This window comes from Candidatus Poriferisodalis sp., from assembly GCF_965221945.1.
Taxonomy (GTDB): domain Bacteria; phylum Actinomycetota; class Acidimicrobiia; order Acidimicrobiales; family Poriferisodalaceae; genus Poriferisodalis.
This window is the reverse complement of the sequence record NZ_OZ244925.1, coordinates 1,885,275-2,115,960: the sequence shown is the minus strand read 5'-3', so window position 1 is coordinate 2,115,960 and position 230,686 is coordinate 1,885,275. Positions and strand designations below refer to the sequence as shown.

207 protein-coding genes, 3 tRNA genes, 7 pseudogenes, 1 riboswitch and 2 other annotated features (2 of these 220 only partly in view) are annotated in these 230,686 nt (G+C 65.9%); of the genes and pseudogenes, 139 read left to right on the top strand and 78 right to left on the bottom strand.

Features of this window, described 5'->3' with window-relative positions; all coding sequences use genetic code 11:
- On the top strand, positions 1-1,319 hold the 3' portion of the coding sequence (locus ACOQPH_RS09840; RefSeq protein WP_420621223.1) for an MFS transporter. The gene continues 43 nt to the left of window position 1, outside the view; only the last 1,319 of its 1,362 coding nucleotides appear in the window; its start codon lies off the left edge, out of view; the stop codon is at positions 1,317-1,319.
- Between the two features lie 27 nt (positions 1,320-1,346).
- Here the strand turns inward: ACOQPH_RS09840 and ACOQPH_RS09835 are convergent, their stop codons facing one another.
- Both ACOQPH_RS09835 and ACOQPH_RS09830 read right to left on the bottom strand, forming a co-directional pair.
- Entirely contained in the window at positions 1,347-3,893 is a 2,547-nt protein-coding gene (locus ACOQPH_RS09835; RefSeq protein ID WP_420621222.1) for a DNA polymerase, read from the bottom strand.
- A gap of 91 nt (positions 3,894-3,984) precedes the next feature.
- Entirely contained in the window at positions 3,985-5,055 is a 1,071-nt protein-coding gene (locus ACOQPH_RS09830) for an aminotransferase class IV (RefSeq protein ID WP_420621221.1), read from the bottom strand.
- A gap of 133 nt (positions 5,056-5,188) precedes the next feature.
- Here ACOQPH_RS09830 and pgsA point away from each other — a divergent pair, with 133 nt between their 5' ends.
- From pgsA to ACOQPH_RS09810, 4 genes are all read left to right on the top strand, one after another.
- Positions 5,189-5,788, top strand: coding sequence for a CDP-diacylglycerol--glycerol-3-phosphate 3-phosphatidyltransferase (pgsA, locus tag ACOQPH_RS09825; protein WP_420621220.1), 600 nt, complete (start codon positions 5,189-5,191; stop codon positions 5,786-5,788).
- A gap of 106 nt (positions 5,789-5,894) precedes the next feature.
- Positions 5,895-7,358, top strand: a complete 1,464-nt coding sequence (locus ACOQPH_RS09820; RefSeq protein WP_420621219.1) for a molybdopterin-binding protein — start codon at positions 5,895-5,897, stop codon at positions 7,356-7,358.
- Positions 7,359-7,444: 86 nt separating this feature from the next.
- Complete coding sequence (locus ACOQPH_RS09815; RefSeq protein WP_420621218.1) at positions 7,445-8,773, top strand: AAA family ATPase; 1,329 nt, start codon at positions 7,445-7,447, stop codon at positions 8,771-8,773.
- Positions 8,770-9,390 carry an RloB family protein gene (locus ACOQPH_RS09810; RefSeq protein WP_420621217.1) on the top strand — a complete coding sequence of 207 codons (621 nt, stop codon included), beginning with the start codon at positions 8,770-8,772 and terminating at the stop codon, positions 9,388-9,390. The genes ACOQPH_RS09815 and ACOQPH_RS09810 overlap by 4 nt, the downstream gene beginning before the upstream one ends.
- A 172-nt stretch (positions 9,391-9,562) precedes the next feature.
- On the opposite strand, the gene ACOQPH_RS09805 is transcribed toward ACOQPH_RS09810, so the two are convergent.
- Both ACOQPH_RS09805 and ACOQPH_RS09800 read right to left on the bottom strand, forming a co-directional pair.
- Entirely contained in the window at positions 9,563-9,973 is a 411-nt protein-coding gene (locus ACOQPH_RS09805; RefSeq protein ID WP_420621216.1) for a PIN domain nuclease, read from the bottom strand.
- Positions 9,970-10,176: a type II toxin-antitoxin system VapB family antitoxin gene (locus ACOQPH_RS09800; RefSeq protein ID WP_419552365.1), complete on the bottom strand. Its 207-nt coding sequence runs from the start codon at positions 10,174-10,176 to the stop codon at positions 9,970-9,972. The genes ACOQPH_RS09805 and ACOQPH_RS09800 overlap by 4 nt, the downstream gene beginning before the upstream one ends.
- 95 nt (positions 10,177-10,271) lie before the next feature.
- Between ACOQPH_RS09800 and ACOQPH_RS09795 the strand changes: the two genes are divergently transcribed.
- The gene (locus ACOQPH_RS09795) at positions 10,272-11,174 is read left to right on the top strand and encodes a TIGR03560 family F420-dependent LLM class oxidoreductase (protein WP_420621215.1); all 903 of its coding nucleotides are present in this window, start codon (positions 10,272-10,274) and stop codon (positions 11,172-11,174) included.
- Positions 11,175-11,234: 60 nt separating this feature from the next.
- Positions 11,235-12,086 carry a TIGR03619 family F420-dependent LLM class oxidoreductase gene (locus ACOQPH_RS09790; RefSeq protein ID WP_420621214.1) on the top strand — a complete coding sequence of 284 codons (852 nt, stop codon included), beginning with the start codon at positions 11,235-11,237 and terminating at the stop codon, positions 12,084-12,086.
- Positions 12,087-12,120: 34 nt separating this feature from the next.
- Here ACOQPH_RS09790 and ACOQPH_RS09785 read toward each other — a convergent pair whose 3' ends face one another.
- The 3 genes from ACOQPH_RS09785 to ACOQPH_RS09775 are packed head-to-tail and all read right to left on the bottom strand — an operon-like array spanning position 12,121 to position 15,583.
- Positions 12,121-13,365, bottom strand: a complete 1,245-nt coding sequence (locus ACOQPH_RS09785) for a CaiB/BaiF CoA transferase family protein (RefSeq protein WP_420621213.1) — start codon at positions 13,363-13,365, stop codon at positions 12,121-12,123.
- A 41-nt stretch (positions 13,366-13,406) separates the two neighbouring features.
- Entirely contained in the window at positions 13,407-14,711 is a 1,305-nt protein-coding gene (locus ACOQPH_RS09780; protein ID WP_420621212.1) for an MFS transporter, read from the bottom strand.
- Positions 14,712-14,722: 11 nt separating this feature from the next.
- The gene (locus tag ACOQPH_RS09775) at positions 14,723-15,583 is read right to left on the bottom strand and encodes an enoyl-CoA hydratase/isomerase family protein (RefSeq protein WP_420621211.1); all 861 of its coding nucleotides are present in this window, start codon (positions 15,581-15,583) and stop codon (positions 14,723-14,725) included.
- Positions 15,584-15,918: 335 nt separating this feature from the next.
- Between ACOQPH_RS09775 and recA the strand changes: the two genes are divergently transcribed.
- The 3 genes from recA to miaA all read left to right on the top strand — a co-directional run bounded on the left by recA (position 15,919) and on the right by miaA (position 19,555).
- Positions 15,919-17,007, top strand: coding sequence for a recombinase RecA (recA, locus tag ACOQPH_RS09770; protein WP_420621210.1), 1,089 nt, complete (start codon positions 15,919-15,921; stop codon positions 17,005-17,007).
- A 114-nt stretch (positions 17,008-17,121) separates the two neighbouring features.
- Positions 17,122-18,600 carry a tRNA (N6-isopentenyl adenosine(37)-C2)-methylthiotransferase MiaB gene (gene miaB / locus ACOQPH_RS09765; RefSeq protein WP_420621209.1) on the top strand — a complete coding sequence of 493 codons (1,479 nt, stop codon included), beginning with the start codon at positions 17,122-17,124 and terminating at the stop codon, positions 18,598-18,600.
- Positions 18,536-19,555 (top strand): tRNA (adenosine(37)-N6)-dimethylallyltransferase MiaA, encoded by a 1,020-nt coding sequence (miaA, locus tag ACOQPH_RS09760; protein ID WP_420621208.1) that lies wholly within the window; start codon positions 18,536-18,538, stop codon positions 19,553-19,555. Before miaB ends, miaA begins: the two co-directional genes overlap by 65 nt.
- Positions 19,556-19,597: 42 nt before the next feature.
- Here miaA and ACOQPH_RS09755 read toward each other — a convergent pair whose 3' ends face one another.
- The 11 genes and pseudogenes from ACOQPH_RS09755 to ACOQPH_RS09705 form a co-directional block, all read right to left on the bottom strand.
- Positions 19,598-20,752, bottom strand: a complete 1,155-nt coding sequence (locus tag ACOQPH_RS09755) for an aminotransferase class I/II-fold pyridoxal phosphate-dependent enzyme (RefSeq protein ID WP_420621207.1) — start codon at positions 20,750-20,752, stop codon at positions 19,598-19,600.
- Positions 20,753-20,852: 100 nt separating this feature from the next.
- The gene (locus ACOQPH_RS09750) at positions 20,853-20,969 is read right to left on the bottom strand and encodes a type II toxin-antitoxin system RelE family toxin (RefSeq protein ID WP_420621206.1); all 117 of its coding nucleotides are present in this window, start codon (positions 20,967-20,969) and stop codon (positions 20,853-20,855) included.
- 74 nt (positions 20,970-21,043) lie between these two features.
- Positions 21,044-21,184, bottom strand: a pseudogene (locus tag ACOQPH_RS09745) (type II toxin-antitoxin system Phd/YefM family antitoxin); the annotation flags it as partial.
- A gap of 23 nt (positions 21,185-21,207) precedes the next feature.
- Positions 21,208-22,584 (bottom strand): GTPase HflX, encoded by a 1,377-nt coding sequence (gene hflX / locus ACOQPH_RS09740; RefSeq protein WP_420621205.1) that lies wholly within the window; start codon positions 22,582-22,584, stop codon positions 21,208-21,210.
- Positions 22,584-23,591 carry a diaminopimelate epimerase gene (gene dapF, locus ACOQPH_RS09735; protein ID WP_420621204.1) on the bottom strand — a complete coding sequence of 336 codons (1,008 nt, stop codon included), beginning with the start codon at positions 23,589-23,591 and terminating at the stop codon, positions 22,584-22,586. Before dapF ends, hflX begins: the two co-directional genes overlap by 1 nt.
- Before the next feature lie 235 nt (positions 23,592-23,826).
- Entirely contained in the window at positions 23,827-24,786 is a 960-nt protein-coding gene (locus ACOQPH_RS09730) for an SDR family oxidoreductase (RefSeq protein WP_420624337.1), read from the bottom strand.
- Between the two features lie 180 nt (positions 24,787-24,966).
- A tRNA-Gly gene (locus tag ACOQPH_RS09725) sits at positions 24,967-25,043 on the bottom strand.
- Between the two features lie 86 nt (positions 25,044-25,129).
- Positions 25,130-25,354 carry a hypothetical protein gene (locus ACOQPH_RS09720; RefSeq protein WP_420621203.1) on the bottom strand — a complete coding sequence of 75 codons (225 nt, stop codon included), beginning with the start codon at positions 25,352-25,354 and terminating at the stop codon, positions 25,130-25,132.
- Complete coding sequence (locus ACOQPH_RS09715) at positions 25,351-25,560, bottom strand: hypothetical protein (RefSeq protein ID WP_419552380.1); 210 nt, start codon at positions 25,558-25,560, stop codon at positions 25,351-25,353. Before ACOQPH_RS09715 ends, ACOQPH_RS09720 begins: the two co-directional genes overlap by 4 nt.
- A complete protein-coding gene (metX, locus tag ACOQPH_RS09710; RefSeq protein ID WP_420624336.1) occupies positions 25,557-26,768 on the bottom strand; it encodes a homoserine O-acetyltransferase MetX in 1,212 nt (403 codons plus the stop codon). Before metX ends, ACOQPH_RS09715 begins: the two co-directional genes overlap by 4 nt.
- A gap of 123 nt (positions 26,769-26,891) precedes the next feature.
- Positions 26,892-28,100 carry a DEAD/DEAH box helicase gene (locus ACOQPH_RS09705; protein WP_420621202.1) on the bottom strand — a complete coding sequence of 403 codons (1,209 nt, stop codon included), beginning with the start codon at positions 28,098-28,100 and terminating at the stop codon, positions 26,892-26,894.
- A gap of 117 nt (positions 28,101-28,217) precedes the next feature.
- Between ACOQPH_RS09705 and ACOQPH_RS09700 the strand changes: the two genes are divergently transcribed.
- Positions 28,218-28,288: transfer RNA gene (locus ACOQPH_RS09700), tRNA-Cys, on the top strand.
- Between the two features lie 44 nt (positions 28,289-28,332).
- Positions 28,333-28,406: transfer RNA gene (locus ACOQPH_RS09695), tRNA-Val, on the top strand.
- 281 nt (positions 28,407-28,687) lie between these two features.
- Here the strand turns inward: ACOQPH_RS09695 and ACOQPH_RS09690 are convergent.
- The 3 genes from ACOQPH_RS09690 to ACOQPH_RS09680 all read right to left on the bottom strand — a co-directional run bounded on the left by ACOQPH_RS09690 (position 28,688) and on the right by ACOQPH_RS09680 (position 30,653).
- Positions 28,688-29,740: an integrase core domain-containing protein gene (locus tag ACOQPH_RS09690; protein WP_420621201.1), complete on the bottom strand. Its 1,053-nt coding sequence runs from the start codon at positions 29,738-29,740 to the stop codon at positions 28,688-28,690.
- Positions 29,737-30,036 (bottom strand): helix-turn-helix domain-containing protein, encoded by a 300-nt coding sequence (locus ACOQPH_RS09685; protein WP_420621172.1) that lies wholly within the window; start codon positions 30,034-30,036, stop codon positions 29,737-29,739. Before ACOQPH_RS09685 ends, ACOQPH_RS09690 begins: the two co-directional genes overlap by 4 nt.
- Before the next feature lie 107 nt (positions 30,037-30,143).
- Positions 30,144-30,653, bottom strand: a complete 510-nt coding sequence (locus ACOQPH_RS09680) for an integrase core domain-containing protein (protein WP_420621200.1) — start codon at positions 30,651-30,653, stop codon at positions 30,144-30,146.
- Between ACOQPH_RS09680 and ACOQPH_RS09675 the strand changes: the two genes are divergently transcribed.
- Positions 30,643-31,212 (top strand): hypothetical protein, encoded by a 570-nt coding sequence (locus ACOQPH_RS09675; RefSeq protein WP_420621199.1) that lies wholly within the window; start codon positions 30,643-30,645, stop codon positions 31,210-31,212. The genes ACOQPH_RS09680 and ACOQPH_RS09675 overlap by 11 nt on opposite strands.
- On the opposite strand, the gene ACOQPH_RS09670 is transcribed toward ACOQPH_RS09675, so the two are convergent.
- Entirely contained in the window at positions 31,140-31,463 is a 324-nt protein-coding gene (locus ACOQPH_RS09670) for a hypothetical protein (protein ID WP_420621198.1), read from the bottom strand. The two genes, ACOQPH_RS09675 and ACOQPH_RS09670, sit on opposite strands and share 73 nt — an antisense overlap.
- Positions 31,464-31,601: 138 nt before the next feature.
- A complete protein-coding gene (locus ACOQPH_RS09665; RefSeq protein WP_420621197.1) occupies positions 31,602-32,795 on the bottom strand; it encodes an ISL3 family transposase in 1,194 nt (397 codons plus the stop codon).
- A gap of 1,558 nt (positions 32,796-34,353) precedes the next feature.
- On the opposite strand from ACOQPH_RS09665, the pseudogene ACOQPH_RS09660 reads away from it, so the two are divergent.
- Positions 34,354-34,620, top strand: a pseudogene (locus ACOQPH_RS09660) (IS110 family transposase); the annotation flags it as partial.
- Between the two features lie 50 nt (positions 34,621-34,670).
- Positions 34,671-34,835, top strand: a pseudogene (locus ACOQPH_RS09655) (HNH endonuclease); the annotation flags it as partial.
- A 33-nt stretch (positions 34,836-34,868) separates the two neighbouring features.
- Here the strand turns inward: ACOQPH_RS09655 and ACOQPH_RS09650 are convergent.
- Positions 34,869-35,114, bottom strand: coding sequence for a hypothetical protein (locus ACOQPH_RS09650; protein WP_420621196.1), 246 nt, complete (start codon positions 35,112-35,114; stop codon positions 34,869-34,871).
- Between the two features lie 567 nt (positions 35,115-35,681).
- Here ACOQPH_RS09650 and ACOQPH_RS09645 point away from each other — a divergent pair.
- Complete coding sequence (locus ACOQPH_RS09645; protein WP_420621195.1) at positions 35,682-36,500, top strand: abortive infection family protein; 819 nt, start codon at positions 35,682-35,684, stop codon at positions 36,498-36,500.
- A gap of 231 nt (positions 36,501-36,731) precedes the next feature.
- Here the strand turns inward: ACOQPH_RS09645 and ACOQPH_RS09640 are convergent, their stop codons facing one another.
- The 12 genes from ACOQPH_RS09640 to ACOQPH_RS09585 all read right to left on the bottom strand — a co-directional run bounded on the left by ACOQPH_RS09640 (position 36,732) and on the right by ACOQPH_RS09585 (position 46,587).
- A complete protein-coding gene (locus ACOQPH_RS09640) occupies positions 36,732-37,754 on the bottom strand; it encodes an SDH family Clp fold serine proteinase (protein WP_420621194.1) in 1,023 nt (340 codons plus the stop codon).
- Positions 37,738-37,920, bottom strand: a complete 183-nt coding sequence (locus tag ACOQPH_RS09635) for a hypothetical protein (RefSeq protein ID WP_420621193.1) — start codon at positions 37,918-37,920, stop codon at positions 37,738-37,740. The genes ACOQPH_RS09640 and ACOQPH_RS09635 overlap by 17 nt, the downstream gene beginning before the upstream one ends.
- Positions 37,921-38,337: 417 nt before the next feature.
- Entirely contained in the window at positions 38,338-38,589 is a 252-nt protein-coding gene (locus ACOQPH_RS09630) for a hypothetical protein (RefSeq protein ID WP_420621192.1), read from the bottom strand.
- Positions 38,573-38,872 (bottom strand): hypothetical protein, encoded by a 300-nt coding sequence (locus ACOQPH_RS09625; RefSeq protein ID WP_420621191.1) that lies wholly within the window; start codon positions 38,870-38,872, stop codon positions 38,573-38,575. Before ACOQPH_RS09625 ends, ACOQPH_RS09630 begins: the two co-directional genes overlap by 17 nt.
- Positions 38,873-39,227: 355 nt before the next feature.
- Positions 39,228-41,720 (bottom strand): RCC1 domain-containing protein, encoded by a 2,493-nt coding sequence (locus ACOQPH_RS09620; protein WP_420621190.1) that lies wholly within the window; start codon positions 41,718-41,720, stop codon positions 39,228-39,230.
- 482 nt (positions 41,721-42,202) lie between these two features.
- Positions 42,203-42,469 carry a hypothetical protein gene (locus ACOQPH_RS09615; RefSeq protein WP_420621189.1) on the bottom strand — a complete coding sequence of 89 codons (267 nt, stop codon included), beginning with the start codon at positions 42,467-42,469 and terminating at the stop codon, positions 42,203-42,205.
- An 8-nt stretch (positions 42,470-42,477) separates the two neighbouring features.
- Complete coding sequence (locus tag ACOQPH_RS09610; RefSeq protein WP_420621188.1) at positions 42,478-42,753, bottom strand: hypothetical protein; 276 nt, start codon at positions 42,751-42,753, stop codon at positions 42,478-42,480.
- A gap of 439 nt (positions 42,754-43,192) precedes the next feature.
- Complete coding sequence (locus ACOQPH_RS09605) at positions 43,193-44,245, bottom strand: integrase core domain-containing protein (protein WP_420621187.1); 1,053 nt, start codon at positions 44,243-44,245, stop codon at positions 43,193-43,195.
- Positions 44,242-44,541, bottom strand: a complete 300-nt coding sequence (locus tag ACOQPH_RS09600; RefSeq protein WP_420621172.1) for a helix-turn-helix domain-containing protein — start codon at positions 44,539-44,541, stop codon at positions 44,242-44,244. The genes ACOQPH_RS09605 and ACOQPH_RS09600 overlap by 4 nt, the downstream gene beginning before the upstream one ends.
- A 66-nt stretch (positions 44,542-44,607) precedes the next feature.
- Positions 44,608-44,928, bottom strand: a complete 321-nt coding sequence (locus ACOQPH_RS09595) for a hypothetical protein (RefSeq protein WP_420621186.1) — start codon at positions 44,926-44,928, stop codon at positions 44,608-44,610.
- A gap of 357 nt (positions 44,929-45,285) precedes the next feature.
- Positions 45,286-45,855, bottom strand: a complete 570-nt coding sequence (locus tag ACOQPH_RS09590) for a hypothetical protein (RefSeq protein ID WP_420621185.1) — start codon at positions 45,853-45,855, stop codon at positions 45,286-45,288.
- 222 nt (positions 45,856-46,077) lie between these two features.
- Entirely contained in the window at positions 46,078-46,587 is a 510-nt protein-coding gene (locus ACOQPH_RS09585; protein ID WP_420621184.1) for a hypothetical protein, read from the bottom strand.
- A gap of 186 nt (positions 46,588-46,773) precedes the next feature.
- Here ACOQPH_RS09585 and ACOQPH_RS09580 point away from each other — a divergent pair.
- Positions 46,774-47,700 (top strand): annotated as a pseudogene (locus ACOQPH_RS09580) (IS3 family transposase); the annotation flags it as partial.
- Positions 47,070-47,184, top strand: a sequence feature (AL1L pseudoknot). It overlaps the preceding pseudogene by 115 nt.
- Positions 47,701-47,707: 7 nt before the next feature.
- Here ACOQPH_RS09580 and ACOQPH_RS09575 read toward each other — a convergent pair.
- The gene (locus tag ACOQPH_RS09575) at positions 47,708-49,108 is read right to left on the bottom strand and encodes an IS30 family transposase (protein ID WP_420621183.1); all 1,401 of its coding nucleotides are present in this window, start codon (positions 49,106-49,108) and stop codon (positions 47,708-47,710) included.
- 47 nt (positions 49,109-49,155) lie between these two features.
- Positions 49,156-50,082 (bottom strand): annotated as a pseudogene (locus ACOQPH_RS09570) (IS3 family transposase); the annotation flags it as partial.
- Positions 49,672-49,786, bottom strand: a sequence feature (AL1L pseudoknot). (Overlaps the previous pseudogene by 115 nt.)
- A 291-nt stretch (positions 50,083-50,373) precedes the next feature.
- Here ACOQPH_RS09570 and ACOQPH_RS09565 point away from each other — a divergent pair.
- From ACOQPH_RS09565 to ACOQPH_RS09540, 6 genes are all read left to right on the top strand, one after another.
- The gene (locus ACOQPH_RS09565) at positions 50,374-52,059 is read left to right on the top strand and encodes an ABC transporter substrate-binding protein (protein WP_420621182.1); all 1,686 of its coding nucleotides are present in this window, start codon (positions 50,374-50,376) and stop codon (positions 52,057-52,059) included.
- Positions 52,060-52,205: 146 nt separating this feature from the next.
- On the top strand, positions 52,206-53,195 hold the full coding sequence (locus tag ACOQPH_RS09560; RefSeq protein WP_420621181.1) for an ABC transporter permease: 990 nt from the start codon (positions 52,206-52,208) through the stop codon (positions 53,193-53,195).
- Positions 53,192-54,151 (top strand): ABC transporter permease, encoded by a 960-nt coding sequence (locus ACOQPH_RS09555; protein WP_420621180.1) that lies wholly within the window; start codon positions 53,192-53,194, stop codon positions 54,149-54,151. Before ACOQPH_RS09560 ends, ACOQPH_RS09555 begins: the two co-directional genes overlap by 4 nt.
- Positions 54,148-55,155, top strand: coding sequence for an ABC transporter ATP-binding protein (locus ACOQPH_RS09550; RefSeq protein WP_420621179.1), 1,008 nt, complete (start codon positions 54,148-54,150; stop codon positions 55,153-55,155). Before ACOQPH_RS09555 ends, ACOQPH_RS09550 begins: the two co-directional genes overlap by 4 nt.
- A gap of 94 nt (positions 55,156-55,249) precedes the next feature.
- On the top strand, positions 55,250-56,311 hold the full coding sequence (locus ACOQPH_RS09545) for an ABC transporter ATP-binding protein (RefSeq protein WP_420621178.1): 1,062 nt from the start codon (positions 55,250-55,252) through the stop codon (positions 56,309-56,311).
- The gene (locus ACOQPH_RS09540) at positions 56,311-57,174 is read left to right on the top strand and encodes an endonuclease/exonuclease/phosphatase family protein (RefSeq protein WP_420621177.1); all 864 of its coding nucleotides are present in this window, start codon (positions 56,311-56,313) and stop codon (positions 57,172-57,174) included. Before ACOQPH_RS09545 ends, ACOQPH_RS09540 begins: the two co-directional genes overlap by 1 nt.
- Here the strand turns inward: ACOQPH_RS09540 and ACOQPH_RS09535 are convergent.
- Complete coding sequence (locus ACOQPH_RS09535; protein WP_420621176.1) at positions 57,167-57,607, bottom strand: hypothetical protein; 441 nt, start codon at positions 57,605-57,607, stop codon at positions 57,167-57,169. The two genes, ACOQPH_RS09540 and ACOQPH_RS09535, sit on opposite strands and share 8 nt — an antisense overlap.
- A 126-nt stretch (positions 57,608-57,733) precedes the next feature.
- On the opposite strand from ACOQPH_RS09535, the gene ACOQPH_RS09530 reads away from it, so the two are divergent.
- The 7 genes from ACOQPH_RS09530 (at position 57,734) to ACOQPH_RS09500 (ending at position 65,222) form a co-directional block, all read left to right on the top strand.
- Positions 57,734-58,243 (top strand): CoA transferase, encoded by a 510-nt coding sequence (locus tag ACOQPH_RS09530; RefSeq protein ID WP_420621175.1) that lies wholly within the window; start codon positions 57,734-57,736, stop codon positions 58,241-58,243.
- Positions 58,244-58,681: 438 nt separating this feature from the next.
- Entirely contained in the window at positions 58,682-61,465 is a 2,784-nt protein-coding gene (locus tag ACOQPH_RS09525) for a choice-of-anchor R domain-containing protein (protein ID WP_420621174.1), read from the top strand.
- 17 nt (positions 61,466-61,482) lie between these two features.
- On the top strand, positions 61,483-62,787 hold the full coding sequence (locus tag ACOQPH_RS09520) for a choice-of-anchor R domain-containing protein (protein ID WP_420621173.1): 1,305 nt from the start codon (positions 61,483-61,485) through the stop codon (positions 62,785-62,787).
- Between the two features lie 66 nt (positions 62,788-62,853).
- Positions 62,854-63,153 (top strand): helix-turn-helix domain-containing protein, encoded by a 300-nt coding sequence (locus tag ACOQPH_RS09515; protein ID WP_420621172.1) that lies wholly within the window; start codon positions 62,854-62,856, stop codon positions 63,151-63,153.
- On the top strand, positions 63,150-64,202 hold the full coding sequence (locus ACOQPH_RS09510; RefSeq protein WP_420621171.1) for an integrase core domain-containing protein: 1,053 nt from the start codon (positions 63,150-63,152) through the stop codon (positions 64,200-64,202). Before ACOQPH_RS09515 ends, ACOQPH_RS09510 begins: the two co-directional genes overlap by 4 nt.
- A 108-nt stretch (positions 64,203-64,310) precedes the next feature.
- Positions 64,311-64,949, top strand: coding sequence for a hypothetical protein (locus ACOQPH_RS09505; RefSeq protein ID WP_420621170.1), 639 nt, complete (start codon positions 64,311-64,313; stop codon positions 64,947-64,949).
- 135 nt (positions 64,950-65,084) lie between these two features.
- The gene (locus ACOQPH_RS09500; protein ID WP_420621169.1) at positions 65,085-65,222 is read left to right on the top strand and encodes a hypothetical protein; all 138 of its coding nucleotides are present in this window, start codon (positions 65,085-65,087) and stop codon (positions 65,220-65,222) included.
- 179 nt (positions 65,223-65,401) lie between these two features.
- On the opposite strand, the gene ACOQPH_RS09495 is transcribed toward ACOQPH_RS09500, so the two are convergent.
- Positions 65,402-66,808 carry a DUF222 domain-containing protein gene (locus tag ACOQPH_RS09495; RefSeq protein WP_420621168.1) on the bottom strand — a complete coding sequence of 469 codons (1,407 nt, stop codon included), beginning with the start codon at positions 66,806-66,808 and terminating at the stop codon, positions 65,402-65,404.
- 327 nt (positions 66,809-67,135) lie between these two features.
- Between ACOQPH_RS09495 and ACOQPH_RS09490 the strand changes: the two genes are divergently transcribed.
- The 4 genes from ACOQPH_RS09490 to ACOQPH_RS09475 all read left to right on the top strand — a co-directional run bounded on the left by ACOQPH_RS09490 (position 67,136) and on the right by ACOQPH_RS09475 (position 72,593).
- Positions 67,136-68,338 carry a CaiB/BaiF CoA transferase family protein gene (locus ACOQPH_RS09490; RefSeq protein ID WP_420621167.1) on the top strand — a complete coding sequence of 401 codons (1,203 nt, stop codon included), beginning with the start codon at positions 67,136-67,138 and terminating at the stop codon, positions 68,336-68,338.
- A gap of 196 nt (positions 68,339-68,534) precedes the next feature.
- Complete coding sequence (locus tag ACOQPH_RS09485; RefSeq protein ID WP_420621166.1) at positions 68,535-69,602, top strand: 6-phosphofructokinase; 1,068 nt, start codon at positions 68,535-68,537, stop codon at positions 69,600-69,602.
- Between the two features lie 82 nt (positions 69,603-69,684).
- A riboswitch (TPP riboswitch) is annotated at positions 69,685-69,795 on the top strand.
- Complete coding sequence (locus tag ACOQPH_RS09480; protein ID WP_420621165.1) at positions 69,781-70,917, top strand: thiamine ABC transporter substrate-binding protein; 1,137 nt, start codon at positions 69,781-69,783, stop codon at positions 70,915-70,917. It overlaps the preceding riboswitch by 15 nt.
- 29 nt (positions 70,918-70,946) lie before the next feature.
- Positions 70,947-72,593 (top strand): ABC transporter permease, encoded by a 1,647-nt coding sequence (locus tag ACOQPH_RS09475; RefSeq protein WP_420621164.1) that lies wholly within the window; start codon positions 70,947-70,949, stop codon positions 72,591-72,593.
- A gap of 234 nt (positions 72,594-72,827) precedes the next feature.
- Here ACOQPH_RS09475 and ACOQPH_RS09470 read toward each other — a convergent pair whose 3' ends face one another.
- Positions 72,828-74,921: an acetoacetate--CoA ligase gene (locus ACOQPH_RS09470; protein WP_420621163.1), complete on the bottom strand. Its 2,094-nt coding sequence runs from the start codon at positions 74,919-74,921 to the stop codon at positions 72,828-72,830.
- Between the two features lie 96 nt (positions 74,922-75,017).
- On the opposite strand from ACOQPH_RS09470, the gene ACOQPH_RS09465 reads away from it, so the two are divergent.
- The 12 genes from ACOQPH_RS09465 (at position 75,018) to ACOQPH_RS09410 (ending at position 86,922) form a co-directional block, all read left to right on the top strand.
- Positions 75,018-75,797: a TIGR03084 family metal-binding protein gene (locus ACOQPH_RS09465; protein WP_420621162.1), complete on the top strand. Its 780-nt coding sequence runs from the start codon at positions 75,018-75,020 to the stop codon at positions 75,795-75,797.
- Positions 75,798-75,961: 164 nt separating this feature from the next.
- On the top strand, positions 75,962-76,588 hold the full coding sequence (gene coaE, locus ACOQPH_RS09460; RefSeq protein WP_420621161.1) for a dephospho-CoA kinase: 627 nt from the start codon (positions 75,962-75,964) through the stop codon (positions 76,586-76,588).
- Complete coding sequence (locus ACOQPH_RS09455) at positions 76,585-77,529, top strand: hypothetical protein (RefSeq protein ID WP_420621160.1); 945 nt, start codon at positions 76,585-76,587, stop codon at positions 77,527-77,529. Before coaE ends, ACOQPH_RS09455 begins: the two co-directional genes overlap by 4 nt.
- Positions 77,530-78,162: 633 nt before the next feature.
- A complete protein-coding gene (locus ACOQPH_RS09450) occupies positions 78,163-78,597 on the top strand; it encodes a hypothetical protein (RefSeq protein ID WP_420621159.1) in 435 nt (144 codons plus the stop codon).
- Between the two features lie 461 nt (positions 78,598-79,058).
- The gene (locus ACOQPH_RS09445; RefSeq protein ID WP_420621158.1) at positions 79,059-80,387 is read left to right on the top strand and encodes an HNH endonuclease signature motif containing protein; all 1,329 of its coding nucleotides are present in this window, start codon (positions 79,059-79,061) and stop codon (positions 80,385-80,387) included.
- Positions 80,388-80,527: 140 nt separating this feature from the next.
- Positions 80,528-80,818, top strand: a complete 291-nt coding sequence (locus tag ACOQPH_RS09440; RefSeq protein ID WP_420621157.1) for a nucleotidyltransferase family protein — start codon at positions 80,528-80,530, stop codon at positions 80,816-80,818.
- Positions 80,815-81,162 carry a DUF86 domain-containing protein gene (locus tag ACOQPH_RS09435; RefSeq protein ID WP_420621156.1) on the top strand — a complete coding sequence of 116 codons (348 nt, stop codon included), beginning with the start codon at positions 80,815-80,817 and terminating at the stop codon, positions 81,160-81,162. The genes ACOQPH_RS09440 and ACOQPH_RS09435 overlap by 4 nt, the downstream gene beginning before the upstream one ends.
- Before the next feature lie 105 nt (positions 81,163-81,267).
- On the top strand, positions 81,268-82,197 hold the full coding sequence (locus tag ACOQPH_RS09430) for an HAD family hydrolase (protein ID WP_420621155.1): 930 nt from the start codon (positions 81,268-81,270) through the stop codon (positions 82,195-82,197).
- Positions 82,190-82,711, top strand: coding sequence for a hypothetical protein (locus ACOQPH_RS09425; protein WP_420621154.1), 522 nt, complete (start codon positions 82,190-82,192; stop codon positions 82,709-82,711). The genes ACOQPH_RS09430 and ACOQPH_RS09425 overlap by 8 nt, the downstream gene beginning before the upstream one ends.
- 206 nt (positions 82,712-82,917) lie before the next feature.
- Positions 82,918-84,117 carry an ATP-binding protein gene (locus tag ACOQPH_RS09420; RefSeq protein WP_420621153.1) on the top strand — a complete coding sequence of 400 codons (1,200 nt, stop codon included), beginning with the start codon at positions 82,918-82,920 and terminating at the stop codon, positions 84,115-84,117.
- A gap of 69 nt (positions 84,118-84,186) precedes the next feature.
- Entirely contained in the window at positions 84,187-85,464 is a 1,278-nt protein-coding gene (locus ACOQPH_RS09415) for an acyl-CoA dehydrogenase family protein (protein ID WP_420621152.1), read from the top strand.
- Positions 85,465-85,530: 66 nt separating this feature from the next.
- Entirely contained in the window at positions 85,531-86,922 is a 1,392-nt protein-coding gene (locus ACOQPH_RS09410) for a hypothetical protein (protein WP_420621151.1), read from the top strand.
- Here the strand turns inward: ACOQPH_RS09410 and ACOQPH_RS09405 are convergent.
- The 5 genes from ACOQPH_RS09405 to ACOQPH_RS09385 form a co-directional block, all read right to left on the bottom strand.
- Positions 86,907-87,638 (bottom strand): PaaI family thioesterase, encoded by a 732-nt coding sequence (locus tag ACOQPH_RS09405; protein WP_420621150.1) that lies wholly within the window; start codon positions 87,636-87,638, stop codon positions 86,907-86,909. The genes ACOQPH_RS09410 and ACOQPH_RS09405 overlap by 16 nt on opposite strands.
- Positions 87,619-88,107: a nuclear transport factor 2 family protein gene (locus tag ACOQPH_RS09400; protein WP_420621149.1), complete on the bottom strand. Its 489-nt coding sequence runs from the start codon at positions 88,105-88,107 to the stop codon at positions 87,619-87,621. Before ACOQPH_RS09400 ends, ACOQPH_RS09405 begins: the two co-directional genes overlap by 20 nt.
- A 101-nt stretch (positions 88,108-88,208) precedes the next feature.
- The gene (locus tag ACOQPH_RS09395; RefSeq protein ID WP_420621148.1) at positions 88,209-89,036 is read right to left on the bottom strand and encodes an ABC transporter ATP-binding protein; all 828 of its coding nucleotides are present in this window, start codon (positions 89,034-89,036) and stop codon (positions 88,209-88,211) included.
- A complete protein-coding gene (locus tag ACOQPH_RS09390) occupies positions 89,033-91,168 on the bottom strand; it encodes an ABC transporter ATP-binding protein (protein WP_420621147.1) in 2,136 nt (711 codons plus the stop codon). Before ACOQPH_RS09390 ends, ACOQPH_RS09395 begins: the two co-directional genes overlap by 4 nt.
- Entirely contained in the window at positions 91,162-93,192 is a 2,031-nt protein-coding gene (locus ACOQPH_RS09385; protein WP_420621146.1) for an ABC transporter ATP-binding protein, read from the bottom strand. The genes ACOQPH_RS09390 and ACOQPH_RS09385 overlap by 7 nt, the downstream gene beginning before the upstream one ends.
- 164 nt (positions 93,193-93,356) lie before the next feature.
- On the opposite strand from ACOQPH_RS09385, the gene ACOQPH_RS09380 reads away from it, so the two are divergent.
- From ACOQPH_RS09380 to ACOQPH_RS09365, 4 genes are all read left to right on the top strand, one after another.
- Positions 93,357-94,706, top strand: coding sequence for a hemolysin family protein (locus ACOQPH_RS09380; protein ID WP_420621145.1), 1,350 nt, complete (start codon positions 93,357-93,359; stop codon positions 94,704-94,706).
- Positions 94,703-95,812 (top strand): hemolysin family protein, encoded by a 1,110-nt coding sequence (locus ACOQPH_RS09375; RefSeq protein WP_420621144.1) that lies wholly within the window; start codon positions 94,703-94,705, stop codon positions 95,810-95,812. The genes ACOQPH_RS09380 and ACOQPH_RS09375 overlap by 4 nt, the downstream gene beginning before the upstream one ends.
- A 58-nt stretch (positions 95,813-95,870) precedes the next feature.
- Positions 95,871-97,799: a lysine--tRNA ligase gene (lysS, locus tag ACOQPH_RS09370; RefSeq protein WP_420621143.1), complete on the top strand. Its 1,929-nt coding sequence runs from the start codon at positions 95,871-95,873 to the stop codon at positions 97,797-97,799.
- A 236-nt stretch (positions 97,800-98,035) separates the two neighbouring features.
- Positions 98,036-99,676, top strand: coding sequence for an HNH endonuclease signature motif containing protein (locus ACOQPH_RS09365; RefSeq protein WP_420621142.1), 1,641 nt, complete (start codon positions 98,036-98,038; stop codon positions 99,674-99,676).
- A gap of 49 nt (positions 99,677-99,725) precedes the next feature.
- Here ACOQPH_RS09365 and fabI read toward each other — a convergent pair.
- Positions 99,726-100,504: pseudogene (gene fabI, locus ACOQPH_RS09360) on the bottom strand (enoyl-ACP reductase FabI).
- A 142-nt stretch (positions 100,505-100,646) separates the two neighbouring features.
- Here fabI and npdG point away from each other — a divergent pair.
- The 7 genes from npdG to ACOQPH_RS09325 all read left to right on the top strand — a co-directional run bounded on the left by npdG (position 100,647) and on the right by ACOQPH_RS09325 (position 106,984).
- Positions 100,647-101,453, top strand: coding sequence for an NADPH-dependent F420 reductase (npdG, locus tag ACOQPH_RS09355; protein ID WP_420621141.1), 807 nt, complete (start codon positions 100,647-100,649; stop codon positions 101,451-101,453).
- A gap of 30 nt (positions 101,454-101,483) precedes the next feature.
- Positions 101,484-102,602 (top strand): cysteine--tRNA ligase, encoded by a 1,119-nt coding sequence (locus tag ACOQPH_RS09350; RefSeq protein WP_420621140.1) that lies wholly within the window; start codon positions 101,484-101,486, stop codon positions 102,600-102,602.
- 61 nt (positions 102,603-102,663) lie between these two features.
- Positions 102,664-103,239, top strand: a complete 576-nt coding sequence (locus ACOQPH_RS09345) for a hypothetical protein (protein WP_420621139.1) — start codon at positions 102,664-102,666, stop codon at positions 103,237-103,239.
- A gap of 2 nt (positions 103,240-103,241) precedes the next feature.
- Positions 103,242-103,835 (top strand): CDP-alcohol phosphatidyltransferase family protein, encoded by a 594-nt coding sequence (locus tag ACOQPH_RS09340; RefSeq protein WP_420621138.1) that lies wholly within the window; start codon positions 103,242-103,244, stop codon positions 103,833-103,835.
- Positions 103,832-104,917: a phosphatidylinositol mannoside acyltransferase gene (locus ACOQPH_RS09335; RefSeq protein ID WP_420621137.1), complete on the top strand. Its 1,086-nt coding sequence runs from the start codon at positions 103,832-103,834 to the stop codon at positions 104,915-104,917. Before ACOQPH_RS09340 ends, ACOQPH_RS09335 begins: the two co-directional genes overlap by 4 nt.
- Positions 104,918-105,030: 113 nt before the next feature.
- Positions 105,031-106,110: a glycosyltransferase family 4 protein gene (locus ACOQPH_RS09330; RefSeq protein ID WP_420621136.1), complete on the top strand. Its 1,080-nt coding sequence runs from the start codon at positions 105,031-105,033 to the stop codon at positions 106,108-106,110.
- A gap of 67 nt (positions 106,111-106,177) precedes the next feature.
- Positions 106,178-106,984: a M48 family metalloprotease gene (locus ACOQPH_RS09325; RefSeq protein ID WP_420621135.1), complete on the top strand. Its 807-nt coding sequence runs from the start codon at positions 106,178-106,180 to the stop codon at positions 106,982-106,984.
- A 138-nt stretch (positions 106,985-107,122) separates the two neighbouring features.
- Here ACOQPH_RS09325 and ACOQPH_RS09320 read toward each other — a convergent pair whose 3' ends face one another.
- Genes ACOQPH_RS09320 through ACOQPH_RS09305 form a run of 4 tightly spaced genes read right to left on the bottom strand, consistent with a single transcriptional unit; the run spans position 107,123 to position 112,421 of the window.
- Positions 107,123-110,176: an AAA family ATPase gene (locus tag ACOQPH_RS09320; RefSeq protein ID WP_420621134.1), complete on the bottom strand. Its 3,054-nt coding sequence runs from the start codon at positions 110,174-110,176 to the stop codon at positions 107,123-107,125.
- A complete protein-coding gene (locus ACOQPH_RS09315) occupies positions 110,173-111,426 on the bottom strand; it encodes an exonuclease SbcCD subunit D (protein ID WP_420621133.1) in 1,254 nt (417 codons plus the stop codon). Before ACOQPH_RS09315 ends, ACOQPH_RS09320 begins: the two co-directional genes overlap by 4 nt.
- Before the next feature lie 18 nt (positions 111,427-111,444).
- A complete protein-coding gene (locus ACOQPH_RS09310) occupies positions 111,445-112,107 on the bottom strand; it encodes a nucleotidyl transferase AbiEii/AbiGii toxin family protein (RefSeq protein WP_420621132.1) in 663 nt (220 codons plus the stop codon).
- Positions 112,107-112,421 carry a hypothetical protein gene (locus ACOQPH_RS09305; RefSeq protein ID WP_419552424.1) on the bottom strand — a complete coding sequence of 105 codons (315 nt, stop codon included), beginning with the start codon at positions 112,419-112,421 and terminating at the stop codon, positions 112,107-112,109. Before ACOQPH_RS09305 ends, ACOQPH_RS09310 begins: the two co-directional genes overlap by 1 nt.
- A 201-nt stretch (positions 112,422-112,622) precedes the next feature.
- Here ACOQPH_RS09305 and pdxS point away from each other — a divergent pair, with 201 nt between their 5' ends.
- The 11 genes and pseudogenes from pdxS (at position 112,623) to secF (ending at position 123,257) form a co-directional block, all read left to right on the top strand.
- Positions 112,623-113,528, top strand: a complete 906-nt coding sequence (gene pdxS / locus ACOQPH_RS09300) for a pyridoxal 5'-phosphate synthase lyase subunit PdxS (protein WP_420624335.1) — start codon at positions 112,623-112,625, stop codon at positions 113,526-113,528.
- 39 nt (positions 113,529-113,567) lie between these two features.
- Positions 113,568-114,191: a pyridoxal 5'-phosphate synthase glutaminase subunit PdxT gene (gene pdxT, locus ACOQPH_RS09295; RefSeq protein ID WP_420624334.1), complete on the top strand. Its 624-nt coding sequence runs from the start codon at positions 113,568-113,570 to the stop codon at positions 114,189-114,191.
- An 82-nt stretch (positions 114,192-114,273) separates the two neighbouring features.
- Positions 114,274-115,047 carry a YebC/PmpR family DNA-binding transcriptional regulator gene (locus ACOQPH_RS09290; RefSeq protein WP_420621131.1) on the top strand — a complete coding sequence of 258 codons (774 nt, stop codon included), beginning with the start codon at positions 114,274-114,276 and terminating at the stop codon, positions 115,045-115,047.
- 94 nt (positions 115,048-115,141) lie between these two features.
- Complete coding sequence (gene ruvC / locus ACOQPH_RS09285; RefSeq protein WP_420621130.1) at positions 115,142-115,708, top strand: crossover junction endodeoxyribonuclease RuvC; 567 nt, start codon at positions 115,142-115,144, stop codon at positions 115,706-115,708.
- A gap of 50 nt (positions 115,709-115,758) precedes the next feature.
- Positions 115,759-116,373: a Holliday junction branch migration protein RuvA gene (gene ruvA / locus ACOQPH_RS09280; protein ID WP_420621129.1), complete on the top strand. Its 615-nt coding sequence runs from the start codon at positions 115,759-115,761 to the stop codon at positions 116,371-116,373.
- A pseudogene (gene ruvB / locus ACOQPH_RS09275) lies at positions 116,370-117,431 on the top strand (Holliday junction branch migration DNA helicase RuvB); the annotation flags it as partial. The gene ruvA and the pseudogene ruvB, both read left to right, overlap by 4 nt.
- Positions 117,432-117,722: 291 nt before the next feature.
- On the top strand, positions 117,723-118,913 hold the full coding sequence (gene queA / locus ACOQPH_RS09270; protein WP_420621128.1) for a tRNA preQ1(34) S-adenosylmethionine ribosyltransferase-isomerase QueA: 1,191 nt from the start codon (positions 117,723-117,725) through the stop codon (positions 118,911-118,913).
- The gene (gene tgt / locus ACOQPH_RS09265; RefSeq protein WP_420621127.1) at positions 118,910-120,175 is read left to right on the top strand and encodes a tRNA guanosine(34) transglycosylase Tgt; all 1,266 of its coding nucleotides are present in this window, start codon (positions 118,910-118,912) and stop codon (positions 120,173-120,175) included. Before queA ends, tgt begins: the two co-directional genes overlap by 4 nt.
- 66 nt (positions 120,176-120,241) lie before the next feature.
- Entirely contained in the window at positions 120,242-120,556 is a 315-nt protein-coding gene (gene yajC / locus ACOQPH_RS09260; protein WP_420621126.1) for a preprotein translocase subunit YajC, read from the top strand.
- Between the two features lie 119 nt (positions 120,557-120,675).
- Entirely contained in the window at positions 120,676-122,139 is a 1,464-nt protein-coding gene (gene secD, locus ACOQPH_RS09255) for a protein translocase subunit SecD (protein ID WP_420621125.1), read from the top strand.
- A complete protein-coding gene (secF, locus tag ACOQPH_RS09250; protein WP_420621124.1) occupies positions 122,136-123,257 on the top strand; it encodes a protein translocase subunit SecF in 1,122 nt (373 codons plus the stop codon). The genes secD and secF overlap by 4 nt, the downstream gene beginning before the upstream one ends.
- Here the strand turns inward: secF and ACOQPH_RS09245 are convergent.
- Both ACOQPH_RS09245 and ACOQPH_RS09240 read right to left on the bottom strand, forming a co-directional pair.
- Positions 123,254-123,670, bottom strand: a complete 417-nt coding sequence (locus ACOQPH_RS09245; RefSeq protein ID WP_419552438.1) for a type II toxin-antitoxin system HicB family antitoxin — start codon at positions 123,668-123,670, stop codon at positions 123,254-123,256. The two genes, secF and ACOQPH_RS09245, sit on opposite strands and share 4 nt — an antisense overlap.
- A complete protein-coding gene (locus ACOQPH_RS09240; RefSeq protein WP_419552439.1) occupies positions 123,670-123,858 on the bottom strand; it encodes a type II toxin-antitoxin system HicA family toxin in 189 nt (62 codons plus the stop codon). The genes ACOQPH_RS09245 and ACOQPH_RS09240 overlap by 1 nt, the downstream gene beginning before the upstream one ends.
- Before the next feature lie 60 nt (positions 123,859-123,918).
- Between ACOQPH_RS09240 and ACOQPH_RS09235 the strand changes: the two genes are divergently transcribed.
- The 3 genes from ACOQPH_RS09235 to ACOQPH_RS09225 are packed head-to-tail and all read left to right on the top strand — an operon-like array spanning position 123,919 to position 124,789.
- Positions 123,919-124,143, top strand: a complete 225-nt coding sequence (locus ACOQPH_RS09235) for a hypothetical protein (protein ID WP_420621123.1) — start codon at positions 123,919-123,921, stop codon at positions 124,141-124,143.
- A 29-nt stretch (positions 124,144-124,172) separates the two neighbouring features.
- A complete protein-coding gene (locus ACOQPH_RS09230; protein ID WP_420621122.1) occupies positions 124,173-124,409 on the top strand; it encodes a hypothetical protein in 237 nt (78 codons plus the stop codon).
- Complete coding sequence (locus tag ACOQPH_RS09225; RefSeq protein WP_420621121.1) at positions 124,409-124,789, top strand: type II toxin-antitoxin system VapC family toxin; 381 nt, start codon at positions 124,409-124,411, stop codon at positions 124,787-124,789. Before ACOQPH_RS09230 ends, ACOQPH_RS09225 begins: the two co-directional genes overlap by 1 nt.
- 66 nt (positions 124,790-124,855) lie before the next feature.
- Here ACOQPH_RS09225 and ACOQPH_RS09220 read toward each other — a convergent pair whose 3' ends face one another.
- From ACOQPH_RS09220 to ACOQPH_RS09210, 3 genes are all read right to left on the bottom strand, one after another.
- Positions 124,856-125,152, bottom strand: a complete 297-nt coding sequence (locus tag ACOQPH_RS09220; RefSeq protein WP_420621120.1) for a GNAT family N-acetyltransferase — start codon at positions 125,150-125,152, stop codon at positions 124,856-124,858.
- Entirely contained in the window at positions 125,136-125,411 is a 276-nt protein-coding gene (locus tag ACOQPH_RS09215; RefSeq protein WP_420621119.1) for a DUF1778 domain-containing protein, read from the bottom strand. Before ACOQPH_RS09215 ends, ACOQPH_RS09220 begins: the two co-directional genes overlap by 17 nt.
- Positions 125,412-125,595: 184 nt before the next feature.
- Positions 125,596-125,805: a hypothetical protein gene (locus ACOQPH_RS09210; protein WP_420621118.1), complete on the bottom strand. Its 210-nt coding sequence runs from the start codon at positions 125,803-125,805 to the stop codon at positions 125,596-125,598.
- Between the two features lie 176 nt (positions 125,806-125,981).
- On the opposite strand from ACOQPH_RS09210, the gene ACOQPH_RS09205 reads away from it, so the two are divergent.
- From ACOQPH_RS09205 to ACOQPH_RS09130, 16 genes are all read left to right on the top strand, one after another.
- Positions 125,982-128,219 carry a RelA/SpoT family protein gene (locus tag ACOQPH_RS09205; protein WP_420621117.1) on the top strand — a complete coding sequence of 746 codons (2,238 nt, stop codon included), beginning with the start codon at positions 125,982-125,984 and terminating at the stop codon, positions 128,217-128,219.
- A 112-nt stretch (positions 128,220-128,331) separates the two neighbouring features.
- The gene (locus ACOQPH_RS09200; RefSeq protein ID WP_420621116.1) at positions 128,332-128,646 is read left to right on the top strand and encodes a type II toxin-antitoxin system Phd/YefM family antitoxin; all 315 of its coding nucleotides are present in this window, start codon (positions 128,332-128,334) and stop codon (positions 128,644-128,646) included.
- A gap of 5 nt (positions 128,647-128,651) precedes the next feature.
- Positions 128,652-129,062 carry a type II toxin-antitoxin system VapC family toxin gene (locus ACOQPH_RS09195; RefSeq protein ID WP_420621115.1) on the top strand — a complete coding sequence of 137 codons (411 nt, stop codon included), beginning with the start codon at positions 128,652-128,654 and terminating at the stop codon, positions 129,060-129,062.
- A 128-nt stretch (positions 129,063-129,190) separates the two neighbouring features.
- Entirely contained in the window at positions 129,191-130,567 is a 1,377-nt protein-coding gene (gene hisS, locus ACOQPH_RS09190) for a histidine--tRNA ligase (RefSeq protein WP_420621114.1), read from the top strand.
- A 31-nt stretch (positions 130,568-130,598) separates the two neighbouring features.
- Complete coding sequence (gene aspS, locus ACOQPH_RS09185) at positions 130,599-132,473, top strand: aspartate--tRNA ligase (protein ID WP_420621113.1); 1,875 nt, start codon at positions 130,599-130,601, stop codon at positions 132,471-132,473.
- Positions 132,470-132,901 (top strand): hypothetical protein, encoded by a 432-nt coding sequence (locus ACOQPH_RS09180; protein ID WP_420621112.1) that lies wholly within the window; start codon positions 132,470-132,472, stop codon positions 132,899-132,901. Before aspS ends, ACOQPH_RS09180 begins: the two co-directional genes overlap by 4 nt.
- A gap of 1 nt (position 132,902) precedes the next feature.
- On the top strand, positions 132,903-133,172 hold the full coding sequence (locus ACOQPH_RS09175; RefSeq protein WP_419553785.1) for a hypothetical protein: 270 nt from the start codon (positions 132,903-132,905) through the stop codon (positions 133,170-133,172).
- A 103-nt stretch (positions 133,173-133,275) separates the two neighbouring features.
- Positions 133,276-135,939, top strand: coding sequence for an alanine--tRNA ligase (alaS, locus tag ACOQPH_RS09170; protein ID WP_420621111.1), 2,664 nt, complete (start codon positions 133,276-133,278; stop codon positions 135,937-135,939).
- 46 nt (positions 135,940-135,985) lie between these two features.
- On the top strand, positions 135,986-136,402 hold the full coding sequence (gene ruvX / locus ACOQPH_RS09165) for a Holliday junction resolvase RuvX (protein ID WP_420621110.1): 417 nt from the start codon (positions 135,986-135,988) through the stop codon (positions 136,400-136,402).
- Positions 136,389-137,738 (top strand): endolytic transglycosylase MltG, encoded by a 1,350-nt coding sequence (mltG, locus tag ACOQPH_RS09160; protein ID WP_420621109.1) that lies wholly within the window; start codon positions 136,389-136,391, stop codon positions 137,736-137,738. Before ruvX ends, mltG begins: the two co-directional genes overlap by 14 nt.
- A gap of 23 nt (positions 137,739-137,761) precedes the next feature.
- Positions 137,762-138,670 (top strand): shikimate dehydrogenase, encoded by a 909-nt coding sequence (aroE, locus tag ACOQPH_RS09155; protein ID WP_420621108.1) that lies wholly within the window; start codon positions 137,762-137,764, stop codon positions 138,668-138,670.
- 54 nt (positions 138,671-138,724) lie between these two features.
- On the top strand, positions 138,725-139,396 hold the full coding sequence (locus tag ACOQPH_RS09150) for a hypothetical protein (RefSeq protein WP_420621107.1): 672 nt from the start codon (positions 138,725-138,727) through the stop codon (positions 139,394-139,396).
- A gap of 121 nt (positions 139,397-139,517) precedes the next feature.
- Positions 139,518-140,576 (top strand): 3-dehydroquinate synthase family protein, encoded by a 1,059-nt coding sequence (locus tag ACOQPH_RS09145; RefSeq protein ID WP_420621106.1) that lies wholly within the window; start codon positions 139,518-139,520, stop codon positions 140,574-140,576.
- 8 nt (positions 140,577-140,584) lie between these two features.
- The gene (locus tag ACOQPH_RS09140) at positions 140,585-141,073 is read left to right on the top strand and encodes a type II 3-dehydroquinate dehydratase (protein ID WP_419553776.1); all 489 of its coding nucleotides are present in this window, start codon (positions 140,585-140,587) and stop codon (positions 141,071-141,073) included.
- A 70-nt stretch (positions 141,074-141,143) separates the two neighbouring features.
- Positions 141,144-141,710, top strand: a complete 567-nt coding sequence (gene efp, locus ACOQPH_RS09135) for an elongation factor P (RefSeq protein ID WP_420621105.1) — start codon at positions 141,144-141,146, stop codon at positions 141,708-141,710.
- A 38-nt stretch (positions 141,711-141,748) separates the two neighbouring features.
- Positions 141,749-142,174: a transcription antitermination factor NusB gene (locus ACOQPH_RS09130; protein ID WP_420621104.1), complete on the top strand. Its 426-nt coding sequence runs from the start codon at positions 141,749-141,751 to the stop codon at positions 142,172-142,174.
- 112 nt (positions 142,175-142,286) lie between these two features.
- On the opposite strand, the gene ACOQPH_RS09125 is transcribed toward ACOQPH_RS09130, so the two are convergent.
- The gene (locus tag ACOQPH_RS09125) at positions 142,287-143,396 is read right to left on the bottom strand and encodes a toll/interleukin-1 receptor domain-containing protein (protein WP_420621103.1); all 1,110 of its coding nucleotides are present in this window, start codon (positions 143,394-143,396) and stop codon (positions 142,287-142,289) included.
- A 70-nt stretch (positions 143,397-143,466) separates the two neighbouring features.
- Entirely contained in the window at positions 143,467-144,588 is a 1,122-nt protein-coding gene (locus tag ACOQPH_RS09120) for a toll/interleukin-1 receptor domain-containing protein (RefSeq protein WP_420621102.1), read from the bottom strand.
- A gap of 380 nt (positions 144,589-144,968) precedes the next feature.
- Here ACOQPH_RS09120 and ACOQPH_RS09115 point away from each other — a divergent pair, with 380 nt between their 5' ends.
- Together ACOQPH_RS09115 and ACOQPH_RS09110 are read left to right on the top strand one after the other, a co-directional pair.
- Positions 144,969-145,958: an MFS transporter gene (locus ACOQPH_RS09115; protein ID WP_420621101.1), complete on the top strand. Its 990-nt coding sequence runs from the start codon at positions 144,969-144,971 to the stop codon at positions 145,956-145,958.
- Positions 145,892-146,242 (top strand): hypothetical protein, encoded by a 351-nt coding sequence (locus ACOQPH_RS09110; RefSeq protein ID WP_420621100.1) that lies wholly within the window; start codon positions 145,892-145,894, stop codon positions 146,240-146,242. Before ACOQPH_RS09115 ends, ACOQPH_RS09110 begins: the two co-directional genes overlap by 67 nt.
- Positions 146,243-146,743: 501 nt before the next feature.
- On the opposite strand, the gene ACOQPH_RS09105 is transcribed toward ACOQPH_RS09110, so the two are convergent.
- Complete coding sequence (locus tag ACOQPH_RS09105; RefSeq protein ID WP_420621099.1) at positions 146,744-147,028, bottom strand: hypothetical protein; 285 nt, start codon at positions 147,026-147,028, stop codon at positions 146,744-146,746.
- A 5-nt stretch (positions 147,029-147,033) separates the two neighbouring features.
- Positions 147,034-147,468 (bottom strand): protein phosphatase 2C domain-containing protein, encoded by a 435-nt coding sequence (locus ACOQPH_RS09100; protein WP_420621098.1) that lies wholly within the window; start codon positions 147,466-147,468, stop codon positions 147,034-147,036.
- Between the two features lie 409 nt (positions 147,469-147,877).
- Here ACOQPH_RS09100 and ACOQPH_RS09095 point away from each other — a divergent pair, with 409 nt between their 5' ends.
- The 5 genes from ACOQPH_RS09095 to ACOQPH_RS09075 all read left to right on the top strand — a co-directional run bounded on the left by ACOQPH_RS09095 (position 147,878) and on the right by ACOQPH_RS09075 (position 155,176).
- A complete protein-coding gene (locus ACOQPH_RS09095) occupies positions 147,878-150,298 on the top strand; it encodes a TIR domain-containing protein (RefSeq protein ID WP_420621097.1) in 2,421 nt (806 codons plus the stop codon).
- A 795-nt stretch (positions 150,299-151,093) separates the two neighbouring features.
- Positions 151,094-151,873, top strand: a complete 780-nt coding sequence (locus ACOQPH_RS09090) for an HNH endonuclease (RefSeq protein WP_420621096.1) — start codon at positions 151,094-151,096, stop codon at positions 151,871-151,873.
- Between the two features lie 301 nt (positions 151,874-152,174).
- Positions 152,175-153,524 (top strand): IS1380 family transposase, encoded by a 1,350-nt coding sequence (locus ACOQPH_RS09085; protein ID WP_420621095.1) that lies wholly within the window; start codon positions 152,175-152,177, stop codon positions 153,522-153,524.
- A 292-nt stretch (positions 153,525-153,816) separates the two neighbouring features.
- Positions 153,817-154,560, top strand: a complete 744-nt coding sequence (locus ACOQPH_RS09080) for a hypothetical protein (RefSeq protein WP_420621094.1) — start codon at positions 153,817-153,819, stop codon at positions 154,558-154,560.
- A 469-nt stretch (positions 154,561-155,029) separates the two neighbouring features.
- A complete protein-coding gene (locus ACOQPH_RS09075) occupies positions 155,030-155,176 on the top strand; it encodes a hypothetical protein (RefSeq protein WP_420621093.1) in 147 nt (48 codons plus the stop codon).
- Between the two features lie 673 nt (positions 155,177-155,849).
- On the opposite strand, the gene ACOQPH_RS09070 is transcribed toward ACOQPH_RS09075, so the two are convergent.
- Entirely contained in the window at positions 155,850-159,140 is a 3,291-nt protein-coding gene (locus ACOQPH_RS09070) for a type ISP restriction/modification enzyme (protein WP_420621092.1), read from the bottom strand.
- A gap of 823 nt (positions 159,141-159,963) precedes the next feature.
- Between ACOQPH_RS09070 and ACOQPH_RS09065 the strand changes: the two genes are divergently transcribed.
- On the top strand, positions 159,964-160,131 hold the full coding sequence (locus ACOQPH_RS09065) for a hypothetical protein (protein WP_420621091.1): 168 nt from the start codon (positions 159,964-159,966) through the stop codon (positions 160,129-160,131).
- A 160-nt stretch (positions 160,132-160,291) separates the two neighbouring features.
- On the opposite strand, the gene ACOQPH_RS09060 is transcribed toward ACOQPH_RS09065, so the two are convergent.
- On the bottom strand, positions 160,292-160,498 hold the full coding sequence (locus ACOQPH_RS09060) for a hypothetical protein (protein ID WP_420621090.1): 207 nt from the start codon (positions 160,496-160,498) through the stop codon (positions 160,292-160,294).
- A gap of 64 nt (positions 160,499-160,562) precedes the next feature.
- Here ACOQPH_RS09060 and ACOQPH_RS09055 point away from each other — a divergent pair, with 64 nt between their 5' ends.
- The 18 genes from ACOQPH_RS09055 to ACOQPH_RS08970 all read left to right on the top strand — a co-directional run bounded on the left by ACOQPH_RS09055 (position 160,563) and on the right by ACOQPH_RS08970 (position 179,715).
- On the top strand, positions 160,563-160,934 hold the full coding sequence (locus ACOQPH_RS09055) for a hypothetical protein (protein ID WP_420621089.1): 372 nt from the start codon (positions 160,563-160,565) through the stop codon (positions 160,932-160,934).
- Positions 160,935-161,065: 131 nt separating this feature from the next.
- Positions 161,066-161,611, top strand: coding sequence for a bifunctional pyr operon transcriptional regulator/uracil phosphoribosyltransferase PyrR (pyrR, locus tag ACOQPH_RS09050; RefSeq protein ID WP_420624333.1), 546 nt, complete (start codon positions 161,066-161,068; stop codon positions 161,609-161,611).
- A complete protein-coding gene (locus ACOQPH_RS09045) occupies positions 161,608-162,669 on the top strand; it encodes an aspartate carbamoyltransferase catalytic subunit (RefSeq protein ID WP_420621088.1) in 1,062 nt (353 codons plus the stop codon). The genes pyrR and ACOQPH_RS09045 overlap by 4 nt, the downstream gene beginning before the upstream one ends.
- Complete coding sequence (locus tag ACOQPH_RS09040) at positions 162,662-164,023, top strand: dihydroorotase (RefSeq protein WP_420621087.1); 1,362 nt, start codon at positions 162,662-162,664, stop codon at positions 164,021-164,023. Before ACOQPH_RS09045 ends, ACOQPH_RS09040 begins: the two co-directional genes overlap by 8 nt.
- A complete protein-coding gene (gene carA / locus ACOQPH_RS09035) occupies positions 164,020-165,171 on the top strand; it encodes a glutamine-hydrolyzing carbamoyl-phosphate synthase small subunit (protein WP_420621086.1) in 1,152 nt (383 codons plus the stop codon). The genes ACOQPH_RS09040 and carA overlap by 4 nt, the downstream gene beginning before the upstream one ends.
- Positions 165,171-168,539 carry a carbamoyl-phosphate synthase large subunit gene (gene carB, locus ACOQPH_RS09030; protein ID WP_420624288.1) on the top strand — a complete coding sequence of 1,123 codons (3,369 nt, stop codon included), beginning with the start codon at positions 165,171-165,173 and terminating at the stop codon, positions 168,537-168,539. Before carA ends, carB begins: the two co-directional genes overlap by 1 nt.
- Positions 168,532-169,524, top strand: a complete 993-nt coding sequence (locus ACOQPH_RS09025) for a dihydroorotate dehydrogenase (RefSeq protein ID WP_420624287.1) — start codon at positions 168,532-168,534, stop codon at positions 169,522-169,524. The genes carB and ACOQPH_RS09025 overlap by 8 nt, the downstream gene beginning before the upstream one ends.
- A 5-nt stretch (positions 169,525-169,529) precedes the next feature.
- Entirely contained in the window at positions 169,530-170,276 is a 747-nt protein-coding gene (gene pyrF, locus ACOQPH_RS09020) for an orotidine-5'-phosphate decarboxylase (RefSeq protein ID WP_420624286.1), read from the top strand.
- A 64-nt stretch (positions 170,277-170,340) separates the two neighbouring features.
- Positions 170,341-170,676 carry an integration host factor, actinobacterial type gene (gene mihF, locus ACOQPH_RS09015; RefSeq protein WP_420624285.1) on the top strand — a complete coding sequence of 112 codons (336 nt, stop codon included), beginning with the start codon at positions 170,341-170,343 and terminating at the stop codon, positions 170,674-170,676.
- Positions 170,677-170,686: 10 nt separating this feature from the next.
- Positions 170,687-171,298 (top strand): guanylate kinase, encoded by a 612-nt coding sequence (locus ACOQPH_RS09010; protein WP_420624284.1) that lies wholly within the window; start codon positions 170,687-170,689, stop codon positions 171,296-171,298.
- A 96-nt stretch (positions 171,299-171,394) separates the two neighbouring features.
- Positions 171,395-171,733, top strand: coding sequence for a DNA-directed RNA polymerase subunit omega (gene rpoZ, locus ACOQPH_RS09005; protein ID WP_419553752.1), 339 nt, complete (start codon positions 171,395-171,397; stop codon positions 171,731-171,733).
- A gap of 74 nt (positions 171,734-171,807) precedes the next feature.
- Positions 171,808-173,097: a bifunctional phosphopantothenoylcysteine decarboxylase/phosphopantothenate--cysteine ligase CoaBC gene (gene coaBC / locus ACOQPH_RS09000; RefSeq protein ID WP_420624283.1), complete on the top strand. Its 1,290-nt coding sequence runs from the start codon at positions 171,808-171,810 to the stop codon at positions 173,095-173,097.
- A gap of 123 nt (positions 173,098-173,220) precedes the next feature.
- Positions 173,221-174,411, top strand: a complete 1,191-nt coding sequence (metK, locus tag ACOQPH_RS08995; protein ID WP_420624282.1) for a methionine adenosyltransferase — start codon at positions 173,221-173,223, stop codon at positions 174,409-174,411.
- A 108-nt stretch (positions 174,412-174,519) separates the two neighbouring features.
- Entirely contained in the window at positions 174,520-176,376 is a 1,857-nt protein-coding gene (locus ACOQPH_RS08990) for a hypothetical protein (RefSeq protein ID WP_420624281.1), read from the top strand.
- Positions 176,377-176,436: 60 nt separating this feature from the next.
- On the top strand, positions 176,437-177,006 hold the full coding sequence (gene def / locus ACOQPH_RS08985) for a peptide deformylase (protein ID WP_419553745.1): 570 nt from the start codon (positions 176,437-176,439) through the stop codon (positions 177,004-177,006).
- Positions 177,007-177,113: 107 nt separating this feature from the next.
- The gene (locus tag ACOQPH_RS08980) at positions 177,114-178,019 is read left to right on the top strand and encodes a methionyl-tRNA formyltransferase (RefSeq protein WP_420624280.1); all 906 of its coding nucleotides are present in this window, start codon (positions 177,114-177,116) and stop codon (positions 178,017-178,019) included.
- Positions 178,020-178,040: 21 nt separating this feature from the next.
- On the top strand, positions 178,041-178,613 hold the full coding sequence (locus ACOQPH_RS08975) for a YfcE family phosphodiesterase (RefSeq protein ID WP_419553743.1): 573 nt from the start codon (positions 178,041-178,043) through the stop codon (positions 178,611-178,613).
- 76 nt (positions 178,614-178,689) lie between these two features.
- The gene (locus tag ACOQPH_RS08970; RefSeq protein WP_420624279.1) at positions 178,690-179,715 is read left to right on the top strand and encodes an amidohydrolase family protein; all 1,026 of its coding nucleotides are present in this window, start codon (positions 178,690-178,692) and stop codon (positions 179,713-179,715) included.
- A gap of 22 nt (positions 179,716-179,737) precedes the next feature.
- On the opposite strand, the gene ACOQPH_RS08965 is transcribed toward ACOQPH_RS08970, so the two are convergent.
- Together ACOQPH_RS08965 and ACOQPH_RS08960 are read right to left on the bottom strand one after the other, a co-directional pair.
- A complete protein-coding gene (locus ACOQPH_RS08965) occupies positions 179,738-180,508 on the bottom strand; it encodes an N-acyl homoserine lactonase family protein (protein ID WP_420624278.1) in 771 nt (256 codons plus the stop codon).
- A 52-nt stretch (positions 180,509-180,560) separates the two neighbouring features.
- Positions 180,561-181,421, bottom strand: a complete 861-nt coding sequence (locus tag ACOQPH_RS08960) for a crotonase/enoyl-CoA hydratase family protein (protein WP_420624277.1) — start codon at positions 181,419-181,421, stop codon at positions 180,561-180,563.
- Positions 181,422-181,594: 173 nt separating this feature from the next.
- Between ACOQPH_RS08960 and ACOQPH_RS08955 the strand changes: the two genes are divergently transcribed.
- A complete protein-coding gene (locus ACOQPH_RS08955) occupies positions 181,595-182,800 on the top strand; it encodes a CaiB/BaiF CoA transferase family protein (protein ID WP_420624276.1) in 1,206 nt (401 codons plus the stop codon).
- Positions 182,801-183,003: 203 nt separating this feature from the next.
- Here the strand turns inward: ACOQPH_RS08955 and ACOQPH_RS08950 are convergent, their stop codons facing one another.
- The 3 genes from ACOQPH_RS08950 to ACOQPH_RS08940 form a co-directional block, all read right to left on the bottom strand.
- Positions 183,004-184,266, bottom strand: coding sequence for an HNH endonuclease signature motif containing protein (locus ACOQPH_RS08950; RefSeq protein WP_420624275.1), 1,263 nt, complete (start codon positions 184,264-184,266; stop codon positions 183,004-183,006).
- A 365-nt stretch (positions 184,267-184,631) separates the two neighbouring features.
- Positions 184,632-185,048 carry a hypothetical protein gene (locus tag ACOQPH_RS08945; protein ID WP_419553728.1) on the bottom strand — a complete coding sequence of 139 codons (417 nt, stop codon included), beginning with the start codon at positions 185,046-185,048 and terminating at the stop codon, positions 184,632-184,634.
- A 90-nt stretch (positions 185,049-185,138) separates the two neighbouring features.
- Positions 185,139-186,302, bottom strand: a complete 1,164-nt coding sequence (locus tag ACOQPH_RS08940; protein WP_420624274.1) for an amidohydrolase family protein — start codon at positions 186,300-186,302, stop codon at positions 185,139-185,141.
- Between the two features lie 501 nt (positions 186,303-186,803).
- On the opposite strand from ACOQPH_RS08940, the gene ACOQPH_RS08935 reads away from it, so the two are divergent.
- Genes ACOQPH_RS08935 through ACOQPH_RS08920 form a run of 4 tightly spaced genes read left to right on the top strand, consistent with a single transcriptional unit; the run spans position 186,804 to position 190,351 of the window.
- Entirely contained in the window at positions 186,804-187,325 is a 522-nt protein-coding gene (locus tag ACOQPH_RS08935) for a MogA/MoaB family molybdenum cofactor biosynthesis protein (RefSeq protein WP_420624273.1), read from the top strand.
- The gene (ribD, locus tag ACOQPH_RS08930; RefSeq protein WP_420624272.1) at positions 187,325-188,440 is read left to right on the top strand and encodes a bifunctional diaminohydroxyphosphoribosylaminopyrimidine deaminase/5-amino-6-(5-phosphoribosylamino)uracil reductase RibD; all 1,116 of its coding nucleotides are present in this window, start codon (positions 187,325-187,327) and stop codon (positions 188,438-188,440) included. Before ACOQPH_RS08935 ends, ribD begins: the two co-directional genes overlap by 1 nt.
- Positions 188,441-188,451: 11 nt before the next feature.
- Positions 188,452-189,057, top strand: coding sequence for a riboflavin synthase (locus tag ACOQPH_RS08925; RefSeq protein ID WP_420624271.1), 606 nt, complete (start codon positions 188,452-188,454; stop codon positions 189,055-189,057).
- On the top strand, positions 189,050-190,351 hold the full coding sequence (locus ACOQPH_RS08920; RefSeq protein ID WP_420624270.1) for a bifunctional 3,4-dihydroxy-2-butanone-4-phosphate synthase/GTP cyclohydrolase II: 1,302 nt from the start codon (positions 189,050-189,052) through the stop codon (positions 190,349-190,351). The genes ACOQPH_RS08925 and ACOQPH_RS08920 overlap by 8 nt, the downstream gene beginning before the upstream one ends.
- A 152-nt stretch (positions 190,352-190,503) precedes the next feature.
- Here the strand turns inward: ACOQPH_RS08920 and hisG are convergent, their stop codons facing one another.
- Positions 190,504-191,379, bottom strand: coding sequence for an ATP phosphoribosyltransferase (gene hisG / locus ACOQPH_RS08915; RefSeq protein WP_420624269.1), 876 nt, complete (start codon positions 191,377-191,379; stop codon positions 190,504-190,506).
- A 103-nt stretch (positions 191,380-191,482) separates the two neighbouring features.
- Positions 191,483-191,968 (bottom strand): hypothetical protein, encoded by a 486-nt coding sequence (locus tag ACOQPH_RS08910; protein ID WP_420624268.1) that lies wholly within the window; start codon positions 191,966-191,968, stop codon positions 191,483-191,485.
- 205 nt (positions 191,969-192,173) lie between these two features.
- On the opposite strand from ACOQPH_RS08910, the gene infC reads away from it, so the two are divergent.
- The 6 genes from infC (at position 192,174) to pheT (ending at position 197,941) form a co-directional block, all read left to right on the top strand.
- Positions 192,174-192,782 carry a translation initiation factor IF-3 gene (gene infC / locus ACOQPH_RS08905; protein ID WP_420624267.1) on the top strand — a complete coding sequence of 203 codons (609 nt, stop codon included), beginning with the start codon at positions 192,174-192,176 and terminating at the stop codon, positions 192,780-192,782.
- Between the two features lie 106 nt (positions 192,783-192,888).
- Positions 192,889-193,083 (top strand): 50S ribosomal protein L35, encoded by a 195-nt coding sequence (gene rpmI / locus ACOQPH_RS08900; RefSeq protein ID WP_420624266.1) that lies wholly within the window; start codon positions 192,889-192,891, stop codon positions 193,081-193,083.
- Between the two features lie 45 nt (positions 193,084-193,128).
- Positions 193,129-193,497: a 50S ribosomal protein L20 gene (rplT, locus tag ACOQPH_RS08895; protein ID WP_420624265.1), complete on the top strand. Its 369-nt coding sequence runs from the start codon at positions 193,129-193,131 to the stop codon at positions 193,495-193,497.
- A 56-nt stretch (positions 193,498-193,553) separates the two neighbouring features.
- Positions 193,554-194,339, top strand: a complete 786-nt coding sequence (locus ACOQPH_RS08890) for a TrmH family RNA methyltransferase (protein WP_420624332.1) — start codon at positions 193,554-193,556, stop codon at positions 194,337-194,339.
- A 76-nt stretch (positions 194,340-194,415) separates the two neighbouring features.
- Positions 194,416-195,477 (top strand): phenylalanine--tRNA ligase subunit alpha, encoded by a 1,062-nt coding sequence (gene pheS / locus ACOQPH_RS08885; RefSeq protein ID WP_420624331.1) that lies wholly within the window; start codon positions 194,416-194,418, stop codon positions 195,475-195,477.
- A gap of 52 nt (positions 195,478-195,529) precedes the next feature.
- Entirely contained in the window at positions 195,530-197,941 is a 2,412-nt protein-coding gene (gene pheT, locus ACOQPH_RS08880) for a phenylalanine--tRNA ligase subunit beta (RefSeq protein WP_420624264.1), read from the top strand.
- 24 nt (positions 197,942-197,965) lie between these two features.
- Here the strand turns inward: pheT and ACOQPH_RS08875 are convergent, their stop codons facing one another.
- The 4 genes from ACOQPH_RS08875 to ACOQPH_RS08860 form a co-directional block, all read right to left on the bottom strand.
- Positions 197,966-198,916, bottom strand: coding sequence for an NAD(P)-dependent oxidoreductase (locus tag ACOQPH_RS08875; RefSeq protein ID WP_420624263.1), 951 nt, complete (start codon positions 198,914-198,916; stop codon positions 197,966-197,968).
- A gap of 46 nt (positions 198,917-198,962) precedes the next feature.
- Positions 198,963-199,892 (bottom strand): SDR family NAD(P)-dependent oxidoreductase, encoded by a 930-nt coding sequence (locus ACOQPH_RS08870; protein ID WP_420624262.1) that lies wholly within the window; start codon positions 199,890-199,892, stop codon positions 198,963-198,965.
- 65 nt (positions 199,893-199,957) lie between these two features.
- The gene (locus ACOQPH_RS08865; RefSeq protein WP_420624261.1) at positions 199,958-200,767 is read right to left on the bottom strand and encodes an SDR family NAD(P)-dependent oxidoreductase; all 810 of its coding nucleotides are present in this window, start codon (positions 200,765-200,767) and stop codon (positions 199,958-199,960) included.
- Between the two features lie 179 nt (positions 200,768-200,946).
- Positions 200,947-203,955 (bottom strand): cytochrome P450, encoded by a 3,009-nt coding sequence (locus ACOQPH_RS08860; protein WP_420624260.1) that lies wholly within the window; start codon positions 203,953-203,955, stop codon positions 200,947-200,949.
- Positions 203,956-204,036: 81 nt separating this feature from the next.
- Between ACOQPH_RS08860 and ACOQPH_RS08855 the strand changes: the two genes are divergently transcribed.
- Both ACOQPH_RS08855 and ACOQPH_RS08850 read left to right on the top strand, forming a co-directional pair.
- A complete protein-coding gene (locus ACOQPH_RS08855; RefSeq protein WP_420624259.1) occupies positions 204,037-204,864 on the top strand; it encodes a DUF192 domain-containing protein in 828 nt (275 codons plus the stop codon).
- 142 nt (positions 204,865-205,006) lie between these two features.
- Positions 205,007-205,663 carry a GOLPH3/VPS74 family protein gene (locus tag ACOQPH_RS08850; protein ID WP_420624258.1) on the top strand — a complete coding sequence of 219 codons (657 nt, stop codon included), beginning with the start codon at positions 205,007-205,009 and terminating at the stop codon, positions 205,661-205,663.
- A 47-nt stretch (positions 205,664-205,710) separates the two neighbouring features.
- On the opposite strand, the gene ACOQPH_RS08845 is transcribed toward ACOQPH_RS08850, so the two are convergent.
- Together ACOQPH_RS08845 and ACOQPH_RS08840 are read right to left on the bottom strand one after the other, a co-directional pair.
- Positions 205,711-206,475, bottom strand: a complete 765-nt coding sequence (locus ACOQPH_RS08845) for a nitroreductase family protein (protein WP_420624257.1) — start codon at positions 206,473-206,475, stop codon at positions 205,711-205,713.
- A 42-nt stretch (positions 206,476-206,517) separates the two neighbouring features.
- Positions 206,518-213,042, bottom strand: coding sequence for a cell wall-binding repeat-containing protein (locus ACOQPH_RS08840; protein ID WP_420624256.1), 6,525 nt, complete (start codon positions 213,040-213,042; stop codon positions 206,518-206,520).
- Between the two features lie 439 nt (positions 213,043-213,481).
- Here ACOQPH_RS08840 and merB point away from each other — a divergent pair, with 439 nt between their 5' ends.
- Positions 213,482-213,973, top strand: coding sequence for an organomercurial lyase (gene merB / locus ACOQPH_RS08835; RefSeq protein WP_420624255.1), 492 nt, complete (start codon positions 213,482-213,484; stop codon positions 213,971-213,973).
- Between the two features lie 6 nt (positions 213,974-213,979).
- Positions 213,980-214,627, top strand: a complete 648-nt coding sequence (locus tag ACOQPH_RS08830) for a hypothetical protein (protein ID WP_420624254.1) — start codon at positions 213,980-213,982, stop codon at positions 214,625-214,627.
- Between the two features lie 39 nt (positions 214,628-214,666).
- On the opposite strand, the gene ACOQPH_RS08825 is transcribed toward ACOQPH_RS08830, so the two are convergent.
- From ACOQPH_RS08825 to gltB, 3 genes are all read right to left on the bottom strand, one after another.
- A complete protein-coding gene (locus ACOQPH_RS08825; RefSeq protein WP_420624253.1) occupies positions 214,667-215,971 on the bottom strand; it encodes a M20 family metallo-hydrolase in 1,305 nt (434 codons plus the stop codon).
- Between the two features lie 74 nt (positions 215,972-216,045).
- Positions 216,046-217,503: a glutamate synthase subunit beta gene (locus tag ACOQPH_RS08820; RefSeq protein ID WP_420624252.1), complete on the bottom strand. Its 1,458-nt coding sequence runs from the start codon at positions 217,501-217,503 to the stop codon at positions 216,046-216,048.
- A gap of 8 nt (positions 217,504-217,511) precedes the next feature.
- Positions 217,512-222,260, bottom strand: coding sequence for a glutamate synthase large subunit (gene gltB, locus ACOQPH_RS08815; protein WP_420624251.1), 4,749 nt, complete (start codon positions 222,258-222,260; stop codon positions 217,512-217,514).
- Positions 222,261-222,545: 285 nt separating this feature from the next.
- On the opposite strand from gltB, the gene argC reads away from it, so the two are divergent.
- From argC to ACOQPH_RS08760, 11 genes are all read left to right on the top strand, one after another.
- Positions 222,546-223,559 carry an N-acetyl-gamma-glutamyl-phosphate reductase gene (gene argC, locus ACOQPH_RS08810; RefSeq protein WP_420624250.1) on the top strand — a complete coding sequence of 338 codons (1,014 nt, stop codon included), beginning with the start codon at positions 222,546-222,548 and terminating at the stop codon, positions 223,557-223,559.
- The gene (gene argB, locus ACOQPH_RS08805) at positions 223,556-224,521 is read left to right on the top strand and encodes an acetylglutamate kinase (RefSeq protein WP_420624249.1); all 966 of its coding nucleotides are present in this window, start codon (positions 223,556-223,558) and stop codon (positions 224,519-224,521) included. Before argC ends, argB begins: the two co-directional genes overlap by 4 nt.
- A gap of 46 nt (positions 224,522-224,567) precedes the next feature.
- Positions 224,568-225,821 (top strand): aspartate aminotransferase family protein, encoded by a 1,254-nt coding sequence (locus ACOQPH_RS08800; protein ID WP_420624248.1) that lies wholly within the window; start codon positions 224,568-224,570, stop codon positions 225,819-225,821.
- On the top strand, positions 225,821-226,738 hold the full coding sequence (gene argF / locus ACOQPH_RS08795; protein ID WP_420624247.1) for an ornithine carbamoyltransferase: 918 nt from the start codon (positions 225,821-225,823) through the stop codon (positions 226,736-226,738). Before ACOQPH_RS08800 ends, argF begins: the two co-directional genes overlap by 1 nt.
- Positions 226,735-227,196, top strand: a complete 462-nt coding sequence (locus ACOQPH_RS08790; RefSeq protein ID WP_420624246.1) for an arginine repressor — start codon at positions 226,735-226,737, stop codon at positions 227,194-227,196. Before argF ends, ACOQPH_RS08790 begins: the two co-directional genes overlap by 4 nt.
- 11 nt (positions 227,197-227,207) lie before the next feature.
- The gene (gene argH / locus ACOQPH_RS08785; protein ID WP_420624245.1) at positions 227,208-228,659 is read left to right on the top strand and encodes an argininosuccinate lyase; all 1,452 of its coding nucleotides are present in this window, start codon (positions 227,208-227,210) and stop codon (positions 228,657-228,659) included.
- Positions 228,659-229,258, top strand: a complete 600-nt coding sequence (locus ACOQPH_RS08780) for a DNA-3-methyladenine glycosylase (RefSeq protein WP_420624244.1) — start codon at positions 228,659-228,661, stop codon at positions 229,256-229,258. Before argH ends, ACOQPH_RS08780 begins: the two co-directional genes overlap by 1 nt.
- Entirely contained in the window at positions 229,255-229,869 is a 615-nt protein-coding gene (locus tag ACOQPH_RS08775; protein WP_420624243.1) for an NUDIX hydrolase, read from the top strand. Before ACOQPH_RS08780 ends, ACOQPH_RS08775 begins: the two co-directional genes overlap by 4 nt.
- Before the next feature lie 76 nt (positions 229,870-229,945).
- Complete coding sequence (locus ACOQPH_RS08770) at positions 229,946-230,194, top strand: hypothetical protein (RefSeq protein WP_420624242.1); 249 nt, start codon at positions 229,946-229,948, stop codon at positions 230,192-230,194.
- Positions 230,195-230,245: 51 nt separating this feature from the next.
- Complete coding sequence (locus ACOQPH_RS08765; RefSeq protein ID WP_420624241.1) at positions 230,246-230,515, top strand: hypothetical protein; 270 nt, start codon at positions 230,246-230,248, stop codon at positions 230,513-230,515.
- Positions 230,515-230,686, top strand: the beginning of a protein-coding gene (locus ACOQPH_RS08760; RefSeq protein ID WP_420624240.1) for an ABC transporter ATP-binding protein. It continues 791 nt past the right edge of the window; the window shows 172 of its 963 coding nt (coding positions 1-172); its start codon is at positions 230,515-230,517; its stop codon lies off the right edge, out of view. Before ACOQPH_RS08765 ends, ACOQPH_RS08760 begins: the two co-directional genes overlap by 1 nt.

The following is a 230,686-nucleotide window of genomic DNA, read 5'->3' as shown; positions in this document are numbered from 1 at the left end:
AGCCCCCTGCCGATAGCGACGGCCAAATCAGGGCACCATCGGAGCCCGGACCGAACGATCGCACCGCGACGTTCGCAGCGCTGCATGTTCCGGCGTTCCGGGCACTATGGCTGAGCGGGGTGTTTTCCTTCATGAGCATCCAGATGCAGTTCCTGCTGCGGGGGCTGCTGGCGTGGGATCTCACCGAGAGCGAAGGGGCTCTCGGCATCGTGTTCCTCTTCTTCGGGCTCACCTTGGCGGTGTCGACGCTGTTCGGAGGGGTGGCCGCTGATCGGCTCTCGAAGCGACGCCTCATGCTGGTCGGCCAGTTCATCCTCGTCCTCACGGCGCTCGGGATGGGCACGGCCCTCGCGACCGGTGTCATCCAGTTCTGGATGCTGCTCGTCTCCAGTGCCCTGCAGGGCCTGATGTTCGGCCTGATCGGTCCGGCTCGCATCTCGATGACAACCGAGCTTGTGGGCCGGGAGCGCCTGGGCAATGCGATCACACTCTCGTCGCTGTCGCTGAGTGGGAGCCGCGTGATTGCCCCTTCGCTGGCGGGAATACTGGCGGGAATCGCGCTGTTCGGCCTTGCAGGCGCGTACTTCGTCTCGACCGCCATCGCGTCGCTCAGCTTCCTCTTGCTCTTGCAGCTCCCTGAGACGCATCGACCGCGGGCGGCCGAAGGCGACGAGTCACAGATCGCCCGCTATTCCCGCGCCAAACCATTGGCAGAGATCGGCGAGGGAGTCCGGTATGCGATGAGCCGCCGCGAACTCCGCCGGCCGATACTGACATCGATTGTCGTGATCATGTTCGGCTTCAACTACGTCGCATTCATGCCAGCGCTTGTGGAAGGTGTCTTCGGCTATGGCGATGCATATGTCGGGTTCATCTCCGGGGTTGCGTCGGTCGGTGCCGTTATCGCTTCGATACTGCTTGCGTCGCGCGCTGACTCGTCGAGTGTCGGGACCATCTTGATCGGTCTGGGATTTGGCTTCGGCGCTTCGGTCATCGCCCTTAGCTGGGCGCCGAACTATGCAGTGGCGATGCTGATCGCAGTGGCCGTCGGCGCGGCATCTACCGGGTTCATCTCATTGATTCAGACAATCGTTATGCGTTCCACCGATGGGGCCTACCAGGGCCGCGTCCAATCGCTGGTGCAGCTGCCGTTCGCGGCATTCGCTATTGCAGCTGCGCCCTTAGGTGTGCTGGCCGAATGGGTCGGCGTGCAGCGCATGTTCCTGACTATGGGCATTGCCGTCACGCTTGCGATGGCGGTCTACGCGGTGACCCATGTTGGCAAGAGCCAGCGTTCGCAATCCGTGGACGTTGCATAGGCGTCGCGCGCCGAGCCGGTTGCGTCGTCAGTCGATCTGTTCGAGGATTGAGGTCTCTGAGAGGCTTGACCGAATGTCGGTGTCGGCCAACGTGGGCACGTCGGGGCACCAGCGCGACATCGCTGCTTCCAAGGATGCCTTGACATCGCTGGCGATAGCAGCAGCATCGTGTTCGTCGCACTCGATGACGACGCTGTCGTGGACGGTCTGCACAGCGACGGCAGTCGAATACTGCTCCAAGACCTCACCCAGCCGCCCATAGGCGTCGAGCATGACGTCGGCCACGCCGCCTTGGATCGGCGCATTGCGGTAGGCGTTGGCCATCTGGCCGACTCGGGTGTGCAGCGCGCGCTGCAGCAGGAAATGCTGGTCGGCTTCACCCATCGAAACGCCGACCTCAACGACCACCGCGCGCCGCACATGCCTCTGCTCGAGCACCTTGTCAACGGCTGGGCGCAGAGTCCCTCCCGACGAAGCTGTCGGGGGCGCGAGCTCGAGTCGCTGCAGCACCCGGCGCCACACCTCAGCGGGGCGAGGCTTGGTCGAGCAACCGACGACGGCTGCGGCTTCGCCCAGCACCCAGTCCACCGAGAACGTGAACTGCTGACGGCGCCCAGCCGGCGTCCGGGAGCTGAACGTCAGCGGCGAGCCATCGGACCGAGCGACCACCGGTGCCGCGAACGACAGCGCCCATGCCACCTCGGCGACATCGACGTCACGCAGGTCGATCTCCCCGCTGTGTGCGAAGCGACCTGCATCGATTGCAGCTGCCTGTTCCGCTAGGAGCACTGCCTCGTGAACCTCTTCTGCGCTGTGATGCCGACGCTGCTGATTGCGCAGAGCGCGGCGAGCCCCATCGGTTCGAGGCCACAGCCCATGCAGTTGCAGCGTCAACGGCCAATCGGCATCGAGCGAGGTCGCGGCGAAGTGCCCGATGAAGCGGTCGCGCTCGTCCACCCACTGCGCGATGCCGGGGTAGGCACCCAGATACGCCTCGATGAGCGCGTCGGCTTCGCCGCGACTGGTGGGCACACCTGCATCGGTGAGCCCACGCGACAGCCCCGCGCCGCGCTGCCCGTACAGAATGCCGAAGTTGATGCGCTTGGCCTTGGTGCGGAATTCCTCGTAACGAGGCCGGTCGAGGGCGCCGAGTCCCGCAGGACCGTCCATCTGCACGCCGAACATTCGCTCGGCGGTGGCGGTGTGAATGTCATGCCCTCTTTCGAATGCGGCCCTCAAGCCCTCGTCACCGGCGAGCTGGGTGGCGAATCGCAGCTCGGCTTGGCTCAGATCGGAGTACACGAATACCCGCCCTGGCGACGGCTTCATGTACGGCTTCAGGCGCGGAGTGAAGTTCTGAGCGTTGGGATTGCGGCTGGCCAGCCGACCCGTGTTGGTGCCCACTACCTGCAAGTACTCCGGATGGAGACGGCCGTCGGACCACAGATGCTCTCCCATTGTGTGCCCATAGGTGCTCAGCGTCTTGGACAGGTCGCGGTAGGCCAGCAGCGCGGTGCAGAGTTCGCCGCCGATGCCTGCCAGCACCGACGCGCCCAGCGAATCGGTGGGCGCCAGCGGACGGGCGTGGCGATCGGTCTTCGCGGTCCACGCCTCGACCCGGTCGGCAGCGAAGCGATTCAGCACGTCGCGGGCTTGCTGTTCGCTGTCGGGATTCCAGTTGGGCTCCACGCCTCCTCCGAACAAGTCGGCCTGCCCGCCGCCGGTCAGGTCCGCCAAGTGGGTGAGCACTTCGACTCGCCGAGCTGCCAGTTCGGCCAGCTCGGCCTCCCACCCTTGGACGTCAAACGGCAAGCCCGCCCGCTCCATGCGGTCGAGGAATGGGCGCGCTGCCAGCTCGAGCCGGCACACCTCTTCCAACCTCGTCTCGTGCAACCGGTCACGCAGTACTTCTGACACCCACAGGGTCAACACGGCGTCTGCCGCGGCGTACGCCACCTGGCGGTCGCTCAGCGGTCCGTTGGCCCCGAAGGACAGCTGCGTGGTGGCCTTGCCTTCGACGCTCAGTCCCAGGTAGCGCTCGGCTGCCCATGCCAAGCCGTGGAAGAAGCCGAAGCCCGTCAATCCCTGATGCAGCAGAGCATCGGCGAGCTGCGCATCCCACCAGCGCAGTGATCCGACAGCTGCGCCGGCGGCCTCGGCTGGCTCCATGAGATGCGTGTCGATGACCCGATCGTCAAAGGTGGCATTCCAGGCGTCGGATGCCAGATCGGGCACCCGGAGACCGTCGTGGAGTGCCGTGGCCAGCTCAGGCCCGTCGTGCCTAGCTACATCGACCACCCAGGCGCACTCGGTGCCATCGGGAGCACGGGTCGCGGCAGAGATCACGCGTAGCTGGGGGACCTGTCCGCGCGACCCTGCTACGCGAGGCTGGTACACCGTCTCGGTGTCCACCGCGCGCGCTGCAGAACCACGGAGCGCATCGACGAACTCGCCCAACTTGTCTGGACCCACGACCGTGACCGGCACCGCGGCGGGATCTTTGGTCGGCGCAGGACGTGGATCGAGCCGTCGGATGTCGCTTTCGGCGACGGCGACATCGGCTGGAAGGTCCACGAGCGCACCCTAGGACGGCCCTGTGACAGTCACCGAACAGCCATGGAGGCGTCCGATCCGCCCCTCGACTCGGGTCGATGCCGTGCCCGCTCTAGGGGTACTGCACCTCGATGAAGTCATCCGGCGGGCCAGTGCCCGAAGCGGTCTCGGCCTCGATGAGCTCGTGCAGTCGCTTCGCCACCGGACCCACCGTGCCGTCACCGATCGGGGCACCGTCCCACTCCACCACAGGGAACACATGGGTGTCGCCGCCGGACATGATGAGTTCGGCGCCGGCGCGAGCTTCGTCCGCCCGCAACGGCCGCTGCTGCACGTCTCGCAGCAGCCCGTCCTCGCATAGGGCTCCCCGGGCCAGATCCAGCAGCCGCCGCATGGTGGTGCCGTGCAAGATTCCCTGAAATGGGGGAGTGACGAGCACGCCGTCGTGGCTCACGCTGCATACGTTCAGCACGCACGCTTCGGCGATGAAGCCATCGTCGTCGACGATGATGCCGAACGTGCCTCCGCCGTCGGCCGCTTCAAGGTGGGTCAAGACGTTGAGCAGGTAGTTGTTCGACTTGATCTGGGCGAGCAACGGCGGCTTCATCGGCGTATCGCGCACCGTCGCCTCGCGGAAGCCGTCCCTCATCGGATCGAAACCGCTTGCGCCGAAGCTCATCGGGTCGAGCACGACGCAGTAGAAGCAGGGCTCCTCGCACTCTGCCGGCATGAACGAGAACCCGCCGGGTCCGGCCGTCAGCCAGTACCGGACGATGCCGTCCCGAGCCCCCGATGATGCAGCCGTGTCGGCGACCATCGCAATGAGCTCGTCGCGACACCACGGGACCTCGAGGCGTGCCCCCGCTGCACTGGCCAGCAGCCGGTCGATGTGGATGCCGAGCCGGTACAGCCGACCGTTCACTAGCGAGCACGTGTCGAAGACACCGTGTCCGCGGTGGACCATGTGGTCATCGAGCGGCACGGTCATCACCATCGGATCGGTGACGACCCCACCGAGGTAGGAACTGAACATGGCGTAGCAACCGCGCTTGCCCTGGCGCTTGGCGGCCATCCGCTCGACGGCTTCGGTGGCACTCAAGATGCGCTGGGCCGGACGCGGGGTGGTGCCTGGCTCGCTCGACGTGGCGGTGTCGCTGTCCCCCGAGACCGTCCGCAGCGCCACGTGCCGATACTACGTGGGCTGGGTTGCTCGCCTCAGGAAGCCTCTGCCGCCTTCGCGGCCCCAACACCCCAGCCGGAGGGGAACGGCTGGCCGTCGCCCCGCTTCTGCTCCGCTCGCGTAGCCTCGCAAGGCGATGGCGGTTCCGGATGGGCCCGATGTGCCCCCGACGTTCGGGCCGACGGCACTGGTGACCCCGGCCAATCTCGTGACGGTCGCCCGTATTGCGGCCTCGCCAGTGTTCATCGCGATGATCGTGTCGTGGGGGGCTCGGTGGAGCACCTTTGCTGTCGGTTTCGCGATCGGCATGACCGACTACCTGGACGGATGGCTCGCCAGACGTCACGGCAAGACGCGCGCTGGCGCCTTCCTGGATCCGCTCGCAGACAAGGTGCTGGTGCTCGGCGGGCTGGCTGCGCTCGTATGGAATGGCCAATTCCACGCTGCACCCGTCATCATCATCGCCGTGCGGGAGCTGGCGATTAGCGCCTACCGGTCTCGCGCCGGTCGCCAGGGCATCACGGTTCCCGCCACGAATCTCGCCAAGTGGAAGACATTCACGCAACTGTGGGCAATTGGCTTCGCCGTCATGCCACCCTTGGCGACTCACGTGCACTGGCTTGCCACGCTGACGCTGTGGATGGCCGTGGCGCTCACGGTCTGGACCGGCTGGGCCTACCTGCGCTCGGCCCGCAGCGTGGCCGCGGCACAGCTGGGCGAAGAACCCGCATCCTGACACGCAGGGCGCTGCGCTGGGCAGCGCCGCCCGGCACCCATCGGTCTCCTATGCGTGCGTACCTTCGCACTGTGCCGGTTGCCCCCTGCGCCTAGGGTCACCCGATGTGAAGACCGAGATCATCGCCGTCGGCACTGAGCTCTTGCTGGGTCAGATCGTCGACACGAACTCCTCGTGGATGGGCGAACAGCTCGCCCTCGCCGGTATCGACAGCCACTATCAGACGAAGGTGGGCGACAACTTCGACCGCATCGACGCATCGCTCCGGCTGGCGCTCGACCGCAGTGATGCCGTCATCGTGTGCGGCGGCCTCGGTCCTACCCAGGACGACATCACCCGTGAGGTGCTGGCGTCGTTGATGGGGGCTGAGCTGGTGCTCGATGCGGTCATCGCCGACCGCATCCGGGCCATGTTCGCCAGCCGCAGCCGGCCGATGCCTGAGAACAACCTGCGACAGGCGATGGTGCCGACCGGTGCCACGCCGATCCCGCAGCAGCCCGGCACCGCTCCCGGCTTGATGGCGCCGATCCGCTGGGTGCGGGGCGTGGGCGCGGTGCCGCATGGCTCCGAGCCGCCGGACGGAGCCGAGGTGCTCGATCGGGTCGTGTACGTGGTGCCCGGCGTGCCTTATGAGATGCGCGAGATGCTCAACGGCACGGTGCTGGGCGATCTGCAGCGGCGTGCGGGCGTGAGCGCGACCATCGAGAGTCGTGTCCTGCGGACGTGGGGCCAGAGCGAATCCGGACTTGCCGAGATGCTGGCTGGCCGGATCGACGAGTTGGACGAGACCGGCAACCCGACGCTTGCCTTCTTGGCCAGCGGCATTGAGGGCATCAAGGTCCGCATCACTGCCAAGGGGGCCGACTCGGCCGAGGCGTGGAGCCTGATCGACGCCGAACAGGCGGTGCTGGAACCGTTGCTCGGCGACTTGGTGTTCGCCTACGACGACGACACGATGGAGACAGCGGTGCTGGCTGAGTTGGGTCGGCTCGGGTTGACGCTCGGCGTCGCGGAGACGATCACCGGCGGCCGAATGGCGAACCGCCTGTCATCGGCCGAGGCCGCTCTGCGAGCGGGAACCGCCCCCGGCGGAGCGAAGCTGGGCGACCCTGGCTTGGCCACGGCATCCGACACCAACCAATCAGAGCCGTCAGGCCCACGCACTTTCGCTGGAGGCATCGTGGCCCGATCGGAGCACTTGGCCGAGTACCTGCTGCATGCCGGTTCGTGGGAGGTGTCGCCGCTGGGCGACGATCTCGTACCACCGCTTGCGTCGACCGCCGGTTCCCTAGCGCTTGCGCGGGCTGCCCGCTTGCGCACTAACGCCAGCGTGGGAATTGCCGTCACGGCGGTCGAATACCAGGCCTCGGCGACGGCCGAGCACCCCTTCGGCACCGCCTTCCTGGCCGTTTCGATCACCGCGCAGCCTGCGCATGGGGATGTGCCTGCGGTGGCGCACCGGGACAAGGCCGACGAGATCCGCCTCCCCGGCGATCGCGAGCGCCTCGCCGACTACAGCGCCATCTCTGCGCTCAACCTGCTGCGCCTGATCCTCCAAGGCCGCCATTAGCAAATATGTTGCATTTTCTGTGAAATTATCGTAGAAATATATCTGTGACTGAGACAACGGGCCTGTCAACGGCCTCTAGTGCTCTCTTGTCGTTCACGGCAGAGAACGTCTATTGCTTTCGAGATGAAGTGCATCTGTCCCTGCTTGGGACGCGTCTCGCCGATCCCGATGTAGTCCGGCTCATGTCCATCGCGGGCCGTGCCAAGCCAGAGCGGGTGCTGCCGGCCGCAGCCATCTTCGGCGCGAATGCCTCCGGGAAATCGGCGATTCTGAAGGCACTGGGCGACATGCACGGGCTGGTCGCTGGATCGTTCAGCCAACGAGCATCTGGCGATCCGCTTCCCCGACCGCGCTTCCTGCTCGACGGTGCCGCAGCCGACAAGCCGTCTCGATTCGAAGTGGAGTTGATTCTGGGCGGCGTTCTCTTCGGGTATGGCTTTGAGATGGACGATGCGCGTGTCAGAGCCGAGTCTGCTTGGTATGCCCCGCGCGGGCGCAGGGCTCTGCTGTTCGAGCGGGTGAGCGGAAAGAAGACCAAGTTTCGATCGCCGCTTCACGACGAAGGCGAGTTGCTGGAGCGCTACGACCGGGAGAATGCGCTGCTGCTGTCGGTTGCGGGGGCCGGTCCTGACAACCCGCTGCGCCGCCTGCACCGTTGGTTTGTCAACAACATCTGGCACTCGGCTTGGGAAGGCTGGACGTACGGTTCGGCGAAGTCGGCGAACGAACTCAGTGCGCGCGAGTCGAAGGAACGGTTGTTGAATGTGCTGCGATTTGCTGACCTCGGCATCGTTGATCTCAGGCTGGTGCCACCGGACCCGCAACAGGTTGAGCAGCGCAAGAAGATCCTGCGTGCGATGCGCTCCGCTGGCCTCGCGGTGCGAGAAGAGAAAGACATCGCCGACGAGGACACTTTGGTCTTGACCCATGAGGGCACTGACGGGGACGTGGAGTTGGATCCGTCCGCGGAATCCCAGGGGACGCAGACCTGGCTGGGACTGATCGGGCCGCTGTTGACATCGCTCGACGATGGCCGATTGCTCGTCGTGGACGAACTCGATACCAGCTTGCATCCCCACCTCGTGAGCCGGCTCGTGGAGCTGTTCCAGAGTCCGCGGTACAACCCCAACGGAGCGCAACTGATCTTCAACACCAACGACACAAGCATGCTCGGCGACAGCGGCGAAGCGATGTTGAGTCGTGATCAGGTGTGGTTCACCGAGAAGGCCCCCGACGGCGCCTCGTCGCTGTACTCGTTGGCACACTTCACACCGGCGCCGCGACGTGACGAAGCGATCGAGCGCCGTTATCTGTTAGGCCGCTACGGAGCGATCCCATCGCCGAATCCCGCAGACTTGGCGGGAGCACTTCCGGCGGAAGCAGCTGACCTCGTCGACGAGTTCACCGACGCATGAGTTCCGGGCGCAACCGAGCACGACATGCGGCACCTCGGCGCAAGACACAGCGGATAATCCGAGTCCACAGCGAGGGCGAAAAGACGGAGCCGAAATACCTTGGTCGCTGGGGAAAAATCCGCGGTCCAGGTCTCACCATTAGCTGGGGCATCACGGGTGCAGCACCGATGACCCTCGTGGAGAAAGCGCGCAACGACATTCGTGCCATGAAGCAGGTGCGTCGCCGCAACGAAGTGCCTTTCGACGAGGTCTGGTGCGTGTTCGACCGCGACGCCCACGCCAACGTTTCGCAAGCGCTCAACGAAGCCCGTCAAAGCGGCATTCATGTCGCGTTTTCGGATCCGTGCTTTGAGCTATGGCTCGTATTACATGCCCAGGAACACACGGCTCCACTCGATCGAATAACTGCAAATCGGCTCGCCAGAGAGCTGGGCCTAATTGACAAGAAGAACAAGAAGGATGTGCCGGCGGCCGCGTGGCAAGTTCTCGAACCCGGTTATGCCGACGCCAAGGCACGGGCTCAAACGCTTGCGAAGAGGCATGAAACGGCGGGATCGTCGCCGCGTTCCAATCCCAGCAGCGATGTATGGCGGCTCGTGGACGTTCTGAGCACTTGAGTCGCGGGATGCCAGGCTGATTCGGCACGCGGCATAGCCGCATGGACCGCTTCGACGAGCTAGCCGCCGAACTCGGTTACACCAAGGCAGCCTTTCACCGCCTGGTTCATGGCGCGGGTATCGAACCCAAGAATGTGCAAAGCACGTTCTCGCGCGGCCCGAACGCTGGCTTTCAGACGGATCCTCGCGGGACAACCCATTCGGTCGTCTGGCCGGTGATGTCGGCGATCCGGTCGTAGTCAGCGTCGTAATGGACGACGGTGAGACCGTGTACTTCGGCGACCGCCGCGATCAGCAGATCAGGCAGCGGAAGACGGTGCTGGCTGCGCCGAGCGAGGAGATGCTGCACCTCGAGCGCTCGATCGGTGACCGATTCGGTGATGGGGAATGAGGGCAGGGCACCTCGCTCGGCAAGGATCTCCTCGTAGTCCGTACGGGACCGCGCGCTATAGAGGACTTCAAGGTCGATGATCGGACATGTCGCCACATACCCGTCGACCAAGAGCGGAGTGAGCCGGGCCGCGACTGCGGCGTGATGCATGCGCGCGTACGCGCTCTTGTCCGCAAGATAGAGAGGTCTCAACGCCAGGCACCGGACATGACCTCATCATCGGCGATGTCAGTTCCGTGACGGCCAGCAATTCGGTGCGCGTGCTTCATTCGCAATTCGGCGTCGACTGTGTGCTTCAGCGCTGCATTGACGGTGTCCTTCATGGTCAGTGCGCCGGTGATGCGGCGCGCCTGCTCCAGCAGCTCATCGTCGATGTCGACCAGACGCTTGGTCATGAGCCCGAGTATATCCAAGTCGTGTTGCTGATATATCTCGACTGTCTTGACTCGTTATCCTGCGCGCCTGACCGGCACGGTGGCAGGCTGGTCCGATGCGATTCGGATTCTGGACCAAGAACGACCAACAGACGTCAGCGATCATCGAATGCTGCGCGCACGCCGAGGCCACCGGCTGGGATGGTCTGTGGTTCGCAGATCACTTCATGCCCAACGAGGAGAACGTCGACCAGCCAGTCCACGAGGCGTGGTCGGTGCTGGCCGCGCTCGCGGTGGCAGTGCCGCGGGTGCGCCTGGGTCCGCTCGTGGCGGGCAACACGTACCGCAACCCGGTGCTGACCGCCAAGATCGCCACCACCATCGACCATCTGTCTGGCGGCCGGGTGGTGCTGGGCATTGGCGCGGGTTGGCAGGAGAACGAGCACGAGGCGTACGGCTTCGAGTTCGGCACGCTGCGCAGTCGCATGGACCGTTTCGACGAGGCGGTCGAGATCATCAGCTCGCTGCTCGGCAACCACCGCACCAACCTCGACGGCGACTACTACACGGTTGCTGAGGCGCCGTTGGACCCCAAGCCGATTCAGTCGCCTATCCCGCTGCTCATCGGCGGCGGCGGCCGGCGTCGCACGCTGCGCACGACGGCCCGCTGGGCCACCGAGTGGAACTGCTGGGGCATGCCCGACGACATCGCCGAGCTGTGCGGCGTGCTTGATGGGCACTGCGAGGCGATTGGCCGCGATCCCAGTGAGATCAGCCGCTCGGCGTGCGCGCTGCTATTTATCGGTGAGGACTCGGCCAAGCTGAAGAGTTTCCGTGCCATGGACCTCGGTCGAGCCGCCATCGTGGGAACGCCCGACGAAGTCAGCGAGGTGGTCGAGCAGTACCGCCAGGTCGGCGTCGACGAATTGATCATTCCCGACTTCACCTTCGGCCCGATGGAAGCCAAGAAACACTCCATGGACGTGTTCATCAATGAGGTGGCGCCCAACTTCCGCTAACCGCATCGGCGAAGCGGAGACCGAGAGCGTCACCACGGCAGGCAACTAGAGGGGAACACAGTGAAGATCGGTCTGTTCCAGATCAATATGGGTGCGCTGGGCGACGCGGCCGGCCCAGAGGGAGCTGGGCGTGTCGCAGTGGCCGCTGAGGCCGCGGGCTTCGAGTCCGTGTGGACGGGCGAGCATGTGGTGCTGCCCGACCCGCAGGCGCCGCCGTCGCCGCTGCCGCCGTTGCACCCGATGCTGGATCCTGCGGTGGCGCTCGCCTATATCTCTGCGGTCACCAGCGAGATCAAGCTGGGCACGGGCATCATCATCGTGCCCCAGCGCAATCCGTTGGTTCTGGCCAAGGAATTGACCAGCGTGGATGTGCTGTCGGGAGGCCGACTGCTGTTCGGCGTCGGTGTCGGCTACCTCGGACCTGAGTTCGATGCGCTGGGTATCCCGATGGCCGACCGGGCCCGCCGGACCGAGGAGTACATCGAGGCGATGCGTGCTGTTTGGTCGATGGATGCGCCCGCCTATCACGGCGAGTTCGTGAGTTTCGCGAACGTGCAGGCCCGCCCGCGGCCGGTCCAGCAGCCGGGTCCGCCGGTCGTCATGGGCGGCCACACCGCGCCGGCGTACCGCCGCGCCGTCACGATGAGCGAGGGCTGGTACGGATTCGCGCTCGACTACGACGGCACACAGCGCTGCATCGAGGGCCTGTCCGAGGCGGGTGCTCGCTACGACCGGCCCGCCGAGCTCGGACGGCTCGAGATCACTGTCACGCCTCGGGTGCGCCCGACGCCCGAGATGGTGGAGCGCTTCGCCGAGATGGGAGTCGACCGGCTGGTGTTGCTGCCCAATGGCCAGACCGTCGACGAGATCGCCGCCTTCGTCGACCACATCGGCGCCACGCTGATTTCCTGACGGCTCGCGCTCGGCGTGCCGCCGCGACGGTCTGCTACCCGCGCCAAGGAGCAGCCGGGCGGCGGATGGGCGGTCCGGAGGAGACCACGCCGTCAGCTTCGAGTTTGTCGATCGCGGCGGCGTCAAGCCCCGCCAGCTCCGTCAGCACTTCACGATTGTGCTGCCCGCGGTCGCCTGCGACGGCTCCGGGCTGGGCACCTGCGTCCGCTCCGGCAAAGCGCCACGGCGACTGCGGCACAGTGAGCGGCACCGCCGCTTCGCCAGCGGCAACGTCTACGAAGGCGCCTCGCTCCTGTGCCCACTCGGTCTCGGCCAACTCGGGCACCGTGCGCACCTCAGCGGCCATGACGGGCTTCACGCCGATCGCGGCTTCCACCGCTTCGGCGCTGTCGAACTGGCTCACCCACTCGCCGAAGATGGCCTCCAGTTCGTCTCGGTGATGCACCCGGTCCTCGATGCGGGCGAACCGGGGGTCCACGCGCAGGTCGGGACGATCCATCGCTGCGGTGATCACCTTCATGCCGAAATTGGCGGTCAGGTCCAGCGTCACGGTGACGTGACGGCCGTTCGACAGCGGGTAGACCGCGGCCCAGTTCTGCCCGCCCTTGAAGCCGATCTGCGGGTCCTGGCCGGTCAAGTCCGTGGCAGCCAGGTCATTGCACATCAGCGTGCTTTCCGCCATCGACACCTCGACGGTCTGCCCGTGCCCGGTTCGGTGCCGCATGTGCAGCGCGGCCAGCACTGCGCCGAGCGCATGAAGCCCGCTGTAGGTGTCGGCGTGCGACATCGGATCGTTGCGGTAGGGCTCGCCACCACGTCGACGCGACACCATCTCGGTCACGCCGGCCTCGGCATGCAGGACCGATGCGAACGCGCCCCGATCGCTCCGACTGTTGCCATGTCCCCAGCCCGACACCGATGCCACGATGATGCCTGGATTGACCTCGGCGAGCGCGTCGTACCCCAAGCCCAGCTTGTCCAGCACTCCCGGCCGGTAGTTCTCGAGCACGATGTCCGCCTTGGGGACCATCGCCATCAACACGTCGCGGCCAGCGGCAGTCGTGAGGTCGAGCGACACGCATTCCTTGCCGGCGTTGAAGTGTGCGAAGTAGGCCGAATGGCCATCCACATGGGGAACGATGAAGCGGGTCAGGTCCCCATCGGGCGGTTCGATCTTCACCACCCGGGCACCGAGATCAGCCAGCAGCCGTCCGGTGATCGGCCCGGCCACCGCGCGAGTCAGGTCGAGCACGAGCACGTCTTCGAGCGGCCGTTCCACGGTGCTTGACGATAGAGCCGAACGGTGTCGGCTGCCCGGTTTCAGCTCCGGCGGTCGCTGCTTGCTGGCACGGGCATCCAGACGCTGGGAGGGGACAGTTGCAAGGGCAAGCGCGGTGCTCGCGTTGCCGCGGTCGGCTCCAACGGCACCGGGTCGGGCGTCAGCCCCCAGATGACCAGCACGCCCGCGAGCGCGACGCCCCCCGCGAGCGCGATCGGCAGCAGCGTTCCGCCCGAACTCTCCAGCAGGGTAAACATGGCGATCGGACCGATCATGCTCCCGATCCCGTAACAGAAGAACAGTCGCCCGAGCACTGATCCGATGCCGGCCACACCGAAGAGGTGGGGTGTCACATCGCCCTGCAGCGCAACGAATCCGCCGTAGCCGACGCCCAGGACGACGGCGAAGACCACGATCTGCGCGTAGCGATCCGATGCGAAGAACCAGATCACAAACGCGACCGGCAGCATCGCGAACGAGATCTTCAGCAGACGGATCGAACCCAGAGCGCGGGCGAAGCTGGTCAGCAGCAGGCGTCCGAAGATGCTCGCGGCGCCGACGACCGAGAGCAGCCATGCGGCTGCGCCGGCGCCGATGCCGACGGAGCTTGCGAAGGGGATGATTGCGGCCAGCGAGCCGATGACCGGTACGGCGAACAGGGTGGAGCCGATCGTGAGCTGCCAGAACGCCTTGGTGCGCACGACCCGGCGCACATGCTCCCGCGGATGCGCGGTGGCCACGATCGGGGTGCGCCGCACCAGCACGAGGCACACCAGCACCGTGATCGCTCCGATGACCGCAAGCCACCGGAACGCCTCCCGCCAGCCCAGGTTCTCGATCATCCGCTGGGCGAGCGGTACCAGCACCATCGTTCCCAAGCCGGGCCCGGTCGCCACCAGACCCTGAGAAACCGCCCGGTGCCGCAGGAACCACGACGCTGCCGTGGCGAACAGCGGTGAGACGAACAGGCCCGCCCCGAAGCCGCAGCCGACGCCGTACACGACGTAGCCGTGCCAGAGCTCAGAAACCGACGAGGTGGCAACCAAGCCGGCGACGAACAGCGCACCGCCCACGGCCAGCAGCGGCCTCGGCCCGAGGTGATGCAACAGCGGACCGGAGATGATCCCGGTGCTGAAGAACAGCAGGGTTGCGATCCCGATCATGACCGAGGTGCCGCCCTGGCCGGCCCCGAATTCGGTCGCCATTGACTCGATGAACGCACCGAAGGTGTAGATGGTGCCGAAGGCCATGCCGCAGGACAGGCCCGCTCCGATCGCCACCAGCCAGGCGCGCCACGAGTCGATGAGTTCGGGGTCGCCCGTTAGTGGGGGATTGGCGAGTGCCACTGGCGTGAACTTCAGCTGTCAGTGCTGATGTCGGCAACCAGATCGGCCACCCGCATCTCGCCCTCGCAGGTCTGCCCGCCGAGAGCAAGGAACTGCTCCATCGCCGGACGAGCCTCGGGAGTGCGCATGAGCTGCTGGAACAGGTACTGCTCGGTGAACAATCCCTCTCGCAGCGGCAGATCGTCGGCGGCGTTGACCGCCTGCTTGGCCAGCGCGACTGCTTGGGGCGGGAACTTCGCGATGCGGTAGGCCAGATCGGTCACGAAGGGCCGCAGCTCGTCGGCGGGAAGCGCCCGGTTCAGGTAGCCCCACTGCTCGGCGGTACGTGCGCCGAGGTCGACACCGCCCAGGATCACTTCCATGGCGCGCCCGCGTCCCACGAGCCGGGGGAGACGCTGTGTGCCGGTCCCGCCGGGCAGGATGCCGATGGGCACCTCCATCTGGTTGATGAAGGTGCGATCGATGGCGCCGAAGCGCATGTCGCACGACATGGACAGCTCGCTGCCGCCGCCGCCGACCCGTCCTCCGATCTCGACGATGGTGGCCTTGCCCATCGTGCGGCAGCGCTCGCACATGGCGTGGAAGCCCCCGAGTTCGGTCGGGCGCTCAGCCGGTCCCTCGGTGGGGAAGCCGAGAATTGCCTCTACGTCGAAGTGCGCGATGAAGAAGTCCGGATTGTCGCTGCGCAGCACGACCACTCGCACGGAGTCGTCGTCGGCAACGTGCGCGCTGAACTTGGCCAGCTCGCGGAACAGCGCCAGCGTCATCACGTTGATCGGCGGGGCGTCAATGGTTGCGAACACCACGCCGGCATCGCGTTCGATGTGCAGCAGCACGAAGTCGTCATCGTTCATCTGGGATGGGGAGCTCATGGGGCGCAGCGTGCCACACGGGTGCGACACGATGACGTGCCGGCCGCCCGCGCACACACGAGGCGTGACCGAGTGCCCCAATCTCGGCTGTCCTGCCTTGACACGAACTGATGTTCGGAACTACATTGCTGTCATTCGTAGTGGCTGCTGTAACAGCGCAGAGCGCTTGAGCAGGGGCCGCCAGTGCAGCGACGTGCGGCGCACCGAGCGTGACCGCTGTCCAAGGGAGATCAACCGGCAGAAAATCACCCGTGAGTTGTCACACCCCGCTCCTACGGTGCCACCACACGGCATCGCACACCGGGTGCGGTCGGCGGGTGTCCGAGGAGGACGACATGGATAAGCAGAACACAGATCGGGAACGAGCACTGGATATGACGCTCACACAGATCCGACGCCAGTTCGGCGACGGATCGGTGATGAAGATGGGCGAGAAACATCACATGGCTGTCGAGGCAATCTCGTCCGGCAGTCTCGCGATCGACCTGGCGCTCGGCATCGGCGGCTTTCCCCGCGGCCGGGTGGTGGAGGTGTACGGCCCGGAGGCATCGGGCAAGTCCACGCTCGCCATGCACCTGGTGGCCGAGGCCCAGCGAACCGGTGGCGTCTGCGCCTATGTCGACGCCGAGCACGCAATGGATCCGCTGTACGCGAAGAACATCGGCGTCGATGTGGACGAGCTGCTGATCTCCCAGCCCGACACCGGCGAGCAGGCGCTCGAGATCACCGACATGCTGATTCGCTCGGGAGCGATTGACGTGGTGGTGATCGACTCGGTGGCAGCGCTCACGCCGCGGGCCGAGATCGAAGGCGAGATGGGCGACCACCATGTCGGCTTGCAGGCGCGTCTCATGTCGCAGGCGCTGCGCAAGCTCACCGCCAACCTCAGCAGGACCAAGACGATCTGCGTGTTCATCAATCAGCTGCGCGAGAAGATCGGCGTGATGTTCGGCAGCCCCGAGACCACGTCGGGTGGTCGGGCGCTGAAGTTCTACTCAACGGTGCGCATCGACATCCGCCGCATCGAGGCCATCAAGATCGACGGCGAAGTCGTGGGCGGACGCACACGCGTCAAGATCGTCAAGAACAAGGTGGCGCCGCCGTTCCGCCAGGCCGAGTTCGACATCATGTACGGGCATGGCATCAGCCGCGAGGGTTCGCTGCTCGACGTGGGCGTCGAGCACGGCATCGTGAAGAAGTCCGGTGCTTGGTACACCTACGAGGGCGAGCAACTGGGCCAAGGTCGCGAGAACGCCAAGAAGTTCCTGATCGCCAATCCCGAAGTCACCGTCGAGATCGACGGCCGGATCCGGCGTGCGCTGGGTCTCGGCGTCGACAGTGACCCTGCCGACAGCGATGCCGATGTGCTCGACCGCCTGGACGATGCGCAGGCGACGCGGACTGAGGGTGCCAGCGTCGACTGAGCCAACCGGCCAACGCAGCGCGCCGGCCGTCCTGGCGAATCGGCACCGCCCGTTCGCGTTCACCCGTCGCTGAGGCTGCTCTGCGGATCGGAGCGCGCCCCTAGCCTTGACGCCGTGGCTGCGGGCGAGCAAGTCCAACGAGGCGAGACTCAGCGCAGCTACTTCGTGCGCACCTACGGGTGCCAGATGAACGTGCACGACTCCGAACGGATCGCCGGCCTGCTGGAGGCTGAGGACTTGGTCGCCGCACCGACGATGGCCGACGCGGACATCATCGTGCTGAACACCTGTTGCATCCGCGAGAACGCCGACAACAAGCTCTACGGGCAGCTCGGGAACCTCAAGCGCCTCAAGGAGGACCGACCCGAAGTGCAGATCGCCGTTGCAGGCTGCCTGGCACAGAAGGACCAGGACCTTGTGCGCGAGCGGGCTCCCCACGTCGACGTGGTCTTCGGTACCCACAACGTGAGCCGCGCCGCCGAACTGTTGGCCGATGCGCGGGTATCAGGGCCGGTGACGGAGATCCTCACCGAGTCCGAGGAGTTTCCGTCGGCGCTTCCAGTGCGACGTGATGCCCAGCACGCAGCGTGGGTCACGATCCAGATCGGCTGCGACAACGCGTGCGCCTTCTGCATCGTGCCCTCGGTTCGGGGCCGCGAGATCTCCCGGCCGTTCGGAGAACTCATCGACGAGGTGCGCAGGCTGGCGACCGACGGCGTCAGCGAGGTGACCCTGCTGGGACAGAACGTCAACAGCTATGGCCGAGACGTGACCCTGGCGCTGCGCGGCACGAACGGTGAGATCGATGCCGCATGGCGTGCCGGCGAGACCTGGGCAGGTGGGCGCCGCACGGCACGGCCGCTGTTCGGTGATCTGCTGCGCGCCGTCGGCGCAATCGAAGGCATCGAGCGGGTGCGGTTCACCAGCCCGCACCCGAAGGATCTGCGGGCCGACGTCATCTCGGCCATGGCACAGACGCCGGCGGTGTGCGAGCACCTCCACCTTCCCCTGCAGTCCGGCAGCGATGAGGTGCTGGCCGCCATGCACCGGGGCTACACCGCCCAGCGCTACCTCGAGCGGCTCGGCGCAGCCCGTGACGCTGTTGCGGACTTGGCAGTGAGCACCGACATCATCGTCGGCTTCCCCGGAGAGTCCGAAACAGATTTCGCTGCGACGCTCGAACTCGTTGCAGAAGCCCGCTTCGACAGCGCGTTCACGTTCGTCTTCTCGCCGCGACCCGGCACCGAGGCCGCTGAGCTGAGCGATCGATTTGTGGCACCTGCTGTGGCAGCCGAGCGCATGGAGCGGCTGCGAGCCGTCGTCGAGCGATCGGCACGATTGGGCAATGAGTCGCGTGTCGGCCGGATCGAGGAGGTGCTGGTCGAGGGGCCGTCCAAGCGGGATCCGGGCACATTGACGGGGCGTACCAGCCAGAACCGCCTGGTGCATTTCTCGGCTCCCGAAGTACTGCGAGTCGGTACCTACGCACGGGTACTCGTGCGCCAGGCCGCAACGTTCCACTTGAGCGGTGACCTTGTCGAGGTCACGGCGGCTGCGCGGCACCGCACCCGCATCCCGGTTGCTGCGCGCTGAGGTCAGCGCCATGGGCGGCGTCAGCATCAGCTCGCCGCTGGTGATCGTGGGACCGACGGCGTCGGGTAAATCGGTGCTGGCACTGGAACTCGCACGTCGCGATCGCGCACTGCAAGGGGGCGGGGCCGCGGTGGAGCTGGTGTCGGTCGACTCCATGGCTGTGTACCGAGGGATGGACATCGGCACTGCCAAACCCACCGCAGCTGAGCGAACCGACGTGCGGCACCATCTCATCGACCTCGTCGATCCGGCGGAACGCTTCACCGTGGTCGACTACGCAACTGCGTTCGAAGCGGCCATGGCCGACATTGCTGCCCGTGGCGCAGTTCCGATGCTTGTCGGCGGCACCGGTCTGTACCTGCGCGCTGTCATCGACGGCCTGACCCCGCCGCCGGAGTTCGGTTCGATCGCGGCGGAGCTGGAAGCCGAGGCGCATGCGACAGCGGACGGTGTCGTCGCTCTGCATCGTCGTCTTGGCGAACTGGATCCGCTCGCAGCTTCACGTATGGAGCCGACGAACGTACGACGTGTCGTGCGAGCGCTGTCGGTCTGCCTGGGTACCGGCCGGCCGTTCTCGTCGTATGGGCCGGGTCTGCAGACCTACCCCGAGGTGCCTTTCCGGACGCTGGGCATCGACCTTGACCGGCACACGCTCGACGAACGCATTACGGACCGTTATCGCCGACAGATCGAGGAAGGTTTCGTGGACGAAGTGCGGCGGCTGATGGAACGCCCACTGTCGCGCACGGCCGCTCAAGCCCTTGGCTACAAGGAGCTGCGTGCCCACCTGGCAGGGGAGTGCTCGCTGGACGAGGCGCTCGAAGTTGCCATCGCACGGACCCGGCGTTTCGCCCGTCGGCAGCAGCGCTGGTTCGCCCGAGACCCGCGGATCACTTGGATCCGGTACGGAAGCACCTCAGAGATGGCAGACCGAGCCCAGCAACTTGAAGCCTGATGGTTCCGGGCCGCGCTGAAGTCTCAAGTTCAGATCGAAGGTTTAGCTGAGACGGGATTCGACCATGTCGAGGGCATCGTCGGTGAGCACCGCGGCAATCCGAACCCGATCCGACGCGGACAGACCGTAGAACTCGCCTGGAGACACGAGAATCCCCGCCTCCGCCAGCAGGGTGCGGGTAAACGCCCACGCATCACCGTCAGGAGCCTCAGCCCACAGGTAGAACCCGCCGCGCGGGAGGGGAGGCTCGGGACCGAAGCGACCCACGATGCGTGCGAGACGCGCGAGTCGCGATCGGTAGCGGCCTCGTTGTTCGGCCACATGGACTTGGTCGGCCAGCGCCGCGGCTGCCGCTGACTGGGCGGGACCGGGAACCATGAATCCGGCATGCTTGCGAAGCTCCCGCAGGTAGTGGACGAGCTCGGGGTCGCCCGCGTAGAAGCCGACTCTCACACCGGCCAGGTTGGACCGCTTGGAAAGTGAATGGACGGCGACCACGCCGTCTACCTCTGCGCGCCGAGATTCCGCTGTCGCTGAACCAGCGTCCGTCGGTGTCAGGATCGTGCGAGGCGGTCCGTCCCAAGTGAACTCGGCATAGCACTCGTCGCTGAAGACCGGCACGCCCCGTTCCCGACCCCACCGAGCAGCCGCAGTGAGATCATCGAGGCCGCCAGCGGGATTGCCAGGCGAGTTGACCCACAGCACCAATGCCCTTTCGGCATCGGACTCGGTGATGGCGTCGAGCTGGATCGACCAATGCTCGTCCGCTGGCACCGGCACCGCCCGGCAGCCTGCCAACTCAGCCCCCATGGCATAGCTGGGGTAGCTGACCTCGGGGTACAACACGGTGTCGCGATCGGGGGTGCGCAGGCGCAGCCAGTGGGGCAGCCCGGCCACGAACTCCTTCGACCCGATCGTTGCTGCCACCTCAGCAGCGGCATCGACCTGCACACCTAAGCGTTCCTCGCACCAACGTGCAGCGGCCTCTCGCAAGTCAGGCGTGCCGATCGACGGTGGATATCCCCGCTCGGAATCCGACCCGCCGAGTGCGGCCAGCACGGCGGGCGACGGCGGATCCACCGGCGTGCCGATGGACAGATCCACCAACCCGCCGTCATGGCGGTCCGCGAGCGGTTTCAGCTCGTCCAGCCGGTCGTAGGGGTAGGGCGGGGGGACGAACCCGGTGCCTGCGCTCACCGCACTATCATTGCTCGCCGAAGCCAAAGTGCGTGCGACTCCAGATGCCGGGCGGCTACAAACTTCCGTCCGAGGTCGATGTCCGCCTCGGTCGGTTCAGTCAGGGCCGATAGACGTCGCGGCGATGGCCGACACGGACTACCTGGACCACCAAGCGGTTGTCAACGACTTCATAGACGATGCGGTCATCACCGACTCGGCCTTGACCTCGTCCCAAGGCACGTAGTCATCTTCGGCGCGTGCGGCGTCGAGCTCACGACGGTCCTGCTGATCGTCAGCGCTGTCGACGAGTCGGTCGAAAGCCTCCGGGCCCAAGATCACTGCCACCCTGCGGCCACGCCGTGTCACTGTGACCGGCTCACCCGACCGACGGGAGTCCTCGATCACTTCGGCCAGCCGATTTCGTACCTCGCTGACTGCAACCTCTGTCATGTACGAATCGTTCATATAGAAGGTCACTGCAGTGGAGCGTCTTCTCGTTCCGAGCCCAGCGTCACGAATTCTGCGAACACGCTGCGCGAAACCTCGTCCAGACGTGCATGGACGACGGTGCCGTCGTCGTCATGTGTCTCGGTGAGCACCTCGCCTTCGCGGTGCACGGCGGCCAGGGCGTCGCCGCGGGAGTAGGGGATGCGTAGCTCGGTGACTTCGGTGAGGTGCCTGAGCCGGTCCCCGACAGCCAGCAACAGCTCCTCGACGCCGTCGCCGCTGTTCGCCGAGATCGCATGCGAACCCTCGTGGTGCTCCAGCAGCCGCCGGACCGTGCCGCTGTCGGTCGCGTCGCTCTTGTTGAATGCGATGAGCTCGTCAATGTCGCCGGCGCCGATCTCGCGCAGCACTGAGCGCACGACGTCAATGTGCATCTCGGGTTCTGCCGCCGAAGCGTCCACGATGTGCACCAGCAGATCGGCCTCGGCCACCTCCTCGAGGGTCGACATGAACGCTTCGACCAGCGAGGTGGGCAGCTTCTTGATGAACCCGACCGTGTCAGTGACCAGCACCGTCTCGCCACCGGGCAGGTGCAAGCGGCGAGTGGTGGCGTCGAGTGTCGCGAACAGGCGATCCTCCACCAGCACATTCGCACCGGTGAGACGCCGAAGCAGGGTCGACTTGCCGGCGTTGGTGTAGCCCACGATCGCAACCGTGTGGTAGCGAGAGCGGCGGCGCGACTTGCGCTGGTTCAGCCGGGTCCGCCGCAGCCCGCGCAGGTCCTTCTCCAGCCTCGCAAGGCGCCGCTGAATCCGCCGGCGATCAACTTCGAGCTGGGTCTCGCCCGGCCCCCGGGTACCGATGCCGCCAGCCTGCTGGGACAGCTGCTGGCCGCGGCCACGCAGGCGGGGGAGCCGGTAGCGAAGTTGCGCCAGCTCCACCTGGGCCTTGCCCTCGAGGGTCGTGGCGTTTTGGGCGAAGATGTCGAGAATGACCGCCGTGCGGTCGAGCGCGGTGCGCCCCAGGATGCGCTCGAGGTTGAACTGCTGCGCCGGCGAGAGCTCGTCGTCGAACACCACGGTGTCGGCGTCGTGCTCAACCGAGGCATCCAGGATCTCGTCGGCCTTGCCGCGCCCGACGAAGGTCGCGGGGTCCGGCGCGTCCCGCCGCTGGACGATCCGGTCCACAGAATCCGCTCCCGCAGTGTCGACCAGCCGCTCCAACTCGTCGAGATTCGCATCCACCTCATCAGCAGTCCGCTCTGCCAACTGCACCCCCACCAGAACGATCTGCTCCCGGAAAGCCCGGTCAATCAGCCCAGACTCAGCCCCCCCAAACTCCCCAAAACCCCCGCGATGCGACTCGTCAGCCGAGGGCTCCGCTGGCTGTTCCGATTCAGCCATCAAGAATCCAGCCAAGGCCCACGCAACGGCCACTCATAGTCTCCGACATGATCGGCCCAAACTTGGAGAACTGGAGGGTCGGTCGGTCCCGCTTGAGCCACGGTCGCGAGCCCGCCAGTCATCAGCACGCTCGTAAAGATCTCATCTCTAACCAAACCCCACTCGCGAGCTCGAATCGCAGATACGACGGCACCTGTTCCGCAGGCTTTGGTCAACCCGGCACCACGCTCCCACACCGACATTCCAAGGCTCGATGACGTCCCTCTCTCGCTCGGCGATGCCCCATTGACGGGCCACACGAATTCCACGTTGATGCCGTCGACGAAGTGCTCTTGGTATGACGCACCGAGCCTCTCAGTCTCGCCAGCGTCCATTTTGCGGCCGGTGGCAATGACGAGGTGAGGATTGCCGACGTCCCCGGTACCACGTGCTCCGCCCCCAAACGTCTCGGAAATGAGTTCGTCGAGCGCGGGGCAAATCTTGGGGCCAGCCTTGACGGTCGGCATTATGACGTCGATATGCGTGTCAAGCGGGACCGGCTCGCCGTCGTTTGATTTCATACAAGGGCTACGCCACCGAACAGATCGAGTACCTGAGTCGGTATTGAGCTCCACATCCAGATAGGCCTCGCTGAAGTCATCGATCCGTAGCGACCAAGGCTCTCGAGCGCTGGCAACAGCGTTTGCGAGACAAGCCGAGCCGTTCCCGCTCATTCCAGCGCGGCTCCCGTCGGAGTTGTACAGCACCATGCGAGCTGTTGCGCTGCCGCCGGGACAACTGGATCCATTGACTGCACTCTCGTACCACGTCGGCGTTGACCAGGTGGGTCCGATTCCAAGGACCAATCCGTCGGCGCCGATACCCGAGTGTCGATTGCAGACCCTCTCGGCCAGTCCTGCCCAATCGAGGCCGCGCGCGTCAAGCGCCGCCTTCTCGTCGTTGCTCAGCAGCGCGATGAGAAAGTCGTTGCCGAGCCCATCGTGCTTGGTGAACTGCAGCGTCTCCACGTCCCCCATTGTCACACCTCGCCCGAAGAACTCACGATCGAATTACTCCGCAAGTCGAGCACCCAGAGGGTCAGTGACCGGATCAACCAGGGGTGGGCGGGGCAGGGGGGTACCCACGCGCACTTCGCAGCGCCACAGCCCATCCAACTCGTAACGGGCGGCGCTGCGCATATTTGAGCACGGGTGCCCCTGCCCCCGTCGACCCCGGGGCGACAGTGGCGGAGCACCCACGGCACTACACGGTGGCTTCGCGCCTGCCAAACCCTTTGAACGTGTCCCCAATAGCAGTAGCCACCGAAGCCAGCTTCGACCGACCCTCATTCAGCCGAGGCGCAATCGACGTCAGACCATCGACCGTCCAGCGCCCATCAGCAGCGATGATGTCGTCGTTCGACAATGACCAGCCTTGGTACAGCCCCACCTCGTTGCCACCGATATGGAACACGCCACCGGTGAACGGGCAGCTCTCCATGCTCAGGTAGGCCACCAGCGGGCTGACATTCGCCGGGTCGTACAGGTCGAATTCTGCAGGGTCCTCCGGTGCGCGCACCACCTCTTCCAGCCCCGGCGTCTGCAGCGTCAAACGAGTGCGTGCGATCGGCGCCAGGCAGTTGACCCGCACGCCGTAGCGGGCGAGCTCGCCAGCAGCCACCAGCGTCATGGCAGCAATGCCGGCCTTAGCGCCTGAGTAGTTGAACTGGCCGAGGTTGCCGAGCATGGCGCCCGAGGCAGTGTTGATGACCGAGCCGCTGACTTCCTTGCCGGCCTTGGACTGCTCGCGCCAGTAGGCCGCAGCCCAGCGGGTGGGGCAGAAGTGACCCTTCATGTGCACGTCGACAACGGCGTCCCACTCCGGCTCGGTCATGTTGACCACCACGCGGTCACGCAGGATGCCTGCGTTGTTGACCAGCACGTGCAGATCGCCAAACGCTTCGACGGCCTGGTTCACCATGCGCTGCGCGCCTTCCCAATCGGTGACGCTGTCGCCGTTCGCAACGGCCTCGCCGCCCATGGCCTCGATCTCCGCCACGACCTCGCCCGCAGGGCCCTGATCTGCGCCGGTGCCATCAGCGGAACCGCCGAGATCGTTCACGACGATCTTCGCCCCTTCCGACGCCATCAGCAGGGCATGTTCACGGCCGATGCCGCGGCCCGCGCCGGTGATCAGGACGACACGTCCGTCGAGTGCACCCATGTTGTTCTCCCGTTCCTGAAGATCGCTGGGGCGCGCCACAGGCGCAGCCTTGGGTCATGTCTGGTTGCTGCCTTGCCCGGATTCGACCACTGCCTTGCCCGGATTGGGCCGCACAAGGTTGGCACATCCGGACGCTCGACGCGACGCCAACTGCCGTAGCGGAGCACACAAGAGGCAGCGTGGAGCGGATGACCGGGGTCGAACCGGCGACCTCAACCTTGGCAAGGTTGCGCTCTAACCAACTGAGCTACATCCGCGCGGGCGGATCACTGTAGCAAGCGGCCACCGCAGAGACGCGTGGATTCAGCGGGCCGTTGCGGCCCCGAGCGGCTGAGAAACGCTGCTATTCCCCGGAGGAGCGCAAGTCGATGCGCAGGGTCAAAATCCCGTCGACGAGCGTCGCCTCGGAATCGCCGATCATCGCGTAGTCCATGAAGTCCAGCTCGGCTTGACGGATGAAGTGTCGTCTCTCCTCGCCGCCGACGGCGGGCAGGTTTCGCTTGCGCACTGCCTGAGCGCGCTCTGCGAAGCGGGCGATCACTTCTTGGGGATCGAAGGTTTCGCTCATGGGGTCCCCCTTACGGTGCTTTCTTCACCTTGCCACTGTTGCGGGACCGTCCGACGCAGGTACAGCACGAATCCCGTGCCGCATGCCACGGTGACCAAGCCGAGCAGCGACACGAGCAGCCACCACACCCCTAAGCCTGATCCGACGGCCTCGGACGGCACGCTGGTGTGCACTTCGGCCAGCAGCGCCGCGGCGCTGGTGGTCAACGGGTTGCCCCCGAGGGTCCCGCATCGCTCTTGTAGACGTCGTCGATGAACTCGCCCATCGGCGGCCCGGTCTGGTCGGGCTCGGTGAGGAAGCCGTCGTGGCCGTTGTCACTGTCGATGTCGACGTGTTCGACTCGCACCGTCGTGCGGCGGGCCAATGCTTCGGTGATCCTCAACTGCTGGGGCCGCGGATACAGGAAGTCTGTGCGAACGCTCATCACCATGGTCGGCGCGACGATGCGGCCCAGCGCTGCATCGATGCCTCCGCGACCGCGGCCGACATCGTGGAGGTCCATCAGCTTGTTCAGCACCAGGTACGTGTTGGCGTCGAAGCGGGGTACGAACTTTGCGCCCTGGTAGTCGAGGTAGCTCTCGACGTCGAAGCGTTGCTCAAGCCGCAGGGGCAGCACCGGATCCTCGCTGTGGCGGGCGAACCGGCGGTCGAATTCGTCGCCGGAACGGTAGTGGATCATGGCGATGCGCCGTGCATTGGCAAGGCCTCGATGCGGTCCGTCCCCCTCTGCTGCGTCGTAGTAGCGGCCGCCTCTGAACTTGGGATCGTCCAGGATTGCCTGGCGGCCGACCTTGCTCCAGGCAATCTGCTGTGCCGAGGCCTCGGCGGTGGACGCGATCACCACCAGCGAGCCGACCCGCCGGGGATAGGTGATGCCCCACTCCAGCACGGTCATGCCGCCCATCGAGCCGCCGACCACTGAGAGCCAGCGGTCGATGCCGAGGTGGCGGCCCAGCGCCCACTGTGACCGCACGATGTCGCGGTTGGTGATGACGGGAAAGTCGGGCCCGAAACGCTCGCCGGTGGCCGGGTTCACCGACGAGGGACCGGTACTGCCTTGGCAGCCACCGAGCACGTTGGCGCACACCACGAAGTATCGGTTGGTGTCGAGAGGGCGGCCGGGACCGATGAAGTCGTTCCACCAGCCTTCAGTGGGTTGCGACGGCGGATGCGCGAGGCCATGCGCGTGGGCGTCGCCGGTCAGCGCGTGGCAGACCAGCACTGCGTTGGCTGCGTCGGCGTCGAGGGCACCCCAGGTCTCGTACGCCAGCACGGGGCCGGCCAGAGTGCCGCCGCCTTCCAGCGTGAACGGTCGATCCGGCGACAGCTCGAAGAACCGCCGCTCGGCCGCGCCAAGGCCCGCGTGCCATGCACCCGAGGCGGGCAGCGGCCAGGGCGCCGCATCGTTGCTCAGGGCGCTTGCGCGCCTCGCACTGTCCACAGCTGAGCCTTCATCGGTAGGGGCCTTCGTCCAGTGGCCAATCTGCCGCTGGAATGGCAAGGGTACCGGTCGGTTCCCGCCCGTCTAAAGCGGATTTCAGCGGCCGACGTTGTCGCTGCTGGCGGCGAACGCCAGGAGGTCGTCGAGGCGTTCATTGTTCGAGAACATGTCGTGCAAGGGCAGCCGCAGCCCCAGCCGGCGTTGAAGCTGGCGGACTTCGAGTTCTTCGTCCCAGAGGAACATCGTCACCGCGGTGCCGCCGCGTCCCGCCCGAGCGGTACGGCCCGAGCGGTGAAGGTAGGTCTTGTGCTCGGCGGGCACGTTGTAATGCACGACCACGTCGACTTCGTCGATGTGCAGGCCGCGGGCGGCGACATCGGTGGCCACGAGCGCGGTGATCTTGCCCTTCATGAAGTCCGAAAGCGCCCGCTCTCGTTTGACTTGCGGCAGATCGCCGTGAATGGCACCGGCCTTGACACCCTCGTCACGCAGGTCTCCGCAGAGCCGGTCGGCACCGCGCTTGGTTCGCGTGAACAGCAGTGTTCGGCCGTTGGCACCGATGATGCGCGCAGCCACCCGGACCCGGTCCATCTTGTGGACCGAGAGGAACAGGTGGCCCATTTCCGCGACGGTGACCTCTCGTTCTTCGACTTCGTGGAAGACGGGGTCGCGGAGGTAGCGCTTGACGAGGGTGTCGACCACGCCGTCGAGCGTGGCCGAGAACAGCAGCGTCTGGTGCCGGCCGTCGATGTGCCGCAGCACCCATTCGACCTGGGGCAGGAAGCCCATGTCGGCCATTCGGTCGGCCTCGTCGACGACGACCCGCTGAATGCCGCCGACGTCGACGGCCTTGCGCTCGATGAGGTCGATGAGACGGCCGGGCGTGGCGATGATGACATCCATGCCTGCGCCCAGCAGCTCGATCTGTCGCTCGATGTTGGTGCCGCCGTAGGTGGCAATCGACCGGATGTCCATGGCCTTTGCAAGCGGCTCGACGACTGCGGCGATCTGGTTCGCCAGCTCTCGTGTCGGCGTCAGCATGAGCGTGGTCGGTCGGCCGTCCGCAGAGCGCGGCGTGAGCGCGAGCGTCGGCAAGCCGAACGCCAGCGTCTTGCCGGAGCCGGTCTTGGCCTTGCCGCACACGTCTCGACCGGCGAGAGCTTCGGCGATGGTCAGTTCTTGGATGGCGAACGGTTCGGTGATGCCTTGATCAGCCAAGGTGTCGCACATGGACTCGGGAACGCCGAGTTCACTAAAAGTTGTCACGAAAATCTTTTCTGAGGGCGTGACCCGCGAGGTGCGCACGTCGCGACGACTCGTGCGACAACGCTGGGCAGTGAGGCCACGCGGCGAACTGCCTTGGCGGACGAGTGTACGGCGGGCAACCCCGCCCACGTCGGACGGTACCCTCACCCGGACTCGGGCGGAGTGGCCGAGTGGTTAGGCAGCGGCCTGCAAAGCCGTGTACGCCGGTTCGAATCCGGTCTCCGCCTCGGCTGTGCACTGCACCCGCAGTGCTACCGTTTGAAACCCTTCCGGGCGATTGGCGCAGTTGGTTAGCGCGCTTGCATGACACGCAAGAGGTCACAGGTTCGAATCCTGTATCGCCCACGCCGGGCTTGTTTGCGGGTTAGTGGGTCCGATGTTTGCGGGTTAGCCGAATTCGCGCGTCTAGCCCTGATTGTTCATGAGTCTGGTGGGCTGGGCTGTGGTGGTTCGCGGAAAAGCCCCGCTGATCTGCGACGATGCGTGTTGTTGATGCACGTGTCGGGCAGTTCAGGGGGGCATCTCCGAGTGAGGCGTATCTGACTCTTCGCGACGGATCGGGTTGGGATTCAGGCCGTATCCGATGGTCGCTGGCGGGTTGTGGTTGGTGAGGGTAGTCGGCGGGTTCATCGCTGGCTCCGGTGCCAGGCTCGGCGTTGTTCGTCGGCGATTCGCATGCCGTGGGTGCGGGCTGCGCGGATGGTGTCGCCGCGGCCGTCGTGTTCGTCGTTGGGGGTGACGTAGCCGATCGCTTCGTGCAGCCGGACGCTGTTGTGGTGGACCCGGACGCGTTCGAGTTCGGCGGCGAGCACGGCCGGGTCGGTGATCGTGGTCAGGTGTGGGTGCTCGCGTTTGACGTGGCCCCACAGCGACTCGATCCACGCCTGGTCGGTCGGGGTCGACGGGCGACCGAAGTGTTGGGCGATCGAGCACAGCGCCATGAACCGGCGGGTCTCGTTGGCGTGCATCTCGGTCCCGTTGTCCGAGACCGCCAGCAGCAACGGCGCCTGGTCGCCGTCGGGGAGCGCGGTGTCGGGGTCGGTGAGGCGGGCTCGGAGCTCGTCGGTGAGCAGTCCCTCGTTGTCGAGCCCGCGGCTGAACAGGACCCGGGCGGCGACCGAGTCCGGGTTGGCGGTGAGGCGGGTCGAGATCCGCTTGCGGGACACGAGGTCGACAATCGCGTACGCGTGCTTGGCGGCGACGCAGCGTTCGAACTGGGAGCCGTCCCAGCACCACAGCTGGTTCGGGTGCCACTCACACCAGTCCGGCCACGGCGTCTTCACGGTCCGTGCCGGTCGTGGAGCTCCTTGCAGGGCAAGGCCGTGACGGGCCAGCACCCGATCGACGGTCGACGGCGACGCCCACACCCGTTGCTCGTAGGAGCCGCGGTGAGCGAGCTTGCGATGCGACCGGTCCACGTCGCCCCACTCGTCGAACAACGCCAAGATCTCAGCCTCCTCCCACTCCAAGAGCCCGTGGATCGGGTTCCCGCCCGGGCGGGCGTCATCGAGCCCGCCCCCGGCTCGGCGCTGCTGCCACCGCCACGCCCGACCCCGGTCCAGCTCGACCACCGCGCACGCCCGGTTCAGCGTCCAGCCGGCATCGACCGCATCGTCGATCAAGGACAGCAACGCCGCCTTGGCGGTCCCATCGACACGGGCGGGAACCGGACCGCTCATCCCGGGCGCGATTTTCCCCGCAGCACCGCCAACTCGACGGCCTGCTCGACCACCGTCGCCTGGAGCCGGTCGACCTCGGCCCCCAACGCCGCGGCCTCCGACGCCTCCTGGCGAGACTGACGCGGCCGGCCCGGCCTCGACGCCCCCAGCGCCGCGATCGCTCCATCGCGGGCAACCGCTCGCAGCCGGGTGATCACCGACCGATCCACCCCAGCCTCGGCTGCCGCGTCGGCCTGGGAGATCTGCCCCGTCAGCATCCCCAGCCACAAGTCGTACTTCTGCTCTGCTGTCAGCATCCGCTTCGGCTTCCGCGGTGTCGATGTCATCGTTGACGGCCTCCACAATCAAGGCCAGCAACCATCTCAGATGCAGTCTGAAAGAACCAGGATCCCGTCGCGCGAAGTCAGACGCACCACACTTGGCGGCGGGCCTCGCGGATCGCTTCTCCTCGTTGGCGGTGTTCGTCGTCGGGGGTGACGTAGCCGAGCGCTTCGTGCAGCCGGACTTCGTTGTAGTCGATGCGGATGCGTGTCAGCTCTGTGTCGAGCAGCGCCGGGTCGGTGATGTCGTTGAGGTGGGGCCATTCGTGCTTGATGTGGCTGAAGAAGCTCTCGATCCAGGCTTGGTCGGTGGGGGTGCGGGGTCGGCCGTGGTGTTGGGCGATAGCCATCATCGCCATGTAGGCGCGGGTGTCGTGGCTGGTCATGGCCGGGCCGTTGTCGGACACGGCGAGCAGGATCGGCCGGTCGGGGTCGTCGATGTCGAGATCGAGGCGGTCGTCGGTGAGCAGCTCGTCGAGACCTTGGGCGAGCAACGCCTGGTCGAACACGACACGCACTTGGGTCGAGGTCTCCTCGGTCGAGACCAGGGTGGTGATCCAGTAGCGGGAGACCATGTCGACGATGGCGAACACGCAGCGCCGGGCCCGCCCGAAGTGGGTGACGTCCCAGATCCAGATCCTGTTCGGTTCGGTAGACCAGCCAGTCGGGCCACGGCGTCTTGGGCCGCCGTGGCGTCGGCGGCTGTTCGGGCAGCACAAGCCCGTGGGCAGCCAGAACGCGCCGCAACGTCGAGGGGGCCACCCACACCGGGCCCACATAGGAACCGCGGTGGGCGAGCTTGCGATGCGACCGGTCGACCGGCCCCCACTCCTGGGCGACAGCGAGGACCTCCGCGACCTCATCGGCCAGCAAGGCATGCACCGGCGCACCGCCCGGGGCGAGGTCCTCGAGCGTGCCCAGCCCTCGTCGGCGGGCCCGCCAGCGGTGCACCCGGTCGTCGGAGACCTGCCACACACCGGTGGCCGACGTGTGCCAGAACCCGGCGGCAACGGCGTCGTCGACGGTCTTGAGGACCAGCTCTTTGACCTCGGCGGGGACTCTCGCCGGGACCGGCCCGCTCAGTCCCAGCCGGATTTTCCCCGGACGATGGCCAACTCGATCGCTTGGACCTTGATCGCCTCGGTGAGCTGACCGATCTCTGCTTGGGCCGCTTCGAGCTCCCAGTTGCGTTCGGTGGCCGGTCGACCCGGCTTGCGGGCCAGCGCAGCCAGCGCCGCTTCTTTCACCGTGCGGCGGATGGTGATGATCGTCGACACATCGACCCCCCACTTCCGGGCGGCGTCGGCCTGGGTGATCTCTCCGCCCGCGACCTGCAAGTAGATCTCCCACTTCGTCTCCGCGGACAGCTTCTTCGGTCGACGCCGACCCTCGCTGACAGTCATCTGATGCTCCTTCACACGTCAGCGAGAACACGATCAGACTTGGTTCATTCCTCGGTGGACCCTCCGCGGCAAAGTCAGACACAAAGCAGAGCCTTCGCGATTTTGTGGGATTCGGGCTGCTGGGCTCGGCGGGGTTGATTATGTCAGCAGGATGCCGCGGGCTTCGAAGTTGGCGTAGTTGGTGAAGCCGTGTGCGGTTCGGCGCAGGACTTGGAGCAGGTTGTTGGTGCGGTCGATGCGGCCGTTGCTGGGCCGCCCGGCGCGGTGCCAGCCGAGGATCTGGGCATGCCAGGCCAAGAAGGTGTCGACGGTGTCGCTGAACTCGGGGATCAGCCCGGTGCTGTAGATGTCGGCGAACCGGTCGAGCGCTTCGAGGGCGCCTTTGTGGTCGTCGGCAAGGTAGAGGCCGTGCAGCTCGGCGAGCGCGTCCCAGGCCGCCTTGAGCCGGGGATGGGCGGCGAACAGCTCGCCGAGGCGGGCCTGCTCGGCTTCGCTGAGCTTGTCGGGTCGGCGCATCAGCAGGAACCTGGATCGGAACACGTCGCGGTCGAAGGCGGGCACCGAGCCCTCGGGGCGTCGCTGGACGTCGCGCCGCACCGCGACCAGCCCTGCTTGGAACCATCTGATGACCCGGTACCGGTCCAGCACGTGGCGGGCGTGGCCGAGCCGGGCGTCGATGGCTGCCTTGTATGCCTTTGAGCCGTCGGACACCACGACCTTCACTCCTTTGCACCAGCGGTGCCCCTGGGCTGCGAGGAACGCCGACAGGGCTGCCTGGCTGCGGTGGGGCACCATCGCGAGGACCTCGCCGGTGTCGCCGTTCACCAGTACCGTGACGTAGCGGTGCCGCTTGCGGATCGAGGTCTCGTCGACCAGCAGCACCCGGCAGCGCCGCCGCCGGCGATGATCGGCGACCAGGCCCGCCCAGGCGACCACCAACGCGTTCACCAGCCCCCAGCTCACCCCATGACGACGAGCCACCGTGTTGACCGGCATCGCCCGGGCATCGGCCACCATCCGGCGCGCCAGACGCGCCGTGACGCTGCCCTCGAACGCCCGATGGGCCTCCACAAAGCGCCGGTCGCAGACATCGCACAGCATCCGGCGCCGCTTCCACACCAGCGTCACCGGCCGCCCCGACACCTCCAAGTCACGCACACGATTGTCCCGGCGGTCATGGACCCTCGCGCTCGGCGCCCCGCAATCAGGGCACTGGGGCCGCCGCACCGTCGATGCCACCCGCACCACCAGCCGCTCAGGCGCGTCGACGACCACCCCCAGCACCTCGGTCCGCGGCAGCCACAGCCGCACCGACATAACATCACGATTCATCGAGGCCCTCCAGGGTTCGGCGTCCACAAACACCGATCCCAGCAGGGCCTCGACCCCTACCTGCGGACCCTCAACCCGCCCTCATCCCAACAAAAGACGAAGGGCCAGTTTCTCCTGTGATAGGGAGCATAGTCAGGCGCCGTTCTGGTCGATCTGAACAAGATCGCGACATTGAGCTTCGGGAGTGCGCCAGTGCCGCCGCTACCGTCAGCGCGATTGCCCGTCGTGTCCCCTTGCCCATGACACTCAGGAGGCAGCAGGTGAGCGCCGCGTCACTGGCATAGTGCCGTGTCGGCTGTATGCCGTTGCTTGCCTCAGTGGACGGTTCCAGCAGTGCGATGCTGCCGCGTGCGGTGGACTGCACAAATGACACTCCAGCGGCGTGGATTGGCGGCGCGTCGGGGCTGATCCAAGTGTGGAGTACCCCCATTTCAAATGTGGAGCCTCGTTTCTGGGAGCTACCGCCGCGAGCAGAGCCGCAGGTCAGGGGTATCGGGCGCTAACTCGCAAACAAGCCCTGTACTTGGTCTTGCGCTGAACCAGGCCTTCTCGACGCTCTGATAACTGGATCAAACTAGCCGCGGATCGACTCATTCAGTTGCCAGCACCAATAGCCATCGGACTCGTCTAAGGCGAAGTCGCAAAGCGATTCTTCGCTCTGCCCAACAGCCCGCGCGCCCAATCCCAGACATCTCCGACAACCTCACGGGCGAACACACGCGCAGTCCACGCCAAGGGGCGACTCAACTGTCGCCAGGCTCTCCGATGCCGCGGTGGAGGCGTAACACGCAGCTGTGGCCTCGAAATGCCCGCATTGGCGCGGATCGGTTGCGCTTGAATGCGCACACTGTTGCTCATGGCGACATGCTAGAGAGCGCGTGCGGCGTGACTCGGGCAATTGGCGACGCATCGTGGCTGTGACTCTCGACTCGTGGGTCCAGCCGCAGTGTGGCTAAGGCTGGGCCGTGCGTTCACCGGTCGGGGTTTCCGGGTATGTCTGTATGTGGCCTCGGGATGAATCGTCTCCGTAGACCTAGGCGCCGGATCGTCGCACGTTTGCCGCCCAGCAGTCCAGCCAGTTCCCGGGCTCGCGTGCCCGTTTTTCGCCGACGATCGCCCACACGAGCGCACTGCCCGAGTCTTCCAAGTATCGGGACAGGCGATCCTCTCGAATGAGCAAAGCCGACGAGCAGTCATCGTGTGGGAAGCGTTGTGCGGGTCGATACCAATGACCACCGTCATTTGTCGCTCCTTCGGTTGCCGGACAACTGGTGTCTACGGCGGGCAACCTGAATTCAGGAAACGATCACGCCTCTATTGAGCCACGCCGCAGCGGGCGGCGACCGGCCGGACACGCTATGAGAGAGCCACACCGAAGTGGGCAAGGAGCGTGAGAGCCCAACCGGTCACCGACCTCGCACCCTACGTCCCCGTCAGGACCGGGATGCTGGCCCCACTCAAACAAGTCAGGAGCCTTGGAGAACACCTTGACTGTCCTGTCCGCCGTCCCGGCCGATGGTGCCTGACTGACCCAGTTGGGAGAAAGGCAGGGTTCATCATGGCTGATCAGCCAGTCGGCGTCTACGGGGGCGTCGACACGCACAAGGAGGTCCATGTCGCTGCGGCGGTCGACCAGGCGGGCCGGGTGCTCGCCTCGGCGTCGTTCGGGGCGGACCCGGTCGGGTATCGCCGGCTGGCGGGGTGGCTGGGGTCGTTCGGGCCGCTGGTGCGGGTCGGCGTTGAGGGCACCGGCTCCTATGGGGCGGGGCTGACGCGTCATCTGGTCGGCTCGGGCGTCGAGGTGGTCGAGGTGAACCGGCCGAACCGTCACGCTGCGACGCGCACCATGTCGAGCACTGGGTAGCCGGAGGCCCCACCAACTTGGACAACCTGGTGCTGCTGTGCCACCGGCACCATCACCACCTCCACCAGCACGGCTACCGGATGGTCCCCCAGCCCGACGGCACCTGGACCACAACCCAAGAATCAGAGCCCAAGCCCGCTCCACAACGAGGCGCCGCACAAGCCCGAGCCCCCTAGGACTCGCGAGGGGCGGGCGGGCCGACGTCGGTCTCAGAAGCCCGGGACGAAGAAGGTGTCTCGGTGGTACTCGAATTCGGCCTTCGCCTTGGCAGCCTTCGAGCCGCGTCGCTCAGCACTTCCGCTGAAGCCCCTCACATGGCCCCGTTCGAACCATCGGATCCGGGAGCGCATGGACAGGCCGACGGCTGCATCGGCAGGTCGAGCGGAAAGCACCTGGCGGCGCTCGATCCGGTGACGACGAGCCGCCACCCCGCCGATGATGTCCCTCGGGACCATGCAATCCAGCCTATAGCGATCGGACACCTGGGTCGGCAGCGGAGCGATGGCTTGAGTCACCGGGACGAACCCGACACGAACCCAGGACGAAATCCGGAAAGCCGCAGCGACGAGAGCACCACCGACGCACCGCGGCGACGGCACGCCCCGTCACCGCACGGCACGGGACGTCAAGGCACGGTCCGGACCGGCACACTTGATTCCGCAGGTCAATCCACACTGGACTCAGCAGTACATTCCGCACACACCCCGCCCTCGTGGGACGTGTGCGAAATTCGTGATGAACGGTATTCGTGCAGGTCAGAGCACTGATTAGAAACGATCGTTCGGAACCTCAAGAACGCGACTTGTCCCAATCTGGAACGCGACCGGACGTGTCCGCGAACGCGATCTACCCCCTTGGGAATCGCGTCTGGCAGTGATTCAGCTGTGTCGGGTGGAATCTGGGCATGTCGTGCATCCGTCGATCGGTCGGCATTGTCCTCGATCTGGACCCGCCCCGGTGGGCGCCACAGAGTGTGGTCGTCTCGGCCGGCGATGACTAATCGGTCGTTAGCGTTGCCGGTCGTGGCTGCGGATGTGATCCATCGCCGAGTTCGTCGTGAATTCCGCCAACTCAGCGTTGGGTGGGGGACATTGAGAACGATCACAGATGCGTTCGAATCCGAGGGGTTCTCCCCAGGTCCCGAATCGGACGAGTCAAGCCAACGCCGTCGACTCTTCGACGCCTACGCGGAAGCCATCGACTGGTCAGACGCCGAACAAGCGGATCGGGCACTGCGCGTCTTCGAGGAAGTCGTGTCGTGGATCGAACCGCCAGAACCGTCGCAGCTGGAGCAGGTATATGCGAATCTGCGACGCCTGCTCCAACGCGATGGCTATGGACTCAGCGACGAGGGACTGATCTATCCAGTCAAGACATCGACAATCCCCCCGCTGCCGCTGGAGAGCCTCCGAAACCCGGCCTCGATCCGCGAGCACCTCGACAGGCTCGACCCTTCCGATCCGTCCTTGGCAATCGGCGCATCAAAGTCCTTGATCGAGGCGACCAGCAAGCATGTCTTGGAAGAACTGGGCATCGACTACGACGACCGTAGCGATATCCCCGCACTCGTCAGAGATGTCCAGAAGGCGCTCAAAGCCCATCCCGACACGATCGCCCCGACCACAATAGGCCGCGACACCATCGTGCGCATCTTGTCGAACTTGTCGCAGGTCACCGTCGGCATCGCCGCACTCCGAAACGAGTACGCCCCCGACCACGGCCGCACCCGATCCAGCAGCGGTCTCAGCTCACGCCACGCCCAGCTGGCGATCGGAACCGCACACACCTACTGTCGTTTCCTGCTCGACACGCTCAAGCACCGGCAGGACCGAGCCAATTGAGGTACTCGCAGCTGCCGAAGCGACACTCCAAGAGCCTGCCCAGCGCAACGGCCGCAACCGGACGCATCGAGAAGTATCCGGGCGCGGCAACGTCCCTGCTGCTGGACGATGCGGAAGTCAGAGCACGCGTCGAGCATGTCACTCGCGGTGAATGGTGCTGCGTCGAGTGCTTGGGCGCGCCTAACCGAGGAGCCTTGATGCGTCCCGCTCGACTACAGAGTTTGAAAGCTGTTATGAGCCGTTCGACTGCGGTTGTGGGATTCCCGGTGCCGTTGGAATCGCTATCTCGATTGGCCCAGTTGGCTGAACATGCATCGATTCGATGAATGCTCGGCCTCGGTGATTCTCGATGAGCTTTGTTGCGGCGGTCCGCCCAAACGTGAGACGCGTGGCGTGATGCACCGAAAGCACAAGGTCTTGCAACTTGTCGTCGTCTTCCAACCGAATGACCCTCAGATTCTGGCTCTCGACGTCGTCGATCCGTACGGGGCGACCATGAGACTTGAATCTTGGGAAGTCGGCGAACCACTCTGCGACTCTCGCCGCAGCGTCATCGTCGCCAGAGAGCATGTGTGCGGTCAGCTGATCGGTAACGAACTGCTTCGCGCGTTCAATGGCATGAGTGCACTGAGCAACCAGACCCGGAGCCAAGGTACGAAGAATCGGAAGCCAAGCGCCGAGATTCGCTGGGTCCTGACATTCCGCTTTTGCCAATTCGAACTGGTCGATGATTGCCTGCGCGGGCGACGAACGCTGTCCTTCCGGTGCGGTGACAGTGAACTGCGGATCGATAGGCCCAAGTTGCGAGTGCGTCCCCATCAATATTTCGTCACAGGACAGCGCCATCATCGTCGCTGCCGACATCGCCGCGACTGGCACGACGGCCCTTATGTGATCGAAGCGCGATCGCAGATACCCCATGATTGCTTCTGCTGCGTCGGCATCCCCACCCGGGCTCGTGATGATCAGGTCCAATTCACGCACTTCTATGTTTGATGCAGCCTCCATGAATCCATGTATGTCTCGCAGCGCGACCGTGAGCGTCTCGCTGCCGTTGGGAACTGGCTTGTTTTCCATCCAGCTCGTGCTGTAGCAGATGGTCGCCCGCTTGGTGTGCTCAGACAGCAGCTTGAGATACTTCCGGCGCAGCCGATCGCATGGCGATTGCCCGTCGTTGGGCTGCCCGCCGCCAGGCGATGCCGCCTTTTGCTCCAGATCATTGAGTTCTCGCAGCAGCTCACCCCATGTGGGCATGCGGCATCCGGCCTGTGTGGCTCGTTGTCACGGTTAAGGGATACGGAATCGCAACGGCGTTGACTGCTGCGAAGTAAGGAATTTCGGCCTCAGTGAAGGCGCCTACAACTTCCTCGACACCGATCTCATATTCCTGGAGCTGTTGCTCAAGGGTCTCGTCATCCATGTAGAACACCTCCCTAGGGCCTTACCAGCGTAGACGTGGCGAGAGCTGGCCGTCACCCGTGGCATTCTCAACACGCATGGCAGCCTGCGTTGGGTCTTCCTTGTTGAGCGACAACGGCACCTATGTTCCTGATGATCTCGCCAATGGCAACGACCACACTGCCGGTCAACCTTGCGGATCGCGCAGTCGTATCGATCTCGCTTGGGATGCTGTTCGTGTCCCAGTTGAGTCAGACTTGTGTGCCATCTTGAGTACCTCCCGCAGGATGCGGATGCCGGCGAGCGCGCAGCGCTTCTTGAGCTTGCCCGCGTCGGGCTGGCGTGCCACGGTCACGCATCGCTCAGCAAGCCGAGCCGCCGTTCGCAGCAAGACGCGCGATGCGCGTTCTCGGATCGTCATGCAGCGCAGCACGTTTGATCATGGCGGTTCAGTTCCAACCCGGCTCAGCCAGTCCTCTGGCAATCCGCGTTCCCTACCGATCTGAGCTGTCAGCTCCCCGACGACCTCGGGTCCATCTTCAAGTGCCCGGTCGAACATGGCGGGCATGTCCCCGTCACGATGGACCATCACAGCGGTCATGCCGTCATGGACATAGATGGGGGCATGGATGCCTCGTTCCGCTAAACGGTCGTTGAGTTCGGCGAGCGCGTCGTCAATTTGTGCCGACATCTGGTGTGCTGCTGGTGATGCACGCCACCGCAGTGGTGGCGTTGTCGCACAGTCCGATCGTGCGTGCAGTGCCGGTCACTCGGGTGGTGATGCTGTGCGCGTCGCTGTCGTCGACTTCGAGGACAGCCGCGATCGCCTCTCCGACGGGACGCTTGGAATCGCTGGCAACCGGTTCCCAGGCACCGTCTGAGACGATCAGCACCGCGAACGCAGACAAGCTCGCGGGCACTTCGATGTCAGCGTCGGTGAAGACGTCCATGGGGTCGCGGTCGGTTTTTCCCATCTGCGGCCAGGTCCGTGGCGCTCCCAGATACCTGTGAGGCAACTGAAATCCGCAGGTAGGAGCGCTATTTCCTATCCGTTCCTTAACTGCATTACCTAACGGGCCTAGTCGTCGTCGGTGACATGCACCAAATGGCCGCTGCCAAACGACTCGCCGCCCCACCCGGCGAGGGGATCACGTACCCCGCTAATGACGTGATGGCACCGGCCAGCCTCGGGCACCCCGCAGGGATCGGCGAGGGGGAATCCCGTGCATCTACTTGACCGAAATCGGCCCGACCGGTACACACAAGACCCCCTCGCCGGTGCCCGTGGGGCGCTGCGCTGGGCCGGTGCCATCGTCGTCGCTGTTCCGGCTACGGCACATATGTCCGCCCGAATTCACTCCGGCCCCAGCAGACCGCCGTGCCATTGCTGCCCACCCCGCACGAGTGATGCCGCCCGGCGGACACCGACACGAACTCGCCCGACGGCGCAAGGGTCTTCCCGTCGATGTGGGAGCCCCAGCAGACCGCCGCGCCGTTCGAGCGCACCCCGCACGAATGCCACATCCCGGCGGACACCGACACGAACTTGCCCGACGGCGCATTTTCCTGCCCGTCGCTGATGGCGTTGTCGAAGCCCCAGCAGACCGCCGTGGCGTCGCTGCGCACCCCGCACGAATGGTTGTCGCCTGCGGACACTGAGGTGAACGAACCCGACGGCGCATCCGCCTCGCCGAAGATGCCGCCGCCCCAGCAGACCGCCGTGGCGTCGCTGCGCACCCCGCACGAATGCGACTCCCCGGCCGAGACCGACACGAACTCGCCCGACGGCGCATCCGTCTGCCCGTTCCGGTTGTCGCCCCAGCAGACCGCCGCGCCGTTCGAGCGCACCCCGCACGAAAGCACCCCTCCGGCGGACACCGACACGAACTCGCCCGACGGCGCAGCCGCCTGCCCCCAGCCGTTGCCGCCCCAGCAGACCGCCGCGCCGTTCGAGCGCACCCCGCACGAATGAAACGCCCCTGCGGACACCGACACGAACTCGCCCGACGGCGCAGCCGCCTGCCCGGAAGTGTTGTGGCCCCAGCAGACCGCCCAGACCGCCGCGCCGTCGCTGCGCCGCCCGCACGAATGCCGATTGCCGGCGGACACCGAGATGAATTGTGTTGCGGTACTGGTTCCCGCGGTGGTGTCTCCGCTGGCGCGTCGCCCGACTAGCTCCGCGGTGGCCCAGCGGGTAGCACCGCCGAGGCGTGTCATGTCACGGCCGGCGAGCTTCGCGGTCGGGACCGCGCCGATGCCGCCGAGCACGTACCCGCCCGGCTCGGCTGCTGCGAGACGTGCTCGCTGGCTTACTGGCATGTCCGCGCCGCGGGGTCCCGCGAGGATCACACAATCAGTGCCGAGCACCCCTGCGAGCGTGACGGCGCTGTAGATGTCCGACTGCGCCTTCGCATCCGAGCCGACCACCACAGGGGTGGAACTGGCGCAATCGGACGCGATCCACGGCTCAGCACCGTCGAGGAACACGCCGGGCTGTGCGATGTCGGCGGGCGCTGTGAGGGTCGCGTCAGGCGTACCTGACGGCGTGTCCGCCTGCCCGTACTCGTTGTCGCCCCAGCAGACCACTGTGACGTCGCTGCGCAGCCCGCACGAATGCAAGTTGCCTGCGGACACTGCGGTGAACGAACCCGACGGCGCAACCGCCTGCGCACCCGTCTTGCCTAAGACGCCGCCGCCCCAGCAGACCGCGGTGCCGTCGCTGCGCAGCCCGCACGAATGTTCTCTGCCTGCGGACACTGCGGTGAACGAACCCGACGGCGCAACCGCCGCCCCGTAGATGCTGCCGCCCCAGCAGACCGCGGTGCCGTCGCTGCGCACCCCGCACGAATGCACGAAACCTGCGGACACCGAGGTGAACGAACCCGACGGCGCAACCGTCTGCCCGTTCCAGTTCCTGCCCCAGCAGACCGCTGTGGCGTCGCTGCGCACCCCGCACGAATGCACAGCGCCTGCGGACACCAACGTGAACGAACCCGACGGCGCATCCGTCTGCCCGTCGCCGTTGCTGCCCCAGCAGGTCACAGTGGCGTCGCTGTGCACCCCGCACGAATGGAACCACCCGGCGGACACCGACGTGAACTCGCCTGACGGCGCATCCGTCTGCCCGTCGCCGTTGCTGCCCCAGCAGGTCACGGTGCCGTCAGTGCGCAGCCCGCAGGAATGCGCAGCGCCTGCGGATACCGCGGTGAACCAACCCCACGGCGCATCCGTCTGCCCGCTGCCGTTGCTGCCCCAGCAGACCGCTGTGGCGTCGCTGCGCAACCCGCACGAATGGCGGTACCCGGCGGACACTGGGCTGAACTGTGGCGAGTCGGTGGCGGTCGCGTCGTCGGCGTCGTTGGTCTCGGTCGCGGTACTGGTTCCCGCGGTGGTGTCTCCGCTGGCGCGTCGCCCGACTAGCTCCGCGGTGGCCCAGCGGGTAGCGCCGCCGAGGCGTGTCATGTCACGGCCGGCGATCTTCGCCGTCGGCACCGCGCCGATGCCGCCGAGCACATACCCGCCCGCTTCGGCAGCGTCGAGACGTGCCCGCTGCTCGGTCGTCATGTCCCCGTCGCGGGGTCCGGCGAGGATCACGCAATCGGTGCCGAGCACCCCCGCCAGCGTGACGGCGCTGTAGATGTCTGACTGCGCCTTGGCGTCAGCGCCCACGACGATGGGGGTATCACCGGCGCAATCGGATTCTGTCCACGGCTCAGCGCCGTCGAGAAATGCGCCAGCGGTCTGCGCCGAAGCGGCAGCGGCCAGGATCAGCGGGGTCATGAGCAGCGCGGCGAGCAACGCTGTGAGCTGCCGTCGAGACATGGCGGTTCTCTCCTAGCGGGGGTCAGATTGAAAGCAGGCGCAGTATCGCGCGCCCGACACAGCAGGAAACGACCGTGAGGCGCGCTGTGCGCCCCGTAGCGGCGTTCTGAGGCGTGGGGCGGCGTGGGTGTTCGTGCGGGGGCAGGGTGCTCGGGGCGCTGTACGGCGCTGCTACAGCACCCCGCGGCGAGGGGACCCCTGCCGTGGTGCCGCCCGCCGTGCGGGGACCGGCGAGGGGGTCACGAAGCCCGGCAGCGGCGTGATGGCACCGCCCGAAGCGTCGCGGGGAGCGCTGAGCGTAAGGGGGGCTCCGCGCTATGAAGCGGATCGCCCCGGAGCGCCCGGCCGGCGCTGTCTAGCGCTCGACACCACAGCGCACCGGAGGGCACCGGAGCGCCCACAGCGCACGGGAGCGGCCCGGAGCGCTCGCCGGCTGTCCGGTATCCGGCGTTATCAGTGAGCACCAATCCGATGCGTTCCGGCTACGGCGCGTCCGCCTGCCCGTGCTTGTTGTCGCCCCAGCATGTCACTGTGGCGTCGCTGCGCACCCCGCACGAATGCCAGGTGCCGGCGGACACCGAGGTGAACCGTGTCGGGCCGGTGGAGCGTTCCGTAGTCGTCGAGGCGCTGTCGTCGTCGAGCCGCTCGGTGCTCGTCGTCTGCGGCACCGTGTCGGTCGATGCGGACTGTTCGACATCTGGTGCCGGCCCGCAGGCAGCGGCGAGCAGCGCGGTTAGCAGTTTCCTCATGCTCACGGCTACGGCGCATCCGTCTGCCCGTACTCGTTGTTGCCGAAGTAGGCCGCTGTGCCGTCAGTGCGCAGCCCGCACGAATGCTTCCAGCCGGCGGACACCGAGGTGAAGTAACCCGACGGCGCATCGGTCTGCCCGAATTCGTGGTTGCCCCAGCAGAGCAGTCCACCGAGGTCCGACATGACCTCCTGCACGGCGAGCAGGTCGAACTGCGCGCGCATCCGCGCCAAGAACTCCCAGTCGCCGTCGGTGCGGTTCTCGGGAGTGATCGGCCGTGTCATTCCTCCATGTGCACCGCACCAACCGAACTGCCGACAGTCACCCTACGGCCGGCACCGAATCCGAATCGCAGTCGCCCTGCACAGACGCAGGGGGAACCCGTGCCGCGGACGCCGCAGCCGGCGTCGCAAGGGGATGTTTGATGCGACTGGCGGATGTGCTCACGAACCGTGTCGTGCGGGCCACACCAAGCGACCGGTGACGTCCCGATCGTGACGGCCATCGTCGGCGGCACACCTCGCTCGGCATGCTGACACCGGTCGAGTTCGAAACCCGACGCAAACACAAACCGGCAGCGTTGTCCCCCAGGGTCCCCCTGAAACTCGGGGCGAATCACTACGCAGTGAGGCGTATCTGACTCTTCGCGACGGATCGGGTTGGGATTCAGGCCGTATCCGATGGTCGCTGGCGGGTTGTGGTTGGTGAGGGTAGTCGGCGGGTTCATCGCTGGCTCCGGTGCCAGGCTCGGCGTTGTTCGTCGGCGATTCGCATGCCGTGGGTGCGGGCTGCGCGGATGGTGTCGCCGCGGCCGTCGTGTTCGTCGTTGGGGGTGACGTAGCCGATCGCTTCGTGCAGCCGGACGCTGTTGTGGTGGACCCGGACGCGTTCGAGTTCGGCGGCGAGCACGGCCGGGTCGGTGATCGTGGTCAGGTGTGGGTGCTCGCGTTTGACGTGGCCCCACAGCGACTCGATCCACGCCTGGTCGGTCGGGGTCGACGGGCGACCGAAGTGTTGGGCGATCGAGCACAGCGCCATGAACCGGCGGGTCTCGTTGGCGTGCATCTCGGTCCCGTTGTCCGAGACCGCCAGCAGCAACGGCGCCTGGTCGCCGTCGGGGAGCGCGGTGTCGGGGTCGGTGAGGCGGGCTCGGAGCTCGTCGGTGAGCAGTCCCTCGTTGTCGAGCCCGCGGCTGAACAGGACCCGGGCGGCGACCGAGTCCGGGTTGGCGGTGAGGCGGGTCGAGATCCACTTGCGGGACACGAGGTCGACAATCGCGTACGCGTGCTTGGCGGCGACGCAGCGTTCGAACTGGGAGCCGTCCCAGCACCACAGCTGGTTCGGGTGCCACTCACACCAGTCCGGCCACGGCGTCTTCACGGTCCGTGCCGGTCGTGGAGCTCCTTGCAGGGCAAGGCCGTGACGGGCCAGCACCCGATCGACGGTCGACGGCGACGCCCACACCCGTTGCTCGTAGGAGCCGCGGTGAGCGAGCTTGCGATGCGACCGGTCCACGTCGCCCCACTCGTCGAACAACGCCAAGATCTCAGCCTCCTCCCACTCCAAGAGCCCGTGGATCGGGTTCCCGCCCGGGCGGGCGTCATCGAGCCCGCCCCCGGCTCGGCGCTGCTGCCACCGCCACGCCCGACCCCGGTCCAGCTCGACCACCGCGCACGCCCGGTTCAGCGTCCAGCCGGCATCGACCGCATCGTCGATCAAGGACAGCAACGCCGCCTTGGCGGTCCCATCGACACGGGCGGGAACCGGACCGCTCATCCCGGGCGCGATTTTCCCCGCAGCACCGCCAACTCGACGGCCTGCTCGACCACCGTCGCCTGGAGCCGGTCGACCTCGGCCCCCAACGCCGCGGCCTCCGACGCCTCCTGGCGAGACTGACGCGGCCGGCCCGGCCTCGACGCCCCCAGCGCCGCGATCGCTCCATCGCGGGCAACCGCTCGCAGCCGGGTGATCACCGACCGATCCACCCCAGCCTCGGCTGCCGCGTCGGCCTGGGAGATCTGCCCCGTCAGCATCCCCAGCCACAAGTCGTACTTCTGCTCTGCTGTCAGCATCCGCTTCGGCTTCCGCGGTGTCGATGTCATCGTTGACGGCCTCCACAATCAAGGCCAGCAACCATCTCAGATGCAGTCTGAAAGAACCAGGATCCCGTCGCGCGAAGTCAGACGCACCACAGCAGGGACATCGAGTGCGGCCACCAACATGTTCACCAAAGCTGGGACGAGCAGCACCACCGCAAGAGCCGCCAGGCCCGCTGCCCGGGTGCACCACCGCACCCACAGCTTCCACAAGATCCATCTGAGTGCCGGCGTCGCTCGGTCGCCGCGGTTCGGCTCCGCGCCTCTTGCGGCGAAGCCGCTGAGCGCGAAGATCAGGCCGGCGACTCCGACATACACCAGATAGAGACCGGCCTCGCCACCCTCACAACCCGCACTTGACATCTATAGGAACGTCCAGGGTGAATCAGCCATCCGCTGCCTCAAGCGCTTCGTCGCACGAAAGCTCTACCGCACCCTGCGAGCCGACCTCGCCACCCTCACAACCCGCACTTGACATCTATAGGAACGTCCCGGTGTGATTCACAGACACATTACGAAGCAGAATTGTGGCGACTGCTGGGAAGGCTGTGCGACTGATAGCGGACGGTGACGTTTCCGGCTCTCCGTGGCTTCAGCAGGACGAAGCGTCAGAGTGAATCCGCCGCCTTGCTCCCCACGGCACCGGCACCATGAAGCCGACTGCACGCCCTCACTGAACCCAAAGAGGCCGTAGCCTGCTCAGGACTCGGCGAAACTCGACTATTGCGCGTTCAGAAATCGTGCCTGCGCGTCGTGCTTGAGTGCGACGCATCGCGTGCTTGCGAAGCAACGCTCATGGGTATGGATCGCAGAATCCTCGCTCACTGCCAGGTATGCGTCATACGCGATCCGGCTCCAGTGGCAGCTGTCGCTCGGGCGGCAAACGCTCAGCAGGTCTGCCAGCCGAGCCTGAAGGAGCGGGCACAGATCCCCGGTCGATACCAGCCCTTGCCATATCTCGACAGTCCGAGCCGTCATCAAGTCCAGCGGCGCCGGCATGAGGTGCATATTGTTGTGATCGAACCATACGACCAAAGGCGCGAACGGCCCATAACACAGTCTGATGCCGATGGACGCTTCGATGCCGGCCGGACGCGACTCGTACGCGCATGCCAGGCTCAGAGCATGGTAGACCTCGTGGCCTTCCGCGACCCTCTCCACGAATTCCCCGAGACAAGAATGGATTTCAAGCGTCGTCACCGGCTTCAAGTCGGGATCGCCGGCACGCTTCGCGTAGATCGAATTCGCGGTATCGACGTATTGGGCATATGAGGCAATGGCCGCAGACATGACGAGGAGTGTTGTGTCACTCCATTCCCAATCGCCTGCAAAAGCACGACCGATCGAATGCGCCAATCGGCAGCGGCAGGGCGATACCCAATGGCATCACACAGTATTGCGGGAGTCAAATCCGTATCCGTCGCGACTCGCCTTGATCCGAACTCGGCATCTCGGACGCCACAGGACGCTCGAACATTCAGGCCAACAGTCGCAATCCAGCTCGACGCAGGATCAGAACGGCAAGAAGAGATAATCCTGCTCGTCAGGGCTCTGCGCGACCGGCAGTCTTTCCATCACGGAGTTCCGCCACTCCTTTGCATCCTTGCCGCTGCTGCGGCACGACCTTTTGCAAGCCGCCTGTGCGTTGTCGACAAACTGCCCCAGCGCAGTCCATTCGTGTCGCGATATGGTGACGATCTTGCTCGCGGTCAGACCGAAATGGCCGACGCCGCTCGGCACAACGGCAGCCAGATACGCCTTCTTCCTGGGGAGCTTGTTGCCGCAGCCGCCGCATCTTTTTCGGTCCCGGCTGCGCACATAGCGGCAGACAATGCGCTTCGCCCGACTCATCTTGCCGGACTCAAGAGCATTCCGCTTGCAAATCTTCTGCCACTTCTTCTGAGCCTTATAGCGCAACCGAAGGTGCCGACGCCGATGGGCAAAATGGCTACAGGTCCGTTTCGTCTCGCTGCACGCCGTGCGATGCTGAGACAGATATTCGAGGTAGGGGTCGCCGTCCAAGTCGTCGATCTCCCCCAGAGGACTGGTTCGACACTAGATCGCCGCTCGAAGCACTGGACGCATTTTCGATCCGCGGCGCCGCATGCGGCAACGCTTCCGAATGCGTCCTTAGCCGCTGAGGCACGCCGTAATGATTCACCCTGGGTTTTTGCGCAGGCTCGAGAGATTGGAGCAAGCATGGGAGCCATGAGCACAGAAGCGAGGGCGGCGACGTCGCGGCGGTATTCGCCTGAGCAGAAGCAGCACGCGGTGAGGATGGTGCTGGCGTTGCGCGAGGAGCTGGGCACTTCGGCGGGCACGATCACCAGGGTGGCCTGGCAGCTGGGCTATGGCGTGGAGTCGGTGCGCAAGTGGGTGGCCCGGGCCGAGATCGACGCGGGTGCCCGTGTGGGGCTGACCTCGGCTGAGAGCGAGGAGCTGCGGCGGTTGCGTCAGGAGAACCGTGAGCTGCGCCGGGCGAATGAGATCTTGCAGCGGGCGGCGACTTTTTTCGGGTAAGGGGCTCGACCGCCGACAGCGATGACCGTCGAGTTCGTCGACGAGAACCGTGCCGAGTTCGGAGTCGAGCCCGTCTGCGCTGCGTTGCAGGTGGCTCCGTCCACGTATTGGTCGACCAAGCGCCGGCCGCCGTCTGAGCGGTCGAAGCGCGACGCGTTGATGATGCCGCTGCTGCTGGCGCTGTGGCAGGCGAACTATTCGGTGTACGGGGCGCGCAAGCTGTGGGTCGCCGCCCGCCGCTCCGGGCACGACATCGGCCGCGACCAAGTCGCCCGCCTCATGGGGCGGCTGGGCATCCGGGGCGTCCAGCGGATCAAGAAGGTGCGCACCACCCGGCCGGACCCCGAAGCGGCCCGCCCCCCCGACCTCGTCGAGCGGGACTTCACCGCCGATGCCCCGAACCGGCTGTGGGTCGCCGATCTGACCCACGTCGCCACCTGGTCCGGTGTCGCCTATGTGTGCTTCATCACCGACGCCCACAGCCGCCGCATCGTGGGCTGGCGGGCCGCCTCTCACATGCGCACCCAGATGGTGCTCGACGCATTGGAGATGGCCCGCTGGAGCCGCGGCGTCCGCCTCGAAGGACTCGTCGCTCACGCCGAAGCGGGCAGCCAGGCTGGACTCAACCGGTCGTCGCAACACCGGCTTGTTGTAGCGAGCGTAGGTGTTCGTCGAGGGCTTCTGCTGGGGTCTTCCATCCGAGGGTCTTGCGTGGCCGGGTGTTGAGGGTGTGGGCGACGGCTTCGATCTCTTCGGCGGTCCATCGGGACAGGTCGGTGCCTTTGGGGAAGTATTGGCGCAGCAGTCCGTTGGTGTTCTCGTTGGTGCCGCGCTGCCAGGGGCTCTTGGGGTCGGCGAAGTAGACCGCGATGTCGGTCTCGACGGTGAACGCGGCGTGGGCGGACAGTTCCTTGCCGCGGTCCCAGGTCACCGAGCGGCGCAGCTGCTCGGGCAGTGTGGTCATTGATGCTGCGAGAGCGTTCTTCATGGTGATGGCGCCGTAGCCGGCGAGGGCTGGGCCGTTCTTGGTGCGGGCGATGACGCCGTAGCCGTGTTCGCGTGGCAAGTGGATCAGCATCGTGAAGCGGGTGGTGCGCTCGACAAGGGTGCCGATCGCTGAGCGCTTCAGACCGATCACCAGATCGCCTTCCCAATGTCCGGGCACGGCCCGGTCCTCGACCTCGGCGGGTCGTTCGCTGATCATCACCTCCGGGGTGACATGGGCCCAGGCCCTCTGGCGGGCTCGGGCCCGAGGAACCCTCAGAGCCCTCCCCGAGCGCAGGCACGCGACCAGCTCGCGCTTGAGCGCACCCCGGCCTTCGACGTAGAGCGCCTGATAGATGGCCTCGTGGCTGATGCGCATGGACTCATCATCGGCGAAATCGGCCTTCAGGCGGTTCGAGATCTGCTCGGGGCTCCAGCCCTGCACCCAGCGGCGGTCACCACGATGAGGCTTGTTGCGGCCCTGCCACTTCGGGCCCTCAGGCCCCAAGGCGCGACCGCCGGGCGACCGAACCGCGCCCGAGAGCCGCTCAGCCACACAGCTGCGAAGCCGTTCATTGCCAGCGAGCTTCGCTGGCCTCGGACGACGAGCGCGCCGCTCTGCGTGCCACTGCGCGATCGTCGCCTTGTACTCGAGCCGGAACGTTCTCGTCGACGCGTTGCGGCGAAGCTCCCGCGAGACCGTCGACGGGCTGCGATCGAGCCTGCGGGCGATCTCACGCACACCGAGGCCCTGGGCCCGGAACAACGCGATGTCCTCACGCTCGGCAAACGACAGATACCGGCCCGACACCGTCGGGGACAAACATGGGTTCACCCCGCCAGCGTGACGGAACCACCGGAACCCAACGGGGGATGACACCCCCGCTTGTGCCGCCGCGTCCTCGGTCTTGTCGCCGCCAGCGATCGCCGCCCAGAACCGAACCCGGTCCTGCCGCCACGCGACCGTCGGCCGACCCGGCGACGGGATCTGCCCCCGATACAACTGGACCTCGCGCTGCCGCTCCCGCATCGTCCCCATCTCGCACCTCCACAATCGAGGTGTTGCGACGACCGGTTGAGTCCAGCCTGGCTGCCCGCTTCGGCGTGAGCGACGAGTCCTTCGAGGCGGACGCCGCGGCTCCAGCGGGCCATCTCCAATGCGTCGAGCACCATCTGGGTGCGCATGTGAGAGGCGGCCCGCCAGCCCACGATGCGGCGGCTGTGGGCGTCGGTGATGAAGCACACATAGGCGACACCGGACCAGGTGGCGACGTGGGTCAGATCGGCGACCCACAGCCGGTTCGGGGCATCGGCGGTGAAGTCCCGCTCGACGAGGTCGGGGGGGCGGGCCGCTTCGGGGTCCGGCCGGGTGGTGCGCACCTTCTTGATCCGCTGGACGCCCCGGATGCCCAGCCGCCCCATGAGGCGGGCGACTTGGTCGCGGCCGATGTCGTGCCCGGAGCGGCGGGCGGCGACCCACAGCTTGCGCGCCCCGTACACCGAATAGTTCGCCTGCCACAGCGCCAGCAGCAGCGGCATCATCAACGCGTCGCGCTTCGACCGCTCAGACGGCGGCCGGCGCTTGGTCGACCAATACGTGGACGGAGCCACCTGCAACGCAGCGCAGACGGGCTCGACTCCGAACTCGGCACGGTTCTCGTCGACGAACTCGACGGTCATCGCTGTCGGCGGTCGAGCCCCTTACCCGAAAAAAGTCGCCGCCCGCTGCAAGATCTCATTCGCCCGGCGCAGCTCACGGTTCTCCTGACGCAACCGCCGCAGCTCCTCGCTCTCAGCCGAGGTCAGCCCCACACGGGCACCCGCGTCGATCTCGGCCCGGGCCACCCACTTGCGCACCGACTCCACGCCATAGCCCAGCTGCCAGGCCACCCTGGTGATCGTGCCCGCCGAAGTGCCCAGCTCCTCGCGCAACGCCAGCACCATCCTCACCGCGTGCTGCTTCTGCTCAGGCGAATACCGCCGCGACGTCGCCGCCCTCGCTTCTGTGCTCATGGCTCCCATGCTTGCTCCAATCTCTCGAGCCTGCGCAAAACCCAGGGTGAATCAGGCTGAGGGGTTTGGAACGGATTTCGCGCGATCCTGGAACGTTTATTGGGCTCGTGGGCGCGAAAGCCCAGGTCAGAGGCGTGATCGCCGTTTTTGTCGCCTGCCTATCCCCACAGGGTCGATAGTGTTGTCACCCAAGCCTTGAGGGAAATCCGGCGCAGGGGCTAGGTGTAGGTACGGCAATTGTCTAAGGGAGAGAAATCTGTGACACATCTACGCAAATCCAGGATGAGGCCGTTGTGGTTGCTGCTAAGTGCATTCGTTCTGGTCGCGGCGGCCTGTGGTGCCGATAGCGATGGCGGTGCCGACGAGCCCGCAGCCGACGAGCCTGCAGCCGACGAGCCTGCAGCCGACGAGCCTGCAGCCGACGAGCCTGCAGCCGACGAGCCCGCAGCCGACGAGCCCGCAGCCGACGAGCCCGCAGCCGACGAATCCGCAGCCGACGAGCCTGCAGCCGACGAGCCCGCAGCAGGGGGCGGCGAGCTGATCATCGCGCTCACGACGCAGCCCAACGCGATCGACGGCGCGAACGCGGCCGAACGCAACGCGGGCAATGTGGCCAGCCAGATATTCGATCCGCTGGTGTGGATCAATGACGACTTGGAGTTCGAGCCAGCTCTCGCCGAGTCGTGGACAGTATCTGACGACGGCCTAACGTACACTTTCAAATTACGTGAGGACGTGCTGTTCCATAACGGCGAACCGTTCAACGCGGACTCCGTAGTATTCTCGTGGGAGGTACAAAGGACCCCGGACAATCAGTACTTCAACTACTACCAACGAGCGTCCGAGGTTAACAAGATCGACGAATTCACTGTCGAACTCGTCGCACCGGAATCCAATGCACTATTCCTCGGTCTCACGGCTGGTATATGGTTCTTTGTTCCTCCTGAATACTACGCTGAGGTCGGGCTCACTGGGTTCGGCCAAGCGCCGGTAGGCACCGGTCCGTTCATGCTGACCGAGTGGGTCCAGGGTGACCGCATCGTGTTGGACCGGAACCCGAACTACTGGCGTGAGGGTTTCCCCAAACTTGACCGGCTCATATTCCGGCCGATCACCGAGTCCTCCACCCGGGCCTCAGCGATCCAGACGGGTGAGGTCGACATCGTGAGCCGCCTCAGCCCCGACGAAGCTGCATCGCTAGAGGGCATCGACGGGGTCAACGTCATCGAGTACCCAACCAACCGAGTGTACTACATCGCGTTCAACAACCTCACCACTGGTGTGGGCGAACCAACCGAAGATCCCCTCGTGCGCCAGGCCCTCAACTATGCGGTCGACGTCCAAGGCATCATCGGCGCTCTGTTCAACGGCAAGGGCAGCCAAGCCACCGGGATGATGACGCGGGCCGACTTCGGTTACAACGACGGTCTCATACCGTATGCCTACGACCCTGATCGGGCGCGGGAGTTGTTGGCCGAAGCCGGGTTCGCCGATGGGTTCGACATTGGATTTGCGTGCCCGTCGGGTGCCTACACCAACTTCGAGCAGGTGTGCGAAGCCGTCGCGGCCCAACTCGGCGACGTAGGAGTCAATGCGTCACTTGAGATCATCGATTCCGGGGCCTACTGGGACCTGGAGGCGGATAAGCAGCTACCGCCGCTATTCGGCGATAGCTGGTCGAACGCCAATCCTGAGGGATGGGACCGCCTGCAGGGGGCCATGGGCGGCAACGCTGCAAGCTTCTCAGCATGGTCTGACCCCGTGGTTGACGATCTCCTCGTTCAGATACTCGCAACCCCCGACGACGACGAGCGTGCGGATCTGTACCGACAGCTGCAACAGCGGATGTACGATGACCCACCATTCATCTATCTCTACGTGCCGTTTTCATTCGAAGCAACCAGCGATCGAGTCTCCAACTACAAGCCGCGCTCGGCCGAGGAATATTGGCTCTGGGACCTAGCGGCGGCTCGCTGACAAACGCCGGCTCATAAGCCAATGGTCGACTGGTGGGCCGAGGTACTACACCTCGGCCCACCGGTAATTAACGCAAGGAGCGCGAGCAGAACGGAGAGTCGGTGACGAGGTACTTGGTTGGGCGCATAGGTCAGTCGCTACTGCTCGTGCTCGGCGTGATGGTCATCGTCTTTGCGATGCTGCGGGTGTCAGGGGACCCGACCAACCTGCTCGTTCCCAGGGAGGCAACCCAGGAGCAAAGAGAAGCGGCACGAGAGGCGCACGGCTTGGACAAGACCGTTGCCGAACAGTTTGTCAGCTTCGTGGGCGATTCAGCCCGTCTCGACTTCGGTAATTCTCTTCGGTACAAGATTTCGGTTCGAGAAGTGATCTTCGATCGTATGCCAGCGACGATCGAGCTTGGCATCGCGGCGATGGCCTTCGCGGTCGCAGTCGGAGTACCGCTCGGGATCTTGGCGGGCGTCAAGGCGGGCGGCCGCTGGGATGGTGCGGCGCGCGGGTTCGGCCTGCTCGGCCAGACGATCCCGAATTTCTGGCTGTCCTTGGTCTTCATTGTGGTGTTCGCGGTCAAGTTAGGGTGGTTTCCGTCGTTCGGGCGCAGCACGACTTCGATGTGGTTCCTCACCATTCCTGACAGTTCGATAGTCCTGCCGGCGGTTGCTCTCGGCTTGTTTCCAATGGCTCAGCTTCTGCGGTTCACACGATCGTCGGTGCTGGAGATCGTCAATGAGGAGTACGTGCGCATCGCTCGCAGTAAGGGCCTCAGAGCGCCAGTCATCTACGGTCGTTACATATTGCGCAACGCGCTCATTCCACTCATCAGCGTAATGAGCCTGCAGATCGGGGCGCTGCTGGGTGGATCGTTGTACATCGAAGCTGTCTTTGCCTGGCCGGGCGCCGGAGGGTTGTTGGCCGAAGCGGTGAGCAATCGTGACTTCCAGCTCGTGCAGGGAATAGCGTTCTTCGGCGCGCTCATCGTTATCCTCTTCTCGCTTCTTGCTGACGTGCTGTACACAGTCGCCGACCCGCGGATCAGAGTGGGGACGTTGCGCCAGACGCGGACCCCTCGGCCTAGATCATCTGCGGACGGTGCGTCGGCGACGATATCGAAGCCACACGGAGAGGGGATCACATGACTGATCATGCTGCTCCCAGTGGCGCCGATTTCCATGCTGGCGAGACTGAGACCGGCCATGAAATCGACATCGAAAGGGATTTGCGGTTCCGGGCTCGGATTCGTGAGGCCCTGCGGCTGCTTCGCCGGTCCAAGGGCGGCATGTTCGGTGCCTTCGTATTCGTCATGTTGCTCATCCTCGCGACGTTCGCTCCATGGATCGCTCCTCACGATCCTCTCCAGCAGACACTGAGTGATGCCAATACTCCGCCGTTTTGGTCCGATGGGGGCTCCAATGACTACCTGATCGGCACCGACACCTTGGGACGCGACATGCTCAGTCGCATCATCTTCGGAACCCGAGTCTCGCTTGGTGTTGCTCTCGGTGGCGTCGGAATCGCCATCATTCTGGGAATGGCAATCGGTCTGATCGCCGGCTACCGGGGCGGCACGATCGACGCCGTCATCGTCGGTTTCATCAACCTGATCCTGTCGCTGCCCTACCTGTTGTTCGTGGTGTTCTTTGCCGCGGTCGTCGGACGAAGCCTCATCAACGTGATTCTCATCTTCGGCTTCACGTCGATTCCCGTGTTTGCCCGTGTGACGCGGGGCGAGGTCTTGAAGCTACGGGAGAGCATGTTCATCGAGGCAGCAAGAAATGTCGGAGTACCGGAGGGCCAGATCCTGCGGCTGCACCTGTTGCCCAACCTCATCGGCCCACTGGCCACGCTGGCCACGTTCGAGATGTCGGCCATGATCCTCTACGAGGCCGGCCTCGGATTCCTCGGTCTTTCGGTGCCGCCTAGCACTCCGAGTTGGGGCAACATGATCAACGCCGGTCGAGGCGTGCTCACGATTCGTCCGTGGATCTCGCTCACACCGGGGGTCGCCATCGTCTTTGCCGGGCTCGGGCTCAACTTGCTCGGCGATTGGTTGCGCGACGTGCTCGATCCTCGATCTCAGCGAGTGAAGCAATGAACGCGCCAGCACTGATCGACGTGAAGAACCTTGAGGTCCGGTTCGACATCCCGGAAGGCACTGTGCATGCGGTGAACGGCGTGACTTTCTCCGTCGCCAGAGGTGAGACTCTGGCCATCGTGGGCGAGAGCGGAAGCGGGAAATCCGTGACGATGCTCGCCCTGCTGCGGCTACTCGCCGAGCCGCCGGCACGAATATCCAACGGCACAGCGACGCTGGAGACAAGCGACGGAACGGTCGGCCTCCTTCAAGAGTCTCAGCGCCGGCTGCGACGGGTTCGAGGGGCCGAGATCGGGTTCGTTGCCCAGGATCCCATGAGTTCCCTCAATCCAACGATGCGAATCTCCACCCAGCTCATCGATGTGATCCGCACCCACCTCGGTCTGTCGAGGCGACAGGCTCGCAACCGCGCCATCCATCTGCTGGAGAGAGTCGGGATACCCGACGCCCCGGGCCGCATCGATGCCTATCCTCACGAGTTCTCGGGAGGCATGCGACAGCGTGTCATGATCGCTATCGCAGTGGCATGCAACCCCCAGCTAGTGATCGCTGATGAGCCAACCACGGCACTCGACGTGACGGTCCAGGCCCAGATCGTGGAGCTTATGCACGACCTACGTGACGAGCTCGGGCTGGCCTTGATCTGGATCACCCACGACCTCGGCGTGGTTGCCGGTTTGGCCGACCGGGTAGCAGTCATGTATGCCGGCAAGCTCGTAGAGATCTCCGATGTGGGCAGCCTGTACACGCGGCCACTACACCCGTACACCATCGGGCTCCTAGACGCTCTGCCCAAGATGGGCGACCGAGCCGACCGGTTGACCAGCATCCCCGGTCTGCCGCCCGATCTCGCTGAAGAGCCGACTCGTTGCCCGTTCGCGGATCGCTGCCCCCATGTGTTCGACCGCTGCAGAAGCGAGGTGCCGGCACTGATCGAGCCAGTCCATCGCCGATACGTCGCGTGCTTCTACGACATCGAGGCGGGGACGCCACGACATGGCTAGGCGCGGCTCGGCTGAGGTGGACCGGCCCGTCGCCAAGACGGCGGCGCCAGCCACGGCCAGGGACTCTGCTGAGCCCGTGCTCAGGGTCGTGAACATGCGAAAGTACTTCCCGGGAAAGTCGAGCGACAAGCCGCTAAAGGCGGTCGATGGCGTGAGCTTCGAGATCTTCGCCGGCGAGACGCTCGGGCTGGTCGGCGAGAGCGGGTGCGGCAAGTCCACCACCGCACGGGCCGTGCTCCAGCTCCACCGCCCTTCTTCCGGGCAGGTCTGGCTGGGCGACATCGAGCTCACGAGCCTCGGCGAAAAGGAGCTGCGCAAGCTCCGACCGCGGATGCAGATGATCTTCCAGGACTCGTATGCGTCGCTCAATCCCCGGCATACTGTCGGCCGAATCATCGGCGAGTCGATGAGGGTCCACACGGAGATGACAACGCAACAGGTCAACGACCGGGTGGTTGAGCTTCTCGACTTGGTCGGCCTGCGTGCTGCCCACCGCACCCGCTACCCCCACGAGTTCTCCGGTGGTCAGCGCCAGCGCATCAACATCGCCCGGGCGCTCGGCCTCAGCCCCGACCTGATCGTATGCGACGAGCCCATCTCCGCGCTCGATGTGTCGATCCAGGCGCAGACGATCAACCTCTTCGCTGATCTTCAAGACGAGTTCGGAATCGCCTACCTGTTCGTGGCCCACGACCTCTCGATGGTGGAGCACATCTCCGACCGAGTCGCGGTGATGTATCTCGGACACATCGTCGAACTCGCCCAGACCGAGACTCTGTTCGAGGTGACGCTTCACCCGTACACGCAGGCCTTGCTGTCGGCAGTTCCGATACCAGATCCCGCGGCCGAGGCCAGTCGGACCCGTGTTTCTCTTGTCGGAGAGGTTCCGAGTCCTGCGGCACCACCACCCGGTTGTGTGTTCTCGACCCGCTGCCCTTTGGTTGTCGACCGCTGTCGTGCTGAGGTGCCTGAGTTGCGTGAGATCACCCCCAACCACTGGGTTGCGTGTCATCTCGCTGATGGGAAAGGTTCGTCGATCGTCGGCGAGCCTCGAGGAAGATTGGCGGGTCACGACGGCGACCTCACCGCGTCGCCCACAGCCCAGAGCCATCACCTGACCCTTCCAGCGCAGTCCACTTTCCCGACGGACCCCTGATGAGGTTCGTGTCGTACAACATCCAGTATTCAAAGGGCAAGGACGGTTGCTACGACCTCGAGAGGATCGCCGACGCGGTACGTAGCGCCGACGTGATCGCACTACAGGAAGTCGTACGCAATGTCGAGGCGCTTCCTGACAAGGATCAACCAGCCCGGTTAGGCGAGCTGCTCGCTCAGCATCACTGGGTATATGGACCCAATGTCGATCTTGACGCGAGCTCGAAGACTCCCGATGGGTCAGTCGAGCATCGTCGACTTCAGTTCGGCAATATGGTCCTTTCCCGCTGGCCGATCCTCTCGTGTCGGAACCTGCTCTTGCCGAGAGTACGGGTCATCAATGCCCATGGCGAACAGTCTGGCGCGCTCGAAGCAATCATCGATGCTCCGTCTGGGCCTCTTCGGTGCTACTCAGTCCATCTCAATCCTGTCAACTCCCGGCTACGGAGAACAGAGATCGAGTATCTGCTGCCGCTCATGTTTGGGGTCCCCTTCAATGGGGCGTCGGTCACCGGAATCGAATGGATGGGCATCGGCGAGAGCCCTGCGCCAACCGAGTTCGTGGTGATGGGCGACTTCAACCTGACTCCAACGTCAACCGAGTATCCACTCATCGTCGGCGAGGCTGACTACTACTACGGCCATACTCTCGCCGGTGACCGGCTCGTGGACACGTGGACTGCGGCCGGCAACTCCCTCGACGAGGGAATCACCTGGTACGACGAGAGTGAAGGATTCGAGGTCGGTTTGAGGCTCGACTACGGATTCGTGACACCGGGCCTAGCATCAAGGGTCGAGTCAGCGTGGATCGACGTCGACGCGGTCGGGTCGGACCACCAGCCAACGTGGTTCAAGCTCAACTAGGTCTGTCCCTGTGGGTGCCGATCCAGCGTTCGGCGAACGCGTTCGCCACGGGGGTGCGTACAGCTGTCTTGAGGATCTTCATACGTTCGGTTCTGAAGATCTCGTCGAAGGCGTCGATGAACTGGTTGCCGCGGTCGCGCACGAGCGCACGCGTCCCAGCGAGTCCGTCGGCATGGCGCAGGAACAGGTTCCGCGCCACTTGGGTGGCCCGCACGCCGGTGGGGTGGTCCGTGATGCTTGCGAAGTACACGGTCCGGGTAGGGATGTCGATGAAGAACAGCAGGTAAAACCTGCGCAGCGTGACGGTGTCGATGGTGGCGAAGTCGCAGTCGCTCCGAGTGCGACCGTGGACCCGGTCGAGCGGAATCCAAATGTGGAGTACCCCCCATTTGAAATGTGGAGCCCACCTGTATCGGCACTCCCGGGCGTGCAAGACCGCAGGTCAGCGCACATGGAGTGCTAACTCGCCATGAAGCCACGCCGCAAGCGCCGGGCACTCGTTTCGAATCCGCTCTGGCTCTGAAACGGGCTGGTCTGGCGTGCCAGACTTCGCTGCGCAATGGCGGAATCGGGTGCGAACGGCGCTGATCAGCGGCCCTTGGAGGGCATCCCGGTGCTGGACTTCACTCGTGTCGTGGCTGGGCCGCTCGCCACGCGGATGATGGCCGATCTGGGAGCCGAGGTCATCAAGATCGAGCCGGTGGACGGTGATCTGTGCCGGACGTTCCCGCCGCATGTCGAGGACGGCCTCAACCCGTACTTTTGCCAGCAGAACGTCGGCAAGCGGTTCTGCTCAGTGGACTTGCGCGCACCGGGAGCCAGCGAGCTCGTGCGAGAATTGGTGAGCCACTGCGATGTGGTCGTGGAGAACTACCGACCAGGTGTCATGGCCAAGTTCGGCCTCGGCCCCGACGAGTTGTGCGAGGCACACCCGGCGCTGGTGGTGGGCGACATCGTGACCGCTATGTCCGCCGCGAGCACTATCAACGCGATGCTGGTCAAAGCAGCGCGGACCGGCCGGGGCGGGCACATCGACGTGTGCATGGTCGAGGCGATGGTGTACATCTAGGAATGGTCCGCTCTTGAGCTGGCAGGTGGCTGGGACGGACCCAATGCCGGCCTCGGTCACGAGTGCCCGATCCTGGTGCTACCCGATGGTCGGGTATGGGCCATCGCCGGCAACCCGGCGGCGTGGTTCGACGACACGATGGCCGCCATGGGCAGGCCCGATCCGGCCGACGACCCCCGCTTCGCGACGCCGGAAGCAGGAGCAGGACCAGCGCTGCTCGCCCCAGAGCTCGCGGTCCGGCACGCAACGCGGCTGCCTCGTACCCGCCGCCGGGAGACGCTGCGATCAGCGACAACTTCAGCGCCCTGCTTCGGCTACTCATGGTGCATTGACTGCATTGACTGCATTGAAAAATGCGGTATCGTCATCCCCTAGTTATGCATGACTCACGATCCCCCCCCCCCCCGACTCTCGTCCCCCGCTCGCCGGAGGTAGGTCATGACCGTCGCCCGGCGTCGTGCGACGCTTCCGCTGCTGCTCATCGGGCTGGGCGCCGTTGCCGCGCTGGCGAGCATCCTGTGGTTCGCTGACGGCCGGAATACCGCCCACGCCCAGACTCCGATGAACAATGCCGCCACCGGCGTGCCGGTGGTGCTGGTTTCGGCTGAGGACCCCGGCGTGTTCGCGGTGGACGTCTCGGGCATCGGCGACGCCGACGGGATCCCCAATGTGGGTTCCAAGGCCTCGACGGGCGACTTGCACGACTTCTCGTTCCGGTGGATCCGCATCGACGGCAACACCGAGGCCACGGTGGGCCTCGACTCGCCCCACCACCGCTCGACCCACTTCCGGCAGTTCCATGGCCAATTGATACTCACCGGCGAAACGGAAGCACCAGATGCTTCGGAATTAATGATCGAGTCGGGCCGCTACCGGCGCGTCGAGGCCGATATCGGCAAGCTGCTCAAGGTGGAGGTGTCGTTCACCGACAGCTTGGGCAACACAGAGACTGTCACCAGCTTGCCGTTCGGCCCGGTTCCCGCACCGGTGCCGCGGCTGGAGTCGACGCTGGTCAGCAACACCGGCCAGGCGTACTCGGCCACCGCGACGATCATCGAGCAGTACGACATGGGCTTCAAGCTGGGCACCCACGGGCAGGGCTATGAGATCTCGGGCGTGTCTATCGATCTGGCCGAGGCGCCGTCCAGCCTCACCGTGTCGCTGTGGATGGCCCGCGCTCTTGGGTCGGGCGCCACAGGTGCGCAGACCAAGCTGTTCGATTTCGAGAACCCGTCCTCGTTCAAGGCCGGCCTGAACCGGTTCGCGGCCCCGCCGGGCGCGTTCGCGTACCAGCAGAACGTCGGCTACTTCATCGTGCTGTCGGACTTCGGGTCGTCGCTGAAGATCAATAGGACGGCTTCTGACGATGAGGATGAGGGCGGCGAGACGGGAGCGACGCTGGCCGACAGCGTGGACGGCGGCACCAACGTGCTGCGCCTGGCCATCGAGGGCTCGAAGCGCAACAGCGGCATCCTGGTCTCGACCTACGCACAAATCCCCAACCCCAACCCCGACGTGGGCGAGTCCATGGATGACGCCGCGCAGGAAATCGTGTCGGTCGGCGACTTTGGCCAATTCGGGATCACTGTGGGGGCCGCGGACCGCTACCTCATCCGCGGCGTGACCTTCAGCGCGGACAACACCTCAACCGGGGGGGCCTTTATCAACCCGTGGGAACTGCGCGACGGAACTACCGGGCTGTTCAGCATGGTCAACACACGCCAGTTAAGCGGCATCAATGAATGGACGGCTCCCCAAGGCGTGACCGTGTCAGGAAGCGACTCATACAACCTCTACTGGGACATCAACTCGGTGGACCGGATGGGGGGCGTCGTCTTGAGCCGTCTTTTCGGCACCGAGTCCACTGCGGAGGACGAGCCGAAGGCGACGGGGGTGACCATCGGCGCCCATACTCTGGACATTGCACTCGATAATCCGTACATGGCCGTGTTCGGCGAGGCGCTGGACGCGATGGTGCAGAACCTGGGCCAGACCAACAACAGCTATGCCTCTGCCGACACCGCCAACTCTGTGCTATCGCAGGGCTTCACGACCGGTTCGGACGGGCTCGGCTACCGGTTGCAGGGCATCGGTGTTGAAATCGAGGGCTCCAACAGCGAGTTTCCCGACAGCCCGGTGTCGGTGGCGGTGGCCGTGCACGCCGATTCGGGCGGCAAGCCGGGCGCCAAGCTGTTCGACCTCTTCAGCCCCACCGAGTACGCGGCGGGCCACAGCTTCTTCGAGGCGCCGCCGGGAACGCATCTGGCGCCGGACACTTCCTATGTGATGGTGTGGAACCATATCAGCGGCACCGCGCACCGGTTGGAGCGAACCACCAGCAACAGCGAGGACACCGGCGCGGCAACGGACGCCAGCATCGCGGACGTCCTATATCGGGGTGCCAACCTTTCCAGCCTGACCCAGAACTCGGGCGGCAATTCGCTGTCGCTCGCGGTGTACACCGAGGTCAACGAAGAGGCGCCGTTCGTTCCCGGGGGTGTCGCGGTGACCCAGAGCTGGCTGCACATCCCCGAAGGCGTCGATGTGGGGGATCAGTTCAGGCTGGTGTTCGTCACTCTTAGCGCGACGGACGCCATGTCGGGGGACATCGAGGTCTACAACGATTTTGTCCGTCAGGAGGCAGCGGGGACCCATGTGCGGGGCGAAGAAGTCGCCGTGCGGTACACCGATGCGGTCATCCGCAGCGTCGCGTCGCAGTTCACGGCGGTGGTGTGCACCGCTTCGGACGACGCGGCGGCGAACACCGAGATGGAGGGCGCCATCGGCGTGCCGGTTCATTGGCTGGACGGCGGCTGGGAGGACCGCCCGACGCTGATCGCCGAGTCGTACTCCGATTTCTACAGCGACAAGTGGGACGACACCGAGGGCGAGGGCGACATTGAGTACGGCGCGTATGTGACCGGGAACTCTGCTCGTTTCGAGGAGAACGCGATGGTGTGGACGGGGTGCGACGCTTCTGGGGCCGCGGATCCGGTGTTGCCGATGGGTGATCCGAACGGCATGGGGATGGTCGCGGCGGGTTCGCCGAGGAACTCTGACAGCGTGCTCAATCGACATTCGGACAGCGAGGGAGACCGAGTGGCGGACGACAACCTCGGCCCTGTTGGCGCCGTCGATGTCGATGAGGGGCGTTTGACCGGGAACATCGATGAGTACCGGCCGATCTATGGGATCTCGCCGGTCTTCACGGTCGTGCGGTAGCTGGGGGTTGACGGGAGATGATGTCTATCAAACGCATCCATTCGGGCGGTTCGGTCTCGGGAAGCCAGCCATTGGTCGGCCTGTGCGGTCGGGGCTTGTTCGTGTCGGTGTTCGGGGCGGCCGTGCTGGCGGTGGCGGCGGCTGTTGTGGTCGTGTGGTCGGCGCCGGCGGACGCGGGCGAGCCTGCTGAGCCGTTGTGGTCCGCGGACGTGACGGTGACCGACTACAGCAGCGTGTCGATCGGCGCGGCCACAGCGGGTCTGTTCTCTGATGTGGGCGGCAGCGGGGACTTGCAGGTCAGGTGGCTGTGGTCCCATATTCCGGGCCGTGATCTTCGCTTGGCGTTCGAGGCCGGCGTTGCCGATGCTGCGGACTACACGCTGGTGGTCGGCGATCTTTTCTTGGAGTTTCCTGAGGACAGTTCGGGTGCGAGCAGTTTCAAGTGGACCGGCGTGGACGTCGATTGGGAGGACGGCCAGGTCGTTCATGCGCGCATTGTGCTCACGGCCGACGTCGGGGATCTGCGGGTGGTCACTGCGACCACTGCTGTCCCCGACGACAGCGAGACGGCGGCCGGCGTCCCGGCGGCCGAGGTGGACAGCGGCGAGGCCGACCCGGAGTTGCTGGTCGCCAACCTGGGTGTGGGCGTGGACGGCTCCGCGGGGATACAGCGCACCCTTGGCGCTGCTCGGTCTGGGTTCGCGCAGGCGTTCACGACCGGCACCGGCACCGGCGGCTATGTGTTGGGTGCGGTCGGTGTGCAGGTCTCGCTGTTTGTCGACGCGTCCAGCGTGGGGGACCAGCTCGCGGTGACCGTCAACAGCGCAGCAGCCGACGGCGGACCCGCCGACGCGCTGTGCACCTTGACCGATCCGTCGACCTTCACGACACCGGGCGTGGTCGCCTTCGACGCGCCCACGGGCGAAGACGCCTGTGCGCGGCTGGCGGCGGGGACCACCTACTTCGTGGTCATCGAGTGGGTCAGCCCCAGCGGAACCGACGCATTCGCGCTCATCCCCCAGACCTACCCCACCGAGGACTCCGCAGCCACCGACGAGGACCCCGGCGGCGCGCAAGGCTGGTCGATCGCCGACAACTCCTACTACCTCGCTGTCACCGCCGAGACTCGCACCTGGACTGCCTACAACGAGACAGCCAGCTTCAAAATCCGGGTGACCGGAACAATCTCAGAACAGACCACCGACACAGAATCCGAGACCGCGGCTGAGAACAGCTCGCCCACTGGAGCGCCCGCCATCACTGGAACTGTGGTGCGTCTGACTTCGCGCGACGGGATCCTGGTTCTTTCAGACTGCATCTGAGATGGTTGCTGGCCTTGATTGTGGAGGCCGTCAACGATGACATCGACACCGCGGAAGCCGAAGCGGATGCTGACAGCAGAGCAGAAGTACGACTTGTGGCTGGGGATGCTGACGGGGCAGATCTCCCAGGCCGACGCGGCAGCCGAGGCTGGGGTGGATCGGTCGGTGATCACCCGGCTGCGAGCGGTTGCCCGCGATGGAGCGATCGCGGCGCTGGGGGCGTCGAGGCCGGGCCGGCCGCGTCAGTCTCGCCAGGAGGCGTCGGAGGCCGCGGCGTTGGGGGCCGAGGTCGACCGGCTCCAGGCGACGGTGGTCGAGCAGGCCGTCGAGTTGGCGGTGCTGCGGGGAAAATCGCGCCCGGGATGAGCGGTCCGGTTCCCGCCCGTGTCGATGGGACCGCCAAGGCGGCGTTGCTGTCCTTGATCGACGATGCGGTCGATGCCGGCTGGACGCTGAACCGGGCGTGCGCGGTGGTCGAGCTGGACCGGGGTCGGGCGTGGCGGTGGCAGCAGCGCCGAGCCGGGGGCGGGCTCGATGACGCCCGCCCGGGCGGGAACCCGATCCACGGGCTCTTGGAGTGGGAGGAGGCTGAGATCTTGGCGTTGTTCGACGAGTGGGGCGACGTGGACCGGTCGCATCGCAAGCTCGCTCACCGCGGCTCCTACGAGCAACGGGTGTGGGCGTCGCCGTCGACCGTCGATCGGGTGCTGGCCCGTCACGGCCTTGCCCTGCAAGGAGCTCCACGACCGGCACGGACCGTGAAGACGCCGTGGCCGCACTGGTGTGAGTGGCACCCGAACCAGCTGTGGTGCTGGGACGGCTCCCAGTTCGAACGCTGCGTCGCCGCCAAGCACGCGTACGCGATTGTCGACCTCGTGTCCCGCAAGCGGATCTCGACCCGCCTCACCGCCAACCCGGACTCGGTCGCCGCCCGGGTCCTGTTCAGCCGCGGGCTCGACAACGAGGGACTGCTCACCGACGAGCTCCGAGCCCGCCTCACCGACCCCGACACCGCGCTCCCCGACGGCGACCGGGCGCCGTTGCTGCTGGCGGTCTCGGACAACGGGACCGAGATGCACGCCAACGAGACCCGCCGGTTCATGGCGCTGTGCTCGATCGCCCAACACTTCGGTCGCCCGTCGACCCCGACCGACCAGGCGTGGATCGAGTCGCTGTGGGGCCACGTCAAACGCGAGCACCCACACCTGACCACGATCACCGACCCGGCCGTGCTCGCCGCCGAACTCGAACGCGTCCGGGTCCACCACAACAGCGTCCGGCTGCACGAAGCGATCGGCTACGTCACCCCCAACGACGAACACGACGGCCGCGGCGACACCATCCGCGCAGCCCGCACCCACGGCATGCGAAACGCCGACGAACAACGCCGAGCCTGGCACCGGAGCCAGCGATGAACCCGCCGACTACCCTCACCAACCACAACCCGCCAGCGACCATCGGATACGGCCTGAATCCCAACCCGATCCGTCGCGAAGAGTCAGATACGCCTCAGAACTCCCCAGGTGGAACAGACGCTCACGGCGGACACGTCGTCGATTGACGACGCCGACGGGCTGACAGGTGCTGAGTTTTCCTATCAGTGGGTCCGCAACGACGGCACCGCGGACACCGACATCGACGCAGCCACCAGCAGCACCTACACGCTGGCAGACGCGGACGAGGGCAGCACCGTCAAGGTCACGGTGAGCTTCACCGACGATGCCGCCAACAACGAGACGCTCACCAGCTCCGCCACCGACGAAGTGGCACCAGCACCGCTCACCGCGTGGACGCAGAACGTCCCCACGTCCCACGACGGGCAGAGCCGCTTCTCGTTCGAGCTGAAGTTCAGCGAAGGCTTCGGCCTGAGCTACAAGACCCTGCGGGACAAGGCGTTCACCGTGACCGGGGGAACCGTCAAGCAAGCCAGGCGCCTCGACAGGCCCCACAACACGCACTGGCAGATTGTGATCCAGCCCACCTCCGCCGCCGACGTGACCGTCGTACTGCCCATCCCAGACGCCTGCGACGACACCGGCGCCATCTGCGACGACGACGACCGCAAACTGTCCAACCGCCTCGAGTTCACCATCAGCGGCTCAGCCCTGTCGGCAACCGCCATCCTGGCTGATGCCCGACGCAGTCTCGGATGGTCGCCGTAGAGCGCGCTGAAGCGCGGACAGAGCAAGAATCTCCTGCGAAGAACCTGCGCAAGTTCGCGATACTGCCCTGATGTCTACGCCTGATGTCTACGCCTGATGTCTACGCCTGGTGTCTACGCCTGATGTCTGCGCCTGATGTCTGCGCTGGCCGTTGCGACGCTGTTGTTTCTGGTTCTGCTGGTTCCCGGTGTGTTTGCGGCGTGGGACTACGAACGTTCGAAGGAGATCTACTCGCGCCGCCTGAGGGACTGGTACGCCCGGCTCGCTAGCTGACTGTTCAAGACAGCCGTATTGTGCGTCGGGCCTTCATCGCTCGGCCAAGCTGCCCTCGTAGCGATCGTTTCGCAGCGCTGTGACCTCGGAGGGTGGTCGGAAAGTCGGGGTGAGGGTGTCGGCCGTGCTGGTTGTGCTTCGTGTGGTCTCGTGGCCGGCGGTGCCAGTGTCACCGGTGTTCAGGCTGCTGGTTGTGCTTCGTGTGGTCTAGTAGCCGGCGGTGGCTGTTGTGGGGTGGGGGCGGGTGGTGTCGATTGTGGGATGCGGTGTCCGGGTTTGCGTGAGGGGGCGGGGTTCGGGGGGTCTGCTGGGCCTGGAGGGATGAGCCGAAAACGGCCGTCACGGACGAAGACTCGCCAGTTGTGGTCGTGGATGCGGACGTGACAGGACCAGCACACCAGCACGAGATTGTCGACGCGGGTCTTGCCGCCGCATTTCCAGGGGATGACATGGTGGGCTTCGCAGTCGCCTGGGCGCGCCCCGCAGCCGATGCAGGCCCCATCGCGTGCGACCAGAGCGCGGCGCTGCGCGGCGGTGGGCGCTCGGCGGGCGACGGTCTCATACAGCGGGGTGAGCTTGTCGCCGAAGATCTCGACCCACACGTCGGAGTTGCACGCGAGCCGGGCGAGGGTGCTGGGCGGGATCGGGCCGGTGCCGCAGATCTCCGCGAAACCGCGGGACTCTTCTGCGAGGGCTGCGAGATCGGCGCGCACGATGATCTCCGCGGACGCTGCTTTGGGTGCGATGTGTGCAGTCGGTGCCGCGGCTGGGGCTGCGGGTGCGGCGCCGGCGGCGAGGAGCGTGTCGAGTGCGTCGGCCATGCGCTGGTCTGTGGTGCGCTGGTCTGTGGTGCGCTGGTCTGTGGTGCGCGCAGCAGCAGCGCCGCCAGCACCGTCGCCGTCGTTGCGGTTGTGGGCGTCGGGTTTGGCGGGGGCCTGCGGTTGGGCTTGGCGTCGGCGGTCGGCTTGGCGGAGTTGTTCGGCTTGACGGCGCAGCCGTTGCTGGATGCGGGCGCCGGTCTCGGCGTCGAAGCTGCCGCGCATCTGCACCGACCCGTCGTCGCCGTTCCAAAAGCGCACATGACGGTTGCGGCGGTTGCGGCGATGCTGTGCGGCGAGGTCCGCAGCGTCTCGGTTCTGGGCTTCCCAGCGGCGGGCGGCTTGTGCGAACTCGTCCGCGGGCAGCGCCTTGGCGAGCCCGATCAGCTCCCCATCGTCCTGCACAGCGTCAGGACTGGTGTTGCGTGCAGCCTGCGCGAGCCTGGCAGCGTTTGCCAAGGAGATCTGTCCCTCGGCCACCCCCACATCCGCGTCGGGGATCGCGGCCAGTTCTGCGCCGGTGCGCGCATTGCGCGCAGCGTCCGAGCGCGACAGGCCGCTGTGCTCGCGCAGCAGCCCCGCGCCGCCGTCGCCGTGGTCCTCTCGCCGGGCGACCACAGCGGCGGCTGTGGTCTCGAGCAACTCGACGCGGCTGCGCAGCTGCTTGGACAGCCCCAGGGTGCGGCGCAGCTGATCGCTGGGCGCCGCTGCGACCTCGTCGAGTGCGGCGGTGAGGTGCTCGAGCGCCTGCTCCACATGAGAGAACATGTGTTCACTTTACTGGGCCGGTGTCACAAACACACGTTCTCAGCCCAACCCGATTATTACAAATATATGACAGCCCATTTCAGCAAACCTCGATCCCACACACGCCCGCCGCCGAGACATCCTTGCTGACGCTCGACCGCCGTGGTCTTCCCGGCGAGGCACCCCTGGGCGTGCGTGCTCAGCCTGCCTATGAGCGGATCTTGACGGCCGCTGTCGAAACGGCGCGTTAGTTCCGGCGCGAGTTCGGGTGCCGGCAGAGGTTGATGACCCGGCTGGTGGGTGTTGCGCTGAAGCCGCTTGGCCTGCCGTGAGAGAATTCGCAGCGCTATGGCGGAGTCAGTTGCGAACGGCGCAGATCAGCGGCCCCTCGAGGGCATCCGGGTGCTGGACTTCACCCGTGTCGTGGCGGGGCCGCTCGCCACGCGGATGATGGCGGACATGGGGGCCGAGGTCATCAAGATCGAGCCGACGGACGGCGACCTGAGCCGGACCTTCCCGCCGCATGCGCCGGGCGACGTCAATCCGTACTTCTCACAGCAGAACGCCGGAAAGCGCTTCTGCTCAATCGACCTGCGTGCGGCCGGGGCCACCGAGCTGGTCCGCGAACTCGTTGGCCACTGCGATGCAGTGGTGGAGAACTACCGCCCCGGTGTCATGGAGAAGTTCGGGCTCGGACCCGACGAGATGTGTGCGCTGCATCCGGCGCTCGTCTACTGCTCGGTGACCGGATTCGGGCAGACCGGCCCGTGGGCCAACCGGCGTGCGTATGCGCCCGTCGGCCACATGGAATCGGGCTACATCGACTATTCAATCCGCAAGACCGGTGCCCGACCTTCCAACCCGCCGCTGGTGGTCGGCGACATCGTGACGGCCATGTCCGCTGCCGCCTCGGTCAACGCGATGCTGGTCAAGGCGGCTCGCACGGGCCGAGGCGGCCACATCGACGTGTGCATGGTGGAAGCGATGGTGTACATCCAGGAGTGGTCCGCTGTCGAGCTGGCGGGCGGCTGGGAGGAGCCCAACGCAGGCCTTGCCCACGAATGCCCGATCCTGGTCCTGCCTGACGGCCGGGTGTGGGCCATCGCCGGCAACCCAGCAGCGTGGTTCGACGACGCGATCAAGGCGATGGGCCGACCCGAGCTGGCTGTTGATCCTCGTTTCGCCACTTCCGAGGCGCGCATGGCAAACCGGTACGAGCTGTACGACGAGATGACCCAATGGGCTGTTGGCTTTTCGGACGTGGAGGAGTTCCGGCGAGCGATCGAGGCCGGCACACCGTTCAGCGTGGCGGAGATGCGCTCGATCACTGAGCTGGCAGCAACCGACTGGGCCGAAGATCGGGGACTCTTCACCGAGGCCAGCTCGGGTTTCGCGGTGCCCGCGCGCCCGGCGCTCGGCTCGGGCATCGGCACCGACGGCCATGTCGCAGCCCGCGGTGCTGACAACCGCGAGGCGATCGGCGGGCTGCTCGGACTCGACAACGCCCGGCTCGCCGAGCTCGAAGCTGCCGGGGTGCTGGTCGCAGACTGAGCCGCCCTTCAGGTGTCCAGGCGACCGGGATCGAACCGTTGCGCCGTCTGGCCGAGAGGCTGAGCCGATCGGCGGCGAAGCCGGGGCTCGAGCGGCCCGTGAGCCCGTCTCGAATAGGGACTGGGAACATGAGCGGGGAACAGGAGGTTCGGCAACCAGGGCCTTGCCTGTCCGCGTGGCCGCGTAGCGTGAGCCCGTGCAAATCGGGGTGCTCACCGGCGGAGGCGATTGCGCAGGGTTGAACGCGGCTATCCGGGCCGTCGTGCGCATGGCCGGTCACGAGCTGGACCGCAGCGTCGTCGGGTATCGGCGAGGCTGGAACGGCGTGCTCGACGGCGACAGCATCACACTCGATGCTGAGGCGATGCGGGGCACGCTGCCCCGGGGCGGCACGATGCTCGGGACCTCCCGCAGCAGCCGCCGGCTGGAATCCGAAGGCACGGCGCCGTTGATCGAACAGCTCGAGCGCGACGGCGTCGAGGCACTGGTGACGATCGGCGGGGACGGCACGCTGATCACCGCAGGCCGGTTGTCCGAAGCGGGGTTTCCCGTCGTCGCTGTGCCCAAGACGATCGACAACGACGTCTTCGGCACCGACATCTGCATCGGGTTCGACACGGCACTGGGCGTCGCGACCGAAGCCGTCGACCGGCTGCACACCACTGCTGAGTCGCACAACCGGATCATGGTGCTCGAGGTGATGGGACGTGAGGCCGGGCACATAGCTGCGGGGGCGGGCATCGCCGGTGGTGCCGCAGCGGTCCTGGTTCCCGAGGCACCGTTCAACATCGACGAGATCGCCGAACGTCTCGTTGCGCGCCACCACCGCGACCGCAATGCGTCCATCGTGGTGGTCGCCGAGGGCGCCATTGATGACGGCAGCGTCGAGATCCCCGATACGGGCACCGACGAGTGGGGCAATCGCATCCTTGAGGGCATAGGCCAGTTCGTCGGCGATCTGCTGGCAGAGCGCACCGGCTTCGACACCCGCACCACCGTGCTGGGGTACATCCAGCGAGGCGGGCCGCCCTCGCCGGCGGATCGGCTGCTCGGCAGCCGGCTCGGGGCTCGTGCGGTTGAGGTCCTCATGGAAGGACAGTCGGGCGCCATGGTGGGCGTGCACTCGGTCGGGATCGCGCTGCAACCACTCGCTGAAGTGGCCGGCCGCACTCGCTACCTCAGCCAAGATCAGCTCGAGATGCTGGATCTCATCTCGACGGCGCCGGTGCTGACCCGGCACAGCAAATCGCGTCGCTGGTTCTGAGCTCTGCGGATCGCTCGCTTTGGCGCCGGCGCGGGTGCGGCGACAACGAGGCCAACAGCGCCGCACGGTAGGGTGACGGCGACAACACAAACCGGGGAGCCCGTGGGGCTGAGAGGGCGACAGCTGTGCCGTCGCCGACCCGAGAACCTGATCTGGGTAATGCCAGCGGAGGAAGCATATGACCACCCACCTGCTTTGTAGGCCGTTCCGTCTCGCTGTCGCCATTGCAGCCGCGATGTTGCTGGTGGCAGCGTGCGGCGACGGCGAAATCCCTGAGACCAACACACCCGTTCCGCCTCAGACCGAGTCGCCGTCGGCTGCGGGGGCACCCGCCACCGAGGAGCCGGCCGACGACGAGCCATCGATCGCTGGAACGACGGTCACACTGATCAGCCACGACTCGTTCAACCTGTCCGAGGGAACGCTGGAGGAGTTCACCGCACAGACAGGTGTGACGGTCGAACTGCTTGAAGTCGGCGATGCGGGCACACTCGTGGCCCAGGCGATACTCACCAAGGATGCGCCGCTGGGCGATGTCCTCTTCGGTATCGACAACACCTTCCTGCAGCGGGGCCTCGACGCGGGCATCTTCGCCCGCTACAAGTCCCCGTCACTCGCCAGCGTGCCAGACGACCTGCAGCTGGATCCGCGACATCGGGTCACTCCCGTGGACTACGGCGACGTGTGCGTCAACTACTGGAAGGACGCAGTGCCGCGGGTGCCGGAGACTCTCGATGATCTGACATTCCCCGAATTCGCCGACCAGTTCGTCGTGCAGCATCCCGAAACGTCCTCGCCGGGCCTCGCGTTCCTGTTGGCAACTATTGCGGCGTTCGGCGACGGCTGGGAGCTCTACTGGGAGGACCTGCGTGCCAATGGCGTGACGGTGACCGCAGGCTGGGAGGACGCCTACTACGGCGAGTTCACTGCGGGTGGTGGCGACCGGTCGGTGGTCGTGTCGTACGCCTCCAGCCCTCCGGCTGAGGTGATCTACGCCGATCCGCCAACGGACGTGGCACCCACTGGGGTCATCACCGAGTCGTGCTACCGCCAGATCGAGTTCGCCGGGATCCTTACCGGGACCGACAACGAGGCTGGGGCACGTGCGCTGATCGACTTCATGCTGAGCGAGACCTGGCAGAACGACGTGCCGCTCAACATGTTCGTGTACCCCGTGATCGAAGGCGCGACACTCCCGCCCGAATTTGTCGAGCACACGGCGGTGCCCGACGATCCGCTCATGCTTGACGCGGCTGACATCGAAGCCAACCGCGACGCATGGACCGAGCGCTGGGTGGAGATCGTCTTGCGCTGAGCGCGCCGCCCTCTCAGAAAGATGTGACAGTGGCCCGGTCGCTGAGGCGGCGATCCGCAGCACCGGCTCTCGGTTGGACAATCGCCGCTGCCGCACCCCTCGCGTTCGTGGGGGTGTTCTTTGCTTACCCGGTCCTCACCGTTGTCGCGGACGGACTCAGTGGCCTCGGGGATCTGCTGGGGCGCTCGGCGATTCGCGGCGTGCTGTGGTTCACGGTGTGGCAGGCCGTCGCCTCGACTGCGCTCACCCTTGCTGTCGGGATTCCTGCCGCGGCAGCGCTGGCGCGCTTGCGGCCGAGGGCGCGGCGGATTGTCCGAGCCGTCATCACCGTGCCGTTCGTGCTGCCGACGGTGGTCGTGGCTGGCGCCTTCGAGGCAACCTTCGACCGGTTCGGTCTCGATCAAGGAACGCTGTCGCTGCGACACACCGTGTGGGCGATCCTTGCCGCTCACGTCTTCTTCAACTACGCCGTGGTGGTGCGGACCGTGGGCTCATGGTGGGCTGGCCTGGACGGCCGCAACGCCGACGCGGCGGCTGTGCTCGGCGCTACGCCGGTGCGTACCTTCCGGTACGTCACCTGGCCGCTGCTGCGGCCCGCAGTCGCGGCATCGGCGGCTGTCACGTTTCTGTTCTCATTCACCTCGTTCGGGGTGATCCTGATCCTCGGCGGTCCCGCACGCGCCACGGTCGAGACCGAGATCTACCGGTACGCCATCACGCGGCTCGACTTTGCTACGGCGTCGGCGCTCGCGCTCTGCCAGCTAGTCGCCGTGGTGGCACTGGTCACGCTGGCCGGCGTGGCCGAGAGACGCAGGGCAGTTGCCCGCCGGGCGCCTGGACGCACGGCACCCCGCCGTCGCCGCGGGGTGATCGCCGTCAATGGTGTCGTGGCGTTGCTTCTGCTCGGCGTGCCGATCGGCACATTGGTTGAGCGGGCCTTTGCGACCGGCAACGGCTACGGATTCGCCAACTTCACAGCACTCGCCGAACGGGTGCAGATGCTGCCGGCGACCGCGCTCGCCGCCCTGGCGCACTCGCTGGGATTCGCGGCGATGGCGACGGTGATCGCCTCAGTCGTGGGCGCACTCGCGTCGATCGTCGTCGTGGGCGGCCGCGCCCGCGCGTTGGCCGTGGCACGGGGCGCCGCGTGGCTGCGGCGACTGTTCGATGTCGGGTTGACGCTGCCGCTCGGGGTGTCGGCGGTCACCGTCGGGTTCGGCATGCTGCTGGCGCTGGACACCCCGCCGTTGGAGTTCCGTACAGCGTGGTGGATCATTCCTGTCGCGCACGCCCTGGTGGGGATGCCGTTCGTCGTCCGGACGTTGGTGCCGACGCTGCGATCAATCGACAATCGGCTGCGGGAGGCGGCCTCGGTGCTGGGCGCCTCACCTCTGCGCACACGCCGTGAGGTCGACGTGCCGATCGCGTCACGGGCGGTTGCGGTCGGTGCTGCGTTCGCTTTCGCGGTGTCGCTCGGCGAGTTCGGTGCGACGGCGTTCTTGCCGCGGCGACCCGACACGCTGACCGCACCGCTGGCGCTGTTCCGCCTGCTCGGAACGCCGGGGGAGAGCCTGCGCGGTCAGGCGATGGCGCTCGCAGTGGTGCTCATGGCCACGACAGCCGCTTCGGTGCTCGTCATCGAAGGACTTCGCCGCACCGACGAATCACTGTTCTAGCGAGCGGCGCGCCGCGGCGGCATCGCGACCGATTCGGCACGGCGCCGACCTCCAATGGAGTGTCCCGCGCTCCCATGATCACGTCCCTGCCCCTAGGAGGCCGCGCGGATAGGTGGCGTCTCGGAAAGTTGCTGGCACGCCTTCTTTGTGCAATTTTGCCGTCTGTGGCGGCATTTCTGCGCAAAGTCCAGGCCGTCGGGGCTGCCGGGCATCGCCGTCTATCCGCTGAGGCTCTTATGGCTCGAGAGCGGGATGGTCGGCGAAGTGGGCTAGCGCATCAGGGTCGTCGATGGCCTCGATGTTTGCAATGGGTCGGCCTTCGGTGACATCCCGAACGGCGAGCTCCACCAGCTTTCCTGACCGCGTGCGGGGAATAGCGGGAACCTGGGCGATCACCGCGGGCACGTGCCGGGGCGACGCTCCCGAGCGAATCTGCGAGCGGATCTTGCGGGTGAGCTCGTCGTCGAGCGTCAAGCCTTCGCGCAGCTTCACGAACAGCACGACACGGGTGTCGGTGCTGGCCGTCGAACCTTCGGGGGCAGGCACCCGCTGACCGATGACCACGCTCTCGAGCACTTCGTCGATCCGGTCGACCTGGCGATAGATCTCCGCGGTGCCGATGCGTACGCCGCCGGGATTCAGCGTGGCATCGGACCGCCCGCTGATGATCATCCCGCCGGCTGGCGTCCACTCAGCGAAGTCCCCGTGATGCCACACACCTTCGAAGCGATCGAAGTACGCAGATCGGTAGCGCTTGTTGTCAGGGTCGTCCCAGAAGTGCAGCGGCATGGACACGAACGAGTTGCGGCACACCAGCTCGCCCTGCGTGCCCGCTGCCAGCGAGGCACCGTCGGCGTCGGCCACGTCGACATCGAGGCCGAGCGCGGGCACCTGAATCTCGCCGCGGCGAACGGGGCCCGTCGGGTCACCGATCACGAAGCCGCCGCAGATGTCGGTGCCTCCCGAGAATGACGCAAGGTGAACGTCGGCCTTCACCTGCTCGTACACCCAGTCGAACCCTTCGGGCGCTAGGGGAGAGCCGGTAGATGAAATCGTGCGCAAGGTGTCGAGGGCATGGGTCTGCGCTGGCCGCAGACCCGCTTTCATGGCTCCCTCGATGAACTTGGCGCTGACGCCGAACAGCGTCACACCCCAGTCATCTGCCACATCGAAGAGCCGGGCCGGGCCTGGGTGGAACGGCGATCCGTCGTACAGCACGAGCGATGCGCTACTGGCCAGCCCGGCGACAAGCCAGTTCCACATCATCCAGCCCGTGGTCGTGAAGTACATGACGCGATCATCGGGGTGCACGTCGAAGTGCAGCCGCTGCTCGCTCCACAGCTTGAGCAGTGCGCCGCCGGCCCGGTGCACGATGCACTTCGGCTTTCCGGTGGTTCCCGACGAGTACAGGATGTACACCGGCTGGTCGAATCCGAGCCGAGTGAATGTGAGGTCGTCGCCGGTTGCCGCCGCGTGCGGCTCCAACCAGGCCGACCACTGCGTGAACGCATGAGTTCCGCCACCCTCACCGACGACGCCTGCGGATCGGTCGTACGGCGCAATCACGAGCCGGCGCAACGGCACGCCGGCGCTTGCCAGGCTGGCGGCCACATCGGCCGCTTTGGCGGCGGTGCGATGCCGGACGCCGTTGTAGTAGTAGCCATCGACGGCGACCAGCACGGCCGGGGCGATCTGACCGAAGCGGTCCAGCACGCCGTCGATGCCGAAGTCTGGACTGACCGACGAATACACGGCGCCCAGCGATGCTGTCGCCAGGAACACGATGACCGCCTGGGGGCCGTTGGGAAGCATGGTGGCCACCCGGTCTCCCACGCCGACGCCGTCGGCGGCCAGCGCCCGCTGGCAGGCCGCCACTTCCGCCCGGAGCTCACCGTGCGTCATCGTTGCCTCTACGACGTCCTCGCCGATGAAGACGAGAGCAGTGTCGTCCGCAGCAGGCCCCCCCGAAGAAGTCGGCCTCAGGTAGTTCTCGGCAGTGTTCAGGTTCGATCCGGCGAAGAACTCGAGACCCGGCCGGGGCTCCGGAGCGCCGCCGCCAGCTTCACTGCTCAAGAACACTTCACTGCTCAAGAACTCTGGGCCCAGCTCGCCGATGCCATCGCTGAAGTTCCACACCGCCCGCCAGAACTCGCCAGGTTGTCGAACCGACCATTCGTGCAGCTCCCGGTACGTGTGCTGGTCGAGCCCAAGACCGACGTCGGCAGCGAAGCGCCAGAGCTGCGTCGAGCGGCGCCGCTGCGCATCTGGCCGCCACAGCACGCCCTCGTCGGACCCCGGCCCGTGGCCACTGTCTGTTGTGCTGCTCATCGAGCGCAAGTTACTCATCTGCCGCTGCGCATCGGCCCAGCGCAGGTCCCTGGCACCCCAGAATCACACTGAGGGGCGCGGGTAGGGTCCACCGTCATGGACGGGATCTGCGACGACCTTCAAGCTGAGACCGAAGCGCTCGGTGACGTGGTCACCGACATCAGCGAAGAGCAATGGCGCCTGCCCACGCCAGCGGAGGGCTGGGACAGTCGAGAGACGATGGTGCATTTGGGCATGACCGATTGGGTGGCGACAGTCGCCGTCGTCGATCCCGAGGGCTTTGGTGGCTTCACGGCCGCAGCCGCGCGGGGCGAGATGGATCTGCACACGGCAGCGGGAATCGACTTTGCTTCCATGTCCGGTGCGCAGATCTGGGACTGGCTGTGCACGGAGCGAGCCAAGATGGTGGCGGCGGTTCGGCCGCTGGACCCCAAGGACCGGATTCCGTGGTTCGGCCCCTCGATGGGCGCCCTGTCGTTTGTCACCGCCCGACTCATGGAGACGTGGTCGCACGGGCACGACGTCGCCGACACCCACGGCCGGGAGCTGCCCCGCACCGATCGGCTGCGCCATGTAGCGCACATTGGGGTGAGCACCCGCGGCTGGAGCTACATGAACCGGGGCCTTGAGGTGCCCGCCGGACCGGTACGGGTAGAACTTGATGCCCCGAGTGGAGCTGTGTGGACCTGGGGGCCGCAAGACGCTGTCGACAAGGTGAGCGGCGACGCCTACGAATTCTGCCTGGCGGTGACCCAGCGTCGCCACCACTCCGAGACCGATCTTGAGATTCAAGGTCCCCTGGCGGTGGGCTGGATGGATATTGCGCAGGCCTTTGCCGGTCCTCCGACCGACGCAGCGAACCGCCGCACGGCCTAGCCCCGGCCGCCGGGTCGCTGTGCTGATCGTCGCTCCCGCCGGGTCGCTGTGCTGATTGTCGCTCCCGCCGGGTCGCTGTGTTGATTGTCGCTCCCGCCGGGTCGCTGTGTTGATTGTCGCTCCCGCCGGGTCGCTGTGTTGATTGTCGCTCCCAGGGGGTCGCTGTGCTGATCGTCGGGCTGACTGGGGGGATCGGCGCGGGCAAGAGCACCGTCGCGGAATTGCTTTCCTTCCACGGAGCGGCTGTCGTGGACGTGGACGGCCTGGGCCTCGAGATCATCGTCCCAGGGGGATCGGCGGTCGAACCGGTAGTCGAGCGATTCGGCGACCACCTGCGCGGACCTGATGGAGGCATCGACCGGCCGGCGCTCGCCGCGATCGTGTTCAACGATCCTTCGGAGCTCGCGGCTCTCAACGAGATCAGCCACCCCGCCATCAACGACCTCCTTGACGAGCGGATCGAGACGATTGCGGCAAAGGGCGTAGCTGATGTCGTCGTGCTTGACATGGCGGTGTTGGTGGAGAGCACATTGGGCCGCGACACTCGGTTTCCCTATGAAGTAGTGGTGACGGTCGAAGCGCCGCCCGATGTACGACTGCAACGACTCACGGGCCGCGGCATGACAGCCGACGACGCCAAGGCCCGCTTGGCCTCTCAAGCCACCGATGACCAACGGCGCGAAGCGTCGAACTTCGTCATCGGTAACGGTGGCGGCACCGACGAATTGGCCGATGCGGCAAGGCAGCTGTGGGACGCTCTGCGCAGTCTTGCGGACGAGCGTGCCGCATGAGCGCAGCAGCGGCGTCACCTTCGGGCCGGCCAGCCCGCACTGGTCAGCCCGGCGATCAGCCACAAGGCGGCGTTGGGTCCGCCGGCGATCGAGGGAGCGAGCAGCCGGTCCGCTACCCGCCTCAGAACCACATTCTGCGACATCTGCGTCTCAGCCACCAGATGTCGTCCGACGGTTCGCTCACCGCGACGATGCCGATCTTGGACGATCTGGCCGACGGTCCGCTGACCGAGGGGGGCTGGCTGCGGCTCGGCGCAGTCGCTACCTTGGTTGACTCGGTGGCCGGTCACCACGCCGTCCTCGTGGTGTCTCCGGACTGGTCCGCCACGCTGCACCTGTCGACGGTGCTTGCAGCACGGGCACAGGGTTCGGTGGTGACCGCCCGGTGCTCGCCGCTGCGAATCGGGCGCAACCAGGTGGTCACCGAGACCTCGGTAACCGACGAGGCCGGAACGGAAATCGCACGCTCGACGTGTACGTACGCACGGCTGCCCCGCCGCGACGACACGCCGGTGGTGGATTCGACGGCACGAGACAACACCGTCCACTACCGAGAAGATCACGAGGTGAACCCCCGGCCGCCGCTGGACGACTACTTGCGCATCTCGCCGGTGCCCGGCGAGCCGCGCATCGAGCTGCCGATGCACAACCGCATCCGCAACTCGTTCGGCTCGTTGCAAGGCGGGGCTTCGATCGTGGTTGCCGAGGTCATGGCGACACATCTGGCTGGGATGTGCGATGGGGGCGGGCGCCGGGCCCGTTGTGTGTTCGCAGACATGCACTACCTGGCGCCGGCACGTGGCGGGCCGTTTCGCGTCGACGGCGAGGTGTTGGCCCGAACCGGCCATGTGGTGACCAGCCGCACCCGCATCTTCGAGACGGCCGGCGACTCAGACCGCCTGCTTCAGACAGCTACTGCCACTGCTGAATTCTTGGACTGAGAGCCTTAGCGGATAGGCGGCAGTGTCCGGCAGCCCCGATGTCCTGGACTTTGCGCAGAAATGCCGCCAGAGACGGCAAATTTGCACAAAGAGAGCGTGACAGCAACTTTCCGAGACGTCACCTATCCGCGCGGCCTCTAAGAACATGCCCCCCCCACCCCGTGATGGTCACGCCACAGAATTAGGCTTGCTCATCTGAGCATGCCGGCAGCGCTGAGCCGGCTGCGTGGCTGGCGATAGGCGAGAGCGGTGGCGGGCAGGATGCGCAGGTATCAGTCGACACGAACGTCGCGGCGGGGACCTGTGAATGCTGCGAGCAAGGGCAGCTGAGCCGCGGGGAAGATCGTTCTTGCGGGTGTTGTTGCCGCAGCGGTCGCCGTGGCTGTAGTCGCTGTGGTGGTTACGCGGTCGTCGGGGAGCAGTGAAGTCGATGCAGCCCGAGGGTCGCCCGTGCCGACCGCGCCGGCTGCCACTGAGCCTCTTGCTACGACCACCCAGCCCGACCCAGCTCCGACAATCGTGGCTCCGGCCACATTGAGTGAGCAAGCCGAGACGGCCACCTCCCAAGCAGTCGAGACAGTGCCGACGACCAGCACTGCACGAGCTACTACTCAACCTGACGAGACCGGCTCCGTGACCGATGAGGAAGAGGAGACCTCTGTCGAAGACCCTGAGGAAGGGAGCAATGGCGGTACTTCCGAGCCCGAGGAGGAAGAGGAAGTTTTTCCAGAGCCTGTTGCTTTGAATTCTTCTTGGATAGCGCATCAGGAAGCAACTCTCAAGCTGGTTGAAGAATGTGGATACTACGACACCACAAACTCTGCATATAAGGAATGCGAAGATCCTGAAGACACTCAGAAGTTGATTCAGATGCAATCTGATTTCTGCGGCTGCGAGTTCGACAAGAGAGCCGGACAATGCAGAGGCTATAGCTGTAGTGCTTTCACAGATCTGATTCACTCCCTGATGTGTTCTGACGGTTGGATCCCGTCAATCGACCCCGAGAAATACGGCAATGAAGCTTTGTGTTTCCACCCTGACCACCCGATACACGAAAGGTGGAAGTGAATAAAGCCTCATAGCCTCAACTGGTAGCAGAACAGCTCTAACAGGCCCGCCACCCCTTCTCCGAGCACGGGGTGGCGGGCCTGAATCAAGACTGTGAAGTAAAGTATTGAGATGGTCTATGGGGGTTCAGCTGTGAGTGGCGGCGACTCGCTGGCGTATTCACATGCAGCTCGGTTGTCGCGCAAGTTCAGTGAGTTGTCAATGTCTCGGTGATCGCCATCAAGTCTGGTTATTCGCGACATCCAGTTCATCGCGTAAACGAATGCCCTGGGGTCGTGCGCCATCGTCTGGCTTTCGCTGAAGCACTTTCGATCCTTTGAGAGCCACATTTTGACGCACATATGAATTGAGCTACGACCAATTTGCCGTGGACCCATTTCTCGCCTCCATTCTCGAAGATTCACTGAAATTGAAGCGCGCGAGTGTTTGCAATTGATGACGTACAAGTGTATGCTTTATCTATGTTCATCAACCCGCCTGTGCATCGCAGTTACGGCAACGGATCGGCTGACGGCACAGTCAACTCGACCGGCGACGGCGACGGTGTCGACGCTGCGTTCGACGACGTTGCCGATGTGAATCTGTGCGAGCTCAGTGCTGGCGATCTGATGGACCGGGTCGTGGGTCTGGTGGCTGAGCGGAACCGTATCGAGGGGGAGTATCTCGCGGCTTTGGGTGAGCTGGCGTCACGCAATGGCGCTCAGTCTGCGGCGTACCAGTTGCGGGAGCTGACCCGCATGAACGGCCCTCAGGCACGCACCGAAGCCCGGCTCGCCGAGAGCCTCGTCGAGCACGACATGACCGCCACGCTCGATGCGCTCAAGTGCGGGGAGATCCAGACGTCTCACGCGAAGGTGATCGCACGGGAGGCTCCTAAGAAGCATCGTCGCAGCGAAGAAGAGTTCTTGGAGCTGTGCGGGGCGTATCCCTCTGACACGGTTGCGCGTCACCCGTTTGCTTATGTGAGCCAGCAGGTGTACGCGGATATTGAGGCAGAGTCCACTGCGAAGGGACTTGGCCCGGTCGACGCGGAGCTCGAGTTGCAGCGCGCCGAGCGCTCGGGATCGATGCGGCTGGGCGCTGACGGCATGTGGCATCTGTGGGCCACGTTCGATTTCATCACTGGCCGTCACCTCAACGCGACGATCCAAGCCGCGATGCGAACGCTGCGCCGCCGCGCCACCGATGACGCCAGCGGCACCGGCCGTGCCGGCATCGACGTCGACGGCAGCCTCGGCAGCGACATCGAGCCGACGAGTGCTCAGCTCGCTGCCGATGCGATCGGCTCACTCATCACCGGCTCCGCCAAGGTGCGGCGGGCGAACACGAGCCTGGTGATCGTGGCTGACTACGACATCGTGAACGATCGGCTCGCCAACCCCCGCCTTGACGACGGCACGCCGCTGTCAGCGCGGATGCTCGCTGAGCACGCCGTTGACGCAAAGGTGTTGCCTGCCGTGTTCAAGGCCGACTGGTCCGAGCTGGCCCTGGGTCGCGCTCGCAACGCCAGCGACGCCCAGCGGCTCGTGCTTGCTGTCCGCGACGGGGGCTGCATCGGCTGTGAGCTCACCAGCGAGCACACTCAAGCTCACCACATCGACTATTTCGAGAACGGCGGCCTCACCGAGATTCCCAATCTGGCGTCGATGTGCGAGCCGTGCCACTTGGACCTGCACCAACACGACCGCCATATCCACACCCCACCCGACGGCCGCCCCCGGCTGCTGCCGCCAGAACCCCACAACACCAGCCGGCCCGCCCGAGCACCAGCCACCGCCCGCAGCCCATAACCACACCTGGGGCAAGCGCAACCCCGGCCCGTCCGAGCACGAGCCACCGCCCGAGAGGTATTCGAGAAGCGTTAGAGGGCAACCGCAGGCTGAGTCAGTCTTGAGCCCAGCCGTGACCCGGCCGACGTTACGCTGGGTCCATGTCTCGCCGTGATGCGATCCTTCATCGCCACCGTGAGGCAATCCGAGTGGCGGCAACCCGGAACAACGCGTCGTCGATCGCGTTGACTGGATCGGTCGCACGTGGCACCGACGGACCGGACAGCGACTGCGACTTCGTATGCGAGTTCGCCCCAGGAACGACACTCTTGGACATCGCCGGGCTGGAGCTTGACCTCATCGACCTGCTCGGATGCGAGGTCGACGTCTGCTCAGTGCGCGCTCTCGAGCCTCCCTATGACTCGATGCTGGAGGAAGCGATCACGCTATGAGCCGCAGCGACTCCGAGCGCATCGGCGGCATCCTCAAAGCAGCCGAGATCGCAGGCAGAGTCGCCGCCGAGGGCAGGCAGGCATTCCTCGACGACTGGAAGAACATTCCCACCGCGGAGCGCGCTTTGCACATCATCGGCGAAGCCGCCTCCAAGCTCTCGGACGAGACGATCGCCCGGTATCCCGATGTGCCGTGGAGACAGATCCGAAGATTTCGCACGCTCATCACGCACGAGTACCACAAGGTCGACCGTGAGGCGCTGTGGGAAACATTGGAGAAGAGCGTGCCGACATTGGTCGGAACGATTCTGGACGGACCCAAGGAATCGCCGCCTGCGAAATAGCCGCACGACCGGCTTCGGCCGGCATCGAGGCTTCTGCACCGCGAGTCAAACACCAGGCCCCACCGCTGACGATGACTGTCACACCGGCCCTCTACCGTGCAGGACATGAGCAGCGCACCCTCCGTCAGCCCGACGGCCCCTCGGGTTGGCTTGCCGCGGCTCGCGGCGTTCGACATCGACGGCACACTGATCGGTCGCAGCGGCATGCCGACTCCTCGGACGGTCGATGCGCTGGACGCGCTGGACGCCGCCGGTGTTATGACCGTGATCGCGACCGGCCGTCCCTGGCCCCAGGTCGAGCCGTTGGCGCGGCGCGCTCGCGGGATGTCGTACGCCGTCTGCCTCAACGGCGCAGTGGTGATGGACGCCCGGGCATCAGAGCAGGTGGCAGACCGATCCATGACCCACACTGAGGCCATCGAGGCGGCGGAGATTGCTCGCAAGCTCCTGCCGGAGGTGCGATTGGGGCTGGACATGGCCGATGGTCGGCATCTGTGGGAGCACAACTTCGTGCCAGACATGCCGGCTGGGCTTGCGGCCGATCTGCGGATCGACCGAGTGGATGACGCCATTGCCGCCGTCGACGGACCCGTGCTGACGTGGTTGGTCGAAACGCCGGGCACCGAGATGATGACCGCCGTTGGCGAGCTGGCACCGGAGATGCCGCTGGGCACCGAGATCCGACCGTCGGGCCTCGACCTCGCCGAGATTGCCGCCGCCGGGGTGAACAAGTCGACCGGGCTGGAGATTGTGTGCCAGCGCTACGGCATCAAACCGGCCGACGTAGTGGCATTCGGCGACGGGTTGAACGACATTGACATGCTGCGCTGGGCGGGTCGCTCGGTCGCAATGTCCAATGCTCCGCCGCAGGTGCGTGCCGTGGCCGACCTTGTCGCACCGAGCAATGAATCCGAGGGCGTCGCGGTTGTCGTGGAGGCGATGCTGACCGGCGGGGGCTGGCCTCCTGACATCGGGGCTGACACGGTCGGAAGCGCGTCGGCAGCGATGCCGCAACGCGGGGGTTTCGATGGCTGAGGGGGACGGCAACACGCCAACGGATGGACGGGCCGCGCAAGACGATTCAGGCAGCGACCGGTCTCGCCGCCCGTCGGTGTGGGAGCGAGCTCGTCGGGCCATGGCCGACCACAACGCCAAGGCCCCCAGGGGGCCGATGGGCATTCCCGAGGCCGCTGAGGCTGATGCGTCAGACGACGATCAGTCCGACGCGGCTGAGGGGGCAACTGCTGAGCTGGTGCTGGAGCGCATCCATCACTACCGCGACACCATCCGCAGCTACCAAGTCGTCATCGAGGGCCAGCGAGTCGGACAGATCCGCGACAACAAGACCGAGCGCTACCTCTTGCGGCCCGGCAGTTACACGCTGAAGCTGCAGCTGCTGTGGATCTTCAGCCCCAGAGTCGTCGTGGAACTGCCTGCGGGATCCCAGACGCGGATGATCTGCGGTCCCAACGGCGGGATCATGCAGGCCTGGCGGCTGTTCTTCGCTCCTACTACCGCCATCTTCCTTCGATTTGCGGAGGAAGCCTGAGATGCTGCCTCCGTCTTGCGGGCGAGGTGCGAAAGAAGACGAGCGATGGTCTTGATCGAGCTGCGCGATCACTCGCTCGGTCATCCGGGATTGTTAAGCCGGCAATCCCGAAGCAACAGAAACAACAATTACTAACAAAACCAACAAATGAAATCAGCAGCCGCTAGCGTCGGCTGTCGCCGGTCCCTCAGAAGCCGAGTCAACAGATGCGACCGCTCAACCCCTTCGCACCCACCTTCGGTGCCACTCCGCCAATGCTTGCCGGTCGAGACGGCCTCCTGCGCGACGTCCTGGACGCCTTGGCGACGGGGCCGACGCACCCGAGTTACACATCTCTGCTGCTGGGTCGGCGCGGTTCGGGCAAGACAGTCGCCTTGGAGGCACTCCGATCCGCGGCACAGGAGAACGGCTGGCTGACGATCTCCGAAGCGGCGGTGACCCGCGGACTTCTGAACCGGCTGGCTCACGACACCGCAGAGCACCTGAACAAGATCCTTGATGAGTTGACCGCCGAGACGACCCGTGACCTCGCTGCAGCGGGCATCGGAGTCGGCCCCGACTACAACCCCGAGGCCGACTTGTCGAGGCGGCTGACCAACGTGCTGCGCGCGCTCGCAAGCCATCTCGCAGCAACCGGTGCCGGCCTCGTTGTCACGGTGGACGAGCTGCACGCTGGTGAGGTCGGCGAGCTCAGGATGCTCGGAGTGACGGTGCAGGACGTCACACGGGTGGAACAGCTGCCGCTGGCCTTCGTCGGCGCCGGGCTGCCGACGCTCGAGGACACGCTGCTGGCCGACTCGAGTATCACGTTCCTGCAGCGATGTGCTCGCTATGACGTTGGCTTCCTTGAGCCTCCCGCAGCAGCTGCGGCGCTGGCAGAGCCGATCCGCCAGCGCGGCGGCCAGATGTCGTCGGGAGCAGTCGATCACGCCGTGAACACCTCGCAGGGGTACCCGTTCTTGATCCAGCTCGTCGGCTTCCACGCCTGGGAGGCGGCTGAGGATCCGACATCAGAGGTAACGCTCGAAGACGTCACGTCAGGCGCCGCAACTGCACTCAGGCAGCTCGGACAGCTCGTCGTGGCCCCGATGTGGAAGGACTTGCCCGACGGCGCCAGAAGGTTCCTGGTTGCCATGGCCGTCGACGATGGGGTCTCACGCATGGCCGCCATCGCCAAGCGACTCGGGGCAAGCAGCGGGTACGCGAGCGTGTACCGGCAACGGCTCATCAAGGCCGGCATGGTCACTCCAGAAGGTCACGGCAGGCTCGACTTCGTGCTTGCCGCTGCACGGCAGTGGATCAGAGAACTTGACGAGTATCCCCTCGTTTGCGAGTCATTGAGGCTGGCGGACGGGGACCCAATCGGATTCGCGAGACCCACGCCGGCAACGAGTCCGGATCGCTAGACGTCTCTCGGGGGACGAGTTCGAAGAGGGCGGCGATCCGAACAAGGGCCACCGGTAGGGTTCGGCGCCATGAGCGAGCGGCAGGCAACGGTTGGCGCGACCTCGGATGGCGATCTCAGGGCCGAGCTTGACGCATGGCTTGCGGACAACTGGGATCCCGACATCAGCGTGCGGGAGTGGTGGCAGTGGCTCGCGTCCGCCGGACTGTCGAACCCCACCCTCGGTGAGCCCTACGGCCGAGGCTGGGGCCGCAGCGAGACACGTGTGCTGGTCGAAGCCGTTCGCTCTGCAGGTGCCATCGGCTCACCGGCAGGGCTGGGCATGCTGCTCGCCGCCCCGACGATTCTTGAGCACGGGACGCCTGACCAAATTGAGCGATTTGTGCCGAACATCCTCAATGGGACCGACTCGTGGTGCCAGCTGTTCTCCGAGCCTGGAGCCGGCAGCGACCTCGCCGGACTCCAAACCAAGGCGGTTCGCGACGGCGATGAGTGGATCGTCAGCGGCCAGAAGGTGTGGACCTCCGAAGGCGAGCACGCGGACCTGGGGATGCTCGTTGCTCGTACCGATCCCGAGTCGCCCAAACACCGCGGGCTCACGTGGTTCGCCTTCGACATGGCCACCGAAGGCGTCGAAGTCCGGCCCTTGCGCGAGATGACCGGCCGGTCGTTGTTCAACGAGGTGTTCATCGACGGCGCACGGGTGCCCCACGCCAACATCATCGGCGAGCTCAACGACGGCTGGCGCGTCACCAACACCACGCTGGCCGTCGAGCGAGCAGGCATCGGTGGCAGCCATGGCCTTGCGTATGCAGCCGCACACCCTGGATCGATTGCAGGACACTTGGACGAACCGGCGGGAGCCTTCCGCGGCAAGCGTCTGCCGCTCGCCGCAGGCGGTGTGGGTCCCGGAACACTGGGGCAGCTCACCTCCGAGGCACGCCAGCGTGGCCGTGCCGCGGACCCAGTCGTCCGACAGGAGCTCGCGGCTCTGCACACCGATCTCGAGGTGATGCGGCTGTCGGCAATGCGCGGGCGACAGCGATCTCAGCGCACCGGCGGCGAGGGCAACCTGGCGAAGCTGCGCATGACGGCCGCCCTGCGCCGGGCCCGGTCGCTCGCCAGCACCATCCTCGGCGCAGATATGACGTTGTGGGGGGCCGACGCAGCTACCGACGGCGTGCTGCAGGAGATGACGGTCTTCTCGCCGGCGCCGTCGATCTACGGCGGCACCGACGAGATCCAGCGAAACATCTTGGGCGAGCGGGTGCTGGGACTCCCCAGGGAACCCGGTCCCGATCCATCCACACCGTTCCGGGAACTTCCCCAGAACGCCACTTCTTGGTAGCAATTCGCCCCCGGGCTACCGACGTTGGGGCGCGGGGGCCCAGCATGCGGCGCAGAATGTGAAGCGGTGAGCATTCCTGAGCCGCCACGGGGACTGGAGATCCTGCCCGAAGGCGGAGCCGATTTCGCCGGTGTGCAGGAATCTGTGATCGAGCGGCAACCGTCCTCAACGCCTCCGCGTTTGGTTGCGTTGGTGGCGCTGGTCGCGGCATTGGCCGTCGCTGCGTTGATTGTGGCCTGGGTGCGAGGCGGTGGCGGCGAGCCCGATGCCGTCGAAGCTGGTGCGACCACAACGACCGAGCCCCCGGCGACCACCACGACGGCGGCCACCTCGCGACCGCCACGCACAACGCTTCCCCCACCGACGGCGCTCGACACGCCCGTGGGCGATCTGCCGCCCGCGCGGCCCGCTGCAGAGATGATTGCCACGCTGGCCGGCGATCCCACGGGCAACATTCGCGGCTTCCTGTATCAACTCGACCTGCTGACCGGAGCGGCGAGATACGTGCCGTTGCCTGGGCTTCCGCACACGCTGGTTGATCTCGACGGAGCGATCGTTGTGGGCATCGGACGCAACGTGATGCGAGTAGATCCCCAGACCGGAGACACTGTCGTCATCGCTGAAGACGTGACCCAAGTGCTGCCCGCCTACAGCCCACCGGGGATCGTCGCCGTGGTGCGCGGTACCGAGCATCTCTTCGCCCGAGTGATCGGCCCCGACGGCGTCTTCCGTTCAGCGGTGCAAATGCCCAACGAGGCGATCGTGCATGGCGCTCTCGGCGACCACGTCGTCGTGTCCATGGCAGGCAGTGTCATGGCGCTCGACGGACGAAACTCGGCGCTCCGGCTGGGCGCCGGTCGGGTGCTCGCTGTCGGCGACGGTCATGTCGTGCGGCTGCAGTGCGAGGCGTACGGCTGTCAGATCACCGACACCACCTTCAGTGCCAGTGTGGGTGCAGATCGTCGCGACGAATGGTGCACCGATATCTGTGCGGAGGCGTCAGGCCGCTTCGGCGAGCGTGACGACCAGGACGAGATGGCCTCCGACTGCAAGACGTTCTGCGAGGGTTACCCGATTGTCACCGGGGCGATCGACGAGCGCAGAGTGGAATTGCCGGCAGAGCTGCTTGCGGCTTCGCCGGACCGTTGGAGCGAGCAGGGATTGATGTCGCCTGACGGCAACCGCATCGCGTTACGGCTCCGGCACGGCACCGGCATGCCGGCAGGTGTGGTGGTCGTCGATCTCGACGAGAAATGGGGCCGCCATTCCCCCGAGATCGGCGTCGACCTCGGGTCCATGGCTTGGGCACCCGACAGCCGGTTCCTGCTGTACACGTTCGACGATGACGTCATGGTGTGGGATGTCGAAGCTGGGCCGGGGGAGCTCCCGTCGGGCCGTGCGCACATCGGCGAGCCGCTGGGGTACCTCATCCTGCGTGAGCCTCAACTGCCGAGCTGATCTGCCGTCACGATCACGAACAGGCCGGCAGCCTCGATGAGCGGGGGAGCGTCCGGCGGCGCGTTGCCTGCGCGCACAGCCAATTCGACGTGCGACTTTCGGCCGTCACGCCTGGTCTCGCGGGCGTCATAGATCACCGGCTCATCGATCGGGACGCCGCCTCGGTAGTCGATTTCGAGACGCGCCGTGTACGCGGCGATCCCCAAGCAGACCATCAGGTAGCCGAGCACATCGTCGACGACGGCGCACACCGCCCCGCCATGCACCCGACCCGGGGCACTCTCGAACGCGGCGCCGAAGCTCACGGTTGCGCGCACGCCCTCGCCGTGGCGACGCATGTCGACCTCCATGGCGGTGGGATTGGCCGGGCCGCTGAATGCGCGGTCGCCAAAGGCCATGACCTCGGAGCCATCGGACGGTCTCGGGTCGACGTAGCGGCGGGCGAAGTAGTCCTGCGGGCGGGGGACAGGATCCGAGGCAGCCTCGAGTCGTTCGGCGGTCGCGTCGGCCCATGCGGTGATCTCAGCCAACGTCTCGGGGTCGGTGCGGTGCCGCACGAAGGCATGTGCCAGCCGTCGCAGCGCACCCGCCGCGGCGCTGCGTTCGGCGAACTGCGGATCGGGATAGATCAGGTGCAGGTCGTCGCCTGAATCGCTGCTGGTGTCGCTGTGCGGCAACGTGGGTCCCGAGAGGTCGTCAGCCGCCGAGCCGTCCAAGCTCGCCGTAGGGATAGTCGACCAATTCGCTGGATGGGTGTTCGAGATCAAACGTCCAGTACTGGCGGATCTCAGCGATCAGTCGCTCGCCCGAGTCGCTGCTGCGGTCGAAGTCGTAGTGCTCGCTGCCGCGCACCGCAAACGGCACGTCGTTGTCCCGCCGGCCAGCGGGCCCGGCAATCGTTCCGGTCATCCTCCATTCGATCGCTGCGGTGTCACCGTTGGTCACGAGCCGCTCGCAGTTCCACGATGCGCCTCGCCACTTCGAGGCAATGCGTGCCCAGAACCGCCCGATCGTGGCGGCTCCCTGTACCGGTGCGTGATTCGTGTCATAGACGACGGCGTTCTCGCTGAAGTGCCCTGCCACGGCCTCAGCATCGCCAGAGGTACAGGCTTCGAAGTAGCCGGTGATCCGCGCCTCGATCTCGCTGGCAGCGGCGGCCATCGTTGTGTTGCTGTGCTCGCCCATTTCGTCAGTCTCGCAGGCCCGGGCACGAGCGTTCTCAGCGGGAGTCGGTGGCGAAGGGTCCCGACTCGCCCGGACCGACGTCATTGCCTGCGGGTTGGGATCTAGTTCACGGCCCAGGAAAGCCAACGGCCGTCGCGCCGCTCGAGCCGCAGCTTGTGCGAGAAGCACTCTGACAGCGACTCCGCGTTGAGCACCTCGCCCAACGGGCCGCACGCCAGCGGCACTCCGTCTCGCAACAGCAACCCATGGGTGAACGACGGAGGGATCTCGTCGGTGTGGTGCGTTACGAGCACGGTTGCGGGAGTCTGCGGATCGGCGGCAAGCGACTCCAGGCTGGCCACCAGCTGCTCCCGACCCGCCAAGTCCAGCCCGGCGGTCGGCTCGTCGAGCAGCAACAGCTCCGGACGACTCATGAGCGTGCGGGCCAACTGCACCCGCTGCTGCTCGCCCGACGACAGCGTGGCGAACGCGCGCTCGGCCAGCTGGCCTGCACCCACCCGCTTGAGGCACGCCAGCGCTGCTGCCCGGTCGGCATCGGTGTAGGTGTGCCACCAAGTTTCCAGTGCCGCGTAGCGGGCCGTCATCACGATGTCCGCAGCGCAGATGTTCGGCCGGAACTGATCCCGCAGCGACGAGCTCGCAAGCCCGATCCGACGCCGGTGCTCGCGCACGTCGACTGCACCCCACCGCTCGCCGAGCACTTCCACCGTGCCGGTGGTGGGGAAGCGGTACAGCGACAGGATCTTGATGAGGCTCGTCTTGCCCGACCCGTTCGGCCCGAGCACGATCCACCGCTCGTGCGGAGCGATGTCCCAATCGAGCGGCCCGAGCACCGTGTTGCCGTCGTAGACGACCGACACCCCTCGAACCGAGACAGCCGGCACCGGGCTGTCGCACGATGGCACCGGCCGCTCCACGCCGTCGCTCATGAGTCGTCGCGGCGGCCCTCGCCAGCGTGGGACACCCACGTGGCGTACATCTGCGCGTAACGACCGCCGAGCGCGACCAGTTCGTCGTGAGTGCCCAGCTCGACGACGCCGCCCTCGTCGATGACGGCGATGCGGTCGGCCCGCATGGCCGTAGCCAGCCGATGCGCGATGAGCACTGCCGTGCGGCCCTCGAGCAGCAGGTCCAGCGCACTCTCCATCTCCGCCTCGGTGCTGAGGTCGACGCTGGAGGTGGCCTCGTCGAGCACGATCACCCTGGGTCGCGCCACGAACGCCCGAGCCAGCGCTAGCAGCTGCCGCTCGCCGGCTGACAGCGACACGCCCCGCTCGTGCACCTGGGTGTCGGCTCCGTCGGGAAGGCTGTCGATCAGCCGGCGCAGGCCCACCAGGTCGAGCGCCGCATCGATGTCGGCGTCGAGCTGTCCACCGCTGGTGCCGTCGGCGCGGTGGCGCAGTCCGAACGCCACGTTGTCCCGGATGGTGCCGTGAAACAGGAATGGCTCCTGGGGCACCACACCGAGTTGGTTGCGCAGCGACGCCAACGTGATGTCCCGCAGGTCCCAGCCGTCGATCGTGACCCGACCCTCGGTCGGGTCGTAGAAGCGGATGATCAGCTTCGCGATCGTGCTCTTGCCTGCACCCGTCGGCCCCACCAAGGCGAAGGTCTCGCCAGGCCGGATCTCCAGGCTGACGTCGCTCAGCACCTCCGGAGGGTCATCCTCGAAGGGCTCGTCACCATCTGTGGTGCCGCCGTGACCGATCCGGGTGCCATTGCCCAGCCCCTCAGGCATCGCCATCGGGTCGAAGGATGCGCCGAAGTGTCCCGCCGGCACCTTCGTAGTGCCGTCGGTCCCATCGCCGTTCTCGCCAGACGTGGCCGCCTCATCGTCATAGGCAAACGAAACGCCCTCGAGCCGTATGTGTCCCTTGATCGGCGGCAATTCAATGGCATCGACCCGCTGGCGCACGGTCGGCTGCGTCGCCAGGACCTGACTGATCTTGCGCAGGCCCGATTGGCCCTGCTGGTAGGTGCTGTACAGCTGCGCGAGCTGCTGGATCGGGGCAAAGAACTGGGTCACGAACAGGACGAACGCCGCCAGCACTCCAATCTCCAGGCTGCCTCGCAGCACCATCGCTCCGCCGACGGCCAGCACCAGTCCCTGCGCCGCAATGCCGATCGCCTCGGTGCCCGGGCCATAGATCGCCTGTGCTTTGGACATGGACAGGTTGGCGTCGCGGTAGCGGGCGGTCACCTTGCGATGTCGGAGCACATTCGCCGCGCGCCGCCCCGTCGCAGCAATCACTCGGATTCCAGCCAGGTTCTCCGAGAGGTCGGCCAGCACGTCTGCAATGCGGTCGCGGATCTCGCTGTAGCCAGCCTCGCTGCGTGTACGAAACCACAGTGTCAGCGCGGTGAGCGGCGGAACGATGCCCACGAGCAGCACCACTGCCAGCACCGGGTCGTAGGTGAACAACACCACGGTCACGACGCCCACCGTGAGCACTTGGATCAGCAAGTTCACGAAGCCCTCGTTGACGAGCAGCGCCACATATTCCACGTCGGAGGTCATGCGGCTGAGCAGCACACCCGATTTGGCGGTCGTGTACCAGTCCAGCGACAAGCGCTGGTAGTGGCTGAACAAGCGCAGTCGCAGGTCGTACATCATCTGCTCGGAGATGCGTCCGTTCAGACGTTGGCGCACGTGGCTCAGCACGATGCTTGCCGCCACAACGCCCCCGAAGACAAGCACGACCATGTTGAGTGTGTAGCGATCGCCTGCCACGATGCCGCGATCGATGCCCTGTTGCACCAGCACGGGCCCTGCCAGCATCGCGACCGTCTCGGCACACAGCATCAGCAGCGCTGCAGCGATGCCCCACCGGTGCGGCATCAGCATGTCCCGGAGGCCGAATGGGCGCCCCCGCCCGCCCTCGGCGCGTTCGGTCACAGGGTCGAAATTGACGCGCGGCTCGGGGTGGTCGGGCTCGAGCGACAGCAGCTTTTCGGCCCCCTCCTGCAGCTCCGATGGCACCCCGGCGAACGGAAGGCCCGCCGCAGCGCTGGCCTGCGTCGCGGTAGGACCCATGTGGCCGGGGCCACCGACCATCACCATGTTCTGCTGCCTTCGTGCGCGCTACAGCCGTCCGCTTCGGATTGGCCGGTGGTCTGTGACTCGTCTCCTGCTGCCAGCACCTCTGCGTAGAGGGGTTCGGTGGCGAGCAGCTCGGCGTGAGTGCCATCGGCTGCCACCCGCCCGTCGGCGAGCAGGATCACCCGGTCAGCCAGACTGATCGTGGACAGCCGGTGGGCGATGACGATGGTCGTGCGGTCTTTCAGCAGCTCGGTGAGCGCTTCGTGGATCTTCTCCTCGTGCGCCACGTCGATCGAGCTGGTGGCGTCGTCGAGGATCAGCACTGCCGGGTCGGCCAAGAATGCCCGGGCAATCGCGATGCGCTGGCGCTGACCGCCTGAGAGGTCGTACCCGCGCTCGCCGACCACCGTGTCGTAGCCCTCGTTGAGCTCGCTGATGAATTCATGAGCCTGCGCAGCGGCTGCGGCTGCAATCACATCTGGCCGCTCGGCATCAGGACGGGCGTAGGCGATGTTGTCGTGGATGCTGGCGGAGAACAGGAATGGCTCGTCGGGAACGAGGCCCACGGCGCGGCGCAGGCTGTCGGCCGTCACATCGGTTACATCGTGGCCGCCGACGGCGATCCTGCCGTTGCCGATGTCATAGAAGCGCATCAGAAGGCGGACGAGAGTTGTCTTGCCGCAGCCGGTGCGCCCGACCACTGCGACGCGCTCGCCGGCGCCGATGTGCAAGTCGAGTCCATCGAAGACCGGTGGTGCGTCGCGTTCCGCGCTCGAGGCTCCCGCCACACCGCCGATGGTCTCGGTGCCGTAGGCGAATCGAACACCGTCGAAGCTCACCTCCATGCCAGCGGATCCGCCAGAAGAGCCACGCCGCTGAGGCAGGTCGATCGCACCGGGCCGGTCTGCGACCAGCACCGGCTCGTCGAGCACCTCGAAGATGCGTTCAGAGGAAGCCTTGGCCCGCTGACCGAAGATGAACAGCATCCCGATGAATCGGAACGGCGCCTGCAGCAGCAGGATGTACAGATTGAAAGTGACCAAGTCGCCCACGGTGAGCGAGCCGTTGATGATCTGGTGCCCGCCCACCAGCAGCACCATCGCCAATGCAAGGCGAGGAAGGTTCTCGATGACCGGCGTGTAGTGCGCCCGGGTGTTGTGCTGGAGCATGTTGGCCCAGCGCAGCCGTTGCGCCGCCTGAGCCATTTCTTCCACCTGCCGGGCCTCGGCCGCGAATGCCTTGACAACACGAACCCCGCTGACGGTCTCGTGGGTCACGGTCGCGACCTCGGCATTGCGGGACTGGATGATCCACGACAGCGGGAACATGATCCGCCGCAACCGCTGGCCGAGCGCGTAGACGGCTGGCATCGCCAGCATCGTGATGGCAGTGAGCGTGAGACTGATCCACGCCATCAGCGAGATAGCCACCACGAAGGTCAGCAGCTGCATCGACACGATGGGAGCGAAGGCCAGATACATCTGCACCGAGCGGATGTCGGAGTTCGAGCGGGAGATGATCTCACCGGTCTGCACCCGGTCGTAGAACGCGAATGACAGCCGGCTGAGGTGGGAGAACAGCATTGTCCGCAGCTGGTACTCGACGCGCCAGCCCATCGAGAACAGACCCTTGCGGTAGGCGTAGGTGAAGACGCCTCGGGCCACGCCCAGCGCGAAGAGTGCGATGACGAACGCCCACAACGAACCAGACCCGCTCGCCCCCTCGCGCGGCAGCGCGGCATCGACGGCGTAGCCCGCAACCCGCGGTGCGACGGCCTGCACGCCCATTGCGGCGATAGCTGCGATGAGCGAACCGACAATGCGCATCCGGTGTCGCCGGAGCAGGGGCCCGAGCCGCCGGATCCAACTCAGCGAACGTTCAGCCCGGATCCAATCATCGGTCAGATCGTCGCCGAACCCGCCGGCTGGACGCGCTTCGGCAGGATCGGTGGGGGTGGTGTCGTCATCGGCTGATCGCGTGCCGACGGCATCGGAATCGAGCTGCGCAGGCTGATCCGCGGGCGCAGTGCTGGGGGCTACCCGCATCCCGGCGAGGCTAGCGGTGACCCCACTTGCCGAACCGGGACGACCGGAGGTCGAGCGGCCCGTGAGCGAGGTGAACAAGAGCGACCCAGCGGGTTCGACCGCGAGCAGAATCAGCTTTCCGCGGCCCGGCGGTACCGTGGGCGCAGCCACTGGGCTACGCGGGGGTGCGCAACACCGGCATGACGCTGGGACTCATTGCAGGACTTGGGATCGTTGTCGTGCTCATTGCCTTGAACGGTGTGTTCGTGGCAGGGGAGTTCTCGCTCCTCGCCGTTGACACTTCTCAGGTTGATGTCTTGGCAGCGCAGGGACGCCGACGCGCCCGTGGCGTGCGAGCGCTGCTGCGGCGCCTCAGCTTCCATCTCGGCGGAGCGCAGCTCGGCATCACCCTCACTTCATTGGTGCTCGGCATCATCGCTGAGGGCACCATCGGCAAGTTGATCGAACGGGCGCTGGGCGGTTGGGCGGAGGCCGTGGCATCGACCGGCGCCATCGCGGTGGTCGCCTTAGCGCTGGCTGCGGTGTTCCAGATGGTGTTCGGCGAACTGGCCCCCAAGAACCTGGCCGTGTCGCGCCCGCTGCGGGTGAGCATGTGGTTGGCACCGGTGCTGCGGATCTATGGCGTTATCGCCGCCCCGGTCACGCTGCTGTTCAACGGCATCGCCAACGCCACCGTGCGAGGGCTGGGCCTCGAGCCGACCGAGGAACTGCGCATCGTGCGCACCCGCGACGAGCTGGAGTACGTCGTCCGCTCGTCGCGCCAGCGCACCCTCAGCGACGCGCAGGCCGATCTGCTGGTGCGAACGCTGCGATTGGGCCGCAAGGACGCAGCTGACGCGCTCACGCCACGGACTGCGATGTCGGCCCTTGAAGCCGGCGCAACTCTCGGCGAGCTGGTGGAGCTGGCCCGCAGCAGCGGCCATTCGCGATTCCCCGTGCTCGGGTCGAGTTCCGACGACGTGCTCGGCATCGCCGAGGTGCGTGATGTGTTCAGTGTGGACGCGTCCGAGCGAGACCGCACTCCGGTGGAGACCATCATGCGTCCGGTCGTCGCGGTGGCCGAGAGCCGCAAGCTGGACGGCGTGCTGGCCGACATGTCCGAGGCCGACTGCCGGCTGTGCGTCGTGGTGGACGAGCACGGCGGTACCGCCGGTGTCCTGACACGAGAGGACATCGCCGAAGAGTTGGTGGGCGACATTGCCGACGAGTTCGACGAGCCACCCGCCCTGACACCTCGCCGGCCTGGCCGCCCGATCACCATGGCGGGCACCACCACGCTCGATGAGCTGGAAGAAGCCACCGGCTTGGCCGCACCCCCAGGTCCCTATGAGACGTTGGCCGGCTTCGTGCTGGAGCGTCTCGGCGAGATTCCCTCAGTGGGCACGGTGGTCTCCTGGAAGGGTTGGCGCTTGGTGGTGAGCGAGCTCGATGGCTTGCGCATCGCGGAGGTAGCCGTCAGCGCCAAAACCCCGGCGCACAGCGAAGGCACCGATTCGAACGAGGCAGCGTCGTGACGGCGCTGGCGATTGCCGTGGGCGCGGTGCTGATCGTGTTCAACGGCGGCTTCGTTGCGCTCGAGTTCGGCCTCATCGGCTCGAAGCGTGCGGTCGTGGACAGCCAAGCTGCAGCGGGACGATCAGCGGCCCTCGCAGCGCAACGCATGCAGTCGGATGTGCTGACCACGCTTGGCGGCGCGCAGCTAGGGATCACCGTGTGCTCGCTGGCAGTCGGTCGCCTCACCGAACCGGCGATCGCTGCCCTTATCGAGAGTGCCATCGGGGGAATCGTCGAGCTGCCAGACGCCGTGCTGCACTCCATCGGCTTCGGAATCGGCCTCGGGCTCGTCGCGGTCGTTCACATGGTGCTCGGCGAGATGGTCCCCAAGAACCTGGCGCTGATCGGCCCTGAACGCACACTGTTCGTGCTTGCCCGCCCGATGGCCGCATATCTCGTCGTCGCCCGACCCGTTGTGCGATCCCTGCTCGCCGTGTCGAACGGAGTCCTGCGAGCCCTTCGCGTGGAGCCGACCACCGAGCTGACCGACACGGCGACGCCGGCCGAGCTGGGCCTCATGGCTCGCGACTCGCTCGCTGAAGGCCACATCGAGGCTGGCGATGTGGCGCTGCTCGAGCGGGCGATGCGCTTCGAAGCCACCACGGTGAGCGAGATCATGGCGCCGGCGGGTGATGTTGCCGCCGTACGGCTCGCCGACTCGATCGCAGCGGCCGAGCAGCAGTTCACCCGCACGGGCCGCTCACGGCTCGTCGTGCTCGGCGATGGACCCGACGACGTCCGGGGCATGCTCCACAGCAACGACCTGGCAGCGGCGACCGAGCGGGATGCGCCCGACCTTGCCGAAGCCGACCGTCGAGTTGCGGCTCGCCAGCGTCTCGGTAGCGGCCTTGTTCGCCGGATGCTCCGCTTCGATCCCGACACAGCGCTCGACGAGGCACTGCGCCGGATGCAGCGCACACGCATTCATCTTGCCGTCGTGGCCGACGAGCACAGCCGGACGCTCGGCGTGGTCGCACTCGACGATCTGCTACGCGGCCTGATCGGTGATCCCGCTGCAGCCGACGAAGGCACGCACAGCAAAATCGCAGACGGCGGAGCAGGGTGACCCAGTTAGGCTGCCGTGGTCGTCGTCAGACCCGTAGCGGCCTGTTGCGCATCACGCCATGACTTGGATCGACAAAACGCTCGACAGCTGCCCTGGCCAGGTCGTAGTCAACGATTCCAAGACGCCCAGCGGCCGTGCCCATGTCGGCTCGCTGCGTGGCGTGCTCATTCACGACGCTCTGGCTCGAGCGGCGCGCCAGCGCGGCCTGGACGCAACCTTTATGTACGGCTGCGACGACATGGACGCAGTCGACGAGATCCCGCACGGAACTGGAGACCACTTCTTCGAGCACCTCGGCAAGCCATTGTGGGCGGCACCGCCGCCCGAGGGTCTTCGTCGTGATTCGATGGCTGAGGCGTACTTCGGCGAGTTCACTGGAAAGTGGTTCGATGCCACCGACTCGCCGGTCGATGATGCTCCCGGGCAGTTCGACAAGCTCGGCGTCGAGGTCGAGTTCTACCGCATGAGCGACATCTATCGGGCAGGCAGGCTCGACGAGATCATCGACACGTTCCTGCGAGCTGCGGCCGACGTGCGGCAGATCTACCTCAGGCTCAGCGGCGCCGAGCGTTCCGATGATTGGCTGCCGTTCCAACCCATCTGCGAGGCATGCGGCCGCATCGGCACTACCTATGCGTCCGGTTACGACGGCGAGACCGTGGCCTACGAGTGCCGGCCCCATCTGGTGACATGGGCCGAGGGCTGTGGGCACAGCGGCCGCATCAGCCCGTTCGGCGGGAACGGCAAGCTGCCGTGGAAGCTGGAGTGGGCCGCCAAGTGGAAGCTCTTCGGCGTCTCGATCGAGGGCGCCGGCAAGGACCACATGGCTGCCAGCGGCTCACATGAAGTCTCTTCCGCGCTGGCACGCCAAGTGCTGCAGTGCCCGGTTCCGGTGCCCGTGCCCTATGAGTTCTTCACGCTCGGCGGGGCCAAGATGAGTTCATCGAAGGGCATCGGCATGACGGCGTCGGAGCTGACAGCGATGCTGCCGCCCGAGTTGCTGCGCTACGTCGTGCTGCGCACCCAGCCGCGCCGAGCCATCGATTTCGCTCTCGACATCGCCGGCCTCACCAAGGCCTTCGTCGAGTACGAGCGGCTTTGGCGGGCCGCAGCCCAGGGCGATGCGGAACCGAACCAGCAACAGCTCTTCTTCATCTCGCAGGTCGACTACCGACGCGAGGTGCCTACGCCTCCCGTCGTCAGCCCGCCCTTCGATTCGGTGGTCAGCCTCGCCCAGCAACCGCACATCGAGCTTGCGAACCACGTGGCCTCGCTCGGCGTCGATATGTCGGAGGCCGACGCCGAGTGGCTCGCTCACAAGGAAGCAGTCGCGCGAAAACTGATGGAGAGTCGCCCCGACCTCGCCGGCGAGCTTGCGTTGCTCGACGACGCCGAGGCCAAGACAGTCCTCGATGGAATGTCGAATCAGCAGAGGGCGTTCCTCTACGTAGCATCCTCGCTGCTGCGCCAGTTGGAGGATTGGTCGGCTCGAAGCATCCAATCAGAACTGTTCGATGCGGCGCGTCTCGTGGGGTGCGACGAGCGCTCAGCGATTGTCGAGTTGTTCACTGTCCTTTACGCATTGCTGTTCGGACGCTCCGAAGGGCCGCGAGCTGGCAGCTTCCTCGAGTTCTACGGCAGGCGTCCAACTCTGGAACGCCTCGACCTGTCGGAGTACTCATATTCTGAATTGGTCGACGAGACGGCGGTCCCACTCATCGAATGGGATGCTGCCGTCCACGACGCGCTGGGGCGCGACCAACGGCCAGAATTCTTGCCACTGTCACGCGCAGGTCATGAGACCGCGGAGTCGACAACAGATGGCGAAGTGACCTTGGAAGCCTTCATCCGGAATGACGGTGACTTTCTCTGCGCCGTACGCACCGTTTGCCGAGAAGCCCTGAAGCATGTCGCGGCAGTGTTGCAGGTCGACGACTCCGATGTCCCAATTCGTTCATCAAACCCCTTTGCGCGAGGTTCTGACTGACCACTGGCTTGGCGGAGGCGTCGATGGGCGTGCGCTATGTCGGAAAGCCGTTGGGGCGACGAACCAATTGGCGAAGTCTTGGCCAAGTCGGTGCAGAGATTCACGGCCACGTCTTGGCTGAGCTCCGGGGGCTACGTGCAACATGGAAACACCCTGAAACCATATGTAACATAGTTGCAATAATTCGTTTGTGCTGAAAACGCTTAATTGTGACACCGATCCAGTAGAGTGAACGTATGTTCTCTCATGTAGAGCAGGCGCTCGAACACCTCAACACTGCGCTCGACGGCATCGAGACAGCGCCGAGCGATCTGCTGCGCCGCACTTTGGGTGTGTCCAAGCAGCTGCGCAGCCGCGTCGAGTTGCTCGAGGCCAAAGCAGCGGCAGTTGTTGCGCAGCGCGAACGCCACGGCGACGGCGGCGCGGGGCTGTTGCACGAGCACAGCGGCCTGTCGCGCTCGGATGCTGCCCGCAACGTGCGCACCGACACAGAGCTGGTCTCCATTCCTGATGCGCACGCCGCGCTCACCGAGGGGCAGATCAGCTTGGCGAACGCCGCCAAGCTCGCACGTGCCGCCCGCAAGACCAGTCCCGATGCCGTGCAGGGCGATCCCGAGCTGATCGGGCTCGCCAAGACGCTGCCTGCCGACGAGTTCGCCCAAGCCGCTCAGCGCTGGACGGCCCGCCACCAAGACGCTGCTGATCTGGTGGCGCAGCATCGCCGCAACCGGCGTAACCGCAATGTGCGCTTTTGGAACGGCGACGACGGCTCGGTGCAGATGCGCGGCAGCTTCGACGCCGAGATGGGCGCCCGCATCCAGAACCGGCTGCGTCACCACGCCGAACAGCTCCGCCAAGCAGATCGTCGCGCCCAGCACCGCCAAGCCCAGCTCTGCCGTGCCCAGCCTCAACCCCCCAACGCGGCCTATGGCACCGCCGCCGACGGTGCTGTAGATGCACTCGGCAAGGGCAACGCGGTGCGCTCACGCGACCAGCGCATGGCCGACGCACTTGAAACGCTCCTCGCCGCAGATAACCCAGCCGCACCGAAGGCGACTCCCTCGACTGCGGCTCCCACCGAACCCACCGGCCAACAGCCGTTCACGGACAACCCGCCGCAGTCAGGTCATCTGACGCTGCCTGGCACCGGTGTCCCAGAGCAGGGGTGCATCGGCGAGACCGACGGCGTCAACCGCTCCGAGCCCGCGCCCGCTGCAGAGGCACCACCGGCCCACATCGGTCGCAAGCCAGCAGCGGCGGAGATCATCGTGCGTACCGATCTCGCAGCCCTTACCGGCGAGCCCGACGGCACCGCCGAGCTGGCGGCCTTTTCGGGCCAGCCAGGCGGTGTCGCGGAGATCTGCGGCATCGGACCGATCCCGCTCAGCACCCTCGCACGGCTCGCCTGCAACTCCGACGTTTGGGTGGAGATCTTCGGCGACAAGCTGACCCCGCTGTACGAGACAGTCGCGAGCCGGGCGCCCACCGCGGCGCAGCGCCGCGCCTTAATCGCACGCGACGGGAAATGCATCGGCTGTGGGGCACCGCTGGGCGATTGCGAAGCCCACCACGTCATCCCGTGGAAATGCGGCGGCAAGACACGAGTCGACAATCTCGTGCTCGTCTGCTGGTCATGCCACGATCGCATCCACGACCACAACTGGCAAGTCATCGTCCGTGACAACCGTTTCCGGCTCATCCCACCCGACCCGACAAATCCCCCGAACCCGGCGCCCTCACGCAAGCCCAAACACCGCGCCGCAATCACCAGACGCAGTCACCTCTCAAGAACCACTGCCCAAGAACCACTGCCCACGATCACCTCACAGAAACCACTGCCCGCCACCACGCCGCCGCAGGCACAACCAGCAGCCTGATCGAGCGATGAGGTTCAGGTCTCGCCACGGGCCGAGGTGTCGGTTGGCGTTAGGCGCCGATGGCGTGATAGCCGCCGTCGACGTGAAGGATCTCGCCGGTGGTGCTCCCGAACCAGTCCGACATGAGCGCGAGCGTGCTGCGCGCGACCGGTTCGCTGTCACCGATGTCCAGCCCAGCGGAGCGCGGGCTTCCCACGCCTCCTCGAAGTCGGTGAACCCGGGGATCGACTTGGCTGCCATGGTGCGGATGGGCCCGGCCGAGACCAGATTCACCCGGATGCCCTGCGGTCCGAGCGACTTCGCCAGGTACCTCGCCGTCGATTCGAAGGCAGCCTTCGCAACGCCCATCCAGTCGTAGAACGGCCACGCGACGCTGGCATCGAACGTCAGGCCCACCACCGAACCCTTCGCCTCGGCCAGCAGCGGCGCCAACGGTGACGCCAGCCCGGCGAGGCTGTACGCCGAGATGTGCATTGCGGTGGACACGTCCTCCCACGGTGCGCTGAGGAAGTTCCCGCCCAAACAGCTCGCGGGTGCGAAGCCGATGGAGTGCAGCAGCCCGTCGAGGCGGCCCCAGCGTTGCGTCAGGTCGTCGCGCACCGCGGAGATCTCGTCGGGCGAGGTGACGTCGAGCGGCAGCACATCGCACGGGGTAGGCAGCTTGCGGGCGGTCCGTTCGGTCAGCCGGATGCCCCGTCCGGCGCCGGTCAGCACGATCTCCGCGCCCTGCTCCTGGGCCAGCCGGGCCACGTTGAACGCCAGCGAGGCGTCGGTCAGCACCCCAGTAATGAGGAGCTTCTTGCCTTCCACGATTCCGCTGCCGGCCATTGGCGCTGCCTCCTTGTCGGCACGGCAGCCTGCAACGCTGCCCACCGCCGGACGCTACCGCCGTGCCTGGCGCCCCTCTGGTGTCCGCACACATTGCCGCCCCTCTTTGCTCTATGGCGCGCTTCGCCGTACCGTGGCGGTCGTGTCAGCAGATGCGACCCCCAACGGGACCGCAGATGGGGTCGCAGTAGCTGCCTCTGCAGGTGCCGGCGAGCCGACCCGCATTGGCATCATCGGCGGCACCGGCCCAGCCGGCGCGGCGCTGGCGACCCGGCTGGCCGACATCGGCTGTGAAGTGACGCTGGGATCTCGTTCGAAGTACCGGTCGATGGAAGTGGTCGACAACATTCTGGATCGCTGGCCTGGGCGGCACCTGCGCATCCACCCCGGTTCCAACAGCCTCGCCGCGGAGGAGCCCACGGTCGTGATCGCCACTCCGTGGGACGCGGCAGCAATCACAGCTCGAGGCGTCGCCGAGCACTTGCGCGGCAAGGTGGTGGCGACGATGTCGAACGCGCTGGCCCGCGTGGACGACGAGTTCGTGCCGCTGATCCCGCCCAGGGGCTCGGTCGCGGCTTCGGTTCAGGCGTCGCTGCCGGACTCCCGAGTCGCCGCTGCCCTGCAGCACGTGCCTGCGACCGAGCTCGGCAATCTCGACGAGCCGGTGGACGGCGACATCCTCATCTGCAGCGATCACCGCGAGGCCACCTGGCATATCGCCGAGATCGTGGACCGCATGCCCGGCGCGCGAGCGCTCGACTGCGGGAACCTGTCAAATGCAACAGCCATCGAGGCATTCACTGCAGTGCTGATGCAGCTCAACACGCGGTACCGCACCCGTGTGGCCCTTCGGCTGGTCGGCTTGGATCACGTCCCGATCAGCGTGCTCGGGGGCGGGCCGAGCCACCCTGACGCAGCGCAGCCGAGCGCCGAGACCGTCCCCGACTGAGCCGATGGCTGGTGCTCTGAGCGCAGAGCGATGAGGCTGTACGAGACGCAGCGGCGGGCCATCGTGCCGCTCAGCGTGCGCCCAGGCAACACGGTGCGCATGTACGTGTGCGGGATCACGCCCTATGACGCCACCCACGTGGGCCACGCCGCCACCTTCCTGGCCTACGACGTGCTGCAGCGGCGACTGCGGGATCTCGGCTGGCGCACCCGGTGCGTCCGCAACATCACCGACGTGGACGACGACCTGCTGGCGCGGGCGCGTGCCATGGGCGTGCACTACCTGGATCTGGCGGCGGGGTCGCTGGCTGCGTTCGACGCAGACATGGAGGCGCTGGGGCTGCTGCGGGCCGACAGCGAGCCCCGAGCCACCTCAGCGATCTCCGACATCCGGCGAGTGATCGGCCAGTTGCTCGACAGCGGACATGCATATAGCAGTGGCGAAGGTGTCTATTTCGACGTCTCGAAGGCACCCGGTTTCGGGGAGCTGAGCCGCCTCGGCGTCACCGAGATGATCGAGTTGGCCCGCAGGCGTGGCGGTCGGCCCGACGATCCAGACAAGCGCAACCCGCTGGATTTCGTGCTGTGGCAACGTGCAGCTCCCGACGAACCGGAATGGTCGTCGTTGTGGGGTCCGGGCCGCCCCGGGTGGCACGTGGAGTGCTCTGCTCTGGCGCTCGCTCACCTCGGTCAGACGATCGATGTGCACGGTGGCGGAAGCGACCTGGTGTTCCCGCACCACGAGTGCTCCCGGGCACAGTCCGAAGCCGTCACCGGTGGACCATTCGTGCGCCACTGGATGCATACCTCGATGGTGCGACAGGGCGGCGCCAAAATGTCCAAGTCGGCAGGAAACCTCGTGTTTGTGTCCGACTTGCGCGAGCGCTGGCAGCCCATGGCGCTGCGGTTGGCGCTGCTGGGTGCGCACTATCGGGCCGATTGGGACTGGGATGAGCGCCGCGTGGCCGATGCGGCCCGGCGACTCGAGCGTTGGCGGGCGGCGGGTCCCGGCGACGGAGCGCTGTCGAGCGTCCGCGAGCGTCTGGACGACGATCTCGACACGCCGGGCGCGCTCGCAGCAATCGACACGGCCGTCGCGGACGGTGAGTCCGCCAGCGACGCAGCTGCCCTGCTCGGCGTCGTGCTCTAGTTCGTGCGAGAAGCGCAAGCAGCCGCGAGCGCCTGCGAGGGCGCCGGTAGCGTTGGCCTCGATGGCCGAGCCAGACGACCTCGGCGAGGTACGCGACGCGCTTCCCGCTGATCTGGACCGAGGATTTGTCGGCGCGTACAAGTTCCCCGACAACTCGCGGCGCAAGATCACCGGCGCACTGTGCTTCGCAGCGGGTGTGTGGGCTGCTACAGCGGCGCTTGCTGCTGACAGCGAATCGGTCCTGCTCAACGAAGGTGTGTCGGTAGGCGGTGTACTGCTCGCCCTCGCCGGCCTCTACCAATTCGCAGCGGGACGTCGATTCGCTGTCAATGAGAACGAAGCGTTGGTCGCCGCAGTCACCGACGTCGGTTTTGCTGTCGGGCACGCCAGCGCGCAGCTCGGCTGGCGGGGCTGGATGAGCCGCCCTACATGGCGAGTGCTCGTGTATTCGGCGGAAGACCCGCCTGAGCGCAGAGGCTTGGTGCTCGTGGATGCGCTGAGCGGTTCCGTGCTCGAGCGTTGGGTGGAGGACAACCCCGAGACCTGGATTGAGACGGTGCCCAGCTCAGCGCCAGAGGCTCCCGACGGCGCTGGTGTGCACACGAGCGCAATCCCGGAGCCCGGCGACGGGAGCTGACGATGTTTGACGGCATGTTCCGCAAGGGCGTCGACAGAGTCACAGCGCCGATCGGGCGTGGACTCGCCGCGATCGGCCTGAGCGCTGACGTGCTCACTGCTTTCGGGCTCGTGATGGCAGCGGCGAGCGCCATTGCCATTGGTGCAGGCCGACTGAGTCTCGGCACCGTGTTCCTGGTGGTGACTGCGCTCGCTGACCTCTTTGACGGGCCGGTCGCGGCAGCGCGGGGCACCTCGTCGAGCCGGGGCGCATTCTTCGACTCGACGGCCGACCGGGTCACCGACGGCCTGCTGCTGGGTGGCATCGCTTGGTATCTCGCCTCTGAGCACGGCGCGCATTGGGCCGTGTTGCCCATGGCGGTGCTCGGCGTCAGTGCGGTGATCTCCTACGAGCGTGCCAAGGCTGAGTTGCTGGGCTTCGTGGCCAAGGGCGGGCTGATGGAGCGTGCCGAACGCACAGTGGTGATTGCCGTGGCGGTTGCCTTCGAGGTGTTGCTCATTCCGTTGCTGTGGGTGCTGCTCGCGCTCTCAACCGTGACAGCGGTGATGCGCTTTGTGAAGGTGTGGCGTCAGGCCAGCGCGCGAATGTCGCAGTGAGCGCAGTGCTCCGCCGCCTGCAAGGGCGGGACAAGGCACGCCGCCTGCAAGGGCGGGACAAGGCGATTGTGCTGGGGTACCAAGCGGGAGCGACCGCAGCCCGGATGGTCCCGCTGTGGCTGGGTGAGCGTTTGGCTGCGCTTGCGGGCCCCGTGCTGGCGCGGCTGATGCCCGCCAAGGCCGACATGGTGCGCCGGCACCAGGCACGGGCACAGCGTTGGATTGCTGCGGGGGCGGGTGCCGACGGGTCTGAACGGGATGCTGGCGATGCCGGCGCAGACGCAGACGGCGGCGAAGCCGGCGCAGACGCAGACGGCGGCGAAGCCGGCGCAGACGCAATGGCGGCGGAGCGAGCCGTGCAGCAGGCCACCGCCGGGGCCTTCAGCTCCTATGCCCGCTACTGGCTGGAGTCGTTCAGGCTGCCCGCGCTGAGTGAGAGCACCCTGGACCGCGGCATCGATGTTCCGGCCTACCACCATGTCGAGGAGGCCCTCGAGCGCGGCAATGGCGTCATCTTGGCTCTGCCGCACCTGGGGGGCTGGGAGTGGGCCGGATTCTGGATGGCGACCGTGAACCGGTTGCCGATCAGCGTGGTGGTCGAGCCCTTGCATCCGCCGGAGCTCTTCGAGTGGTTCGCCAATTTCCGTGAGCGGTTGGGCATGCGCGTGGTGCCGCTCGGACCAGACGCGGGCCGCGAGGTGCTGGGCGCGCTTCGACGCAATGAGATCGTCTGCTTGTTGTGCGACCGTGACCTCACCAGCGACGGCATCGAGGTCAGCTTCGGCGACGAGCAGACGACGTTGCCGGCAGGTCCGGCGTTGCTGGCACTGCGATCAGGTGCGGCCCTGCTGCCGACCGCCGTGTACTTCCGACCTCGGGGCAGGCACCTCGGCACGGTTCGGCCACCGGTAGACGTCACCCGACGCGGACGCCTCCGTGACGATGTCGCTACGGTCACCCAGCGGCTCGCGGACGAGTTGGTGACGCTGATCGCTGCAGAACCGCATCAGTGGCACCTCTTCGGTCCCAATTGGCCGTCAGACCGACCAGCCGTGTCAGGCGACGCAGCCGACGGCGACTAGCGCAAGCGTCAAGAGAGCGCATTGTGCGACCCGCATACCGCGCCTAGCGTCTGGGCGGCAGTGAGGATTGCTGCGCAGATCGTCAGTGAGGTGCGACCTATGAGCTTCTGCCCGTGAGAATCGGGATCATCTCGCCCTACAGCCTGACCAGCCCTGGCGGTGTCCAGATGCAGGTGCTGGGTTTGGCTCGAGCTTTGGCTGCGAGCGGCCACGAGACACGAGTGCTCGCTCCTTGCGACGGCGCACCGCCCCAGACCGGTGTCACACCTCTGGGCGCAAGCATTCCTACCTTCACGAACGGATCGGTCGCCCCGATTGCGCCCGACTTCGCCTGCACGCTGCGCACGGTTCGGGCGCTGCGTGACGAGCAGTTCGATGTCCTGCACCTGCATGAGCCGCTGTGTCCCGGGCCGACGCAGACAGCTCTGTTCCTGGGCTCGACGCCGATCGTCGGCACGTGGCATGCAGCGGGGGGCAGCCTTGCGTACTTGGTGCCGGGAACACGGTGGCTGGCGACGAGGATCGACATTCGGGCCGCTGTCTCGGCCGATGCCGCCGAGATGGCCCGTGATGGCGTGGGCGGCGACTACGAGTTGGTCTTCAACGGTGTCGAGCTGGATCGCTTCGACGAAGTCGCTCCCATGCGCAGCCCCGCACCCACGATCGCGTACATCGGTCGCCACGAGCCGCGCAAGGGCCTCACGGTGCTGCTCGAGGCCATGTCGCGGCTGCCTGAAGGAGTGCGTCTGTGGGTGATGTCGCGCGGCCCGCAGACCGAGGAGCTGCAGCGCAGATACCAGCGCGACACGCGCATCGAGTGGCTCGGACGGGTCAGCGAGACCGAGAAGCTGGCTCGCATCAAGGGCGCCGACGTGTTCTGCGTGCCGTCATTGCGTGGCGAGAGTTTCGGCGTGGTGCTCATCGAAGCCATGGCTGCACGAACGCCGGTGGTAGCGAGCGATCTGCCCGGATACCGCAACGTCGTTCGCATTGGGGACGAAGCCGAGCTTGTCGCCCCTGGCGATGCGGCAGCGTTGGCAGCGGCGCTCCTGCGATTGCTGAGGCGCCCCGACCGCGCCGCGGACCTCGTGGCGGCCGGCCGCCAGCGCGCCGAGCAGTTCTCGATGGCTCGGCTGGCCGAGATCTACCTCGATATCTACGGACGTGCCATCGCGCGACGCCGTGCCAGCTGAGGTCTGCCCGTCAAGCTGTGCCACCTGTGCTGTGCCAATAGTGATTGGGGCCGCTTGAATGCAGCGGGTGGACCCGCTGTTCGCCATCTACCGCAGTCGAGCCGACAAGCTGCTGGCGGAATTCTGGGCCGTGCATCTCGTTGCGGGGGCGATCGTGGGCGTGCTGGTGGCGCTGTTCACGTCTCTGGGCTGGTGGGTGATGCCGATCGCGTTAGCAGCGGCCTGCGGGCTCGCCGCTACCTGGCTGGCTGTCGGAGAGCGACGCTTGCGAAATGCGCTGTTCGGTGCCAGTTCGAAGGTGTGTGATTTTGACGATGAGCCCCGCCTGGCGAACGTCGTTGACGGCGTCTGCCTGCTGGTGGGGGTTCAAGCGCCAGCGCTCGTTGTCGCTCCCAGCAGCGGGGCGAACGCCGCTGCGTTTGGCCGGCAATCCGAGCGGTCCACGGTTGTCGTCACACAGGGCTTGCTCGACTCGCTGAACCGCATCGAGCTGGAGGCCGTCGTTGCGCGGCTGCTGACACAGATTCGTGACGGGCGTAGTGCCTACCTGACCACAGCGGTGACGACGGTGGGGCTGCCCGCGCTGCTGTGGACCTCCCTGTGGCCGTTCGTCCAGGCCCGCTTGGAGCGCGAGGCCAGCACCGGCAGCGATTTCGACGACGACGCCGAAGCCGTGAGGCTGACCCGCTACCCACCAGGTCTCGCCGACGCGCTCGAAACGATGTCGGGAGCGGTTGTGCGTACCGATGCACCGAGAGTGACGTGGCCGCTGTGGCTGGCCGATCCGAGAGCTGCCGAGACCAAGCTCCCGGACGATTTGCCCGACTACCGGGCAGACCTTGAGACGCGAGTTGCCGTCCTGCGCGAGTTCTGAAGTGAGCATGGTGTTCAGGGGTGGGAACACCCGTCGACGTAGCAGTCGTATTGGTCACGTCGTTGCGAGCCCTTCGGCGATGACGCCGCTCGTCTGAGTGGCACAACGTCCTGGGGCCCCGCTGGATTGTTGAGTAGTTCAGACGGGGGACACGGAGCCGACGCTCACGGTGGAGCCGCGGTCGGTGGGGCAGACCTCGATGCCGGTGCGGATGCGCTCACGCAGTCCACCCACGTGGCTGATGAGGCCAACGGTGCGGCCGCCTTCTCGCAGACGGTCGAGTTCGTCCATGGCCAGTTGCAGTGCCTCGCTGTCGAGAGTGCCGAATCCCTCGTCGACGAACAGTGCGTCGAGACGTACACCGCCAGCATGGGAGGTAACCACGTCGGCGACGCCGAGGGCCAGCGACAGCGACGCCTGAAAGGTCTCACCGCCGGAAAGAGTGGAGACCTCGCGCTCATGTCCGGTGTAAACGTCGTGCACCCGCAGGCCCAAGCCCGCTTTGCCGCCACCCCATTCGCGGTCGCGGTGGACGCTGAGCCGGTAACGTCCACTGGTCATAGAGCCGAGCCGCCGGTTGGCGAAGGTGCAGATCTCCTCCAGGTAAGCCGAGAGCACCCAGCGCTGCAATGAGACCTTTGGCGGCGTTCGACCGTTGCATCGGTCGGCAACCGTCGACCACAACTGGGCTTCGGCAAGGGCGGTGGCGTACGTCTTGCTGCGGCCTCGGTGGTCAGCCAACCAGCCGCTGATGGCGGTGTGGGTATCGGCGGTGATCGTCCGACGGTCATTGGCGGCTCTCGCAGCGGCCTCAGCATCGGCGAGCGCGTCGGCTGGCGCGTCTGTGTCGGGTCGTTCTTCGGGTAGGCCCTGCAGTGCGTCGGTTTCCAAGTCGCGGTGGACATCGCGGCTCTCCGTGTCGTATGTGTCGACGCGCTGTCGTATAACGCCGCGCTCCTCGACGCTGCGCACCGCGGCGCGCGCCTCCTCAGGTGTGGCGAAGGGTGATGGAGCAATTAGCGCGTCGAGAGCATCGGCGGTCGCCCTGAGCGTGGTCTTGGCTGCCGTCCGCCCGTGCTCGGCCGTGGTCAGCGCTTGAACGGCCTCTTCGATGGGTGTGATCGCCTCGACGGCTGTAACGGGATCGATGTCGCCGATCTGATCGGCGATACCCGTCCGCAGGGTCGACGCTTCGTCCTCGGCTGCGTTGGCACGCTCCGAGGCCGTGTTGGCGTCGAGCGCGGCTTGCTTGGCCGCCTGCTCCGCAGCGATGGCATTGTCGCGGTGCGCTGTCACGGTCTTGCCGAGTCCTTCGACCTGTCCCGCCAGTTGCGTGGCGGTTTGCAGCAGTGCGCTGGCCTCTTCGGCCAGCGCAGCACCGCCCTCGGGATCATCGGCTGTGTCGCCGGCGCGCCCCCGCAATTCGGCGGATTCCTCGGCAAGTTGCTCGTACATCTTCCGTGCTCGGGTCTCGGCCTGCTCGGCTCCGGCGGCGGCGGCCTCCGCGGTCTCGACATCCTCGACGACGACGGCATCGCCAGCAGGCTCGGCCGGATACGGGTGATCGGTCGATCCACAGACAGGGCACGGCTCGGCGTCCTGGAGTGTTCCCGCCAGCACGGCAGCAATGCCCTCCAGATACCGCTGTCGCAGGTCCAGTGCTTCGCGGCGTCGGTCCAGCGTCGCTCTCACGGCCACGGTGGCCACTCCTTCTGCCGCAGTCAGGCGAGGTCCCCTCAAGTCCAGTTCGCTCGCCGCATCGGCTCGCTGGGATGCCAGATTGGCAGCGGCTTGCAGAGCGGCCACCTGATCGGCAGCCGACCGAGCCCCGATCAGCTCTTTCTCGGCCACTTGGCGTTCCCGTTCGTGATTCGCGGCGGCCGCAGTTTGTTCCTGCTCAACCTGTCGATGGTGAGCCTCGGCGTCCCGCTCTGAGGTGCCAGCGGATTCTCGTTTCTCGGCCATGGCAGCGTCCTCGGCGAGGTCATTGAGCTTGCTGCGGTGGACGGCGAGTTCGGTACCGATGACATCTAGATCCTGAGCCGTCGGAGTCTCGTCAGCAGCGGGCACGGCGAGGCCTTCGGGGAGGCTCGGTGCCTCGTTGCATCGACCAACGAAGGCGGCGATCTGTGCATTCACTGAGGTGGTACACCGTGCGAGTTCGTCCTGGTGGTGCTGTTCGGCGCCCAGTAAGCGGCGCAGATGTTCGGCCGAGTCGGCCAAGTGGAGCGTCTCACGGCTGGCATCTATGGCCGGTCGCTCGTCGGCGAGCTCTTCCCGGCGCTTGAGGAGTCCGGCGCGCCGGTCCCAGTGCTCGGCGATCCGATTGATGGTGTCGTGAGTGGAACGGGCCGCCTTAAGCGCCCCGTCGGCGGTCTCGGCAGCCGTGTCGGCGTTGTTCATCAGCGAGTTCGCGTTGTGAACGAGTTCGTCGAGGGCGGCCTGATCGGCGGGCCAGGCGTCGGCGGTGTCGGTTTCGTGGTCCAAGCGATCGGCGGACAGGGGCTGTTCGGTGTCGTCGGTCACGGAACGCCACCGCTCGGCGGCCCTTCGACGCAGGTTCGCAAGTTCGCGTTCGTGCTCGGCCGCCGCGGCCTGGCGGCTCTTGGCAGCATTGTCGAGCCACTCCGATGCTGCCCCGAACACGGCCGTGTCGAAGAGCGTGCGTAGCAGTTTTTCGCGGTCCTCGGAATTAGATCGGAGGACCCGCTCGAAGCGACCTTGTGGGAGCAGGATCACCTGCTGGAACTGTTGGGCGGTGAGTCCGAGCAATCCGGCGATCTCATCGTTGACCTCGCGGATCTTCGCTGCCACGGCTCGCCATTCGTCGCCTTCGCGCCGTTCGAGCGTTGCCTCTGCCGCACGGCGAGTCGTGCCCTCGCCTCGCACCTTGGCCGATTCGTGCTCTGGGCTTCGCCGGACCCGCCACCGATGCCCTTGCGACGTGAATTCCAACTCCGCCCACGGGTTCACGTCGAGCGGGGCGTGGTCGGAACGGAGAGTGTGTTTGGCTCGCTCGCCGGGCACGTCACCGTAGAGAGCGAAGCAGAGCGCGTCGAGCAGGAAGGTCTTGCCTGCTCCGGTGGGGCCGTGGATGAGGAAGAGTCCCTCCTCGACGAGCGGGTCGAAGTCGATCTCTACTTCGTCGGCGTACGGGCCGAGGGCGCAGAAGGCGAGGCGGTGCGGCTTCACCGGTCATCCTCCGTGCCGGTGGCTGCGAGCGCCTCCCTGAGGACGGCTTGCTGCGGTTCGGAGGCGTCGGCCCCGTGCAACTCGGACCAGAATCGCAGAGTGAGGTCGAGCGGCCCCATGCCGCTGCGCACTGCCGATGCGACGTCACCGCTGCCAGCCGCCACGTGTCCGTCGGGCTGGTGATCGAGCACAACAGCGTGGGGAAAGCGCTGCTGCAGTCGGGGCATGGCCTGCAGCGGGAGGTCCAAGTCGGTGAGTTGGATACGGACACGCGCCCGCTCGGCGTCGGCGAATTCGGAATTGACGAGCAGATCGTCGAACGCGCCTCGCAGGGTGCGCAATGGGCGACCGACCCCCAGCGGCACGACCTCGGTGCGACAGCGCCCTTGGGTGTCCATCTCGACGATGCGGACGGATTTGATGTCTCGCTCCTCGGAGAACGAATAGGGAAGGGGGGTGCCCGAGTAGGCCACGCGGCCGTTGTCGAAGGCCTGGTCGCGATGGAGATGGCCTAAGGCGACGTAGTTGAATCCGTCGAAGGCGGACATGTCGACGAGATCGATGTCGCCGACGGTGAGTTCGCGCTCGGAATCGGACGTGATACCACCGGCTACGAAGGTGTGCGCCACGACGACTGTGCGAACCGGTCCGAGAGACGCCGCGTAGCGCCGGATCAGAGTGGTTGCGTGGTCGGTGACGTCGTAGTGGCGGAACCGGCGTGGGGCGACGGCTGCTTCGGCGCCATCGGTGTCGTCCAGACGACGGAGCACCGGCCCGGCGACTGAGGGTTCAAGGTACGGCACCGGGAAGACGGCCACGGTCGGCCCGCTGTCGTCGGGGTCCAACCGGAGCGGCCGGGTGCACCGGGCGACATCGCCACGGATGGTCACGCCGGCATGCTCAAGGAGTTGGTCGGCCACCGCCACGCGAGCGGCCGAGTCGTGGTTGCCGGCGATGGCGACGATCTTGGCACCGGTGTCATGCAGGCGCACCAAGGCCTCGTTGAAGAGGGAGACGGCGTCGGCGGGCGGGATGGCTCGGTCGTAGAGGTCGCCCGCGATGACGACGAGGTCGACCTCGTCGTTCGACGCAAGCTCGATCAGGCGGTCGATGGCCGCCTGCTGCTCGGAAAGCAGCGACTCACCGTGGAAGTTTCGGCCCAAGTGCCAGTCGGAGGTGTGGAGCAAGCGCGCCGCGGCAGGGTGCACAGCCGTTGCGACAACGGCCGGTAGCGCTGCCGGCGCGGACACGTGGATCTCCGCGGGTATCTAGGACTCGTGCGGAGGTCCGTCGTTCGAACAGGTTTGGTTCTCGTGTTGTTCGAGTTCGTAGCGCCATTGATGAACCCAGTCGCGCAGACGTCGGTGATCCTCGGGGTCCATAGCGAACTCGCCAGCATGACGATGATCGAACACGCCAAGGGCGTCAGCGAGGGATGCGATGTCGAAGCCGGGATCCTTCTCGGCTGCGAGGCGGTACATCTCGTCAGTGCTGAAACGCTGGGCGAGCGCGTGCACATCGCGGAAGTCCCTGGGGGTGGCCCGGCCCCACAAGGCGAGGAGCTTGTCAGCAGCGAGTTCGTCGGCGGACAGGACCCGGCCGGCTTCTCCGTCCACGGTGGGGAAGCGCCGGTAGTCGTGAGACAGGTCGATCGTGATCGTGTTCGTGTCGTCAGAAACTCGCAGGCGTGCAAAGCCCGGTCCGGTCTGGATGCGGTCGACGCGCAGCCCATCGGCCGCCAACGCGGCCTCGACCGCCGGAATGAACCGCTCGGCTTGTGAGGCCGAAGCTGCGAAGAAGTCAAGATCCGACGTGGCGCGATCCACGATCCCCAGCACGATGAGCGCGCCGCCGCCAGCGAGCGCGACCGATTCGCTGTCCGGCAGCGGACCTACGACGTGCCAGACGCGGCGCTGCAGGTCAGTAAGCACTACTCAGGCAGCAGGCCGCGGCCTCGCAGCCACGCCGTCCAGCGTTCACGCACGTGCGGCGACAGCCAGAGGTCTTCCCAGACGTCGAGGAGCTGGTTGAGGTCGATGTAATGAAGCACGTCGTCCTCGGTGCCTTCGGTCATGACGAGCTCATACACAGATCGCATCTGGTCGGCATTCGACATGTCGTAGTCGCCCTGACCGCTCCAAGCGATATGAAGAGGCAGCGTCACCCGGCCAGTCACGGGCGCGACTGAGACCTCCCCGAGATCGTCGGGGATCTCGACAGGTCGCGAGAACCGGGTCGTGGCCACGACACCAAGTTTAGGGAGCGGGTGTGTGACGGTCGCCCCGGGCCTCGATCCGGTTGGCACCAGCGTCGCTGTTCCGCCTGTGGCACCGTGCTCGACCCCACAGCGTTCGGGCCCGACAATCCCGTCTGCGCTTCGGAAACCGGTCCCTACACTGAGCCCATGAATTCAGGCCCCGCGAGCACAGGCCAAACTGGCGCCTCGATGCCCACCGACGCGCAGCAAGCAGAGTCCCATCTGGTCGGGACGGTGCGGGTCAAGCGCGGGCTTGCCGACATGCTCCGGGGCGGCGTCATCATGGACGTCGTCACGGCCGAGCAGGCCAAGATCGCCGAGGACGCCGGAGCTGTCGCCGTCATGGCGCTCGAACGGGTACCGGCCGACATCCGCCGAGACGGCGGTGTGGCTCGCATGAGCGATCCGGCGATGATCGAAGGCATCCAGGCAGCAGTCACGATCCCGGTCATGGCCAAGGCTCGCATCGGCCACTTCGGCGAGGCCCAGATCCTCGAAGCGCTGGACGTCGACTACATCGACGAATCCGAAGTGCTCACACCCGCCGATGAGGCCCACCACATCGACAAGTGGGCGTTCACCGTGCCGTTCGTGTGCGGTGCGACGAATTTGGGCGAGGCGCTGCGGCGCATCTCTGAAGGCGCCTGCCTGATTCGGTCCAAGGGCGAGGCCGGTACCGGCAACATTGTCGAAGCCGTCCGCCATCTGCGCTCCATCACCGGCGACATCCGCAAGATCACCCAGGCCGACTCCGCCGAGCTGTTCGATTGGGCGAAGCAGCTGCAGTCGCCGCTGGGTTTGGTGCAGGAAATTGCCGAGACCGGCCGTTTGCCGGTGCCCATGTTCTGCGCTGGCGGCATCGCCACGCCGGCTGACGCTTCGCTGGTGATGCAACTCGGTGCGGAAGCGGTCTTCGTCGGGTCGGGCATCTTCAAGAGCGAAGACCCGGGACCACGCGCCGAGGCGATCGTGGAAGCCACGACGCACTACCGCGATCCATCGGTGGTGGCCAAAGTCAGCCGGGGTCTCGGCACCGCCATGCCTGGTCTCGAGATGGAAGGCCTCGAAACCAAGCTCGCCGAACGCGGCTGGTAAGCGCTGAGCTGCCCCGCATCCCCGGGCACGAGCGACAGCCTGCAGCTGGTCGGCGTCGTCGCGCTGCAGGGCGCGGCAGCCGAGCACGTCGCCGCGTTCCGCCGAGTCGGGGCGAGGGCTGTCGAAGTACGTACGCCCGCCGACCTCGACGGCGTCGATGCTGTTGCCCTTCCTGGTGGCGAGTCGACCACGATGTCGCACCTGCTCGGCACGAGCGGACTGTTCGACGCGCTGTCAGAGCGCCTCGCCAATGGCATGCCGGCGTTCGGCACCTGCGCGGGCATGATCCTGCTCGCTGCCGAAGTGCTGGACGGCCGAGGGGATCAGCGATGTTTCGGCGCAATCGACATTTCGGTGCGGCGCAACGCCTTCGGCCGTCAGGTCGCCAGTTTCGAGGCAGATCTGGCCACCGAGGGCCTCGACGAGCCATTCCACGCGGTGTTCATACGAGCTCCATGGGTGGAGCGCACCGGCGACGGCGTGGAAGTGCTAGCCGAGATCCGGCCCGTGGTGAACTCGTCGGGAATCGGCAACCATGGATTGGTCCCGGTGCTGTGTCGGTCGGGTTCGATACTGGTGTCGAGCTTCCACCCGGAGCTGACCGCCGACGACCGTATTCACCGGATCTTCTTGGACATGGTCGGCGCGTCGACAAACCACTGAGGGACGCGTCCGGCAGACTGTCCTCACGAATGCGCCTTGCTTGGTGCATCTCGTTTGGCACGTTTCGATTGGGAGGGGGTCCGTGTCCGGTCATTCCAAGTGGGCGACGATCAAGCACCGCAAGGGCGCTGCCGACAAGGCACGCGGGAAGCTGTTCGCCAAGCTGATCCGTCAGGTCGAGGTAGCGGCACGAGCGGGCGGGGGCGACCTGGACTCCAACGCCACGCTGCGCACGATGTACCAGAAGGCCCGCGACAACTCGGTGCCATTGGACACCATCGAGCGGGCGATCAAGCGCGGCACCGGCGAGCTGGAAGGCGTGTCCTACGAGCAGGTCACCTACGAGGGCTACGCGCCCGGCGGCGTGGCGATGTTTGTGGATGTGCTCACCGACAATCGAAACCGAACCGGCTCGGAGATCCGGAGCCTGTTCACACGTGCAGGCGGCTCGCTCGCCGAGCCAGGTGCGGTGGCATGGCAGTTTGAGCGCAAAGGCGTGGTGGTAGTGCCTGCGGTGGCATCCGAGCCTGACGCGGCTGAGCCAGACGAAGACGAACTGATGCTGGTGGCGCTGGAGGCGGGCGCGGAAGACATCGAGCGCGAGGGCGACTCCTGGCGAGTCATCACCGAGCCGGCCGACACCATGACGGTGCGCGACGCGATCGAGGCGGCGGGTATAGCGGTGAAGGCGGCGGATCTGACTTACGCGCCGCAGAACCTCATCGAGCTGACCGATGCGTCGTCCGCAAAGCAGGTGATGGCGGTCCTCGATGCCCTCGATGACCACGACGATGTACAGGGCGTGTACGCCAACTTCGACATCAGCGAATCACTGCTGGAGACGATCGCCGACTGAGGCCAGCAATTGGGCGAAACAGCGCCGATCGCGCAGAGCTCGAAGGCTCGCGCATACCCAGTCGGAACGGTGCCAAGGGCTACGGTTCGTACTGATGTTCGTACTGGGGATCGACCCTGGATTGTCGCGCTGCGGTTACGGCGTAGTGGAGCAGATTCCGGGCTCCGGTTCGCAGCGCACTCGCAACGAGGCGGTGGCTCTGGGCGTGATACGCACCGATCCCGCCGAGCCGCAAGCGGTACGCCTGGCGACGCAGATGCGCGAGCTGCGGGCGCTCATCGAGGAGTTCGGGCCTTCGGTGGTTGCCGTGGAGCGAGTGTTCTTCCAGGTCAACGTCCGCACAGCCATCGGTGTCGCGCAGGTGGCCGGGCTGACCATGGCGATTGCGTCGGCAGCGGGGGCAGAGGTGGTCGAATACACGCCGACGCAGATCAAGCAAGCCGTTGCCGGCTGGGGCGGGGCCGACAAGGACCAGATGCAGCGCATGGTCGGCGAACTGCTCGCACTGCCCGGAACCCCCGAGCCTGCAGATGCTGCCGATGCGGCTGCGGTCGCACTGTGCCACCTGTCCCAGGCGCCATGGAACCGCGCAGCGACACACGGCCGAGCGCGGGTGCTGCTTCCCACCGCCGGGGTGGTGCCCCCGCCGGCTGTGCCGTGACACCGGCCGAGAATCCGCCGCAATGAACGGCTCGCGATGATCGGTCCCCAATGATCGGATCAGTGCGCGGTCGCCTGCTCGACAAGGATCCTGCCGGCGAGATGCTGATCGAGGCTGGCGGGGTGGGTTACCGCGTCACCGTTGCGCCCTCGACGCTGGCCGGAGCCGGCCCGGTAGGAGACGAGTGCTTCGTGTATGTGCACCATCACGTGCGCGAGGACAGTTCCGACCTCTACGGATTTACCGAACTCGATGAGCGGCGCTGCTTCGAGGCGCTGCTGAGCGCGCATGGCGTGGGTCCCGCGCTGGCGTTGGCAGTGCTGAGTCATCTGCCGCCCGACGAGCTGCGGCGAGCCGTGGCAGCCGACGATGCTGCTGTGCTCGAACTCGTGCCCGGCATCGGCGCCAAGACATCCAAGCGCATGGTGCTTGACCTGAAGTCGCGACTGGGTGCACCTGAGACCGTCGGCGCTGCGATTGGACCGACCGGCGACGGCGCTGGCTCTGCCGTGGCGGAAGTGCGGGCTGCGCTGGGCCAGATGGGATTCAGCCCGTCAGAAGTACGTGAGGCCATGGCCGCTGTCGCTATTGCAGCGGGGCGTGACGCAACGGCCGACACCGGAGCGCTGTTGCGTGTGGCATTGCAGGAGCTCGGTCCGCGATGAGCGCCGGAGGGGCTCGTACCGAGGGCTATCGGCGCGCGGAGTCAACGGCGCCCTCAGGGTCAAGCCGCAGCGATGCCACCGATCCGACGCGCTCGGCGGCAGACGAGGGCGACGCCGAGGCCACGCTGCGGCCCCGCTCGCTGGATGAATTTGTCGGCCAACCCGAAGTGCGAGAACACGTCGCCATCACGCTGCGAGCCGCGGTGGCCCGCGGCCAATCGCCCGACCACCTGCTGTTCGCCGGCCCGCCAGGCTTGGGCAAGACGACGCTCGCAAGCATCATCGCCGTCGAATTGGACGCGGCGCTGCATCTCACGTCGGGACCTGCCGTGGAACGTGCAGGCGATCTGGCAGCGATCCTCACCAACCTGGCCGACGGCGATGTGCTGTTCATCGACGAGATCCATCGCCTGCCCAAGATCGTCGAGGAAGTGCTCTACCCCGCCATGGAGGATTTCGCTATCGACATCGTGCTGGGCAAGGGTCCAGCTGCGCGTTCGATCCGTTTCGACTTGCCTCGTTTCACGTTGGTGGGTGCCACGACCCGTACCGGGCTGATCTCGGGGCCGCTGCGTGACCGTTTCGGTTTGGTGGAACGACTCGACTACTACTCCACCGGCGACCTCACCGCGATCGTGACCCGAGCAGCCGGAATCCTCGGCGTGCAGATTGATGCCGATGGCGCTGCGGAGATCGCCTCCCGCAGCCGGGGCACGCCGCGCATTGCCAACCGGCTGCTGCGCCGCGTCCGCGACTTCGCAGAAGTGCGCGCCGACGGTGCCGTCGACGTGTCGGTGGCCCGTGAGGGACTGGCTGTGTTCGGGGTCGACGAGCTCGGGCTCGACAAGCTGGACCGGGCAATTCTCGACGCCCTGGCTGTGACCCATTCCGGGAGGCCGCTGGGCCTGTCCACGCTGGCGATCACCGTTGGAGAGCAGACCGAGACGGTGGAAGACGTGTACGAACCGTTCTTGATCCAGCGCGGGCTGCTGCAGCGCACGCCGCGTGGCCGCATCGCTACCGCAGCGGCGTACGCGCACCTGGGCATCGAGATTCCTGCGGAGGCGGGTGTGCTCAGTGGAGCCGGCGGCGATGATGCAGGACACACGCTGTTCGATGCCGCCGAAACCGGACCGGAGCCCGAGGTGACGACAGCGCCGCCTGCGGACCGGTCCGAGCGCACGGTCGATGAGGAAGGGACCCGGTTGACGCCGAAGGTGCAGGTCGACGAAGCGCCGTGGTGAGATCACTGGCCCGGCCGTCGCTCTCAATTGCTGTCGCGTGCTGCGGTTGAAGGCGTCGGCGAAGCCGTGAGCGATTGCTGCGGGCAGCCATAGCCTCGATCTGCGATGGACTCGCAGCGGCTACTGATGGGCGAATTCGAATACGACCTGCCATCGTCAGCCATTGCGCAGGTGCCCGCCGAACCTCGTGACTCCGCCAGGCTGCTGGCGGACCGGGGGCCGTGCATACCGCCTGAGCACCGGCACATCAGCGACCTTCCCTCCCTGCTGGGCTCTGGGGACGTGCTGGTGGTCAACGAGACGCGGGTGATGCCCGCCCGCCTTCCGCTGCGCAAGCGCACGGGCGGGGTCGCGGAGGTGCTGCTGCTTGAACCGCTCAACTCCGAGATGCAGGCGGCCGGGAAAGAAGCAGGGGGTGACGCGCGAGAGGTTGGGCACGGGGCCTGGGCTGCGCTTGTACGGCCCTCGCGCCGGATTGCCGACGGCACCGTGCTGATCTCGGAACGGGACCCGAACGTCGAGGTCATCGTGCGTCAGCGATTGGATCGACAGCGCCGCGCTGTGGACGTCCTCGTCGATGGGGTACCCCTCGTCGACGTATGGCAGGCTCCACTGCTCGAACGCGCCGGGGAGGCGCCGCTGCCGCCCTACATCGACCCGAATACGGCGCGCAACGCCATTGCGCAACGCATCGGTGTCGACGCTTCCGACAGTCACGCTGCCCGGAAGGCGCTCGCAGACCGCTACCAGACCGTCTATGCACGAACGGACGGCTCTGCCGCAGCGCCGACCGCAGGTCTGCACCTGACAGAGCGTGTTCTGCATGCGCTGCGTTCAAATGGCGTCGAGATCGCAACTGTGGACCTGACGGTTGGCCTGGCAACATTCGCGCCAGTGACCGCGGAACATGCCGACGAGCACGAGATGCACGTCGAGCACTACCGGGTGCCCGCAGCGACGCTCGCGGCCTGCGACGCAGCCGAGCGTGTCACCGCCGTGGGCACCACCACCGTGCGGGCGCTGGAGTCTGCCGCCTTGGCGCGGCAGCAAGCCGCCGAGACGGGCACGCGTGACATCTGCGGTTGGACCGAGCTGTTCCTGTGGCGGGGCGCCGAGTTCTTGGTGGTGGACGGGTTGCTCACCAACTTCCACCTTCCCCGGTCGTCGCTGCTCCTGCTGATCGACGCATTCATCGGGCCGCACTGGCGGGACCTGTACGAGACGGCGCTGGCGGATGGCTACCGCTTCCTGTCCTTCGGCGACGCAATGCTGCTCCAGCGCAGCAGTGGGCAATGAGCGCCTCCGAAGGCGTGCCGCGGGCGGGGACGGCCTCGATGGCCGCATATGAATTGCTGGCATCCGACGGCTCGGCCCGGCGAGGACAAGTCACGACCGCCCGCGGCACTTTTCAGACGCCGGTCTTCATGCCGGTGGGGACCCGCGGCGCCGTCATCCACCTCGATTCCTCCGACTACGAGCACTTGGGTCTGGAGGTGGTGCTGGCGAACACCTACCACCTGTCGGCACGGCCGGGTGTGGATGTCGTCGAGGCGCTCGGTGGCCTGCATGGCTTCGTCGGCTGGGACGGCCACTTCCTCACCGACTCCGGCGGCTTTCAGATCATGTCGCTCGGCCGCCGTTCCGGCGGCGCAGATCAACCCGGCCGCCGTCAGGGATCTTCAGACGCCGCCCATGGCGACGATCCCCCCGATCCCTCCCACGATGTGATGTCCAAGGTGGACGACGAGGGCGTGACGTTCCGCTCGACCTATGACGGCACCCAGATGCGGCTGACGCCCGAAGACGCCGTCGACGCGCAGCGCCGTTTGGGGTCGGACATTCAGATGGCGCTCGACATCTGTCCAGAGTTGCCAGCACCAACCGCCGAAGTGCGCATCGCGACGCAGCGCACGCACTTCTGGGCGGCCCGGGCGGCAGCGGCCATGGAGACTGCGCGCCGGGACGGGACCGCCGGCGGGCAGGCATTGTTCGGCATCTGCCAGGGCGGGATCGATCCCGAGCTGCGCCGCCACAGCGCCGAGACGCTGGCATCGATCGGCTTCGATGGCTACGGCATCGGCGGTTTGTCGGTGGGGGAGTCCCGCGGCGAGATGGCGCCGGCCCTCGCAGCAGCGGCCGAAGTGCTGCCCGCAGACCGGCCGCGCTACCTGATGGGCGTCGGCGACCCGACCCGGATCGTCGACGCCATCGCAGCAGGCGTGGACATGTTCGACTGCGTGCTTCCCAGCCGCCTCGGCCGTCACGGCACGGCGCTTACACCGCAGGGCCGCATCAACATCCGCAATGCCCGTTTCGCCCGCGATGAAACGCCACTCGATCCCCGTCCAGCCAGACCCGACGGCCGCCCGCAGCCCGGGGCTCGCTTCAGTCGCGGCTACCTCCGGCACCTCATGAGCGTGAACGAACCCACTGCAGGTCGCATCTTGACCTTGCACAACATTGCGTTCCTGGCCGAGTTGGTCTCCGACGCCGGCGCTGCCATTGAGGCGGGACGGTTCAATGCTTTCCGCCAGCAGGTCAACGAAGTCTGGGGCTGAGTCACGGCGAGCCGCAGTGGCCCGGTACGCTGACCCGCCGAAATACGCCACACTGAGGAGCACATCATGAGCTCGATCATCCTGCTCGTCGCATTGTTTGCCCTCATGTACTTTTTGATGATCCGGCCGCAGCGCAAGCGCGCCGCGGAGCGCGCCACAATGCTGGGCCGTGCCGACATTGGTGACGTGATCGCCACGGTCGGCGGGGTCATCGGCAAGATCGTGGCGGTCGAAGAGCCCGGTGAGGTCGTCTGCATCGAGGTGGACAGCGACGTGGAACTGCGAGTGCAGCGCCGCGCCATCGGCGAGATCATCACGCACGCTCGCAGCGAGGGCACGGCCGAGCCGCCCACATCGGACGACTTCGACGCGCCGGAATGAGCCTGACCCGAGCGCACTGCGCTGCTAGGTGCCGCGATGCCGGCAGCGGTACCGGCGTAAGCCTGAGACCGGCAGGTTCCTGTTGACGACCCGGTTGCGCGTGGTTTCCGAGGTCTGACGTGCGCCGCTCGCAGATCGTCTCGCTCCTTGTCGCGATCCTGATCGGATTTGGCTCGCTCGCGGGCGTGCTGGCTGCTGGCTGGGCACCTGTGCTGGGCGTGCAGCTGCAGGGCGGAGTGGAGGTGCTGCTACGACCGACCTCACCGACCGACGACGAGCAAATGGATCGCGCCATTGAGATCATCCGGTCGCGCGTCGACGCCTTGGGCGTGGCCGAGCCCGACATCACCCGCCAGGGCGAACAAGTCGTGATTCAGCTGCCCGGCGTCAAGGACAAGCAGCGTGCTGTCGACTTGGTGGGCCAGACAGCGGAACTCCGGTTTCGTCCCGTGCTGCTGAACTTCAGCCGCTTCGACGAGGCTGAGTTCCGCTCGGCCATCGACTTCGCGGATGCGTACAACGGTGCGATCGATCCCGAAGGCGAAGACATCGCCGACGACCCCAACGTCATCGAGATCGAAGAACTCCCGGATTTCACGCTGCCCGAGGACGACATCGCCGACCGGGCCGTGGTCCTGCCGGGTCGGGGCGAGCCCGTCGGCTACGTGCTCGGTCCTGCCGAGCTGACCGGTGAAGCCGTTTCCGAGGCTGCGGCAACGTTCAACAACGAATGGGTCGTCAATCTGGACCTCACCGACGAGGGTGCTGTTGGCTTCGACGAGATCGCCGCCCGCTATTTCGGCCAGCAGGTGGCGATTGTTCTCGACGGCGTTGTCGAGTCCGCTCCCGTCATTCGTGCGACCGAGTTCGAGGGCACTGCGGTCATCTCGGGCACGTTCGGCGAGTCCGAGGCGCGCGATCTCGCCGTAGCGCTGCGATTCGGCGCGTTGCCGGTCGAGTTCGAGCAGGACGATGTACGAACCGTTTCGGCAACCCTCGGCGAGGGAACGCTGCGTGCGGGCGTGATCGCAGGCAGCGTCGGACTGATCCTCGTCGGTCTGTACATGCTGGCGTACTACCGGCTGCTCGGCCTCGTTGCAGTGACCAGCCTGGCCATCAGCGGATCCGTCCTGTGGTCGCTCATCAGCTGGCTGGGTGAGAGCCGCGGGCTCGCGCTGACGCTGGCTGGGACCACCGGCATCATCGTGTCGATCGGCGTCCAGGTCGACTCGAACATCGTCTACTACGAGCGGATCAAGGAAGAAGTGCGGCGCGGCCGGGCGGTCCGCTCGGCCGCCGACGCCAGCTTCAAGGGTGCCTTCGCGACCATTGTCTGGGCGGACATGGCATCGCTCATCGGCGCAGGCGTTCTCTACCAGCTCACCAGCGGCACCGTCCGCGGTTTCGCCCTGTATCTCGGGTTGGCCACGCTCATCGACTTGGCTGTGTCGTACTTCTTCATGCGGCCGCTGGTGGTACTCGTGGCTCGCAGGCTGGTGAACGAGGAGCCTCGGCGACTGGGAGTGCTGCCCGCCGCTGACGACGACGTCCCGGCGGCCGCGCTGACGGGAGGCACAGCGTGATCGCAACCCTGCGCACCTTCTATCGAGGCGAGAACAGCTGGGACATCTTGCGTGTGTCACGCAAAGTGCTCATTGGCTCTGCGGTGGCGGTGCTTATCTGCGTGGTGGCGTTGCTCGTGCGGGGTTTGAACCTCGGCATTGAGTTCGAGGGCGGCTCTGTGTGGGAGATTCCCGTTCCGACCGGCGCTGAGAGCACCGAGGGGGGCGACACGGACGCGGGATCCAGCGACACAGCAGGCGACGGTCCGACGACCGACGATGTCGCTGCCGCAGCCGCGGAGGCTGGCGTGCCCGACGCCCGGGTGCAGCTCGTTGTGGTCACCGGTGCCGACGACATCTTCCGGGTACGCGGCGTGCTCGGACCCGATGCATCGGCCGTTGAGGTTGCCGCGACGCTGGCTGACGCCGTCGGCGTCGACGTGGAGAGCCTGTCGACCCGGCAGGTCAGCCCGTCCTTCGGCGACGAGGTCGCCGGCAAGGCCCGCCGGGCGCTCGTGGTGTTCTTCGTGCTGATCGCGCTGTACCTGTGGTTCCGCTTTGAGTGGAAGATGTCGGTCGGCGCGCTGATTGCGGTGGCGCACGACATCGTGCTGACCGTGGGTGCCTACGCGCTCTTCGGGTTTGAGGTGACGCCGGCCACCGTGGTGGCATTCCTCACGATCATGGGGTATTCACTTTACGACACCATTGTCGTATTCGACCGGGTGAAGTCCAACGAGCGCTCATTGCCCGCGCGCAGCCACTTCACGTATCACGCGCTCGCGAACGTGTCGCTCAACCAGGTGCTGACGCGATCGGTCAACACGTCGATTACCTCGGTGCTGCCGGTGGTATCGCTGCTGGTGGTGGGCGCCGGAATCCTCGGTGCGGGCACGCTGTCGGAGTTCGCGACCGCACTGCTGATCGGCCTTCTCGTCGGCTCGTACAGCTCCATCTTCGTGGCCATGCCGGCGGTTGCCTTGCTCAAGAGCTACGAGCCGGGATGGGCGGCCGCCCAAGTGGCAGCCGAAGCCGCCGGCCGCCACGACTCGATGGAAGCTGCCGCGCAGGCGCTTGCCGCAGAGAGCTACACGCGCACCGCACCGCCCCGTCCACGCAAGCTGGGCCGCCGCCGCTAGGCCGCGTTGGTTGCCTCCACGCTGAGGCGACAGCCGATTGCCCTGAGCGCCGCGTCCATCTGGTCCAACCGGGAGTGATGGTTGACGTCCAAGACTCGATCGACCTGTGGCATGTGCCAGCCGAGGCGGCGAGCGAGCTCGGCCTTGCCGATGCCCTGAGCCCGCATGCCTTGGTACAGCAGCACCTTGACCGCTGTGAGAGTCGGCAAGGCTGCGAGGGATTGCCCTGCCGATGGCGCCGGAATGTCCTCTCGATGATGAATCCGCGCAGCGATTGCTTCATCGAGGGCATCCGAGGCTCGGGCGATTGCTTCTGCGCGATCATCGCCGAACGTGCTCAGCTCGGGAAAGTCGGGGGAGGTCACCAGCACGGTGCCGTCGTCGTCTGTCAATTCGATCGGATATGCGAGCATCAGTTCAATCCCAGGTCCTTCTTGATCTTGGCGACAAGTCCGCGTCCCAGTTCCTTGCGTCCGCCATGCATCGGCAACTGGCTCGTGCGATCCCCACGTCTCACGGTGAGATGCCCGCTGCCTCCCTTGTGGGTCTCGAAGGTGCAGCCCTGCCGCTTCAGCCAGCGCCGCAACTCGCCTGCATTCACTCACGCATGTTACACAACACATGTGTTGCGCGAGCGTTTCGCCGAGGTGAGTCGCTGCCAGTGCGAGGGAATAGGGACGTCGCGCAGGAAGCCGTCTGCGTCGAGGTGGCGATGCACGCAGTCGCGTGGCTGAAGCGATTCGAGCCCCAGTGGGCTGCCGCCCAGACGGCGACCGAGGCCGCCGGCCGCCACGACTCGATGGAAGCTGCCGCGCAGGCGCTTGTCCCAGAGAGCTACACGCGCACCGCACCGCCCCGCCCCCGCAAGTTGGGCCGCCGCCGTTAGCCCTCGGACAGTGATGCTATGGTGCGCGTATGCGCACTACAGTGTCACTAGACGACGCGATCTACGATGAAGCCCGTCGTATCGCGTTCGAATCTCGCCGAACGCTCGGCGAGGTCATCAACGAGCTTCTCGCTGCTGGCCTCAAGCAGGCTGCCCGACCGCCGGCGCGCCGCCAGCTCGGACAGCTCCGTGGCACGATCACCATCGCCGACGACTTCGACGACACGCCCGCCGAAGTGCTCGAATCGCTCGAAGATCCGCTCTGATGGCAACGCTCCTGCTCGACACGCATGTCCTGCTGTGGGCCAACGAGGCACCGGAACGACTCTCGGCCGAGGCAGTGGCGGCTTTGGAAGACCCCGCCAACGACCTCGTCGTCTCGTCAATCTCAGTCGCAGAAATAGAGATAAAGCGCCGCATCGGAAAGCTGTTCCTGGAGCACAGCTGCCAGACCTTGGTCGCCCGGCTCGGCGCGGACTGGCTCGATCTCACCGCAGCCCACGCGATGGGCCTCCGCACGCTGCCGTACCTGCACGCAGATCCGTTCGACCGGCTCCTCGTCGCCCAATCGATGATCGAGGGACACACGCTCATCACGACCGACGAGAAAGTGCTCGCCTACCCGATCTCGACGCTCACCGCGTAACGGCTCGACGCCGACGGCTGCTCGAATCCAGCGGGCGCCCGGCACGGCAGAATAAGAACCTGAGTGCTAGCGCGTGCCGGCGAGGCCGCCTTGGCTTCGGATGTCTTTGATGACCAGCATCAGCGTGAGATCGTCGATGGGGGACGGCTCGAAGCCGAAGTGCCGGTAGAAGCCGCTTGCCTGGTCGTCCTTTGCATGTACCAGGACGAGGCGCAACCCGGTGAGTTCGGCCACTTCGAGGGCGGTGAGCAGGAAGTGCTTCAACAGGGCGGCGGCAAGGCCTTCACCCTGGTGCCCGAGATCGATGACGAGGCGGCCGAGAGCAGTTGCAGACCGCGGTAGGCGCTCACCCCAGACGTTCAAGCACCGACGGCTCGGCGAGCAGAGCAGCGATCCTGGGCTTGTCGGTGACCGGCCGGTCCAGGATGTCACCGAGCCGGTCCCATTCGTCGGGCGAGAGCGCGAACACGCGGCGGTCGGCCAGATCGTCGGTGGCGGAAGCCAATGCGCAGCTCACGACGTACTCATTGAGCGACTTTCCGGTTGCACGCAGTGCCTGACGGACAATCGCGTCCTGCATCGGCGTCACCCGCAGCGTCCATCGTTCGGTCTTGGTGCTCATGCACCGATTGTACGTCGGATCGACGTACACATGAGGTGTGAATTAGCGCCGTCGGTCTGTGTGTGGCCGCAGCCGTCAGAAGGTGCCATGAGCGCGGACACCGCGATGCCGCCAACCAGCGCAAAGCCCTTGCCGAGTTCATTCAGCACATCGCTTGCGCGCACGAGTGCGTCGTCGAGGCGCGTCACTGCAAGTGCGGGGGAATGGGGACTTCGCGGAGGTAGCCGTCGGCGTCGAGGTGGCGGTCGCCGCCCGAGGCCCACTCGTCGATGGCGGCGCGGATTTCTGCCTGCGTGACCGCCGGATTGCTGCGCCGCAGACGAGCTTCGATCATGCGCTCGGCGGCCTCGAACAGATCAAAGACAGTGATGCCCCGGCTCGAATCACGCCCCACAGTCTCAAGATACGGCAATTGCCCCCATGGCCGGTCGCTTGCAGAAGCGCATCACCCGTGATCGGGCGGGCATTGTCAACGGGGTCCTTGTCAATCACGGCAGAATGAGAGTGTGAGTTCCCGCCGGTTCGACCTTGCTCGGGTCGAACGCAACATCGGTCAGCTTGGCTAGGACCATGCCTGCGGTATCGCGCGTCCTGCCGTGGCGGCGCTTGCCGAACATGGTCGCGGCCGACATCTCGCCGGTCGTCGAGCGCTACCGGCAACTCTGGCCGAAGCGATCGCCCGAGCTCGTGATCCGTGCCTACGAGGCTGCTGCGCAGGCGCACGAAGGTCAACGGCGCAAGACCGGCGAGGCGTACATCACCCACCCGGTCGCGGTGGCCGGAGTGGTTGCCGATCTCGGCCTCGACGACACGTCGATCGCCGCAGCACTGCTGCATGACGCCGTCGAGGACACCAGCGTCGAGCTCGTCGCGCTGTCCGACGAGTTCGGTTCTGAGGTGGCGGCCATCGTGGACGGTGTCACCAAGCTCGACCGGGTGCGTTTCGCCTCCAAGCAGGCGCAGCAGGCCGCCACGCTGCGCAAGATGCTGGTGGCGATTGCGAACGATCCGCGCGTGCTGATGATCAAGCTGTCGGACCGCCTGCACAACATGCGCACGGTCGGGGCTCTGGACGGCACCAAGCAGGCCGACATCGCCCGCGAAACGCTCGACATCTACGCCCCGCTCGCCAACCGGCTGGGCATGCAGCAGGTGCGAGACGAGCTGGAGGACCTGGCGTTCGCAGCGCTGTACCCGAAGCGCTACGCCGAGATCGATCGGATGCTCGCCGAGCGCACACCCGAACAGGAGCGGTACGTCGACCTGGTGCTGACCGAGGTCCGTGAGCAGCTGTCCCGGATGAAGATCGACGCCACGGTGACCGGACGCAAGAAGCACCACTGGAGCGTCTACGAGAAGATGGTCATCAAGAACCGCTCGTTCGACGAGATCTTCGACTTGGTGGGCATCCGGGTGGTCGTCCCCACGATTCGCGACGCGTACGCGGCCCTGGGCTCGATCCACGCGACCTGGAAACCGGTGACTGGCCGGTTCAAGGACTACATCGCGATGCCCAAGTTCAACCTGTACCAGTCCTTGCACACGACGGTCGTGGGACCCTCGGGCACCGCGGTGGAAGTGCAGATCCGCACTGTCGAGATGCATCAACGGGCGGAATTCGGGGTGGCGGCCCACTGGCGCTACAAGGCGGAGCGCAATGGCGCTTCGGCCGCCGAGGCGGACATGCCGTGGCTGAGCCGTCTGGTCGAGTGGCAGGCAGAGTCTGACGACCCGGCCGAGTTCATGCGCACCATCGCCAGCGACCTGGGCCACGGAGAGGTGTACGTGTTCACGCCCAAGGGCGACGTGGTGACGCTGCCGACCGGCGCCACACCCATTGACTTCGCCTACGCCATCCACACCGACATCGGCGATTCGCTCATCGGTGCCAAGATCGACGGGCGGCTGGTGCCGCTCGATCGGCAGCTGCGCTCGGGCGACACGATCGAAGCGTTCACGTCAGACGATCCGGGAACCCGGCCGTCGCGCGATTGGCTGGAGACTGCGGTCACCCCCCGGGCCCGCTACAGCATCCGGCGTTGGTTCGCCCGCTCTGATCGCTCCGAATGGGTGGCTGCCGGCAGGGAGGCCGTCTCGGACGAGTTGCGCTCCCAAGGGCTGAAGGCGTCGCTGCTCATCGACGGCGACGAGATGCAAGCAGTGGCGGAGCAGTTCAGCCGCGCCGACCCCGAGTTGCTCTTCGAAGCGGTCGGCAAGGGCGACATTCAGCCGCATTCAGTGGCCAAGCGACTCGTTGACAACCTGCGCGACGAGGGCGACGGCGTGCAACTGCCGGCCCGCCCCGCCCGCCAGCGCGGCTCACGCCGTCGCCGCTCCGCCGGCGTTCATGTCGACGGCCACGACGACTCGCTGGTGCGCCTCGCCCGCTGCTGCAGCCCGGTACGCGGCGACGAGATCCTGGGCTTCGCCACGAGCGGGCGAGGCCTCTCGGTGCACCGCGCCGACTGTGCCAACGCGGCCGAGCTGGCGACGTCTTCGAACGCCCGGCAGGTCGAAGTGGAGTGGGACGAGAGCTGGGCGGGCGAGTTCGCCGCGGCGCTGGAGGTTCGGGGCCTCGACCGCAACCGGCTGCTGCTCGACGTTGTCAACGTGGTCTCGGGCCGCCATGACCTGTCGATCGCGAGCTGCGACACGTTCGTGGGCGACGATCAGGTGGCAGTGATGCAGTTCGAGGTCGAGGTCGGCGATCCGGTGCTGCTGGATCAGCTGCTGGCGGCATTGCGGGACGTCAATGGCGTGTTCGACGCGTACCGCACCATCGAAGGCCTAGCCCGCACCGAATACTGAGGGTGCGCACCAATTGCTGAGGGCTCGGCCCAGCGGTCGCTGTGCTCCTTGGGCTGGTTGTATAGTCGTTAACTGGTAACCATGGTGTGTTTGTTGTGACTAGACTGCGTTCATGGCAGGGGATGAAACACGCAGGCACTACGGCGCATTGGCTGGACGTGTCGTTCCAGCCGGCGAGTTCAAGACGAACTGTTTGCGCCTGATGGACGAGGTGCACGAGACCGGTGCCGAGATCGTCGTCACCAAACGGCGGCGTGCGGTGGTGCGAGTGAGCGCAATCCGAGATGGACGGCCGAAGCTGGTGGGGTCGTGTGTGGGCCAGCTTCGAATTCTCGCCGATATCGACAGCGAGCCGGCGATCCCAACCGAGGACTGGGACATGATCGCCCGGCCCGAGCAGGTGGTCGAGTCGGCCCCGCAGCAGTGAGCCTCGTGCTTGACACCAATGTGCTGCTGCGCTTGGTGTCCGACAGCGCCGACCTCAGCGACGGGTTCAAAGACGCGGTGGAGAGCGCTCTTGATGACGGCGAGGTGGCGGTTTCCGCGATCACGTTCATGGAGACGACTCGGCTGCACCATCATGGCCGCATCAACCTGGGCCAGCATCCGGCGACATGGCGCCGGGAGCGTCTCGCATCGGGTCTGCGCGAGCTGCCCGTTGACGGTGATATCGCTGTCGAGTCGGTCTTGCTGATGAACTCGGGTTTTCACCGCGATCCCGCCGACCAGGTGATCGTCGCCACGGCCATGCTCCACGGATTGACGCTGGCGACGACAGACGCAGCGATCCATGACTGGGCCGAAAGGACTCGTCTCGTCCAGTTGCTCGATCCAGCAGCCTGATCTCGTCAATCGACACCATCGCTCACGAACGTCGATATGCAATCGGCGCTCCCGCCGCCATTCACCGAGTCGGGGCGATGCAAGCTGAGCTAGGACTGGCGCTGGTCGGGCCGTAGCCTGCGCTGGTCATGTCCGGTACGCCTTCGACGCCTGCGCGCCCTTCTGGCGGCGATGACCCAACAGCCGGGAAATCCTTCCGGACGCCGATTGGAACGCACGACCTGGCCCCGCCCGAATCGGGTCGTTGGGTCGCGCTCTTGGGCACATTCATCGGCGCAGCGGACCGAGCTGGCTTCGGTTACCTGCAGACGCCGATCTTCGAGGACATCGGCGTGTTCAGCCGCATTGGCGAGGGCACCGACGTGGTCGGCAAGGAGATGTACGAATTTGCCGATCGCAGCGATCGACGGCTCGCGTTGCGGCCCGAGGGAACGGCATCGGTGTGCCGCGCATTCGCCCAGCACCGGCCGACGACGCCCTGGAAGGTTTGGTACCAGGGACCGTTCTTCCGCTACGAGGCGCCTCAAGCGGGCCGCTACCGCCAGTTCCACCAGATCGGCGCAGAGACGCTGGGCACCGACGACCCTGACGCTGACGTCGAGATCATCGCTCTAACGGCCGAGTTCTTCGGTGCCATCGGGCTGCAGCGGGTGCCGCTGCTGCTGAACTCCATGGGCGACGCCGACACCCGCTTGGCGTATGGCGAGGCACTCACCTCCTACCTGCAACGCCGGGCTGCCGACGTAGATCCCGCCGACCGGGACAAGATCGAGCGCCACCCGCTGCGCATCCTGGACTCGAAACGTGCCGCAACCGCAGCGGTGGCCGCTGAGGCCCCGCAGATCACAGACTTCCTGTCTGGCGAGACCGCCGCCCACTTTGAACGGGTGCGCGCGGGACTGGACGCGCTGGGCATCGAACACGCAGTCGAGCCCAAGCTGGTTCGGGGTCTCGACTACTACACCCGCACCACGTTCGAGTTCCGCGCTGCGAGCCTGGACGCCGCCCAGGACACCATCTGCGGCGGCGGTCGCTACAACGGCCTCGTCGAGGCACTCGGTGGGCCGCCCACGCCAGGCATCGGGTTTGCGCTGGGCATCGAGCGGCTGCTGCTTGCATGCGATGCCGAGGGCGTCTTCGACGTGCCAGCGCAGCGAGCCGAGGTGTGGGTGATCGACACCGCTGGAGGTGCTGCGGCACGCGACCTCACACACCAGCTGCGCTCGGTCGGCGTGCGAGCCGACCGTGCCTTCGATGACCGATCCATACGGGCGCAGATGCGGGCCGCTGACCGCTCCGGTGCAGAGATCGCGCTCATCGTGGGAACCGACGAGATTGACGCCGGCACGGTCACGGTCCGGCCGCTGCGACGCGCCGACGGCGGCAGTAGAGACATGCCGCAGCAGACCGTGCCGCGGTCGGAATTGCTGGTCACGCTGCGAACCGTCTTTGACGTGCTGAACGCCCCGGCACCCGCTTCGGCCGACAGCTCGAACCCAGCTTGAATCCCAAAGGACTGACCGAGTGATCACTGGCATGCGAACCGACTATTGCGGGCGGCTCAGCCGCGCCGATATCGGACGGAACGTCACCGTGTGCGGCTGGGTTTCCCGGCGACGTGAGCATGGTGAGCACCTGGCCTTCGTGGATCTGCGCGATCGGACCGGCCTCGTGCAGTGCGTCGTAGACCACGCACACGATCTGCGTTCGGAGTACGTGCTGGCGGTGACCGGGACAGTTCGGGAGCGCCCATCAGACACCGCCAATCCCGACCTGGCCACGGGCGAGATCGAGATCGGCGATGCAACCGTCGAGGTGCTGTCTCGCTCGGAGCCGCCGCCGTTCCAGATTGACGGTCGCAGCGACGTCGACGAAATGCTGCGCATCCGGCATCGGTACCTGGACCTGCGCAACCCCCGCATGCATTCGAACCTGGTGAAACGAGCGCGCGTCAACGCAGCGATCCGGCGCTCGATGGAGGCCGCCGAGTTCATCGAGATCGAGACGCCCACACTGGTGGCGTCGACGCCCGAAGGCGCCCGTGACTTCGTGGTGCCCAGCCGGCTGCATCAAGGCCGCTTCTATGCGCTGCCGCAGAGCCCGCAGCTGTTCAAGCAGCTCTGCATGGTGGGTGGGATCGACCGCTACTACCAGATCGCTCGATGCCTGCGGGATGAGGACCTTCGAGCGGATCGCCAGTTCGAGTTCACCCAGCTCGACTTGGAAATGAGCTTCGCCACCGGCGCCGAGGTGCGAGCCGTGATCAGCACCGCGGTGGCAGAGGCTGTCGAGGAGATCACCGGTGTGCGCCCCGCAGCGATGCCCGAGATCACCTGGCACGAAGCGATTGACCGCTACGGATCGGACAAGCCGGACCTGCGCTTTGGGCTCGAGCTCGTCGAGCTCAGCGACCTGTTCACCGAGACGGGATTCAATGCGTTCAAAGCGCCCGCCGTGCGGGGCATCCGGGTGCCCCGCGGCAGCGACATCAGCCGCAACGCGGTCGACGATCTCACCAAGCAATGCCAGCGCTGGGGCGCCAAGGGCCTCGTCTGGATGCGAGTCAGCGCCGGCGAGTCGCCCCTCGACGGAGCCCGCAGCGCGGCAGGCGGTCGGTTGGCCGTCACCTCGCCGGTTGCGAAGTTCATGTCCGACGCCGAAATCGACGGCGTTCTGGAGCGTCTGGGCGCCGAGCCGGGGGACATGTGCTACCTGGTGGCCGACACCTGGCGCAGAGCCAGCGGAGTGCTCGGACTGCTGCGACTGGAGCTGGGCCGTCCGCCGGTGAACGAGGGCGGGCTGCACTTCCTGTGGGTCGTGGACTTCCCGCTGTTCGACGACGTGAACGCCGACGGTCTTCCGGCACCGGCACATCATCCGTTCACGATGCCCCACACCGACGATCTCGAAACGGTCGCAGCGGCCTCGACGCGGATGGCGGCCGGTGGAGGCTTCGACGCCGACACGCTGCTCGACGTGCGATCGCAGGCGTACGACCTGGTGCTGAACGGCTGGGAGTTGGGCTCGGGCAGCGTCCGGATCCATCGGGGCGACATCCAGCAGCAGATCTTCGACCTGCTGGGCATCGAGCCCGCCGCAGCGCAGGAGCGATTCGGATTCCTGCTGGATGCATTCCGGTTCGGCGCTCCGCCGCATGCCGGCTTCGCCTTCGGCATCGACCGCCTGGCGGCGTTGCTGTGCGGCGAGGAGAACATCCGCGAGGTCATCGCCTTCCCCAAGAGCCAGTCCGGCGCCGACCCGCTCACCAATGCCCCGTCTCCGATCTCCGATGTTCAACTCGACGAGTTGGGGCTGGCCATCGTCGCCGGCGACGGCGACGGCGAGCTGAAGCACAGCGCCGGCGACGGCGAGCTGAAGCACAGCGTTAACGATGAAGAGGATGAATCATGAGCAGCAGCGATCTGGCAGCGGTGGTGGTGACGGTTTGCGTCGTGGTCGCGCTTGTCGCGCTCATCGCCGTGCTGACGCAGGCGTTCGCCTTGATGCGGGAACTGCGGCGCAAGCTTGAGGACTTCGACGCCAAGGTCGGACCGGCGCTGAGCCAGCTGGCGGACACCGCCGAGATGGCCCAGACCGAGATCAACCGGTTGCGCGACCTGATCAACGTGGCCCAGAAAGTCGCAGGACTGGCTGAGTCAGCCGGGGCAGCCACGGCACGCGCCGCTTCGGTGCCGGTCGACAAGGTCCGCTCCGCTCTTTCTGCGTTGCGCGGAGTGCAGACATCGGGCACAGGACGGGGCAAGGCCTCCGACGAAGGGCGCGAGACTGCTCCCAGCAGCGGGAGCACTGCTGCCGGCAGCGAGAGCACGGAGCGCTGAGATGCTGAAGCGGGTGCGCTGGTTGACTTTGGGCGCCGGACTGGGCGCTGGTGCTTCGCTGTGGATTCAACGGCGGCTGCGAGTGCTCCTGGACCGCTACGCACCAGTTCGGGGCACGGCCAATGTGCTGGGCACCGCACGCCAGATGCGCCGCGACCTGCGAAGTGCCTGGCGGGACGGCAAGCGACAGATGCAAGACGCCGAGCAGCGTCTGCGCGACGAACGGGACCGCCGCTGGGCCGAGCGCCGCCACCGCCGCGAGGCCGCTTGAGCGCATGCACGGATAGGCACAGACGCCACAGCTTCCGAAGCGGGCGCAAGCGGTCTCGCGGACGGCCACGGAGGCCGCGAAAGCGCGTCGGTATCCTCTGGGGATGCGCGCCGGCGAACTGCGTGATGCGTTCAGCTCGTTCTGGGCAGAACGGGGCCACGAAGTTCGCGCCTCCGCGAGCCTGATTCCCCACGAGCCGTCGCTGCTGTTCACGGTGGCGGGGATGGTTCCGTTCATGCCGTACTTCCTCGGCTCCGAGGTGCCTCCGACGCGGCGCATGGTCACCATCCAGAAGTGCGTCCGGGCCGGCGGCAAGCACAACGATCTCGACGACATCGGCCGCACCAACCGGCACTTCACATTCTTCGAGATGATGGGCAACTTCAGCTTCGGCGACTACTTCAAGGCCGAAGCCATCCCGTGGGCGTGGGAGTTCGTCACCGAAGTACTCGGACTCGAACGGGACAAGCTCTGGGTGACCGTCCACGTCAGCGATGACGACGCCGCCGAGATCTGGCAGACCAAGGTCGGCGTTCCAGCCGAGCGCATCCAGCGACTCGACAAGGACAACTGGTGGGCGGCGGGCGATGTCGGCCCATGCGGACCCTGCAGCGAGATCTTCTACGACATCGGACCCGACCACGGCCCCGACGGCGGCCCCGCGCACGGCGGCGAGGATCGCTTTGTCGAGATCTGGAACCTCGTGTTCATGCAGTTCGCAGCCGACGGCACCGGCGAGATGACACCGCTGGATGCGCCCGGAATCGACACTGGCGCCGGCCTCGAACGGATCCTGGCAGTGCTGCAAGGCGTGCCGGCGGCGTGGGACATCGACCTGTTTGCGCCCCTGTTGGCCGAGGCCGAGCGCATCTGCAGCAAGACCTACGGCACCGATCCCGAGACCGATGTCTCGATGCGGATCTTCGCCGACCACGCCCGCACCACCGCGATGCTCATCTCCGACGGTGTGTTCCCCTCCAACGAGGACCGCGGCTACGTGCTGCGTCGCATTATCCGCCGTGCTGTGCGCCACGCCTGGGTGCTGGGAGTCGACGAGGTGGTGATGCCCCGGCTGGTGGACATCGTCGTTGACGTCATGGGCGACCACTACACCGATTTGATTGCCAACCGGCAGTTCATCGCGGACGTAGTGGCTCGCGAGGAGGAGCGCTTCCGCACCACGCTTGCTACAGGCCAGAAGATCCTCGATGAAGCCACCGCCGGGCTCGAGGGGGCAGATGCAGCAAACCCCGAATCAGCAAGCCCCGAATCAGCAAACACAGAAGCAGCAGACACAGTGCTCGACGGCGAGGTCGCGTTCCTGTTGCACGACACGCACGGATTCCCGGTGGAGGTGACCGAAGAGATCCTCACCGAGCGCGGCCTGAGCCTCGACCGTGACGGCTTCGAGGCCGCCATGGAACGCCAGCGCGAGCGGGCGCGGGCTGGTCGTTCGGGCGGACCTACCTTCGCCGACGAGCGCTACCGGGAGATCCTGGCGCAGTTCGGCCCCACACAATTCGTGCGGGACACGCCGGCGGTGTCGCCGGCACGGGTGCTGGCGGTGTTCGAGATAGCTCAAGACGATGAACACGACGGCGACGACGACCTCGTCGAGGTGTTCTTGGACCGCACGCCGTTCTACGCCGAGAGCGGTGGACAGATCGGCGACGTCGGCACGATCTCGGGAACCGACGGCAGCATCGAGGTGCTCGACTGCACCTACGCACTCGCCGACCTGCACCGCCACATCGGGCGCGTTCACGGTGAGGGCATCGAGGCCGGATCGCTGGTCAGCGCCGAGATCGACGACGGGCGCCGGGCGGCCATTCGTCGCAATCACACCGGCACCCACATCCTGCACTGGGCACTGCGCGAGGTGCTGGGCAATCACGTGAAGCAGGCGGGCTCTCTGGTGGCGCCAGACCGACTGCGCTTCGACTTCAGCCACTACGAGGGCGTCGATCGCGCCCAGCTGCGTGAGATCGAGCGCGTCGCAAACGCCGAGATCATCACCAACGGCCGTTGCCGCCATTACGAGACCTCGATGAACCACGCGCAAGCCATCGGCGCCATCGCATTCTTCGGCGACAAGTACGGCGACGTGGTGCGCGTGCTCGAAGCGGGGGAGCACTCGACCGAGCTCTGCGGCGGCACCCATGTGGCTGCCCTCGGCGACATCGGGCACCTGCGGATCGTTTCGGAGTCGAGCATCGGCTCGAACATGCGACGCATCGAGGCGGTGACCGGGCTTGCCACCGTGGAGCGGCTCGCGGACGCCGAGGACACGCTGGATTCGCTGGCTGAGATGTTGAACGCTCAGCCAGATGAGATCGCCTCTGCGGTGCAACGGCGTCTGGACGAGACCAAGGAGCTGCGCCGGCAGGTGCGCGACCTGCAACGCACAATGGCGTCGTCGCGGGCCGCTGAGTTGGCCGCCACGGCTGAGGACGGCGTGGTCGTCGCCGACCTCGGCGATCTCGAGCGTGATGCGCTGCGCGACTTGGCTGCATCGGTGCGCGACCATGGAGGCATCCGAGCCGTCGTACTGGCCTCTGCGCCCGCCGCCGGGGGAGTGGCCTTAGTGGCGGCAGTGGATCCGGCCGGAGACCTGTCGGCAGGCGATCTCCTGCGAGACGCGGCCCGGACGGTCGGCGGAGGATTCGGCGCGAAAGGCGACCCGCCACTGGTGGTGGCCGGCGGTCGCAATCCTGACGGCATCGGCGACGCCCTCGCCCAGGCCCGAGTGGCGGCACTCGGGGCTTGAGGCGCCGGGTACCACGGAACAAGACAGGCCAGCCGTGTCGAGCCCCATGAAGCGGGCGATCGGCGTAGACCTCGGCTCGAAACGCATCGGCGTGGCCTTCGCGCCTGCCGATGTTGCGGTGGCGGTGCCCTACGAAGTCCTCGAACGCAGCGGCGAACGTGCCCGGGACCACCGAGCGCTCGCAGGTATGGTCGCTGACGTGGGTGCGGAGGTGGTCGTGATCGGCCTGCCGACGTCGCTCGATGGCAGCGAAGGACCGGCCGCCGCTGGCGTACGGGCCGAGGCTGACGAGATAGCGGCGGCACTCGATGTGCCGGTGGTCCTGCACGACGAGCGCTACACGACAGTCACCGCCGAGCGCATCCTGTCCGAACAGGGTGTGCGCGGCCCTGCCCGCCGCAAGGTCATCGACAAGGTGGCTGCCTCGGTCATCCTGCAGTCGTGGCTCGATGCCCGTGACTGACGACAGCACTGAGTCCGAAGTCGACGACGCCGAATCGGGGCGGGCGACGGCGCTGCGCACTCCTCCGGCTGTGCGCAAGTTGGCGAATCGACTTGCTGGCCTCGTAGGTCTGGCTTCGGCTGACCAATCCTCGGTTGTCGAACCGGGCCTGCTAGAGCGAGCACAGCCCGACGAGAGACCCGCAACGGCGCCGAGCCAGGAGCGGGCCGCCGGCGGTCCGCAGCCCGTCAGCGGACGCCGCGGCGTCGACTACGAGGTGGTCAGCACGCGACGCGGACCTGGCACATTCGGCGCACTGCTGATTCTGGTGCTGCTCGGCTTCATCGCCTGGACGGCGGGCAGCCGCGCCTACCGCTGGGTGACCGAACAGCTCGACCCGCCCGGCGCTCCGACGGGCGAGATCGCGCTCACCCTGCCGTTGGGCTCCAGCACGGCCAGCATTTCCGATCTGCTCGAAACGGAAGGCGTCGTACCGAGTTCACGGGCCTACGAGTGGTATGTGCGTTTACGAGGGGGTCCCGCATTTCAAGCCGGCGAGTACACGTTCCAGTCCAACTCGTCGGTTTGGGAAACCCTGGCTGTGCTCGAGGCCGGGCCGAGCCGCGTCGCACAGGCCGCCCAGCAGCCGCTCACCATTCCCGAAGGCCTGACCTTGGCGCAGATGGCCGACCTCTTCGACGATGTGCAGGGCCTGAGCTTCAGCGGTAGAGATTTCCTGACAGCGGTGCGCGAACGGCCAGTGCTGTCGTTGGTCGCGCCGACGCCGCCGGTCCTGCCCGAAGGCGTGATCGAACCAGCTGAGGGACAGCTCTTCTCCGATACGTACTTCTACGACTCTCAGACCAGCGCTGAGCAGCTGGTGGCACTCATGGTCGATCGGCTCGATGCCGTGCTCACTGAACTGGATTACGCAGATGCGCCGCGCCGGATTGGCCTGACGTCGTACGAGACGCTGATCGTGGCCAGCATGATCGAACGTGAGGCCCAGCGCACCGAGGACCGTCCCAAGGTGGCGCGGGTGATCTACAACAGGCTCGCTCGCGGGTGGTCGCTGGGTCTGGATGCCACGGTCGTGTACGTGGTGGGCTCGCAGGAGTTGACCGCCGACCTGCTGACGGTCAACTCGCCGTACAACACCCGGGTGCTCGTGGGGCTGCCGCCCACACCGATTGCGGCTCCGGGGCGCGCCTCGCTCGAAGCGGCTCTGCATCCGGAGGACGGGCCGTGGATGTACTTCGTGCTGACGTCGGAAGACGGCACCCTGTCGTTCTCCGAGACCGACGAGGAGTTCCAGCGCGACAAGGCCGTGTGTGTCGAATTGGGTCTCTGCGGTTGAGTCGCGTCGGGCAGAGTGAGGAGATGAGCGACGAAGAGGCGCACCGGCGCCCGAGTGGGCGCGCTGAGTTGATGCTGCGCCTAAATGGGCGCACGAAGGTCGCCGGAGTGATCGGTGACCCCGTGCAGCATTCACTCAGCCCGGCGCTGCACAATGCAGCGTTTGAGCATCTCGGGCTGGACTGGGTCTACACGGCGTTCGCAGTGCCCGCCGGGCAGGGCGCCGGTGCGGTGGCAGCGATGCGCGTGCTGGGGATCGAAGGCCTGTCGGTCACCATGCCCCACAAGGACGACGTTGCTGCTGCCTGCGACGAGCTGTCGCCCGTAGCTGCACTGCTGGGGGCCGCGAACTGCGTGCGTCGCAACGGCGACCGGCTGATCGGGGAGAACACCGACGGCGACGGGTTCTTGGCGTCGCTGAGGATCCAGGCGGGTGTGGAGCCCGCCGGCATGCACGCCGTGGTGTTCGGTGCGGGCGGGGCAGCCCGTGCGGTGATCGTGGCGCTCGCGTCACAAGGAGCCTCGGTGACCGTGGTGAACCGCTCGGCGGACGCGGCCGTGCGCGCGGCCGCACTGGGCGCCGCGGCGGGTGCGACCGCAGGGATCGCTGCATCCAGCGCAGCCATGGTCGGCGGCCCGAGGGCAGTGCGCGACGCCGACTTGGTGGTCAACGCCACACCGCTTGGCATGTCTGAAGGCGATCTGCTGCCGTTCGATCCGGCGTTGCTGCGGTCGCGCCAGATCGTCGCCGACCTCATCTACCGGCCCGAACGGACCCCGTTGCTCGAAGCGGCCGCCGCTGCGGGCGCCCTGACGCTCAACGGCGTCGGAATGCTCTTGTACCAGGCCGCCGGGCAGTTCAAGATGTGGACCGGCCGCGACGCACCCATCGACGTGATGGCTGCGGCTGTGGGCCTGGAACTCGCCGGGTAGCACCCCGGCTCGCATGCGGCGCCGGCGGCCGCCGGCGACCGGAGGGGCATCGGCGTGACCATTGCAACGACAGACCTGGGCCTTTCTGCGGTTGCGGCGATCGTGCTCGGCGGCACAGCCGCGGGAATCGTCGCCTCACGCTGTGCTCAGCGCAGTTTCGGCGTCAGCCTGCACCCGGCTCTGACGATCGCGTCGTGCGTCACGATCGCGGCCGCCCTTGTCCTACGACTCGGCGACAGCGCCTACCTCGCGCCGTTGCTCGCGTTCGGATGGGCAGGTGTGGTCATCTCCGGCGTCGACCTGCGCACCCACCTGATACCCACGCGGCTCTTGCGTGCGGTTGCCGCCGCTGCCATCGGTCTTGTGTGCGGGGCTGGGGCGATCGATGCCGGCTTTGCAGGAGTGGCGCGAGCGGTTGCCGCAGCAGCCATCGGCGGGATTGTCGGGTGGGGGGTGATGCACCTCGTCTGGCTTGCCGCCCGGGGCGACCTGGGCTACGGCGATGTGCGTCTGGGCGGGTACCTGGGCATGCACTTGGGACTCGGCGGGCTCACCACAGTGCTGGAAGGGTTGCTGGCCGGTTTCGCCATTGCAGCGCTGGTTGGCGCCGCGGGCGTGGTGGTGCTGCGCCGCGGCAGCGGCCACCGTTTCGCCCTCGGACCTTCACTGGTCGCTGGCGCGCTCGCCGTCATCTGGTGGTCGGCGCCGGCGGGCCTCGCCACATGAGCAGTGGGTGATCGCCACCTCATTCGGCGCCGTTGGACGGACACCCGGCCAGACGGCCGGGTGCTGGCGCTGTGTTGTTTCCAGGCAGTCGTCTGGTGCCGCGTCGGTACCCTCGCCGGTGATGTCGGGCACCATCCGCGTCGACGTATCTCTGGGCGACCGTTCGTACCCCGTCCTGGTCGGCGCTGGAGCGCGCCGAGAACTCGCCCCGATTCTGAGAGACACCGTCGTGACTGGCGGGGCGCGGCGTGCCGCCGTTGTCACCCAGGCGGGCATCGGCCTCGAAGTCGACCCGGGCATCCCATTCGAGACCTTCACGATTCCCGACGGCGAGCACGCCAAGGAGTTGGGCACCATCGGGGAGCTGTGCAGCGAGTTCGCCCGAATGGGCCTGACGCGCCGCGATGTGGTGGTGGGAGTCGGTGGCGGCGTGGTCACCGACGTCGCTGGTTTCGCGGCTGCCGTGTATCACCGGGGCGTGGCTGTGGTGCATGTCGCCACGACGCTGCTGGGCCAGATCGACGCCGCGGTGGGCGGCAAGACCGGGGTGAACCTCGCCGAGGGCAAGAACCTCGTCGGCGCCTTCTGGCAGCCCGCTGCGGTGCTGTGCGACACCGAAGTGCTCGACACGCTGCCAGAGCGCGAGCTGCGGGCCGGGCTGGGAGAGCTGGCCAAGTATCACTTCATCGGCGGCTCTGCCGCCGAGCATTGGCTCAGCTCGACGGGCAAGAACGACTTGAGCGCGCTGCCCATCGACGAACGGGTCGCTGCGTGCGTCGCGATCAAGGCCGAAGTTGTGAGCTCTGACGAGACCGAGGGCGGTCGCCGGGCGCTGCTGAACTACGGCCACACGCTGGCGCACGCGCTCGAGATCGCCGAACGGTTCGACCTGCGCCACGGCGAGGCGGTGGCCATCGGGCTGCGTTACGCCGCACTGGTGGCCCGCATGATGGGGCGCATCGATGACCAACGTGTGGCTGAGCACGAGCGGGTGCTCGAGGCCTACGGGCTCGACACTGCGCTGCCCCCCGGTGTCGACCATGACGAGATCATCGAACTGTTCGGCCGAGACAAGAAGGCCACCGACGGCATCACGTTCGTGCTCGACGGGCCGAACGGTCTCGAAGTGGTGCCCAACGTCGACCCCAGTGTGCTGCGCAGCGCGCTCGAGCGGATGTGATCGAGGCCATGGCTCGCCACGTCGTACTGCTGCTGTCGGGTCCGAACCTGAACCTGTTGGGAACCCGCGAACCTGAGATCTACGGCACCGACACGCTGCTCGACCACGTTCGGGCCGCACGCCGAGCGGCGACCGAACTCGGCTGGGATCTCGAGCACCGCCAGAGCAACCACGAGGGCGACCTCGTCGACGCCGTGCATTCGGGCATCGGACGCGTCGGGGCCATCGTGGTGAACCCCGGTGCGCTCACCCACTACGGCTGGTCGCTGCACGATGCGCTTGCCGCGTTCGACGGACCCGTAGTGGAGCTGCACCTGTCCGAGCCCCGCGAGCGCGAGCCATGGCGGCGCCTGTCGGTGGTGGAGCCGCTGGCGAGCGCCCGGGTTGCGGGGGAGGGCGGCGCTGGCTACCCGCGAGCGGTCGCAGTTGCCATCGAGGCGGCAGCCGCGACGGCCGAGACGCCGGACCCCGGCGACGAGGCCGCCGACCCGTCGTAATGGCGAGCCGTGCTTGTACTGTCCCGCTGCGACCGCGGTGATCCGCCCAGGTTGACTCCGAGAGGTTGATATGGCCATCTCCACTGCCGACTTCCGCAACGGCATGACGCTCGATCTCGACGGCGGCTTGTTCCAGCTTGCCGAGTTCCAGCACGTCAAGCCGGGCAAGGGCGGCGCGTTCGTGCGCACGACGCTCCGCAACGTGCGCACCGGTGCGGTGGTGGAGCGAACATTCCGGGCCGGCGAGCGCATGGAACGCGCGCTCATCGACCACCGCGACATGCAGTACCTGTACGCCGACGGCGATTCCCTGGTGTTCATGGACACCGACAGCTACGAGCAGCTTCCCGTCAGCCGGGCCGCTGCAGGCGGCTCGACGAGCTACCTGGTGGAAGGCGAGATGGCCACGGTGGTGCGACACGGCGACGAGGTGCTGGGCGTGGAACTGCCCGCATCGGTCGTGCTCGAAGTGGCCGATACCGACCCAGGCGTGCAGGGCGACCGGGTGTCGGGTGCACGCAAGCCGGCCACGATGTCCACCGGACTGGTGGTGCAGGTGCCGCTGTTCATCGAGGCTGGCGAGCGGTTGAAGGTCGACACCCGCAGCGGCGATTACGTCGAGCGCGCCCGCGGCTGACGCCGCAGGGTTGCTGAGACGGGCCCAGGTCCACTGCCATGACTCGCTCCAGCGACCCGTTCGCAGCCCCCGATGAGCCGACCCGTCGGCGCGAGGCGCGCCAGCGCTCGGTGGAACTGCTGTACGAGGCCGAGATGAAGTCCTGTGACCTGTCGGACGTGCTCGCAGAGCAGATCAGCGATCTCGACCCGTTCGCGCACGAGCTGGCCACTGGTATCGCCGCCCAGCAGGAGGCGCTCACCGAGCGTCTCGCGGGGCTGCTGAACGAGGGGTGGACTCCCCAGCGCCTCGGCATCTGCGACCGCCTCATCATGCTGCAGGGACTCTTCGAGCTTGAACGGGGGGCTGCTCCGGCCGCCGTGGTCATCAACGAAGCCGTCGAATTGGCGCACCGACTGGGCGCAACCGATCGCAGCGGGGCACTCGTGAACGGAGTCCTCGCTGCCGCCCTTGACGGCCGGTGATGGCCGGGTTGTGACGGTCGCAGCATGTCGTTGAGCGGCAATCCGCGCCGGCACCGGACCGCCGAGAGAATACAGGTCATTGGCTCACGTCGATTGCGCGCGGGAGTCCGAACTATAAAGCAGTGGCCATCTCGATATCCGATGCGAATCGCGAAAGTCGCTGGGCGTTAGGCGGCACCTGTTGAAGAGAACCTAGGATACGTCCCACGATCGGTCTCAACGGGGCACCTTGCGGATAAATGTCCGTGAGAATCCGTCGCAGGTTTGGCAGTCTTGAGTCAAGGGATTCGAGAGAATCGCTGAGCTCAAGCAACAAACGCCTGATCTCTGCAACTGTGTCCCTCTCATAGGCTCCGCTCGGATGCCTTACACTGGATATCACGGCCCGAAGGCCGACACCAATTGCTGCAGTATAGTCCAGAAAATCCCACGACAATTGTTCAATCGTAATGGCGTGAGTTTGCAGCCCGTCCATAAGATTGCGTTCATGCACATCCTGTCCAAGTAGTTGCTGCGTCGCGTAAGGTCTCTCGTGCAGGTGTTGCTTAGCTCGGATCAAGAGCGATTCTGTTTCCGCGAGCGCTAACTCAAGTGCCTCTAATGTTCCTTGAGCTTGCTCAACTCGTACAATCGTCTCTGGTACCTGCGTGCCATCAAGGAGTTCCTCACTGTCCAACCGTCCTGGCATTGGGTCTCGAGGCGCAGGAGTGGCCCGTAGGCCATCCAATGCCCGAATGACATCGGTTGCAAACTTCTGAATCTTGGACCCAACCGCTTGAGAATTCAGCGGCTCGAATCGTACATCGGTCCAGTCGTCATATAGCCTGGAGCGTAGGAGAACTGCGATGTCGTCGGAAGCATCTTCCAGTTGACGAGTCGGAAAGTACCTGATTGGAAATATAAGGTCATTTCTGCCGCGATGCATTTCCCGGTCTCGAAACAACTCCAGCTCTCGGCGGCACGCTGGACTCTTGAGGTAATTTGGGGTAACAATTGCTATGAATATGTGCGCATTGGTGATCGCTCTTTGAATGCGGTCCCAGAGATCTTGTCCGAGCAAGATGTCCTTGCGATCTTGGAAGATGGAAAAGGCTGATCCCGTCAAGACACTGATTTCACCCGCAAACCGGTGCCTTATGGCAGTTAGGCGCTGGCCTTCGTGGTCGTCATCATCTCTGGAATAGCTAAAGAACCCTCTCGCCTGATCGTATTCCTGGCTCATTGTGATCAACTCTGCCCCGCGATTACAATGTGAGAAATATACAGAGACCGTGGCCTTCTTTTGCGATCATCTAGGTCCTCGCGCTCAGCGCATCCTCAAGATCCTTGCGCCATCGAATGAACTCATTTCTACTTGGCATGGTCAGTTCCAGCGCATTTGCCATGCGACGCAATGTGGGGCGAAGAGTAGCGCTCAACGAGTAGTTCATTGATAGTGCATTTCGGAGCGTTGACGTGCCTTCGAAACTCTCAGATGAGGCAGATACCAACCCGTCTAGTGCGTTAAGCAGACCACGGGCCGCCTCAATCTCTTCTTCATTTGCATCTCGTACATGTTCAATCAGCGCATCTACACCCGCGCCCACGATCATGAGCTGATCTTGATATTCCGCCGCCAGGCGTTCCATCTGAGATACAGGCACTTCTAATCTGGCCTTCAATTTGCGGGTTGCTATGAGCTTCGCGGCGGCGGGCTTTGGAGAGCGGTCGGCGGCTTGCATCTCTTGCGTTGCGGTCTGCGTTTCGGTGCCAAAAGCATTGATTTCAGATGTGAGTGATTCCAATGTTCCTTGCATCTGCGGCATTGCTTCTTCCGCGGCAGCCAATAGTTCAAGAAAACCCGGTCCTTCAGCGTCTTCGTCGGCGAACGTAACTGAAGGTAGCGAGCGCGCACTATTCGAATCGGAATCACGACGTAGAGCTGCGACAATATGAGTTGCGAGCGACGCAATCAAGCGCCGCGAGTTTGGTGAATCGAAGGGCTCGAATCTCAGATCAGTAGCATCAAAATATTGGCGATCCAGGAGTACTTTGATGAGGGGATTGTCGGCAACAGAAAGAGTGGACTCACCTATGTAGTGGATCGGCACGATCAAATCGTTGCGTCCTAGCTGCCTTTCTCGTTCGAGGAACAGCTTAAGTTCGTTCTCGCATTCGGCGCTTTGAAAGAATAGCGGCGTCATAATCACTATCAAGAAAGTGGCGCTGTCCAGCGATGCTTCGATCCGTTCGCGCCATTGCTGCCCTACGAGGATGTTGTCGCGATCATAAAAAATTGGGAAATCGCGTCCTGTTTGAACTTTCACTTCTGTCGAGAGTCGTCTTCTGAAATCAGCTATACGACCGTCTTCGTATTCGTCACCAAAGTGGGCGTAGCTAAGGAATGCGGCAAACTCCCCAAGTGTTTGATCCATGCTTCGAGGCTACACGGGCATCGGACGTGCTTGAGTTTGTCTTTGAGTGGTCTAAGTGAATAGCGCAGCGCCTTGACGGTTCAACAAGACCGCTCATGGTCGGAACGGGACCCTCGCTCTACCGATGGCCAAGGCAGGTCATTCCGAATCGCAACGGATGTCGATCCGACGTTGTTGGTTTCCGCTACCCCCGTGTGCCGAGTCGGGGGCGCCCACTACTCTCGTGGACGGAGCGGCGTGTTCTGTTCCGGCATGACCGAAACACTCGTGGAGCGCATGGTGTTGATGGGGCACTCCGTGACAGCGCCGAATGGGTACCGGACCAAACCCAGGGTGGGTGCGCTTGTCGACAGGGACGCCGCGTGACCGGGGCGCCACAGATGAACGCATCCGATGGGCAGTGGCCGCGGCGGATCGCCGAACGGGAATTCGTCTTCCTGCTGGGTGCCATCAGCGCCACCACCGCGCTGGGCATCGACATGGCGCTGCCGGCATTCACCGACATCCGCCTGGGCTTGGGGCTCGCTGCGGATTCAACGCAGGTCGGGCTCACGGTCACGCTGTATTTCTTCGGCCTCGCCGGCGCCCAGATGTTCTATGGCCCCTTCACTGATCGGTTCGGTCGCAAGCCGGTGCTGTACGCCGGTTTGGCGCTGTACACCCTCGGGGCCCTGGGCTCAGCGTTCGCGCCGACGTTCGGGTTCCTGGTCGTCAGCCGGTTGATCTGGGGCATCGGCGCTGCGGGTCCCCGGGCTCTCACCTTGGCCATCGGCCGCGACCTGTACGAAGGGGACCGGCTGGCCCGTGTGCTGGCAGCAGTGGCTGCGGTGTTCATGCTGGTTCCCGCCATAGCACCCCTGCTCGGCAAGGCGGTGCTGGCCGTCGGGACGTGGCGCTGGGTAATGGGCGCTCCGATCGTGCTGACGGTGGTGCTGGCGATCTGGGTGATCCGGCTCCCCGAGTCGCTCCCGCCCGCGCGTCGCCGCCCGCTCACCCTCAGCCGAACCCGTGAAGCCATCGTCGCGGTCTTCGCCAACAAGGTGACCATCGGCTCGGCACTGGCAGTCATGTTCGACATGGGCTCGTTCGTCGCTTTCTTGGGGAGCAGCCAACTCCTCTTCGACGACGTGTACGGCCGAGGCGACGTGTTCGCGTACTACTTCGCAGGAATGAGCTTGTTCATGGGACTGGTGGTGTTCACCGGGAGCCGGCAGGTGACACGCATAGGTGCCGACCGGGCAATCGTGGCGCTCCTGCCGACCGGGCAATCGTGGCGCTCCTGCCGACCACGCTGGTCCTCTCGATGGTCCTGGCACTGTGGTCGTGGCAGGCCGGCGGTCAGCCGTGGTTCTTCGGCTGGTTCGCCGTGATCACGGTGATCAATTCGCTGCGCACGTTCACGAGTCCGCTGATCCTGGCCCAGGCCATGGAGCCGATGGGCGAGCTGGCCGGGACCGCATCAGCGGTGATCGGCACAATCTCGATGGGCGGCGGCGCAGTGCTTGCGATGCTCATCGACCGCACCATCGCAGGAGCGGTGACACCGCTCGTCGTGGCCTACGCCGGGTACGGGTCCATCAGCCTCGCCTTCGCTTTGTGGGCGCGTCGGCACCGCCCGACTCAGATCGCTGGAAACTCCTTCGTGGCGCGTTGATGACGACTCGCGGGTGGCTTCTCCCGTCAACTAGGCAGTGCGTCCGGGACTTCGCACCACCGTTGGTTACGACGGTCTGCTGGGGGAGGGTGCGTCATTCACGGCATCCATAGTTCTGCGCTCCTCGGTGCACATCCCGCAGTAGTGATCCCCTCTCGGCTCGTCCCGGCACGAGTCTGTCGATGGGCAGAGCCAGCCGCCCTCGATGCCGCCGCCACTGAAGTCATGGTCTGAGCGTCGCTTTTCGAACCGCGTCCCACAGCCGCTTGAGCAGCGAACACTCTTGTGGATGCGCCTGAGTCGCTTGAGCCGCTGCTGATCTTCCCGCAGTCTCGAAACAGCTGCTGCTTCGAGGACGATGCCGCGCTCATCCGCGGTCAGATGTTCCGAGAACGCCAAATCGTCCGGCGCTCACGTCTCGACCATCATGGATCGTGCCGCCTTGAATGCGTCCTCAGGCTGGCGCGCCTTGACGCGCTGCCCCATCGTCATGAGCCGCTGTCACCACAAGAAGCCGCATCTGCGTCGCCATCGACGCAATCGGCGCTTGCGCGGAAGACTGCGAGCTTGCTCATTCGTCAACAGGTCGTACCCCTCATAGGCATGAGTGGCGTGAAGAAATCGCGCAAGCGCCCAACGGTTGACCCTGGGCTTCACCTGCAGGTACAGCAGGAGTAGCAATGAAACTCCGGCGGCAAGACCGCCGATGCCGCCCAATACGTCCCACATCGTCGTATCCGACGCTGCGGCGGTCAGCCCCGCAGACTCGATGAGTCGCTCCGACATGCTGCTTACAGCCGCCGCACCAAGGCGGCCACGGTGTCACCGGCGAAGCCGACGATCAGCCCATCCGCTGAGGTCCGTGCGGCAATGCACAGCGTCGAAACGGGACAGCTTCGGGCATTGGTGCGTGTGGGTTGGAAGTCTCTCGGACTCAGCGTCGCCACCTGCTCATGAGCGGTGCTGACCCCCTTGTGCATCGTTGCGGGAGTGTCGATGTCATCCGGAAGCGCCTCGATGGCTCTGCGTGACGCCGCCTTGCCCCGAGAATGACCGCCGGGACCATCGGCAACGCACATCAGCCAACCACTATCGGTGTCTAGATGGCGGTCAGCAGCATCCTGGTTCTCGTCTCGCCGACCAATCTTGGACAGCCACGCGAGAGGCGTCGATCCGGCACAGAACTGCTGTCGCCCGCTGCTGGTGTCGAACTCGCTGACCGCCATGACATCGGATCTTCGATTAAGGCGGTGCAGACAAGCAAGGGGTTAAGGCTGAACTGTTGTGCTCGCCTCAAGGCGTGCGATTCCCAGCCTCCGGCCGTGGACACGCCAACTTCGAGATCTGCGTTCTCCCATGAACTGTCGGCAGACGCTGGCCTCGTGTCAGTACTGCCAGCGGAGTCGTCTTGACTTGGGTGATGTGACACAGAGCCGCGACGCAAACATCCACCCTTGGCGAGGCACGTTGCGGCTACTGTCGCAGATCCACGGTCAACCTTGAACCCCGTCAACGAGTGCGCATCACTGCAAGTGCATCGAACACCCAGGAGCAACAGTGCCATATACCCCGGAACCACTGAATGTCCGCCTCTTCTATTCGTACAGTCATACAGATCGAGAATACAAGGACGAGATGGAGAAAGTTCTTCGTGTCTTAGAACGCGAAGGAGCACTGCAAGGTTGGTCTGATGCCGAGATACTGCCAGGACAGAGCATCAATGAACAGATTCAGAACAAGCTCTCCCAAGCTGACATCATTGTCTTCCTGCTCAGCAATGATTTCTTCGCGTCAAACGCATGCATTGAGGAATGGGATACCGCCAAGAAGTTGGCGTCCGGTGAGCGTCCGGTCTTCCGGATTCCGATAGTGATTCGAGAGTGCCCATGGATTGATTTCCTCGACACAGATGACCGCAAGGCGCTGCCCGAGGACGGACAAGCAGTTTCAACCTACAACGATCCGGACATAGCGTGGCAAGAGGTCTATCGTGGAATCAAGACAGTCGTAACCGAGCTACGGGCCACCCACACTCCCAAGCCTGGATTTCTCAGGAACTTCGACAGCGCTGACATTCCAACAGCACGTCCGATACAACTCAACGACATCTTTGTGTTCCCTCGTTTGACAGCGCAACACGACGACACCGGGGACGATGACTTAGGACAGCTTCAACTTGCTGATGCGAATGCTCTGCTTCAACAAGGAAACTGCATCATCCACGGGCAGGACAAGTCGGGCAAGACTGCGCTCGCCAAGCATCTCTTTCTTACATTGGCCCGTGCTGAACAACGAGTGCTCTTCGTTGATCTCGACTCAACGATCGGAAGATTCAACGAGCGTCAGCTCCAAACGTGCTATGCCGAGCAATTCAACGGCGACTATGCTATCTGGCAAGGCCTAGGAGACAAGACATTGATCGTCGACAATGTGTCCGAAGACCCACGGACGTTGGAGTTCATCGATGCTTGCACAGGTTTTTTTGAGCGGATTGTTCTGCTCACCGCTACTGACACCTACCAAGCGTTCTTCATGGACGAAATCCGCCTTGCGCGATACCGCAAGTTCAAGATCGAGCAGTTGACGCGTCGCCAGCAGGAACGGCTGATACGGAAACGTCTCGCCACATTTGAGCGGGAAGCTCCACTCACGGACGAATTTGTTGATCAAGCAGAGGATCGCGTCAACTCGGTGATCATCACCAACAAGATTGTCCCGCGGTATCCGTTCTTCGTGCTTGCAATACTTCAGACATATGACACGCTCATGAGGGACTCGATGAACATCACCTCATATGGACACTGCTACTACATATTCATCGTCGCTAGTCTGCGTAACGCGGGCATCTCCGAAGCTGATGAATCCCTCAACGCAGCCTTCAACTTCGCATCGCAACTTGCCAAGGAAACGTTTCTGAAGGATCACGGATCGCCAGAGGGCGAATTCGATTTCGAAGCCTTCAAACACCGGTATCAAGAAGATCACTTTACGCCGAACTCGTTGTTGAATCGCCTCACGCACGAACGATTCGGCATCATCACGAAGGATGGGAGATTCAGGTCCTCGTACATGTACTATTACTTTCTCGGCAAGGTCGTCGCGACAGATCCCGACTTCGCAGGGAACCATCTGGAAAGTCTGTGTGACGACAGCTTCGTTCAAAGCAACTACCTAACGCTGCTGTTCTCGATTCATCACGCAACCGATGCGAAGATCATCGAAGAGATCCTCATCAGGACGATGATCGAGTTGAGTGACGTGCCCATCGCCACGTTGAACGATGACGAAACGTCGAGGTTCGCGAGCATCGTCAGAGAGTTGCCCGAAAGCGTTCGCTCACAGGATTCTGTCGAGAAGGAACGAGCGAAGGCGCGTGATCAAGTAGACGAACTTGAAAGTGAACTAGATGGCAGCGACTCCGAAGACCCGGACCTCAGCGGCGATGTGCTCGGTGGCAAAATGCTGCGCGTCCTCAAGAACAACAAGATCCTGGGACAAGTGCTTCGAAACCAGTACGGCAATCTGACTAAACGGCAGATTGAAGAGATCGTCGAGACTATTGCAGACAGCTCATTTCGCCTCGTTAATAGTTTGTTGAGTAGCGAAGACGAAATCCACAAGTTCGCTGGCGTCCTCAAGGCTGAACGTCCTGATGCCGACCTTGATGAGATCCATCAAGGGCTTAGAGCCATCTCTTTCCTGTGGACCTTGTATCACATTGAGCAGGCAGTACATGCCGCGAATGTGCCTAGCATCCACGAAGCAGTGGAGCGAGTTGTAAGAGAGAATGGAACGCTTGCGTACCAGATCTTCGGCTATTTCTGCGACCTGGACAACTCGGAGTCATTGACAATGGGCATTCGTGACAAGTTGGCGAGACTGGTCAAGGACAGGCTGTATGATTTCGTCGGACGAGTGGCGTCACTTCGCACACAGCACTATCTGAACACACATCGCAGCAAGAGCCATGTTGAACAAGCGATCTGCTCGGTTCTGAAGCTTAAGTACGACCCGCGTCAACGCGCACTAGCTGCCGCAACATACGACCAGTCGTAGCAGGGAACCATCAGTTGCTCGATCTCGGCTTGGACCATGGCTCCTCACGAGTGAATAGTAAAGCGTTCCTGTCGCGTGAAGGTAGGGATGCGGGTTTCACCACCAGTTCTGTTTTCCGGGGTGTCCTTGCCGAAAGCTTCGCATACGTGATCCCGTACGACGTCTTCAGCGGCTGGCAGTACAACATCACAGTCGCGCGTGGCTCAGCTTGCCCTCGGCAGGTATAGCTGTGTGAGGCAGGTGTGCCCGGGTGGGAAGCACAGTCCGGGCCGATGCACCGGCTACGGGCAACCCAAAGGCATTGCGTACGCCACATAGCGCGAAACCTGAGTGCTAGCCGAGCTGCTCGCCCGGGCGGGGATCACCAGGGAACAACAAAGGAGGGACACGATGCCTTTCGATTGGTCATCCATGGATTCGCGGCTGCTCGATCCCGGGCAGGTCGTCGCCCTGATAGCCGATCCGTCCCGAACCGGCGTCACTCAGACGGTTGATGTGCTTGGCGGATTTCGAGGTCCGATGGCGTGTATTCTTTGGCATGAGCGCGAAAGAAGTCCCAGTACGCACCCGCTCACAGCGCTGAGGCTGGTTGAACAGGATGAACCCAATCGGTGACGGGTTCGAATGATCCTCGCTGACGAGAGCCACGACTGAGACTCCACGCCCCGGATCAGCCGATTGAGCATCCCGCCGCCGCCCAATTCGGTGACCCACACTGGCGCGCCGTCCAGAAGACTCGCTGCCCGCTGCAAGAGCTGCTGTGGGTGAGCCCGCGGCGTTCCGTATGGTGGTTCTGTGACCGTCACTACGCCCGGCAGCGAGGATCAGGCTGAGCGCATCCGCGGACTCCAGCGCAGCCTTAAGCAGATACGTCCAGAAGTCACCTACTTCGCCCTGACTCTGCGCGATAGCCACGGCAGGTTGGAGCGGTCGGTTCAATCTCATTTCGCCGGTTTCCCGGAAGGAGTCGGACCCGGCGAAGGCATCGAACTGCGCGAGGCGTCTCAGGTGTACCCCGACAAGATGACCAGAATGTGGGAAGACGTCGGTCATGACTGGATCGTCGTGAACGATGTGGCGCAACTCCGCGTGTTCGTCCTCCTCGGCGGACATGCGCTCATCGCCGAGGGCATCGCACGCGGGCACTTCGCCGACCTGGTGAAGCCGCATCTGTGCATGTCCAAAGGAGCCGTTGGCTTCATGCGTTACCACCCTGACGCTCCGGACTCGATGGTGCGGTCCAGGCGGAAACAGAAGCGGCGCATCTTCGAACGCGACGGACACCGATGCCAACGCTGCGGCGCACCGCAAGCCGACGACGCGCGGACCAGGCTCGAAGCCCACCACATCCGCCCGTTCAGCAAAGGCGGACCCACAGCCGACCCAAACCTCATCACCCTGTGCCGCGGATGCAATCAGTCGATCGGCGACGGCTTCGAGCCTGACCTGTACTGGGCGGCGGGAGGTCCAATCGCCAGCGGCACAGATACTGAGAGCGCCGAAGCTCACCGCGAAGCAGTCGAGAACTACCGCCGCCGCGTCGAACGAATGCTCCGCGATCTCACGCGGCAGTAGCAGCATCCTGCTGCCGCTTGCCGCGCTGGCATGCCTTCTGGGTGATGAACTTCGGGCATGACTCGACCGACAAGCCTCAGTGAAGGCCTGCTGAGCGACCCCGAGTACCTGGCACTGGTGGACGAGATCGTGAGCAAGGGCGAACTTGACGACGACGAGCAGCAAGCCGGTGAACTGCTAACCCTGATTATTCACGAGCCGGGCGGAGTGGTTTGTCCGGGTCCGCGGAAAAGCCCCTCTGACCTGCAACGATGCATATCTGCAATGAAAGCATCCGCAGTTTCAGGGGGGCATCTCCGAGGTGAAACCTAGCAGTGTCACAAACGCGTGTCTGGCAGGCGGCGGGGACCGGGTGGTGTGGGGTGCGGGGCTGTTCGCTTTGGGCGGTTTCGCGGACCGTGTCGGGCTGACCGAGGCGCTGTCGGCCGCGGTGCCCCCACGGGGCGAGCGGGCCCCGGTTCATGACCGTGGCGAGGTGCTGGTCCATGGATTGTTGATGCTGGCCGCCGGCGGTGAGGCGTGCACCGATATCGAGTATCTGCGCGCTCAGCGGGAGCTGTTCGGCGACGTGGCGTCGGACTCGACGCTGTACCGCACGATCACGGGCCTGGGCGCGAGCGGCCCGGCGGCGCTGTTGGGCGCGGCCGCAGTGGTGCGCGAGCGGTTGTGGGCCGACCGTGACCGCAGCGGCCCGCTGGTGGTCGATGTCGACTCGACATTGTTGGAGGTCCACTCGGAGAACAAGGCGGGCGCTGCGCCCCATTACAAGGGCGGGTTCGGGTTCCATCCGATGGTGTGCTCCACCGCGGACGGGGAGCCGCTGTGGATAAAGCAGCGGCCCGGCAACGCCGCAGCGAACGACATCGCCGATCACCTCGAAGTGATCGACGCCGCGGTGGCGACGCTGCCCGAGCCCGACGCCGCAGGCCACCGCGAAGGCGACGACGACAGTCTCGTGGGGCGTGCGCTGGTGGTGCGCGTCGACGCTGCGGGATGCTCGCCCGCACTCGCCGCGAAGCTGCGTGACCGCAACATCGGCTACGCGGTGTCGGCGCGGTCGAATCGCGGCATAGAAGCAGCCATCCGCGCCGGGCTGGGCGACCCGGACCGCTGGCACAACGCCCCGAAGCGGCCCGGCCAGCGCAAGCGACGCGCCGCTCAGGTCGCGGACCTCACCGACCTCGCGGACCTGTCGGGGTGGCCGCAGCGCACACGGCTGGTGGTGCGCCGCGAGCCGCGCCACCCCGGAGCGCAGCGCACCCTGTTCCCCAGCGACAACTTCCGCTACTGGGGATTCCTCACCGACCAGCCCCGCAGCGCCGTGCAACTGGACCAGCTGATGCGCTCACACGCCGACGTCGAGAACGCCGTACGCCGGCTCAAAGACAGCGGCCTGACGCGCATGCCGTTCACAGACTGGCACGCGAACAGCGCCTGGGCCGCCATGTCCATGATCGGTCTCGCGCTCGTGGGCTGGTTCCAGAACGCATGCCTCACCGGCGCGCTGCGCCGAGCAGCCCCCAAACGGCTCCGCTGGCAGCTATGGCACCTGCCCGCCCTGGTGTGCCACAGCGCACGGCGCGCCCTCTTGCGGCTGCCCCAACAGCACCCCGGCGCCAAAGCACTCCTCGCCATCGCCCACCCCCGCTGACTCCCCAGCCGACCTGCTCTGCTCGACGCCTGCCCCGGCGGGACAGCCCCGCCACGCCCCCACACCCACCCGACACCCGCCCGAGCACCAACACCAAGGCCATCGACCCCTCTGAGACGCTCCCGCCGACACCCCGACAGCCCCACACCACCAAACCGGGCGCAACCCACACCGAAAATACGATCAACAGCATTCTCGTGAATAATCAGGGCTAAAGGCGATTCTGCGGGCAGAGCGCTGGGTGCCCAAGGACGTCCGGGGTGCGACTGGCGTGCACGACCTGGAACTTGTCATGCCAGACACGTCCAGGATCGCTGTAGAGGTGACCTCGCACACAGCGGGCAACAGGGCAGCGTTCGCAAGCGAGCTGGGGCACCGGAATCCGATCATGGCGGACTCGTTGCGGCTCTATTGGCAGGTTGACATCAACGTACCAGTCGAGCGGTGGGCGGATCACAAGTCAGTCCGACCATTGCTCGACCAAATCGAGGACGAACTTGAGGAGATCTTGCTTCAGGTGGAACGAGATGAACTGTTTGAAGAGGTGGGTTTCGTGCGACCGGGTTCGGGCAGCAGCGCGGAACATCCGCTGCGTCGACGACTGCGCGATCTGAACATCGTGGCTGTCAAAGCCGTCGAGTTGGGCGACGGCGGCGAAATCTGGCTCCAACCGCCCTACCTCGAACCGTTCTCCTTCAACCCCAATGACATCGCACGAGCCGCAGGAGCACACGTCGAACCGAATCTCAAGAAGTTGCTCGCTGCCAAGTCCAACGGAGCCGGCCAAGCCCACCTGTTCGTGTGGCTACCACCAGGCATCGGGCGCAATCCCGGCGCGTCGGCCGCGACCCGCGGAATATTGGAACATGAGCGGGTGACCGTCAGCATCGATCTGCAGGGACTTGACGCCGTATGGATCACGTCATCAGGCAGACATGACTTCGAGGAGGTCCACGGTCACCGTGTTCCGGTCTACCGCTACGACCAGCACGGATGGCACAAGTACATACTCACCTGGGGGTCGGAACCGGCATGAACGCGGTTCGCCTACGCAACGCCACCCACGCTGCCTCGGGGCTCGTCATGTTGATCCGCAATCAAGAAGGCTGAACGTCGGACATGCCCTCAGATGGTGTTCCTGATGCGGACGATCTTGATTACCAGACCTGCGCAAACCCACTGATGAGGACTGCGGCGACAGCATCACCGACATCCGTGTCGAAGTCATCTTGGACCTGGGATTCGATCTCACCGACGTGCGATTCCGCCGAGCGGAGCCAAACCCGGCAGATTACGACGGCAGGTCCGAGGAGCGCATGTCGGTGCCGGACTCGGTGCTGGTCGTCAAGCCGAGCGAAGCACCGCAAACGCTCATCGAACTCGCAGCGGAAGCCTACAGAACGAGCCCCGACGAAGAATCGTTCGAACTTCCGTTCCCACCTGGCGCATTCACCACGACGCCGCGGAACCCCGGGTACCCAGCGTGTAGGCATTCTGTCCGCGGCGTGAGCTTCAGACTGCATCCGCTGCCGCCACTGAGCGCCGAGATCAACGCCCGTGCCGAGGATGTCATCCACATGATCATGCGCGACATGTTCGCGGTTCGCCTGCACAACATCACCACCGACGGGCAGGTCATCGAAACACAGTGACCTCGTGCACACCGAAATTCATTCGTGCTGCGTGATTCCGGCTCGCTACGGTCCCCGCCGTGGACGCTCTCAGCGGCGATTTCGATCGCACTCGTGGACAACTTCTGGCGACACGACTGGTGTTGCAGGAGACACTCGATCGGCTCCCTGCGGAGCAGCTCACGGACCTAGCCTCCGCGCTCGATACGGTGGTCATCGGTCTGCGCAAACGGCGGGACCACGATGTCTCACCAGGTCCAGCGCACATTATCGATGAGGTCGAAGCGATTGCTCTGCGGCTGCGCTATCGGGACCAGCCGATTGAGCATCCCGCCGAAGGCCGCGTCGGCGATCGCACCTATACCGGCGTGTGCATGACATGCGAAACGTTCCCGATCGAGATCGGAGCAGGTTGTCCGCGGTGCGAGACGGTCCGGTGGATGACAGTGGTGAGGAGCTGAACCGCAGCGGCTTCATTCGTTCTCTATGCTGACGCAAGTTTGCCCGAGGAGGCTCCGACGTGTCCGAGAATCAGTCGCGACCTACTGACCTTAGTCCCGCCGAATTTGAAGTTGCCTCCGCTAATACTGATTTGATCGGGTCATAGATAGTTGGCGTATCGACTCGGCCGTTCAGCTCTGCGCATGCGCTCAGGACGCAAATGGTCTTATGCCGCCGGGGCTGAGCGCGTGGATCAGTCCGCGTCCAGCCCGTCGATCTTCTCCACGATGTTCTGTGATTGCGCGATCGCTCCGCAGATCTTGCGATAGTGCTCGATGTCTTCCACGGACAGGGTGCGTCCGACTCGTTCGGCTAGCCATTTCTCGGCGGGCTGATACACGCCGATTAGGTGTTTCCACACTTGGGGTGTCACGTCATCGAAGTACTGCGAGTCATTGATTTTGACACGTCCCGGTGCGCGGTTATTTGGCGGGATGTATTGGACGAATGCCACTTCGTCGTCACCGTCTGCGTCGAAGCTGGGCAGGGTGCCGGTTTCGTGTTCCATCAGGTGAGCGGCGATGAGTTCCCGTCCCAATGCGGACATCGCAGTGAACAATTCTAGGTTGTGGGGCGATGGTATCCGGGGGTGGTCGCGTGCCAACAGATCCGCGTAGCGCCCTCGGTAGTTGGACGTGTGCAGCACGGCATAGATGTAACCCAGAATGTCCTCGGGTCCGAATGTGTCGGACATGTCTCCGTTGCCGACGGGCAAATAGTCGAGATTCAGTGCAGCGCTGAGCGCTTCTGCATAGTCCGAGTCGATGTTCGCGACTCTGTTGTCTGCTGCCATCTGCATCTGACCTTGCGCGCTGTTATCCATTTGCGACTCATGGGCATTCGAGACGATATACAGCGGGAACGTGTAGTTGATCTCGCTGGTTTTGTTCGAGATGGCGCAACTCTCGACAATGGTGCGGGAGACCCAGACGTGATTCCATTCGGTGCGCTGGGATTGTTGTCGGCAACTGATCAGCGCGAGGTTGCCGGAATCCTTGTCGGTCAGGTTCTGCATCACCTTGCTGCGGGGTCGATGGACAAACCCTCCTGATCGTCCGGTGAATATCGTGTAGCGCTGGTCGAACACGCGATACAGAATCGGACGCACGTTCTTGCTCACATCATCATGCTGCTCCAGGTCGTCCCGAGCGTCGCCCACATCCCACTGTTTCGAAGCGTCCAGCGTCTCAAATTCGCTCTCCAAGAACTCCACTTCGTCATCTCGTATCTTCTCGCCTACGTCTCTCATTTCTGCGGCAGAGAACTGGATCGCAATTTTGTCGTTCGCGGTGACGATGCTCGTCGACTTCACGCGGAAGATCTCTGGCAGGGACCAGCCCTGCTCGTACTCCTGCACGAGAGCAGAGTCAAACGGCACGAACAAGTACTGTGGTGCGGATGGTTCGATCTCCTGCCAAGGAGTGCTGCTGATGTCGTTGTCCAACAGCCATTCATACTTACCCTTGGGGCTCCTTGACGATCGGGGGCCGTAGAGATCCGCGTGGTACACGGTGCACTCTTCTTCCCTCGACTCGGGATACTTGACAAGAAAGACGATTGCGACGCCTTGCCGTATGTCGAAGACGTTCTCATCTGGGCTGCCATCAAGAGAAATATCGCCTCGGATTACGCTGCCGTGAAGATCGAGTACCCGAATCTCGTCGAACGTGGTCATGAGGGACCGGCGCATGCCTCGAAACAGAGAAGCGTCCAGATATCGATGGTTGGTAACGAACGACAGTATCCCTTCGCCGGTCTTCTCGATGCGCCACTGACCGAATCGAATGAACTTAACGTAGTCATCGAGAAGCCATTTGGTGTTCCGCTCACCCAACGGCTCGCCGTCAACCGAGAAGTAGTTGCCTGACGACTTGTCCTCTTTGCCTCGCAGCAAATTGACGATCCAGTCGCCCTGGTTCGCTGATTCGCCTGAATAGGGCGGATTTCCGATGATCACCATGACCGGGCGGGACTGCTTCACTGCGTCTGCTTGTCTCGCTTCCTGGACAATCACGGAGGCGAACGCCGTCTGCTGTCCAGTCGTGGCCGTTTTTTCAAGCGTGTTCGTCAAGAACACGTTGAGCCTCTGGTCATTGCTGGTCTGAAACTGACCGTTCGGTCCGCCGAGTTCCATCGACAGATTCAGATGACATATCACATATGGGGCAATCAGCAGTTCGAAGCCGTGCAATCGGGGAAGGAGATGGTCTTCCACGTATCTCGACCACGCACCACCCATTCCCTGCGCTCGCAGGTCATTGCGAATGTGGGAAATGGTCTCACGCAAGAACGTGCCGGTACCCACCGCGGGGTCGAGGATCGTGACCTTCGGCTCGGTTTCATCGGGGCTGTCACCGTTCTCGATCGTTGCCCGGTCAGCCAGCCCATCCGACAGCCCGAACCGGTCACGCAGCAGTCGGTCTACGCTCCTGACGATGTAGGACACGACCGGCTTCGGGGTGTAGTACACGCCGCGCAACTCGCGAAGGTCAGGGTCATACGCGGCAAGGAAGTCTTCGTAGAAGTGAATGATCGGATCCAAGATGTCGTCTCGCACACCCAGATCAGTTCGTATCTGACGGATGTCGGCACAAGCGAGCATGTCGGCTATGTCATCGATAACCCACAAGAGACGTTCGTCAGCTTCGGGACCGGCGACGAGATTGAACACCTGCTTTAGGAAGGGCGTAGTGTCCGCGAACACAGCGGTCGTCCGACTGAAGCTGGGTGCGTCCGGGTCAAGGCAACGAGCAGCGAACAGCCCGTAAGCGACAGTCTGTGCCTGAAGGTCTGCGTACTCATCGGGACTGAGGTTCGGCAACAGTACAGCGCGATAGGACTTGTAGTGCTCTTGCAATGGCGTTAAAGGGCTGATTTCGTCGACAGCCTCCTCAGCCTCTTCGTCTGCCTCGATGCCGACTTCGACGGGGAAGTCGGGCAGATCCTTCATACTGTCCCTCAGCAGCGCGGCCTTGTTGGCGAGACGTTCGGCAAGCAGGTCAGGAGACACAATGGCTTGCGAAACATGCCGGAGAAATCTGCTCAGAATGTTCGTCACCTCGTCAACCCGGCTGGATGAGAGACGACGCGGCGCTGGCAATTGCTTGCATATCTCGCCCTGCATCTGCAAGACGCCATTCACATACCACCTGAATTCCAAATAGTCGGTTAAAATCAGATTGTCTAAACCTGTGCGATACCTAGTCAACTGATCCGATTCAGCTTCTGCGTCCAGGTCTTTGCCGACGTCTTTGCACTCCACGAAGCCGACTGGCAGACCTTGTCGCTGGATTACAAAATCGGGTGCACCAGCAGCGACGCGTTTTGGATCGTTGACAGCTACGACTCCCTGACCGCCTAGAGTTTCCAGAAACGTCTTGAGTGCAGGTCGATAGCTGTGTTCAGTTGCACTACCGGTCGCGTGCTCCCGGTTCAACTCACGCACATATGCATTCGTCAGTGCTCTGGCGCTGCCGTCGGTCATAAATCTCCCCGATTGTTGAACAATCTATGGCGTCACTTGCGGAGTACGTGAGGCAATAGTCCCGGCGTGTACACAAAGCCGCTTAGCCAACTTCGTTCCGTGGCGGCGCAGTGTAGCACATCGCAAGTTCACTCTTTCGAAGCATCGTACGAATGCGAATTCACCACTTCTTCGCTAACTGATCCGGTTACGCAGTGAACTAGTGGACATGCGACCTTCTGGAGCTACTGTCGACGAACTTTGCAATTTCCTGTCATTATCGAAGCTGAACTGGTCTGTCAGAAAGCCCACACTCGAACAAAACGCAGACGATCACCCGGGAACTATGTCTCAGTCCTGAAACCGTATCTATATTCCATTACGGGCAAATAGATAGAGCAACCGATCACAGCAAGAATAGTCATCAAATCAAGCGCTATGATCGGTCACCAGTATCGTGTATGTTACCAATACTCCTCTCAACCGTCGGGAACCAGCCGTTGCAGTTTGCGCGCTCCCTCATTCAATTTGACATTCCACCCCTTGTTTGAACAGTTGCGCAGGCGGTGGAATTGATGGATGTCAACGACCAGCGTATCGAGTCGTAGATTCCATTGATCTGGACGCTGGGAGAGCGCGCTTTACCGCAAGACCGGCGACAGCGGAGAAAGCCGCCAAGGAGGTCACGCGGCGGCTGTGGCATCTCGTCAGAGTCGCGGGCGCGTGGGACGCGGTGACCGCAGCGACGACCGTGACGTGGCGCACGACGGCGCGTCCCGATGTGAGCGGTTGATACCGAGAAGTCGCTGCGAACACGGCGTCCAACAGAGCGTGGATAGCCCGTGTGGGATTGAAGCTAGGCAGCAGTCTCGGGGCGGATGACGACGTAACGCTGGCAACGAACATCTTCGTCAAGCGGGAAACGAGCGAGAGCGCGATGCGTCCGCTGTCCCAAGAGGAGACGGATCTGGTGCGATCCCATGCGCAGCGACGGATCATCTCCGCCACATGACCGATTCTCGCCACGTTGGTGTTCGCGGAGGCAACCGCAGAGGAGATCGCGACGACAGCTCCCGCCGACGTCGATGCCAAGCGCGGCTTGGTGCGCCTGCGCGACGCATAGGCGCGCATCAACCCGTTCGACGACTGGAGTTGGCAGAAGACTAAGGGCGTTAGCGGATAGGTGCTGTCTTGGGTTGCCGCCGGTTCCGGTAGCTCATGAGCTCGAGAGTGGTGATCAAGGCGACGGTGAGGGCGCGCTGGACGAGCCGGTGCTGGGGTCTTCGGTCGGTGTTGCGTCGGAGCTGGCCGTAGTTGGGCAGCCACGAGTTGGCGCGCTCGACTCGCCAGCGCAGCCAGGTGCGGGGTTGTGAGCGCACCGCTTGATCCCGAAGGGGATGCGTGCGACGAAACGGTTTTGGTTGAGCAGCTGAGCGCCCGGCCATGAGTACCCCTGAGATTGCGCTCGCGCTGGCCGCGATGTGCGCGCTGTTCAGCGCAGCCGCAGCGGACACCGCCCAGGCCATCGGGCTGCGCAATCACGCCGCGAACGAGGCCCGACGGGTTGCGACAGTCACGCTTGACTCGTGCGCGATCGGCGACAGCGCGCCCCAGAAGTGCACGCTGCCGCCGGGCTGTGCCGCCCCGGCCTGCGAGGTGTGTCGGCGCGGCGACGCTGTTCGAGCCGACGTGTCCCTGGACTGGTCCCCGGTAGTGCTGCGGGGCCTCGCCCCGGCACACGGCCGCCACGCGATGAGTCTTGAAGCGCTCGACGTTGCCGACCTCATCGGCGCAAGCTTGCCCGCCTGCACCTGAGGCCAGCGAGCCGGAAAATGCGCGCCGGTTTGGAACACGCCCGCGCTAGGGTGCGGATCTGACCGTGAAGCGGGTCCTGTGAGGCCCGTACGGACAGGAAGGACTTGCGCGTGGCAGACCGCGAGCGACGTATGACGCCCCCCTATGGGGGCGTTTTTGTTGCCCGGACGACCATTCTCGATTCCAGCGGGGTCCATCGGGCGCTCACCCGGGTCAGCCACGAGATCCTCGAGCGCAACCAGGGCCTCGACAACGTCGTGGTGGTGGGTTTGCAGACCGGCGGCGTGCAGATTGCGCTGCGGATCGTGCGCCTGCTGTTCGAGATCGACGGCACCGACGTGCCCTTCGGAACACTCGACGTCGTCTTGCATCGCGACGACATCGGCCTGCGTCCCGTCATGGCTGAAGCCGTCACCGACATCCCCTTCGACCTGGACGGCATGACTGTCGTGCTGGTCGACGACGTGCTGTTCACCGGCCGCACCATCCGGGCCGCGCTCGACGCCGTAAACGACTTCGGACGGCCGCGCGCCGTGCAATTGGCCGTGGTCATCGACCGCGGCCACCGCGAGCTGCCGATCCGCCCCGACTTTGTCGGCAAGAACCTGCCCACCAGCCGCGAGGAAATGGTGGACGTGTCGCTCGAGGGCGTCTTGTTGGGGGAGATGCGCAAGTGAGCGGGCACCTGCTGACGCTGGGCGAGCTCGGCACCGAAGGCATCTCCGAACTGCTGGCGCTCACCGACCGCTTCGTGGAGGTTGGCCGCCGGCCCATCCCCAGGGTGCCCGCCCTGCGCGGCCGCACCGTGGCCACGCTGTTCTTCGAGGAATCCACCCGCACCCGTCTCGCGTTCGAAACCGCTGCCAAGCGCCTGTCGGCGGACGTGATGACGTTCTCGGCGGCCTCGTCGTCGCTGTCCAAGGGCGAGTCGATTCGCGACACCTTCGAGACCATCCAGGCCATGGGCATCGACGCTGCCGTGGTGCGACATCGCAGCGCCGGAGTGCCCGCCCAGATCGCGCGCTGGGCTGACGAAGGCGTCTCCGTCCTCAACGGCGGCGACGGCTGGCATGCCCACCCCACCCAGGGTCTGCAGGACGCCTACACCCTGTGGCGGCACTTCAGCCCCGCCCCTGACAGCCCGCCAGGAACCGAGGCGGCTGAACAGCCCACGCTGGCAGGGCGACGTATCGGCATTGTCGGCGACATCGTCCACAGTCGAGTCGCCCGCAGCGACATCGAGGCCTATGCCGCGCTCGGCGCCAGCATCGTGCTGGTCGCACCGCCGACGCTGCTCCCAGCACAGCCCCGCGACTGGATCGACTGCTGGCTGCCGCCTGAAGCCGCACAGCGTGTCGAGATCACCCACAGCCTCGACGATGTGCTCGGCGGGCTCGACGTGGTGGGCCTGCTGCGCTGCCAGCGCGAGCGCATGGCCGAGGGACTGATCGGCTCGGTCACCGAGTACGTAGCTCACTACGGCCTCACCGCCGAACGAGCCCAGCGTCTGCGCCCCGATGCCGTCATCACCCACCCGGGTCCGATGAACCGTGGCATCGAGATAGCGGGCGCCGTGTTCGAAGACTTGGCTGCCAGCCGGGTGCTTGTCACCCAGCAGGTGTCCCACGGCGTGGCAGCCCGCATGGCAGTGCTGTTCCGCCTCATCGGGTCGGGCACTGCGCTGCCAGGAGCCGAATCGGCAGGGACCGACGCCTCGGGAGAGAGCGATGCCTGAGACCCAGACGCTCCCGATGCCGGCTGCCGAAGCGGCCCTGGTGATCACGGGCGGTGAGATCGTCGAGCGTGCCGGGCGGCGCCGTGCCGACATCACCGTGGTTGACGGCCAGATCGCGGCAGTGAATCCGCCGGGCGTGACCGTCGATGGCCCCGCACGCCTGATCGACGCCTCAGGCTGCGTGGTCGTCTCGGGTCTGGTGGACCTGTTCGCACGCTTGGGCGAGCCGGGCAACGAGGAAGCCGAGACCGTCGCCACAGCCAGCGCGGCGTCCGTGCGGGGCGGCTTCACCGCCGTGATGGCCCAGCCCGACACCGAACCCCCGCTCGACCGTCTGGGACAGCTAGCCGAGCTCCGCCGCAATGCGGCGCACGCCCGCGGCCACATCATTCCCGCCGCCACGATCACGGCCGAGCGGGCCGGGCGCCGCCTCTCGCCGATGGCCGAGCTGGCTGACGCCGGTGTTCGATGGTTCACCGACGTCGGGCCTCCCGATGACGTCGGCCTCCTGCGACGCGCCCTGCAGTACGCAGGACCCCTCGACGCTGTCGTGTCCGTGCGCCCTGCCACCGCTCACCTCGCCGGCGCTGCCGCCATGGCTGAAGGCGCAGTTTCGGCGCGGATGGGGCTGGCGGGCGAGCCCGCTGCCTCCGAGGAGTTGGCAGCCGCCGTCGCCATCGGCGTTGCACGGCTCACCGGCGGCCGCCTGCACCTCGACCGCATCAGCGCCGCCCGTACCGTCGAGCTGGTGCGCGCCGCCAAGGCCGAAGGGCTGGACGTCTCGGCCTCGGTCACTGCCGAGCACCTGCTGTTCATTGATGCCCACGCCGACGGCTACGACACGCTGATGCGCGCCGAGCCGCCGTACCGCACTGCGGCCGACCGGGACGCGCTGATCGCCGGCGTCAACGACCGCACCATCGACGCCATCGTCAGCGGCCATTCGCCAGTGCCGCCCCAAGCCAAGGATCTGCCCTTCGATGAAGCGCCGCCTGGCATTGCCTCGCTCGAAACCTGCGCTGCACTCACCCTCGGTCATCCCGAGATCGGTCTTGAAGCAGCGCTGGAGGCGCTGTCGTGGCGACCGGCTGAGCTGGCCGGCGCCGCACACCTCGGCGGTGGGCTCATCGAGCCGGGCCAACCGGCAAACCTCGTGGTGCTCGATCTCGACCGGACCTGGACGCTGGCCGAGCGAGGCTCAGTGTCGATGGCGCGAAATACCCCGCACCGAGACCGGTCGATGAGCGCCATGGTGACCGCGACAGTCGTCGCCGGGCATCTCGTCGTGGCCAATGGGCAGCCGTGCGAGCCCGCCGTGATGTTCGCGGCCCGAAGCGCGGGGGCAGGACGATGAACCAGTCAAGCGTTCCCGCACCAGGCGCCCTCGTGCTTACCGACGGCACCGTCTTCGAGGGCGAGATGATCGGCGCGCCCCCAACAGCACCTCATGGGGTGGCCTCCGGTGAGGTCGTATTCAACACGCTGATGACCGGCTACCAGGAGGTCATCACCGACCCTTCCTACGCGGGCCAGATCATCGCCTTCACCTACCCCCACATCGGCAACTACGGCATCACCGCCGCCGATGCCGAGTCGAGCCGGCCCTTCTGCCGTGGCGTCATCATCCGCGACCTAGCGAGGCGTCGATCGAATTGGCGCTCCGAGGGAGACCTCAACTCGTACCTCGTCCGCCACGGCATCGCCGGCATCGCCGGCGTGGACACGCGCCGGCTGACTCGCCACGTCCGCAACCACGGCGCCATGCCTGGCGCGTTCGGTCCTGCCCCCAACGACGACGCGCTGGAACGTCTCGCAGCCGCCGCCCGCGCCGAGCCCGGCACTGCAGGCGTCGACCTCGTCAGCGAGGTCACCACCGCCGAGACGTACACCGCGGGCGACGGGCCGTGGCGGGTCGTCGCGTACGACTTGGGCATCAAGCGCGCCATCGCCACGAATCTCGGGCGCATTGCCACCGTCGAAATCGTGCCGGCGTCAACCCCCGCGGCCGAGGTGCTGGCCCGAGAACCCGATGGGATCTTCCTCTCCAACGGTCCAGGCGACCCCCAGATGGCCGGCGGCGTCACCACGGCGCTGGGGGACCTGCTGGGCGTGGTTCCGATCTTCGGCATCTGCCTGGGCCAGCAGGTGCTCGGCCTTGCCCTCGGCGGCCGCTCCTACAAGCTTCCCTTCGGCCACCACGGCGGCAACGTGCCGGTGCGCGACGAGTCCACCGGCCGTATCGAGATCACCAGTCAGAACCACAACTTCGCCATCGAATCGGGCTCTGTGCCGGGAGTCGACGAGACGCATGTCTGCCTGAACGACGGGGCGCTCGAGGGCTTCGCCTGCCGCGACCTGCCCGCGTTCTGCGTGCAGTACCACCCCGAAGCCAGCCCCGGACCGCACGACTCGCGCTACCTCTTCGATCGCTTTGCGGACCTCATGTCGACGTTCTGGGGAGGCACCCGCAACGGTTCCGGCCGCCAGCGGGGGAGCAGCTGATGGGCCGCCGCGATGACATCTCCTCGATCCTGATCATCGGCTCGGGACCCATCGTCATCGGCCAAGCCTGCGAGTTCGACTACTCGGGCACCCAGGCCTGCCGTGTGCTGCGCGAAGAGGACTACCGGGTGATCCTGGCGAACTCGAATCCCGCCACGATCATGACCGACCCGGAATTCGCCGACGCCACCTACGTCGAACCGCTCGACGCCGCCGTGCTCGAAGCGATCATCGCCCGTGAACGTCCCGACGCGCTGCTGCCCACCCTCGGAGGCCAGACCGCGCTGAACCTGGCCACCGAGCTCAGCCACAGCGGCGTGCTGGATCGCTACGGCGTCGAGATGATCGGAGCGTCAGAACAGGCCATCGCCACTGCCGAGGACCGCGACCGTTTCCGCCAGGCCATGACCGAGATCGGTCTCAAATGCGCTCGCTCGGCCATCGCGCACTCCATGGACGATGCCCGCCAAGCGATCGACGAGATCGGCCTGCCGGTCATCATCCGACCTGCCTACATCCTGGGCGGCGAGGGGACCGGCTTCGCCACCACGCCCGACGAGTTCGAGGCTGCCGCAGCGACGGGCCTCGATGCCAGCCCGATCAGCGAGATCCTCATCGAGCAGTCCGTGCGGGGCTGGAAGGAATTCGAGCTTGAGGTGATGCGTGACCGCGCCGACAACTGCGTGGTGATCTGCTCCATCGAGAACTTCGACGCGATGGGCGTGCACACCGGCGACTCCATCACGGTCGCCCCCACACAGACCCTCTCCGACGTCGAATACCAGGAAATGCGCGACGCAGCGTTCGCCTGCATCCGCCGCATCGGCGTGGAGACCGGCGGCTCGAACGTGCAGTTCGCGGTGAATCCCGCCAACGGCGAGCGGATCATCATCGAGATGAATCCGCGGGTCAGCCGCAGCTCGGCGCTGGCTTCGAAGGCCACCGGCTTCCCGATCGCCAAGATCGCAGCCCGCCTCGCCATCGGCTACACGCTCGACGAGATCCGCAACGACATCACCGGCGAGACCCCCGCCAGCTTCGAGCCCACCATCGACTACGTGGTGACCAAGATCCCGCGCTGGGCGTTCGAGAAGCTGCCCGGCGCGGCACCCGTGCTCGGCCCGCAGATGCAGTCCGTGGGCGAGGTGATGGCCATCGGACGCACCTTCGGTGAAAGCCTGCAGAAAGCGCTGCGCAGCCTCGAGCAGGGCCGGTTCGGTCTGAACGCCGACGCGGGCGAGACGCAGTACGCCGAACGCTCCACCGCTGAGCTGCTCGAGGCCATCGAGACGCCCACGCCCGAACGCATCTTCGAGATGGGCGAGCTGCTGCGACGAGGCGCCGACCCCGATGCCATCAGCGCCAACACTGGCGTGGACCCCTGGTTCGTGGACCAGATGCTCGCCATCATCGACGAGCGCGAGGTACTGGAAGCCGTCGGGGGAGTGGCCTCGATGGACCGTCGCACTTGGCGGCGTGCCAAGCAGTTCGGCTTCGCCGATGCGCAACTGGCGTGGTTGTGGGACGTGAGCGAAGCCGAGGTTCGGGCCGCGCGTCTCGAAGCGGGCGTGCGCGCCACGTTCAAGACGGTGGATACCTGCGCGGCCGAGTTCGACGCCCGCACGCCGTACCACTACTCCACCTACGAAGACGAGGACGAGATCCGCCCTAGCACCCGCCCCCGGATGATCATTCTGGGCTCGGGACCAAACCGCATCGGCCAGGGCATCGAGTTCGACTACTGCTGCGTGCACGCCAGCTTCGCCTTGCGCGAGGCCGGCTACGAGACCGTGATGGTGAACTGCAACCCCGAGACGGTCTCCACCGACTACGACACCTCCGACCGGCTGTACTTCGAACCGCTGACCGTCGAGGACGTCTACAACATCATCGAAGCCGAGGAGCCGGTCGGCGTCATCGTGAGCCTGGGCGGGCAGACGCCGCTCAAGCTGGCCTCCGAGTTGCCGGCTGAGCTTGTGTGCGGCACTCCCGCGGACTCCATCGACCTCGCCGAGGACCGAGAGCGCTGGAACGTTCTGTGCACAGAGCTCGCCATCCCCCAGCCGCCCGGCGGCACTGCGTCGGGACCGGCCGAGGCAGCCGCGATCTGCGAGCAGATCGGCTTTCCCGCGTTGGTGCGCCCCAGCTACGTGCTGGGCGGCCGAGCCATGACGGTTGTCTATGACCACGCTGAGTTGGCTGCAACGATGGCCGAGCTCGCCCTGTTCTCCTCGTTGGGACGAGAAGGCGGGCTGTCGGCCGAGCGGCCCGTGCTCGTGGACCAGTTCCTCGAAGACGCCATCGAGGTCGACGTGGACTCGCTGCGCGACCGCACCGGGACGTGGATGCTCGGCGGGATCATGGAACACGTCGAGCAGGCCGGGGTGCACTCGGGCGACAGCGCTTGCGCCATCCCGCCGCCGAGCCTCAGCGGCGAAGTCCAGCAGGTCATCGTTTCGCACACGCAGCGGTTGGCCGAAGCGCTGGGTGTGGTCGGTCTGCTGAACGTGCAGTTCGCTGTGAAAGCCGGCGAGGTGTTCGTGATCGAGGCCAACCCACGGGCGTCTCGCACGGTTCCGTTCGTGGCCAAGGCCACGGGGGTATCGCTTGCGAAGGCGGCGGCACGGGTGATGGCGGGAGAAACGCTCGACGAACTCGTCGCTGCCGGGATGCTGCCTGAATGGGCTCGCAACGGGCAACTGCACAGCGGGTCGTCATTGGCCGGTGGGGCGGACCCTGACGCTGCGCCGCGCCACGTGGCCGTGAAGGAAGCAGTGCTGCCGTTCGGCAGGTTCCCCTCGGTGGACACCGTGCTGGGTCCCGAGATGCGCTCCACCGGTGAGGTCATGGGCATCGACGCCACCTTCGGGCTGGCGTTCGCGAAGAGCCAGATTGCCGCAGGCGACGTGCTGCCCTCCGAAGGCACAGTGCTGCTGACCTTGGCGGACCGAGACAAAACCGAGGCGTTGGAAGCGGCTCGGGTGCTCGCTGAGATCGGCTTCGACATAGCGGCCACCGCCGGCACGGCAAGCTTCTTGCGGAGCCACGGCGTGCCCGTCGATGTCGAGGTGGCGAAGCTGTCGGCCGACGGCGAGGAGACCTCGCCCGGCGAGGACGCTGTGCAGCTCATGGCAGCGGGCCGGGTGGACTTGGTCGTCAACACGCCGCGGGGGCGCGGCGCCCAACTCGACGGCCGCCACATTCGCGCGGCCGCCCGCTCCCATCACATTCCCTGCTTCACGACGGTCGCCGCCGCACGAGCAGTGGCGACGGGCATGCGGGAATGGCTCGCGAGCGACCTGCAAGTGCGACCGCTGCAGGACTTCCACGCGAGCCTCGATGCGTCGATGCGGCGTGAACATGCCTGAGGCCCCAATGAGTATGTCGGGCGACCTGTCAATCGATATGGCAGTACGGATCGGCAGCGTCGAGCTGCCCAATCCCGTGATGACCGCATCGGGAACCGCTGGCTACGGCACCGAACTCCGCGCGTACCTCGACCTTGGCGAACTGGGTGCGGTGGTGACCAAGTCGCTGTCGCCGTTCGCCTGGGCCGGGAATCCAGCACCTCGTGTTGTGGGCACGCCTGCCGGGATGCTCAACGCGGTGGGTCTGCAGAACCCCGGCGCCGAGGCCTGGCTCGAGACCGAACTGCCGCGCTTGCGTCGAACCGGGGCGCGGGTGGTGGCCAGCATCTGGGGCCGCACGGTGGCTGACTATGAGGCAGCGGCTCGGACCCTGGCCGATGCTGGCCTGACGGCCCTGGAGGTGAACGTCAGCTGCCCGAACCTCGAGGGCCGGGGCCAGATGTTTGCATGCGATCCGGCGGCTACTGCCGATGCCATAAGCGCCGCGACCGCTGCAGGTGTGCCGCTGTGGGCAAAGCTCACCCCCAACGTGACCGATCTGGTCGAGATCGCCGCCGCCGCGCTGACCGCAGGAGCCGAAGCCCTCACGCTCATCAACACCGTCTTCGGAATGTCCATCGATCCCGTCACTGCGGTGCCCACGCTCGGCAATGTCGGCGGCGGGCTGTCGGGTCCGGCGATCCGGCCCGTGGCCGTCCGGGCCATCTTCGACGTGCGGGCGGCGTTAGGCGAGGTGCCGATCGTGGGTGTCGGCGGTGTGGCGGCAGCCGAGCACGCAGTGGAGCTCATGGCGGCCGGAGCCTGTGCGATACAGGTCGGCACGGCATCGTTCTGGGATCCGCGAGCTCCGCGCAAGGTGGTGTCTGAGTTGCGCCGCTGGTGCAAGAAGCATGGAGTCTTCGCGGCCGCCGAATTGACTGGCCGGGCCCATCACCGCCGAACCGGGCCGCGCTCAGCTGGCGCAGGCAGACCCGAGAGCAGTTGAACACGATGACCACTTCCGGATCGGCCGCAACGCTCCGCAGCGGTGCAGCCCGAGACCGGCTGGCACTGGCACTGGACGTGCAGGATCGGGCAGCGGCGCTGGCGCTGGTGGAACGCTTCGGAGCCGACTTCGGCGTCATGAAGGTCGGCCTCGAGCTGTTCGTCGCAGAGGGTCCCTCGCTCGTGAGAGACATCGTGGCGACAGGCTGCCGGGTGTTCTTGGACCTCAAGCTGCACGACATCCCGAACACGGTGGAGCGGGCTGCACGGCGTGCCGGTGCGCTGGGTATCTGGCTGCTCACCGTGCACACCCAGGGCGGGCCGGACGTGCTGGCTGCAGGAGCACGCGGACTGGCTGAAGGCGCTGAGATGTCGAGCAGCTCATCGATGCCGAGGGTCGCACCCGTTGCTCTCGGCGTCACTGTCCTTACTTCGGACGCCGAAGCCACGCCAGAGGTGCTGGCGCAACGTGCTGTGCTGGCCCGCGATTCCGGCTGTGGCGGACTTGTCTGCGCCGCGTCAGATCTCCCAACGGTGTCGGCGGCGGCGCCGGACCTGCTACGCGTCGTGCCCGGAATACGACCCAGCGGCGTGTCGGCAGCAGATCAGCGCCGGGTTGCCACCCCGGCAGCGGCACTGGCTGCCGGTGCCGATCTGCTCGTCATCGGACGTGCGGTAACCGCGGCACCCGATCCGCAGGCTGCGGCTGCAGCAATCGTTGCCGAGGTAGCCGCGGAGGTTGCCCGCGCTTGATCGGCAACGCCCGCCAACCCAGTGTCCCTAAGCCCTATGGGCGGCGTAGCTACACTGCACGACAATGAGTCCGCTGCCTGAACTCAGTGACGAGCAGCGTGCCGAGGCGCTGGCCAAGGCCAAGGAGGCCCGCGAGGTCCGCGCAAACGTCAAGCACCGGTTGAAGATGGGCTTGCTCACCTTCGACGAGTTGCTGGCCGAAGCCGACACTGTCGAGAACGTCGGCAAGCTCAAGGCACTTGCTGCCTTGGAGTCGATGCCGGGTCTCGGCAAGGTCAAGGCCCGTCGCCTGATGGCCGAGATAGGCATCGCCGACAATCGGCGACTGCGAGGTCTCGGCGGTACGCAGCGGCGCCGTTTGAGCGAGCACTTCGCACAGGATTCCGCCCCAGGCGCGTGAATACAGTCGCATGACCAACCCGGCGCCCAGTGGCGCTGCGAGCCCGGCCGCGCCTTGGGGCGTGACGCTCTACGTGGTGTGCGGGCCGGGCGGGGCCGGCAAAGGCACGATCGTGGCTGAGCTGGTGGCGCGGGATCCGACCCTCCTGCTGAGCCGATCCTGGACGACCCGTCCTCGCCGCGTCGGGGAGCCAGCCGAGGCGTACACCTTCGTGACGGCAACCGAATTCGAGGCCCGGATCGCTTCGGGAGGATTCCTGGAATGGGCCGACTTCTTCGAGTATCGCTACGGCACCCCGATGCCGCCGCCCGGCCTCGAAAGGGATCTGGTGCTGGAGATCGACGTGCAGGGCGCTGTCTCGGTGCGCAATCGCGATCCGTCTGCGCTGGTGATCATGGTGCTTCCGCCCAGCCGAGCCGAGCAGGAACGGCGCATGCGCCGGCGAGGGGACCCGGACGCCGAGGTAGCACGCCGGCTCGCCAAGGCCGACGAGGAGCTGCCCGTGGGCTACCGGATGGCCGACCTCATCGTGGTGAACCGGGACATCTCCAGCACCGTGGGCGAGATCGCCGCGTTCGTGGACCGCACACGCTCCCGCCGCCCGCCAAGTGCTCGAGCTTGAGCCGGCTCGTGCGAGGGCTCCGATGCCTTGAACCACCACACGGCGCCTGCAGGCACCATGGCGCTGGGCTGGGTCCTCGGTAGCCTGCATTCTGCGATGACTGAGTCAACCGACACCATGATCACCCCGGGACTCGAGGACCTGCTCTCCAAGGTCGACTCGAAGTTCACCCTCGTGAGCCTTGCGGCCATGCGGTCTCGGCAGATCAACTCGTACTACAACCAGCTCGACGGCGGCATCGGCTCGGTCGTGCCGCCGCAGGTGGCTTCGGTCGCTCGCAAGCCGCTGTCGATCGCGTTCGAGGAGATCGAGGCCGACAAGATCACCTTCGAGCGCTTCGATCCCGAAGAGCGGGCACGGCTGGAAGCCGAAGCGCTCGCTGCAGCCGAGGCTGATGCTGCCATGCTCGAGGTGGTTCCCGACCTCGAGGCCTAGCGCCACGGACCACAACCCAGCCCTGTCGGGGTTTGCTGTCGAGAATTGACAGCGGGGCGTACCCTTGCGCGGCAGTGACGGACTCTGCCGATCGCCTCAATCCCGACTCTGCTCGGGCACAGTCGCCGTTCGCCGGGCGCCGCGTGGTGCTCGGAGTCAGCGGCGGCATCGCCGCGTACAAGGCCGTGATCCTCTGCAGGCTGATGATGGACGCCGGCGCTCACGTCATACCGGTGATGACGGCCGCAGCGCAGCGATTCGTGGGCCGGGCCACGTTCGATGCGCTCGCCAGCGAGCGTGCTCGCACGTCGATCTTCGGTGAAGACGATCCGATCCCGCATACGACGCTGGGCCAGACAGCGGACGTCATCGTCGTGGCGCCCGCCACGGCACGGGTCATCGGCAGCTACGCAGCCGGTATCTCCGACGGCTTGCTCACCGCAACGCTGCTCGCGACGCGTGCCCCCGTGGTCGTTTGCCCCGCCATGCACACCGAGATGTGGGAACACGACGCCGTGCAGCACAACCTCGCTGTGCTCACCGGCCGGGGCGTGCACATTGTGGTGCCTGAAGCGGGCCGGCTCGCCGGCGGCGATGTCGGCACAGGCCGCCTCGCCGAGCCGGCCACGATCTTCGACGCCGTCGGCGCAGTGCTTGGGGCACAACCGGACTCAGCCGAGGTGCGCCAGCCATTGGTGGCGCGCCGGGACTTCGCAGGCGTCAACGTGACGGTGACGGCGGGAGGCACCCGCGAACCCATCGATCCGGTTCGCTTCATCGGCAACCGTTCGTCAGGCAAGCAGGGCTACGCCATCGCCACCGCGGCGAGGGACCGAGGAGCCGACGTCACCTTGGTAACCAGTGCCGCGCTGCCCTCTCCTGAAGGCATCCGGGAGGTACGGGTCGAATCAGCAGCCGAGATGGAAGCTGCTGTGCGTGCACACGCTGACGCCGAGGTCATCCTCATGGCGGCTGCAGTGGCCGACTTCCGGCCCGCAGAAGTCGCCCCTCAGAAGATCAAGAAGGGCGACGCACGCGACAGCGGTGCGCCGCCGGTGATCGCACTCGAGCACACAGCGGACATCCTCGCCGGGCTCGGGGCCAGCAAGCCCCCGGGCCAGGTACTCGTCGGTTTCGCCGCCGAGACGGCGGATGTGCTCGACAACGCAGCACAGAAGCTGGCGCGCAAGAACCTCGACGTGATGGTCGCGAACGACGTCTCGGCCGCGGGCGCGGGCTTCGCACACGACACCAACATCGTGACCATCCTGCTGGCCGACGGCACCGTGCGACCGCTGCCTCTGTGCTCGAAGCGCGAGGTGGCCGACGCCGTGCTCGACGCTGTCGCCGAGCTTCGCCGCTGACCGTCTGCTGGGTTTCGGCTCAGGCCGTCTAGCCTTGCCGCGCTGCTGCAATCAGCAGCTCCGACGGGCCTACACGGCTGGCCAATCACGATCTGGCCAATCACGATCGAATCTGGAGCCACGGTGAGCCAGTGGACATTCACCTCAGAATCGGTGACCGAGGGCCATCCCGACAAGATGGCCGATCAGATCTCGGACGCCATCCTGGACTCACTGATTGCCGAGGACCGGCACGCTCGGGTGGCCGTCGAGACACTGGTCACGACCGGTCTGGTTGTGGTGGCAGGAGAAGTGTCCACCAAGGCGTACATCGACATCCCGCGGGTGGTGCGAGACACCATCATCGGTATCGGCTACGACCACGGTGAGCTTGGTTTCGACGGCAACACCTGCGGCGTCATGATCGCCCTTGACGAGCAGTCGAGCGAGATCACCGAGGGCGTCTTCGGAAGTACTGAAGCTGCCGCGACGTTGGACGTCATTCCTGAACAGGGGGCCGGTGACCAGGGGATGATGTTCGGCTACGCCTGCCGGGAAACCGAGGCGTTCATGCCGCTGCCGATCTATGTCGCTCACCGAATGGCCGAGCAGCTCACCGAAGCTCGCAGGTCGGGCCGCATCCCCTACCTGCGCCCTGACGGCAAGACGCAGGTGAGCTTCGAGTACCGCGATGGTGAGCCGATCGCGCTCCGCACTGTCGTCGTCTCCGCCCAGCACCGGGACGGGATCGAGATCGACGGGATGATGCGCCCGGACGTGCTCGAGCACGTCATCGGCCCCACGCTGCCGGCAGCGTTCGCCGACGACGATTTTGAGCTGCTGGTGAACCCTTCGGGCAGCTTCGTCAGCGGCGGACCGGTCGCCGATGCGGGCCTCACGGGACGCAAGATCATCGTCGACACTTATGGCGGATACGCCCGTCACGGCGGGGGTGCATTCAGCGGCAAGGACCCCTCCAAGGTGGACCGTTCAGCGGCGTACGGCGCTCGCTGGGTTGCAAAGAACGTGGTCGCCGCCGACGCTGCCGACCGGTGCGAGATCCAGGTGGCGTACGCCATCGGCCGGGCCGAGCCGGTGTCGTTGCTGGTGGAGACCTTCGGGACATCCCACGTCGACCCAGACGCCATCGCGTCGGCGGTGGCCGAAGTGTTCGACCTGCGTCCCGCTGCCCTGCTGACCGACCTCAATCTGCGCCAACCGATCTACAAGGCCACAGCCGCATACGGCCATTTCGGCCGGGAATCCGACGGCGTGTCGTTCCCCTGGGAGCGTCTCGACCGGGTCGACGACCTCGCCTCAGCGCTGGGCCTCTAGGAGATCGGGCGCGACGGCGCCTTCGAGCAGGACAGGCAGATCCAGCCGGGTCTGCGGCATCGCGCAATCGGCGCTCGCTGTGCGGGCGGCGCGGGGCAGACTGCGACGATGCGCCACGCGGTCCAAGTGCTGGTCGACGAGCCGGCCATCGACCGCGAGTTCACCTACCTGCTGCCGCCGGAGCTCGCCTCGGGTCGGGTGCCCGTCACCGTGGGCACCGTTGTAAGGGTGGTGCTCAACCGTCGCCGCCTGCGGGGCTGGGTGACCGGGCTCGAAGCACCGGTGCCCAGCGGCCGGGAATTGGTGCCGATCAGCGGTGTCGTTGGAGTGGGGCCGCCGCCGCACATCGTCGATCTGGCGAGTTGGGCCGCATGGCGCTGGGCGGGCACTCGGGCTCATTTCCTGCGCATCGCCAGTGCCGATCGGGTCGTAGCGGGCCTGCCGTCAGACGTCTCGAGGGGTCGCGAGGGCGCCCAGACCTCTGTTTCGGCTGATGCCCCGGACTGGGTCGCAGCCGCACTCGCGTCCGACCGGAAAGCGCCGGCAGTCGTGCGTCTGGGACCGTGCGCCGACGAATGGCCGCTCGTCGCGGCGGCAGTGCGGCGCGGTCCGTCGCTGGTGTTGGTGCCCACCGTGGCATGGGCGGCGCGATTGGCAGGGCGGCTGCGACAAGCCGGCGTCTCAACTGCGCTGGCTCCTCGTGACTGGGCAGGCGCGACCGTGGCGCAGGCGGTGGTGGGAACCCGGACTGCGGCTTGGGCACCGTGCGGCCCCCTGGAGACTGTGATCGTGCTCGACGAGCACGACGAGGCCTACCAGTCCGAAGCCGCTCCCACTTGGAACGCCCGTGACATCGCCGTCGAGCGTGCCCGCCGCGACGGTGCCCGGTGCCTGCTCGTCGGACCGATGCCGTCACCAGATGCACTGGTGGGGGCCCGCCGGCCCGGTACCACGGACGCCCCGGTGCTCATCACCGCACCACGACCGACCGAGCGCGGAGCCTGGCCCCGGGTGCAGATTGCCGACCGGCGACAGGACGACCCGACTGCAGGGGAGTGGTGCGGGGAGGCCCTGGCCGCGTTGCTGCGAACCGATAGCACCGTGGTCTGCGTGCTGAACCGCACGGGGCGGACTCGCCTCGCATACTGCGCATCGTGCGGCGACCTGGCGTGTTCGGAGCACACCGGCCGGCCTCTGCGCCTGGAGAAGCAGCAGTTTGTCGATCCCGGCAGCGGCGAGGTGCGCCCGGCGGTCTGCGAATCCTGCGGAGCCATCAGGTTCCGGCGTGCTCGTGTCGGCGTGAAGGGCGTTGCGGAGGAGATGGAGCGTCTGGCCCGACGCCCCGTGATCCAAGTCGTCGGCGAGAGCGCAGCAGCTGCTGACGCAGCTCTCGGCTCGACGGCCGACTCAACCCACAGGCACCGGCGGGCGCCCTCGCCGCAGCTAGCCGATGGGCCAGCGCTCTACATCGGCACCGAAGCAGTTCTGCACCGGGTTCCATCAGCAGATGCAGTGGCCTTCCTGGACTTCGATCAGGAGCTGACAGCGCCTCGTTACCGGGCCGCCGAGGAGGCCTTCGCGCTGCTTGTACGCGCAGCGCGGCTGGTGGGACCGCGCACTGGTGGAGGCCGCATTGTGGTGCAGACCCGCCTGCCCGCCCATCCCGCCCTGTTGGCGGCTGTCGAGGCCGATCCGGGCGACTGGATCCGTGCCGAAGTCGAGCGTCGATCCCAAATGCGCCAGCCGCCGGCTGCCGCCTGGGCGCTGGTGTCGGGCGCAGCAGCCAGCACCTACATCGACCTCCTGTCAGCCGACGATCGCGCCAGCGCACTCGACATCGCCGGGCCGGCCGAGGGCACCTGGAGGATTCGCAGCGACGACCGCGACGCATTGCTGCACGCGCTGGCAGCCGCCGAACGGCCTTCGGGACGGCTGCGGGTCGCCGTCGACCCGCTGCGTGCCTGATTCAGCTCGCCGAACGCTCCGCCGGTCGGCGCGCGGGCGCGCCGGTAGCCTCCGAAAGCCATGGGAGGCACCTTCGAGATCCGGCTGATGGGCGATCCGGTGCTGCGTCAGCGGGCTGCCGAGATCACTGAGATCAACGGCCGCGTCGCGCGCATGGTCGACGACTTGCTGCCTGTCATGTACGAGGCCGAGGGGATCGGTCTCGCCGCTCCCCAAGTGGGCATCCAACGCCGTCTGTTCGTGTTCGACCTCTACGAGGGCGACGGCCCCCAGACCCTCATCAACCCCGAGATTGTCGAGAGCGACGGCGAGTGGACCTATACCGAAGGATGCCTGTCCGTGCCGGGCCTGACCTACGACATCGTCCGCCCCAAAGAGGTGCATCTCGTGGGTTTGGATCTCGACGGCAACGAGGTCAGCATCGAGGCCGACGACCTGCCGGCACGCCTGTTCCAGCACGAGCTCGACCACCTCGACGGCGTGCTGCTCATCGACCACCTCAACAAGGCCGAGCGCAAGGACGCCCTGCGAGAGTGGCGCTCCAAGCTGGCACAGCTGCAGTCGGGCGCCCCGGGCCCCGCTGCGAGCGGCCCAGTCCCTCTCGTCGGCCGCAACAGCGCGGCGGGCTGAGCATTCGGGGGCTGCGTCGCGCCTTCTTTGTGCAGATTTGCCGTCTGTGGCGGCATTTTTGCGCAAAGTCGGGATGTGCCGGTGGGGATGAGGTGCCCGAAGGACTCATGACACATCCATTGCCGACTCTGCCACTGCCCCCGAACCGGCCCCGCCGCGTCGCGTTCGCCGGCACCCCGAATGACGCCGTGCCCGCATTGGGGGCGCTTGCTGAGGCCGGCTTCGACATTCCCCTCGTTGTGACGGGCGCGCTACGCCGGCGCAGCCGACGCGGGCATGACACTCCGAGCCCCGTTGCCGCTGCAGCGGAAGAGCGAGGCCTCTCGATCAGCTACGACCCAGCTGATCTTGCAGCCTGTGATGCCGACTGCGCGGTGGTCGTCGCCTATGGCCGGCTAATCGGCGCTGACGTGCTGTCTCAGGTCCCGATGCTCAACCTGCACTTCTCGCTGTTGCCGCGCTGGCGTGGCGCAGCGCCGGTGGAGCGTGCACTCCTCGCCGGCGACGAAGTCACCGGCATCTGTTTGATGGCGTTGGAAGAAACGCTGGATACCGGTCCCGTCTACTGGCGCCATGAAGTTTCGATCAGCTCAACCGACACCGCCGCCAGCCTTCGCAGCCGCCTCGCCCACGAGGGTGCCGAGCGTCTCGTGACCTCCCTCAACGACGGTCTCGGCGCACCCGAGACGCAGCAAGGCGAGCCCACGTACGCCCGAATGCTCAGCCCTGCCGACCGAGAGATCGATTGGTCTCAGCCCGCAACCCACATTGATCGCCAGATCCGGGTGGGTGGCGCATGGACCACCCTCGAAGGCCAGCGCTTCATCATCCGCGCCGGCACCTCGGTGCCGGGCAAGCATGATGCGCCACCTGGCGCGCTGGCCGGTGACGCCGTCGTCGCTGGTCACGGGCTCGTGCGCTTGAGCATCGTCCAGCCCGCTGGCCGCGCAGCGACCGAGGCCCAGGCATGGCTGAACGGCGCCCGCCTGCCACCTGGCACCCGCTTCGGCTGACCTCGCGCCTAGCGTGACCAGATGCGGATCGGGCTGATCTCGGACACTCACATCCCCGAGGCTGCGCCAGAGCTCTGGCCCGAGGCCTATGCAGCCATGGAGGGGTGCGACGCCATCCTGCACGCCGGCGACATCTACGACATCTCGGTCGTCGACCGGCTCAACGAGATCGCACCGACCTGGGCCGCTCGGGGCAACGGCGACGACGGCTCGTCGGGCCGCGACATCCAGCCTGACCATCGGTTGCTGGCAAACGCGTGGGCGCACACCTTCGGCGGCGTGCGGGTCGGCCTCACCCACCACCTGCCCGTGCCGGAGCTGTCCTTCTACACCGTGGCCGATGCCATCGAGCGGCACTTCGGCGGCGAGCAACTCGACGTGTGCGTGTACGGCGACACGCACGTTCACCGCATCGACACGCTGTCTGGCGTGCTGTGCGTGAATCCCGGATCACCGACGTTCCCTCGCAACCTCAGCGCCCAACTCGGCACCGTCGGATATCTCGACATTGCTGACGGCGTGGCCACGCCGTCGCTGTGGCAGCTCACACCCGACGGGCTCGAACCCACCGAGTCCTGGGATCGTGAGATCTGAGGCCGGCTGCCCGGCGGGCCGTCGCCGCCTACAGTGCCGCGCGCAGCCCGTTCGCTACGACACAGGGGAAACAGCAGTGGCCGACGACCCAGCAATCGACAAGGACGCATGGCTGGCAGCCACCGTCGAGCAGCCCATCGATCCCGACACCGAGATCGTTGACCCGCACCATCACCTCTGGGACTTCGCGGCGGGCACGTACCTCGTGCCTGAACTGCACGCCGACACCGGCGCGGGCCACAACGTCACCCAGACGGTCTTCGTGGAATGCACTGCCGGTTACTACACCAGCGGTCCCTCCCACATGCGACCGGTGGGCGAGACCGAGTTTGTGCGTGAGCAGGCCGCAATATCTGCCGAGGCCGAAGGTGCGACGATCTCGGCGATCGTCAGCTTCGCCGACCTGACGCTCGGCAACGCCGTCGAGGAAGTGCTGGCGGCGCACGACGAGGCCGGCGAGGGCCTGTTTCGGGGCATCCGTCACGCCAGCGGCTGGGACGCAAGCGACCAGATTCGCGAAGAACACACCAAGGCCCCGCCCGGCCTGCTCGGAGCTCCGGATTTCCGGGCCGGATTCGCCACGCTGGGCCGGATGGGATTCAGCTTCGATGGCTGGATGTACCATCCGCAAGTGACCGAACTCGTCGACCTCGCTCATGCTGTGCCCGATACACCCGTCGTGCTCGACCACCTCGGCGGCCCGCTGGGCATCGGCCCCTACACCGACCGCCGTGATGAGGTGCGCGCCGTCGTGCGGCCAGCGCTCGAAGCGCTTGCCAGGCACCCTCAGGTCACCGTCAAGGTGGGTGGCATTGGCATGAGCATCTATGGCGTGGGCTTCAAGCGACTCCCTCAGGCACCTTCCTCGGAGCACGTCGCAGCAACCTGGAGCGACGACATCCGACACGCAATCGAGACCTTCGGCCCCGACCGCTGCATGTTCGAGAGCAACTTCCCAGTAGACAAGCAGGGCTGCTCGTACACGGTGCTGTTCAACGCCTTCCAGCGCATCTGCGATCAGGCCGGCTACACGCCCTCAGAACGCGCCGACCTCTTCGCCGGTACCGCTCGCCGCTTCTACCGCGTCGAACCGCTGAGCTAAGTCAGCGAGCTACGTCAGCGAGCTAGGTCAGCCCGAGCCCCTCGTGGGGCAGCGTCGCCCACTGGGTGTCGTCGTGCCCGTAGAGCAGCCGGCACCCCTCGTCGTCGCGCATCGACTTCAGCCGCCGCATTGATTCCAGCTGCATGTCGTGGTTGAAGCCGAACGGCGGGAGCAGCATCCGGTCGAGCACGTCTTCCCAGTAGACGCAGTCGCCGGTCAGCACCACCGGACCGCTGTCCAGCTCCACCCGCAGTGACTGGTGACCCGCCGTGTGTCCCGGTGTCGGGATGCACGTCACCGAGCCGTCGCCGAACACATCGTGCTGGCCGTCGATGAGCAGCACGTCGTGGCCCAGGTCGAAGTCGGAGGGCTTGTACACCTCGTGCTCGATGAGCTTGGGGTGATGTCCGGCCTCCCACTCGGCCCGCTGGCAGATCAGCCGTGCATTCGGCAGCAGTTCCGTGCCGCCGCAATGGTCGAAATGCAGGTGACTGAAGATCACGAACGTCAACCCGGCCGGATCGACTTCGACCCCCTCCAGCCGGGACGAGACCTCCTCGCCCGCCGAGTAGTCGGCCGTGAAGGCCTTTGCCATCAATGGGTAGCGGGTACCTACGCCGTCCTGCACCTGTGGGTGCATGCCGGTGTCGAACACCAGCGTCTGACCGCTGGAATGGCGCACCAGCCAGCTCGGGATGGGCAGCCGCACCTCGCCGGGCGCATCCGCGATCACCGAGGCGGTCGCGGTGGACAGCCAGCCGCATTCGAGGGGGACGAGTGAGAGCTTGCTCATGCGATGTATCTCCTGTGCACCGTGTCAGGTGCTGTATCTCCGACGCGCCTTGTCAGGCGCCGAAACCTTTGCCCAGGGGACGGTGATCGGGGAAGTCAGGTTCACGGCGATCCATCTGGGCCCGGAAGGCTTCGCCCATGTCGTCGGTGTCGAACATCGCGGCGTTCCACGTGGCGATGTACTCCAGGCCGTCGGCGACCGAGTGATCGCGGCTGTAGTTCATCGACTGCTTCGTGCCCCAGATTGCCATCGGGCTCTTCGCGGCAATCTGGGCAGCAATGTCGTCGACCGCTTCCATCATCGAAGCGTGGTCGTCGTACACAGCGTTCACAAAGCCGCGGTCGAGTGCTTCTTGCGCGCCCATACGGCGGCCGGTATAGGCCAGCTCGCGCACAACGCCCTCGGGTACCAGCTTGGGCATGCGCTGAAGCGTTCCCACATCCGCGGTCATGCCGATGTTGATCTCCTGGATCGAGAAGAACGCGTCCTGTGTGGCGTAGCGAAGATCGCAGGCCGAGACCATGTCGACTCCGCCGCCGACGCACGCACCTTGGACGGCGGCGATAACCGGCAGCCGGCTCTGCTCAAAGGCGTTGAAGGTTTGCTGTGCGCGCAGTGCGGTGTTACGAAACTGCGCACGTGCCCGGCTGCTGTGTCCGCCGCCGACGCCGCTGGCCGGCTCTTCGAAGCCGCCGAACACAGCGAGGTCCATGCCCGAGCAGAAGTGCCTGCCGATCGCTGACAGCACGACGACTCGGGCGTCGGTACCAGACGAGATCTCGTCGGTGATCTGGGGCAGCTCCCTCCAGAACTCCAAGATCATCGAGTTGGCCTTCTCGGGGCGCTTCATGACCAGGCTGGCGATGTGGTCGCGCACTTCCACGTCGAAGCAGGTGTAGTCGGATCCGGTCATCGGCTCGCCCCTTCGGTTTCGCAAGTCCGCACAAGTCAAGCGCGTGAACGACGAGTGCGCTTCGATGGCGCCCGTCGGCACGATCCCCGGCGCCCTGCGACCCCACTGCGCGTCGGGATCGAGCCGCCAGCCCAGCGCTAGGGTCCGCGGCGGCGACGGAGGCTGGAGGATCGATGCACGACGAGACTGCCGCCGAGGCACCGCTCGCCGGCCTCCGCGTTGTCGAGATGACCATGTACGTGCAGGGACCAGACGGGGGCCTCACGCTGGCTTCGCTGGGCGCGGATGTCGTCAAGATCGAGCAAGTCGGCCAGGCCGACTACATGCGCAGCTTCGCGAGCGTGTTCGGGGTGACGTTCGACGACCGGGGCCGGGAATGGCTCTACAGTTCGCTCAACCGCAACAAGCGATCGCTGGCGCTCGACATCTCGTCGGTGGCGGGACGCCCGATCTTCGAGCGTCTGATCCGTGAGGCCGATGTGTTCATCACGAATCTGCGGACCGCCGGCCTCGCCCGCTACGGCGCCGACCCTGACACGCTGGCAGAGCTCAACCCGCAGCTGGTGTATTGCCGGGGCGGCGGGTTCGGGCTACGAGGTGAGCTGGCCGAGGACCTGTGCCAGGACACGGTCGGCATGGCGCACGCCGGTTTCATGGACGCAATCTCGCCGACCGAAGTGCCGACGTATCCGCCGGGCTCGCTGAGCGACATCCTGACCGGCACCAACATGGCCTCGGCGGTGATGGCCGGGCTGCTCAAACGTGCGCGCACCGGGCGGGGCTGCGTGGTGGGGACATCGCAGACGCAGGCACTGCTGTGGTTGACCAGCCAGGCCGTGGGCGTTGCCGCGAACGTAGGACAGCGCATGGAACGCTTCGATCCGGCAAAGGTTTGGAACCCGCTCTTCACCGTTTTCGAGACGGCCGACGGCTGGATTGCGATCGCTGCGCTGCAAGGACCGCATTGGGAGGGGCTTGCGAGAGCTGTCGGCATCGAGTCGTGGCTGGAAGACCCGCGTTTCGCGACCTTCGAGGACGTGGTAACCAACCGTGCCGAATTCACCCCGCTGTTCGCCGCCCACATGAGGACTGATACCACCGAGGCCTGGTGGCGAGCGATCCGGGGCTGCGGGGCATGGGTGTCTCCGGTGAATCGCGTTGAGGACCTTGCGGGCAACCCCGACATCCTGGCCAACGAGTACCTGGTGAGCTTTGACGACGGATTCATCGGGCCGCCGGCGGTATTCGACGTCGATGAGTTCCGCGGCGCGCGAGGTTCCACCGCTGACTACGGCGAGCACACCGACGAGATCCTCGCGGAACTCGGTTACGACGACGAGCAGGTCCTCGAGCTCAAGGCTGCCAACGCCGTCTGGTAACGCCCGCCGGTCCAGTCCCGCAAGCCGGAGATGAGCTGCTCGTGTGCTGGATTGGGGCGGCTCGCCCCTCCCAACTACCACTTCGGGACCTCGATGCCGTCGGACCGGAGACGCCCCCCGCTGATCACATGGGCGGCGCTCTAGGGGAGTCCCGATGTTCGTTGGGGCCCCGATGCGGTCGGACCGGAGACGCCCCCCGCTGATCACATGGGCGGCGCTCTAGGGGAGTCCCGATGTTCGTTGGGGTCCCGGTTCTCGTTGGGGTGCCGGTTCTCGTCGGGGTCCCGGTTCTCGTCGGGGTCCCGGTGCTCGCTGGGGGACTGGTCCGGCGGTTGGAGCCGGAATCGGCCGGGGCGTGTGTGGTGGGGTTCGACGGTGAAGCCTTGTTGGTGGATTTTGTCGTTGTGGCAGTCGTGGCAGACCGGCACGAGGTTGTCGTAGTCGGTGGGGCCGCCGTGTTGCCATTCGTCGATGTGGTGTGAGCGGCAGTGGTCGGGGTGTGTGCCACAGCCGATGCAGCCTTGGTCGCGCAGTGCGAGTGCGCAGCGTTGGAGTTCGGTGGCGGTGCGGCGGCGGCGTCCCATGCGCAGGTCGCCGGTGGCGTCGTTGAAGATTGCGGGCAGCACGCCGGCGTCGACGGCGATGTTGGCGATCTCGCCGATGGGGATCGGGGTGCCGTCGGCGAAACGTGTGTTGGCGAGCTGGTGGTTGACCGTGTCGTAGTCGGCCACCACGATCAGCGACGTGCCTGCGGGCCGTGCGGTGTCGGGCTCGCAGATGAGCTTGGCTATCGCGTCGGCGGTGCGCTGGGCCGCGGTGGGCCGGTTGTTGGGGTCTTCGTGGTGGTAGAGGCGTCGTTCTGTGGCGGCGATCACTGACGCCAGCCGGGCGCCGGAGACCGGGTCGAACTGGCCGTTGATGACCACCATGCCGTTGTCGCGGCTGGTGAACACACGCGCCGAGCGCTGCTGTCGCTGCTGTTCGAGCAGCGAGGCGCCATCGTCGCGGGTCTGGTCGGCGACGTGGCGTGCGACTGTGCGACGGAATTCGTCATAGCCCTCGCGGTGGGCGCGTTCGGCCAGGAACGCCTCGTCGATCGGAGCGTCGCCAGCGGCTCGCGCGATCAGCCGTGCGTGGCTCACAGGAAGCGACCCCGATGCGAGGCCCTCGCGTGTCTTCTCCAGGTCGCCCAGCGCTACCGCGGCCTTCACGTCGCCGCGGGCGGCGCGCCCCGACACCGACAGGGCTTCCTTGGCGGTGTGCTCGGCGTCTGCGTTGCCGCCGCGGCGGGCGAGCTCGCCCAGCACATCGGCCTTCATCGCCGCCAACCGGGACTCTGCCCCGCCCAACTCGCGCAGCCGTGCCCGCAGACCCGCATCGCACAGCCCCGATACGTCCACCGCGTCCACGCGCACAGCAGCGCTTGTTGCCGTGCCCCGCGAACCCGATCCGCCGCCGTCCCTCATGAAAACGACTGTATGTAGGGGGTGTGACGGTCATGCTGTTCGGGTCAGTGGTTCGGGCCTGGGTCTGACTCGGGGTGTGACGGGCTTGGTGCCTTGTTGCTGATCTGTCGGCTTGGTGCCCGGGCTGCTGGCGCGCACCGACCGGTCGGGCGGACGCGACCTCATAGGAGCCTTGGAGAGACCACCTTGACCGTCCTGTCCGCCGTCCCGGCCGGAGGTGCCTAGCTCACTCTTGGCGAGAAAGGCAGGTGTTCATCATGGCTGAGGGACCAGGCGGCGCGTTCGGCGGTGTCGACACTCACAAAGATGTCCATGTCGCTGCGGCGGTGGACCAGGTGGGATGGGTGCTGGGGGTGGCGTCGGCGCTAGAGCATCACGCCGAACAGCAGCGCTGTCAGACCGAACAACAGCGACACACCGGCGCTGATGCCTCGCTTCGCAACGTTGTCGCCCGCGTTCTGATGCACCAGCGCGCCGACACCGGAGATGAGCACCAGCAGCATCTTGATGCCGAGCAGCATCGCCCAACCCGAGCTCGTTTCTTCGCTCGGAATACTGAGCATCGACCACAGCCCGGTTGCGACCGCGATGCCGAACGCCGGCCACGCCACCCGCGAGAAGGCTTTCGCAGCGACCTTGCCGGAGCCCGGGTAGGCACGGCTGACGACGGGCACCACCGCGCCGACCACGATCTGACCGCCGATCCACACCGTCACGGCCAGCACGTGCAGCACGATGCGGACAGTGTCGAGATCAAAGGCGACTTCACGGACTTCGTTCATTTGCGGTCTCGATTCTGGGTCAGGTCGGGGGCAGGTCTCATCGCGGGGTTACCACGAATGGACCCATCAGTGGTGTCAGGGCTGAATTCGCTAGGACTGGGCTTCGAGCAAATCCGCCATGTTGTTGGCGAAGAAGCGGTCGAGCACTCGGTCGTCGAATCCTTCCAACGACGAATTGAACCGCCCGAGGGGATTGCGGCCGCCCTCGATGTGCGGGTAGTCGCTGGAGAACAGGTAGAGGTTCTCGTTCGAGTCGCGGATCATGGCGCCGACATCCTCGAACGGGTATGGCGTGAACGCCATCTGCCGGGTGATCTGTGCCGAAGGTGCCGCACCCAGCGCCGCAAGATCCGGCTCGGATCGCTTCCAGATCTCGACGATCTGATCCAGCCGGCGCAGCATCTGGGGCACCCAGGCGGCACCCAGCTCGATGACGCCGCCACGCAGGCTCGGGTGCCGGGCCAGCACGCCGTCAAGCACCATCACGCCGACGAAGGTCTCCGCAGCGTGATGGAGGGCAACCATGTCCTTGCCGCGAACGTTCTCGCCGCCGCCGAGCCAATCTGTCGGCACTGGGCGGCCGGTGTCCATCCACTCAGGGCGGATCTGCAGCGGATCGCCGCCGACATGCAAGACGAATGGCACGCCCGCCTCGGCCATCTGCGCCCAGACCGGATCGAGATCTGAGTGCCCGGGCGACGCGCCGCCTGCGGGCCGGTGAGGGATCCACATCGCGCCCAATCCCAGATCGAGCGCGTGTTCCATTTCAGCTGCCGCCATCTGCGGATCGTCCAGCGGCAGCAGTGCCACGCCGATCAGCCGGTCGTCGCCGGCACAGAACTCGGCCATGCCCCGGTTGTGCGCCCGGGCTGCCCCGTAGCGCACGTCGAGATCGGTCCGGGGATCGAACGCCACGCCGACGCTGAAGGTGGCGAAGACGAACTGCCGGGCAAACCCGAGCAGGTCCAAGGCTGTGGAGCGTTCTGCGGGGTTAAAGGCACCCAGTGCCTGGTAGCCCTTGGGTCCCGCGATCAGGTCGTCTCCCAGAGCCGTCAGCTCCGCGACGGTCTCGGGCGAGTGGGCGCGGGTTCGCGCTGCGAGTTCCATGTCGTCGGTGAGACGCCCGCCATTGGCGAAGTCAATGTCGGGGATGCGATCCCGGATGCCTGGGTCCGCATGTGCCCGCAGAAAGTCCGGTAGCTCCATGAGGTGGCTGTCGGCATCGAGGTAAGTCCGATTGCGCGCATAGGCCATGCCCGCAGGTTAGTGACGGGCTGCGCACAGTGACCGTTTCAGGTGGTCGGAAATTCCTAACTGGCTGATTGGGCTGCCGAGTTAGGTTGCGTCCATGGTGGCTTTCGGGGACGCTGACGGATACAAGCTCGCCTACGAAGCGGGTCTTAACGCCGTGGGTGAGCAAGCATCAACCTGACTTGCCGGAACTGCACCGTGAGCTGGCCCTCTGGCTCGGTGACCAGACCAATTTCAATCGTCAGCAGCTGAGCGCCAGGTCGAAGTGGTTCGACCGAGGCTTGTTACTGTTGCCTGTAGAAGTTGTCGGCGTCATCATCGCTTTGGGAGATGCAGCCCGTGTTTAGGAAGAGACGACGGAACCGGAAGAAGGTACAGCAGCCACAAGCGGGGAAGCCGGCTGCGCCGCCCCGGCCGACTCGTCCCAATCCCGGTGTGTCGGAGAAGCGGGGGGCGCGCTAGTCGCCAGCGTCACGCTCTGCGGACCGTCGGTAGCCTGCCGCGATGGCCGGATCGCATGCGGGGCATCATCAAGGCCACGATCAGCCCGACCCGGCGCACGGGCTCGCGGCGAAGGTGCTGACGGTCTCCGACGGCGTTGTCGCTGGCACTCGGCAGGACCGCAGCGGCGAAGCGCTCGGCGAGACGTTGGCTGCCGCGGGATACGAGGTGGTCGAACGCCGTGTGGTTGCCGACGGCATCGAGACGGTGGCCGAGGCGCTGCAGGCCATGTCCGGTGGGTTTGAAGGCCTGATCGTCACGACCGGCGGCACCGGCTTCACCGAGAGAGATCTCACACCCGAAGGAACCCGCGCCGTCATCGAGCGCGAAGCACCGGGCCTTGCCGAGGCCATGCGACTGGTGAACCCTCTGGGCCGTCTGTCGCGGGGAGTCGCTGGCATCATCGGCCGCAGCATCGTGCTGAACACGCCCGGCTCCACCAAGGGATGCGTGGAGTGCTTCGAGGCAGTGGCTGACGTCTTGCCACACGCGCTGGCCCTGCTGGCAGGCGAACGGCTTCACTGATGTGCTCGGATGACACGGCTCCCCACAGCGAGCCGGTGAGCTTGGTGAACCCGGCGACGGAGTCTGACGCTGCGCAGATGGCGGTGGCCATCGATCTGGGCGAGAGCGTCCGGGGCACGACAGCGCCGAATCCGTGGGTGGGCACCGTGCTCGTCACGGCGAACGGCGAGGTGTTTGACGGGGCCACCGAGCCGCCTCCGCGACGACACGCCGAGATCGTGGCGCTGGACGCGGCGCGCGAGACCGGCACGGACCCCGCAGGGGCCACGCTGTACACGACGTTGGAGCCCTGCTCGCACACCGGACGCACGCCTCCGTGCGTTGAAGCGATCATCGACGCCGGAATCGCCCGCGTCTTCATCGGCGTCGCCGACCCCGATCCGCACGTGTCAGGCCGGGGGACGCTTGCGCTCCGGTCCGCAGGAATCGACGTCATCGAAGGTCTCGGCGATGTCAAGGCCTCGCTCGGTCCCTACCTGCAGCAGCGCCGCACCGGCAGGCCCTGGGTCGTGCTCAAGCTGGCCGCCACCCTGGACGGCCGCATCGGGGCGCCCGACGGTTCATCGCAGTGGATCACCTCGCCCGAAGCCCGTGCCGATGTCCACGCGCTGCGCGCACGCTGCGATGCGGTGCTGGTGGGTGCTCGCACTGTGCGTGCAGACAACCCGTCACTGACCGTCCGCGATGCACCGGGTACCAACCCGCGCCGCTTCGTGCTCGGCTTAGCGCCGGCTGGCGCAAACGTGCATCCCTGCACCGAGGTAAGCGGGCCGCTGCCCAGAGTGCTGAGGGATCTGGCCGCCGAAGGCGTCGTCGAGCTGCTGGTGGAGGGCGGTGCCCACGTCGCGGGGGAGTTTCACCGGTCTGGCTTGGTCGACGAATACGTCGTGTATCTCGCGCCTGCGCTCGCAGGCGGCGATGACGGGCTCCCGTTGCTCGCGGGCGCTGGCGCATCCACGATCAGCGAGTTGTGGCGTGGCCACATCGCTGAAGTCCGCCACGTCGGCGGGGACCTGCGCGTCAGATTGCACCCCGTCGGGCACCCCGTGGCGCAGTCCAGCGACGATCCCGCCGGTACCGTCAGCCCCGATCCGCGCCCCAGCACGGGGCGCTGAAGGGATCAGCGATGTTCACCGGAATCGTCGAGGAACTCGGCAGCCTCGCCGGCAGCGGTAGTGAGCGATACCGATTCAATGCGGCGGTAGTGCTCGCTGACAGCGCCGTCGACGACTCGATCGCTGTGAATGGCTGCTGCCTCACCGTCGTCGCAATGGGGGATGGCTGGTGGGAGGCCGACGTCACCGCCGAGACGGCCAGTCGCACTGCGCTCGGTTCGCTGGCAGAGGGCGATCCAGTGAACCTCGAGCGCGCAATGCGCTATGCAGACCGGCTCGGCGGCCACATGGTGCAGGGTCATGTGGACGGTGTGGCAACGATCACGCGACCTGGCCCTGACCTGCGCGTCGCTGTGGGTTCCGACGGGGGATTGCGTCGATACCTGGTGGAGAAGGGGTCGATCACGCTCGACGGCGTCAGCCTCACGTGTTTCGACATCGACGACGATGAGGCCGGTGGATGCGAGTTCTCGGTGGCGCTCATCCCGCACACGATGGCCCTGACCACCATGGGCACTGCGCAGCCCGGCGACCTCGTCAACCTCGAGGTTGACGTCCTCGCTCGTTATGTCGAGCGCTTACTCGGGCAGAATGGTGCTGGAACCAACCATGAGTGAGTCCGGCATGACCGACCACAACGCAGCCGAAGGGGCTCCAGCCGGTTCGCCGTTCGCTGCCATTCCCGATGCGATCGCAGCTATCGGACGCGGCGAGATCGTCGTGGTCGTTGACGACGAGGACCGTGAGAACGAGGGCGACCTCATCATGGCGGCTGAGCACGCCACGCAAGAGGCGATGGCGTTCTTCGTCCGTTACACATCGGGGGTCATCTGCGCTCCTTTGATGGGGGAACGACTCGACGAGCTGGCATTGCCGCTGATGGTGACCGTCAACACCGAGTCGATGCGCACTGCCTACACGGTCACCGTGGATGCAGCCGAAGGCACCACGACCGGAATCTCAGCGGGAGACCGGGCACGAACCCTGAGCCTGTTGGCCGACCCGAAGTCCAGCGCCAATGACTTCAACCGGCCTGGCCACGTGCTGCCGCTGCGCTATCGCCCTGGTGGCGTGCTCAAGCGGGCCGGACACACAGAAGCAGCGGTGGACCTTGCCCGGCTGGCGGGGTGCCATCCCGCCGGGGTGCTCTGCGAGGTGGTCAACGACGACGGGTCGATGGCCCGCCTGCCGGATCTCGTCGAGTTCAGCGATCAACACGGGTTGCTCCTCATTTCCATCGCCGACCTGATCCGCTATCGGCGCGCCAACGAGCGCCTCGTGGATCCGATCGCGCAAGCCCGCATCCCCACCATCTACGGCGAGTTCATGGGGCACGTCTTCCGCGACTTCGACGACACCGAGCACCTGGCGCTCACCTACGGGACCGTCATGGGCTCCGAGCCGGTGCTGGTGCGCGTCCACAGCGAATGCCTGACCGGCGACATCCTGGCCTCGATGCGCTGCGATTGCGGGGCACAGCTGCACGGCAGCCTGGAGGCCATCGCCGAGTCGGGCGCCGGCGTGCTCGTGTACCTGCGCGGCCACGAGGGCCGCGGCATCGGTATCGGTCACAAGATCGCTGCGTATTCGCTGCAGGACCTGGGTCGCGACACCGTCGACGCCAACCTGGAGCTGGGCCTGCCGGTGGACAGCCGGGAATACGGCATCGGGGCGCAAATCCTGGCGGAGCTTGGCGTGCACCGGATGCGCCTCATGACGAACAACCCGAACAAGATCGGCGGTCTGTCCGGCTACGGACTCGAAATCGTCGAGCGGGTGCCGACCACGGCGCCAGCCAACCCGCACAACCAGGCCTACCTGCGCACGAAGAAGATGCGCATGGGCCACCTCATGGACGACGAAGCCCAGAGCGACCTGGATCTCGAACAGACGCCCCCGCTCGCGGACTAGAGGACAGGGTTCAGGGGACGATTTTGGAGATCGGCATCTCGATGGCTGAATTGTCGTCGAGATGCCTGGTGTGCGGCCCGCTCAGGGGACGATTTTGGAGATCGGCATCTCGATGGGTGAATTGTCGTCGAGATGCCTGGTGTGCGGCCCGCTCAGGGGACGATTTTGGAGATCGGCATCTCGACGATGTCCGTCGCGCCCCTCTCGAGCAGCTCCGGGATGAGCACGTTGATCTCGTGTTTCGGCGCCACAGTCTCGACGGCGTAGGCTTCGCCGCCCCACAGCTCGTTCACAGTGGGCGCCTTCATCGACGGCAGTACGTCCACAACGGCATCGAGGTGTTCGCGGGCCACGTTCAGCTTGACCAGCACCTTGCCGCGAGCGTCGAGCACCCCGTCGAGGAGCGTCTTGATCTGCGTCATCGCTCGACGCTTTGCCGGGTCGTCGTAGGCGGCTCGGTTGGTGAAGATCTCGGTGTAGCTCGTGAGGATCTCGTCGATGATCCGCAGACCGGCGGCCCTCAGGGCCCGGCCCGTCTCGGTGAGGTCGACCACGGCGTCCACGATCTCGGGTGCCTTGGCCTCCGTCGCGCCGTAGCTCAGCCGCACATCGGCATCGACGCCGCGCTCGGCGAAGTGGCGACGGGTGAGCTCGGGATACTCGCTCGACACCCGTACCCCGTCAGGCAGGTCGGCGAGCGCCTGGTAGCTGCTGGCGTCGGGCACTGCGACCACGATGTGCACCGGTCGCGAAGTGGCCTTCGAGTAGCGCAACTCGCCCAGGGAGATGACGTCGCTGCTGGTCTCCTCGATCCAATCGCGTCCGGCGATGCCCAGATCGAACAGACCATCGGCAACGTAGGACGGGATTTCCTGGGGCCGCAGTATCCGCACGTCGTCGATGCGCGGGTCGTCAATCGTGGCGCGGTAGTCCACCGCTGAGCCCCTGCGAACTGGCAGGTCGGCGTCAGCAAACAGCTGCAGGGTCGCCTCTTCGAGCGAGCCCTTTGGGAGCACGAGCTTGAGCACGGGCGGTAACGGTACCCGCGGCACCGCTGCGAGCTGTGCTGGTTATTGCCGTGGTAGTTCTTGACGTGCCGTGCGGGCTGTCGCCGTGTGCCGACTCGACAGCTCAGGCTTCGGATTGGCGCTTGTGGATTTCCACGTATGCAAGGCGGATCTGCTGCAATGCGCCCCGCAGCGTCTCACCGGCGGGCAGCTGGTCGGCCAGATGGTCCACGAGCAGTCCCAGCGCATCAATGGGCAGGCGCGCCTCGGCCAGGTCGGGCGGATCCCGCTGCAGGTGGAGTGCCGCCAGCTCGAACAGACCCATCATGTGGTTCTGCACGATTTCGGCCGCTGGCACCGACACCAGCTGTTCCTGGGCCTCGCGCAGCCCCTCCTGCATCTCGGCCAGCTCTTCGGGATCGAAGGGCTCGCCGGTACGGGGATCGATCGGCAAACCCGTCTCGGGGTCTATGTCAAATGCGCCGCCGTCGTCATCAGCGGAGTACGCACCGCCGTCGTCATCAGCCTTGCTGGGCGGAGCCTGCGACGGCTCGCCGGTGCCCTCGCGAGGTACGCGATGCTCACCCTCCGGTGTCCACAACGTGCTCATCGGCGACCTCTCCAGCTCGTATCACTGCGCTGGCCTGCAGCGACCTCGCCTCGGCGCTGTGTCGGACTGCGCCGGAGTCTCCGCACCGCCGCTGTGCCGCCCATAGCCAGCGCTGTTACCCTACGGCCCCTACAACTGAAACAAGCGGGGTCCTGACCCCCACCGAACCGCCGGAAGGCGCGTTCCGGTACCGGGTTCGCAACGGATGCCGCGTGGACGAGGAGCGTCCTTTGGACAAGCGAGTACGGCCATAGCACGCGCAAGTGACGGTGACGCCCGGATCAACGAGGACATCAGGGTCCGCGAGGTCCGTCTGGTTGCACCTGACGGCGAGCAGATCGGCATCAAGTCGGTGCCTGAGGCTCTGCAGATCGCACGCAACTTGGACTTGGACCTCGTTGAGGTGGCGCCGAACGCCGCCCCTCCGGTTTGCCGGATCATGGATTACGGCAAGTACAAGTACGAGGCGGCACAGCGGGCGAAGGAGTCGCGGCGCAAGACGTCGCACGCGGGGCTAAAGGAGATGAAGTACCGGCCCAAGATCGGGTCGGGCGACTTCGGCACCAAGACAGCCAAGGTCTGCAAGTTCCTCGAAGACGGCCACAAGGTCAAGGTCACCGTTATGTTCAGAGGGCGCGAGGTGTTCCATCCCGAACTGGGCGGTCAGATCTTGGAACGTGTTGCTGAGGCAGTCGTCGACGTCGGGAAGGTCGACCAGTTCCCCCGGCTGGACGGGCGCAACATGACCATGTTGTTGAGCCCAGACCGCATCTCGCGCCAGCGCCGCAAGGCCGCAGACCCGCCCAGCGACTGACGCACCGCCGGCCCGCGCTGCAGCCGTCGGACACAGTTCAACAGACTCACGCACCTAGAACGCGTGAGCCAGACCGAGTGAGCCAAGAGAGCAAGGCACTGAAACCATGCCCAAGATGAAGACCCACAGCGGCGCCAAGAAGCGCTTCAAGACCACGGGCTCCGGCAAGCTCGTTCGCCGCAAGCGGAACCGCAATCACCTGCTCGAGAAGAAGTCGTCGGCGCGCAAGCGGCGCTTAGCACTCGAGGGCGAGGTGTCCAGCGCCGATGGCAAGCGAGTCAACCGGATGCTGGGCCGCTGAACCCCGTTTCCGCAGACCCGATCCCAGAGAAGCGAGAGGATCAACATGGCACGAGTCAAGCGATCCGTGGCTAGTCGCACCCGTCGCAAGGCGACGCTCCAGAAGGCGAAGGGCTACTACGGCAACAAGAGCAGGTCATTCAGGGCCGCCAACGAGCAGGTCATGCATAGCGGGCAGTACGCGTTCCGCGACCGCAGGGCCCGTAAGGGCGAATTCCGCCGCCTGTGGATCCAGCGCATCAACGCTGCTGCACGCCAGAACGGCACCACCTACAGCAGGCTCATACACGGGCTGGACGTGGCGGGCATCGTTGTCGACCGCAAGAACCTGGCAGACCTCGCCGTCAGCGATCCCGCAGCGTTCGCTGCGATCGCCGAGCGTGCCGAGGCTGCCCTCACCGACACAGCCGCCTGAGCGCACTCCAGCCGTCACCGCCGTCGGGGGCCGCATTGTCGCGGCTGTCGCGATTGGTGCGCGATCGGCGCCAGCGCGACGCAACCGGACTTGCCGTCGTCGAGGGACCCAGAGCCGTCGACGGGGCACTGGCCAGCGGCGCCACCCTCGAAGCGGTTTTTGCCCGTCCCGAGCTGGTCGACCGCTACGCGCCAGCCGGTGCGCCCGACGATCACCCTGATGCAGCGCGACTGGGAATTGGGTTCCGGGGACGAATCGGTGCGATCCACCCCGTTCCCGCCGACGTGCTCGACCCGCTCGCCGATGCCATGAACCCCCAAGGGGTCCTCGCGATCGCACGCTTCGCGGACTCGCCGCTCAGCGCGGCAGTGACGGCGGCGCGGGTCGTGGTGCTCGAAGCAGTGCGCGACCCCGGAAACGCCGGGGCTGTGGTCCGCAGCGCCGTGGCCGTGGGAATCGGTGCGGTCATCGCTACTGAGGGCACGACCGATCTGTGGAGCCCCAAGGCGCTGCGAGGTGCCGCAGGGCTGACGTTCGGAACGATGGTCAACCGCGGCCACCCCACCGCTGAAGTGCTCGACGTCCTCGGAGATGCCGGACACCTGCGAGTACGCGCCGCACCCGATGGCGAGGTGCGGTTGGACGAGCTGCCACTCAATGATCACATGGCACTCGTGGTGGGCAACGAGGCGCACGGACCGTCCGCCGACGCTGTGGCTGGCACCGACATCGCCGTTGCGATTCCCATGCAGCACCCGGTGGACTCGCTCAACGTAGCCGTGGCCGCCGCCGTGCTGATGTACGCCATGCGGCCAGAAGCCGGGAACCTGCCGACGAATTGAGTTCGCGAATGCACCGCGGACTCGTACCCTGCCTGCCGTGAACGGCCCGGCGACCGAAACAGGACTCGACACGCTGCTGGCGGATATCGACGCTGCGCGCACGCAGGGCCTCGCCGCGGTGGCAGCGGCATCTTCTGGCGACGAGTTGGCGCAGGCGGAATCTGGCTCGTTCGGACGCAAGTCGACGCTCGGCCAGATCAAGCAAGGATTGGGTTCGCTGGCTCCAGAGCTGCGGGCCGCAGCTGGCCGCGCACTCAATGAGGCCCAGCAGGCGTTGCGCACCGCTCACGCGGAGGCCGTCGACGAACTCGCTGCTGCAGCACGCCGTGAGCAGCTGCAACGTGAGTGGCTGGACCTCACCGAGACGCCGCCGGGGCCAGGGCGGGGGCACTTGCACCTGGTCACCCAGACCACCGAGCGCCTCGAGGACGTGTTCGTCGGCATGGGCTTCACCGTGTCCGAGGGCCCCCAGGCCGAGACCGATTGGTACAACTTCGAGGCGCTGAACCTGCCAGCTGCGCACCCAGCCCGGTCGATGTGGGACACGCTGTACTTGGACCTGGGCGAGCGAACCGAACTTGGCGACGGCGAGGGCGGCGAGGCGTCCAACGTTCTGCTGCGCACCCACACCTCGCCCGTGCAGATCCGGGTCATGGAGGTTCAGCCGCCGCCGATCTACACGATCTGCCCCGGCCGCGTGTTCCGTCGCGATACGGCGGACGCCAGTCACATGCCGGTGTTCCACCAGATCGAGGGCCTGGTGGTGGACCGGGGCATCTCGTTCACAGACCTTGCGGGCACGCTGGAGGAGTTCACCTCGGCCTACTTCGGCAAGTCGATCTCGTCGCGGCTGCGTCCCTCGTACTTCCCGTTCACCGAGCCGTCTGCGGAGTTCGACATCACCTGCGTGCTCTGCGAGGGCTCGGGCTGCCAGACCTGCCAGCGAACCGGCTGGATCGAGCTGGGCGGCTGCGGCATGGTGCACCCCAACGTGCTCTCCAACTGCGGCATCGACTTCGAGGAATGGACCGGATTCGCATTCGGCTTCGGCATCGACCGGCTGGCGCTGATGCGCCACGGCATCGACGATCTGCGAGACATGTACACCAACGACATCCGGTTCCTCAGCCAGTTCTGATGCAGGGAGTCGCGGGGATGAGTGTTCGAGCACCCAGGGGAGACATGCCGCGATGAAGGTGCTGCTGAGCTGGCTGCGCGAATTCGCACCCATCGCGGGCGATTCCGCCGAGCTGGCCGATCACCTGAGCGATCTCGGCATGGCTGTCGAGGAAATGCGCATCCTGCCGTCACTCGACGGTGTGGTGGTGGCGCGAGTGGCGGGGTTGCGACCGCATCCGGAGGCCGATCGCATCCAGTTGGTTGACGTGGAGCTGCCCGGCACCAGCGGTGAGGGCACCGACGGTGCGTTGCAGGTGTGCTGCGGCGCATTCAATATGTCGGTCGGCGATCTGGTGCCGCTCGCGACGGTCGGCACGACCATGCCGGGTGGCCTCGAAATCGGCAAGCGGCGCTTGCGCGGCGAGGTGTCCGAGGGCATGTGCTGCTCGGCTGCTGAACTCGGGCTGGGCACCGATGCTGAGGGCATCATGATCCTGCCCGACGGGTTGGAGCTCGGCGCTCCGCTGATGGACCAGATCGGTCTGGGCGGCGACGTGCTCTACGACCTCGAGGTCAACCCGAACCGTCCCGACGCGATGTCGGTGGCCGGCGTGGCACGCGACTTGGCCGCACGTCTCGGTATCCCGTTCGAGATACCGGAGCCGGTCGTTGCCGAGACCGACGAGGACATCTCGAACGTGGCATCGGTCGAGATTGTGGACGGGGACCTGTGCGGCCGCTTCGGCGTACGCGCCATTCGCGACGTAGCCGTCGGCGTGTCGCCGCTGTGGATGCAGTTGCGCCTCGCCCTGTGCGGGATGCGGCCCATCAACTCGGTCGTGGATGTCTCCAACTACGTGATGCTCGAGCTGGGCATGCCGAACCACACCTACGACCTTGCGCTTGTCCCCGGTGGCCACCTGGGCACGCGGCGCAGCCCAGGCGACGAAACCGTCGTCACGCTCGACGATCAAGAGCGCACCATGCAGCGGGGTGACGGCGTCATCATCGACCGCGACAACCAGCCCATTGGCATCTCGGGAGTCATGGGCGGCGCAAGCAGCGAGATCAGCGAGGCCACCACGGCGGTCTTGCTCGAATTGGCTTGGTGGGATCGCTTGTCGATCACCCGCACCTCCCAGCGGCTTGGCCTGCGCTCGGAAGCTTCAATGCGCTTCGAGCGAGGAACTGACTGGGACTTGGTGCCAACAGCGCTGGATCGCTTCTGCGAACTCCTGATCCGGATCACTCCGGGCGGGGTGTCGGTCTGCCGCGGTCGTCTCGACGGGCGTGGCGAGCTGCCCGATGCGACACGCGTGGATGTCCGCCCAGCCCGCATGAGCCACCTGCTGGGACAGCCTTTCAGCGAAAGCCAACTGCGCTCGTTGCTTGACCCGATCGGTTTGCACTGCGATAGCGCCACCGACGGCTCGCTGGAGGTGACGATTCCCAGCTTCCGTCCCGACGTGGCCACCGAAACCGATGTGGCTGAGGAGGTCGCTCGTCACTACGGCTACGGGCGGCTCGGCCGAACGGTGCCGCGGTCACCCGAGCCGGGCAGGCTGACGCCGACACAGCGGTTGCGCCGCGACCTGCGTCGCGTGCTCATCGGGGCCGGCTTGTCTGAAGCAATGCCCAACCCGTTCCTCGCGCCCGACGCCCTTCGTCGAGCGGGCATTGACGGCGCCGAGCCGGTCCGCCTGCTGAACCCGCTCGCCACCGAGGAATCGGTATTGCGCCCGTCGTTGCTGCCTGGCCTGCTCACCGCGGCCGCATACAACACGTCCCACCGCAACGAGACTGTGTCGCTGTTCGAGATGGGCGTGGTGTTCGGCCAGCCGCCAGTCGCATCGTCTCCAGCTACCCCGTCGAATGGCGCGCTTCCGACCGAAACTGAACAGCTCGGCGCCATTTGGGCCGGCGGCGAGGCGACAGATGCAGTACGGCTGTGGGACCTCATCGCTGTCGCGTTTGGGCTCGATGCCTCGCTGGTGAACACCAGCGACCTCGACGGCATGCATCCGGTACGGGCAGCACAAATCATGCTCGAAGGACACGCCATTGGCTACGTGGGTGAGGTCGACCCGGTCGTGTGCGAGCGTCATGGTCTCGTCCAGCGCTGCGCTTGGCTGCAGCTCGACATGGAGCCCCTGCTTGAAACAGCGGCCGCAATTGCCGACCGGCCCTACCAGCTGGTCTCGACCTATCCCTCGAGCGACATCGACCTCGCGTTCAGCGTGCCCGACGGCGTTCAAGCCTCAGAGATTCGAGACATGCTGCGCGCCGCTGGCGGCGACGAACTTCGCTCAGTCGAGCTCTTCGATGTCTACCGAGGCGATCAGATGGCCCCGGGCACCCGTTCGCTGGCCTACCGCCTGCGCCTGCAAGCCGACGACCGTACCCTCACCGACGAACAGGTGGCAGAGATCCGCCAGCAATGCATTGACGCGGTCGAAGCCACCCACGGCGCTGTTCTGCGCTGAGCTGCCGGCGGGCAGCATCTGGCGTCAGTAACCCAGATCCAAGTACACGGGTCCGATCAACGGCTCGTCGGCTAGCCGCAGCGCGACGTTGGCCTCGACACGCTCGGCCAGCAGCACGAGGCCCATCTCGGGCGTATTGCCGATGTGGGGCGTGATGAGGCAATTGGGCAGGCTCCACAGTGGATGATCCGCGGGCAGCGGTTCGGGGTCCGTCACATCCAGGGCAGCGCCGCCGATCTGGCCCGTTCTCAGGGCCTCCACGAGGTCGTCAGTGACGATGTGGCCGCCGCGGGCCACATTGATGACCCAGGCATGATCGGGCAGGGCCGCCAGCTCCACGGCGCCGATGATCCCGGCAGTGTCGGGTGTGAGCGCGAGGGCCAGCACGAGCACGTCGGTGCCCGGAAGGACATCGGCGAGCGCATCGGGCCCGACGACTCTCGCAGCACCATCCGCGCTGCCTGACGCCGCTCCATGCGGCGTTGGAAGCTCGGGGCGGTTGCGCAACACGGTCACCTCGCAGCCGAACGGCGCGAGCAGACGCAGCAACGAGTTCGTGATGCCGCCGCCACCCAACACTGTCACGGAGGCACCCAGCAGGTTTCGCCCCTCGGGCGCGCTCCACGCGTCGGCGCGGGCGTAGGTGGCCATTCCGCGCATTCCGGCCAGCGCCAGCATCAGCGCGTGCTCGGCGACGGGTTCTGCATATACGCCCTTGCCGCAGTACCACTCAATGGCTGGCCGGGCAGTCACGACGTCAACCACCGGCTCGATGCCGGCGTAGGGGAGCTGTACCCATTCGATGCCGGGATTGGCATCCACCATTTCCCCGATCAACTGGGCCTGGGTGGGTTCGGCCCACACGAGCGCTGATGCCCCATCCGGGACGCTCACCGTGCCCCCGCCCCGCACGACAGCCTCAGCCAGCACTGGACGCCGCCAGCAGTCGGGCTCGACGGCGACGAGCACGCTCATCGTGTCGCCCTCCGTCCGCTTCTCATGCGACTCACGTCCAAATCCGTCAACGAATGTCGGCGGCCAGGCCGCCGTCGGGAGCGATGATCTCGCCGGTCACGAAGCTGGCTTCGTCGCTGCACAGGTAGAGGCAGGCATTGGCGATGTCGGCGGGCTCGCCCAGTCGGCTCAACGGGGTCTCCCGCTCGCGTTCACGCACCCACTCGTCGCTGTCGGTCATGGAGGCCGTCATGGATGTACGGATGTACCCGGGTGCGACCGCGTTCACCCGGATGCCGTAGCGGCTGAGTTCAAGGGCTGCGCAGCGGGTCAGCATCCACACGCCGGCCTTGGACACGCAGTAGTCCGATCCGCCCTGCAGCGCCATCAAACCCGCCACCGAGGCGATGTTCACGATGGCACCGCCCCCGCTGTCACGCATGCGGCGCGCGACCGACTGGTTCGTGAGCATGACACCGGTCAGGTTCACATCGATTACTCGCTGCCACGATTCCAGTGACTTCTGGAGTAGCCACCGGTCGCCCCGTTCATAGAAGTCCTGGCCGACTTGCTCGGGGATCTCCCGGCTGACGTAGCCGGCGTGGGAGATGCCCGCAGCGGCCACGCAAGCGTCGAGCCGCCCGAAAGCAGCCACTGCGGCTTCGGCCATTGCCTCGTTCTGTTCCTGATCGGCAGTGTCGACCTGGGTCCAGGTCGCCTGACGGCCACGGTTGGTGATCTCGGCCGCAACGGCTTCGGCACGGTGAGGATTCAGGTCGGCCACGACGACCGATGCACCCTCTTGCGAGAATCTCAGCGCGCATGCCCGGCCGATGCCCGATGCCCCGCCGGTGATCACGACCACCTTGCCGTCCATGCGGCCCGCCGAGCTCGGGGACGCCGCTCCATGCGGCGCCGTGCTGGCTGACGCCGCTCCATGCGGCGCCGTGCTGCTGGACGCCGCTCCATGCGGCGCCGTGCCTTCGTTGTCCGCCATCGCCGGTGTCCTCTCGTCGTGCTCCGGTTGTGACCTTGTCGGCTATGTGTTGCTGGGCGCGCCGCTCAGCGGCCGGCGGCCATGACGCCGCCGTCAGGGAAGATGATCTCGCCGGTCACGAAGCTGGCATCGTCGCTGCACAGGTACAGGCAGGCGTTGGCGATGTCGTCAGGTACGCCGAGCCGCCCCAGCGGCGTCTCGCGTTCACGTGCGGCCACCCACCGCTCATTGCCCAGCACGGCACCGCTCATCGATGTCTGGATGTAGCCGGGACCCACGGCGTTGACGCGGATGCCATAGCGACTGAGCTCCAGCGCCGCGCAGCGCGTCAGCATCCACACGCCGGCCTTGGAGACGCAGTAATCCGAGCTGCCCTTGAGCACATTGGTGCCGGCAATGGACGAGATGTTGACGATCGCGCCGCCGCCGTTGTCCTTCATCTTGCGGGCCACGGCCTGATTGGTGAGCATGACACCGGTCAGGTTGACATCTAGCACTCGCTGCCACGATTCGAGCGACTTGTCCATGAAGAACATGTCGCCCCGGTCGAAGCGGTCTTGCCCCGCCTGCTCGTCGATCTCGCGGCTGACATAGCCGGAATGAGAGATTCCTGCCGCAGCCACGCACGCGTCGATGCGCCCGAAGGCCTCGACGGCGGCGTCTGCCATCTCGTCGTTCTGTTCTTGCTGCGAGGTGTCCACCTGCACGGCGATGGCGTCCTGACCCAACGCGTTGATCTCGTCGACGACGGTCGCAGCGCGTTCGGGGTTCAGGTCGGCGACCACGATGGACGCGCCTTCGGCAGCAAAGCGCAGCCCACATGCTCGCCCGATGCCTGACGCTCCGCCGGTGATGACGGCCACCTTGTCCGCCATGCGACCCTCTGTGCTGCTTGACCCCGCTCCATGCGGCGCTGGGCTGTCTGATGCCATGGTCCCTCCCGCTCTCGCGCTGATTGCGACGGTCTCGCCGCGGCATGGCTTCGAGGCTCCACCCGCGATGCCTCCAAGATCATGCCCCACCGGCGCGTAGCAGGTCGGCTGAACGTAGCCGTTCAGTCGGCGTTGCTCACCCGGGACTTCAGACTCTCGCGTCGTCCCCGGATGAGCCGCCAGGTGACCCGTTCGTGACGGGGCGAGATGCCCATGGCTTGGCGGATGATGCGTTCGTCGACGGCGTCGGGGGCTGGCGAGAAGCCGATCTCGGTGGCCATCCGGACCCCATTGCGGGCGAAGAACGACGAGGCGATGCGCTCGAATTGAGCCAGCACCTCCATCTCGGATTCCAGCTCGCCCGCCACCGAGCACAGGTAGGCGAAGTTCTTGATGAACAGCATCAGCTCTTTGGGGATGCGTCCGCCGTTGGCCAGCAGGCCCGAGATCAGCGCACGGAATTCGGAGGTGAACTCGTCCTCTGTGAGTTCGAGCGGGTCGAATCCCGGCCGATCAAGGCGCAGGTCGGCGATGACTCGTTCGGGACTGCTGCCAGGTCCGAAGGCTCCCAAGTCGATCATCCCGGAAATCTGCGACTCCAGGTCGCCGGTGAGCAGGCCAACCACGTAGCGCAGAAATGCCACCCGTTTGGGCCCTTCGAGCCGGCCGGTAATACCGAAGTCGACCAACCCGATGGCGGGTGGCTCGCCGGGTGGCGTCCCCTCGGTGTCGATGAACACGTTCCCGGCGTGGAAGTCGCCGTGGAAAACGCCCGTCATGCAGGCGCCGTGGAGCAGGGCGTCGTTCATCTGGCGGAAGATGGCTGCAGCTTCGCCGTCGGCGAGGTCTTCGGGCCGCAACTCGCTGAGCGGGCGCCCGGCGACCGGGCTCATCACGATTACCCGCTCGGTGACAGCATCGAGGAACGGTTCGGGCACCTCCCAGCGTCCGGTGGTGGTGGCGCGCAGCGCACGGTCGACCTCGAAGAGGTTTGCTACCTCGACCCGGAAGTCGAGTTCCTCGGAGATGGTCTCGGCGAACAGTTCCACGAGCGCCGGCGGATTGGCCAGCGCGGTGATCGGGATGCGGCCCACCAGCTTCGGCGCGATCCACGCCAGCACCGCCAGGTCTCGTTCGACACGCCGGCGGATACCGGGCCGCTGCACTTTGACCATGACCCGCGTGCCATCACCAAGCCGGCCCTCGTGCACCTGGGCGATGGAGGCCGCTGCGGTCGCCTCGGTGTCGAAGTGAGAGAAACGCTCGTCGATCGGGCCCAATTCGGCCTCGATGACCTCGCGGATCGCGGCCCACGGCTCGGCCGGCACTTGGTCACGGCACAGCCGGCACTCGGCCACGAGCGCATCGGGGAAGACACCCTCGCCGGCGGCGATGAGTTGAGCCAGCTTGATGTAGGCAGGGCCGAGCTTGGTTGCCGCCAGCCGAAGGCGTCGGTAGATCTGCTCTCGCCGCTCCTCGGGATCAAGTCGCCGGTCGAGCAATCGACCGGCGTAGCTGGCCCAGCCGATACGAGCTGCAGTAATCACCAGCCGAAACACGGGCGGGAAGCGCGGCCGTGCGATCAGCTCGGGGACGCTGTCGTGGATCGCGCGGCGCAGCGGTGCCACAGTGGTCAGGTAGCGATCGCGCTCGGCCGAGGTTCCGAGATCGGCGTTCGTGCTGGCCGGCGGCAGTGTTCTCGCCGATATCCGTGTCGCCAATGGCGCGGTGTTGAGTCGCAGGCGCATGCGGGACGGTCCCCAGATCCCCAGCGAGAGCGGCTTCCACTCGACCGGTTCGTCCAACTCAAAGCTCTCGACGTGCTCGACGAAGACCCGCAGTGCTTCCTGCAGCTCTGCCCGGGCCAGGAATGCCCCGAGGCAGTGGTGCGCACCGCTGCCGAAGGCCAGGTGCGGATGTTCGTGGGGGACAACCGGATTGAACTCGTAGGGATCGAAACTGTGCTCGTCGGGGGGAGACTCTTGCGAGGCTGGGCGATCGGCGTCCGGCGATGTTCCAGCGTGGGCCGGGCAACCGCCCGAAAGGCTGGCCGCGTGCAGGCCGATCATGACGATGGTGCCTGCTGGGAACAGCAGACCGTTGACGATCAAGTCGGTGGTGGCGATGCGCATCGCCGTGCGCACTGCCCCGATGTAGCGCAGCGATTCCTCGACGTATGCCGGTATCTGGTCGGGATCGGCCCGCAGCGCCGCATATTGCTCCGGCCTGTCGGCGAGCACCGCCAAGGTGGCCCCGAGCTGGTTGCGTGTGGTGTCGGTCCCGGCGATCAGCAGTGCCTCGACCATGCCGATGAGCTCGTCTTCGCTCAGCCGGTCACCCTCATCAGACACAGTGATGAGCTCCGACAGCAGATCGTCGGCTGGTTCGAGGCGTCGGCGCTTGATCAGGTCGACCACGTACGCGCCCAACTCGGCCTGTGCTGCGGCGATGTCGCCGAGCCTGCGGACCACGGCCTCGGCGTCACCGTCGAAGAGTCCGAAGATGGTCTCGGCCCACCGGCCGAACTGACCCCAGTCGTCGTCGGTCACGCCGAGCAGGCGGCAGATGACCGGCACCGGATACGGGTCGCACAGGCCCGAGACGACTTCTCCGCCGCTTGCAGACACCAACGGATCGATCAGTCTCGCTGCGTGGGATGCCATGAACGGTCGCAGCCGGTCCGCCGCCGCGGGCGTGAAGGCACGGCCGAAGAGCCTCCTCAGACGGCGGTGATCATCACCTTCGAGTGACAGCACGTTCGGTCGAGCCCTCATCGCCTCGTCGCCAGCGCTGACGGGTGCGTCCCGGCGGGCCCGCGCCATGAAGGCGTTGAAGTTCACCGGTGTGCGCCCGGCACCATCGAGCGCTGCCTCGTCGAGCATCGCGACGCCGGCCAGCATCGAGATCCATGCCGGGTCGCGCAGGATCGCGCGCGCCTCGTCGTATCCGTGGACGAACAGTCCGAATGGCGTGCGGACTACCCAGTCGCCGGTGCGGCTCAGCTCGCGGCTCATCGCAACCAAGTCGGCAAATTCCCCGATAGCGAAGTCCGCGAACGGCACCGCCCCCTCGTCATCGATGGACCGGGTCGGCGCGTCAGGTTTCTCGAGCGCGGTTGCGCTGCTGTTCACGCCCCTATCTCATCACGCCTGCCACCCGGTTCCACCGCGCGTCGCGTCCGCATCGGTCAGCCGGCACGACAGACTGCGTTGATGCGCCACCGCCGCCGGTTGACGGCGACCATCGTCATCGTGCTGGTGCTCGGCGCATGCTCGGTGCATGAGTCGACCCGGTCAGGGGGCTTGGTCCCCCCGGCCAATCCTTCGCCTACTACTTCGCCGTCACCGACTGTCGTGACGATTGCCGTCGACGACGACCTCAGTACCGCCACAGGTGATACCTCGCGGGCAACCGTGCCACCTTCGACCGCTGCCACGCTCGCGGCGCCCGCTGCCACAGAGTCGCCGAGTGCCACTAGTACCGCCGCCCAGGACCCCGCGGTGACCCAAACGACCGCTCAGCCGTCGCCGACGGCTGAGCCCGGCACCCGTGCTGATGCGAACGAGGTGCTTGTGACGGCTCAGCCCGACTCTCGTGCTGATGCGAATCAGGTGCTTGGAACCGCCGAGCCTCTCGACGGCTTCGGTGAGAGCCTGATGGCTGTCAGCGGCCCAACCGGTTCGCAGGTGTGGCCGGTCATCGTCGCCGACACCCCTATGGCGCGCCAGCGGGGCCTCATGGGTGTTGTTGATTTTGCGGCACTCGGCGGCTACGCAGCGATGGTGTTCGTCTTCGACAGCGACACGAGCGGTGCCTTCTGGATGCGCGATACACCCCTGCCGCTGCGGATCACGTACGTGGATGCGGGCGGCGCCGTCGTCTCGTCAACTGACATGGTTCCGTGCTTGTCGCCGACGCCTTCTGCGGAGTGCGATCGGTACTACCCCGAGGGCCCGTACCGCATCGCTGTTGAACATCCCCGGGGCCCCGACTACGACCTCGGTCTCGAGAGCGCCACGGCCATCACACTGGAGCGCTGACGGTCTCGATGTCTGACGGGCGCACCTCGCATCGGAGCGTCCAGATACGGGCTGCAAGGCCCTAAGGCCCACTACGCTGCGGGCACGCGGCCGCACGATGTGGGCCGGGTCGAGACAGACGCACGGGAGCTGAACACACACCATGCTGAGATTCGCCGAAGAAATTCTCCTCCTGCTGCTGCGAGACGACGACGGCAAGCTGATCCATGTGCCTGAGCGCACCCTCGACCGCGTGATCGCCGGTTCGGTGCTCATGGATCTGGCCATGGAGAACCGGATCGACACCGATCTGGAGAAGCTCATGCTGATCGACTCGACGCCGATCGGCGATGGTCTGCTCGACCCCACGCTTGCCCAGATTGCGGCCCAGCAGGCCGAGAGCGACTCGCGCTACTGGGTGGAGTTCGTGGCGGCTCGGGCCGATGGCATCCGCGAGGAGGCATTTGCGCGGCTGGTCGACAAGGGCATTCTCGAGCGCAAGGACGACCGTCACCTGTGGGTGTTCCGGTCTCGCCGCTACCCATCGGTCGACGGCAAGGCCGAGCGCGAAGTGAAGCTGCGCATCATGGGCGTGCTGTTCAGCGACGAGATCCCCAGCCCGCGTGACATCGTGATCATCGCGCTCGTGGATGCGTGTGGCATCTTCGGCGAGCTGCTCTCGAAGCCCGAGCTGGAGCACGCCGCGCCGCGCATCGAGCAGGTACGCAAGCTGGACCTCATCGGCCAGGCCATGACGCAGGCCATCCGTGACATCGAGATGTGGCTGGCCAGCTCCACGGTCAGCCGCTTCATGCTGTAGCCGCTTCGGCGCAGCCCCCGCTGCGAGCGGGTCATCGGGGCGCCTGCTCAGTCTTCGAGCGTCTCGCTGCCTCGGTACATGGCCTGACGGCGGACACCGCTCACGTAGGTCGCCACGGCGTCGTCTGCGGGCGTGCGCTCGGGGTCCCAGCGTCCCCAGTGGATGAGCTGTTCGAGCGGGTGGCGGTAGCGCGACTCGGCGCGCCGGTGCGGCCAGCCGATCGGAATCGTGGCGATCGGGGTGAGCGGCTCGGGCACGCCGAGCAACTGCCGAAGTTCCCGAGCGGTCGTGTCCTCGCCGCCCCCGCTCAGCCACGCAGTCGTGAGGCCGTATGCAGCGGCCGCGAGATGCATGTTCTGAGCCGCAGCGCCGACCGAAGCCAGCAGGATCTTCTCGTTATTGGCGTCGTACTCGTCAGCCCAGCCGTCGTGGTCGCTGACGGGATACGAGTCGACCCAGCGGGGATCGCAGAACAGCAGCACGATGGCCAGCGAGTTTCCCAGCCAGTGCTTCTTGTGGACGTGGGGGAAGCCCCGGCAGTGCGCCACCAGCCGATCGGCTTGCCGCACGAACACGTCCGAGACTGCCAGCACGTCGGCTCGCTCTGTCGCGACGACCAAGTGCCATGGCTGGGTATTCGCTCCCGACGGCGCCCAGCGGCCGGCCTCGCAGATCCCGCGCAGCACGTCGGTGGGCAATGGCTCGGGCGGCGGTTCGAAGCTGCGAACAGAACGCCGCAGCCGGATCACCTCCATGAGCGACTCGAAGCGCGGGGCTGTCAGATCGTTGTAGGACGGGGCAGGGGCAACCATGATCGCAAGCTAGTTGCGAGGTGCAGTCGGAGAGGAACGGACTCAGCGCCGCAGACCACGCTTGGCCGACTCCCTGGCCATGCCGACCACCTCGTAGGAAATCGCAGCAGGGCCGCCGAACACCGTCAGCGTTAGGTCGGTGTGATCCAGGCGGTGCCATGCCAAGAAGTTGTCGACGAGGTGCGGTACTTCGTTGGGCTTCACGAGGATGGTGGCGCCGTCCAAGCGGGCGATGAGCGGGCCGCCTGACAGACCGTCTGCGTACACCAGACCGGTGGCGAGAGCGACGCGGTTGTTGTCGAGGCACGTGCCCGCGCCGTTGACACCAGACCGAAGTGCGAATCGAGCCATGCGTACTGAGGTGTCATAACGATCGACGCCGCCGACGCGGACGACGGTGAAACCAAGATTGGTCAGCTCGTTGACGACGTCTTCAGAAACAGCGCCCGGCCCGCCGGCCACAATGATCTGCTCGATGCTGCCGACAGCAAGCGCAGCGGTGAAGAATGCGCGCACGCTGTCGGGCAGTCGGTCGGTGTGGGTCAGCAGGAGCGGATGCGGCCCTGTGGCTGCGATGGGCGCGAGCGCAAGCGCATCCGCGAAGTCCCTGCCGGTCGCCAGCAGGGCGGTGCGAAGCGAAGACCCGCAGAATTGCGCGGCGCCGCCTGAGGTAGCGATCACTTCCGCGGCGATTTCGACGGAGGTCCCGTAGCGATCGGCGCCACCGAAGCGGATTACGCTGACCACCGACGGCAACGCGGCAATCGCAGCCTCGACGTCGGTCGACACGGCCGCGGGCCCGCCGACGATGTACACGTGCGCTATCTCGAACTCGACCAGGAATTCCTTGGTGAACTCGGGCAGCTCGTGTGGCTCGGTGAGCAGGAGCGGGGCATTCTTCGATCCGGCGAGTGCTGGGCTGGAGAGCACGATCGAGCTGAGCGGTGTGCGAGTCAGCGCCGATGCAGTCAGCGCATCGGGGAAGGCACGACCCGAAGCGATGATGACAGTGGTGATCTTGCGCTCGTTGACGGGCAGCGACTTGTCACGCGCTATCTCGCGGGCGTACCGCTCAGCGATGAGCTGGGCTGTCTCGAAGCGGTCGTTGCCACCGATGCGCTCGACGCGTATGCCCGGGTTACCTTCGCCGCTGTCACTGTCGTCAGAGGCGGGGAACCCGCCGCCACTGTCGTCGCCTCCGCTGTTCCCGTTCCCGGGCGGGTTCGTCGTGCGAGGCCCACCGTCGACCTTGTGCCCGATGTTGTCCGGCATTCCCTCGTGATCACGGTCGGCGGGATTGTCGACGAGGTCCGTGATGGTCCCGGACAGCTTGTTCGCTGCGATGCTGACGCCATTGTCGTCCAGGTCGCCGGGTTGGACCGTGTAGCTGAACGTCAGGGTGGTGGCGCCGACGGCGGGATCGATGTTCGAGGGGCCGGCCAAGCGGGCCTGCTTCGGCGACGTGCCGATGGTGAGCGTGACCAGTGGTGTGCCACTGACCAGCACGGGCTCGTCGAAGTCGATGCTGACTTCAATCGTGTCGCCCTTGCCGTAGGTGTCGTCACTGTTCGGCGGCGGTGTGCTGGTGATACGGGGACTGCCGCTGTTGACGCTTGGCGCCACGCCATCGACTTGGTGGGCCGATTGGTGGGTGAGTTCCGGCACGGTGAGGACGGCTTCCTTGCCACCCGTCTCCGCAACAATGTTGCCGCCGTTCTTGTTGATGCTCACGGCGTTCACGCTGACGCCGTCACCGTCCATCACGTCCGCCGGGCCTGCATTGGTGTCCCCGACGGTGTATTGGAATCGAATCTTGTCCGTCCTGGAGCCCGAGAGATACCTGGCCTCGACGGTTTCGGTGCCGACTACCAACGGCAAGTACGGCCGGCCGCTGACGGTGACATCCTCGCTGAACATCACTTCGAGGACGATGTGCTCGCCCTTGCTGTAGGTATCGAGCTTGTCTGGGCTGCTGGTGATCGTGGGGGCTTGCATGACCCACGGGCCGCGTGGTTGCAGGCTGCCATTCACCTTGTGATTGGCATCGTCAGGCACCGCGGTGTGATCGAGTTCTGCGATGTTGCCCGGCAGGTCGGTGATGGTGCCGCCGTCCAGGAAGAGGCTGTTCTGAGTGATGCCGACGCCATCGCTGTCCATGTCGGTGGCGACGACGCGATACGTAAATACCAAAGCACTCGTACCGGAGCCGGACTCGTAGGACGCGTTTTGGTCCCCGCTGGCGATGTCGAGCGTGATTTTCGGTGTGCCGCTGACGATGACCTTCTCGTCAAATGTGACGGTGACCATGATCGCGTCGCCGAGGTGATACGTCTGATCGCCGCCGGGGGAGGGCGAGGTGATGACGACGCTGGAAACGGTCGGGGCCGTCGTCTCGACCTCGTGGCCGCTCGCGTTCGTGACGCCGCGGTGCTCCAGCATGCTCTGTGCATTCACCACTGGCTCATTGCCCACGAGGTCAGTGATGCCGCCACTCAAGGTGTCTGCGACGATGCTGATGCCGTTGGTGTCTTCGTCGCCGGTGTTGACGGTGTACTCGAAGGTCGCGGTCTCGACACCGACCTCGCTGTTGTAACCCTGCGGAGCCACCCACAAAGCATCGGGTGTGTCCGTTCCGATGCTCAGGGGGATGCTTGCCGACGTGATGTGCACCGGCTCATTGAATGTCACGGTGACGACGATCTTCGAGTCCTCGCCGTACGCGTCGTTGTTGTGCGGCGAGCCACTGTTGGGCGGCGAACTGGTGATCGTGGGACCGCTCGTGATGTACGGCTGCACGCCGTCCACCTTTTGGTTGTCTGGGTCGTCGTCAAGGCCTATGTGGGTGATGATCGCAGGGTTGTCTTGTGGGTCGGCAAGAGTCGCGTCCCTCAGTTGAATTGCGTTGGAGGGGATGCCGATGCCGTCCGTGTCCAGATCGTCGTTCTCGACCGCGTACTCGAAGACCATGGTGTTGTCGCCGTCGAGCCTGATGTAGTCGGCGTACTCGGTGCCCGAGCGCATCCGCAGGGCGATGCGCGGATCATCATCCAAATCGGCGTCGGTGTCGTCGAGCGTCACCTCGATCGGGTCGTCGAATGTCACCTCGACCGTGATGATGTCCCCGAGCTTGTAGTAGGTGTTGTTGAGCTGCGGCGCAGTAGAAGTGATCTCGACCGTGCTGACGCGCGGCGGCTGCGCGTCCACCTTGTGGCCGCCGTCGTCACCGAGTGCGCTGTGGCCCAAGTCAGCCGGATTGCCCGTTCGGTCCTTGATGGTGCCGGAGATTGCGGTGGTCTCACCGGCACCGGTATCCAGATCAACGCTGATGCCGTCGTTGTCATCGTCGTTGGAGCCGACGGTGTAGCTGAACGTCAATGTGCAGGTGTTGGTGGTGTCGGCCTCGGTGCAGCCTGCGGATGATTCCTTGTACCGGGCGTTGCGGTTGTTGTCCGCAGGATTGTCCTGGTCGTCGCCGATCTGGAACCGCAGCAGCGGCGTGCCTGAGCGCTCCACGTCTTCGCTGAAGTCGACTTCGAAGGTGATTTCGTCGCCATCGCCGTAGGTGTCGTTGTTGTCTGGGGGGCCGCTGTTCGGCGGATCGCTCGAGATACGCGGCCCGCCGGTGATTTCGGGCACCACCGAGTCGACGCTCGGGCCGTCGGCGTCGTCGATGGCATCGTGCTGTCGCAGGGTCTCGTTGCCCGCAGTGTCGGTGATGACACCGCCGCTGAGCTCGATGTTGCCCGCATCAATGCTGACACCGTCACTGTCGGTGAGTCCGGATTCGACCTGGTACCTGAATACCAGCCGGTTGCCGCTGCCGGAGCCGCTGTGGTAGGTCGCGTCCTTGAGAGCGCCACCGACGTCTAGTTCGATCGATGGTGTCCCGTTTGTCGTGTCAACCCAGATGGCGCGGTCCCGGGTCGATCCCGTCAGCGGGACGTCGCCGTCATCGTTGGAGTCGTTTGCGTCGTCATCTGTGTCGAAGGTGACGGCGACGCAGATGTACTCGCCGACAAGCAACGTGGATGCGTCGCAGTCCGATCCGCTCGTGACGAACGCGATGGCCTCCACGGACGGCGCAATCGTCTCGACCCGATGCCCCGATTGGGTCCGCAGCTCGTGCTCATCGAAGTCTCGATCGGCCGGGATCGGATTCTGACTGGTGCTCTGGATGGTGCCGGCGATGCTCCCTGCTGGAACCCGGATGCCGTCGGGGTCGTCGTCGGGCCCGATGACGTTGTAGCGGAAGACGATGGTCCGGTTGTTGTTGTCTTCGTTGCTTGCCTGCTGGTTGAAGTCGGCCGTCCTGGGGTCCGGCTGGGTACTGGAGCCGAAGTCGATTTCGAGCGATGGGTTGCCCGTGACCTCAACTGGGTCGTCGTACGTCACCTTGATGTCGATATAGGAGCCGACGCCGTAGTAGGTGCCCCCGTTGGGCGGGTCGCTGCTGATGCTCAGGTCCGTGATGGTCGGCGCCATGGCGTCGACCTTGTGTCCCCCCTGCGTTCCGAGCGCGTGGTGATCCAGTGGTGCATCCTGCCGTTCCTCGTCTAGCTCCTTGATCGTGCCATTGGTGCTGTCATTCGCCTTCAAGCTGTCCGCGTCGATGCTGATGCCGTTCGTATCCAAGTCCCCGGCCTTGACTGTGTAGTCAAAGAACAGCTGCCTCGAATCGTCGCCTGACTCATATGTCGCGTCCTCGGGCTCGCCGCCGAGGTTGAGGGTCAGTTTCGGCGTTCCAGTCACCCGTACGGCCTGGTTGAACGTCACCTTGACTTTGATGGTCTCGCCGAAGCCGTAGGTGTCAGGGGGGTCGCTGTCGCCGGACAACGGCATGCTCGTGACCTCGAGCGCCTGGATGATGGGCGGGCCTGCAACAGCCTTGCCATCGACCCGTTGGTACTTCAGCGGTTTCTCGAAGACATCGGAGTAGTGGGTGTAGAGCGTTCCGCCGTCGGCGGCTCGGAAGATGTTCTGGTTGTTCTCGTCGATCGGCTTGCCGCCGTCGTAGGTGAAACGGCCAGAGGGCACGATGATGCCATCGCGGTCCTTGTCATCGTTCGTGACTTGGTAATAGAACAGCAGCCGCGTGTGCCCCGAACCTGGGAGGTACTTGGCGTACTTCAACGTGGGACTGACCCGATTCCGATCTTGGAGGTTGTCAAGGCAGCCGAGCTCTACAAGACCGGTGTCGTAGGTATCCAAGTCTGTGCCGCTCAATTGATTGCGGTGCCTGAAGTCGTCGTTGTGGCAGTTGAAAATCTGGATGGGCAACTCGAGCCGGGTGTCGTCGACGAACACGGCCTCGCTGAAGTCGGCCCGCACCACCACGTATTCGCCCTCGTGGAGAGTTGTGCCGGTGGCGGGCTCGCTGACGACACGGGTGGTGTAGCTCGAAACGAAGGTCGGGTTGGACGTGTCCTGCAATTCCTGCGACGTGAGGGGCCCGCGACTGCCATCGACGAGGTGCCTGGCCACTGTGGGGTCGCCGCCGTCGATTTCGCCATCCATGTCGCGGTCGACAGCACGCAGATCAGCTTGTGCTTCGAGTTCATCGTGGTGGAGCGTGGCTCGCACTCCGTTGTCCATAGCGGTGATCGAGCCGCCGCTCAGGCTGCCCCAAGCGACGCTGATGCCTTCAATGTCGTCAGGGTCAGTGGTTGACGTCGAATCACTGGCCGTGACTGTGTAAGCGAAGAGCAATCGAGTCATGCTGGAGCGCCGCCGCGGGTCGTTGTTCGGCGGGTCGTTGCTCAGCGGGACGTTGTTGCTGTCAGCACAGTTTGTGTCTCTGTGACCGGTGCATACGAATCTGGCTTCCTTGTTCGACCCGCCCACGTCGAGCGTGAGTGTCGGCGTGCCGGTCACGGTGACCGGCTCGCTGTACTCGATCCGGACCCAGATCTCCTCGCCTGCGTAGTAGGTGTCGCCGTCGATCGGCTCGCTCATGATCTTTGGCCTGCTGACGATCGTCGGCGAGCCTGTCGACCGGGGATGGAACACCGCCGAGTGTTCCAGGTTTGAGCCGCCGCAGGGTCCGCTAATTGACTGATGCGGCACCCCACGGCCCACGGTGTTGATATCGCTGGTACCGCCGAACGTGCGCGCGTGGTCCTCGGCCCTGACCGAGTTCTCGGGGATCCAAAGGTCTCCGGTGTTCTGGTGCGTGTCACCCGATTGCACCGTGTATTCGAAGTTCAGCCGATTCGTGCCTTCACCCCTTGCCGGCGTCGCCACTGCCTTCCTCAGGTTGGCTGGAGCGTTCCCTCCGAGCATGAAGTCGACCGACAACGGTTCGGCATCTGGATTGAGGTCCGTTCGAACGTTGAATCTGACGTTCAGACTGAGTTCCACCACGATGCTGATCGTCTCGCCGGTGGTGTAACGGTTGTCCGAACCCGGGTCCGACACGAATCGGACGCCCCTGCCGACGATGTGGGCGTTCGTCGGACGTCCGACCATGGCGTTCAGCTGGGAGCACGTGGCGTTGAGCGGTACCACCTGGACCGCGGCAGCGGGCGCGGTCGCCGGCGGCGAAATGACCGCCAGCGACGCCGCGGCCATGACGACGGATGCAACTGCACCCGAACGACGGAACCGTCGGCGGCTCGCGTCGCGGCGAAACACTGCGACACGAGTTCCGAGGCTCCGGCTGTGGCACCGGCTCAGCACGCGAAGGATGGGCAACGACTTCTCCGGGAACTGGCTGCGTGAGCGGGCACGCTCACGGCGTTAGCGGCACGCCACAGAAACCTGCCGACGACGGACCGCGTGGGTACGACTCTGTGCCCGCCGGGGTGGCGGGGCATCTGTGCGGTCGCCTGGGGCAACGGAGCCTCCTGAGGTCAGCAATGCGTGCCGTCGCCGACGGCGTCCGACTGACATGAGTATCGCAATATGGGGTCCAATTGGTGGACCCCTTTACATCGAAATTCCTGATTATTTGGGGCTAGTACCTCATGCGGGTTCGACGCATTCGGAGCTGGCGTCCTACAGTCGCGTCGTGGCAGATCACACGGTGGATCCGGAACAGATCCCGCTCGAAGAACTTGACTCCGCGTACGCCGTGATCATGCGCGAGATCGTGGCTACTGGCGTGGCCCCGCACTACGCCGAACTTGCCCGGACATTGGGCGTCGAGCCGATGCGTACAAAGGCCGTGATCGCCCGGATCATCGACCTCACACCGGGCTGGATGCATCCCGGCACCGACTGGATCGCGTCGTTCCCGCCGTTCAACAACCAGCCCACCCAATATCGAGTGAGCGTCGACGGCGAACAGCGTTGGTTTGCCCAGTGCGGCTTCGAGGCATTGGCATGCCGCTGGCTGTTCGGTGGCCGCACCGTGAGGGTGGATGCGCCGTGCCTGCTGGGCGGCGAACCGCTGCGGATCGAGATGCGCGACGAAGAGATCCTCTCGATCGATCCGCCGACGATGGTCGGCTACACCCGCAGCCCTGTCGGGGGAGACGCCGCCAACCGGCCGTTCCGCTGAGCGGGCATGAACCTCTTCCGGTCGGAAGAGCACGCCCGAGACTGGGAGGAATTCGATCCCCGCACGGCGGCCATGCTGCGGCCGGTGGAATGGTGGGCCGAGACGTTCGCTGCGCCGATGTTCCGTGCACGTGCCCGCAGCGACTTCATCTCGTGGATGTCAGGTCCCGACGGCGCAGGAGCATTCGCCGAGCTGCGCGCCAGGCTCACGCCGCCTCGACCCGACGTGCGGGCCACAACAGCGGCGGCGACCGCGCTCAGCAAGGTCGACATCAGCGTGATCGAAGGGGCCTCGGCCGACGACCGCAGCGTCGAGCACAACCTGATGCCGGTGTGGCCCGCAGCGGTACCGGTCGAGATCGCCCGCCACTGGCGCAACACCGCCAGGGCAATGATTGTTGCCATCCCCGCCGACCCGTTGCCTGATGCCGACCCCCAACTGTGGACCGAGACCCGAAGATCGGCAGTACGCGACGTCCAGGCTGCCACCGGCTGGCTCGCTCGGGCCGATGTGGGTGCCGGCGACATGCGGCTCACCGAGCGGTTGGCACAGATGGGCTGGGGGGGCGAGGTGGCCGATCAGCCTGCCTGGACGGCGATGGAGCAATCCGCCCGGGCGATCCTCAAGTGCCGAGCGCTGTCGCTGCTGGGCTGAGCGACGCCGCCGGCCGTCCCTTGGCCTCGCTGCCTCCGTCTAGCCCGCGAGCGTCAAGACAGCGTTGAGCGTGGCCTGTGCGCCCGCGGTCGCGTGCTCGGGCAGTATCGACTCGGCCTCGTTGTGCGACAAGCCGTCGGCGCAGGGAATGAACAGCATCCCGGTCGGGGCAACCTGTGACACGTAGCACGCGTCGTGGCCTGCCCCCGAGGTGATGTCGACCGGCTCAAAGCCGGCTGCGACCGCTCCGGAGCGCAGCGCCTCGATGACAGCCTGGTCGAAGACGATCGGCGGCGAGTACCAGATCGGGGTGATCTGCGGGCGGGGGAGCGAACGCCCGCTGTGCTGGCTGACGTCGCTCGATGCGGCGCTGGACTCCTCAGGGCCGAAATTCAGACCGTCGGCGAATGCCAGCAGCTCGTCGTGCATGGCCTCCAGCTCTGTGGCGTCAGGATGGCGCAGGTCAACCGTGAGGTTCACCGAGCCCGCCACGGTGTTGCGCGAACCGGTGCCGACTGCGAGCGTGCCCACCGTCGCTCGGCCCTCCGGCGCCCGGCGGCCTGCGATCTCATCGGCCTCGCACACCAGCCGGGCCGCTGCAACCATCGCATCGCAACGGTGTTCCATCGGGGTGCTGCCCGCGTGCGCCGATTGCCCCTCGATCGACACGTCGTACCAGCGGATGCCCTGCACCCCGGTCACAGCACCGAGCGTCACGCCGACGGCCTCCAGGATCGGCCCCTGCTCGATGTGAGGCTCGACGTAACAGCCGACGGGGCGACGGCCGGCACCGTCGGGTGCGCCGCACGGCTCGTCGCCCGCGTAACCGATGCGCGCCAGCTCGTCGCCGAGCGTGGTGCCGTCAACACCGGGCGCTGCGAGACCCTCGTCCAGGCTGAACGCGCCAGCAAACACTCCTGAGCCGATCATCGCCGGGGGAAAGCGCGCCCCTTCCTCGTTCGTCCACGACACGACTTCGACCGGCGCTGCAGTGCTCACGTCGCTGTCGTGCAGCACCCGCAGCACCTCGAGGCCGACCATCACGCCGTAGGCGCCGTCGTACTTGCCGCCGGTGGGCTGGCTGTCGAGGTGGCTGCCGATCACCACCGGTGCACGCTGCGCATCAGTGCCCTCACGGCGCGCGAACAGATTGCCCATCTGGTCAACGTGGACAGTGCAGCCCAGCTCCTGCACACAGGCCACGAACTGGTCACGCCCAGCCCGGTCCACGTCGGTGAGCGCCACACGGGCCACTCCGCCTGCGGGCGTCGCGCCGATCTCTGCCAATTCTGCAAGCGTCCTCCAAAGGCGCTCGCCGTCCACTGGGTACTGGCTCGAATTCACCGTGTCGCCTCCGTCGCTCGACCAACGGTTTGCCGCTGCTCAGACGAAGTGTCGCCGCGCCAACCGGCGATCGCTCAGTTGAGCGGGCGAGCCGACGGCGGTATCGGACGCGGCAAGGCGGTATGGCCCATGAGGGATTCGTCCACCGCAGCCGCGCACGCCCGGCCCTCTGCAATGGCCCACACGATCAGGCTCTGGCCCCGGCCCATGTCGCCGCACACCCACACGCCGTCGACGCTCGTGCGGTAATCGTCGTCTCGCGCAACGTTGGAGCGGGCATCGGTCTCGACGCCGAGCTGTGCCAGCAGGCCCTCCTGCTGCGGTCCCAGAAAGCCCATCGCCAGGAGCACGAATTCGCATTCCAGCTCAAAGTCCGATCCTTCGACTTTGGCAAATCGGCCGTCGGCGAACACCACTTCGTTCGCCCGAAGCGCTCGGACAGCGCCCGAGCCGTCCCCAAGGAACTTCTCGGTGTTCACCGAGTACACGCGGTCGCCGCCCTCCTCGTGTGCCGACGACGTCCGGTAGACCATCGGATAGGTCGGCCAGGGATTGGCAGAGGACCGCTCGTCAGGCGGCCGCGGCAGAATCTCGAATTGGTGCACCGACGCTGCACCCTGGCGGTGCGTGGTGCCCAAGCAGTCGGCGCCGGTGTCGCCGCCGCCGATGATCACCACCCGCTTGCCCTCGGCGCTGATCGGCACCTCGGCCGGATCAAGATCGCCTTCTTGGGCCTTGTTCGCCCACGGCAGGTACTCCATCGCCTGGTGGATGCCGTCGAGTTCGCGCCCCGGGATCGGCAGGTCACGCCACTGGGTGGCGCCGCCGGCGAGCACCAGCGCATCGAAGTCGGTTTGCAAGTCCGCCACCGGTATGTCCACGCCCACGTCCACGCCGGTTCGGAACTTCGTGCCCTCCGCGCTCATCTGGTCGAGCCGCCGCTCGATGTGGCGCTTCTCCATCTTGAACTCGGGAATCCCATACCGCAGGAGTCCGCCGAGCCGGTCGGCACGCTCGAACACCGTCACGTCGTGGCCGGCTCGGGTCAGCTGCTGCGCCGCAGCCAGCCCGGCGGGCCCGGAGCCGACGACGGCCACGCTTCGCGCCGTGCGCACCGCTGGCAACTCGGGACGGACCCAATCCATCTCGAATGCCTTGTCGATGATCGCGACCTCGACCTGCTTGATCGTGACCGGATCGGCGTTGATGCCCAGCACGCAGGCGCCCTCGCACGGGGCAGGGCACAACCGGCCGGTGAATTCGGGGAAGTTGTTGGTGGCATGCAGCCGCTCGATGGCGTCGTGCCAGCGGTCTCGATAGACGAGGTCATTCCAGTCCGGGATGATGTTGCCCAGCGGGCAGCCCGAGTTGCAGAACGGCACGCCGCAGTCCATGCAGCGGCTGGCTTGCGTGCGCAGATCCTCGTCGGCAAACGGCTCGTAGACCTCACGCCAGTCGCGCAGGCGCACCGGTACCGGGCGTCGCGTCGGCAGCTCCCGGTCGTGCCGCATGAATCCCCGGATATCACCCATGCGCTGCCCTAGCCATGCGCAGCCGCCATGACAGCCTCATCGGGGTCTTGGCCGAGCTCGGCGGCTGCCGCCCGGGCCTCGAGCACCCGCCGGTAGTCCTTGGGCATGACCTTGTGGAAGCAGCGCACCTCGCTGTGCCAGCGCCGCAGGATGCGCTCGGCGGGCGTCGACTCGGTTTCTGCGAGGTGCTGGCGCAGCAGCGACCGCACTGTTTCCGCCTCGGCGTCGTCGAGCTGCGGCTCCAGGTCGACCATCTCGGTGTTCAGGTTCCGCCAGAACACATCATCGGGGTCGTACACGAACGCCGCGCCGCCTGACATGCCCGCGCCGAAGTTGCGACCGACCGTGCCCAACACCACCACGGTGCCCCCGGTCATGTACTCGCACGCGTGATCGCCGACGCCTTCGACGACGGCCGTGGCGCCCGAGTTGCGCACGCAAAAGCGCTCGCCGACAGTCCCACGTATGTAGGCCTCGCCGCTGGTGGCCCCGTACAGGATCACGTTCCCGGCGATGATGTTGTCCTCGGCCACGAAGTCCGGATTCGTCGCCCGCGGCGGCCGCACCACCAATCGTCCGCCCGACAGGCCCTTGCCCAAATAGTCGTTGGCGTCGCCGTACAACCGCATTGTCAGACCGCTTGGCACGAATGCGCCGAAGCTCTGTCCGGCTGAGCCGTTGAACGTCAGGTCGATGGTGTCGTCGGGCAGGCCCGCTCCGCCGTGTGCAGCGGTGATGCGGTGGCCGAGCATGGTTCCGACCGTGCGGTTCACGTTGCTGATCGGCAACTCCGCCCGCACGAGTTCGCGCCGCTCCAGCGCAGGCGCGGCCAGCTCGATGAGCTGCTGGTCGAGCGCCCGTTCCAGACCGTGGTCTTGGCTCTGCGTGCAGTAACGGTCCTGCGGCCAGGGCGTCTGCGGCTCAACCAGGATCGGCGAGAGATCCAAGCCGCGCGCCTTCCAGTGCGCCACTGCTGCGGTGGTATCGAGGCGATCCACGCGCCCGATGGCTTCGGGCAGCGAGCGGAACCCCAGCATCGCCAGGTACTCGCGGACCTCCTGAGCGATGTACTCGAAGAAGTTCACGACGAACTCGGGCCGACCCCCGAATCGCTTGCGCAGTTCACGGTTCTGCGTAGCGACGCCCACCGGGCAGGTGTCGAGGTGGCAGACCCGCATCATGATGCAGCCCGACACCACCAGCGGAGCAGTTGCGAAGCCGAACTCCTCGGCTCCCAGCATTGCTGCGACGATCACGTCGCGGCCGGTCTTGAGCTGCCCGTCGGTCTGCACGACGATGCGGTCGCGAAGGCCGTTCAGCAGCAACGTCTGTTGCGTCTCGGCGAGGCCCAGCTCCCATGGTGCGCCGGCGTGCTTCAGCGAGGTCAAGGGCGAGGCCCCGGTGCCGCCGTCGTGCCCTGAGATCAGCACGACGTCGGCTTTGGCCTTGGCCACGCCGGCAGCCACCGTGCCCACGCCCACCTCGGCCACGAGCTTCACGTGGACACGAGCTTGCGGGTTCGAGTTCTTCAGATCGTGAATGAGCTGCTTGAGATCCTCGATCGAGTAGATGTCGTGGTGCGGCGGCGGACTGATGAGGCCGACTCCCGGTGTGGAATGGCGGGTCCTCGCGATCCAGGGCCACACCTTGGGACCCGGCAGCTGCCCGCCCTCGCCGGGCTTTGCGCCCTGGGCCATCTTGATCTGCAGGTCGTCGGCATTGGTGAGGTACTCCGAGGTGACACCGAACCTCCCCGAGGCCACCTGCTTGATTGCAGAGCGCCGCAGGTCGCCGTTCGGATCGGGCACGTAGCGCTCAGGGTCCTCGCCGCCCTCGCCGGTGTTGGACTTGCCCCCGATGCGGTTCATGGCGATGGCCAGGGTCTCGTGCGCCTCTGCCGAGATCGAGCCGTAGCTCATTGCCCCGGTCGAGAACCGCTTCACGATCTCGGTGACTGGCTCGACTTCGTCGATCGGTATCGGCCCGCCGGGTGCCGTGTGAAGCTCGAACAGACCTCGCAGCGTTGCCAGTTCCGTGGACTGGTCGTCCACCAGCCCGGTGTATTCCTTGAAGACCTCGTAGCGGCCGGCGCGGGTGGAGTGCTGCAGTTTGTAGACGGTCTCAGGGTTGAACAGGTGGTATTCACCCTCGCGCCGCCATTGGTACTCGCCGCCGGCCCACAGGTCGCGGTGCGCCGCCTCAGTGGGATTGTCCAGGTAGGCGAATCGATGGCGTTCGGCGACCTCGGCGGCGAGCACGTCGAGGCCAACGCCGCCGAGCTTGGAGGTGGTCCCGGTGAAGAATCGATCGATGACGTCGGGCCCCAAACCGACCGCCTCGAACACCTGCGCGCCCGTGTAGCTGGCCACCGTGGAGATGCCCATCTTCGACATCACCTTCAGCACGCCCTTGGTACACGCCTTGACGTAGTTGCGTTTCGCGGTGCGCTCGTCGACCTCAGTTATGACGCCGTTGCGCACCATGTCGTCGATCGACTCGAAGGCGAGGTACGGGTTCACGGCGCTGGCGCCGTAGCCGAGCAGCAGCGCCATGTGGTGCACCTCGCGTGCATCGCCGCACTCGGTCACCAGCCCCACCATCGTGCGGGTCTTGTTGCGCACGAGATGGTGGTGCACTGCGCCCGTGAGCAGCAGCGAGGGGATGGGCGCGTACTCCGGGTCGCTGTAACGGTCTGACAGGACGATGATCTGTGCGCCGTCGGCGATGGCCTCGTCGACCCGTCGGCAGACATCGGTGATGGCGCGCTCCATGCCCCCGCCGCCTTCGGTCACGCGGTACAGGCCGTCCACTGCGAACGGCCGGAACCGCTGCGCTGCGCTGCTTGTCGCGGCGCCGTTCGATAGGGCTGTGCTTGTTGACACCGCTCCATGCGGCGCTGTGCTTGTTGACACCGCTCCATGCGGCGCTGTGCTTGTTGACGTCGCTCCATGCGGCGCTGTGCGCGAGTCCTCGTCGATGTAAAGGATCTTCGCCAGATCCTCATTCGACAGGATCGGGGAGGGCAGCACGATCTGCTTGCATGACTCCGGGCCGGGCATCAGCAGGTTCCCCTCGGGGCCGATCTTGGCCTTTGTCGAGGTGACCAGCTCCTCACGGATCGCATCAAGTGGCGGATTCGTGACCTGCGCAAAGAGCTGACTGAAGTAGTCGAAGAGCAGGCGCGGGCGCTTTGACAGCACCGCAATCGGGGTGTCGGTGCCCATCGAACCGATCGGCTCGATGCCGGTACGGGACATCGGCGCGACCAGGATCCGCAGCTCCTCGGTGGTGTAGCCGAACGTGCGCTGGCGCAGCGTCACTGAAGCGTGCTGGGGAGTGAGGTTGAAGCGAGGCGGCAGATCCTCGAGGTGCCCAAGCCCGTCAGCCAGCCAGTCGCCGTACGGCTCGGCAGTCACCAGGTCGCGCTTGATCTCGTCGTCGCCCACGATGCGGCTCTGGGAAGTGTCGACCAAGAACATGCGGCCTGGCTGGAGGCGGCCTTTCTGGATGATGCGCGTCTGATCAATGTCAGCAACGCCGACCTCCGACGCCATCACGACCAGGCCGTCGGAGGTCACCCAGTAACGGGAGGGTCGCAGGCCGTTGCGGTCGAGCACGGCTCCGACGACGGTCCCATCGGTGAAGGCGATGCTTGCAGGACCGTCCCACGGCTCCATCAATGAAGCGTGGAATTCGTAGAAGTCGTGCTTGTCCTGCGGCATGCGGGCGTGGTTCTCCCACGCCTCGGGGATCATCATCAACACCGCATGCGGCAGTGTCCTGCCGCCGAGGTGCAGCAGCTCGAGGACCTCATCGAAGCTGGCCGTGTCCGACGCACCCGGCGTGCAGATGGGGTAGGTGCGTTCGAGCAAGTTGGTGCCGTCTGCAGCGGTGAACAGCGGGCTCGACAGGGTGCCCTCGCGTGCCCGCATCCAGTTGCGGTTGCCCATCACGGTATTGATCTCACCGTTGTGGGCGAGCATGCGGTACGGGTGTGCGAGCGGCCACGAGGGGAAGGTGTTGGTGCTGAATCGCGAGTGCAGCAGCGCGAGCGCTGACTCCATGCGCGGATCGACCAGGTCGGGATAGAACTCCGCGAACTGGCTGCAGGTCAGCATCCCCTTGTAGACGAGCGTCCGGCACGACAGGGAGCCGAAGTACGGGGCAGGGTCGATCTCGTGCTCGGTGCGCTTGCGCGCGACATAGACCCGGCGCTCGAGGTCGAGTCCTTCCAGCCCTTCGCCCTCGGGTGCGGCCACGAACAGCATGCGGAAGACCGGCATGGGATCGGTGGCGAACTTGCCGAGCGAGGAGGGATCGGTCGGGACGTCACGCCAACCGAGCACCTCGAACCCTTCGTCGACCATGATCGCTTCGATGGCCTCAGCAGCTGTTTCGGGATCTTGGCGAGGCAGGAACGCCGTGCCGACGGCGTAGCGGCCCGCAGGCGGGAGCTCGAAATCGCAGACCGCTCGCAGGAATTGATCGGGGACTTGAACGGTGATGCCGATGCCGTCGCCGACGTTGGCCTCCGCCCCGGTGGCGCTGCGATGGTCGAGGTTGACGAGGCACTGCAGGGCTTGATCGACGACGGCGCGGCTGGGAACGCCGGACATGTCGGCGACGAAGCCCACACCGCACGAGTCGTGCTCGTACGCGGGATCATAGAGCCCTTGCGCGGGCGGGGGAGCGGCGTACGGGCCAGAGCGCACGGCAGGGCGGCCTTCGACGCCTGGCGCAGATTCGGCAGTCGGCATTGGCGACGTCCCAGTGAGATAACTGAAGTGGCGTACTGCCACTTCGCGGGCCCAGGGACGTCGTTGGCCCTGTGGGGAGCGAGTCTACCGACGCTTTACCGGACGGCGGCCCCGCACATGGTTGAATAAATTTGCAAATGCGTGAATAAACGTCCGTGAGGCTGGTAAGGTGGTCTGCGGAGCGCGGCATCGCACTTGGCGTGCCGCGACGGGACGGCACGAATTCCCAGCGAAACGGACCAAGAGATGGACACGGCGGCGATGGACACAAACACGGGGTCACACGTGCGAGTCGGAATCGTGGGCGCTTCGGGCTTTACCGGGGCGGAACTGCTGCGACTGGCCGCCGCGCATCGGTCATTCGACGTAGTGGCCGTGGCCGGGGATACACAAGCAGGCGCTGCAGTGCGCGACCTGTACCCCAGCCTGGCGGCTCACTACGGCGACCTTCGTTACTGCTCCTACGACCCTGAGATCTTCGTCGGGCTCGACGCGGTCTTCTTGGGGTTGCCGCACATGGCCAGCGCACCGGTGGTGGCAGACCTGTACAAGCGGGTGGGCTGCGTGATCGATCTGGGTTCGGATTTCCGGCTGCTCGATCCGGCGCTGTACCGGCAGTGGTACGGCGCCGCGCACCCGATGCCGGAGTTGCTGGGCGAATTCCCCTATGGCCTCCCCGAGGTCAACCGTGAGTCATTGCGCGGCGCAGCAGGGATCGCGGTGCCCGGCTGCTACCCGACCGCGGCGGCGCTGGCGCTGGTCCCGTTCGCACGCGGCGGACACATCTCGACGAGCGGCGTCGTCGTCGATGCCGCATCGGGAGTCAGCGGCGCTGGCCGCGCTCCTCAGCCCAATACGACGTTCTCGACCGTCGACGAGGACTTCGTGGCCTACGGCTTGCTGGATCACCGCCACACGCCTGAGATCGAGCAGGCAACCGGTTGCCAGGTGCTGTTTACGCCTCATCTGGCACCGATGGTGCGCGGCATTCTGGCCACGTGTTATGCAAGGCCCACCGAGGGCATGACCACCGACGACGCGCTCGGCGTTCTGGCTGAGTTCTACGCGGACGAACCCTTCGTGGTCGTTCATCGAGACGCCCCGCACACCAAGGCCGCGCTCGGCGCGAATACCTGCCATCTCAGTGCCCGGGTGGATCCCCGCACCGGCTGGCTGGTCGTTCTGAGCGCAATCGACAACCTGGTGAAGGGCGCGTCGGGCGGGGCGGTGCAATGCGCAAACGTGGCGCTTGGCCTTCCCGAGACGGCCGGGCTGTCGACGACAGGGCTGATGCCATGAATGCTGCCGGCGACAATCATTCCGATCAGACTCAGGTCGCCTGCGGCGACGATCATTCCGATCAGTCACAGGACGCCGACGAAGAACATGCCAAGCAGGTCGAGCGGGCCGAGTTGCTCGTCGAGATGCTGCCGTATATCAGTCGTTGGAGAGGCAAGGTCGTTGTCGTCAAGTTCGGCGGCAACGCCATGGTCGACACGGCGCTGACCGACGGTTTTGCTGCCGACATCATGCTGCTGCGCCAGATCGGCCTGGCACCGGTGGTCGTTCACGGCGGCGGGCCGCAGATCGGCGATCTCATGGCGCGCCTGGGCAAGACGTCAGAGTTCCGCGACGGGCTGAGGGTCACCGATGCGGAGACCCTCGACATTGCACGCATGGTGCTGGTGGGCAAAGTCAACCGCGACATCGTCGGTGCCATCAATGCGCACGGCCCCCTGGCAGTGGGCATCTCGGGCGAGGACGGCCGAGTCATCACCGCGACCGCTCGGAACCCCGATCTGGGCTTCGTAGGCGAGGTCACCGACGTGAACACCGACCTGCTCGAGCGTCTTCTCGCCGAAGGGCTGATCCCGGTCATCTCCACGATCGGGGCTGACGCCACGGGGCAGGCGTACAACATCAACGCGGACACCGTGGCCGGAGCCGTGGCGGCTGCTCTCGGAGCCGAGAAGGTCGTCTACCTCACCGATGTCGCGGGCTTGCTCGACGATGTCCAAGATCCGGACTCGCTGATCCGTCGCGCCACGGCCGACACGCTCGCTGCCCGTTTGGCCGGCGGGAAGATCGTCGGCGGGATGATCCCGAAGATCGAGGCCTGCATCAGCGCCGTGCGCAACGGCGTCAACAGCGCTCACCTGCTCGATGGCCGCGTTCCCCACGTGGTGCTCGTCGAGCTGTTCACCGATGCCGGCGTCGGCACGATGATCACGCGCGACCGGCCGCACCTGGTGGCGAGCTGACCGACCGAACTATCGACCAGACAATCGACACAAGGGCCAGAACGAGATGACACAGACCACGGCGGAGACATCTTCGAACGCTGCGCACGCCGCCGCCATGGGCGGCGCAGGGCTGGATTCCTGCCCGCTCATGCCGACTTATGGACCGCCGCCCGTCCAGTTCGTGCGGGGCAGCGGCTGCGAGCTCTTTGACCGCGACGGCAAGCGCTACTTGGACTTCCTGGCAGGGCTGGCCGTCACTTCGCTCGGCCACTCCCACCCGGCGGTCGCCGATGCGCTCAACGAGCAGGCGCGCACGCTGCTGCACGTTTCGAACCTCTTCGGCACCGAACCCCAGGTCGAGGTGGCTCAGACCATCGACCGGCTGCAGGGCGGCGGCGGACAGATCTTCTTCTGCAACAGCGGCGCCGAGTCGCTCGAAGGGGCGATCAAGCTGGCGCGCAAGTACGGCGGGCGCGGGCGCCATGTTGTGGTGAGCGCGCTGAGGTCGTTTCACGGGCGAACCCTGGCGACTCTGCACGCCACCGGCCAGCCCGAAAAGCACGAGACGTTCCAGCCGCTGCCTGAGGGCTTCCGCCATGTGCCCTACAACGACGCGGAGGCTCTCGAGGCGGCCCTGGATCCGAGCTGTTGCGCGGTCCTGCTGGAAGTTGTCCAAGGCGAGGGCGGCGTGAACGTCGGCGACGGCGATTACCTGCGCCGCGTCCGGGAGATCTGCGACGAACGCGGTATGGCGCTGATCATCGACGAGGTACAGACCGGCTTGGCGCGCACGGGCAAGTGGTTCGCCTGGCACTACCACTTCGATCCGGCCGGCGGCCCGACAGGCGCGGCGCGTCCTGACATCGTGACGATGGCCAAGGCGCTGGGCAACGGCGTGCCGATCGGCGCGATCTGGGCCCGTCGCGATGTCGCCGGAGCGTTTCAACCCGGCGACCACGCCACCACCTTCGGCGGCCAGCCACTGGCCGCGAGCGCCGCTCGTGCCGTGCTGCGCACGATGGAGGCGATCGACGCGCCTGGGTTGGCGGCAGCCCGTGGCGAGGAACTGGCCGGAAAGCTCATGGGCGTCCCCGGCGTCGTCGACACCCGTGGCCTGGGTCTGCTCATTGCCGCCGAACTCGACACCGATGCCATCGGCCGAAGCGGCCCCGAGATTGCAGCGGCGTGCCTGGAGGCCGGGCTCGTCGTCAATGGCATCTCGCCGACCGCAGTGCGGTTCGCGCCGCCGTTGGTGGTGTCGAGCGAGCAGATCGATGAATGCCTGGCGATCTTCGCGAACGTGCTCGGGGGTGGCTGATGAGGCACTTCTTGGCAGTCGACGATCTGTCTGCTGACGAACTGCGCTGGGTCCTCGATCTGTCGGCGCGCCCCGCCGCGGCTGCGCCTGCCGCACTGGAGGGCAGCGGGGTGGCACTGGTGTTCGAGAAGGCCTCGAACCGCACCCGCAATTCGATGGAGATGGCCGTGCGACAGCTCGGCGGGCACCCCGTCTACATCCGCCCCGAAGAGGTGGGCATGGACGTGCGCGAGACCGCCGAAGACATCGTCCGTACGTTGGCCTGCTACCACACGATGATCGCTGCTCGCGTCTATCGGCACGGCCTCCTTGAGCGGATGGCGGCCTGTGAGGTCGCGCCAGTCGTCAATCTGCTGTCCGATGACGCCCATCCCTGCCAAGCGCTGGCGGATCTGCTCACCATCTCGCAGTGCATCGGCTTGGATCGCACCGAGCGGGTGGCCTTTGTAGGCGACGCGAACAACGTGTGGCGATCGCTGGCCATCGGCTGCGCCTTGGCCGGCATTCCGAGCACGCTGGCTGTTCCGTCGGGCTACGGGCCGTCATCGGAGACGCTCGACCGTCTTGGGGCGCTGGGCGGTGAGTGCACGGTCACCGACGACCCGGCTGCAGCCGTCGTGGGCGCCGATGCGGTCTGCACGGACGTGTGGACGTCGATGGGCCAAGAGGATGAACAAGCCGAACGGCTCGCCGCATTCGGCGCGTACCAAGTCACCCCTGAACTCATGTCGCAGGCTGCCGACGGTGCAATCTTCCTGCACTGCTTGCCGGCGCACCGGGGCGAGGAGGTGGCCGCCGAGGTCATCGACGGCCCGGCGAGCAGGGTCTGGCAGCAGGCCGAGAACCGGATGCATGCAGCACGGGGCCTGCTGGCCTTCCTGGCCGGACAGGCGGCGGCCCAAGGGGAGGCGTCGTGACCACCAAGGCGCAGCGACAGCACCTCATCCGCGAGCTGCTCGCCAGTAGCGAGATCGGCAGCCAGGCACAGATGGTCGGATTGCTGGGAGAGCACTCAGTGGAGGTCACCCAGGCCACGGTCAGCCGCGACCTCGACGAGATGGGTGTGGCCAAGATGCGCACCGCAGGCCGCACGGTGTATGCAGTGCCAGAGGCCGATGCACCCGGGACCCTGCCCGAGAACACCCTGCGACGCGTCTTCGGGGACTGGGTGCTCGACGTGCGTTGGTCGCAGAACATCGTCGTGCTGAGCACCCCACCTGGGTCTGCGCACGTGGTCGCCTCGGCCATCGACCGAAGCGAATTCGACGGCGTGATCGGCACCGTGGCTGGCGACGACACACTGTTCATCGTGGCCGTTGAGGAACTGGGCGGCGCGGCGGTCGCCGGCCGCTGCCGTGAACTCGCCGATTTGTGAGCCCCCCGATCATGTCTGCTGACGACACTGCCAAGGACCAACCGTCAGGACCCGGCCCGACCACGCTGTGGCACGGCCGGTTCGCCAACGCGCCCGCAGACGCGCTGGCGGCGTTGAACGACTCGCTGCCGTTCGACAAGCGAATGTTCGCTGAGGACATCGCAGCGTCGCACGCCCACGTCTCGATGCTGGCTGATGTCGGCCTGCTCACTGACGACGAGCACGATGGCATAGTCGCCGCGCTCGAACAGGTCGAAGCCGAGATTGCCGGGGGCCACATGGTGTGGGCCCCGACCGACGAAGACATTCATACGGCGGTCGAGCGTCGAGCCACCGAGCTTTGCGAGGTTGCGGCAAAGATGCATACCGGCCGCAGCCGCAACGATCAGGTCGCAACTGACCTGAGACTTTGGACCCGCGGCGCCATCGACGAGCTGACACCGTTGGTGCTTGGCTTGGCGAGCACGCTGGCCGGCCGGGCGCGCGAGGCGCACGATGCCGGCGTGCGGCTGCCCGGCTATACCCACTTGCAGCAGGCCCAGCCAGTTGGGCTCGCTCACCACCTGGCTGCGCACGCGTGGGCCCTCCTGCGTGATGTCGAGCGGCTCGGCGAGGCCAGGATCCGAACCGACGTGTCGCCGCTCGGTGCAGGCGCGCTGGCCGGTTCGTCGCTGCCGCTGGACCCGGCCGCGACCGCGGCCGAGTTGGGATTTGCAGCAGTCTTCGAGAACTCGCTTGACGCAGTCAGCGACCGCGACTTCGTGGCCGACACGCTGTATGGCCTGGCAATGACCGGGGTGCACCTGTCGCGCCTCGGCGAGGAACTGGTGCTGTGGTCGAGCGCCGAATTCGGCTTTGTGACGCTTGACGACGCGTTCGCCACCGGCTCGTCGATGATGCCGCAGAAGAAGAACCCTGACGTCGCCGAGTTGGCACGTGGCAAATCGGGACGATTGATCGGTCACCTGACCGGGTTCTTGGCGACGCTCAAGGGTCTGCCGCTCGCATACAACAAGGATCTTCAAGAAGACAAGGAGCCGCTGTTCGACGCAGTCGACACGGTGCGCCTCGTAACCCTGGCGCTCGACGGGCTGCTGAGCACGGCGAGCTTCAACGCCCCTGCGATGGCTGCAGGCGCTGATGACCCGTTCGTCGCAGCGACCGATCTGGCGGAGTGGCTGGTAGCCCGCGGCACACCCTTTCGGGAGGCACATGCCGTCATTGCTGCGCTCGTGCGCGAGGCACTGTCAGACTCGGAGGCGTCTCCCAGCGCGGACCGGCTGACCGAACTCGTAGCTGCTCATCCGGACTTGGGACCCGAGGCCGCGCAGCGGCTTGCGCCTGGGGCGGCACACCGCAGCCGCACATCCCCAGGCGCTGGCGGACCCGATGCCGTGGCCGTCCAATTGGACCGCCTCGACGCCGCCCTCGCGGCCGCCGGCGGCGCTCCGGGCGGATGCTGATGGAGTCGGCGGCCTCGCCGTTGCCGCCGGAGTTCTACGAGCGACCGGCACCCGAAGTCGCGCCAGATCTGGTGGGCAAGCTGCTCGTGCACTACGACGAATCCCTTCGCGTCGGCCGTATTGTGGAGGTAGAGGCCTACAGCGGCGACGGCGATCCTGCTGCCCACTCGCGCAATGGGCCGACGGCGCGTAATGCCTCGATGTTCGGTCCGCCCGGGCGCCTGTACGTGTACCGGATCTACGGACTCCACTGGTGCGCGAACGCAGTGTGTTCGCCGGCCGGAGCCGGAGAGGCTGTGCTCTTGCGCGCCCTCGAGCCATTGGGCGGTTGCGAGCTGATGACTGCTCGCCGCGGCAGCTCCAGCAAACGGATTGCCTGCAGGGATCTCTGCTCGGGTCCGGCGAAGCTGACCGAGGCGTTCGATATCGACGGCACTCACGACGGTTGCGACCTCACGACCCCCGATGGCCTGAGCATCCGCGACGACGGCTGGACGCCGGCCAACTTGCAGAGTACGTGCCGTATCGGCATCAACCGTGGCACCGACTTGCCATGGCGTTGGTTCGACGGCAGCAGCTCACACGTGAGCGTGCGATGACGGGGCATTTCGTCCAGCGACCCGAGTACCCCGATACAGCAGGCGACCTTGCAGCCGCGATTGCGGTGGTCGAATGCTTCGTCCCTCGCGACCGCACCCAGGCAATGCACCGCCGGCGCCTGCTCGACTTTGCCGCCCGTCATCGGGACGCGCTACATCGCTCCTGCGCGCCAGGACACCTCACCGCGTCCGCCTGGGTGGTGAACCATGAGGCCACCCACGGCCTCGTGCTCCTGCACGTGAAGATCGGCCGCTGGCTGCAGCCCGGCGGCCATGCTGACGGCGAGTCCTCGTTGGCCTCCGTCGCACTGCGTGAGGCCGCCGAGGAAACCGGCATCGAGGGCCTTGAGGTTTGGAGCGACCCCGTCGACATCGACGTGCACTTGTTCGTCAACCGCAAGCGCATTGAGCCCGATCACCTGCACTTCGACGTGCGGTTCGTTGTTCGCGCACCGCGAGGCGCGGTGGCACGGGGCAATCACGAGTCTGAGGGACTGCGCTGGATTGCTGAGAGCCAGCTCGTCGATCCTGTGCTGAACCTCGACGCCAGCACCCGTCGGCTGGCCCGTTACGGCTTCGAACTGGCACACGACGTGAGCTCTCGTAGCTGACCACCGCCACACGACCAGGGCCGCTCCTCAAGACGGACCGTGCCCTCAGGCGTCTGCCGGAGCGTACGTTGAGAGCGTGCGCAGCGTCCTTCGGCTGGTCGAAGACACCGTCCTGTTCCTGTGCGGTCTGGTGGCGGGCTGGATAGCCGTCACGTACGTGCCCGGGGCGGTGCTCGGAGCGGTTGCGGTGACCGTAGTGCTCGCCGCTGGCGGGAGGCTCCTGTTCAACGGCACCGTGTGGTCGGCGGGTGCAGGACTCGTCATTGCGGGCATCGCTGGCGCCGGGCTCTATGTGTCCGAAGCCGTCTCGACGCTCGGGGCTTGAGTGGCCTCTTCCACGGCCGGGTGCGCAAGACCTCCCCGGTAGCGTGACCGCGTGGACTTCGGCACGGTGCTGATCATCGTTGCTGCGGTGGCCGCGGTGATCATGATCCTGGGAATTGCAGATGTTCTGCGGCTGGGCAGTCAGCGATTCTCCGCAGCCGGCCGGCGCCGCATGGATTGGATCCTGCTCATCATCTTCATCGGTCCGCCTGCCGTCCTGCTGTACGCGGCCGCCGTCCGGCCGCAGGTGGCGCATCCCGAGCGTTACGACGACGACACAGCCGACGCACCCGGCAGCGCCGCGGTCGGTGGACACGCGTGATGAACGGCGGCGCGGACCTCGCCATAGAGGTCGCACAGCTCTACAAGCACTATGGCGATGTCGAGGCAGTGGCGGGCGTCGATCTGACGGTCGCGACCGGTGAGGTCCTGGCATTCCTCGGGCCGAATGGGGCGGGCAAGACCACCACGGTCGAGATCTTGGAGGGTCTGC

Excerpts from the sequence above, each read along its gene's own strand:
- pgsA (WP_420621220.1), top strand. The coding sequence starts at position 5,189 with ATGGCGGTTCCGGATGGGCCCGATGTGCCCCCGACGTTCGGGCCGACG.
- ACOQPH_RS09810 (WP_420621217.1), top strand. The coding sequence starts at position 8,770 with ATGAGTTCCGGGCGCAACCGAGCACGACATGCGGCACCTCGGCGCAAG.
- ACOQPH_RS09800 (WP_419552365.1), bottom strand. The coding sequence starts at position 10,176 with ATGACCAAGCGTCTGGTCGACATCGACGATGAGCTGCTGGAGCAGGCG.
- ACOQPH_RS09795 (WP_420621215.1), top strand. The coding sequence starts at position 10,272 with ATGCGATTCGGATTCTGGACCAAGAACGACCAACAGACGTCAGCGATC.
- ACOQPH_RS09775 (WP_420621211.1), bottom strand. The coding sequence starts at position 15,583 with ATGAGCTCCCCATCCCAGATGAACGATGACGACTTCGTGCTGCTGCAC.
- recA (WP_420621210.1), top strand. The coding sequence starts at position 15,919 with ATGGATAAGCAGAACACAGATCGGGAACGAGCACTGGATATGACGCTC.
- hflX (WP_420621205.1), bottom strand. The coding sequence starts at position 22,584 with ATGGCTGAATCGGAACAGCCAGCGGAGCCCTCGGCTGACGAGTCGCAT.
- ACOQPH_RS09730 (WP_420624337.1), bottom strand. The coding sequence starts at position 24,786 with ATGGGTGCACTCGACGGACGTGTCGTCCTGATCACCGGCGCGGGCCGC.
- ACOQPH_RS09720 (WP_420621203.1), bottom strand. The coding sequence starts at position 25,354 with ATGAGCGAAACCTTCGATCCCCAAGAAGTGATCGCCCGCTTCGCAGAG.
- ACOQPH_RS09690 (WP_420621201.1), bottom strand. The coding sequence starts at position 29,740 with ATGAGCGGTCCGGTTCCCGCCCGTGTCGATGGGACCGCCAAGGCGGCG.
- ACOQPH_RS09685 (WP_420621172.1), bottom strand. The coding sequence starts at position 30,036 with ATGCTGACAGCAGAGCAGAAGTACGACTTGTGGCTGGGGATGCTGACG.
- ACOQPH_RS09675 (WP_420621199.1), top strand. The coding sequence starts at position 30,643 with ATGGCGAACACGCAGCGCCGGGCCCGCCCGAAGTGGGTGACGTCCCAG.
- ACOQPH_RS09670 (WP_420621198.1), bottom strand. The coding sequence starts at position 31,463 with ATGACTGTCAGCGAGGGTCGGCGTCGACCGAAGAAGCTGTCCGCGGAG.
- ACOQPH_RS09665 (WP_420621197.1), bottom strand. The coding sequence starts at position 32,795 with ATGAATCGTGATGTTATGTCGGTGCGGCTGTGGCTGCCGCGGACCGAG.
- ACOQPH_RS09650 (WP_420621196.1), bottom strand. The coding sequence starts at position 35,114 with ATGGTCCCGAGGGACATCATCGGCGGGGTGGCGGCTCGTCGTCACCGG.
- ACOQPH_RS09640 (WP_420621194.1), bottom strand. The coding sequence starts at position 37,754 with ATGCCCACATGGGGTGAGCTGCTGCGAGAACTCAATGATCTGGAGCAA.
- ACOQPH_RS09635 (WP_420621193.1), bottom strand. The coding sequence starts at position 37,920 with ATGGATGACGAGACCCTTGAGCAACAGCTCCAGGAATATGAGATCGGT.
- ACOQPH_RS09630 (WP_420621192.1), bottom strand. The coding sequence starts at position 38,589 with ATGTCGGCACAAATTGACGACGCGCTCGCCGAACTCAACGACCGTTTA.
- ACOQPH_RS09625 (WP_420621191.1), bottom strand. The coding sequence starts at position 38,872 with ATGGGAAAAACCGACCGCGACCCCATGGACGTCTTCACCGACGCTGAC.
- ACOQPH_RS09620 (WP_420621190.1), bottom strand. The coding sequence starts at position 41,720 with ATGTCTCGACGGCAGCTCACAGCGTTGCTCGCCGCGCTGCTCATGACC.
- ACOQPH_RS09615 (WP_420621189.1), bottom strand. The coding sequence starts at position 42,469 with ATGAGGAAACTGCTAACCGCGCTGCTCGCCGCTGCCTGCGGGCCGGCA.
- ACOQPH_RS09610 (WP_420621188.1), bottom strand. The coding sequence starts at position 42,753 with ATGACACGGCCGATCACTCCCGAGAACCGCACCGACGGCGACTGGGAG.
- ACOQPH_RS09605 (WP_420621187.1), bottom strand. The coding sequence starts at position 44,245 with ATGAGCGGTCCGGTTCCCGCCCGTGTCGATGGGACCGCCAAGGCGGCG.
- ACOQPH_RS09600 (WP_420621172.1), bottom strand. The coding sequence starts at position 44,541 with ATGCTGACAGCAGAGCAGAAGTACGACTTGTGGCTGGGGATGCTGACG.
- ACOQPH_RS09595 (WP_420621186.1), bottom strand. The coding sequence starts at position 44,928 with ATGTCAAGTGCGGGTTGTGAGGGTGGCGAGGCCGGTCTCTATCTGGTG.
- ACOQPH_RS09590 (WP_420621185.1), bottom strand. The coding sequence starts at position 45,855 with ATGTCTGCGGCCATTGCCTCATATGCCCAATACGTCGATACCGCGAAT.
- ACOQPH_RS09575 (WP_420621183.1), bottom strand. The coding sequence starts at position 49,108 with ATGGGGACGATGCGGGAGCGGCAGCGCGAGGTCCAGTTGTATCGGGGG.
- ACOQPH_RS09555 (WP_420621180.1), top strand. The coding sequence starts at position 53,192 with ATGACTGATCATGCTGCTCCCAGTGGCGCCGATTTCCATGCTGGCGAG.
- ACOQPH_RS09550 (WP_420621179.1), top strand. The coding sequence starts at position 54,148 with ATGAACGCGCCAGCACTGATCGACGTGAAGAACCTTGAGGTCCGGTTC.
- ACOQPH_RS09545 (WP_420621178.1), top strand. The coding sequence starts at position 55,250 with ATGCGAAAGTACTTCCCGGGAAAGTCGAGCGACAAGCCGCTAAAGGCG.
- ACOQPH_RS09540 (WP_420621177.1), top strand. The coding sequence starts at position 56,311 with ATGAGGTTCGTGTCGTACAACATCCAGTATTCAAAGGGCAAGGACGGT.
- ACOQPH_RS09530 (WP_420621175.1), top strand. The coding sequence starts at position 57,734 with ATGGCGGAATCGGGTGCGAACGGCGCTGATCAGCGGCCCTTGGAGGGC.
- ACOQPH_RS09525 (WP_420621174.1), top strand. The coding sequence starts at position 58,682 with ATGACCGTCGCCCGGCGTCGTGCGACGCTTCCGCTGCTGCTCATCGGG.
- ACOQPH_RS09520 (WP_420621173.1), top strand. The coding sequence starts at position 61,483 with ATGATGTCTATCAAACGCATCCATTCGGGCGGTTCGGTCTCGGGAAGC.
- ACOQPH_RS09515 (WP_420621172.1), top strand. The coding sequence starts at position 62,854 with ATGCTGACAGCAGAGCAGAAGTACGACTTGTGGCTGGGGATGCTGACG.
- ACOQPH_RS09510 (WP_420621171.1), top strand. The coding sequence starts at position 63,150 with ATGAGCGGTCCGGTTCCCGCCCGTGTCGATGGGACCGCCAAGGCGGCG.
- ACOQPH_RS09500 (WP_420621169.1), top strand. The coding sequence starts at position 65,085 with ATGTCTGCGCTGGCCGTTGCGACGCTGTTGTTTCTGGTTCTGCTGGTT.
- ACOQPH_RS09495 (WP_420621168.1), bottom strand. The coding sequence starts at position 66,808 with ATGTTCTCTCATGTGGAGCAGGCGCTCGAGCACCTCACCGCCGCACTC.
- ACOQPH_RS09490 (WP_420621167.1), top strand. The coding sequence starts at position 67,136 with ATGGCGGAGTCAGTTGCGAACGGCGCAGATCAGCGGCCCCTCGAGGGC.
- ACOQPH_RS09480 (WP_420621165.1), top strand. The coding sequence starts at position 69,781 with ATGACCACCCACCTGCTTTGTAGGCCGTTCCGTCTCGCTGTCGCCATT.
- ACOQPH_RS09470 (WP_420621163.1), bottom strand. The coding sequence starts at position 74,921 with ATGAGCAGCACAACAGACAGTGGCCACGGGCCGGGGTCCGACGAGGGC.
- ACOQPH_RS09465 (WP_420621162.1), top strand. The coding sequence starts at position 75,018 with ATGGACGGGATCTGCGACGACCTTCAAGCTGAGACCGAAGCGCTCGGT.
- ACOQPH_RS09455 (WP_420621160.1), top strand. The coding sequence starts at position 76,585 with ATGAGCGCAGCAGCGGCGTCACCTTCGGGCCGGCCAGCCCGCACTGGT.
- ACOQPH_RS09445 (WP_420621158.1), top strand. The coding sequence starts at position 79,059 with ATGTTCATCAACCCGCCTGTGCATCGCAGTTACGGCAACGGATCGGCT.
- ACOQPH_RS09440 (WP_420621157.1), top strand. The coding sequence starts at position 80,528 with ATGTCTCGCCGTGATGCGATCCTTCATCGCCACCGTGAGGCAATCCGA.
- ACOQPH_RS09435 (WP_420621156.1), top strand. The coding sequence starts at position 80,815 with ATGAGCCGCAGCGACTCCGAGCGCATCGGCGGCATCCTCAAAGCAGCC.
- ACOQPH_RS09430 (WP_420621155.1), top strand. The coding sequence starts at position 81,268 with ATGAGCAGCGCACCCTCCGTCAGCCCGACGGCCCCTCGGGTTGGCTTG.
- ACOQPH_RS09425 (WP_420621154.1), top strand. The coding sequence starts at position 82,190 with ATGGCTGAGGGGGACGGCAACACGCCAACGGATGGACGGGCCGCGCAA.
- ACOQPH_RS09420 (WP_420621153.1), top strand. The coding sequence starts at position 82,918 with ATGCGACCGCTCAACCCCTTCGCACCCACCTTCGGTGCCACTCCGCCA.
- ACOQPH_RS09415 (WP_420621152.1), top strand. The coding sequence starts at position 84,187 with ATGAGCGAGCGGCAGGCAACGGTTGGCGCGACCTCGGATGGCGATCTC.
- ACOQPH_RS09400 (WP_420621149.1), bottom strand. The coding sequence starts at position 88,107 with ATGGGCGAGCACAGCAACACAACGATGGCCGCCGCTGCCAGCGAGATC.
- ACOQPH_RS09395 (WP_420621148.1), bottom strand. The coding sequence starts at position 89,036 with ATGAGCGACGGCGTGGAGCGGCCGGTGCCATCGTGCGACAGCCCGGTG.
- ACOQPH_RS09390 (WP_420621147.1), bottom strand. The coding sequence starts at position 91,168 with ATGGTGATGGTCGGTGGCCCCGGCCACATGGGTCCTACCGCGACGCAG.
- ACOQPH_RS09385 (WP_420621146.1), bottom strand. The coding sequence starts at position 93,192 with ATGCGGGTAGCCCCCAGCACTGCGCCCGCGGATCAGCCTGCGCAGCTC.
- lysS (WP_420621143.1), top strand. The coding sequence starts at position 95,871 with ATGACTTGGATCGACAAAACGCTCGACAGCTGCCCTGGCCAGGTCGTA.
- ACOQPH_RS09365 (WP_420621142.1), top strand. The coding sequence starts at position 98,036 with ATGTTCTCTCATGTAGAGCAGGCGCTCGAACACCTCAACACTGCGCTC.
- ACOQPH_RS09350 (WP_420621140.1), top strand. The coding sequence starts at position 101,484 with ATGAGGCTGTACGAGACGCAGCGGCGGGCCATCGTGCCGCTCAGCGTG.
- ACOQPH_RS09345 (WP_420621139.1), top strand. The coding sequence starts at position 102,664 with ATGGCCGAGCCAGACGACCTCGGCGAGGTACGCGACGCGCTTCCCGCT.
- ACOQPH_RS09340 (WP_420621138.1), top strand. The coding sequence starts at position 103,242 with ATGTTTGACGGCATGTTCCGCAAGGGCGTCGACAGAGTCACAGCGCCG.
- pdxS (WP_420624335.1), top strand. The coding sequence starts at position 112,623 with ATGCCCACCGACGCGCAGCAAGCAGAGTCCCATCTGGTCGGGACGGTG.
- ruvC (WP_420621130.1), top strand. The coding sequence starts at position 115,142 with ATGTTCGTACTGGGGATCGACCCTGGATTGTCGCGCTGCGGTTACGGC.
- ruvA (WP_420621129.1), top strand. The coding sequence starts at position 115,759 with ATGATCGGATCAGTGCGCGGTCGCCTGCTCGACAAGGATCCTGCCGGC.
- queA (WP_420621128.1), top strand. The coding sequence starts at position 117,723 with ATGGACTCGCAGCGGCTACTGATGGGCGAATTCGAATACGACCTGCCA.
- tgt (WP_420621127.1), top strand. The coding sequence starts at position 118,910 with ATGAGCGCCTCCGAAGGCGTGCCGCGGGCGGGGACGGCCTCGATGGCC.
- yajC (WP_420621126.1), top strand. The coding sequence starts at position 120,242 with ATGAGCTCGATCATCCTGCTCGTCGCATTGTTTGCCCTCATGTACTTT.
- ACOQPH_RS09245 (WP_419552438.1), bottom strand. The coding sequence starts at position 123,670 with ATGCTCGCATATCCGATCGAATTGACAGACGACGACGGCACCGTGCTG.
- ACOQPH_RS09230 (WP_420621122.1), top strand. The coding sequence starts at position 124,173 with ATGCGCACTACAGTGTCACTAGACGACGCGATCTACGATGAAGCCCGT.
- ACOQPH_RS09225 (WP_420621121.1), top strand. The coding sequence starts at position 124,409 with ATGGCAACGCTCCTGCTCGACACGCATGTCCTGCTGTGGGCCAACGAG.
- ACOQPH_RS09215 (WP_420621119.1), bottom strand. The coding sequence starts at position 125,411 with ATGAGCACCAAGACCGAACGATGGACGCTGCGGGTGACGCCGATGCAG.
- ACOQPH_RS09205 (WP_420621117.1), top strand. The coding sequence starts at position 125,982 with ATGCCTGCGGTATCGCGCGTCCTGCCGTGGCGGCGCTTGCCGAACATG.
- ACOQPH_RS09200 (WP_420621116.1), top strand. The coding sequence starts at position 128,332 with ATGGCAGGGGATGAAACACGCAGGCACTACGGCGCATTGGCTGGACGT.
- hisS (WP_420621114.1), top strand. The coding sequence starts at position 129,191 with ATGTCCGGTACGCCTTCGACGCCTGCGCGCCCTTCTGGCGGCGATGAC.
- aspS (WP_420621113.1), top strand. The coding sequence starts at position 130,599 with ATGCGAACCGACTATTGCGGGCGGCTCAGCCGCGCCGATATCGGACGG.
- ACOQPH_RS09180 (WP_420621112.1), top strand. The coding sequence starts at position 132,470 with ATGAGCAGCAGCGATCTGGCAGCGGTGGTGGTGACGGTTTGCGTCGTG.
- ACOQPH_RS09175 (WP_419553785.1), top strand. The coding sequence starts at position 132,903 with ATGCTGAAGCGGGTGCGCTGGTTGACTTTGGGCGCCGGACTGGGCGCT.
- alaS (WP_420621111.1), top strand. The coding sequence starts at position 133,276 with ATGCGCGCCGGCGAACTGCGTGATGCGTTCAGCTCGTTCTGGGCAGAA.
- ruvX (WP_420621110.1), top strand. The coding sequence starts at position 135,986 with ATGAAGCGGGCGATCGGCGTAGACCTCGGCTCGAAACGCATCGGCGTG.
- mltG (WP_420621109.1), top strand. The coding sequence starts at position 136,389 with ATGCCCGTGACTGACGACAGCACTGAGTCCGAAGTCGACGACGCCGAA.
- aroE (WP_420621108.1), top strand. The coding sequence starts at position 137,762 with ATGAGCGACGAAGAGGCGCACCGGCGCCCGAGTGGGCGCGCTGAGTTG.
- ACOQPH_RS09145 (WP_420621106.1), top strand. The coding sequence starts at position 139,518 with ATGTCGGGCACCATCCGCGTCGACGTATCTCTGGGCGACCGTTCGTAC.
- ACOQPH_RS09140 (WP_419553776.1), top strand. The coding sequence starts at position 140,585 with ATGGCTCGCCACGTCGTACTGCTGCTGTCGGGTCCGAACCTGAACCTG.
- efp (WP_420621105.1), top strand. The coding sequence starts at position 141,144 with ATGGCCATCTCCACTGCCGACTTCCGCAACGGCATGACGCTCGATCTC.
- ACOQPH_RS09130 (WP_420621104.1), top strand. The coding sequence starts at position 141,749 with ATGACTCGCTCCAGCGACCCGTTCGCAGCCCCCGATGAGCCGACCCGT.
- ACOQPH_RS09125 (WP_420621103.1), bottom strand. The coding sequence starts at position 143,396 with ATGAGCCAGGAATACGATCAGGCGAGAGGGTTCTTTAGCTATTCCAGA.
- ACOQPH_RS09120 (WP_420621102.1), bottom strand. The coding sequence starts at position 144,588 with ATGGATCAAACACTTGGGGAGTTTGCCGCATTCCTTAGCTACGCCCAC.
- ACOQPH_RS09115 (WP_420621101.1), top strand. The coding sequence starts at position 144,969 with ATGAACGCATCCGATGGGCAGTGGCCGCGGCGGATCGCCGAACGGGAA.
- ACOQPH_RS09110 (WP_420621100.1), top strand. The coding sequence starts at position 145,892 with ATGGTCCTGGCACTGTGGTCGTGGCAGGCCGGCGGTCAGCCGTGGTTC.
- ACOQPH_RS09105 (WP_420621099.1), bottom strand. The coding sequence starts at position 147,028 with ATGTCGGAGCGACTCATCGAGTCTGCGGGGCTGACCGCCGCAGCGTCG.
- ACOQPH_RS09100 (WP_420621098.1), bottom strand. The coding sequence starts at position 147,468 with ATGGCGGTCAGCGAGTTCGACACCAGCAGCGGGCGACAGCAGTTCTGT.
- ACOQPH_RS09095 (WP_420621097.1), top strand. The coding sequence starts at position 147,878 with ATGGAGAAAGTTCTTCGTGTCTTAGAACGCGAAGGAGCACTGCAAGGT.
- ACOQPH_RS09080 (WP_420621094.1), top strand. The coding sequence starts at position 153,817 with ATGCCAGACACGTCCAGGATCGCTGTAGAGGTGACCTCGCACACAGCG.
- ACOQPH_RS09070 (WP_420621092.1), bottom strand. The coding sequence starts at position 159,140 with ATGACCGACGGCAGCGCCAGAGCACTGACGAATGCATATGTGCGTGAG.
- ACOQPH_RS09055 (WP_420621089.1), top strand. The coding sequence starts at position 160,563 with ATGAGTACCCCTGAGATTGCGCTCGCGCTGGCCGCGATGTGCGCGCTG.
- pyrR (WP_420624333.1), top strand. The coding sequence starts at position 161,066 with ATGACGCCCCCCTATGGGGGCGTTTTTGTTGCCCGGACGACCATTCTC.
- ACOQPH_RS09040 (WP_420621087.1), top strand. The coding sequence starts at position 162,662 with ATGCCTGAGACCCAGACGCTCCCGATGCCGGCTGCCGAAGCGGCCCTG.
- carA (WP_420621086.1), top strand. The coding sequence starts at position 164,020 with ATGAACCAGTCAAGCGTTCCCGCACCAGGCGCCCTCGTGCTTACCGAC.
- carB (WP_420624288.1), top strand. The coding sequence starts at position 165,171 with ATGGGCCGCCGCGATGACATCTCCTCGATCCTGATCATCGGCTCGGGA.
- ACOQPH_RS09025 (WP_420624287.1), top strand. The coding sequence starts at position 168,532 with ATGCCTGAGGCCCCAATGAGTATGTCGGGCGACCTGTCAATCGATATG.
- pyrF (WP_420624286.1), top strand. The coding sequence starts at position 169,530 with ATGACCACTTCCGGATCGGCCGCAACGCTCCGCAGCGGTGCAGCCCGA.
- mihF (WP_420624285.1), top strand. The coding sequence starts at position 170,341 with ATGAGTCCGCTGCCTGAACTCAGTGACGAGCAGCGTGCCGAGGCGCTG.
- ACOQPH_RS09010 (WP_420624284.1), top strand. The coding sequence starts at position 170,687 with ATGACCAACCCGGCGCCCAGTGGCGCTGCGAGCCCGGCCGCGCCTTGG.
- rpoZ (WP_419553752.1), top strand. The coding sequence starts at position 171,395 with ATGACTGAGTCAACCGACACCATGATCACCCCGGGACTCGAGGACCTG.
- ACOQPH_RS08990 (WP_420624281.1), top strand. The coding sequence starts at position 174,520 with ATGCGCCACGCGGTCCAAGTGCTGGTCGACGAGCCGGCCATCGACCGC.
- def (WP_419553745.1), top strand. The coding sequence starts at position 176,437 with ATGGGAGGCACCTTCGAGATCCGGCTGATGGGCGATCCGGTGCTGCGT.
- ACOQPH_RS08980 (WP_420624280.1), top strand. The coding sequence starts at position 177,114 with ATGACACATCCATTGCCGACTCTGCCACTGCCCCCGAACCGGCCCCGC.
- ACOQPH_RS08975 (WP_419553743.1), top strand. The coding sequence starts at position 178,041 with ATGCGGATCGGGCTGATCTCGGACACTCACATCCCCGAGGCTGCGCCA.
- ACOQPH_RS08965 (WP_420624278.1), bottom strand. The coding sequence starts at position 180,508 with ATGAGCAAGCTCTCACTCGTCCCCCTCGAATGCGGCTGGCTGTCCACC.
- ACOQPH_RS08960 (WP_420624277.1), bottom strand. The coding sequence starts at position 181,421 with ATGACCGGATCCGACTACACCTGCTTCGACGTGGAAGTGCGCGACCAC.
- ACOQPH_RS08955 (WP_420624276.1), top strand. The coding sequence starts at position 181,595 with ATGCACGACGAGACTGCCGCCGAGGCACCGCTCGCCGGCCTCCGCGTT.
- ACOQPH_RS08950 (WP_420624275.1), bottom strand. The coding sequence starts at position 184,266 with ATGAGGGACGGCGGCGGATCGGGTTCGCGGGGCACGGCAACAAGCGCT.
- ACOQPH_RS08945 (WP_419553728.1), bottom strand. The coding sequence starts at position 185,048 with ATGAACGAAGTCCGTGAAGTCGCCTTTGATCTCGACACTGTCCGCATC.
- ACOQPH_RS08940 (WP_420624274.1), bottom strand. The coding sequence starts at position 186,302 with ATGGCCTATGCGCGCAATCGGACTTACCTCGATGCCGACAGCCACCTC.
- ACOQPH_RS08935 (WP_420624273.1), top strand. The coding sequence starts at position 186,804 with ATGGCCGGATCGCATGCGGGGCATCATCAAGGCCACGATCAGCCCGAC.
- ribD (WP_420624272.1), top strand. The coding sequence starts at position 187,325 with ATGTGCTCGGATGACACGGCTCCCCACAGCGAGCCGGTGAGCTTGGTG.
- ACOQPH_RS08925 (WP_420624271.1), top strand. The coding sequence starts at position 188,452 with ATGTTCACCGGAATCGTCGAGGAACTCGGCAGCCTCGCCGGCAGCGGT.
- ACOQPH_RS08920 (WP_420624270.1), top strand. The coding sequence starts at position 189,050 with ATGAGTGAGTCCGGCATGACCGACCACAACGCAGCCGAAGGGGCTCCA.
- ACOQPH_RS08910 (WP_420624268.1), bottom strand. The coding sequence starts at position 191,968 with ATGAGCACGTTGTGGACACCGGAGGGTGAGCATCGCGTACCTCGCGAG.
- infC (WP_420624267.1), top strand. The coding sequence starts at position 192,174 with ATGCCGCGTGGACGAGGAGCGTCCTTTGGACAAGCGAGTACGGCCATA.
- rpmI (WP_420624266.1), top strand. The coding sequence starts at position 192,889 with ATGCCCAAGATGAAGACCCACAGCGGCGCCAAGAAGCGCTTCAAGACC.
- rplT (WP_420624265.1), top strand. The coding sequence starts at position 193,129 with ATGGCACGAGTCAAGCGATCCGTGGCTAGTCGCACCCGTCGCAAGGCG.
- pheT (WP_420624264.1), top strand. The coding sequence starts at position 195,530 with ATGAAGGTGCTGCTGAGCTGGCTGCGCGAATTCGCACCCATCGCGGGC.
- ACOQPH_RS08875 (WP_420624263.1), bottom strand. The coding sequence starts at position 198,916 with ATGAGCGTGCTCGTCGCCGTCGAGCCCGACTGCTGGCGGCGTCCAGTG.
- ACOQPH_RS08870 (WP_420624262.1), bottom strand. The coding sequence starts at position 199,892 with ATGGCGGACAACGAAGGCACGGCGCCGCATGGAGCGGCGTCCAGCAGC.
- ACOQPH_RS08865 (WP_420624261.1), bottom strand. The coding sequence starts at position 200,767 with ATGGCGGACAAGGTGGCCGTCATCACCGGCGGAGCGTCAGGCATCGGG.
- ACOQPH_RS08855 (WP_420624259.1), top strand. The coding sequence starts at position 204,037 with ATGCGCCACCGCCGCCGGTTGACGGCGACCATCGTCATCGTGCTGGTG.
- ACOQPH_RS08850 (WP_420624258.1), top strand. The coding sequence starts at position 205,007 with ATGCTGAGATTCGCCGAAGAAATTCTCCTCCTGCTGCTGCGAGACGAC.
- ACOQPH_RS08845 (WP_420624257.1), bottom strand. The coding sequence starts at position 206,475 with ATGGTTGCCCCTGCCCCGTCCTACAACGATCTGACAGCCCCGCGCTTC.
- ACOQPH_RS08840 (WP_420624256.1), bottom strand. The coding sequence starts at position 213,042 with ATGGCCGCGGCGTCGCTGGCGGTCATTTCGCCGCCGGCGACCGCGCCC.
- ACOQPH_RS08830 (WP_420624254.1), top strand. The coding sequence starts at position 213,980 with ATGAACCTCTTCCGGTCGGAAGAGCACGCCCGAGACTGGGAGGAATTC.
- ACOQPH_RS08820 (WP_420624252.1), bottom strand. The coding sequence starts at position 217,503 with ATGGGTGATATCCGGGGATTCATGCGGCACGACCGGGAGCTGCCGACG.
- gltB (WP_420624251.1), bottom strand. The coding sequence starts at position 222,260 with ATGCCGACTGCCGAATCTGCGCCAGGCGTCGAAGGCCGCCCTGCCGTG.
- argB (WP_420624249.1), top strand. The coding sequence starts at position 223,556 with ATGAATGCTGCCGGCGACAATCATTCCGATCAGACTCAGGTCGCCTGC.
- ACOQPH_RS08800 (WP_420624248.1), top strand. The coding sequence starts at position 224,568 with ATGACACAGACCACGGCGGAGACATCTTCGAACGCTGCGCACGCCGCC.
- argF (WP_420624247.1), top strand. The coding sequence starts at position 225,821 with ATGAGGCACTTCTTGGCAGTCGACGATCTGTCTGCTGACGAACTGCGC.
- argH (WP_420624245.1), top strand. The coding sequence starts at position 227,208 with ATGTCTGCTGACGACACTGCCAAGGACCAACCGTCAGGACCCGGCCCG.
- ACOQPH_RS08780 (WP_420624244.1), top strand. The coding sequence starts at position 228,659 with ATGGAGTCGGCGGCCTCGCCGTTGCCGCCGGAGTTCTACGAGCGACCG.
- ACOQPH_RS08775 (WP_420624243.1), top strand. The coding sequence starts at position 229,255 with ATGACGGGGCATTTCGTCCAGCGACCCGAGTACCCCGATACAGCAGGC.